Here is a 230686-nt window from a genome sequence, read left to right as displayed (position 1 = left end):
GACCAGTTCGGCGAGCTCCGCCCTGGCCCTGGGCATCAGGGAGGCGATGGTCTCGGCGACCGGATGCGACGACATGGGCACGCTCCTTGTGGGTGCGACGTTGTACCGATGAGTGCCGACGATCCTCCCACAGCGGGCTGTGACGATCTCGGTCGTAGGATGCGGGGGACAGGTGCGGCAGGCGGCTTGATCGGGAGCAGTAGACCATCGTGAGCAGCGAGAACTCTTCGGCGGACGACGTGCGGCGGGTGTGGGACGTGGTCGTGGTGGGCGCGGGACCCGCGGGGGCTTCGGCCGCCTACGCGGCGGCGGTCACGGGGCGGCGCGTGCTGTTGCTGGAGAAGGCGGAGCTGCCCCGCTACAAGACGTGCGGCGGCGGCATCATCGGCCCCTCACGCGACGCGCTGCCCCCCGGCTTCGAGCTGCCCCTGCGGGACCGGGTGCACGCCGTGACGTTCTCCCACAACGGGCGCTTCACGCGTACCCGCCGCTCCCGGCAGATGCTGTTCGGCCTGATCAACCGGCCCGAGTTCGACCAACAGCTCGTCGAGCACGCCCAGAAGGCGGGCGCCGAGGTGCGCACCGGCGTCACCGTGCAGCGTGTCGAGCAGCACGGCTCGGCGGTGCCGGACCGGCGGACGGTCGCGGTCGTGCTGCAGGGCGGCGAGACGCTGCTGGCCCGCGCGGTCGTCGGCGCCGACGGCAGCGCCAGCCGCATAGGAGCGCACGTCGGGGTGAAGCTCGACCAGGTGGACCTCGGCCTGGAGGCGGAGATCCCGGTCCCGGAGACGGTCGCCGAGGACTGGAAGGGGCGGGTGCTCATCGACTGGGGCCCGATGCCCGGCAGTTACGGCTGGGTGTTCCCCAAGGGCGACACGCTGACGGTCGGGGTGATCTCGGCGCGCGGTGAGGGCGCCGCCACCAAGCGGTACCTGGAGGACTTCGTCGGGCGGCTCGGTCTCGCCGGCTTCGAACCGAGCATCTCCTCCGGCCATCTGACCCGCTGCCGCGCCGACGACTCCCCGCTCTCACGCGGGCGGGTACTGGTCTGCGGGGACGCGGCGGGTCTCCTCGAGCCGTGGACCCGGGAGGGCATCTCCTTCGCGCTGCGCTCGGGCCGGCTCGCGGGCGAGTGGGCGGTCCGCATCGCGGAGGCGCACGACGCGGTCGACACCCGCCGCCAGGCCCTGAACTACGCGTTCGCGGTCAAGGCGGGTCTCGGGGTGGAGATGAGCGTCGGCAAGCGGATGCTGGCCGCGTTCGAGCGCCGCCCGGGTCTCTTCCACGCGGCCCTGACCGGCTTCCGCCCCGCCTGGCGGGCGTTCACGGACATCACCCGCGGCCGGACGACGCTGGGCGAACTCGTCCGGACCCACCCGCTCGCCCAGCGCGCGCTGACCATGATGGACCGGCGGCAGGCGGTCGAGGAGAGCGGTTCCTGAGAGGCCGGCTCAGCCCTCGACCGTGATCCGGAACACCGGGTGGTCGGGGGCGGCGGCCACGATCTCCGCGTCGGTGGACCTGGCCGTGACCCCGTTGAAGTACTGGTTGACCTCCCAGCCCCACTTCTCCAGGTAGGTCCGCAGGATCGGGAGCTTCTCCGCGTCGGAGAGCTCCACCGCGGAGAACGCGCGGACCTTGCGGCCCACGCGCAGTTCGCCCCCGCCGGCGGCGCGCATGTTGCGCACCCACTGGGAGTGGCCGCGGGCCGAGACCAGGTACCGCCCGCCCCCGTACGTGTGCGGGTTGACCGGGATGCGCTGCATCCGACCGCTCTTGCGGCCCCGCACGGACATCTCCGCCGTGCCCGCGATGCTGAGCCCGTGCCGGGCCAGCCAGCCGATGACGCTGTTGAGACGGACGTTGAGCGGGCTGCCCTTGAGGTAGTACGGCGACGACGACATGGTGACCCCCGGCTTCTGGGAGAGCGGTGCTCTCGCTCACGAGGAGTCTGCACCCGATCGGTGATCCATCGCAAGAGCAGTGCTCTCTTTTTTGTTCGGCGCTCTCGCTTGTGTGCACTGCTCCGTCCGCATGGGACACTGGCTCCATGAGCAGCAGCGCACGAGGGGCACGAGCCCGCGCCCGGATCGAAGTCACCGCCGCCATCAAGGACGAGGCCCGCAGGCAGCTCGCGGCCGAGGGCGCCGCCAAACTCTCCCTGCGGGCCGTGGCCCGGGAGCTCGGCCTGGTCTCGTCCGCGCTGTACCGCTACTTCCCGAGCCGCGACGACCTCCTCACCGCGCTCATCATCGACGCCTACGACTCCCTGGGCGAGAGCGCGGAGGCAGCCCACGCGGCCGTCGGGGACGCCGGCCCCGTGCGGCGCTGGGTCGCGGTCTGCGAGGGGGTCCGCGGCTGGGCACTGGCGCACCCGCACGAGTACGCCCTGATCTACGGCTCGCCGGTGCCCGGCTACAGCGCGCCCGAGACGACGGTCCCCGCCGCCGCCCGCGTCGGCACCCTCCTCATCGACATCGTGCGCGACGCGCGGCGGGGGCGGACCCGGCCCGTCGAGCCGCCGCTCCCCGCCGACCTGCGTCCAGACGCGGAGCGGATGGCGGCCGACCTGGCGCCCGACCTGCCCCCGGAGGCGGTCGCGGCGCTGGTCGCGGCCTGGGCCCAGCTGTACGGGCTGGTGGGCTTCGAGGTGTTCGGACAGTTCCACCGGGTGGTGGAGGAGCGCGAGCCGTTCTTCCGGCACGCGGTGACACGGCTGGCCCACGGGGTGGGACTGACCTGACGAGCGGCACGGCCGGTGGCGCGTACCGCACTCGGTCCTCCCGGCGTACTTCGTCGGGAGGACGCCCGGTCACCTCGCCCGGTGGGCGTCCGGCGCGGCCCGGGGCGTCCAGCGGGGCGGACATGGACGAGGAGCGGGTGCGTGAGCGCGGCGGGCCGGCCCGGTGGGGACGGTACGGGCCGCCCTGGGCCGGCCACCCGCAGGACGCGGAAAGCAGGCGCGCACCGCGCTCGCCACCGGCAAGGAGGCCCTCGGCGCGGTGCGCCAGGTCCTGGAAATCCTCCGCACCCCGGGCCACGCCCCGCACGCCCCGGCGCCCGGCCTGGACCGGCTCCCCGAGCTGGTGGAGCAGGCCCGGCGCGCCGGACCTGACCGTCGAGGTGACGGGGGAGCCGCCCCGGCTGCCGCCCGGTACGGACCTCGCCGCGTTCCGGATCGTCCAGGAGGCCCTCACCGACGTCGTACGCCCCTCGGGCTCCCGACGTGCGTGCGTGCACCTCGGACGCGGGCGGGACGCTGCGGTTGCGGATCGACGACGGGCCGGCGGCGCACGCCGACGCGGGCGGCGGCAACGGGACGCGGGCATGCGGGAGCGGGCCACGGCCCTGGGGGCACGATCGAGGCGGGACCGCGGAAGGACGGCTGCTTCCGGGCGCCGACCGTCCTGCCGGCCGGGACGGAGGAGGAGCAGACGTGAGCCGGGCTGCCGTCGAAGGCCGGGGAGGACCGGTGATCCGCGTCCTGCTCGCCGGCGACCAGTCACTGGTGCGGGCGGGGTTCCAACGCGCTGCTGGACGCTCAGCCCGACATGGAGGTCGCGGGGAGGCCGCCGACGGTGAGGAGGCGGTGCGTCAGGTGCGGGCGCTGCGACCGGACGTCGTCCTGACGGACATCCGCAAGCCCCGGCTCGACGGGCCGGCCGCGACCTGCCGGATCACCGAGGACGAGGCGCTCACCGAGGTGAAGGCGGTCATACGGACCACCTTCGCGCTGGACGAGTACGTCCTCGAAGCGATCCGCTCGGGCGCCTCCGGCTTCCTCGTCAAGGACACCGAGCCGGACGAACTCCTGCGCGCCGTGCGGGCGGTGGTGGCCGGTGACGCGCTGTTCCCGCCGGCGTGACCCGCCGACTGATCGCCGAGTTCGCCGCGCGGTCCAAGGAGCCCGCGGCGCGGGCGCGTCGGGCCGGCTCACCGAGCGGGCGCGGGAGGTGATGGCGCTGGTCGGGATCGACCTGTCCGACAGGAGATCGCCCGCAGCTGGTCGTCAGCCCGCTCACCGCCAAGACCCACGTCAGCCGCACGATGGTGAAGCTGGGCGCGTGCGACCGGGTCCAACTCGTCGTGTGCCGGCCTACGAGTCGGGGTTGGTGCGGCCGGGCTGACCGCCATCGGCGCGGAAGCGCACCAGCACGCTCACCACCCGGGCGGCGAACACCACGGCCGCGAGCACGCTCCCGGCCCGCAGCGACCATGTCTCGACGAGGTCCGGAAGGCGGAACAGCAGCGCCGGGCCGGCGACCGCCCCGAAGAGTACGGCCGCGGCGAAGGCCGCGCTGAACAGCGCGTACCCGATCTCGATGGTGACGGCATCCCGCTCGGCCTGTGTGCGCCGTCCCCCGTGAACGCTCATCCGGCAAGTCTCACAGGCGTGCGCCCGGCGGGCAACCGGCCCGCCGGGCGCACACGGAGACGACCGGTTAGTCGCGGACCGGTACGCGTTCCGCCTTCGCCTCGTCGAGGGCGGACTCGGTGGACCGGGCGACCACGACCGACTGCGGGGCGCCGGCGCGGCGGGCGCGCAGGCCGGGCAGGGTGATCAGGAGGCCCAGGGCGGCGATCGCGGTGACCACCGTCAGGCCGGGCCGGTAGCTGTCCAGGACGGCCTGCGGGGTGGGGTCGGCCGGGGCGCCCGCGGTCACCACCGCCGTCACCACGGCCAGGAAGATCGCGCCGCCCACCTGTACGGAGGTGTTCAGCAGGCCCGAGACCATGCCCTGCTCGTGGTCCTGCACACCGTTGGTGGCCTGGATGTTGAGCGAGGGGAAGACCAGCGCGCAGGCCGCGCCGATGAGCAGCATGCTGGGCAGGATCACGGCCGCGTAGACCGGGTCCAGGTCGACCCGCAGGAACAGCGCGTAGCCCACGACCATCAGGGCGAAGCCCACCGCGATCAGCCGCGGGGTGCCGAACCGGTCGACGATCGAGCCGACCTTGGTCGAGGAGAGCGCCACCAGCGCGCCCGCCGGGAGGAAGGCCAGCGCCGTGTGCAGTGCCGACCAGCCCAGCAGTGTCTGCATGTAGAGCGTGGCGAGGAACTGGAAGCCGACGTACGAGCCGAAGAAGGTCATCGCGCCGAGCTGGGCGCGGATCTGGCTCCTGGAGCGCAGGACGCCGAGCCGGATCAGCGGGCCTGCCGAGCGCCGTTCGACGCGGACGAAGACGGTCAGCAGCACGGCGACGGCGAGGAAGGACAGCAGTGTGCGGGCGGACGTCCAGCCCGCCTCCGGTGCCTGGACGACGGTGAAGACCAGCAGCAGCATCGACGCGGTGCCGAGGACGGCGCCGGGGATGTCGTAGCCGTTGTGGCCCTGTTCGCGTTCGCTGCGCGGCAGCAGCTTCAGCCCCGCCAGCAGGGCGATCAGTGCGATCGGGGCCGGCAGCAGCATGGTGAGGCGCCAACTGGCCTCGGTGAGCAGGCCGGAGAGGACGAGGCCCATGGAGAAGCCGGTGGCGGCGCAGGTGGTGTAGATGGAGAGGGCGCGGTTGCGCAGCGGGCCCTCCGGGAACGTCGTGGTGATGATCGACAGGCCCGCGGGGGCGGTGAAGGCCGCGCTCAGGCCCTTGATGAACCGGCTGGCGATCAGCAGCGGACCGGAGTCGACGAGCCCGCCGAGCAGCGAGGCCAGCGCGAACACCGCCAGGGCGACCAGGAAGACCTGGCGCCGGCCGAGCAGGTCGGCCGTGCGGCCGCCGAGCAGGAGCAGACCGCCGTAACCCAGGATGTAGCCGCTGACGATCCACTGCAGCGTCGAGGTGGACAGGCCGAGGTCGGAGCCGATGGACGGCAGGGCGACGCCGACCATCGACACGTCCAGCGCGTCCAGGAACATCGCCGCGCAGAGCACCAGCAGGGTGCCCCACAGTCGCGCGGTCCAGCGAACCTCCGGCACGGGGGACGTGGTTGAGGAGAGCGGAGAGGTCATGCCGCAGAGGCTTCCATGCGTATGCATCGAATGCAAGCGCATTTAATTCCGGTGCAATGAATCCGGTTCTCTGCTACGGTGCGGCCCATGGCGGCGAAGAAGGCCGAACAGGCTCTCGTGGAACAGTGGCGGGACATCCTGGCGCTGCACGCGCGGACCCAGTGCGAACTGGACCGCGCGCTGCACCGGCACGGCCTGTGCGCGAGCGACTTCGAGGTCCTCGACGTGCTCGCCGGGGGAGCGCCCCCGGACGGTTCGTGCAGCTTCCGCGTGCAGGAGATCGCCGAGCGCGTCCATCTGAGCCAGAGCGCGCTGTCGCGACTGATCGCCCGGCTGGAGAAGGACGGCCTGGTCGAGCGCGCCCTGTGTCCCGAGGACCGCAGGGGCGTCCGCGTGGCGCTCACCGGGAAGGGGCGCGCGCTGCACGGCGAGGTGCTGCCGGTGCAGCGCGCGGTGCTGACGCGGATGCTCGCGAACTGACGGGCGGTCTTCGGTCCGGCCGGCGTCGCCCGCCGGTCAGTTCCAGGTCACGGCGGACTTCTCGCGCCACAGGTCGGCGAGCGCCGCGTCCCCGGTGGCAGCGGGGAACGGCAGCCTGTTCCACAGCGCCAGATACAGCTGCGCCGCCGTCCCCGTCACCTCGCAGTCGGCGTCCCCCGCGCCGTCCCGTTCCGTCACGGGCGGCTCGGGCGACAGGCGTACGGTCCACACCGCGTCGTCGGTGTCGGTCGCCCGTACCCGCAGGACCCGGGGTGTCTCGGTGCGGACCTTGCTCTTGGCGCGCGCGTGGAAGGCGCGCAGCAACTCGTCGATGCCGTCCGCCGCGAAGGCGGGGGCGAAGGAGGCGGCGCTCTCCTCCGGCGTCGTACCGCGCGCCGACTCCGCGTCCACGCGGTGCACGGCCGTCTCGTGCGCCTGCCGCCTGGCCCAGAAGGCGAGCGGCGAGGGCGCGGTCAGGAAGTGCCAGCACTCCACGTCCGGCGGGGCGGAGTCCAGGGTGTCGACGAGTCGCCGGTGCCCCTCCCGGAACCAGTCCAGCAGCGCGGTGCCGTCGAGGTCCGGCAACCCGCCTCCGGGGTGGGGGGAGGTGCGGCGCTCGGCGACGAACGACGTCGCCCAGCGGTGCACCATCCCCGTGTGCCGCAGCAGGTCCCGCACCTGCCAGTCCGGGCAGGTCGGGATTTTGGCGTCGGGGCCCGCCGCGGCCGCGGCGGCGGCGAGCGACCGGCCCTCCTGGCCGAGGAAGCGGATGAACTCGGCGGTCTCCATGCGGTGAGTGTGCCGGATGGAGTGCGCTCGACGCGAGGAGCGGCCGATCCGTCCCGGGTCCCGGGGGACGGGGGGCCGCCGTCCGCTCACCTCACGGCGCGCGGCGGATGGTAAGGCCGATCAGGGCCGCGACCGCCGCGAGCGCGGCCACGCTCGTGAGGGCGACGGGCAGGGAGAACCAGTCCGCCATGAAACCGATCGCCGGCGGCCCGAGCAGCATCCCGCCGTAGCCGAGGGTGGAGGCGACGGCGACCCCGGTGGGGCCGGCGAGGACGCCCGCGCGTTCCACGGCGACGGGGAAGAGGTTGGCGAGCCCGAGTCCGGTGACGGCGAAGCCGACCAGGGCCACCCATGCCACGGGCGTGAGGGAGGCGACCAGCATGCCGGCCGCCGCGGTCGCCCCGCCCGCCACGACCGTACGCGTACGGCCGAGACGCTGGAGCAGTGTGGTGCCGGTGAGCCGGCCGACGGTCATGGCGAGCGCGAAACAGGAGTAGCCCGCGGCCGCGAGCCCGGGCGAGGAGCCGAGGTCCTGCTGGAAGTGAAGGGCACCCCAGTCGGCGAGGGCGCCTTCGCCGTAGGCCGTGCAGAGGGCGATCAGGCCGAAGACGATGACGAGTCGCCGGGTGCGGGGGCTGAGGCGGCGGGGCGGTGCGGTGGAGTGCGTACGGCGGCCTCCGGGTGTCCGCGGGACGGAGCCGGCGTCCGCCGCGGACGCCTGCCGCACGGCTTCCGCGTCGCCTGCGGGCGCCTGCCCGGCGGCGTCGCCCGGCGGCCCGGGCGGCGTCGACCGCAGCAGCGTCGGACCCGCCAGCGCGGTCACCAGCAGGCCGATGACGCACAGCCCGAGCAGATGGCGCGCGGGGGAGACGGAGTCCGCGACCAGCCCGCCCAGACCGGCGCCGATCATCCCGCCCAGGCTGAAGGCCGCGTGGAACGTGGGCATGATCGGCCGGTTCAGGGCGGCCACCAGATCGACGGCGGCGCTGTTGAAGGCGACGTTGATCCCGCCGTACGCGGCGCCGAAGAGCAGCAGGACGGCGCCGAGGGCGGGCGCGGAGCGGGTGAGCGGGGGGAGGGTGACGCTGAGGGAGAGGAGGACCGCGCAGACGACGGTGACACGGTGGTTGCCGTAGCGGTGGCAGAGGCGGCCGGTGAGCATCATCGTGACGACCGCTCCGGCGGAGACTCCCAGCAGGGCGAGGCCGAGGGTGCTGGCCGAGGCGCCGGTGCGTTCCTTGATGGCGGGGATGCGCACTACCCAGCCGGCGAAGACGAAGCCGTCGAGGGCGAAGAAGACGGTGAGGGCGATCCGGAGCCGGCTGAGGGTGGTGCCCGGCACGGCGCTGTGCGTTCGGGCTTTGTTTATGAGCGGCACAAAGTCAGGCTAGGTGGCGGCCGAGGGCCGGGCAAGGGTGTTCCCGGGCCGGTGCGCGGCGCCTCGGGCCGGTCGTCGCCGTCCTCGGTGCCCGGCCGGTGAGGAGCGCTCCGGGCCTCAGCCACCCGGTCCGTCCCCGCTTCCGGCCCGTCCGCCGGACCGCAGCATCTGGCTCGCGGCCAGCTCACGGTAGAGGGCGCTGCCGGACAGCAGCTCCTCGTGGCGCCCACCGGCGGCCACCCGGCCGTCGTCCAGCACCACGATGTGGTCGGCGTGCTGCACGGTCGACAGGCGATGGGCGATGACCAGCACGGCGCACTCCCGCGCGACGTCCTTCATGACCGTGGTGAGCGCGGATTCGTTGACCGCGTCCAGGTGCGAGGTCGGCTCGTCCAGCAGCAGGAGCGACGGCCGGGCCAGCAACGCGCGGGCCAGGGCGACGCGTTGGCGTTCTCCGCCCGACAACGTACTGCCCCTCTCGCCGATCACGGCGTCCAGGCCGTCGGGCAGCCGGTCGACGACCTCCTCGAGCCGGGCCAGCTCCACCACGCGCCGGATCTGCCGTTCCGCGGCGTCGGGCACGGCGTAGGCGATGTTGTCACGCAGGGTGCCGTGCACGACATGGGCGCTCTGGTCGACGACGGCGATACGGGCGCGGCACGCGGCCCGGCCCAGCTCGGTGGCGGACCGTCCACCGAAGAGCACGGTGCCCGCGTCCGGCTCGTAGAACCGCGCCACCAGGGCGAACACCGTGCTCTTGCCGGCTCCGGAGCGGCCCACGAGCGCGACCTGCTGACGCTGCGCCACGGTGAAGGAGACCCCGCGGAGCACCGGCCGCCCCGGGTCGTAGCCGAACCGGACGTCGCGCAACGCGAGGACGGGCCGGGCCGGAACGCGCTCCGCCGGCCGTTCGCGGGCCGGCCCGGCCGCCGGCCGGTGCGGGCGCGGCACGGGCGCGCGCGGCTCGGGGCCGCGGGGTCCGGTCGGCTCGACGGGCAGCCGGAGCGCCTCCTCGATGCGCTGGTAGGCGCCCATGCCGCGCTGGACGAGGCCCACGGCGTGGAAGACGGACGACAGCGGCAGGACGAGGTACGAGGCGTACAGCAGGAAGGCGACGAGATCGCCCAGGGAACCGGTGTGACCGCTGACGCGCAGCCCGCCCACCACCAGGACGACCAGGAAGGAGCCCTGTACGGCGAGTTCGACGGCCGGACTCATGACGGAGGCGAGCTTCGCGGTGCGGACCCCCGCCCCGTAGGCCGCGTCGACGCGGGTGCCGATCGCGGCCGCCTCACGCTCCTCGGCACGGTGCACACGGACCATCGGCAGGGCGCCGAGCGCACGTTCCAGGTCGGCGGCGAGGGCGCCGAGCGCGTTCTGCATGTGCTCGGACGCGTGCCGGATCCCCTTGAGCAGCGAGGCGACGACCACCGCCGCCACCGCCACGGTCACGGCGACCAGACACAGCAGCACGGGGTCGAGCCACGCCATGAGCACGAGCGCCCCGGCGGCCGCCAGGCTCCCCGTCACCAGATCGACGAGGGCCTGCGAGACGACCTCCCGCAGCACGGTGGTGTCCGTGGTCACCCGCGAGACGAGGTCGGCCCCGCGGTGCCGGTCGTACTCCCTCATCTCCAGCCGGAGCAGCCGTCCCACCAGGCCGTGCCGCAGCTGCCGTACGACACCCTCCCCCATGCGGTCCAGGACGAAGTGGCCCACCGCCGCCGTCGCCGCCTCGGCGACGAACAGCGCGCCCAGCAGGGCCAGCGCGGGCCAGAGGACCTGCCCGCGGCCGCTCGCGTCCACGACGTGCTTGGCGAGCAGCGGCTGGGCCAGCCCCAGGGCGGAGCCCGCGAGGGTGAGGACGGAGGCGACGGCGACGGGCCCCCGGTGCCCGGCGGTGAGCCGGTACATCGTGGTCACCGCCGTCCGGGTGGACCTGTCCCGGCCGTCGGTGGGCACCGGCTTCCGGACGGGTGCCGTCCCCGGGACGGGGGCGGTGGCGCCGGTCATCGGTCCGTCGGCCCCGGCAGCGGGGCGACGGCCATCAGCCGGGCGAAGTACCCGTCCGGCACGCCCTCGCCGACGGGACGGCCGTCCGCCTCGATCCAGGCGTGCGCGGTGAACGGCGGGACGACCCGCACCCCCGTGCACCAGGTCGGCCATGTCCCGCCGAGCCGGCACAGCAGGGCCGCCCCCAGGGAGCGCGGCAGACACCCCTTCGGTCCCACGCAGGTGAGGCTGACGGCACACAGGGCGTCCCGAGCGTTCCGGGCCTGCTCGGCGGTGGCGGGCGCGGCGCCGCGCCGCAGCAGGCCGAGCACGGCGCGGATGCGGCGGGGCGGCAGGAGGGCGAGCGCGAGGGCCGGGAGCAGGACGAGGCGGGCGGTGACGCGCCGGGCGAGGGGGACACCGGTGGGGCGCTCGAGTGCGCTCGGGGTCGTCATGAGGCCAGCCCGGAGCCGCGCAGTTCCCCGACGAGCGTCTCGACGTCCGACAGGGCCTGCGACGGGGTGATGTCGAACTCCCGGACCAGGGCGGCGGCCGCGTCGGCTTCCTCGCCGCCGTCCAGCAGGGTCCGCACGACCAGGGTGGCCGTCGGGTTCAACTCCCAGTAGGTGCCGCTGTGTTCGTCCAGAAGAACCGTGCCGTACCGGGTTTCGGCCGTGGAGACGTCGGCATGGAACCGCAAGGGCATGGCGGGACCACCTTTCTGACGGTGTGCGTTCCGGGGGAGGCGTCGAGCCGGTCGTCGAGGCGGGGGCCGGGACGGGAAGATGCCGGTCGGTCGGGGTTCGGGGGCGGGAGGGTGTCAGTCGGCCGGGACGCGGCTGCGGGTGAGTCCCCGCAGCCACACCTCGGCGGCGATCGTGGAGTAGAGGATGGCGTCGGACAGCCCTCGTGAGGCGGGCCGCCGGGCGAGGTGGCGCAGCACCGCGCCGTCCACCAGCCCCAGCTCCGCCAGCCGCGAGTCCTCCCACAGCGCCAGCAGGTCGGCGCGGTGCTCCCGCAGTCCGTTGGAGGCGTCCATGGAGGCGGTCGCCTTGTCGGCGCGTCGCAGACAGACGTCGGGCACGACCCCGCGCATCGCGGTGGTCAGGACCGGCTTGTACCGCCAGGGCGTGACGCGCTCGCCGGGCCGGACGGCGAGACACGCCTCGATGACGCGGTCGTCGAGGAAGGGGGAAGCCATCGGCAGGCCGGCCCGGGCCGCCATCCCGTCCCACTGCCGGATGACCCGGGCGCACGAGCGGATCTGCTCCAGGTCGCTGTGCAGGCCCCGGTCCGGATGGAGCGGTGCCGCGGTCGCCGCGGCGGTGAGCAGCGCCCGCCGGGCCATCCGCTCGGCATCGGGCGTCACCCAGTCGAAGACGCGTGGTGCCATCCCCCAGCCGAGACCGGTGGCGACCGACGACGGTGACGGGTGGCGCAGCCGGGCCGCCGCGTCGGCGAGCCACTGCCCGTACGGCCGGGAGTCGGCGAGCGCGCGGACGGTGCCGCCCAGGGGCCACTGCCACAGTGCCCGGAAGCCGCGCAGCCGGCGCAGGGCGAACAGCGGCCGGGTGCGCGCCAGCCGGTGGTAGTACGCCTCGGAGCACCACGCCACGTGGTCGCCGCCGATGCCGGTCAGGTGCAACCGGCTGCCGCGCGCCGCCAGGCCGGGCAGGTGGTGCAGGACCCGGGAGCGGTCCATGACACCGATGGTGGGCTCGTCGAGCAGGTCGTCGATGCCCAGCAGGTCCTCGTAGACCAGCGGGGAGGCGTCGGCCTCCCAGACCACGTGCTCGACGTCCGGGAGGTGCTCGACGGCCCGTTCGGCCCAGTGCAGGTCCGTGTCCGCGGGGTCCCGTCCGGGCCAGGTGCCGGCCACCACGCGGGCGGGGGAGCGGTCGGCCAGGAAGCAGACCGTGGTGGAGTCCAGGCCGCCGGACAGGTCGCAGCTCACCGTGCCGCCCTGCCGGGTCCGCGCGCCGACGGCTTCCTCCAGCGCCTCGCGGATGACGGGCGCCGCCGCGGCGAGGGGCCGCACCGGCTCCGGAGGCGCCCACCACCGGCTGTGCCGTGCGGTGCGCCCGTCCGCGGCGACGATCACGGCGTCCTGCGGGGGTACGGCGGTGACCGCACTCCACAGGGAGGTCTCGAACAACGGATAGGGGGCGGGCCACAGCAGCCGGACGGCCAGTTCCGCCGCGTCCGGTTCGTGCCCCAGCGCGGCGGCGAGCAGGTCCGCCCGGGTGGCGGCCACCCGTACGCCGTCGATCTGCGCGTGGAACACCAGGCGCAGTCCGGAGGCGGTGCCCTGGGCCCTGACCTGTCCGTCGAGAGCCGCCACGAGGTGGAAACTGCCGGGCAGGGAACGGGCCAGCGCGTCGAGTTCGGCGAGGTCGCGCAGTCGGGCTGCTCGTCGGCGCAGTTCGTCGGCTCCGATCGGACAGCAGCCGATGACGGCGAGCGAGGCCGTGCCCGCACGAGCCGTGACCACGTCGTCGTCGTGCCAGCGGCCGACGAGCCAGGGCCGGCCGGACGCGTGCCTGAGGGTGCGGGTTCCGGGGTGGGCGAAGGAGCGGGCCACGGCGGCCGCGTCCGCGCGGTCGGTGAAGACCGCGCAGTGCGCGTCGCCGGGGCCCGTCCCCGCACTCGCGTGCAGTTCAGTCATGACGTCGGGTCAGGCACCGTCGGTCGTCAGTTCTTGCTCAGGATCAGCCGGTCGTTGCCGGAGCGCCCCAGGAGCCCGGTCTGCTTCCTGAACGTGCCGAGCCGGACGAGCGTCGGTGCCTCGTAGGCCTTCTTCATGACCACTCCTCACTTGCGGGATGCGTCCGCCTCCCTGGGCGGCGGCTTCCGGGTCGCCGGAAGGCCGGGCCCGGCCGGGGCCATGGGGCCTCGCGGCGAGGAGAGCGGCGCAGGGCCCAGTTAGCGCCGGAGTGCGCGGGTGCGACAAGACCGATCGCGAAGCTCGGATCATATGCAGAACTGGCGCGTCTTCTCGGGGGAGTCGCCTTCGTCCCGGGCCCGCAAAGGGAGGCGCGCGGCCGGAAAAGGGCTGGCACGCCCGTGCGAAGAATCGTTTCCATGTGGGGATGGGTATGTGCCCTTGACTCTTGCCGGAAGCACGTGACGCCGATCGGAGGGCAGAGTCGCCGGGGCGCAGTCGGGGGGCGCGCGGTGCGGGTTCCCGGGAGTGGCCACTTACGAACCTCCACACCGCATACACGAATTTTTTACTTGCTTAAGTCAATTAATGGGCCTTAGGGTCGGGAGGTCGCGCACACCCGCACCCCCCACGGAGGCCCGGCCCATGTCCCACGCGCACCACGGCCCGCCACGGACGGAGAAGGTCCCCGCCTCGCGGGCCGGTCTCGTCGTCGCGGTCCTGGCCTTCGGCGGGATCGTGGTCTCGCTGATGCAGACCCTGGTGATCCCGATCGTCCCCGAGCTGCCGAAGCTGCTTAACGCCTCGGCCTCGGACGCGGCGTGGGCGGTCACCGCCACGCTGCTCGCCGCCGCCGTCGTCACCCCTGTTACGGGCCGGCTCGGCGACATGTACGGCAAGCGCCGGATGCTCCTGGTCAGCCTGGTCATGCTGGTCGCCGGGTCGGTCACCGCCGCCCTCAGCGACACGCTGGCCCCGATGATCGCGGGCCGGGCGTTGCAGGGGCTGGCGTCCGGGGTCATCCCGCTCGGCATCAGCATCATGCGCGACGAACTGCCCGCCGAGCGGCTCGGCTCCGCCACCGCGCTGATGAGCGCCTCCCTCGGGGTCGGCGGCGCGCTGGGGCTGCCCGCCGCCGCGCTCATCGCCGACCGCTTCGACTGGCACACGCTGTTCTGGACGTCGGCCGCGCTCGGTGTCGTCGCCGCCGTGCTCGTGCCGCTCATCGTGCCGGAGTCCGCGGTGCGCACCGGCGGGCGGTTCGACCTGGTGGGCGCGGCCGGGATGGCGGCCGGGCTGGTCTGCCTGCTGCTGGGCGTCTCCAAGGGCGCCGACTGGGGGTGGACCAGCGGCACCACGCTCGGTCTGTTCGCCGCCGCGGTCGTCGTCCTGTCCCTGTGGGGCCTCTTCGAACTGCGCGTCGCGCAACCGCTGGTGGACCTTCGGACCACCGCCCGCCGACAGGTGCTGGTGACCAACCTCGCCTCGATGGCCTTCGGGTTCTCCATGTTCGCGATGTCCCTGGTCCTTCCGCAGCTCCTGCAGTTGCCTGAGGCGACGGGCTACGGTCTGGGCAGGTCGCTGCTGGACGCGGGCCTGGTCATGGCCCCCGCCGGCCTCGTGATGATGGCCATGGCGCCGGTGTCCGCCGCGCTCTCCAAGGCGCGGGGCGCGAAGGTGACCCTGATGCTCGGCGCCATGATCGTCGCCGCCGGGTACGGCCTCACCGTCGTGCTGATGGACGCCGTGTGGCAACTCGTCCTGGTGTCCTGTGTCATCGGTGCCGGGATCGGCTTCGCCTACGGCGCCATGCCCGCGCTCATCATGGGCGCGGTGGACCCTTCCGAGACGGGCGCCGCCAACAGCCTCAACACCCTGATGCGGTCCATCGGCACCTCCACCGCCGGCGCCGTCGCCGGGGTGATCCTCGCCCGGATGACCACCCCCTTCGGCACCACGGCCCTGCCCTCCGAGAACGGCTTCAAGGTCGTCATGGCCGTCGGTTCGGGCGCCGCGCTGCTCGCCCTCCTCGTCGCCGCCTTCATCCCGCGGCAGCGGACGGCCGCCGCCCCGGCGCCCGAGGACGCGGGTGAGGGTGCGGGCGCCGGCGAGCGGGGTGCGGGTGCTCCGGAACCGGTGAGCCGCGACCGGGGCACGGGCGCCCCGAAGACGGCCACCACCGAAGTGCCGGAACAGGCCGTGGGCGCCGCCGTCGCCATCCCGCTGGCCCGTGCCGTCGCGGAACTGGTCGCCACCGTCCCCGGACTCACGGACGACGGCCCGGCCGGGGGCGGGCACCCGGTGCGCGGCCGGGTGCGGGGTGCGGAGGAGGTGCCGGTGGGCGGTGCCGTCGTCACCCTGGTCTCGACGGCGGGACGGCAGTTGGGCCGCTCGGTCGCCGGGTCCGACGGTTCCTACGCGGTCGAGACGCCGGGGCAGGGGACGTACGTGCTGATCGCCTCCGCCGACGGACACCAGCCGCAGGCGACGACCGTCGTGGTCGGCGCCGAGCCGGTGACGTACGACGTGCTGCTCACGGGCAGCAGCGGGCTCGCCGGTGTGGTGCGGTCGGCGGAGAGCGGGGTGCCGGTCGCCGGGGCGGTCGTCATCGTCACGGACGTCCGGGGCGATGTGCTGACGACCGTACGGACCGACGGCAGCGGCGAGTTCGCCGTCGGCGACCTGGTGCCGGGGGCGGTGACCCTCGCGGTCAGCTCGCCCAAGCACCGCCCGCTGGCCCGGTCCGTCGAGATCGGCGCCACGGGGATCACCCGGGTGGACGTCGAGCTGCGGCCCGGTGCGCAGGTGCGGGGCACCGTGCGCGGGGCGGGCGCCCCGCTGGGCGACGCGCGAGTGACCCTGGTGGACGCCGCCGGCAACGTCGTCGCGAGCACGACGACCGGGAGCGACGGCGCGTACGCCTTCTCCGACCTGGACGGCGGCCAGTACACGGTCATAGCCACCGGCTACCCGCCGCGCGCCGAGGGCGTGAGCGTGTCCGGCGACATCGACGGCCACGACATCGAACTGGCCCACGCGGCCGACTAGGCCCTGCCCGGCCGGTCTTGGCGCATCAGCCCTGGGCGTCCGGTGCTCCGCGTCGGACGCCGCAGGCCCTTCCCCGCGACCCTCTTTGGCCACCGTGGGGCGGCGTCCCGTCCGTGTCCAGGACGGGCACGCGTCGCGGGGAGAATCCATACCTTGCGGCGCGGGAGGTGTACGAGGGGCCGGTCCGTCTGGCAGTACAGCAGGGAGCCGGAAGCCCGGGGTTCGCCCCTCTCCGGCGCCCAGACCGTCCACCTCCCCCAGGAGTCGTCCATGCCCCGCTCGGAAGCCCGCGTCCTCACCGACCGCCCCCACCGCTACGCCAAGCAGCTCGCCGCCCACCTCGGCCGCCGCGCCGATTCGACCTGGGACGAGGAGAAGGGAGAGGGCCACATCACCTTCCCGCAGGGCACCGGCACCCTCACCGCGACCGAGGGCGCCCTGCTGCTCACCCTGGAGACCGAGGCCGAACACCTCGACCGGCTCGAGGACGTGATGGGCCGTCACCTGGTCCGCTTCGGCACCCGCGACGAACTGGTCGTCGAGTGGCGGCGGGACACCGGGGAGGCCGGGAGCGTCCAGCGCGGCGGCTCCGACTGACCGCGCCGCCGGGCCGCCGTCCGACGTCCAGCACGTGTGAAGGAACGCGACCTGGACTTCCGGGGGACCCCGTCCCCCCTGACGCCGCGGCCCGGACGGGGGCTCACGGGGGCTGACACCTCACGGCTTCACCGCGGCGATGACGTGCAGGCCGCGCGGTCCGGCCGCGCTGTGGCGGACCCGCAGCCCCGGGCCGAGGCAGCACCCGGTGAGGCAGGGCCGGACTGAGGCGGAGCTTGGGACAGCCGCTGACCTGGAACGTCCAGGTGTCGCCGGCGCGCGTGTGGATCAGGTCGTGGACCATGACGGTGTCGTCGTCCACGGCTTCCGGGGCGCGGGTCATGATCCGGTCGTCGGTGGCCCGTACCGGAAGGAAGCGGTCGGTTCCCGTGCGGGGGCGGGTCAGGTCGCGGAAGGTCGGGACCAGGTGGCCTCCGGGGGCGAGGCACCGGGCCGCGTCGCCCGGTAACGCGGCCACGTCCGCCTTGCTCGGCAGATGGGTCAGTGTGTCGCCCATGCACAGCACCGCGGTCACGCTGGACGGGTGGGTGTGTTCCGCCAGCGCCGTGCGGATGTCGGCGTGCACCGGACGGATGACGGAGGCGTGCCCGGTGCGTTCCGCGAGGTCGCCGAGTTCGTCGAGGAGCGGTTCGGCTGGTGTCGACGGCGAGGATGGGGGAGAGGCCGAGGGCGGCCAGGGCGAGACTCTGCGGCCCGGATCCGCGGCCGAGGCCGGCCGCGAGGGCGCCGGCGGCGCCGGGTCGGACGCCCAGTTCCCTCAGCAGGCTGCCTGGTCGTCGGCGACGGCGGTGATGTCGCCGTCGAGCATCCAGGTGTAGTGCTGGGCGAGGAGCCGCTCGTAGCCGCCGCTGGGCAGACCGGCCGCACGGGCCTCGTCGGCGAGATCACCGGCTTCCGCACGTCGGTGATCTTCCAGCAGGTCAGCAACACGGCCCCGGCGCGCCTGCCCGCTCGCGGCCGGCGGCCCGCTTCGGGGGGCGCCGAGAGCTAGATCCGCCCCGCCCGCCGCTGTCGCCGCAGCAGCAGGGCCAGGTACAGGCCGCCGACCACCGCGGTCACCACTCCCACCGGCAACTGGGCGGACTCGTGGACGCGTTGGGAGGCGTAGTCGGCGGTCACCACGAGGAGGGCGCCGGCGCAGGTGGCCGCCGCCAGGTTGGGGCCGGGGACACGGGTGAGTCTGCGGGCCAGCTGGGGTGCGATGAGGGCCACGAACGGGATCGGGCCGGCCGCCGCCGTGGCGACCGCGCAGGCCGCCGTGGCCAGGACGAGCATCACCAGCCGGGTGCGCTGCACCGGCACCCCGAGCCCGCCCGCCACGTCGTCGCCCATCTCCAGGACCTTCAGCCGGCCCGCGGCCACCGCGACCAGCGGCAGCACCACCAGCAGCCCGTAGGCCGCCGGGCGGACGTCCTGCCAACCCCGGCCGTTGAGGCTGCCGTTGAGCCACACCATGGCCTGCGAGGCCTGGGTGAAACGGGCCTTGGCCAGCAGGTAGGCGTTCACGCCCTGGAGCAGCGCGCTGATTCCGATGCCGACCAGAACCAGCCGGTAGCCGTGGATGCCCCGCCGCCAGGCGAGCACGTACACCAGCAGAGCCGTGACCAGGCCGCCGACCACCGCGCCCCCGGCGATCTGCCCGCCGGTGCCGCCGACGACCAGGACGACGAGGAGGCCGCCGGTGGCCGAGCCGTAGGTGAAGCCGACGATGTCCGGGCTGCCCAGCGGGTTGCGGGACAGGCTCTGGAAGAGCGCGCCGCTCAGCCCGAGGGCGGCCCCCACCAGGATGCCGGTGAGCAGCCGCGGCAACCGCAGTTCGTTGACCACGAAGTCGGTGCGCCGGCTGCCGTTGCCGAGCAGGGTGCGCACCACGTCCGCCGGGGAGACCGTGTACTCGCCGGTGCCCAGGGCGAGGACGCCGATCCCGGCGGTCAGGGCGAGCACCAGCCCGCAGACCGTGACCGCCCGGACCTCGACACGCAGCGAGAGGCGGTGGGAAGGGCTGCGGACCACACGGGAGCGGCGCACGGGCGTGCTCTTCGGGGGAGGGACGGTCGCCGTCACACCGTCACCACCCTGCGGTAGCGCACGAGCGCGATGAAGACGGGCGCGCCGACCACCGCCGTGACCACGCCCGCGTCCAGCTCGTCGGGGCGTACGGCGACCCGGCCGAGGACGTCGGCGAGGAGCAGCAGCGTCGGCGCCAGCAGCATGGACAGCGGCAGCGTCCAGCGCTGGTCGGCCCCGGCGATCATGCGGGCCATGTGCGGGACGGCGAGGCCGACGAAGACGAGCGGTCCGACGGCGGCGGTGGCCGCGCCGCACAGCAGCGTCACCGCCAGCAGACCCAGGAAGCGGGTGCGGTGCAGATGGGCGCCCAGGGCCCGGGCCGAATCGTCGCCGAGTGCCATCGCGTTGAGGGGCCGTACGAGGGACAGGGCCACGAGCAGGCCGACCGCGACGAACGGCGTGAGGGTGGCGAGGGTGTCGGCGTCGGCCCGGGCGAGCGAGCCCACGCTCCAGAACCGCAGCTGGTCCAGCGCCTGGGCGTCGAGCAGCATCAGCGTCTGACTGACGCCGGTGAACACGGCCGCCACCACGGCCCCGCCCAGGGCGAGCCGCTCCGGAGTGGCGCCGCCGCGGCCGCCGGAGGCCAGCGAGTACGCCAGCAGCCCCGCCACCACCGCCCCGGCCATCGCGAACCACACCGACGCCCACATGCTGGTCAGGCCCAGCGCGGTGAGGGCGAACACCACCCCGGTGGCGGCGCCGGCGTTGATGCCGAGCAGTCCGGGATCGGCCAGCGGGTTGCGGGTCAGCGCCTGGATGAGCGCGCCCGCGACGCCCAGCGCGGCTCCGGCGGCGATGCCGGCGAGGGTGCGGGGCACCCGGACGTCCCAGACCACGGACGCGGCGATGGAACCGTCGTCGTGCAGCAGGGCGTCCAGCACGGTGGAGGCGGACAGCGAGCGCGAGCCGATCGCCAGGCTGAGCAGGACCGCCACCAGCAGCAGGACCAGGGCGCCGGACACGGCGAGGGTGCGGGTGGCGGTGCGGCGGCGCACGGGCGGACGCTCGGGGCGTCGTACGGTGGCGGTGGCGCCGCCGGGGTCAGTCGTCGCCACCGGCGCCCTCCGCCCGGAGCCGCTCGGTGATCCGGCGTCCGAGCGCCTTCTTGTCGGTCTTCCCGACCGAGGTGCGGGGCAAGGCGTCCACCACCTCCACCCGGTCCGGCAGTTTGTAGGCGGCGACCCCGCGCTCGGTGAGGAACACGGCCAGTTCCCGCTGGGTGGGGGCGTCGGCCCGGCCGCGCGGGACGAGGTAGGCGCAGGTGCGCTCGCCCAGCGTCGCGTCGGGCATGCCGACCACGGCCGCGTCGTGCACGGCGGGGTGGGCCAGCAGGTGGTTCTCCAGCTCCTCCGCCGAGATCTTGTCGCCGCCGCGGTTGATCTGGTCCTTCTCGCGTCCCTCGACGACGAGGTGGCCCGAGGGCAGGACTCGTACCAGGTCGCCGGTGCGGTAGAAGCCGTCCGGGGTGAAGGAGCGGGCGTTGTGCTCGGCGGCCCGGTAGTAGCCGCGCAGGGTGTAGGGGCCGCGGGTGAGCAGCTCGCCGGTGGCGCCGGGCGGCACGTCGTGACCGTCGGCGTCGACGACCCTGATCTCGTCGGCGGGGGAGAGGGGCCGGCCCTGGGTGTGCAGGACCAGCTCCTCGGGGTCGTCCAGGCGGGTGTAGTTGAGCAGGCCCTCGGCCATGCCGAACACCTGCTGGAGCGCGCAGCCGAGGGCGGGCCGCACCCGGGCGGCGGGCTCGGCGCCCAGCTTGGAGCCGCCGACCTGGAGCAGCCGCAGCGAGGACAGGTCGGCCTCCTCCCACTCCACCGCGTCCAGCCACAGCAGGGCGATCGGCGGGACGACGGCCGTGGCGGTGACCCGCTCCCGTTCGATCAGCGTGAAGGCGTCCTCCGGGCTGGGCGTGGGGGAGAGGACGACCGTGCCGCCGGCCATCAGGGTGCCGAGCAGCCCGGGGCAGGCGAGTGCGAAGTTGTGCGCGGTGGGCAGGACCACCAGGTAGACGGTGGACTCGTCGAAGCCGCACACCTCGGCGCTGGCACGCACGTTGTAGGCGTAGTCGTCGTGGGTGCGCGGGATCAGCTTGGGCTTGCCGGTGGTTCCTCCGGACAGCAGCAGCACCGCGACGTCGGAGGGATCAGGCTCGGGCAGCGGCACGGGGTCGGCGTCGACCTCCGCCAGCGCGGTGAACTCGGCCGCGTCGCCGGCCACCAGGACGTGCCGCACGGACGGCACCGCCTTGCGCAGGGTGCGCGCCAGCGTGCGGTGGTCGAAGTGGTCGTGCACGTCGGGGATGGCGTAGGCGGTCGCGCCGGCCGTCTCGGCGACGTGGACGATCTCGCTCTCGCGGTGGGCGGGCAGGGTGAGCACGGGGATCGCGCCCGCCCGCAGCAGCCCGAAGAACAGCACCACGAAGGCGTCGGTGTTGGGGAGCTGGACGACCACGCGGTCGCCCGCGCCGATGCCGGTCCGGCGCAGCCCGGCGGCTGTGCGGTCGGCGCGCAGGTCCAGTTCCGCGTACGTCCACCGGTTGCCGTCGGCGTCGACGAGCGCGGTGCGCCCCGGCGCGCGCTCGGCCCGCTCCCGCAGCAGCCGGTCCAGTGGCCGGCCCCGCCAGTACTCGTCGGCCCGGTACCGTTCCGCCAGCGTCTCGGGCCAGGGCACCCACCCGTCGAGCATGCTCAACTCCCGCCTGCCGTTTAGGAAAGGCTTGCCTAATGATCCGTCAGGGGTCAAGTCCGCGGGCGTGAACGGAAGGGCGGGGACGCATGTACGACCGGCTCGGTCTGCGGATCCGGTCACGCGATCTGGACGTGCCGTGATGCGGGGGCTAGGGTCTTGTGCCGATTAGGTTAGGTTAACCTAAGTCCAGGGAGGTGGGTCCTTGCTGCGTTATCGGAGCGCGGAGACGGAACTGCCGGGAGATCCCGTCCAGTTGGCCGCCGCGCTGGCCGAGTCGGGTCTCTTCGACCAACACGTGGTCTATGAACGGGAAGACGACTTCTGGTTCGCCGGAGGGGCGCTCGGCGAGGTCGTGGTCACTCGCTCCGGGATCCGCCGCCGCTGGCTCGCCGACGAGACGACGACCCCATTGGGGTCGCACCCACTGCGCCAGGTCCACGAACAGCTCGCCGGCATGGCGGTCGAGGACTGGCGCGCCTACGGCTGGATGGCCTTCGAGTTCTCCCACCTCCACGTCGACCGGCCCGACCGCGCCGGAGACGAGGACCTGCTCCATCTCGTCGTACCCCACAGTGAGGTGAGGCTCCGTCAGGGGCGGGCCGTGGTGCGCAGCGCCGACCAGGAGACCCTGGAGGCACTGGTCGCGTTACTCGGGAAGCCGGTGACCCGAACCGTCGCCCCGCCCCGGCCGATCGACGTGACCGACACCGACGGACGCTACCCGGAGCTGGTCGCCCGCGCGATCGAGGAGATCCGCGCCACCGACCTGCAGAAGGTGATCATCTCCCGGACCGTTCCGGTGCCCTTCCGCGTCGACTTCGTCGGTACCTATCTGCACGGCCGGTCCCACAACACCCCGGCCCGCTCCTTCCTGGTCGACCTCGGCGGACGCCGGGTCGTCGGGTTCAGCCCCGAGACCGTCGCCGAGGTCGGTGCCGACGGCGAGGTCGTCACCCAGCCGCTGGCCGGCACCCGGGCCCGGGGGTTCGGCGACCGGGAGGACGAGCGGCTGCGCGCCGAACTCCTCGCCGATCCCAAGGAGATCTCCGAGCACGTGCTCTCCGTGAAGCTCGCGGAGGAGGAACTCGCCACCGTCTGCAGCCCCGGCACGGTCTCGGTGCGCGACCTGCTGAGCATCCGTCAGCGGGGCAGCGTGCAGCACCTCGGCTCCAGTGTGCACGGCCGGCTCGCCGGCACGGCCACCGCCTGGGACGCGCTGCGGGCGGTCTTCCCCGCCGTCACCGCCTCCGGCATCCCCAAGGCCCCGGCCTTCGACTGCATCACCCGGCTGGAGGGCGGACGGCGCGGCATCTACAGCGGGGCCGTCCTGATGGCCGGCAGCGACGGGGAACTCGACGCGGCGCTGGTGCTGCGCAGCCTCTTCGAGGAGGACGGACGCACCTGGCTCAGGGCGGGCGCCGGCATCCTCGCCGGGTCGACGCCGGCCCGTGAACTGGAGGAGACCTGCGAGAAGTTGCGCAGTGTCGCGCCCTACGTCGTGCCCGCCCTCGCACCCGTACGGGACGACGCGCCCGGCGTCGTCCGCCCACGGGGTTAGGGGCCGGCGTGCGCCTCGGAGAAATCGTCGTCGACGTCACGCCCCTGCGGTCGAGCAGGGACTTCCGGCTGGTGTTCGCCACCCAGGCGATCTCCATGCTGGGCACCCACCTGACCTCGGTCGCGGCGAGCCTGCAGATCTACCACCTGACCGGCTCCTCGGTGCAGGTCGGGCTGATGAACCTGGTGCTGGGGCTGTCCCTGCTGGTCGGCCTGGTCGCCGGCGGAGTGCTCGCCGACCGGGTCGACCGGCGTCGTGCGGTGCTGGTGACCCGGGCGGTGACCGCGCTGGTGATCGCGGGGCTCGCCGTGAACGCGGCCCTGCCCGACCCGCGGGTGTGGTTCGTGTACGTCGCGGCCGTCCTCGCCGGGGGGATCAGCGGACTGGGCGGGCCGGCCATGATGGCGGCCACCCCGACCCTGGTCGCCCCCGGCCAGCTCGCGGCGGCCGGGGCGCTCACCACCCTCACCGCCCAACTCGGCGGCATGGTCGGCCCGTCGCTCGCCGGTGTCATCGCCGCGGGCCCGGGCGTCGCGCTGTGCTTCGCGATCGACGCGGCCGTGTACGTCGTCGGCCTGGCCCTCCTCGCCCCGCTGCCCGCGCTGCCGCCCGACGGCCCCGTCGAGGCGCAGCACCCCCTGAAGGCCATGGGGGAGGGCCTGCGCTTCCTGCGCGGCAACCAGGTCGTGGCGGGGCTGCTCCTCATCGACCTGTGCGCGGTGGTCTTCGCCATGCCCTACGCGCTCTTCCCCGAGCTGGGCACCGAGCACTTCGGCGGGGGCCCGTCCACCGTCGGCCTGCTCTACACCGCCCCCGCGGTCGGCTCCTTCTTCGGCGCGCTGACCAGCGGCTGGACCGGGCGGGTGCACCACACCGGGCGCGCCCTGATCGGGGCGGTCGCGGTGTGGGGCGCGGCGATCGCCTGCTTCGGACTGAGCCCGAACCTGTGGCTCGCGCTCGTCTTCCTCGCCCTGGCGGGTCTGGGCGACACCGCCTCGGAGATCCTGCGCCGTGCCCTGCTCCAGCACTACACGCCGGACCGTCTCCAGGGCCGGGTCGGCAGCCTGTGGCTGGCGCAGGCCACGGCGGGCCCCTCCGTGGGCAACGTGGAGGCGGGCCTGGTGGCCCGCGCACTCGGCTCGTCGTCGGGGGCGGTGGCCCTGGGCGGCCTCGTCTGCCTGGCGGGCGTGGCGGCCCTGGCGACGGCGATGCCGGGGCTGCGCAGGGCGACTTTGCGGGGGCCGGCGGGCGGAGGTCCGGGGGACGGTGGCCCGGCGGACGGTGGCCCGGCAGGCGGTCGTTCGGTGGAGGGCGGTTCGGCGGACGGTGGCCCGGTGGAGGGTGGTTCGGCGGGAGGTGGTCCGGCGGTTGCCGGTCCGCCCCTCGACGGGGAGTCCACCGAAGGCTCCGTCTCCCGCGGGGAGTTCACCGAAGGTTTTGTCCCCCGCGGGAAGCCCGCCGAGGGCTCCTCTCCCGGGAGGAGGCTCGCGGTGGACGGGTCCGGGACGCCGGGTGACCGGGCCCGGGGACCGGCCGTGGGCGGGACCGGGGCGCCGGGGGACCGCGGGCGGACGGACTCCGCCGGGAGCCGGCGGCCGGGGTCCGGGGGTGCCGGGCGAGCGGCCGCCGCCGGAAGCGAGCGGTCCGCGTCAGCGGATCCCGTCGACTGACACCGGACGGAGAGGGCCACCGGAGACAGCCATGCCGAGCGCGCAGATCAACGGAGTCACCCTCCATTACCAGGTCGCGGGCCGGGGTGACCCCGTCGTCCTGGTCATGGGCCGGGGTGCCGGCGGACGGGCCTGGCACCTGCACCAGGTGCCCGCGCTGACGGCCGCCGGATACCGGGTCGTCACCTTCGACAACCGCGGCATCCCGCCGAGCGGCGAGTGCCCCGGCGGCTTCACGATCGACGACATGGTGGCCGACACCGCCGGACTCGTCGAACACCTCGGTCTCGGCCCCTGCCGGATCGTCGGCACCTCGCTGGGGGCGTACGTCGTCCAGGAACTGATGCTCGCGCGCCCCGAGTTGGTGCGCCAGGGCGTGCTGATGGCCACCCGCGGCCGTACGGACACCCTGCGTGCCGCCGCAGCGGACGCCGAACGCGCGCTCCACGACAGCGGGGTGACGCTCCCGCCGGCCTACGCGGCCTGGGTGCGCGCCCTGCGCAACCTCTCCCCGGCCACCCTGGAGGACGAACAAAGCGTCCAGGACTGGCTGGAGCTGTTCGCGTTCTCACCCGAGGCGGGCGGCCCGGGCGCCCGCGCCCAGTCGGACATCACCGTCCCCGACGGGCGGCTCGCGGCCTACCGCGCGATCGACGTGCCCTGTCTGGTGGTCGGTTTCGCCGACGACCTCGTGCTGCCCCCGCGCCTGGGGCGCGAGGTCGCCGCCGCCATCCCGTCGGCGGTCTACCGGGAGATCAAGGACTGCGGCCACTACGGCTACCTGGAACGTCCCGACGAGGTGAACAGGGCGCTGCTGGAGTTCTTCCGGGGTCCGGGTCCTTCCGCAGATCCGGAAGTTGAATTAGGTTAGGCTCACCTAAGTATCTATTCAGGGGGTAGTGGTGCAGCGCACCGTGCTCAATGGAAAGATCCATCGCGCCACCGTGACCCAGGCCGACCTGCACTACGTCGGCTCGCTCACCATCGACCAGGACCTCATGGAAGCCGCCGACATCGTCGAGGGCGAACAGGTCCAGGTCGTCGACATCGACAACGGCGCCCGCCTGACCACATACGCCATCACCGGCGAACGGGGCAGCGGGGTCATCGGGATCAACGGCGCCGCCGCCCACCTCGTGCACCCCGGTCACCTGGTGATCATCATGTCCTTCGCCCTGCTCGACGAGGACGAACGGGCCGCGCACCGGCCCCGGGTCGTGCACGTCGACAAGGTCAACCGGGTCGTCGCGCTCGGCGCCGACCCGGCCGAGCCGGTGCCCGGAGCGCCGGACCAGTTCTCCGGATCCTTCACCCCGTCGCGCCAGGAGAGGAACTGAGCCATGGCCAACCCGTTCGACGACGACAACGGCGTCTTCCGAGTGCTGGTCAACGACGAGGGCCAGTACTCCCTGTGGCCGGAGTTCGCGCCCGTCCCCGCCGGCTGGAACAGCGTGCACGGCCCCGACACGCGGGCCGCCTGTCTGGAGCACATCGAGCGGAACTGGACGGACATGCGCCCGCGCAGCCTGGCCGAGGCCATGCGCGGGGCCGGGGACTGATGGCGCCCCGCCCGGTCGTGGAGGACGTCCTCCCCCTGTCACCGATGCAGGAGGGCATGGTCTTCCACGCGCTGTACGACGCCCACGCCCCCGACGTCTACACCGGCCGAACGGCACTCCACCTCGAAGGGCCCCTGGACGAGGGGCGGATGCGTGCCGCGGCCGGCGCGCTCCTCGCCCGGCACGCCAACCTGCGGGCCGCCTTCCGCACCCAGCGCTCCGGGCGCCCCGTCCAGGTCATCCCCAGCGTCGTGCCCACACCGTGGCAGGTCACCGACCTGTCCACCGTGCCCCCGGCCGGACGCACGGAGGCCTTCGAGCGGTTACTGGCCCGGGACCGCGACGAACGGTTCGACCTGGCCCGTCCACCGCTCCTCCGGTTCCACCTGGTGCGGTACGCCGACCACGACCACCGGCTGCTGATCTCCTCCCACCATCTGCTCTGGGACGGCTGGTCCGCCCCCGTGCTCGTGCGGGAGCTGTTCCAGCTGTACGCCTCGGACGGCGACCCCGCCGCCCTGCCCCGCGTCCGCCCCTACCGCGACTACCTGGCCTGGCTGGCCCGGCAGGACCGGGAGGCCGCCCACCGGGCGTGGCGGGCCGCCCTGTCCGGACTCGACCAGCCCTCACTCCTCGCGCCCGGTGCCCTCGACCGCCCCGCCGAACAGCCCGAACGGCTCGTCCTCGACCTCTCGGAGCAGGACACCGCCGCGCTCACCGCCGCCGCCCGCGCCCACGGCGTGACCGTCAGCACCGTTCTGCAGGGTCTGTGGGCGGTGCTGCTCGGCCGGCTGACCGGACGCGACGACGTGGTCCTCGGCGCCACCGTCTCCGGCCGCGACGCCGACGTCCCCGGCATCGACACGATGGTCGGCCTGTTCATCAACACACTGCCCGTCCGCGTACGGCTGCGACCGGCGGAACCCCTCGCCGAGCTGCTCGCCCGCGTGCAGGCCGAGCAGTCCGCGCTCCTGGACCACCAGTACCTCGGCCTCGCCGACATCCAGCGCGCCGCCGGACACCCCGCGCTCTTCGACACCCTGCTGGTCTTCGAGAGCTACCCGGTCGACGACGCCGGCATCGCCCGCGCCCTCGGCCCCGACGGCCCGCGGATGACCGGGGTCTCCGTCCACGACGCCACCCACTACCCGCTGACGCTGACCGCCCTCCCCGGAGCCCGGCTGACCCTGACCCTCGCCCACCGGCCGACCGTCCTCGACCGTACGGCGGTGGAAGGGATCGCGGCCCGGCTCCGGCGGCTGATCGGCGCGTTCGCCGAGGACGCCACCCGCCCCGTGGCCGCCCTGGACGTCCTGTCCGAGGACGAGCACCGCGCCCTGCGCGAGCGAGCCGCCCGCACCGCGCGTCCGCTCCCGCACCCCACGGTCCGCGCCCTCCTCGACGACCAGGCCGCCCGCACCCCGCACGCCCCCGCCCTCCGGCACGGCGGCACGACCCTGACCTACGCGGAACTCCACGCCCGGGCGGACCGGCTGGCCGCCGCCCTGACCGCACGCGGAGCCGGACCCGACTCCGTGGTCGGCGTGGCCCTGCCCCGCGGCACCGACCTGGTGACGGCACTGCTCGCGGTCCTCAAGGCGGGCGCGGCCGTCCTCCCGGTCGACCCCGCCTACCCGCGCGAGCGCATCGCGCTGATGCTGGGCGACGCGAACCCCCGGCACGTGGTCTGCGCGCCCATGACGGCCGAACAGCTCGCTGTCGCACCCGAGTCGGTCGTCCCGCCCGACGCGACCGGCACCCCGGGCGGCACCCCCGCCCCCCTGTCGCCCGACCACCCCGCCTACGTCATCTTCACGTCGGGCTCCACCGGCCGCCCCAAGGGCGTCGTGGGCACCCAGCGCGCCCTCGCCAACCGCCTCGCCTGGGCACGGGACCTGAGCGCGGACGACCCACCGGGCGTCCGCCTCGCCAAGAGCCCGCTCAGCTTCATCGACGGCCTCACCGAACTCCTCGGCGCCCTCGCCACGGGGGACGCCCTCGCGCTCGCCGACGACCATGAGACCGGCGACCCGACCGCGCTGGCCGCCCTGGCCGACCGCACCCGCGCCACCACGCTGACCGCCGTCCCCAGCCTGTACACCGCCCTCGTCGAAGCCGCCCCGCCGGGCGCCTTCGCCACCGTCCGCACCTGGATATCCAGCGGCGAGCCCCTGTCCGGCAGCCTGGCCGAGGCGATCACCCGACGCTGGCCGCACACCCGTCTGATCAACCTCTACGGCTGCTCCGAGGCGGCCGGCGACAGCCTGGCGCACGTCCACGACGGCGGCGAGGGCCCCGTCCCGCTGGGCCGGCCCGTCGCCAACACCCGCGCCCACGTCCTCGACAGCTGCCTGCGCCCGGCCCCCGCGGGAGCCGTCGGGGAGCTGTACCTCGCCGGGGACGGCCTGGCCCGGGGCTACCTCGACCAGCCCGCCCGCACCGCCGAACGGTTCGTCGCCGACCCCTACGGCCCGCCCGGCAGCCGCCTCTACCGCACCGGCGACCTGGCCCGGCTGCGGCCCGACGGCACCGTCGAGTTCCTCGGCCGTGCCGACGACCAGGTCAAGATCAGGGGCTTCCGCGTCGAACCCGGCGAGATCGAGGCGGCCGCACGCGCGCTCCCCGGGGTGGCCACGGCGGCCGTGGCCGCCCGCCGGGACGGCTCGGCACCGCAACGGCTCGTCGCCTACGTCGTACCCGAGAGCGGGTCCGCCCCGGACCCGCTGCTGCTGCGCCGTACCCTCGCCGACCGCCTCCCGGCCCACCTGGTCCCGTCCGCCGTCGTGGTCCTCGACGCGCTGCCGCTGACCCCCAGCGGCAAGGTGGACCGCCGCGCGCTCCCGGCGCCCGACCACACCGGCGCGTCCACCCGCACGCCGCCGCGCACCGAGCCCGAGAAGGTGCTCTGCGCCCTGTTCGCCGAGGTGCTCGGCCTCGAACGGGTCGGCGCGGACGACGACTTCTTCGAACTCGGCGGCGACAGCATCGTCACCGTCCGGCTCGCCGACCGCGCCCGCAGGGCGGGGCTCGCGCTGGCCCCCCGGGACGTCTTCACCCACCGCACGCCGGCCGGCCTCGCCGCCGCCCTGGCCGACGACGCCCCGGCATCCGAGGACTTCACGGCGACCGGCGCACCGCTGGTGTCGCTCAGCCCGTCGCAACTCGACAACGTCAAGGCGAGGTGGAGGACCCGATGAGCAAGGAAACCGGGGACGACGGTTCCCTGGTCGAGGACGTCCTGCCGCTGTCCCCGCTGCAGCAGGGCCTGCTGTTCCACGCCCTGTTCGACGAGGGTGCCCAGGACGTCTACACCATGCAGACCCTGGTCGGGATCGAGGGCCCGCTGCGGCCCGACCTGCTGCGCACCGCCGCCGAGGAACTCTTCGCCCGCCACGCCAATCTGCGCAGCGCCTTCCTCCACGAGGACCTGGACGAGCCCGTGCAGGTGGTCCTCAAACAGGTCACCGTGCCGTGGCGGGAGGCGGAGGCCGCCGACGACACCGAGGCGGCCCGGCTGGCCGCCGCCGACGCCACGGCCCGCTTCGACCTGACCGACCCGCCCCTCCTGCGCCTCACCCTCATCACCCACGGCGACCGCCGCCTGCTCGTCCTCACCAACCACCACCTCCTGCTCGACGGCTGGTCCGTCCCGCTGCTGGTACGGGAGCTCCTCCAGCTCTACGCCGCCCGGCTCGCCCCCGGCCGCACGGCCCCGCCGCCCGCCGTCCGCCCCTACCGCGACTTCCTGGCCTGGCTGGCCTCCCGGGACCGGGAGGCGGGTGCCCGCGCCTGGCGGGAGGCGCTGGCCGGGGCCACCCCCACCCTGCTGTCGCCCGTCCCCGCCGGCGTGGTCCCGGTGCCGCCCGAACTGCACACCCTGCGGCTGACCGAGGAACTGACCGCCGAGGTCGGGCAACTGGCCCGCACCCGAGGGGTCACCGTCAACACGGTCGTCCAGGGACTGTGGGCGCTCCTGCTGGCCCGGCTGACCGGCCGGGACGACATCGTCTTCGGCGCCACCGTGGCCGGCCGCCCCGCCGAACTCACCGGCGTCGAGAACATGATCGGCCTGTTCATCAACACCGTGCCGGTCCGGGCGACCACCCCGCCGGGCGAACCGGCCGGCGCCTTCCTGCGCAGGCTGCAGGACGAACAGGCGCGACTGATGGACCATCAGCACCTCGGTCTCACCGAGATCCAGCGCCTCGCCGGAACGGGCGACCTCTTCGACACCCTGGTCGTCTTCGAGAACTACCCGATCGACGGCAAGGCGGTGGCGGAGGCCGAGGCCGTCTCCGGCCTGCGGATCACCGACGTACAGGGCTCTGGCGCCACCCACTACCCCCTCACCCTCGCCGTCCTCGCCGAACAACGCCTCGGCGTGGTCTTCGAGTTCCGCCCCGACTGCCACGACCGTACGGCCGTGGAGGAACTGGCCGCCCGCTTCGAACGCCTCCTGCGGGCGTTCGTGGCCCACCCCGACGCCCCGCTGGCCGCCCTCGACGTCCTCGCCCCCGAGGAGCGGACGGCACTGCTCGCCACAGGGGTGGGGGAGCGGCTGCCGGTGCCGTACGCCACCCTGCCCGACGTCATACAGGACCGCGCGGCGCGCACCCCGGACGCGATCGCCGTCGTCGGCGGCGAACAACGCCTCACCTTCGCCGAGTTGAACTCCGCGGCCAACCGGCTGGCCCGACTGCTGGTGCGGTCGGGGGCGGGGCCGGAGCGGTTCGTCGCGCTGGCGCTGCCGGCGGCACCGGACACGCTCGTCGCACTGCTCGCGGTGCAGAAGGCGGGCGCGGCCTATCTGCCGCTGGACCCGGCGTGGCCCGGGGAGCGCATCTCCGGGATGCTCGCGGACGCCCGGCCGGTGGCGCTGCTGACGGTCGCACAGGCCGCGCCCGCCCCGGACGCCCTGGGCGGCGTACCCGCCGTACTCCTCGACGACCCCGCCCCGCTGCGGGGGATCACCGACGACTCCGACCTCACCGACGCCGACCGCCTGGCGCCCCTGCTGCCCGAGCACCCGGCGTACGTCATCTACACCTCGGGCTCCACCGGCCGCCCCAAGGCCGTCGTCGTACCGCAACGGGCCGTCGTCAACCTCTTCGCGGCCCACAACGCGGCCCTGCACACCCCGGCGTCGACGGCGGCCGGCGGCCGGCCGCTGCGCATCGGACACGCCTGGCCCACCGCCTTCGACGCGTCCTGGCAGCCCATGCTGTGGATGTTCGCCGGGCACGAACTGCACCTCGTCCCCGACGACGTGCGCCGTGACCCCGACGCGCTGCGCGCCTTCCTCGACCGGCACCGGATCGAGTTCATCGAGCTGTCGCCGTCCCTGGTGGGGGAGCTGGTCACCCGGGACGGCTGGCGGGCCGGCCTCAAGGTGCTGGGCGTCGGCGGTGAGGCCGTCCCGCCGGATCTGTGGCGCACCCTGCGCGAGACGGACGGCCTCACCGTCCACAACCTCTACGGGCCCACCGAGTGCACCGTCGACTCGGCCGACTGCGACCTCGCGCTCAGTGAACGGCCCGCGATCGGCCGACCGGTCGCCGGCGGGCGCCTGCTCGTCCTGGACGGGCACCTGAACCCCGCACCCGTCGGTGTCGAGGGCGAGCTGTACATCGCCGGCGCCGGTCTCGCCCGCGGCTACCTCGGGCAGCCGGGAGCCACCGCGAGCCGCTTCGTCGCCGACCCGTTCTCCGGGGAGCCCGGCGCCCGGATGTACCGCACCGGCGACATCGCCCGCTGGACCGAGGACGGTCTGGTGGAGTGCCTCGGCCGGATCGACGACCAGGTCAAGATCAGGGGCTACCGCGTCGAACCGGGCGAGATCGAGGCCGTACTCCTCGACCACGCACACGTGGACCGCGCCGCCGTCGTTGTCCGCGAGGACGCCCCGGGAGTGCGCCGGCTGGTCGCCTACGTGGTGCCGGCCGCCTCCGCGCCACCGGCCGAGGAGATGACGCGGTCGCTGCGCCGGACCGCCTCCGCCGTCCTGCCCGACTACATGGTGCCGTCCGCGTTCGTGACGGTCGACGGGTTCCCGCTCACCCTCAACGGCAAGCTGGACACCGCCGCCCTCCCGGCCCCGGCCCGGTCCTCCCGCCCCGCCGACCGGCCGCCCGCCGACGCCACCGAACGCCGGCTCGCCACCCTGTTCGCCGAGGTGCTCGGGCTCGACGAGGTCGGCGTGCACGACAACTTCTTCACGCTCGGCGGGGACAGCATCGTGTCCATGCGGCTGGTCGGGCAGGCCCGGGCCGCAGGACTCACGATCTCCCCGCGCGACGTCTTCGAACAGCCGACGGTCGCCGGACTCGCCCGACGCGCCGGCACCGCCCGGCCGCGGGAGACGGACCCGGCGGCGGGCACCGGCGACATCCCGCTGACGCCCGTCCTGAGCCGGCTCGTCGAGCGGGGTGTCCCCTTCCGCGCCCTCAGCCAGGCCCGGTTCCTCAGGACACCGGCCGCGCTGGACCTCGCCGGACTCCACCGCACCGTCCAGGCCGTCCTGGACCGGCACGACCTCCTGCGCGCCGGCCTCGCGCAGGACGGACCGGACGGGCGGTGGCGGCTGCGCGCCGCTCCCGCCGGCACGGCCCGCGCCACCGACTGCGTACGGCGCGTCGACGCCTCCCGGCTCGACCACGCCACCGTCGCCACCCTCGTGCCGGACTCCTTCGACGAACTCGTCGCCGAACTCGACCCGGCCTCCGGCGCGGTGGCCCGCTTCCTGTGGTTCGACACGGGACCGGGGCATGAGGGACGGCTGCTGGTCGTCCTCCACCACCTGGTGACCGACGCGGCCTCCTGGGGCGTACTGGCGGCCGACCTCGCCGCAGCCTGGGAGGGCAGGCCGCTCTCCCCGCCCGGGACCTCCGTCAAGGAGTGGGCCCACGCCCTGCACGCGGAGGCCGTCTCGGCTCGCCGCACCGCCGAACTCCCGCTGTGGGAAAGCGTCCTGGGCGATCCGGAGACTCCCCTGGGCGCCGCCCCGTTCGACCCCCGCCGGGACACCACGGACACCGTGCGCCGGCACTGGACGGTCCTCGGGCCCGACCTCACCGCCCGGCTCACCGAGGGCTCCGTCCAGGACCTGCTGCTGACCGCCCTCGCGCGCGCCGTCCCCGCCTGGCGGCGCGAGCTCGGCCGCGCAACACCCGGCACCTCGGTACTCCTCGGCCTGGAGAGCCACGGCCGCGAGGAGCACCTGCTCCCCGGCGCCGACCTGTCCGCCACCCTCGGCTGGTTCACCACCCACGTCCCGGTCCGGCTCGACGCCGGACCGCCTCCCGGGACCGACCAGGTGGGCCGGATCCGCGACCAACTGGCCGCCCTGCCCGACCACGGCATCGGCCACGGCCTGCTGCGCCACCTCAACCCCGACACCGCCGCCCGCCTCGCCGCGCTCCCCGAACCCCAGATCGGGTTCCACTACCTCGGCCGGATGGCGCTGGGCGACCGCCGGGAAGGGCCGGCCGCCGCCGTGTTCACCGGCGCCCCCGAGACCGGCGTCATGGGCAGCGCCGCCGACCCCGGCACCCCCGCCTCCCACCCCCTCGTCGTCGACACGGGGATCGACGACGGGGCCGACCCCGCCGGACCGGTGCTGAGGGTCTGCTGGCAGTGGCCCGAACGGCTCTTCACCGAGCCGGAGATCACCCGGCTGGCCGACCTGTGGACCACCTCCCTGGACCTGCTGCTGAAGGGCGGTACACCGTGACGCGGACGAGCCCGGCGAACGACCTCGCGGCCCGCAGGCGCGAACTGCTCCGCCGCAGGCTGGAGACGGCCGGACTGGCCGACACCCCGGCCCGCTCCGAGACCGTCCCGCCCCGCCCCCCGGACCAGCGCCCGCTGCCGCTGTCGTACGCCCAGTCGCGGATGTGGCTGCTCCAGCGGCTCGACCCGGACAGCCCCGCCTACAACGTCTGTCTCGCCGTCCGGCTGCGCGGCCCGCTGGACGCGGCCGCCCTGCACACGGCGCTCCAGGGGCTGCTCGACCGCCACGAGGTGCTGCGCACCCGCTACCCGGCGACGCCCGACGGCACCCCGGAGCAGGTCGTCGACGCGCCGGCCGAGGTCGTCTTCGCCACCGCCGACCTGAGCGGCCTGTCACCCGGGGAACAGGACCGGCGCGCCGACGAGTCGGCCCGCGCCGCCTCCGCGACCCCCTTCGACCTCGCCACCGAGCACCCGCTGCGCGCCCTGCTGCTCCACCGCGCCCCCACCGACCACACCCTCGTCCTGACGGTGCACCACATCGCCTGGGACGGCGGCACGTTCAACGCCCTCTCCCGGGACCTGACCGCCCTGTACCGGGCGGCCGTCGACGGGCGGCCGTCCGGACTCGCGGCGCTGCCCGTCCAGTACGCCGACTACGCCGTCTGGCAACGCACCGCGTGGACCGACGAGCGGCTCGCCGGACACCTCGCCCACTGGCGGTCCGCCCTCACCCCGCCCCCGCCGCCCCTCGCCCTCCCGGTCGACGCCCCACGCGCCGACCGGCCCACCGCGGACGGCGGCCGCCGCTTCCGCACCTTCGCCCCCGAGACCACCGACCGGCTCACCGCGTACGCGCGGGCCGCGGGCGCGACCCCCTTCATGGTCCTGTTCGCGGGTCTCGCCGCCCTGCTGCACCGCTGCACCGGCGCCACCGACGTCCCCATCGGATCCGCCGTGATGAACCGCGACCTCCCCGGGCTCGACCAGCTCGTCGGCAACTTCGGCAACACCCTCGCCCTGCGCGCCGACCTGGACGGCGACCCGGGCTTCGCCGAACTCCTCGAGCGGGTCCGCCAGGTGTGCACCGAGGGCTACGCCCACCAGGACATGCCCTTCGACCGCCTCGTCGAGCAGCTCCGCCCCGAGCGCCACCCCGGCCGCTCCGTCTACTTCGACGTCATGCTGCTCTTCCTCGCCCAAGGGCTCCAGGGCCCCGAACTGCCCGGCATCACCGCCACCTGGGAGACCGTCCACAACGACACCACCCAGTTCGACCTCTCCCTGGAGGCCTTCCTCACCGGCGGACGGCTGAGGATCGAGGCCACCCACCGCGCCGGACTGTTCACCGGCGACACCGTCGACCGGCTCCTCGGCCACCTGGAGACCCTGCTCTGCGCCGCACTCGCCGACCCCCGACGCCCGGTCTCCGAGCTGCCGTTGATGACGCGGGACGAGGAACGCCGGGTCGTGGAGGAGGGGAACCCCACCGCTCACCGCGTCCCCGAGGTCACCCTCGTCGACCTGCTCACCCCCCGCACCCCGGACGCCTGCGCGCTCCTCGCCGACGACGCCCCGGACGGACTCACCCACGCCGGACTGCACGCCCGCGCCAACCGGCTCGCCCGCGTCCTGATCGCCCACGGCGTCGGCCCCGAACGCCTCGTCGGCGTCGCGCTCGACCGCGGCACCGACCTGGTCGTCGCCCTCCTCGCCGTCCTCAAGGCGGGCGGCGCGTACGTGCCACTGGACCCCGGCTACCCCGCCGAACGCCTGGCGTTCGTCATCGAGGACACCGCTCCGCTGCTGATCCTCACCTCGGAGGCGGTGGCGGGCACGCTCCCCGCCCGGGGAATCCCGCTGCTCCTGCCCGACGACCCGAGGATCGCGGAGGCCGACGACCGCGAGCTCACCGACGCCGACCGGTCGCTGCCGCTACGGCCCGGGCACCCGGCGTACGTCATCCACACCTCCGGCTCCACGGGCCGCCCCAAGGGCGCCGTCGTCCCGCACGCAGCGATCGTCAACCGGCTGCTGTGGATGCAGGACACCTACCGGCTCACACCCGGCGATCGGGTCCTGCAGAAGACCCCGGCGAGCTTCGACGTCTCCGTCTGGGAGTTCTTCTGGCCGCTCATCAGCGGGGCGACCCTGGTCCTGGCGCGTCCCGGCGGCCACCGCGACCCGCGCCACCTCGCCGAGCTGATCCGCGAACGACGCGTCACCACCGCCCATTTCGTCCCCTCCATGCTGCGGGTCTTCCTCGACGACCCCGCCGCGACCGAGGCCCGTGGCGTCCTGCGCCGGATCGTGTGCAGCGGCGAGGCCCTGCCGACCGAACTGGCAGACCGGTGTGCCGAGTTGCTGGAGGGCACGGAGCTCCACAACCTCTACGGCCCCACCGAGGCCGCCGTCGACGTCACCTCCTGGCCGTGCGCCGAGGGCACCCGCTCCGCCGCCGGCTCCGTGCCGATCGGCCGGCCGGTGTGGAACACCCGCACCCTCGTCCTGGACGCCCGGCTGCGCCCGGTGCCCCCGGGCGTACCCGGCGAGCTGTACCTGGGCGGCGTCCAACTGGCCCGCGGCTACCTCGGCCGCCCCGCCCTGACCGCCGACCGCTTCGTCGCCGACCCCTTCGGACCGCCCGGCGCCCGTCTGTACCGCACCGGCGACCTCGTCCGCCGGAACGCCAACGGCGTCCTGGAGTTCCTCGGCCGCTCCGACGACCAGGTGAAGATCCGCGGCTTCCGCGTCGAACCGGCCGAGACGGAAGCGGCCCTCGCGGCCCTGCCCGGGGTGTCCCAGGCGGCGGTGACCGTACGTCAGGACGCGCACGGTGAGCCGCGGCTGATCGGGTACGCCGTCCCCCGGCCCGGCGTCGGCCTGCGCCCGCTGAGCCTGCGCGAGGCCCTCACCGCGACCCTCCCGGACCACCTCGTGCCCGCCGCCGTGGCCGTCCTGGACGCCCTCCCGCTCACCCCCAACGGCAAACTCGACCGCCGGGCCCTGCCCGCTCCCGACCTCGCCGCCCTGACCACCGCCACCGCACCGCGCACCGAGACGGAGGCGGCCCTGTGCGCGCTCTTCGCCGACCTGCTCGGCCTGCCCGCGGTCGGCGTCCACGACGCGTTCTTCACCCTGGGCGGCCACTCCGTCCTGGCCACCCGGCTCGTCGCGCGCGTCCGGGCCGAGCTCGGCGTCGAGATCCCGCTGCGGGCCGTGTTCGACACCCCCACCGTGGCGGGGCTCGCGCCCCTGCTGAACCACCCGGGAACCCACCGCCGCGCCCTGCGCCCCGCCCCCCACCGCCCCGACCCGCTCCCCCTCTCCTCCGCCCAGGCCAGGCTCTGGTTCCTGCACCGCCTTGAGGGCCCCGACCCCAGTTACAACATCCCCACCGCCCACCACCTCGCCGGCCCGCTCGACCCGGCCGCCCTGCGCGCCGCGCTCGACGACGTGGTGACCCGCCACGAGACCCTGCGCACCGTGTACCCGGACCACGACGGCACCCCCCGCCAGCACGTACTCGCCCCGGACGAGGCGTCCGTCCCCTTCGCCGTCGTACCGGCCCGCCCGGACGACGTCGACGCCCTGCTGCGGGAGGCCGCCGCCCACCCCTTCGCCCTGGACACCGAACTCCCCCTGCGGGCCACGCTGTTCACCCTCGGCCCCGACGAGCACGTCCTCCTGCTGCTCCTCCACCACATCGCCACCGACGGCTGGTCGGAAGCCCCGCTGCTGGCGGACCTGGAGACCGCGTACGCCGCCCGCTCCCGGGGCGCCGCCCCCACCTGGGCCCCGCTCCCCGCGCAGTACGCCGACTACACGCTCTGGCAGCGGGAGCGGACCGACGACGGTGACCTGGACCACTGGACGCGACAGTTGGCCGGCCTCCCCGAGGAACTCCAGCTCCCCGTCGACCGGCAGCGCCCCGCCGTCCACGGCCACCGGGCCGGCGCCGTCGACTTCACCGTCGACGCGGACACCCACCGGGCCCTGCGGGAACTGGCCGCGGACACCGGCGGCACCGTCTTCATGGCGCTCCAGGCCGCCGTCGCCGTCCTCCTCGCCCGGCTCGGCGCCGGCGAGGACATCCCGCTGGGCACACCCGTCGCCGGCCGGGGCGACCCCGCCCTCGACGACCTCGTGGGCCTCTTCGTCAACACCCTCGTCCTGCGGACCGACGTCTCCGGCGACCCCACCTTCCGTACGCTGCTCGCCCGGGTCCGTGAGACCGATCTCGACGCCTACGCCCACCAGGACCTGCCGTTCGAACAGCTGGTGGACGCGCTCGCCCCCGCCCGCTCGATGGGCCGCCACCCCCTCTTCCAGGTGATGCTCGCCCACCAGCAGGCCCCGGAGCGGACCCGGGACTTCGCGGGGCTGACCCTCACCGGACGCCGCGTCGACTTCTACACCGCGAAGACCGACCTGGCCTTCCACCTGTTCGAGAAGGCGGACGCCGGCGGCGTCGACGGATCCCTCGTCTTCAGCACCGACCTGTACGACCGGGAGAGCGCCGAGGAGATCGCGGAGCGCCTGGTCCGGCTCACCGCCGACCTGGCCCGCCACCCCGACCGTCCCATCGGCGCCGCCGACGTCCTCACCCCGCACGAGCGCACGCTGCTGCTGGACGAGTGGAACGACACCGCCCACCCCATGCCCGTCACCACCCTCACCGCCCTCGTCGAGGAGCAGACCGCCCGCACCCCGCACCTCGTCGCCGTCGAGTACGGCACCCCGGGCGGCCCGTCCCTCACCTACGCCGAACTCGACGCCCGCGCCAACGCCCTCGCCCACCGGCTGCGGGAACGCGGTGTCGGCCCCGAACGGTGCGTGGGCATCCACCTCGAACGATCGGTGGAGATGGTGGTGGCACTGCTCGCCGTACTGAAGGCGGGCGGGGCCTTCGTGCCGCTGGAGCCGTCCTGGCCGGCCCGCCGCATCGCCGAGGTGTGCGCCGGCGCGGCCCTCACGGCGGTGCTGGTGCGCCCCGGGGACGCCCTGGAGGGCGTCCCGCGCGTCGAGGTCGACCTGAGCGGTCCCGTCCCGGACGCCGAGCGTCCCGAGGTCACCGTCGACCCCGAGGGCCTCGCCTACGTCATCTACACCTCCGGCTCCACCGGCGTCCCCAAGGGCGCCATGATCCGGCACCGCGCCATCGCGCACCGGCTGCTGTGGCAGCGCGGCCTGCTCGGTTTCGGACCCGACGACGCCGCCCTCTTCAAGGCCCCGCTCGGCTTCGACATCTCCATCAACGAGATCTTCCTGCCGCTGGTGCACGGCGGCCGCGTGGTGATCGCCGAACCCGGCGGCGAGCGCGACGTCGACTACCTCCTCGACACCGTCGAACGCCACCGCGTCACCTTCACCTACCTCGTCTCCTCCATGCTCGACCTCCTCCTCGAACTCGACGGCTTCGCCCACCGGGCGGCCTCGCTCAAGCACGTCTGGTGCGGCGGCGAGGTCCTCACCCCGGAACTCTTCGCCCGCTTCCGCGCCGCGAGCGACGCCGTCATGTACCACGGGTACGGCCCGGCCGAGGCCACCATCGGCGTCAGCCACGTCGTCTACCGCACCGGCGCCGTCCGCAGCGCCGTCTCCATCGGCCGCGCCAACACCAACACCCGCCTGTACGTCCTCGACGACCGGCTGCGGCCCGTCCCCGTGGGCGTCCCCGGCGAGCTGTACGCCGGCGGGATCTACCTCGGCCGCGGCTACGTCAACGACCCGCGCCGCACCGCCGACCACTGGGTGGCCGACCCCTTCGGCCCGCCCGGCGAGCGCCTCTACCGCACCGGTGACCTGGTCCGCCGGCGCCGTGACGGCACCCTGGAGTTCCTCGGCCGCGCCGACAACCAGGTGAAGATCCGCGGCATGCGCGTGGAACTGGAGGAGATCGAGGCGATCCTCGAACAGCACCCGGGCGTACGGCGCGGGGTGGCCGTGATCCGCGAGGACTCCCCGGGCGTGAAACGCCTCGCCGGGTACTGCCTGGCCTCACCGGACGGCGTGGCCGACCTGTCGGACTGGCTGCGGGAACGGCTGCCCGAGCACATGGTCCCGGCCACGCTCACCGTCCTCGACGCCTTCCCGCTGCTGCCCTCCGGCAAGGTCGACCGCGCGAGCCTGCCCGCCCCCACGACCGCCGCCACCGCCGCGACCCGCGCTCCCGCCGACGAGCGCGAACGGCTGCTGTGCGCCCTGTTCGCCGACGTCCTGGGCCTGCCCGAGGCCGGCGTCGACGACAACTTCTTCACCCTCGGCGGCGACAGCATCGTCTCCATCCGCCTCGTCACGCTGGCCCGCCGGGTCGGTCTGGCCCTGAGCCCCCGTCAGGTCTTCCAGTCACCCACCCCGGCCGGTCTCGCCGCGGCCGCCGCGGCACCGGGACCGGCGGCCGCCGCCCCGGCCGACGACCCGCTGGGCGAACTGGAGCCGATCCCGGTCATGCACGGTTCCCACGACGGCCTCGCCCAGGCCGTCCTGCTGGTGACCCCCGCCGGGCTCACCCACGAGCGGCTCACCGCCGTCCTCCAGGCCGTGCTGGACCGGCACGACATGCTGCGCGCCCGGCTCACCGGGGAGTCCACCGGGCGTCCGCGGCTCGTCGTACCGGCCGAAGGGGCCGTATCCGCGGCGGAGTTGCTCAGCACGGCCGACCACCCGCAAGGGCGGCTCGCGGACGCGGCCGCCGCGCTCGACCCGCGGGCGGGCCGCATGCTGCGGGCCGTGTGGTCGCCCACGGCCCGCCGGCTCCTCCTCGTCGCCCACCACCTGGTCGTCGACGGCGTGTCCTGGCGCATCCTCTGCGCCGACCTCGCCGAGGCCTGGCAGGCCGTCGCCGCGGACCGGGCACCGCGCCTGCGACGGACGGGCACCTCCTTCCGTCGCTGGAGCCGGCTCCTCGCCCAGGAGGCCCGTACGCCCGACCGGGTCGCTGAACTGGCCTGGTGGACCGGGGCGCTCGCCGACACGCGCCCCCTGCTGAACCGGCCCTTCGACGCCACGGCGACGCCCCGGGAGAGGACCAGGGTCCTCCCCGAGGAGCTCACCGCACCCCTCCTGACGGCCGTGCCCGCCGCCTACCACGCGACCGTCCCCGACGTGCTGCTGACCGCCCTCGCCCTGGCGGCCGCCGCCTGGCGGGAGGAGCGCGGTGACCTCACCGGCCGCTCGCTGCTCGTCGGACTGGAGGGACACGGCCGCGCCGAACACCTCGCCGAGGGGGTGGACCTGTCCGCCACCGTCGGCTGGTTCACCACCGTCCATCCCGTCGGTATCGACCCCGGCCCCCTGGACCTCGACGACGCCCTCACCGGCGGCCCCTCCGCCGCAACGGCCCTCAAACGCGTCAAGGAACAACTGCGGGCGGTCCCCGACCACGGCCTGGGCCACGGCCTGCTGCGCCACCTCAACCCCGACACCGCCCCCGAACTGGAGAAACTCCCGCAGCCCCAGATCGGCTTCAACTACCTCGGCCGGTTCACCGCGTCGGCCACCGGCGAGGAACCCTGGGAACTCGCCCCCGAGGCGCCCATGCTGCGCGTACCGCCGGACCCCGGGCGCGCCGCGCCCTTCGGGCTGGAGATCAACGCGGTGGCGGTCGAGGACGCGGACGGCACCCGCCTGCACGTCTCGGCGGTTTGGCCGGAGGGGTTCCTCACGTCCGCCGAGGCGGAGGGAGTGATGGACCTGTGGGAGCGGGCCCTGCGCGGCCTGGTCCGGCACGTCGGGACCCTGCCGGGAACGGCGGGCGGCCTGACCCCCTCGGACCTCCCCCTGGTGGCCCTGACCCAGGAGGACATCGAGGACTTCGAGAACGACTTCGGCGACGACCTCGACTTCGACCTCGACGACGACGTCGACGAGCTCTGAGCGATGAAGCGGAGGAACCGGTGACGCAACACCCCCCGACCGCAGACGAGTTGCTCCGTGCGGTCACCGACACGTTCGACCCCGCGGAGCGGCCCGGCGAGGACGACAGCCTCATCTCCTGGGGCCTGGACTCGATCACCCTGATGAGGATCGCCGGCGGCTGGCGCCGGCAGGGCGTCAGGGTCGGCTTCGCCGAACTGGCCAGGGAACCGACGCTCCGGGCCTGGCGCGCCCTGCTGGCCTCCCGTACGGCGGCCGCCCCCCGGACCGCACCCGAGCCCGCACCGCCCACGCCCGTGACCGTCCCGGACGAGCCCTTCCCGCTGGCCGTGATGCAGCACGCGTACTGGATCGGCCGCGGCGAGGACACCACCCTCGGCTCCGTCGCCGCCCACCTCTACGTCGAGTTCGACGGCGCCGACGTGGACGCCGACCGCCTCGAGGCGGCCGTACGAGCCCTCGCGGCGCGGCACGACATGCTGCGCGCCCGCTTCACCGACGACGGCCGCCAGGAGATCCTGCCGGCGCTCACCCGCCCCGCCACGACCGTCCACGACCTGCGCGAACTGGACGAGAAGGCGGCGTGGGCGCGGCTGGACGAGCTGCGGTACGCGTCCTCGCACGCACGGCTGGACGTCGCGGCCGGCGAGGTCTTCTCCGTGCTGCTGTCACTGCTGCCCGAGGGACGCACCCGGCTCCATGTCGACGTCGACATGCTGGCCGCGGACGCGCTCAGCTACCGGGTCCTCCTCTCCGACCTCGCCACGCTGTACGAGGACCCCGGTGCCTCCCTGCCGCCGATCCGCACCAGTTACCCGGCGTACCTGGCGGAACGCGCCGACGTACGGCGGCTGAGCCGCGCGCAGGCGCAGGAGTGGTGGCGCCGACGTGTGCCGGAGCTTCCCAGCGCCCCCGACCTGCCCCTGGTGCCCGAGGCCGAACGGGCCGATCCCACCCGGGTGACCCGCCGCCACCACTGGCTGCCGCCAGAGGAGAAGCGGCGGCTGACCGCCCGAGCCCACCAGCACGGGCTGACCCCGGCCATGGCGGTGGCGACGGCCTTCTCGGAGGTGCTCGCCGCCTGGAGCGGACAGCCCCGCTTCCTGCTCAACGTGCCCATGTTCGACCGGCGCGGCTCGCACCCCGACGTCGACCTGCTCGTCGGTGACTTCACCAGCTCGGTGCTGCTCGACGTCGACCTGGGCGAGCGCGCGCCGTTCGCCGAGCACGCCCGGCGCCTCCAGGACCGTATGCACACCGATGCCGCGCACTGCGACTACTCCGGTGTGGAGGTCCTGCGCGACCTCTCCCGCGAACGCGGCGAACAGGTCCTCGCACCCGTCGTGTTCACCAGCGCGCTCAACCTCGGCGAACTGTTCGACGCCGGTGTACGGCGGTCCTTCGGCGAGCCGGTGTGGATCATCTCGCAGGGACCGCAGGTCCTGCTCGACGCGCAGGTCACCGAGGTCGACGGGGGGCTGCTGGTCAACTGGGACGTCCGCGAGGACGCGTTCCCCGCCGGGCTGATCGACGCGATGTTCGCCGCCTTCCACGGTCTCGTCGCCCGTCTCGGCACCGACGACGAGGTCTGGGAACAGCCGGTCCCCGCCCTGCTCCCCGCCGACCAGCGGACGGTGCGCGCCGCGGTCAACGCCACCGACGGCCCGCGCGGCCACCGCCTGCTCCACGAGGCCTTTTTCGCCCGGGCGGCCGAACAGCCCGATGCCCCGGCACTGCTGTGGGGGAGTGAGCAAGTCTTGGCCTACGGGGAGTTGGCGGACCGCGCGCTGCGCTGTGCCGCCGCCCTCGTGGCCCGTGGCGTGCGCCCCGGGGACACCGTCGCCGTCAGCCTCCCCAAGGGGCCCGACCAGATCACCGCCGTCCTCGGTGTGCTGGCCGCGGGGGCCGCGTACGTACCGGTCGGTGTCGACCAGCCTCCCGCCCGCCGGAACCGCATCCACGCCATCGCGGGCTGCCGCGTGATCCTCACCGACGGCCGCCTCCTGGACGGCCCCGGTGACCCGGACGTCCTGCCGGTGGCGGAGGCGGTGCGCGAGACGCCCCTGCCGGAGCCGGTCCGAGCGGACGAGGAACAGGTCGCCTACGTCCTGTTCACCTCGGGCTCCACCGGTGAGCCCAAGGGCGTCGAGGTACCGCACCGGGCGGCCGTGAACACGATCGACGACCTCGACGAGCGCTACGCGGTGGGCACGTCGGACCGCTGCCTCGCCCTGTCAGCGCTGGAGTTCGACCTGTCCGTCTACGACGTCTTCGGTCTGCTCGGCGCCGGTGGCGCGGTGGTCCTCGTGGCCGACGACGACCGGCGCGAGGCCCGCCGGTGGGCCGACCTGGTGCGCACGCACAAGGTGACGCTCGTCAACTGCGTGCCCCCGCTCCTCGACATGCTGTTGCTCGCCACCGCCCCCGGCGAACTGACCGGCCTGCGGGCGGTGTTGCTGGGCGGCGACTGGGTCGGGACCGACCTGCCCGGCCGGCTCGCCGAGCGCGCCCCCGGCTGCCGGTTCGCGGGCCTCGGCGGCACGACCGAGACCGCGATCCACTCCACCGTGTGCGACGTGCGGGACGGTCGGGTGCCCGCTCACTGGAAGGCGGTCCCGTACGGCACCCCGCTGCGCAACGTGCGCTGCCGGGTGGTCGACCCGCGCGGCCGGGACTGCCCCGACTGGGTGCCGGGCGAACTGTGGATCGGCGGGGACGGGGTGGCCCTCGGCTACCGGGGCGATCCGGTGCGTACGGCCGAGAAGTTCACGGAGGCGGACGGTGTGCGCTGGTACCGCACCGGCGATCTCGCCCGCTACTGGCCCGACGGCACCCTGGAGTTCCTGGGCCGGCGCGACCACCAGGTGAAGGTCCGCGGTTTCCGGATCGAACTGGGCGAGGTGGAGGCGGCCCTCGCCGGACACCCCGCCGTCCGGCGGGCCGTCGCCGGGCTGACCCGGGGGCGGGGTGTCCAGCTGGCGGCCGCGGTGGCCGCCGCCAAAGTCACCGAGGGCGAACTGCGTGACTGGGCGCGGTCGGTACTGCCGCCGCACATGGTGCCGGCCCGGATCGCCGTCACCGGGGAGCTGCCGCTGACCTCGAACGGCAAGCTCGACCGGCGGGCCGTGCGGGAGCTGTGGGAGGGGGAGTCCGAGGGCGGGCACCGGGCGCCCGGCACCGCGCTGGAGACGGTGGTCGCCAGCACCTGGGCCGATGTCCTGGGCGTCGGACGGGTCGGCCTCGACGACGGGTTCTTCGCGCTCGGCGGCGACTCGGTGCTGGCCACCGTGATCGTGGCCCGGCTGCGGGAGGCGCTGGACACCTCCGAGGTGTCGGTCCGCTCCCTGTTCGCGAGCCTCACCGCCGGCGGCATGGCCGAGCGGCTCGCCGCCGAGGAGCGGACGCCCGGCCGGCTCGAACAGGTCGCCGCCCTCCACCTGGAGATCGAGGCGATGTCGGCCGCGGAGATCGACGCGGCGCTGGGCGAGGCGTAGAGAAGAGGGGCTGCGGGGTGGACCGTACACCCCGCAGCCCCTCCGGTCCGACGGGCCGCTACCGGTCGAGCTTGGTGAACCCGGGCTCCAGGTTGTTCAGCGCCCACGGGATGCCCAGCGCGGACGGGCTCCTCAGCTGGCTGATGGTCTCGACGTCGGTGACGACGTAGTTGCCCTTCTTCACCGCGGACATGCTCTTCACCAGGGCGCTCGCCTCGAACGCCTGCCGCAGGTCCTTGGTCGTGAACGCGATGATCACCAGGTCGGCGTCCAGCCTGTCGAGCTGCTCGAACGACAGCTCACCGGTGGGGGAGCCGCTGACCGTCTTGATGTTCGTGATCGACGGGGTCAGCTTCAGCCCCAGCTCACCCATCAGCTTCGCCGCGAAGTCGTCCTCCGAGGCGATCGTGTAGATCTTGGCCGGGGTGTTGCCGATGGACAGGCTGTAGGTCTTGCCGTTCAGCCCGGGGTGCTTGGCCTTGACCGCGTCGATGGCGGCCTCGGTGTCGGAGATGACCTTCTCGGCCTCCGCCGTCCTGCCGACGGCCTTGCCCACCACCCGCACGTGCTCCTGCCAGGACTGCGCGCCCCACGCGGTCTCGTAACCGATGGTCGGTGCCACCGCGGCGAGGTTCTTGTAGTCCTTGTCCAGCTGGAAGTCGGAGGTGGCGAGGATCAGGTCCGGCTGGAGCGAGGCCACCTTCTCGAAGTCGACGCCGTTCATGGTGTCGAGGAGCGTGGTCTTCTTGGTGTCGATCCTGTCCTTCAGCCACGGGTAGACCCCGTCGGAGGCGAAGGCGTCCTTGGTGATGCCGACCGGTGTGACGCCCAGCGCGTAGAGCGCGTCGACGTCGTCCGTGCCACCGCCCCCGATCACCACCACGCGCTCCGGCTCCTTGGTGATCTTCGTGGAGCCGAACTTGTGCTTGACGGTGACCGGGAAGGCGGACGAGGAGCTCCCCTTGTCCGAGGACCCGCTGGATGTGCCGGCAGCGCTGTCCTCGTCTTCCTCGACGGAGCCGCAGGCGGTCAGGCCGACGGCCAGGATGACGGTGAGAAGGGTCGTGAGGAGCTTTCTCGACATGTGCATCCCTTTTCGCCGGGTACTGGGAGGAGCCGTACGGCCGTCAGTAAAGCAAGGTAAGGCTTCCCTTAGCAATGCATTCAGGTCAAAGTCCTGGGCCCGGCGGCTGATGTGACGTTTCCTCAGCGACCCCCGATCGCAAAGGAGTTGGCGGGGCCGGTGTCGGCCCGTGTGTGGCCGGATCTGTCTCAGGGCCGATCCGTGAGGTAACCCCCCATCGTGCGGAAGTACTCGCCCGCCGCGTACTCCGTGCCGTCGTCCGTGCGCAGCCGTCGGACCACCAGCCCCGGGAACCGGCCGCTGTGGGCCTCGGGTCCGGCCACGATGACCACGCCGTCGCCCTCCCGGATGAAGATCCGCCCGGGGGTGCCGCCGTAGCGGCCCTCCGAGACCGCCGCGGAGACGATCCGCAGCCGCCGGCCCCGGTGGTAGGTGTACGCGTTCGGGTACGGGTCCGACTGCGCGCGCACCAGCCGTTCCAGCCGCTCGGCCGGCCAGCGCCAGTCGATCCGGCTGTCCTCGGGCGCCCTCTTGTGGAAGAAGCTCGCCCGGCTGCGGTCCTGAGGCTGCCACTGCCCGGCGTCCCGCCCGGAGGCGATGAGGTCGAGGGACTCGCGCACGATGGGCGCGATCAGGTCGACCGTGCGGTGGAAGAGGTCGGTCGCCGTGTCGGTGGGCCCGACCGGAACCGCGCGCTGCACCAGGACGTCCCCGGCGTCCAGCTCGGCGTTCATGCGGTGCGCGGTCACGCCGACCCGGTCCTCGCCGTTGATGAGGGCCCAGATCAGCGGCGAGAAGCCGGCGTAGGCCGGCAGCAGGGAGTCGTGGATGTTGAGCGTGCCGTGCGGGGGGAGGTCGAAGAGTTCGGGCGGCAGCCAGGTGCGCCAGTTGTTGGCGACGATGATGTCCGGGCGGGCCGCGCGGACGGCGTCGAGGAGTTCGGGGTCGTCGGGGCGGTTGCGGAGCAGGACGGGGATGTCGTTCTTCTCGGCGAGTTCGGCGACGTTGTCGTCCCAGATCCTCTCGTAGGCGTGGTCGCTCCTGGGGTGGGTGAGCACGAGGGCGACCTCGTGATCGGAGTCGAGCAGGGCCTGGAGTGTGCGGTGACCCCAGGTCTGGTAGCCGAGCATGACGACGCGCATGACGGTTCTCCCCTCCGGCGGCTCCATTGCAAGGTAAGGCTTACCTTATCTAACATGTGGCTGCCTGAGGGAGGCGATGCCACGGTGAAACCACCGCATCTGGGATCGGACATCAGCCACGACGTCCTCGGAATCGGCTTCGGCCCGTCAAATCTCGCCCTGGCCGTAGCGATCGAGGAACACAACGCCGGACTTCCGCCGGAGCGGCGGCTCAACGCCCACTTCCTGGAACGCCAGCCGCGTTTCGGCTGGCACCGGGGCATGCTCATCGACGACGCCACCATGCAGGTGTCCTTCCTCAAGGACCTGGTGACGTTACGGAACCCGGCCAGCGACTTCAGCTTCCTGTGCTTCCTGCGCGAACGCGGGCGGCTCGTCGACTTCCTGAACCAGAAGACGCTCTTCCCGCTACGGGTGGAGTTCCACGAGTACCTCGAGTGGGCCGCCGAGCGGGTCCGCCACCTCGTCTCCTACAACCACCACGTCGTCTCCATCGACCCGGTCCGGGACGAGTCCGGCATCGTGAGCTGCTTCGACGTCGTCTGCCGGGACCCGGAACGGCCCGGCCGGACCCTGACCCGCCGGGCCCGCGACATCAGCGTGGCCGTCGGCCTCGAACCCCATGTGCCGCCGGGCGTCGAACTCTCCGAACGCGTCTGGCACAACAGCGAGCTGCTGCCCCGGGTCGCCGCACTCGGCGCCGAGGGCCGCCCGGTGCGCCGCGCCGTCGTCCTCGGCGCCGGACAGAGCGCCGCCGAGACCGTCGACTACCTCCACCGCTCCTTCCCCGAGGCCGAGATCTGCGCCGTCTTCGCCAAGTACGGCTACACCCCGGCCGACGACAGCCCCTTCGCCAACCGCATCTTCGACCCCGAGGCGGTCGACGTGTACTTCACCTCGCCCTCCGAGGTGAAGCAGTCCCTCTTCGACTACCACCGGTCCACCAACTACTCCGTCGTCGACATGGACCTGATCGAGTCCCTCTACGCCACCTCCTACCGGGAGAAGGTGGCCGGCCACGAGCGGCTGCGCTTCCTCAACGTCTCCCGCATCCGCGGCGTACGGCCGAGGAGCGACGGCTCCCTCGACATCGCCGTGGAGTTCCTGCCCACCGGCGAGGAACAGGTGCTGGAGGCCGACCTGCTGGTGCACGCGACCGGATACCGCCCACGGGACCTGACGGCCCTGCTCGGCGAGGCCGCCAAGGTCTGTCTGCGCGACGACGGGGACGCCCTGCGCGTCACCCGCGACCACCGTGTGGAGACCGCCCCGGACGTCACCGCGAACATCTACGTCCAGGGCGGCACCGAGCACACCCACGGCCTGACCTCGACCCTGCTGTCCACCACCGCGGTCCGCGCCGCGGAGATCCACGGCTCCCTGCTGGACCGACGCGCGGCATCGGTCTGAGAGCCGCCGGCACCGCACCGTCCGCACGGCCGCCGCCCCGGCCTCGTCGTGCGCACCGAGGGGGACCCGGTGCGCACGGGCATCCGCTGCCCTATCGTGCGGGGACCAACACCGTCGGGAAGAGGTGGGGCATGACCCACGTCGAGGACGAGCTGACCGGCCAGCCGGAGTGCTGGACCCGCGCCGCGACCGAAGTCTCCCGGTACGCACAGCGGTTGCCGCGACCCGGCGAACGTGTCGCGATCGTCGGATGCGGCACCTCCTTCTTCATGGCCCAGGCGGCGGCGTCCCTGCGCGAGGGAGCGGGCCACGGCGAGACCGACGCCCACCCCGCCTCCGAGTTCCCGTACCACCGCGCCTACGACCGGGTCGTCGCCCTCACCCGGTCCGGCACCACCACCGAGGTCCTCGACCTGCTCGCCCGACTGCGGGGACGCACCCGGACCACCGCGATCACCGCGGATCCGGACACCCCGGTCATGACGGCCGCCGACCAGGCCGTCGTCCTCGACCACGCCGACGAACGCTCCGTCGTCCAGACCCGCTTCGCCACCACCGCGCTCACCCTGCTCCGCGCCCACCTCGGCCTGCACACCGACGCCGTGGTCACCGACGCCCGCACCGCGCTCGCCGAGCCACTGCCCCAAGACCTCGTCGAATGCGGTCAGTTCACCTTCCTTGGCCGAGGCTGGACCGTCGGACTGGCGAACGAGGCGGCGCTGAAGATGCGCGAGGCGGCCCTGGCCTGGACGGAGGCGTACCCCGCGATGGAGTACCGGCACGGACCCATCAGCATCACCACCCGGGCCAGGGCGACCTGGATGTTCGGCGAGGCACCGGAGGGGCTGGCCGCACAGGTCCGCGCCACCGGTGGCCTGTGGGTCCAGGGCGAACTGGACCCGCTCGCCGAACTGGTCCGCGCCCAGCGCCTCGCCGTCGCCGTGGCCGCCGCCCGCGGCCTCGACCCCGACCGCCCGCGCCACCTCACCCGCTCGGTGATCCTCGCGCCCTGAGCAGCCCGCTTCCGGGCGCCGCGCCGTTGAAGCGCCCGCCTTCGTCGACGAGGAGACACCGTGCCCCTCACCACCACCGGCGAGCTGGTCACCCGTGCCCGCGCGGCCCGTACCGCCGTCGCCGCCTTCAACATCATCACGCTGGAACACGTCGAGGCGGTCATCACCGGCGCCGAGCGCGCCGCCGCGCCCGTCGTCCTCCAAGTCAGCGAGAACGCCGTCCGGTTCCGCGAAGGACGCCTGCTCCCGCTCGCCCGCGCCGCCGTCACCGCCGCCGAACGGGCCGCCGTGCCCGTCGCGTTGCACCTCGACCACATCCGCAGCGACCCCCTGCTCCGGCAGGCCGCGGACGCCGGCTTCAGTTCCGTCATGTACGACGCCTCGCACCTGCCGTACCACGAGAACCTCGCCGCGACGCGGGTGGCCGTCGACCGGGCGCACGCCCGGGGGCTGTGGATCGAGGCGGAGCTGGGGGAGATCGGCGGCAAGGACGGCAGGGCGCCGCGCGACGCCCACGCGCCCGGCGCCCGCACCGACCCGGCCGAGGCCGACGCCTTCGTCACGCACTCCGGCGTCGACGCCCTGGCCGTCGCCATCGGCAGCGTCCACGCGATGACCACCCGCACCGCGAGCCTCGACCACGCCCTGCTCGAACGGCTCACCGCGACCCTCGACGTGCCCCTGGTGCTGCACGGCTCCTCCGGAGTCCCGGACGAGGAGCTGAGGGCCGCCGTCGCGGGCGGCATCGCCAAGGTCAACATCGGGACCGCCCTCAACCAGGCCCTGACCGGGGCGATCCGCGCGCACCTGGGCGCCCACCCGGACGCGGTCGACGCCCGCGCCTACCTGAGCGCGGGGAGGGAGGCGATGGCCCGGACGGTCGAGCGGATCGTCACCGGGGTGGGACTCAGCCCCGCTTGACGGCCTTCAGCACCACGAACTTCGGATCGCCGGCGACCAGGCGGCTGTTGCCGAACAGCCGCCGGAGCTTCACGTGGTACCCGAGGTGCCGGTTGCCCACCACCCAGAGCTCACCGCCGGGCCGCAACACGCGCCGCGCCCCGGTGAACATCCGCCACGCCGTGGCGTCCGTCGTCGCCTGGTGGGAGTGGAACGGCGGGTTGTTCAGGACGACGTCCACACTGCCGTCCGGCACCCCCGCCAGCCCGTCCCCGACCCGGAACTCCGCGTCCCCCGGCGCCCCGTTCGCCCGGTACGTCGCCTCCGCCGAGGCCACCGCCTGGAACGACTCGTCGGTGAACAGCACCTCCGCCCGCGGGTTGGCCAGCGCCACCGCCGTCCCGACGACGCCGTTGCCGCAGCCCAGGTCGACGACCCGCTGCGCGCCGTGTGTCTGCGGCAGGTGCCGCAGGAAGAACCGGGTGCCGATGTCGAGCCGGTCGGCGCAGAACACGCCCGCGTGGTTGACGACCGGGCGGCCGGAGAGCGCCCCGATGCCGTCGGGCAGGTCGTAGCCGTACGGCCACGGATTGGCGGGGCGCCGCAGCGCCGGGTCGGCCGTGGTGAAGATCAGGCGGGCCTTCTGCTGAGCGAGGGAGGTCCGGGTGGGGCCGAGGATCCGCTCGAAGAGCTGGAGCGTCGAGGTGTGGATCTCCTTCACCATCCCCGTGCCGACGACCACCGTCCCCGCGTGCACCGAGGGCGCCAGCCGCAGCAGCTGGTCCTCCAGCAGCGCGAGGCTCTTCGGCACGCGCACCAGCAGCACGTCGACCCGCTCGGGGGGCGCGTCCCGCGTGGTGAGCAGCCGGACGGAGCCGGGCTCGACACCGTTGCGGGCGAGGTTCGCCCGGGTGGCCTGCTGTCCCAGCCAGGAGTCGGTGATCTGCGTCGGCCGGTGCGCCGCGAGCGCCGTGACCAGCGCGCCCCAGCGGTCGCCGAGCACCACCACCGTCCCGGTCAGCGGCACCTCCTGCTCGGCGAGGTGCCGCAGCAGATACGCGTCGGAGGCGTCCCAGGCGCGCAGTCGGTCGCGCGGGTCCTCGGGGTGGCGGGTCAGGGCGATCTCGCCCCACGGCGTCGGCATACGGTCGTTCATCGTGTGCCCAAGGCTACGGCCTGTCCGGCGGGCCCTGCCGACGCGGGGCCCGGCCCGCTCACCTGCGCCGACGAGCCTCCGCCGGTTTCCCGCCGCCTGACCCGCCTGACCCGCCTGACCGGCTCGGGCCGAGCCGCGGCTCGGACGCGCCGGGGGAGGATGGTGCCATGGACACCGAGCTGTTTCCCCGGGAGCGCGCGGAGATCGCGCCCGGCGCGGTGCACCTGCCCGACTGGCTGGACGCGCCCCGCCAACGCGAGCTGCTGGAGGCCTGCCGGGAGTGGGCCCGCCCACCCGCCGGGCTGCGCACGGTCCGCACTCCCGGCGGCGGCACGATGACCGCCCGGCAGGTCTGCCTGGGCTGGCACTGGTATCCGTACGCCTACGCCCGCACGGTCGTCGACGGCGACGGCACCGCCGTGAAGCCGTTCCCCGCCTGGCTGGGCGAGCTGGGCCGGCGCGCGGTGGCCGACACGCTGGGCCCGGAACCGGCCCGGTCGGCGGCGTACGACATCGCGCTGATCAACTTCTACGACGGCGACGCCCGCATGGGCATGCACCGCGACGCCGACGAGAGGTCCGACGCGCCGGTGGTCTCCCTCAGCCTCGGCGACACCTGCGTCTTCCGCTTCGGCAACACCGAGACCCGCGCCCGGCCCTACACCGACGTGCAGCTGCGCAGCGGCGACCTGTTCGTCTTCGGAGGGCCGTCGCGGCTCGCGTACCACGGGGTGCCACGGGTGTGTCCGGGGACGGCGCCGGCCGGACTGGGACTGAGCGGTCGGCTGAACGTCACCCTGCGGGTCAGTGGCTTCCCGGACGCCACCTGACCAAGCGGATCATGGGAGACTCCCCCTCATGAGCGGCAAGGCGGACCCCCGGCCGGCGGGGGAAGGGACCACCTCGAGGGCGCGGTTGGACCGGGGGCGCGGTGCGCTCGGTCCCGCGTTGGAGCTCGTGCACACCGGACGGGCGCCGACCCGCGCGGTGCTCACCGCCGAACTCGGCGTCACGCGCGCCACCGCCGGCGCGGTCGCCGCCGAACTGGAGGCGCTGGGGCTGATCCGGGTCGACGCGCGTCCCGGCGCCGCCGCCGGTTCCCAGGGCCGCCCCTCCCACCGGCTCCAACTCGCCGACGACGGGCCCGTCGCCCTGGCCGCCCAGGTGCACGCCGACGGATTCCGGGCCGCGCTGGTCGGCCTCGGCGGGAGAATCGTCGCCACCACGCCCGGCTGCGAGACCGTCGACGCCGACCCGGCCAAGGTGCTCGCCACCGTCGTCGAGGCCGGCGCCGAACTGCTGCGCGCCACCGGCCGCCGCTGTGTGGGCGCCGGACTCGCCGTACCGTCCGCGGTCGCCGAACCCGAGGGCCTGGCACTGAACCCCCTCCACCTGGCCTGGCCGGTCGGGGCGGCCGTCCGGGAGATCTTCGCCGAGCGGGTCCGCGCGGCCGGGATCACCGGTCCCGCCTTCGCCGCGAACGACGTCAACCTCGCCGCCCTCGCCGAGCACCGGCACGGCGCCGGGCGTGGCGCCCGCGACCTGCTGTGCGTGGCCACCGGGCACCGCGGGGTCGGCGGCGCGCTGGTGCTCGACGGGCGCCTGCACACGGGCAGTTCGGGCCTCGCCCTCGAAGTCGGCCACCTCACCGTCAATCCCGAGGGCCGCCCGTGCCACTGCGGCAGCCGCGGCTGCCTCGACGTCGAGGCGGACCCGCTGGCCCTCCTCACCACCGCCGGCCGCGAACCGGGCCCCGAGGGTTCCCTGCTCCAGCAGGCCAACGACCTCATCCGCGAGGAGTACGCCGACCCGGTCGTCCGCACGGCCGCCGAGGCCCTGGTCGACCGGCTGGGCCTCGGGCTCGCCGGGCTGGTGAACATCCTCAACCCCGACCGCATCATCCTCGGCGGCCTGCACCGCACCCTGCTGGACACCGACCCCGACCGCCTGCGGGCGGTCGTCGCCGACCGCAGCCTCTGGGGCCGCAGCGGCGGCGTCCCGATCCTGGCCTGCTCCCTCGACCACAACAGCCTGGTCGGCGCGGCGGAACTGGCCTGGCAGCCGGTGCTCGACGACCCGCTGGCAGCCCTCGGCGCGGCCTGAGCGCCCCGGGGCGGATCCGGCCCCGACGCCCGGATCCGCCCCGCCCTCGACCCGCGGGCCGGCGCCGACGACGGACACCGCGTCGTCAGGACCGCCTCGACGGACTCCTCGCCGCGACCCCCAGTAGGTTGACGTCATGACCGACAAGCTCACCGTGAGTGTCCTGGGCACCGGCATCATGGGTGCCGCGATGGCCCGCAACCTCGCCCGCGCCGGACACGACGTCCGGGCCTGGAACCGCACCCGCGCCAAGGCCGAACCGCTGACCGCCGACGGGATCACCGTCGCCGACACCCCCGCCGAGGCCGTACGGGACGCCGACGTCGTCCTGACCATGCTCTACGACGGCCCCGCCGCCCTGGAGACCATGCGGGAGGCCGCTGCGGCCCTGCGCGCGGGCGCCGCCTGGGTGCAGTCGACCACCGCGGGGACCGAGGCGATCGGCGACCTGGCGGCCTTCGCCCGCGAACACGGCCTCGTCTTCTTCGACGCGCCGGTGCTGGGCACCCGCCAGCCGGCCGAGGCGGGGCAGTTGACGGTCCTGGCGGCCGGACCCGAGGAGAGCCGGCCCGTGGTGGCGCCCGTCTTCGACGCGGTGGGCGCGCGGACGGTGTGGACCGGCGACGACGGCGGCGCGGGCAGCGCCACCCGGCTGAAACTGGTGGCCAACAGCTGGGTGATCGCGGCCACCGCCGCGGCCGGTGAGGTGCTGGCCCTGTCGCGGTCCCTGGACGTCGACCCGAACGCGTTCTTCGCGCTGATCGAGGGCGGCCCCCTGGACATGGGGTACCTGCGCGCGAAGGCCGCCCTGGTCCTCGACGGCCGCCTCTCACCCCCGCAGTTCGCGGTGACGACGGCGGCGAAGGACGCCCGCCTGATCGTCGAGGCGGGACGCAGGAACGGCGTCCGGCTCGACGTGGCGGCCGCGAGCGCCGAACGCCTCGAACGCGCCGCGGCCCAGGGCCACGCGGACGAGGACATGGCCGCCGCCTACTTCGCCAGCTTCGACGAGCCGGCCTGAGCCCCGAACCCGGCCGACCCCGACGGACCGGCGCGGCACCCCCTGCACGGATGGGCTAAAGTAGGTAGACCTACCTACCTATCGGAGGCTGTGATGACGGAGACCGCCGCGGGTACGCCACGATCCACCCGGCGGCGACCGGCCCGGGAGCGGCTGTTGGCCGCCGCGGCGCGCCGCTTCTACGCCGACGGCGTGGCGGCGACCGGGATCGACACGATCACGGCCGAGGCGGGCGTGGCGAAGATGAGCCTGTACAACAACTTCTCCTCCAAGGCCGACCTGGTGAAGGCGTACCTCGACGCGCGGCACGAGGAGTGGCTGGGCCTGTACCGGGCGCGGCTGGCGCAGGCCCACGGCCCGCGTGACGGCGTACTCGCGGTCTTCGACGCCTACGCCGATCACGCGGCGTTCGCCTACGAGCACGGCTTTCGCGGGTGCGGCCTGCTGAACGCGGCTGCCGAACTGCCTGCCGGAGACGAGGGACGGGCCGTGGTGCGCCGGCACAAGGAGGAGGTCGAGGGCCTGCTCGCCGGCCACCTCGCGGACCTGCTGCCCGAGCGGCCCGAGCAGGCGCGCGCGAGGGCGGAGCACCTGGCGTTCCTGCTGGAGGGCGCGATGGCGCGCGCCGGCCTCGAGGGCGAGGGCACCCGTCTGCGGCACGCCCGCGCGATGGCCGCGGACCTGCTGGACACGCTGTGAGGCGCCCCGCCGGGCGCCCCGCCCGGTCGGTGGGCGCGGGGTCCCTGTGCGTCCTCGCTGCGTCCGTGCTGTGGGGCACCACCGGCACGGCGGCCACCTTCGCCCCGGCCGTGGGACCGCTGGCCATCGGGGCGGTCGCGATGGGCCTGGGCGGACTGCTCCAGGCTGCGACGGCCGCTTCCCGGATCGCCCGTTACGCCCGGGACCTGCGGGCCCGGTGGGGTGTCGTGCTGCTGGGCTCGGTCGCGGTGGCGGTCTACCCCCTGGCGTTCTACAGCTCGATGCGTCTGGCCGGAGTCGCCGTGGGGACGGTGGTGTCGCTCGGCACCGCCCCGCTGGCGTCCGCCGTCATCGAACGCGTCGCGGACCGGCGTCGGCTGTCGCGGCGCTGGACGCTCGCCGCCGCCCTCGGCCTGCTGGGCACGGCCCTGCTGTGCGTGGCCGAGGCCACGCGGGACCACGGTGACCGGGAGCAGGCGTCCCTGGGCGCCACGGTGCTCGGGGTGGGGCTGGGCCTGATCGCCGCCGCGACCTACGCCCTGTACTCCTGGGCGGCTCACCGGCTGATCACCCGCGGGATCGCCTCCCGCGCGGCGATGGGCGCGGTCTTCGGGGTGGGCGGACTGCTCCTCGTGCCCGTCCTGCTGGCCACCGGCGCCCCACTCGTCGGTTCCTGGTCCAACGCGGCCGTCGGCGTGTACATGGCGCTGGTGCCCATGTTCGCCGGCTACGTCCTGTTCGGCTGGGGGCTGGCGCACGTGCCCGCCAGCACGGCGACCACGCTGTCCCTGCTCGAACCGGCCGTCGCCGCCGTCCTGGCCGTCCTGGTCGTCGGCGAACGCCTCCCCGCGGTCGGCTGGACCGGCATCGCACTCGTCGTGGGCTGCCTGGCCGTTCTCACCGCCCCGGCACGCCGCACCCGGCGACCGCGAGAGCGGGAGGACGACGGCGTCTCAGCGGATGCGGATGCCGCGCGTTCCGTGGCAGCCCACGGACGTGCCGCGCACACGGGAGCCGCGCACGCGGGTTCGCCCCGGGGGGACGCGGCAGACGGGGGCGCGTCCCTCCCCGCTGCCGTGGCCGACAGGGACGCGCCCCACCCCACTGCCGTGTCGCTCGTCATCCGCCCCGACCCGGATCAGTGAGTTCCCGCACCGGCTCGGTCGTCCAGCGCCACTGCGCACCGAAGGCCCGCCAGGGATTGCCGGTCAGGATGCGCGAACAGGCTCCTCGCCCACGGGGAGCGGCGGCCGTGGCCGCACCCGGCGCAGCAGATACGGCATCCCGGGCCCCCGTCCACCGAGCAGGCCGCGGCGGTCGTGGTGTCGCCACCCGGCAGCAGCCGGTCGCCGAACCCGGCCTCGACGAGCGCCCGTACGGCGTCCGGCATCCGCCGGTCCAGGGCGTGGTGGGCCCTCGACGGGCCGTCGAACGCCAGGTGGCAACGCGACGCGGCGGGCTGGCGGTGGACCACGTCGTCGGGGGAGCGGTTGAGGTGGCCCAGGATCACCCGGGGCGGCGGCACGCCCAACTCCCCCCACGGCAGGGCGAGTATGTCGAGCGCACCGGTCCCCAGCTCCAGGTGGACGGCACCCGGTCGCTCCGGTCGCGTGGTGGGCCTCGGCGGCGGTCATGGTGCGGCGGGCGTGCGCGTCGAGGGCGTGGAAGCCGCCCGCGCCCTTGACGAACCCGGCCCGCGCGCCCGACGTGCCGATGCCCTCGGTCAGCCCGGCCACGACCACCTCGGCCGGCCGCCGCGCAGCCCGTCCGGTGTCGCCTCGTCGTAGTGCACGTCCTGGTGCAGTCCCGTCGCCGCCACGATGTGCACCCCCGTCTCCCGGGACAGCGGCGGCAGATCGGCCGCGCGCCGCCCCAGCCCGTACGGCGTCCACTGGGCCACCGCGCCGCCGCCCCGCGCGCGGAACGCGGCCGGCTCCACCCGTGCCGCCGGCACACTCCGCGACTCCTGCCCCGGCGGCCGCGGACTGCCGAGGAAGAGGTGGTCGTGCGCGTCGCACACGCCGAGGTGCTCCGGCGGTACGTCGCGAACACCGTACGGACTCAGGTCACCACTGCCGGCCCCCGGGCAGAGCGGCCCGCCCCGGCGCCGACACGTGCAGCACCTGGAACAGGTCGCCGCCGGCCTTCACCGTGGCGGGCTCGGCGTGCTCCCACAGCGAGAAGTGCACGGTCTCCCAACGGCTCGTGTCGACGGCCGCCGCGGCGAGCACCGCCCCGTCCTCCCGCGCGAGCCGCCCGGCCTCGTCCGCCGCCTCCCGCAGGGCCTCGGCGTACACCACCCCGTCCGGCACGGGACGACGCCGCCGTACCGCGAACCGGGCCGGGGAGCCGGCGGCCACGCCCTCCTCGTACGCGAGGCCCGTCCACTGCCGCACCGCCGGGCGTCCGAAGTCGTCGCTCAGGCCCTGGAAGGGCCCGCCCCACAGGAAGGCGTTCATGCCCTCCACGCTGTTCCACAGGTAGAACGGCGCGTACTGGTTGACCGGCGAGCCGTGCGCCCCCCTTTCGCGCAGCAGGTACGCCTTGAGGCCGAGGCCGGCCCAGTCGTCGAGTTTGTGCCCGACGCGGGACACGCGCGCGCGGATGATGCCCGTGTCGTAGTCGGCGGGCAGCGTCAGTTCGTACTGCATGGCGTGCATGCGGGCTCCTCGGGCGGTGGGGTGGTCGTACGGGCCGGCGTTCCCTTGCGGAGGTAGGGAGAGGCAGGGGGCTCTCCGCGTGCGGAAGGCGCGACGGGGCGGAAGGGGTGGAGGGCCGAGAGTCCCTCGGAGTTCGGGAGAGCCGGGGAGCAGCGGAGTCCCGGAAGTGCCGGAAGCACCGGAGGTTCGGCGAGTTCGGAGCGTCAGGACGTCCGGGCCGTCCCGGACACCCGCGGAGAAAGGAGGGACAGCAGCCCCCGGACTCCGGCGTGGAAGGCGGCCGACGTGCCGGAGGCGCGGGCGAGTACGTAGCCGCCCTGCACGGTCGCCACCACCGCCGCCGCGATCTCCTCGCCGTCCACCCCGGGGCCGAACTCACCCCGCGCCTTGCCCTCCTCGACGATTCCCGCGAGCCGCCCGCGCAGCCAGCCGATCGTCTCGTCGACCGGCGCGCGCAGGTCCTCGTTCGCCACGACGTCCGGATCCATGGTCAGCCGCCCGATCGGGCACCCGCGCAGCACGTCACGCTCACGCAGCAGATACGCCTCGATCCGCTCGTACGGCGTGCCCGGCCCGCCGAGTACCCGCTCGGCGGTGGCCCGCATCTCCTCGGCGGTCCGCCGGATCGCCGCCAGGGCGAGATCGGGCTTGCCCTGGAAGTGGTGGTACATGCTGCCCTGCCCGGCGCCGGCCCGCTCCAGGATCGCCTTGGGGCTCGTGCCCACATAGCCGCGCTCCCAGAGCAGCTGACGGGTGGACTCGATCAGTCGCTCCGACGTGCTCACGCCCACACTGTACATACTAGTAGTTACAGACGTCGAGCCGTTCCGACCTGACTCGCTCCCTCGCCGCCCCCGGCGGTCGCTTCGCCTCCGGCGAGATCGACGAGGACGCGTTCCGGCGCCGGCTGTCCGTCCTGGACGAGCAGTTCGGCCGCGGGGCGGTACGGCATGAGTACGGCCACCATCCCGGGCGGCCGCCGGGTCGGCTCGGCCGTGGAGGTCCACGGCGAAGCCGACACGCCGCCCGAGCCCGGGCCGGACCCACGGCGGCGACGACACGCCGTGAGGGACCGGGACGGGAGGGCGTGGCGTTTCCGGGCTCGCCGGTCCCGTCCTCGTACGGGCTTCCCTTGGCCACGCCCGGACGACCCCTCCGCGAGGAGGGGTCACCGCCCGGTCAGCCGACCACGGCCGACCGGGCGGGAGCGTGGGCCGGAGCGCGGCCGTCGACCGCGACGACCTCCGGGAACAGACGCACCCCCTGGTCCGCGGTCACACGGCGGGGTGGACGCGCCGCCCGCTCACGTGTGGCGCCGGTCGTCGGCAGGGTGAACCACACGACCTTGCCGGACTCGCCGTCCGGCTGCGCGCCCCAGCTCTCGCTGACCGCGGCCACCATCGCGAGCCCGCGCCCGCAGGTGGCGAGCGTGCCGGGGTCCGTGATGTCCTCCACCACCGGAAGCCGCGGGTCGTGGTCGCGCACGGAGACGGTGAGCCGGTCGAGCAGCAGTTCCAGCTCCACGGTGCACGTCTTGTCGGGCTGGGCGTGCCGGTGGACGTTGGTCAACAGCTCCGTCACACCGAGCGCGGCCCGGTCTATCAGGGGATCCAGATGCCAGTAGCGCAACTGCGCCGATACGATTCTGCGGACCTGGCCGATCCGCGACGGCAGGGCTTGAAGCTCCACCGTGCAGTGCCTGCTTGGGTTGCTGATCACGGCTGCGACTCCCCGACGTGAGGTCCGGAAGAACACGGAGTTCGGATCGATCGGAGCAGTGCGTCTGCGCGAGGCGGCCGCCTGCTGTCGTGGCCGGCGGGCTGGTTCGCAGCGTTATCGCCGGTAAACCCAGAGTGACGTGAGACCAGCGTGACGCAAGGGGTGGGGAACCGCAACTCGCCGTCAGGATCCGACCACCCTGCGCGGCCGGTTCAGTCCTCGCGCCCCGCCGCCCTGCGCACGGCCTCGATGAACCGGCGCGCCGCGGGCGGCCCCGGCTGGCCCGGCGCCGGGTCGTGCTCGCCCAGGGTGAGCAGGTACCGCTTGCCGTTCAGGTCGGCGAGCGCCCGGTCCTCCGGTACGAACCAGGGCTTGGAGGCGCGGACGGCCTGCACCGGCGCGCTGTCGATCTCGCTGCCGTAACTCGTGAGCAGCTCCAGCCGGCCGTCGTTGATCCGGACCTGTCCGGCCCGGGTGAGCGAGCGCAGTCGCTTCCCGATCCGCACGCCCGTCGCCGTGAACTCCGGCTCCGCCATGCCCCGCCCCCTTGCCCGTGGGTGTGCCGGCCCGGTGTCCCCGTGGGCCGGAAACGAACTCGTGTCGTGATCCAGTGTGCGCCCCCGTCCGGGACCTCCGTCCCGCCGGGTGCAGTCTGCCCGCGCACGGCGTCGAGCACCAGTGCGCACGACACGCGGTCCGGGGCGGTCGGAGCACTCGCGCGAATGCGCCCCCCATCCCGCGCGCCCTTTGGCCCCAGGACCGCCTTTGAGCCCCTCAAAGATGCGTTTATGCAGGTGGGAAGTGGTGTGGGAGGTGCTTATGATCGAAGCGTCGGCCGCGTGAGGCGCCGTCGGCGCGACGTACGAAGGAGCCCTGCCGTGACCACCCCCCAGCAGATCCCCACCGGCGCCACCCTCGACGTCGACCGCAGCGACACCGCCTACCGCACCTGGCTGAAAGAAGCCGTCCGCAAGGTCCAGGCCGACGCCAACCGCTCGGCCGACACGCACCTGCTGCGTTTCCCGCTGCCCGAGCGGTGGGGCATCGACCTGTACCTCAAGGACGAGTCGACCCACCCCACCGGCAGCCTCAAGCACCGCCTCGCCCGCTCCCTCTTCCTCTACGGCCTGTGCAATGGCTGGATCCGGCCGGACCGTCCGGTGATCGAGGCGTCCAGCGGCTCGACGGCCGTCTCCGAGGCATACTTCGCCAAGCTGATCGGCGTGCCCTTCATCGCCGTCATGCCCCGTACGACGAGCGCCGAGAAGATCCGCCTGATCGAGTTCCACGGCGGCCGGTGCCACTTCGTGGACGACTCACGGAAGATGTACGAGGAATCCGCGCGCCTCGCGGTGGACACCGGCGGTCACTACATGGACCAGTTCACCTACGCCGAACGGGCCACGGACTGGCGCGGCAACAACAACATCGCCGAATCCATCTTCCGCCAGCTGGAGTGGGAGCGATTCCCGGAACCCGCCTGGATCGTGGCCACGGCCGGCACCGGCGGCACCTCCGCGACCATCGCCCGTTACGTCCACTACATGCAGCACGACACCCGCATCTGCGTCGCCGACCCGGAGAACTCGTGCTTCTTCGAGGGCTGGACCACCGGCGATCCGGACGTCACCTGCGACTGCGGCTCCCGTATCGAGGGCATCGGCCGGCCCCGTATGGAGCCGAGCTTCGTGCCCGGTGCCGTCGACCGGATGATGAAGGTCCCGGACGCCGCCAGTGTCGCCGCCGTCCGCGCCCTGGAGCGGGCCATCGGCCGCAAGGCGGGCGGCTCGACCGGCACCGGCCTGTGGAGCGCGCTGAAGATCGTCGCCGAGATGGTCGCCGAGGGACGGCAGGGCAGTGTGGTCACCCTGCTGTGCGACCCGGGCGACCGCTACCTCGACAAGTACTACTCCGACACCTGGCTCACCGAACAGGGCCTCGACATCGCCCCGTACACCGCGGCGATCGACACACTGCTGGCCACGGGCGTGTGGCCGGACTGACGGAGCCGCCGGGGCGGCACGGCCGGAGCCGGCGGACGGAGCCACCCGGGCAGGCGTGTCCTGGGGCACGGCCGGAGCCGCCCGGAGGGGAACGTGGGTCCGGCTGCGCGGACGCGGCCGCTCGGGTGGACGGAGGTCCTTCGGCGCGGACGGAGCCACCCTGGGCGTGCGTGGCTGAGGCACGGCCGGAGCCACCCGGGGGACGAGGTCCCCTGGCGCGACCGGAGCCGCCCGCAGGTCGACTGTCCGGTGCTCCTGACGCGGCTGCCGGGAGACCGATGCCCGGCCGGGCGGACGCAACCGTGGGAGGCGGTTCGCCGGGCCCGCGCCTGCTGCCCGGTGGGGAAGGCGACGGCGGCCTGGCGGGCAGCGGTGCGGCTGCCCGAGGACGTTGTCCAGCGGCTCGAACGGCGCGGCTCGGCCGACGCCGGCGCTACGACGGTGTCGTGAGCCTGCGGTCCAGCCGCGTCACCGCGTCCCGGAAGGTCCGGCCCATTCCTGTCCGGGCCAGCCGCAGCACACCCCGGAACGCCGCCGTGCCGTCCGCGGCGAACGTCCACTGCACCCGGGTCCCCTCCCCGGACGGAGCCAGCCGCCACTCCTCGACCAGCGCCCGGACGCCCGGCGCGTCGGTGACGTCGACCCGGTAGGCGTACACCTCCGGCGCCTGTGCCACCAGCACCGTCTCCCGGAAACGCGTCCCGCCCCGCAGCCGTACCTCACGTCCCGCGCCACCGTCGACCGCCCGCGCCGACGTCACCGCGGGGAACCAGGCGGCCCAGCCGGGGACGTCCTCGGCGAGGGCGCGGAAGACGCGATCCGGGGGAGCGGACACCTCCCGTGCGAAGACCAGCCGCACAGGTGCGGTCCCGACGAAGCCGATCTCCTCGGGTCGCAGCCGACGAGCCATGCGCACAACCCCCTCAGCACGGAGGAAACGGGTGCGTCACCCTAGCTGGCGCCCCGTCAGATGTCTGCACCCTCGTCGGGCTCGCCCGCGACCACCAGCCGCCGCAGATGCTCGGAGATCTCCGCGCGGGCCTCGGCGGCCAGACCGGAGTCCGTCACCAGCGTGTCGACCTGGTCCAGCGCCGCGAAGGAACTGAGTCCGACCACACCCCACTTGGTGTGGTCGGCGACCACCACGACCCGGCGCGCCGACTGCACCAGTCGCCGGTTGGTCTCGGCCTCCGCCAGGTTCGGCGTCGACAGACCGGCCTCCGCCGATATCCCGTGCACGCCGAGGAACAGCACGTCGAAGTGGAGCGCCGCGATGGCCTGGTCGGCGACCGGACCCACCAGCGAGTCGGACGGCGTGCGCACCCCGCCGGTCAGCACCACCGTGGCCGCGCCCTGCCGTGGGCCGGAGGCGCGCTGCGCCACGTGGAAGACGTCGGCCACGCGAACCGAGTTGGTCACCACCGTCAGATCCGGCACGTCGACGAGCCGGTGCGCCAGGGCGTACGTCGTCGTACCGCCCGAGAGCGCGATGGCGCTGCCCGGCGCGACCAGCTCCGCCGCGGCTCGCGCGATGTCCTCCTTGGCGGTCAGCTCCAGGCCGGACTTCGCCTCGAAGCCGGGCTCGTGCGTGCTCGCCTCCACCACCGGCACCGCGCCGCCGTGCACCTTCTCCAGGACACCCTGCCGGGCCAGCGCGTCGAGGTCGCGCCGCACCGTCATGTCCGACACGCCGAGCTTGCGGGTCAGCTCGTTGACGCGGACGCCGCCGCGACGCCGGACCTCGTCCAGGATCAGGGCGCGGCGCTGCTCCGCGAGGAGGTTCTGATTCTCACTCACGTACGCTCCGGTCCTCTCGCCTCAAGCCGATCCACTCCGTCCGACACGCCCGCACACCTGCGACGACGAGGACATTGTGCCGGTCGGCCGGTGTGGGCGTCCCATCCTCGCACGGGCCGGTACCGGTCGCGCCACCCCCTGCCCGACGCGTGCATGTCACGTTCTGGACCTCCGCCGGTCCCGTTCGGCACACGGATCGGGGGAGATTCGGTGACAACGGGTGTGCGCGGGCCGCTGAGCGGAGATCCTGATGCCCGCACGCACACACACATATTCGGCAGCGCGTCACGGGGGAAGTGCGAGAACAGTGGAACGTGCGCAGGAACGTGCCGTCACCGGCCGGGCGGCCGGAGCCGCCCTGGAACTGCTGGTCCACGGCGTGGGCGGGACCACGCCCGAGAAGATGCTGAACGATCCACGCACGGTGCGGATCACCGGCGACGACACGGCCGCCGTGTTCCGCCGCGCCGACGACGTGGACGCCGACCACGCCGACGGGACCGCCAGCGCCGTCGGCGGCCCCCGGGACCGGCCGGTCCCCGAGGCCTACGTCTGGTGCAACCTGACCTCCGGCAACGGCACGCGCGCCCTGTGGCTCCTGCTGCTGCCGTTCATGGTCGTCAACCTCGCCCACTGGATGCGCCCCGCGGCGAGGGAACGCACCCGCACCGTCCGTCTCTACGGCCTGTTGGTGCGGCTCGCCGGTCTGACCCTGACCGTGCTGCTCGTCGCCGCGGCCTGCGAGGTCGCCCTCGACCTGACGGCCTGGCAGTGCGCGGGCACGCCCTCGTGCGCCGGGCGGCACTCCTGGCTGGGCTTCCTGTCGCCCGCGGTCAGGGACGGCGGCTGGTGGACCCTGCCCGGCCGCCGCCTCGCCCTCGCGGCCCTGGTCCCGGCCGCCCTCACCGGCCTCCTGTGGTACCTCTCCCACCGCACCTGGCGGGCCTACGAGTCCCAGGAGCCCCCGGACGGCAGGCACGAGCCGGAGGACGTGCTCGGCCACACCGCCCTGGGCCGTCCCGGCTTCTGGTACGGGCGCCGCCTGGTGGCCCGGCTGCGCGCGGCCCACACCGCGGCCGGCCTGCTCACCGTGGCCGCCGCGGTCGGCACGGCCGCCGCCCGCGAGGACCGCCGACCGGGCGGCCCCGCCCTCCTCGACGCCCTCGGCTGGCTCCTGGAGACCGCCCTGGCCGCCGGCGCGCTCGCCACGGTCTGGGTGGTGTGCCGCCGGGGCCGCAGCGAACACCGCCTCGACCGCCGACTCGACGCCCGCCTCGTACGACACCTGCCCCTGACCTGCCTCGCCCTGCTCGCCCTCACCCTGGTGTACGCCGGCTGGCAGCGCCCCGGCTGGGAGTCGGCCGGACGGCTCCCGGGCGACCTGACCTTCGGCGGGATCGCCCTGACACAGGGCGCCCTGGTGATCGCCCTGGCCGTCGTCGCCTCCGTCCTCCACCGCCGCTCCGCCCGCGACCCGGAAGGACGCGCCGCGCTGCGGGGCTTGGGCGGACCCGCCGTCGCGATGCTGGCCTGCGCGCTCGGCGGTGTGATGTCCGGCGGTGTCTCCCAGCGCGTCTCCGACTGGCTGGACGGCACCGGCACCTCCCTGCCCGGTCCGCCGGTGCTGCTGACCTGGCAGGCGTCCGTGATCCCGGTGCTGCTGATCGTGCTGCTGGTCATGGTCGGTCTGCTCGGCCGCGGCGCCTGGCTCCTGGCACGGGCCGAGCGCCTGACGGTGGCCCGTGAGTACGGCGTCGATCCCGGCGACGCCGCCCGCACCCAGCGCATCGCCCGCGCCCGCGCGATGGCCACCCTCACCGACCGCGCCCCGCTCCTCGTCGCCGTCACCTCCACCACGACCCTCCTCCTCGGCGCGGGCGCCCTGGTCGGCGCCTTCGTCACGGGCACCACCCCCACCGGGGCCGCCGAGGGAGCCCACCCCTTCGTCCAGGGCGCCGCCCAGACCGGCCACGCCCTCGGCTCCTGGCTCATCGGGCTCGGCTTCATACTGTTCGTCACCTGGGGCAGGCGCGCCTACAAGGACGCCTCCGCGCGGCGCACCATCGGCATCCTCTGGGACGTCGGCACCTTCTGGCCGCGCGCCGCCCACCCGTTCTCCCCGCCCTGCTACGCCGAGCGCGCGGTACCCGACCTGACCTGGCGCGTGGCCACCTGGACCCGCGCCACCGGCGGCCGCCTGGTGATCTCCGGCCACTCCCAGGGCAGCGTCCTCGCCGCCGCCGCGGCCTGGCAGCTGAGGGCCTCCGACCGCGGCCGCGTCGCGCTGCTCACCTACGGCTCACCGATCGAGCGCCTCTACGGCCGTTGGTTCCCGGCCCACTTCGGTCCGGCCGCGCTGAACGCCCTGCACGAGGACGTCGACTGCTGGCGCAACCTCTACCGGCTCACCGACCCCATCGGCGGCCCGGTCCGGCTGTCCGGCGACGCCTGCGGCCCCGAGGTGGACCGCGAGCCGCTCGCCGACCCGCTCGAGTACGGCCGTACCGACCACCACCCCCTGCCCGCGCCCGTCCTGGGCCACTCCGACTACCAGGCGGACCCGGCGTTCGCCGAGGAACGCGAGCGGTTACTGGTGCGGCTGTCTTCCGTGGTCCCCGCGCAGGGCGGCGACCCACCCGGCCGGGCCCGACCCGCGGAGCGGAGCGCGGGGGACCGGCGGTGACCCACCCCGTACGGGCGTGGCAAGCACCGCGCCCGCGGCACGATCCGCCGGACCGGCCCTGGGCGCGGTGACCCCGCGGGGCCGGTCACGCGGGGCCGGCACACCTAGGGCAGCTCCGGCAGGTCCTCCGCGAACAGCAGCGTCAGGTCGTCCGTGCTCGGCTCGGCGACCTGCGCGACCCGGCTCGCGTGCCGCTCCACCATCGCCTCGAACGTCTGGCGCGCGGTACGGCCGTTGCCGAAGGCCGGGCCCTTGGGGATCTCCGTGAAGTACTTCAGCAGCGCCTCGGCGGCGCCCGGTGCCAGCCGGTACTCGTGCTCCTCGGCCTGCTGCTCCACGATCCGCAGCAGCTCCTCGGGGCCGTAGTCGCCGAAGGTGATGGTCCGGGAGAACCGGGACGCCACACCGGGGTTCACCGACAGGAACCGCTCCATCTCGGCGGTGTATCCGGCGACGATCACGACGACGGCGTCCCGGTGGTCCTCCATCAGCTTCACGAGCGTGTCGATGGCCTCCTTGCCGAAGTCGCGCCCGGCGTCCTCCGGCGACAGGGCGTACGCCTCGTCGATGAACAGGACACCGCCCCGGGCCCGCTCGAAGGCCTCCTGGGTGCGGATGGCGGTGGAACCGATGTGCTCGCCGACCAGGTCGACACGGGACACCTCGACGAGATGGCCCTTCTCCAGGACGTCCAGCGCGGCGAGGATCTCGCCGTACAGGCGCGCGACCGTCGTCTTGCCGGTGCCGGGGGAACCGGTGAAGACCAGGTGGCGCTTGACGGACGCCGCCTTCAGCCCCGCCTGCTGCCGGCGCCGGCCCACCTCGATCATGTCGGTCAGCGCCCGCACCTCGCGCTTGACGCTCTCCAGGCCCACCAGCGTGTCGAGTTCACCGAGGACGTCCTTCGAGGTCCGCACCGGCTTCTCGGCCGTGGCCGACGGCGCCCCCTCCGGTACGCCGGTGCGCTGCTCGGGAACCGCGCCGAAGAACCCCGCCGCCGGCGGTGTCGTCTGCACGGCCGTCTCCCGCGCCGCCGCCGAGGTGCGCAGGCCCGCGCTCTCGTCGCTCGTGCAGTCCTCGATCACGGGACCCGACCCGGCCGTCGCGTCCGCGCCGCCGTCCGCGAACTCGTAGCCACCGCGCGCGCAGCGCTCGGTGCGGCACTTGCGCAGCGTCGTACGGCAGCCGTCTATCACGTGGAAGCCGTAGCCGCCGCTGTTCGTCACCCGGCAATTCAGGAAGGTGCCGCGGCCCCCGGCGGAGACGTAGAAGCCGGCTTCGGCGGGGGAGTCGACCGTGCAGCGCTCGACGGTGGGGTCGGCGCCCTTGGTGACGATCACGCCGGTCTGGGTGGCGTCCAGGGTGCAGTTGTTGAGGGTGCCGCCGCTGCCGTGGTCGCGGAACCAGGCGCCGGTCGCCGCGTCCCGGATGCGGCAGTCGTCGAGTTGGGCGGTCGCGCCGTCGCTCACCGACACGGCCGTGTTGCGCACCTGGGACAGGTCGCTGTCGACGACGTCCGCGCGCGAGCCCCGGTCGAGGACGAACAGCGCGTCCGGCACGTCGTGGACCCGACAGGAGTCCAGCACCATGGTGGCGCCGTCGCTGACCCAGACGGCCGGGTAGTCGCCGGTGCTGTCGGAGATCTCGCACTGGTTGGCGTCCACGTGCGTGCCGGGGTCCCACACCGACAGGCCGTTGCGCCCGAACTGACGGACCGTCGTCCGCGTCAGCGTCAGAACGGAGCGGGAGCGCAGGTCGACCGCGTTCTCCGGGATGTCGTGGATCCGGCAGTCGGCCAGGGTGAGGACGGCGTCGGTGTCGAGGGTGACGCCGTCGGCGGTGGTGCGGTGGACGTCGCAGTCGATGAGGTGCGCGGTGGCCCGGGCGGTGATCTGGACGCCGCTGCCGCGGATCTCGTAGACCTCGCAGCCCACCGCTTCCAGCGCCGAGTTGTCGCCGGTCGCGCTCAGTCCGGTGCCCGAGGCGTGGTGCACCCGGCAGCGCTCCAGACGGGGGTGGGCGCCCCCGCGCACCGCGACGCCCGCCTGTCCGGCCGCGAGGACCTCGCACTCCTCGAAGACACCGCCGCCGCCGTCGACGACGGCGATGCCGATGCCGGCCGGGTTGTCGACGGTGCACCGTCGGACGGTCGGGCGGGCACCGCCGCGTACCTCGATGCCGGCCGAGGACCGCGTGACGATCCGCAGGTCGAGCAGTTCCGGCGTGCCCTCCTCGACGAGCACGGCGGGCGCGGCCGCGTCCTGGCCCTCCACGTGCAGGTCCTGGACGACCGCGGCGGCGCGCACGGTGAGCGGCACCCCGTCGACGGGCGCGATGCGTACGGAACCGGGCGAGCCCTCGGGCCCGCGCAGGGTCACGGCCCGCTGCACGACGAGGTTCTCCCGGTAGGTGCCGGGGGCGATGGTGAGGACGTCGCCCTCGGCCGCGGCCTCCAGGGCGGCGGCGAGCGATGCGTACTCACCCGTGCGGCGCCGCCACCGCGATGTGCCGGTGTGCGTCACCTGGACCGTGCCCTGTGCCATGGCGTTGCTGTGCCCCCACCTCGGTCGTGCTGATGGCTCGTTCGCCGTGGGGCGCCGCGACCGGGGTCGGGACCGCGACCGCGCTCAGCCTCCTCGGGCCTCGGCGTGCTCGCGCTCTCGTCACCGGCGCACCCCTGCGGCTCCCTCGCGCGCGGGTTGATGCCAAATGCTTCGGCCGGTCCACCGTAGCGTGCGCGCGGGCGGTGGGTTGACCACAGACGCGACGCTGTCAGCAGCCAGTGCCCGTACGGCCCCAGTCCGGGCCCGCACGGTCCCATGCCTGGTCCCAACGGGCGTACCGGCGGCGGACCATGCGCCAGACGATCAGTCGGCGGCCGCCCTCGACGACGCCCGCGGTGAACAGGGCGGCGCCGAACCCGGCGAGTACGGCGTGTGTCGTCGCCGTGGCGGAGTCGAGCGGGCGGGCCACCAGACGGCCGTGGGTGTCCGTCCATATCGGGAAGTGGTCGCCGGGCCGCGGCGCCTTGAGACCCGCCAGGACCGTGCCGTGGCGCGCGGTGCCGTCCGGGGCGGTCCAGTCGGCGACCACCCGGGTGCGGGCGTCGCGCCCGGAGGAGCTCTCGGGGTCCGCCTCCAGCAGCGAACCGTCGAGCCTGCGCACCACGGTGGCCGTGACGTGGTGGCGGGACGCGCGCTGTTCGCGGACCGACTGCTGCAACGCGTCCTGGGCGGCGGCGCCGACGAGCGAGCCCGCGACGGGCGCGACGACGAGGATCAGGAGCAGCGCCGACAGGGCGACCCACGCCTCGACCAGGTCCGTCGTGCGGCGCAGCGGGTTGTGCCGCCAACGCCAGAGTCCGCCGATCGTTCGCACCGGCCCGCACCCCCTTTCCGCTCCGTGATAACCCCCCGTCGAGCCGTTCACGCCCGGAACCGGTCGAAGAGAGAGCCAGATCACCCGCGACCGGGACCCTCGGGAACGTCCCGGAAGAGCAAACGGCCAAGGGGCGAGCGGAGGTTCCCGCATCCGGCGGGTCCCCGGGAGTAGGCCGGAACTACTCGACGACCGTGACCGGATCGCCCACCCGGACGGTGCCGCGGGACAGGGGAACCAGGTTCTGTCCGAAGACCAGCTTGCCGTCGAGGCGGCGGTGCCGGCCCAGGGTGTACAGGGGTTCCCTGCCGCGGCCGGCGGTGGCCTGGTCGGTCGTGGTCACCACGCACCGCCCGCAGGTCTTGGCGACGCGGAAGGCGACCTCGCCGATCGTCAGCCGCGACCAGCCGTCCTCGGCCCACGGCTCGGTGCCCGCCACGACCACGTTGGGCCGGAAGCGGTTCATCGGCAGCGGACCCTCCGCGGCGTGCTCACCCCGGGCGATCAGGGAGTTGAGGGCGTCGAGGGACGCGGTGGTGGTGACCAGCAGCGGATAGCCGTCGGCGAAGGTGACCGTCTCGCCGGGCAGCGCGTACTCCGGGTCGACCGGGCGGCGCGTCGCGGGGTCGTCCATGTGCACCAGACGTACGTCGGTGCCGAGGTGGGCGCTGCACCAGGCGTGCGCGGCCTCGTCGGCGAGGACTCCCTCGACCTTGTCGCGGAAGATCTCCAGCGAGACCGTCCCGACCGGCTCCGGCACCCGCACGGTCAGCGGCTCGAGTCCGGGCGCGGACAGCCGGAGGCCGCCGTCGGGCAGGAGCTCGGCGGCGGCCAGTGCGAGGCGCGGCTGCTGGCGTTGCGTGACGACCTTTCCCCCGTCGTCGATCAGCGCCCAGCGTCGGTCTCCGGCCAGCCCCCAGGGCTCCACGAGGGCCTCCCGGGGCGACTGGCCCCGGAACGCCTTGACCGGATGAACGTGAATCGACAGCAGCCGCGCATTCCCCATGGGGCCATCCTGCCAGGCGGCACGGACGACCCCCGGGTCGGCTCAGTAGCCGCGGTACTGCTGGTTGTTGTACGGGTCCTGGTACTGAGGAGCGGCGGGCCGGGGAGCCGCGGGGCGCATCGCCTCGTAGCCCGTGCCGGGGGCCGCCGGGCGCGGCTGCTGCGCCTGCGGACCGGGGTAGCCGCGCGGCGCGGTGGCCTGCGGCGGGATGTAGGCCGCAGGGGCCTGCTGCAGCGGGGCTGGCTGCTGCATCTGCGGGTAGCCGTAGGAGGGCTGGGACGGGGCCGCCGGCAGTGCGGGCAGGGCCGACGGCAGCGCGGGCAGGCTGCTGCCCGGCGTGGCGTATTCGGCGGGGACCCGGATCGGGGCGATCTGCGGGGTACCCCGCTCGGCGACGAGCGAGTCGTAGATCGGGGTGTCCGGGAAGGAGGCGGAGTAGTAGCCGCCGCCATAGGTGGAGCGGGGGGAGGTCATGGCACATAAGTTAAGCCCACGATGTGCTGGTTGGGGAGACCGATAAGAGGGTTGATTTCCGTGTCCGCGGTGACGCTGGATCCCCAATGCGAGCGAACGTGGGAAAAAGGGGCGGCAATCCTCGCATCGATCGTGTAAAGGCCGAGTTCCGGAGGGGTTACTGGGGGTTCGGCAGCTTGTTCGTGCGCCGCGGATGGGAGTTCGCCGTGCCGACGCATAGGTTGACGGGTACACAACCCGATGCGCGCCGGGGCGCGGCCTGGCGCGGAGCCATGTGATGGGGGCGGGACATGTCAATGCCGAAGGGATCCAACGCTCCGGTGCCCACGACGGCACTACGGGTCGAGGTCGGCTGGCGTTCCGGGCCGGGCGTGCCCGACGCGGACGCCTCCGCGCTGCTGCTCGTCGGCGGAAAGGTCCGTTCCGACGGTGACTTCGTCTTCTACAACCAGCCGGCGCACTCCTCCGGCGCTGTCCGCCACGAGGGCAAGCGGGAGGTGGGAGGCCGGGTCGGCGACACCCTTCTCGTCGACCTCGCGCGCCTGGAGCCCGGGATCGAGACCGTCGTCCTCGCCGCCTCGGCCGACGGCGGCGCGTTCGGGCAGGTGCCGGACCTCTCCATCGAGGTGCGGGACGCGGCACGAAACACCGTGGTCGCCCGGTTCGACAGCACCGGCGCGACGGTCGAGACGGCGTTCGTGCTGGGGGAGTTCTACCGCCGCCAGGGCGCCTGGAAGTTCCGCGCCGTCGGCCAGGGCTACGACAGCGGCCTGGAGGGCCTGGCCGCGGACTTCGGCATCACCGTCGACGAACCGCGGCACACGGCGCCCCCGGCCGCCGCGTCGCCCTCTCCGCCTCCGACGACGCCCGCCGCGGTCCCCCCGCCCGTCCACCAGGCCCCGCCCCCGCCTCCGGCACCGCCCACCGCACCGGTCCGCCTGACCAAGGTGACGCTCACCAAGGCGGCCCCGTCGGTGTCGCTGACCAAGCAGGGCGGCACCTCGGGCACCATGCGCGTGAACCTCAACTGGGAGGTGCGCAAGCAGTTCTCGGGCTGGGGCGGCAAGCGCGGCCGGGCCGTCGCGCTCCACAACGACCTCGACCTCGACCTGTGCGCCCTGTTCGAACTGGCCGACGGCCGCAAGGGTGTCGTCCAGTCGCTCGGCAACGCCTTCGGCGCCCTGCACCAGCCGCCGTACATCCACCTCGACGGCGATGACCGCACCGGTGCCGTGGCCGCCGGTGAGAACCTCACCATCAACCTCGACCACAGGAACGACTTCCGGCGCATCCTCGTCTTCGTGACCATCTACGAGGGCGCCCGCTCCTTCGCCGACCTGCACGCCACGGTGACGCTCCGGCCCCAGCACGGCGCCCCGGTCGACTTCTCCCTGGACGAGTGCACCGTCCCGTCGACGGTGTGCGCGCTCGCGCTGATCACCAACACCGGCGGCGACCTCGTCGTCCGGCGCGAGGCCCGCTACCTCGTGCCCGAGCGCGGCGTCAGCCCGCAGCGGACCGTCGACCACGCCTACGGCTGGGGCATGAACTGGACACCGGGCCGCAAATAGGCCCCTCGCGGGAGTCAGCCCTCGTCGGCCACCGCGTCCGGGCGCGCGTAGGTGCGGCCCTTCCAGGCCGCACCCCGCCCCCGGCGGTGCTGCACCGCGGAATCCACCGTCATCAGCAGATAGAGGAACGCGGTGAACGGCAGCAGCGGAGCGAGCCACGGCGGCTGGCGGTAGTAGCGGAGCATCGGGACGTACGTCCCCGTCATCACCAGCCACGCGGCGCCGCCGATCGCCGACGCGGCCGGGTCGCCCACGGTGAGCCCGGCGAGGAGGGCGAGCGGCGGCACCACGTAGACCAGGAGCAGGCCCAGCACCGTGCCCGTCAGCAAGAACGGGTTGTGCCGCAGCTGCGCGTAGGCGCTGCGCGACACCATCCGCCACAGGTCGTGCAGCCGCGGACAGGGGCGCACGCTGTCCACACCGTCGGCCAGGCCCAGCCAGACGTGACCGCCGCTCGCCTTCACGGCCCGGGCGAGCGCCACGTCGTCGATGACGGCGTGCCGGATGGCGTCCGGGATCCGCGCCCGCCCGGCCGTCTCCGTACGCAGCAGCACACAGCCGCCCGCCGCGGCCGCCGTGCGCGCCCCGCGCCGGCCGATCCGGCGGAACGGGTACAGCTGGGCGAAGAAGTAGACGAAGGCCGGCACGACCAGCCGCTCCCACAGGCTCTCCACCCGCAGCCGCGCCATCTGGGAGACGACGTCGAAGCCCCCGGTGCGGGCCGCCGCCACCAGCTCGCGCAGGCTGTCGGGCGCGTGCGCGATGTCGGCGTCCGTCAGCAGGAGGTACGCGGGGTCACGCGCGCGGGCCAGGCCGATCCCGTGCCGCACCGCCCACAGCTTCCCCGTCCAGCCCGCGGGCGGTTCGCCCGGCGAGGCCACGGTCAGCGGCAGTCCGCCGTGCCGCCGTGCGAGCTCGCCGGCCAGTTCCCCGGTGCCGTCGGAACTGCCGTCGTCGACGAGGAAGACCTCCGCCCGCCCCGGATAGTCCTGCGCGAGCAGCGACGGCAGACTCGCCGGCAGTACCGCGGCCTCGTCGCGCGCGGGGACGACGACGCACACCGACGGCCACTCGGCGGGCTCGCGACGCGGCGGCAGCCGGACGTCCGTGCGCCAGAAGAAGCCCTGACAGAGCAGCAGCCACAGCCAGGCGGAGAGGGATACGGCGGCGGTCCACGCGATGGCGCTCACCCGCGCAGTCTGCCCCACCGGACCGGGCGGTGAGGGCACATCGTCTATGGTTGCCGGGTGAAGATCGCGCTCATGGACTCCGGAATCGGGCTGCTGGCGGCCACCGCCGCGGTACGGCGCCTGCGACCCGACGCCGATCTCGTGCTGTCCCTGGACCCCGACGGCATGCCCTGGGGGCCGCGCACCCCCGAGGATCTCACCGCGCGCGCGGTGGCCGTCGCCGAGGCCGCCGCCGCCCATCGCCCCGACGCCCTCATCGTCGGCTGCAACACGGCCACCGTGCACGCCCTGTCCACGCTGCGCGCCCGCCTGGAGCCGGACATCCCGGTGATCGGCACCGTCCCCGCCATCAAGCCGGCCGCGGCCGGCGGCGGCCCGGTCGCGATCTGGGCCACACCCGCCACCACCGGCAGCCCCTACCAGCGCGGACTCATCCAGGACTTCGCCGACGGTGTCACCGTCGCCGAGGTGCCCTGCTGGGGCCTGGCCGAGGCCGTGGAGCACGCGGACGAGGCGGCGATCGACGCCGCCGTCGCCGCGGCCGCCGCGCTGACCCCCGACGACGTGACGACCGTCGTCCTCGGCTGCACCCATTACGAACTCGTCGCCGAACGCATCCGCGCCGCCGTCCAGCGCCCCGGCCGCCCGCCGCTCGTCCTGCACGGCTCGGCCGGTGCGGTGGCCGCGCAGGCCCTGCGCCGCGTCGGCGCCCGCCCGGAGCCCGAGGCCCCGGTCAAGGGCACCGTGACGGTGCTGCTCAGCGGCCGGGAGGGCGTGCTTCCGGCACCCGCCCTCGCCTACGCGGAAGGACGGCTCCTCCAGGCGGTCAGCCCCACCCGGTGACCGCCGGCCGCCGGCCGGACCCGCCGGTCGCGTCCGTCGTCCGGCCGGCGCAGTCACCCTCCGCGACGCGCTACCGGCGGAGCGAAAGCTGAGTAGTCTCATAAACATGAGGGACGACCAGCCCCAGGCCGACAACGCCCCCCACCCGGACGTCTGGCACGGCCGCGCCACCAACCGCTTCCAGTGGCTGCTCGCGCTCGTCGGCGCCGCCTGCATGGCGCTCGGCATCCGACTGGCGGTCGACTCCGCGTGGACGTCCGGTGCCGCGCCGCTCGTCATGTCCGTCGTCGGCTGCATCGCCGCCGGACTGCTGGTCCTCTTCGGCACCCTCGCCTTCGTCCACGTCGACCTGAAGCTGGACAGGGAGTCCCTGGAGATCCGCTGCGGCCACATCGGTGTGCCGCGCCGCCGCATCCCGCTGGCCCACGTCGCCGGAGCCGACTTCGAACCGCACGTCACCCCGCGCCACTGGGGCGGCTGGGGTTACCGCTGGCGGCCGGAGAAGGGCACCGCCGTCGTCGTCCGGCGAGGTGAGGGTGTGGTGCTGCGGCTCTGGGACGGCCACACGTTCACCATCACCGTGGACGACGCCGAGTCCGCCGTACAGGTCATCAGGGACCGGCTGCGGCGGGGCACGCCCGGCGCGGCGCGCTGACCCGGGCGGCCGTCACGCGGGGCGCGACTGCCTCTCGAACGCCGCGGGCACCTCGGGCGCCGTCGGCTCCACGGTGAGCGGGCGGGCCGTGGCGAGGCCCGCCAGCAGACCCGCGCCCACGGACACGGTGGTGAAACTCAGGGCGTTGCCGACCGCGGCGACGGCGGCCAGCGCCGTGAGCGCGGCACCCGCCGTGAGCACGACCGGCGTCGGCCGCGCGGCACGCCACAGGGCGAACAGCACCCAGCAGAAGGCCGCCGCGAGGAGCAGCACCCCGACGACCCCCTGTTCCGCGGCCATCTGCAGCGGGGCGGAGTGCGGCTTGCCGTCGGACAGCGTCGACCGCGCGGCCGTCGCGCTCAGCTCCCCGAAGCGTCCGGGGCCCACGCCGAGCCCGACGTCGTGGTGTGCCAGGTGCAGGGCGTCCCGCCACAACGCGACCCGGTGGGAGGTCAGCCGGTCCTCCAGGGAGACGGCGAGCCCGCCGGCGTCTGCGGCGACCGCCCAGGCCAGGCCCGTCACGGTGGCCGCCGCCGCGGCCAGTCCCGCGAGGCCCGGGCCCCGGTGCCGCAGGCGACCGGCGGCCAGGGAGCACAGCAGCACGCCGCAGCAGGTGACCACCGCCGTCGTCGAGCCCAGCGCCGCCCCGGCCACCGCGATGCCACCGGCCAGCCCGCGCAGGGCGAACCGCAGGACGGGCGCGGGCGTGGCCCAGGCGGCGCAGCACGCGGCACCGGCCGACAGGGTCAGCACCGCGGCCGTGGCACCCGCCTGGCCCAGCGGCGCGGCGATCTCCGGCCCGGGTGCGAGCCGGGGCGGGGCCGTGGTCAGGGCGAGCCCGGCCAGCGCCGCCGCGCAGGGCGCGGCGACGGGCAGCAGCGCTCCGCAGATCCGGCCCGCCGCGTAGCCGGCGGCCACGGCCAGCACCGCGAGCAGGACGCCCTCGGGGCGCCCGCCGTGCGCGGCCGCGGTGATCAGCGACCAGGTGGCGCAGGTGCCGAGCACCATGACACCCGCCGCGTCAGAAACGTTTCGTCTGTCCCCGTCCGCGTCCTGACCGGCCGCGGACGTCATCCCCGTGGACCCCACGCCGTCCCCCCGAATCCGGTCGCCCCCCGACCGTGACATGCCCCGGACGCCCCGCGCGACAGGAGCTCTGGCACACCGTAACGGCTGCTGGGCGGTTTGTGGATGCGTCGTACCGGGATGCGCGGGATGCGGGGCGGCCGCCCCGCGGACCGTGCTGTCGGCCAAAAGGTCACCCGCCGTACACTCCCGGAGTGACCGTCACCGCAACTTCCGTGGACCGGCAGGACCAGCTGGAGCCCCCCACCGCGCCGTCTCCCGGCGCCCGGCTCCTGCGCCTCCTCCCGGCCGCCGCAGCGGCACTCTCCGGAGTACTGCTCTACGTCAGCTTCCCGCCGCGCACCCTGTGGTGGCTGGCCCTGCCGGCCTTCGCCCTCTTCGGCTGGGTGCTGCGCGGTCGTGGCTGGAAGGCGGCGCTCGGTCTCGGCTACCTCTTCGGTCTCGGCTTCCTGCTGCCGCTGCTGGTGTGGACGGGCGTCGAGGTGGGCCCCGGTCCCTGGCTCGCCCTCGTGGCCATCGAGGCGCTCTTCGTCGCGCTGGTCGGCGTCGGCGTCGCCACCGTGTCGAAGCTGCCGGCCTGGCCGGTGTGGGCGGCCGCGGTCTGGATCGCCGGCGAGGCGGCACGCGCGCGCGTGCCCTTCCGTGGCTTCCCCTGGGGCAAGATCGCCTTCGGTCAGGCGGACGGTGTCTTCCTCCCGCTCGCCGCGGTGGGCGGCACCCCCGTGCTCGGCTTCGCGGTCGTCCTGTGCGGTTTCGGCCTGTACGAGGTCGTCCGCGTGGGCCTGGACCGGCGGCACACGCGGGAGATCCGGCGGTCGGCCGCCGCCCTGGCCCTGCTCGGCGTCGCCGTCCCCGTCGTGGCGGCCGTGGCCGCCCGGCCGCTGGTGAGCGACGAGGCGGAGGACGGCACCGTGACGGTCGCCGCCATCCAGGGCAACGTCCCCCGCCTCGGCCTCGACTTCAACTCCCAGCGCCGGGCCGTCCTCGACTACCACGCGCGCGAGACGGAGCGACTGGCCGCCGAGGTCGAGGCGGGCAAGGTGCCCCGGCCCGACTTCGTGCTGTGGCCCGAGAACTCCTCCGACATCGACCCCTTCGCCAACCCGGACGCGGCCGTCGTCATCGATCAGGCCGCCGAGGCGATCAAGGCCCCCATCTCGGTCGGCGGGGTCGTCGAGCGCGACGGCAGGCTCTACAACGAGCAGATCCTCTGGGACCCGACCAAGGGCCCCACCCAGACCTACGACAAGCGGCAGGTCCAGCCGTTCGGCGAGTACCTCCCGCTGCGCTCGTTCATCGGAGCCATCAACGAGAACTGGACCTCGATGGTCCACCAGGACTTCAGCCGGGGCACCGAGCCGGGCGTGTTCGACATCGACGGCACCGAGGTCGGCCTCGCCACCTGCTACGAGGCGGCCTTCGACTGGGCCGTGCGCGACACCGTCACCCACGGCGCCCAGCTGATCTCCGTGCCCAGCAACAACGCCACCTTCGACCGCAGCGAGATGACCTACCAGCAGCTCGCCATGTCCCGCGTGCGCGCCGTCGAGCACAGCCGCACCGTCACCGTGCCGGTGACCAGCGGAGTCAGCGCGATCATCATGCCGGACGGACGGATCACCCGGAGGACGGGCATGTTCGTCGCGGACTCCCTGGTCCAGGAGGTGCCGCTGCGCTCCTCGGAGACGCCCGCGACGCGCCTCGGGATCCTTCCCGAGATCGCCCTGGTGCTCGTCGCCGCGGGCGGTGTGGGCTGGGCGATCGGCGCGGGGATGCGCGCACGCCGGGTGTGAGGCCCTGATCGGCGGACCGGGCCCGCAGCCGCGGCCTGACGGCCGCGGGGGTGCGGGTGCCGTTCCCTGGCCGGGACGTACCGGCTGACGAGCCGGCCCCGCGCCCCGCGCCGCTGTCCGGACGGACGAAGTCCGCGGCCGACCGCATCAGCCACCACCCCGGACCGGCGTGCGCGAGATGCTCCAGAAGTCGGCGTAGCGGCCCCCACGCCGCAGCAGTTCCTCGTGGGTGCCCTCCTCCACGACCCGGCCGCCGTCCAGGAAGACGATGCGGTCGGCACGTCGGACGGTCCGCATCCGGTGGGCGACCATCACCACCGTCCGGCCCGCCATCAGGCGCTCGATGCCCTCGTGGACGGCCGCCTCGTTCACGGGGTCCAGTGCGGAGGTCACCTCGTCCAGCAGCACGACGGGCGCGTCCTTCAGCAGTGCCCGGGCGATCGAGACACGCTGGCGTTCACCGCCCGACAGCAGCGCGCCACCCTCGCCGACGTGCGTGCCCCACCCGCCGGGCAGCCGCTCCACCACCTCGTCCAGCCGGGCCGCGGCGGCCGCCGCCCGCACCTCGGCCTCGGTGGCGTCGGGGCGGCCGAGACGTACGTTCTCCTCGATCGTGCCGTCGAAGAGGTAGACGTTCTGGAAGACGATGGCGATCCGCGCCATCAGCACCTCCGGGTCGATCGCGCGCACGTCCACGCCTCCCACGCGTACCGCGCCCGCGTCCACGTCGTAGAAGCGCGCGAGCAGGTGCAGCAAGGTGCTCTTGCCCGCCCCCGACGGCCCGACGACGGCGAGTCGCTGTCCCTCGGGGACGCGCAGCGAGGCGCTGTCGATCACCGTGCGGTCGCCCTGCCGGAAGACGACGGAGTCGAACTCCAGGTCGTGGTGTGCGGGCCGGACGGGTTCGGCGGCTTCCGGCAGCGGCTCGGTGCGCAGGACCGTGTCGAGCCGCACCAGCACGGAGCGCGCACCGCGGAGTCTGCCGGCGAGGTCCGTCAGCGACAGCAGCGGATCGGCGCAGCGCGCGCCCAGCACCAGGATCGTCAGGAGCTCCGCCACACCGATGTCCCCGTCGAGCGCGAGGTAGGCGCCGAGGACCAGCAATGCGGTGAACATCGCCTGCACCGTGAGGGTCAGGCCCACCACTGCGGGAAGCGCCGACAGCGCGGCGCGACGGGAGGCGCGCCGGATCTCCTGGAGCGCGTCGTCGAGCAGCCGGAAGCGTTCGGTGGTCCGGCCGCCGGCGCGCAGCACCGGCTGGGCCTGGAGGAACTCGATGACCCGCCCCGTGGCCTCGTGGTCGCGTTCCTCGCGCTGCGCGTCCTCGGCGGCCGTCGAGCGTCCCGTCCAGACCTGGATCGCCGCCACCACCGGTACGGCGGCCAGGGCGGCCAGCCCCATCTGCCAGTCGAACACCAGCATGACGGCGACGATCGTCAGGGGTGTCACGCAGGCGGAGACGGACGGCGCCAGCAGATGCGCGATGACGCTCATCGCCTCCAGGACGCCGCGACTCGCCAGGACGGACACCTCGCCGAGGCGGCCCGCGCTGTACCAGCCGATGGGCAGTCGGGCCAGGTGATCGCCGAGACGGTGGTACAGGCCGCGCAACAGCGCCGTGCCGACGTGGAAGCCGGACAGGTCACTGAGGTAGCGAAGCGCCGCGTAGACCAGGAAGGCGCTTGCGAACGCGATCAGCCAGGGCCAGGCGTCCTCGGGCGTGTCCCCGAACAGTGCCCGCAGCACGGGTACCAGCAGCGCGTAGGACAGCCCCTCGGCCACCGCGGTCGTCGTCATCAGGGCCACGGTGCGCCGTAGTGGCCGGGCGTGCTCGTCTCCCAGCACGCGCAGCAGCACGCGGATCATCGGGCATCGTCTCCTCGCGTCACGCCGCCGTGGATCTCGGGGTCGTCGGCGACTGCCAGTCGATGGGACCGCCGGAACGCGGCGAACCTTCCGTCGCGTGCGAGCAGGTCGGCGGGCCTGCCGCGCTCGACGATCGAGCCGTTCTCCAGCATCACGACGGTGTCGGCGTCGGTGATCGTCTCCAGGCGGTGCGCGATGACCAGGAGGGTGCGGTCGCCCTGCCACGTCGTCAGGGCCCGGCGCACCGCCCGTTCGGTCTGCGGGTCCGCGAAGGCGGTCGCCTCGTCGAGCACCAGAACGGGTGCGTCGGTGAGCAGTGCGCGGGCGATCGCGATCCGCTGTGCCTCGCCACCGGACAGGCCGGCGTCCTCACCGATCACCGAGTCGTACCCGCGGGGCAGTTCGAGGATCCGCTCGTGCAGGTTCGCCAGCCGGGCCGCGCGGATCACGTCCTCGCGGCCGGCGTGCGGTACCGCCAGCGCGATGTTGTCCGCGACCGACGCGCGCAGCAGCCGGACGTCCTGGAAGACGAAGGAGACCGTCCGGTAGAGCTCGCGGCCGCTCAGCTCGCGCAGGTCGACCCCGCCCAGCAGGACCGAACCGTGGGTGGGGTCGAAGAACCGCGGCAGCAGCTGGACCAGCGTCGACTTCCCGCTTCCCGACGGCCCGACGAGCGCGGTGACCGTCCCCGGCTCCAGGACGAGGTCGATCCCGCGCAGCACCTCGTGATCGGCTTCGTATCCGAAGCGCACGTCACGCAGCTCGACGCGGTGCCCTCGGGGTGCGACCGGCCGCGCTGGCTCCGGCAGCGGCTCCACCTCCAGCACCTCCCGGATCCGGCCGACCGCGCGCCGCGCGGCCTGCAGGTCGTCGAAGCCGTGCCCGAGGGCCGCCACCGGAGCGGTCAGGCCCAGGCCGAGCAGCAGGAAGGGCAGCAGGTCGGCCGGGGCCATCTCGCCGTCCGTGACGAGGGCCGCGCCGCCGACGAGCACGACCAGCAGAACGAACGGCGGCGACAGCACGAGCTGCATCCCCGCGGCGATCCTGGAGATGCCGTGCACCCACCGGTCGAAGGTGTCGACGAAGTCGTCCGCGGCCGTGCGGAACCGGTGATGGGCGCGCCGGGACCCGCCGAACGCCTTGACCACCGAGATCCCCTGGACGAACTCGACGACCGCACTCGAGATCCGGCCCATCGCCGCGTCGAACTCCTCCTGCTCGCGCAGCCGGGCCGGGGTCATCATGAGGGGGACCAACGCCACGGCCAGCACCACCGGTGCCAGCGTGATCAGCGTGAGCCGCCAGTCGATGGTGAAGAGGTAGACCAGCGACGCCAGCGGCACCACGAAGGCGGAGACGAGCTCACCGGGGGTGTGGGCGATGAACGGATGGACGGCGCTGACGTCCTCGCCGACCACCTTGGCCAGTTCGCCGGTCCGGCGCCGGGAGAGCCAGCCCATCGGTACGCGCCCCAGCTGGGCGGCCAGTTGCCGGCGGAACGCCAACTGCACCGTGGTGTCGAGGAGGTGGCCGATGCCGGACGACGCGGCCGAGAACACCAGACGGACGAACAGGCCCGCCACGCCCGCGATCACGACCGTCCAGACGTGGTCGCGGTCGACCGGTCCGGGCTGGAGCAGGGTGCGCCCCAGTTCCACGACCGCCAGCAGCGGGGCCAGGCCCGCGAGCCCACCGATCACCTGAAGGATCACGACGGCCGCGAAGGTCCGCGCATGCGGGCGCAGCAGCCGTCTTATGCCGGGTGCCGCGGCGGCGGCGTGCGGCGGTGGTGCGACCTGCTCCCGCACGCGGGCGGAGCCGGTGGTGGTCATCGCTCTCCTCTCTTCGTCGACGGCGTCGCGGTCCGGGCCGTCGTCGGCCGCCACGACCTCACTCGGCGAGGGCACGGCGCAGTACGGCACAGAGCGCGGCGACTTGCCGCTGCGAGACCTCGGCGGACTGGATCGCCAGCGACCCGTGGAAGGTGCCGGGCCACTGGTGCAGCTCGACCGACACGCCCGCCTGGAGCAGGCGCAGCGCGTAGTCGATGGCTTCGTCGCGGTTCGGATCGAACTCCGCGGTGGCGATGTAGGCCGGTGGGAGACCGGACAGGTCGTCGGCCCGCGCCGGCGCGGCGTACGGCGTGGCGGGCTGGTCGCCCAGGTAGTGCGCCAACGCCGCGGCGCGTACGGCGCGCGTGTTCCAGGGCGTGTCGGTGAAGTTCCGCGCGGACCACGTCTGCTGCCGGTCGTCGAGGATGGGCTCGTTGAGCACTTGGAAGCGGATCGGGGGCCCCTGCCGGTCGCGGGCCCGCAGGGCCACGGCGGCCGCGAGGTTGCCGCCGGCGCTGTGGCCTCCGACCGCGATCCGGGCCGGGTCGATGCCGAGCTCGTCGGCGTGCTCGTGCGCCCAGGTCAGCACGGCGTGGACGTCGTCCAGGGCCGCCGGGAAGCGGTGCTCGGGTGCCAGGCGGTAGTCGACGCTGATCACCACGGCGCCGGAGAGCTCCGCGATGGGGACGGCCCAGTGCTCTTCGGTGTCCAGGTCACCGACGACCCAGGCGCCGCCGTGCAGCCAGACGACCGCACCCTGCGCCTGGTGGGGGCGGTAGATCCGTACCCGCACGTCCGGATCGGCGGACACCGTGCGGTCCTCGACGACCAGTCCCGAGATGTCCGGTGCCGGCCTGGCGGCGGTCAGCTCGGCGTACATCCTGCGGTAGGCGACCGGGTCGGACAGGTCGACACGGGGGAGCAGGGTCGTGAATGCTTCGAGTTCGGGATCCATGCCGGTCATCGTCACCCTCGCCGGCCCCGGTGGTCATCCGCCATCCGTCGGGCAACTCCCCCTGATCGCGCACCGATCGGCGCCTATGCTGCTGCCATGGAGGCACTGGCCGAACGACTGTCGCAGCTGGACTCGCACGTCCAGGGCGCGGTCCGTGTCGTCGCGTTCTACGACGCGCTGATGCGCCGACGGGTGGACCTCGCGGCGCTGGCGCGGGCCTCGGCGGGCCTGGCCGAGTGCGTGGCCGGCATCCGGCTCCACGGCACCGGGCAGGCGATCCGCGTCTCGCCCGACGGCCGGGCGTCGTCCACCCCGCCGTCACCCGCGTCCACCACGGTGCCGATCACCCTCGACGACGAGGAGATCGGCGAGGTGTGGCTGGAGCGCCCCGGCCCGCCCGGCTCCCTCGACGACGTGCTCCTCGACCGGCTCGCGATCGCCGCCGCGGCCGTCGCCGAGCGCTACGGGCCGGCCCGCACCACCATGGCCGACCCCGCCCTCGTCGAACTCGTCATCAGCCCCGACAGCGACGAGACGGCCAGAGCCCGGGCCCTCCGGCTCCTGGGTTTCGCCGCCGACCTGCCGGTCCGCGTCGTCGCCGTCCGCTCACCGCTCCCGCTCGACCAGGTCGCCGGCCTGCTCTGCCCGGCCCGTCCGGTGAAGGCGGCACCGCTCGCCGACGTGGGCGTCGTCCTGGCCACCACCGTGGACCCGACCCGGTTCCCGGCGGGCGTCCACGCGGGCATCGGCGCCGCGGAGAGTCCCGACCGTTCGTGGCAGGAGGCCCGCACCGCCCTGCGCTTCGCCACGCCGCGCGAACCGGTCGTCCACTACGACGGCCTGGGCGCGCTGGCCCTGCTCGCCCTGGTGCCACCGGACGTTGCGCGGGACAACGCCGACGTCGCCGCGATCGCCCTGGTCGCCGGCAACCCGGAGGACCTGGAGACACTGGACACCTACTGCGCCACCGGCTCCCTGCGCCGGGCCGCCGAACTCCTCCACCTGCACCACAGCAGCGTCGCCCGCCGGCTGGAGCAGATCGCGAAGACCCTGGGCTTCGAACTGACCGAGCCGACCGGTCTGATCCGGGCGAGGCTCGCCCTCACGGCGTGGCAGCTGTTCAGACAGTGACGTCGCGGCGCACCTGAGCCCGGTCGCCTCTGCTGCCCGGGCGTACCTCTTCGTGTGCCCCTCCACGTGCCTCCGCGCGAGGAAGACCGGTCCGGTTAGGGTCGGGGCATGGCGACTCCTGACTTCATCCGTGAGATCCGGGCCACCGCGGGCCACCAACTGCTCTGGCTCCCCGGCGTCAGCGCCGTCGTCTTCGACGACGAGGGCCGGGTGCTGCTGGGACAGCGTGCGGACAACCACCAGTGGACCGTCATCACGGCCATCCCGGAGCCGGGCGAGCAGCCCGCCGACTGCGCCGTGCGGGAGGTGTACGAGGAGGCGGGCGTGCACTGCGTGCCCGAGCGGGTCGTCATGGTGCGCTCCGGCAGGCAGGTCGAGTACCCGAACGGCGACCGGTGCCAGTTCATGGACATCACCTTCCGCTGCCGGGCCGTCGGGGGCGAGGCACGGGTCAACGACGACGAGTCCGTCGAGGTCGGCTGGTTCGAGGTGGACGCCCTGCCGGTGATGCACGAACGGCAGCTCTTCCGCATCAAGCAGGCGCTGTCCGACGAACCCACGTGGTTCGAAACCACGAGCCTCGAATGAACTGTGGGGTGTGACCACATGGGGCGGAGGCCGGGCGCTGCCTAGGGTCGAGTCATGACCACGCCCCCCGCCGCCCCGGGTCCCCACGCCCCCTCGTTCGACCTCGGCGGTCGCACCGCCCTCGTCACCGGCGCCGCCGGCGGCATCGGCCGCGCCTGCGCGCTGCGGCTGGCGGCCGCCGGGGCCAAGGTGCGGGCGGTCGACCGGGACGCCCCGGGCCTGGAGGCGCTCGCCGAGAGCTCCGCCGGCCTGCCGGGCGCCGTCGAGCCGCACGTCCTGGACCTGACGGACCTCGACGCCGCCGAACACGCCGCCGCGGGCACCGACGTCCTCGTCAACAACGCCGGGCTGCAACTCGTACGGCCCCTCGAGGAGTTCCCGCCCGACGTCTTCCACACGGTGCTCACCGTGATGCTCGAGGCGCCGTTCCGGCTCATCCGCGGCGCCCTGCCCCACATGTACGGGCAGGGATGGGGCCGCATCGTCAACGTCTCCTCCGTCCACGGGCTGCGCGCCTCGGCCTACAAGTCGGCGTACGTGGCCGCCAAACACGGGCTGGAGGGCCTGTCCAAGACCGCCGCCCTCGAAGGCGCCCCGCACGGCGTGACCTCCAACTGTGTGAACCCCGCCTATGTGCGCACCCCTCTGGTGGAGAAACAGCTCGCCGACCAGGCGCGGGCACACGGCCTGCCCGAGGAACGCGTGCTGGCCGAGGTGCTCCTGCGGGACAGCGCCGTCAAGCGGCTCATCGAGCCGGAGGAGGTCGCCGAGGCCGTCGCGTACCTGTGCGGACCGCAGGCGTCCTTCGTGACCGGCACCTCACTCGTCCTCGACGGCGGCTGGACCGCGCACTGAGCGGTCCGCCGCCCGGCGCATCCGGAGTTTTCCACAGGGCCGACGGGCCGGCCCGGTCATGAGGAATCCTGTGAGCATGTCCCGCGATCACGTGGAGCCCGTCGAGCGCTCCGTCAGCGATGCCGAGGCGCCCGTGCGCGTCGAGGCGACCCCGGGTGCTCACGACGGCGCCGAGACGCCGTACCTCGAGTTGCTCGCCCGGGGCGCGGCCGCCGAGGCGTACGAGCGTCCGGTGCTGCGCGCGCGGGCCGAGGGACGCCCCGCCGAGCGGGTCGCGGCGCTCGAACGCGCCAAGCTGCTCGCGCTGCGGGTGCGCTCGGAACTGGAGGGCCGCCGACGCCGGGAGGCCGAGCTGTCGGCGCTTTTCGAGACCGCCCACGACCTGGCGGGCCTGCGCGACGTGGACGCCGTCCTGCAGGCGATCGTGCAGCGGGCCCGCTCGCTGCTCGGCACGGACGTCGCCTACCTCAGCCTGAACGACCCGGACCGGGGCGACACCTACATGAGGGTCACCGAGGGCTCGGTCGCCGCCCGCTTCCAGCAGTTGCGCCTCGGGATGGGGGAGGGGCTCGGCGGCCTGGTCGCCCAGACCGCCCGCCCGTACGTCACCGACGACTACTTCCGCGACGACCGCTTCCGGCACACGGCGGCCATCGACGCGGGCGTCCACGACGAGGGCCTGGTGGCCATCCTCGGCGTCCCGCTGACCCTGGGGGCGAACGTCATCGGGGTGCTGTTCGCCGCCGACCGGCGCGCGCGGGTCTTCGAGCGGGAGCAGATCGCGCTGCTCGGCTCCTTCGCCGCGCTGGCCGCGGCCGCCATCGACACCGCCAACCTGCTCACCGAGACCCGCTCGGCCCTGGCCGGCCTGGAGCGCGCCCACGAGATCATCCAGGACCGCAGCGCGGTCATCGAACGTGCCTCCGACGTCCACGACCGGCTCGCCGAACTCGTCCTGCGCGGCGGCGGGGTCCACGACGTGGCGGCCGCGGTCTCCGAAGTCCTCGACGGAACGGTCGAGTTCACCGAAGCCGCCACCGCACCCGCCGGTGCCCTGGAGACCTCCCGCGCCGAAGGGCACGCGGTGCGGCACGCGGACGACTGGATCGCCGCCGTCGCCGCCGGCGGCGAACTGCTCGGCGCCCTCGTCCTGCGCGGCCACCCCGACCTCGACCCCGTCGACCAGCGCACCTTCGAACGCGCCGCGATGGTGACCTCCCTGCTGCTGCTCGCCCGGCGTTCCGCGGCGGAGGCCGAACAGCGCGTGCGCGGCGAGCTGCTGGACGACCTCCTCGACGCCCGAGACCGCGACCCGCGCCTGCTGCGCGAGCGCGCCTCCCGGCTCCACGCCGACCTGGACGCCACCCACGTCGTCCTCGCCGCGCGCCTGGACGCCGCCGCGGCCGACGCCGACCAGGAGGCGGCCGCCCGTCGGCGCCTGTGGTCCGCCGCCTCCCACCTCGCCGCCACCCGCCACGGCCTGGCCGCCGCCCGCGACGGCGGCACCGTCCTGCTGCTGCCGCTCGAACCGGGCGACACCGCGACTGAGGTGGCCCGCCGTACGGCCCGCCACCTCGGCACCGCCGTCCACGAGGCCGTCACCGTCGGCGCCTCCGCACCCGTCCGCGACCTCACCGTCCGCCCGGACGCGGTGGTCGCCGCCTACGAGGAGGGCCGCCGCTGCCTGGACGCCCTGCGGCTGCTGGGCCGCTCCGGCGACGGAGCGGCCGCCGAGGACTTCGGCTTCCTCGGGCTGTTGCTGGCCGGGGACCGGGACGTGGCGGGCTTCGTGGACCGCACCATCGGCCAGGTCGTCGCCTACGACGAACGGCGCGGCACCGATCTGGTGCGCACCCTCGAGGCGTACTTCGCCTGCGGGATGAGCCCGGCCCGCACCAAGGACGAACTCCACGTCCACGTCAACACGGTGGCCCAGCGCCTGGAGCGCGTCGGCCGTCTCCTGGGCGGCGACTGGCACAGTCCCGCCCGCGCCCTGGAGATCCAACTCGCCCTGAGACTGCACCGGCTGGCGGCCCCGATACCGAGCTGACCCCCGTACGCGCCGGTCGGCGTACGGGGGCCGGTGCGGACGACCCGGTCAGACGACGCGGGCGTCAGCGGCCGGGGACGTCGCCCGCTCCGCGTCGGCGGAGGGATCGATGTCGCTCAGGTCGCGGTGGCGGGTCTCCTTGGCCACGCCCACGGCGACGACCGTGAGCAGGGACGCGGCGATCACGTACAGGGCGATCGGCGTGGAGCTGTCGTAGTCGGCCAGCAGCGCGGTGGCGATGAGGGGCGCCGGCGCACCCGCCGCGACCGAGGCGAACTGGGCGCCGATGGAGGCGCCGGAGTAGCGCATCCGGGTCGCGAACATCTCGGAGAAGAAGGCGGCCTGGGGCGCGTACATCGCCCCGTGCAGCACCAGACCGACGGTCACGGCGAGGACGAGGCTCCCGAAGCCTGCCTTGTCGACGAGCGCGAAGAAGGGGAACATCCACAGACCCACGCCGACCGCGCCCAGCAGGTACACGGGACGTCGCCCGATCCGGTCCGACAGCGCGCCCCAGGCCGGGATCACGGCGAAGTGCACGGCGGAGGCGATCAGTACGGCGTTGAGGGCGGTCTGCTTGGAGACGCCTGCCGAGGTCGTCGCGTACACGAGGATGAACGCGGTGATCACGTAGTAGGAGATGTTCTCCGCCATCCGCGCGCCCATGGCGACCAGCACGTCACGCCAGTGGTGGCGCAGCACGGCCACGAGCGGCAGCTTCTCGGTGGCCGCCTGCGTCGCCTTGCGGGCCTCGGCCTGCGCCAGCGCCTGCCGGAAGACGGGCGACTCGTCCACGGAGAGCCGGATCCACAGGCCGACGATCACCAGCACACCCGAGAGCAGGAACGGGATCCGCCAGCCCCAGCTGCCGAAGGCCGAGTCCGACAGCACGGCGGTGAGCAGCGACAGCACACCGGTCGCGAGCAACTGCCCCGCCGGGGCCCCGGTCTGCGGCCACGAGGCCCAGAACCCCCGCCGCCGCGCGTCGCCGTGCTCGGACACCAGCAGTACGGCCCCGCCCCACTCGCCACCGAGCGCGAAGCCCTGCACCAGACGCAGCAGGGTCAGCAGCACCGGCGCGGCGGTCCCGATGGTGGCGTGGGTGGGCAGCAGCCCGATCGCGAAGGTCGCCCCTCCCATCAGCAGCAGACTCAGCACCAGCAACTTCTTGCGGCCGAGCCGGTCCCCGTAGTGCCCGAAGACGAGCGCGCCGATCGGCCGCGCGGCGAACCCGACGGCGTAGGTCAGGAAGGACAGCAGCGTGCCGACGAGCGGGTCGGAGTCCGGGAAGAACAGCTTGTTGAAGACGAGGGCGGCTGCGGAGCCGTAGAGGAAGAAGTCGTACCACTCGATGGTGGTGCCGATGAGGCTGGCGGCGACGATGCGCTTGAGGTTGGACGGGGCTGGCGGGGCGGTCGCGGGCGACGACATCGACACCACTTCCTGACGTTCGACGGGGACGTTTGCGTGTCGCCACACCGTAGGAAGGCGCAGGTCACAGGCGTATGTGGTGGGACACCATAGTTTCGGGGGTGAGGGTGCGCGCGCCCACCATGGGTAGCGGCAAGGGCTTCTTCGCGGCCTCGACAGAGCTGTGAAGGAGGGGCTGTCCGGGGTGCGCTGTCGGGGCACGCTTCCGAGGTGCGGTGCTGACTCCCGTGCTGGTTCGGCGCTGAGCGAATGGCGGGAGCGGGACCGGGTCATGCTGCCGGACATCGCCTCCTCGACGGGCCCGGAGCAAGCGTCCTGATCAGGACGCTTGCTCCGGGCCCGTCAGGCTTCGTCCGTGAGCCGTTCGTCGCGGACCCCGGCGCCGTCCGGTTGGACCGGCGCGCCCGAGGGGCACCGTGCGCGCCCCCGAGCGGGTGAGACGCGCGCGCTTCACGTCGTTCCCCCGTCGCGCCGGTGATGCGTACGCCGGCGCTCGTGGTGTGTCGCCGGCCATGTGCCCACGGGCTGCGGGATGCCGACCGGGAAGCCGTCGGCGCCTGCTGCACTTCGCGGCCGCATCCCGGCTGCCCCAAGCATGTCGGCGGAGGATGGCGGTGCGGCGTCGAGGGCTGACCGTACGGCGACGACGGGCGGCTGCGAGGGCCGGCGGGCCCGGCTCAGACCCCGTCCGTCGCCATCTGCGCGCTCCGCGTCTCGGCCTCGCGCTGGTCGTACTCGGCGCGCGCGGCGGCGATCTCGTCCTGGTGGTCCTCGGTCCAGGTGACCAGCGCTCGGATGGTGTCGTGCAGCGTCGCGCCCATCGGGGTGAGCCGGTAGTCCACGCGCGGCGGGACGACCGGGTGCACCGTGCGGTGCACCAGCCCGTCGCGCTCCAGCTGGCGCAGTGTCACCGTCAGCATGCGCTGGCTGATTCCGTCGATCTCGCGCCGCAGTTCGGTGAAGCGCAGGATGCGGCGGTCGAGCAGGGCGATGACGAGCAGCGACCACTTGTCGGCCACGCGGTCGAGGATCTGACGGACCTCGCAGCCCTCTCGGGTGTCCCACTGGCGGGCTTGGTCGTCATCGGTTCCCGTGCAGTGACTCGGTGACTTCGAAGTGCCTTCTTCCATGGTCGTTCAGGGTGCACCAGGATCGAGGCGGTAACAAGAGGGAACTGACAGACGGTTCGGTAACCGCCTGCGACGTCTTCGTTCTCTCTTCTCTCCCCTTCCCTTTTGCTCGAAGGAGCCGTCCTGTGTCCACGTCGTCCATGTCACCACCGCCGGAGCCCGGCGTCGCCCGCCTGAACGGGCGCGCCCGGGGAGTGCTCTTCGTCCTGTGCGGAGCGATCTTCCTGGAAGGCATCGATGTGGCGATGCTCAATGTGGCCCTGCCGTCGATCCGTGCCGACCTGGGGCTGTCCACCGGTGAGCTGCAGTGGGTGATGAGCGCGTACGTCGTGGGTTACGGCGGGTTCATGCTGCTGGGCGGAAGAGCGGCGGACCTCTTCGGCCGCCGACGGATGTTCCTGTTCTGGCTCACCGTCTTCCTGCTCTTCTCCGGCCTGGGCGGCTTCGCCGACGATGGACCGACGCTCATCGTCGCCCGCTTTGTGACGGGGGTCGCCGCCGCGTTCATGACTCCGGCCGGGCTGTCCATCATCACGACCGGCTTTCCGGAGGGGCCGCAGCGTGACAGGGCCCTCCTGGTCTACGCCGGCACCGCGGCCGGAGGGTTCTCCGTCGGCCTGGTCGTCGGAGGGCTGCTGACCTCGGCCGACTGGCGCTGGGTGTTCTTCGCCCCCGTGGTCCTGGCGTTCCTCATCCTGGTCGCCGCCCTCGCACTCATCCCCCAGTCCGAGCGGCCCGACCACGCCGGGCAGCGTGTCGATCTGCTCGGGGCGCTCACCGTGACCGGCGCGATCGTGCTCCTCGTCCTGACCGTCGAACGCGCCGCCCACACCGCTGTGAGCCAGACGCTGGGCACCCTCGCCGCGAGCTTCGCGCTCCTGACCGTCTTCGTACTGACCGAACGCCGGGCGGCCGCCCCGCTCGTGCGGCTGGGGATCTTCCGCAGCGGCTCCCTGGTGCGCGCCAACCTCGCCGCGCTGCTGTTCTCCGGCGGCTTCTTCGGCTTCCAGTTCATCGCCGTGCTGTATCTGCGGGAGCTGCGCGGCTGGTCCACGGTCCAGACCAGCCTCGCGCTCCTGGTGATCGGCATCGACGCCGCGCTCTCACCCACCCTCACCCCCAAACTCGTCAACCGCTTCGGCAACGCCCGGGTCGTCTTCGCCGGCCTGGTGCTGGCTGTGCTGTCGTACGCCCTGTTCCTGCCGGTCGGCGACGACTGGACGTATGCGGCGATGTTCCCCAGCTTCATCACCCTCGGCCTGGCGTTCTCCCTCGCCTACGGCCCGCTCACCATCGTCGCCACCGAGGGCGTCGACGAGGGGGAGCAGGGGCTCGCGGGAGGCCTCCTCTACACCTCCTTCCAGTTCGGCGCCGCCCTCGGCCTGTCCACCGTCACCGCCGTCAACGTCGCGGCCACCGCCGACGGCGGATCCCCCAAGGCCCTGCTCGGCGGCTACCACGCCGCCCTGCTCGTCCCGCTCGTCGCGACCGCCCTCGCCGCGCTCATCAGCGCGTTCGGCCTCCGCGGTCACCCCCGTACGACGGATGGCGACGCCCCGCGGGCCGCCGCCGAAAGCGCCAAGACGGCAGGGGCAGCGTGATGGTCCCCGCAGGGACGGAGGTGGCGCCATGGCGCTGAAAGCGCGCTCCTTCTCCGAGGTGGAGAGCGAGTTCTTCCAGTACATCAGCGACATCGCATACGCGACCATGATCACCGTCGACAAGAAGGGCCGCCCCCGGGCGCGCATACTCCTCCCCGTCTGGGAGGTGGTCGACGGCCGCCCCGTCGGCTGGCTCGCCACCTACAAGACGCCGGTGAAGTCGGCGCACCTGGCGAACAATCCGCACACCAGCTACTCCTACTGGAATCCACGGCAGAACGCCGTGTTCATCGACAGCGTCTCCAGGTGGGTCGAGGACGAGCCGGCCAAACGCCACGCGTGGGAGCTCTACCGCAAGGGCAGCCCGTCCGGGGTCGGCTACGACCCCCGCGGCTACTGGCGCAGCGGACCGACGGACCCGGAATACCACGTGTTGCGCATCGAGCCGTGGCGGGTGCAGGTGCTGCGCGGAAGGGATCTGCGCAGCCGGATCTGGACGCCGCCGTGATGGTGGCCGTGGCGAGGGGACTGCGAGCAGAGCGCCTGGCAGCACCCTTCCGTCGCAGGCCGCGTCAGCCCACAGCTGTCGGCTCGTGACGACCGCCGCGGCGACGCGTGCTGGCCGTCAGCCGTCGGAGCCGTCTCACAGGTGGGCTCGGCACGTACGTGGGGTCAGGTGCGGCAGGGCAGACGTGGCGGTGCGAGGTGTGCCTGCGCCCTCTTCGATGACGACAACCCGGCTGGGGCCCGCCGACGCACGCGGCTCTCGAGGCAGACACGGAGTGGCCGGGATCGGTGATCCCGGCCACGTGGTTCAGGGTCGGCCGGTGACGGCCGCCGAGGTTCCTCCGGTGACGGTCACCCATGACGTGTCACTGGTAGACCCGCACGTAGTCCACCAGCATCTTCGCCGGGAACGGGGTCGAGGCGTCGGGCGGTCCGGGCCAGTCGCCGCCGACGGCGAGGTTGAGGATCAGGTAGAAGGGGTGGTCGAAGACCCACGGACCGCGAGTCTGCTCGATCTGGGCCTTGTCGAGCGTGAGGACGGTCCGGCCGTCGAGGCTGTAGACGATGCCCTTGCTGTCCCAGTGGGCGGCCCACACGTGGAAGTCGTCCGAGTAGTCGACGTCCCCCGGAAGCTTGTAGGGGGCTCCGATCCCCCCGCCGCCGTTGTACGCCGGCGCGTGGACGGTCGAGTACGAGGTCCTCACGTCCTTGCCGAGGATCTCCATGATGTCGATCTCGCCGTTGTACGGCCACGGACGGCCGTCGAGGAAGTCGGCGCCCATCATCCAGAAGGCGGGCCACAGGCCGTTGCCCTTGGGCACCTTGATCCGCGCTTCGACCCGGCCGTACGTGAACTCGAACCTGTTGCCGGTGTTGATCCGGGCGGAGGTGTACTGGCAGGTGCCGCTCCCGGTGAGCGGGTCGGTCGGGCACGAGGTGCCGGGGGTGGCCTGCTTGCGTGCCTCTATGACGAGGTGACCCGCGCCGTCCATGCTCACGTTGTCGTGGTGGGTGTAGTACTCCAGCTCGTTGTTGGGGCCGGTGCCGGGGTCCGCGGACCATTTGGCCGGGTCGGGTTTGGTACCCGCCGGGGAGTCGAACTCGTCCTGCCAGACGATGCGGGGCGGGTCGGCGGGGTCGGACGGCAGCGGAGGCGGGGTGATCGGGTCTCCGCCGGTGCCGTACACCTGGAACTCCCACAGGGAGTAGCCGTACGGGGTGGCCCGCTGGGTGCCGTACACGCGGACGTACCGGCCGGTGCCGGACACGGCCAGGGTCTGCCTGAACCCGGTGCCGGCCGTGGTCGAGTAGACCGGGGTCCAGTTCGTGTTGTCGGGTGAGACCTGGATCTGGAACGCCTTGGCGTAGGCCGGGTCCCACTGCAGCACCACCTTGCTGATCTGCGCCGTCGCGCCCAGGTCGACGGAGATCCAGCCGGGATCGGTCCAGCCGTTCGTGGGGCTGGTCGCCCAGCGGGTGGCGGGGTCGCGGTCGAAGGCGCGGGCCGGGGCGCACTCCCGGCAGTGACCGTCGTCCTGCGAGCTGGACGCCGCGCCGGCCCTGCCGTAGGACAGGAGCCTCCCGCCGGGGGCGGGATCCGGGTCGCCGCCGGTGTCCTTGGCGCCGTACACCTGGAACTCCCACAGGGAGTAGCCGTACGGGGTGGCCCGCTGGGTGCCGTACACGCGGACGTACCGGCCGGTTCCCGAGACGGTCAGCCGCTGAGTTCCGCCGGTGCCCGTGGCCGTCTCGTGGACCGTGGACCAGGTGCGGGCGTCGGCGGACACCTGGACCTGGAACGCCTTGGCGTAGGCGGCTTCCCAGTTCAGGGCGACCTCGCTGATCCTGGCGGTACCACCCAGGTCGACCTGGATCCACTGAGGGTCGGCGAAGGCGCTGGACCAGCGCGTGCCGGGATCGCCGTCCACGGCGTTGGCGCCGGCGAACGGGTTCTCCGTGGACGAGACCGTCACCGGTCTGCCCTGGGAGAGCGGAGGGTCGGCGGCGTGGGCGGGCGGGGGGCCCGGTATGCCGGCGAGCGACAGCAGGGTGACCGCGAGGGCTATGAGCAGGCCCAGACGGCGGCGCATCGGACTCACGGCGGCTCCTCGAAGCGACGGGGTGGGGCGAGAGGGAGCGCTCTCTGGAGGGGGAGCCTGCTGCTGCCGGGGAGAGGTGTCAAGGGTTTACGTTCACCTTGAGAAAACATCTGATTCGCACCTGATGGGTCATCAACTCGCGGCACCGCGCACCTTTCGGTCCGTTGATCTCCAAGCCGGCCCGCTGACAGCCGCCGCCGCGCGGATCCGCTCCGCGTGTGTGCCGTGACGCGGATCTGTCCCATCGCTCCCGGTGGTCTCCTTCGGCCGCATCGCGGCCCGGGCCGTGTCCTGTGGGGACGTGGGCCAGGCGGTGGGACGCGCCCGGTCGCCACTTTGTCCCCCGGGTGGAAAAAGTGCCGCGATCTTGTGCGAAGCGGGTTACGCAGTTCGACAAAGACCGCTAACTTCCTTGCACTGGCCGGGTCTTGGAGCGCAACCGGTCGACGGCGCGACGGCGCGCGCCTGTGCACCTCGTGGCAGTCCGAAGAGGCTGTCGTCATCCCACCCCACTCATGGGAGACCTCTGTGCGCATGAAACCGCTCAGACACAGTCGTGTCCGTGACCTACTGACCGCCGCGGCCTGCGCCGTCGGCTGTCTGCTGCCCATGTCCCCGGCCTCCGCCCACCACCAGGGCCTGGACCACGAAGCCGCGGAACCGGCCGCGGCCGAGGAGTTCCAGCAGGTCACGCTCGCCAAGGGCGTGGCCGAGACGGGGGAGCCCATGACGCTGGCGGTGCTGCCGGACCGGTCGGTCCTGCACACCTCGCGGGACGGCACCGTCCGGCTGACGAACGCGGCGGGGGCCACCAGCGTCGCGGGCAAACTGGACGTCTACAGCCACGACGAGGAGGGCCTGCAAGGCATCGCCGTGGATCCCGGCTTCTCGTCCAACCGGTACGTCTACCTCTACTACGCGCCCAAGCTGAGCACGCCGGACGGTGACGCCCCGGCCGACGGCACCGCCGCAGACTTCGCTCCCTTCGACGGGGTCAACCGGCTGTCCCGGTTCGTCCTGAGGACCGACGGCACGCTGGACCTGGCCGGCGAGAGGAAGATCCTCGACGTGCCCGCCTCCCGCGGCCTGTGCTGCCACGTCGGCGGCGACATCGACTTCGACGCGGCCGGGAACCTGTATCTGTCCACCGGCGACGACACCAACCCGTTCGCCTCGGACGGCTTCACCCCGATCGACGAGCGCGCCTCCCGCAACCCGGCCTACGACGCGCAGCGTTCCTCGGGCAACACCAACGACCTGCGCGGCAAGGTGCTGCGCATCAAGGTCAACGCCGACGGGTCGTATTCCATCCCGAGCGGCAACCTCTTCCCGCCCGGTACCGCGAAGACCCGCCCCGAGATCTACGCGATGGGCTTCCGCAACCCCTTCCGGATGAGCGTCGACAAGGCCACGGGAGTCGTCCACCTCGGCGACTACGGCCCCGACGCCGGCACCGCCAGCCCCTCGCGCGGGCCCGCCGGGCAGGTGGAGTTCAACCGCGTCACCAAGGCGGGCAACTACGGATGGCCGTACTGCACCGGCCACAACGACGCCTACGTCGACCACAACTTCGCCACCGGCGCCTCGGGAGCCACGTTCAACTGCGCGGCCCCGAAGAACAACTCACCGCACAACACCGGCCTGACCGATCTGCCTCCCGCCCAGTCGGCCTGGATTCCCTACGACGGGGCATCGGTACCGGAGTTCGGCGGTGGCTCGGAGTCCCCGATGGGCGGCCCGGTCTACCGCTACGACGCCGCCTCCACCTCCGAGGTGAAGTTCCCGCAGGAGTACGACGGCGACTACTTCGCCGGCGAGTTCGGCCGCCGCTGGATCAAACGCATCGAGTCCGGCGCCGACGGCACCGTGCAGTCCGTCAACCCCTTCCCCTGGTCCGGCACCCAGGTGATGGACATGGCCTTCGGCCCGGACGGCGCCCTGTACGTCCTCGACTACGGCACCGGCTACTTCAGCGGCGACGAGAACTCCGCCCTGTACCGCATCGAGCACGTCACCGGCGGCCGCGCCCCGATCGCGCAGGCCAAGGCGAACGTCACCTCCGGCAAAGCGCCCCTGACCGTCTCGTTCTCCTCGGCCGGCAGCTCCGACCCGGACGGCGACGCCATCAGCCACGCCTGGACCTTCGGCGACGGCGCGACCTCCGCCGCCGCCAACCCCTCCCACACCTACACCGCCGACGGCCAGTACACGGCCACCCTCAAGGTCACGGACAGTACCGGCAGATCCGCGACGGCCTCGGTGCGGATCACGGTCGGCAACACCGCCCCCACGGTGAAACTCGACCTGCCCGTGGACGGACGGATCCACGACTTCGGCGCCGCGATCCCCTTCCAGGTGACGGTCACCGACCCCGAGGACGGCACGATCGACTGCTCCAAGGTGAAGGTCACCTTCATCGTCGGACATGACAGCCACGGCCACCCGCAGACCTCGGCCACCGGCTGCACCGGCACGCTCCGGACCCTGGCGGACGGCGAGCACGACCCCAACGCCAACATCTTCGGCGTCATCGACGCCGAGTACACCGACAAGGGCGCGAACGGCCAGCCCGCGCTGACCGCGCACGACCAGCACATCACCCAGCCCACCCACCGGCAGGCCGAGCACTACGGCACCTCGGCCGGCGTCCAGGTCGTCGCCCACGGCCCCGCGCACGGCGGGAAGACCGTCGGCCACATCGAGAACGGCGACTGGATCTCCTTCACGCCGTACGCCCTCGACAACGCGACGCGCTTCACCGCCCGGGTCTCCTCCGCGGGCGCCGGCGGCACCATCGAGGTACGCGCCGGATCCCCGGCCGGCACCCTGCTCGGCACGGCGACCGTGCCGGTGACCGGCGGCTGGGAGACCTTCCAGGACGTGACGGCCGCACTCGGCGACCAACCGGCCGGGGCGACGTCGCTGTACCTCGTCTTCAAGGGCGGCAGTGGCTCGCTGTTCGACGTGGACGAGTTCTCCTTCACCGTCTCCGGGGGCGGCACGCGCTCAGGTGCGGTGAAGGGGGTCAACGCCAAGTGTCTGGACGTGGACGGCGCCGACACCGCCGACGGTGCGAAGGTGCAGCTGTGGACGTGCAACGGGTCCGGTGCCCAGACGTGGACGGTCTCGGGCGACGGCACGCTGCGGGCGCTGGGCAAGTGCCTGGACGTCTCCGACGGAGGCAGCGCCGACGGTACGAAGATCCAGTTGTGGACGTGCAACGGCACGGGCGCGCAGAAGTGGGCGGCGCAGTCCGACGGCACCGTCCGCAACCCGCAGTCCGCCAAGTGCCTGGACGCGTCCGGCGGCACCTGGAACGACGGAACCCCGGTCCACCTGTGGACCTGCCACACCGGACCCAACCAGAAATGGACCCTGCCGTAGAAAGGAGGCGACCGTCATGCGCACGTACCTGAAAGCGGCCCTCGGCCTGTTCGCCGGCGCCGCGCTCTGCCTGGCCCCGCAGGCCGCGGCCCTGCCCGCACCCGCGGCGGTGAGCCAGTCCGCCCCCGCGGAAGCGAGGGCGGCGGCCGACCCGGCGTACAAGATCCTCGTCTTCTCCAAGACTGCCGGTTTCCGCCACTCCTCGATCGACGACGGCATCACCGCCCTGCGCGACCTGGGCACGGCGAACAACTTCACCGTCGACGCCACCGAGGACGCCCGGGCCTTCACGACCGGCAACCTCGCCCAGTACAAGGCGGTCGTCTTCCTGTCGACGACGGGTGACGTGCTGGACGCCGCCCAGCAGACCGCCTTCGAGCAGTACATCCAGGGCGGCGGCGGATACGTCGGCATCCACGCCGCCGCCGACACCGAGTACGACTGGCCCTTCTACGAAGGGCTCGCCGGGGCCCTCTTCCACTCGCACCCCGTCATCCAGGCCGCCGCCGTCAACGTGGAGGACCGGGCGCACGACGCCACCGCCCACCTGGGCAGCACCTGGCAGCGCACCGACGAGTGGTACAACTACCGCACCAACCCGCGCACCACCGCCCACGTCCTGGCCTCACTCGACGAGTCCAGCTACTCGGGCGGGAACATGTCCGGCGACCACCCGATCGCCTGGTGCAAGGACTACCAGGGCGGCCGGGCCTTCTACACCGGCGGCGGCCACACCGACGAGTCGTACACCGAGCCCGCCTTCCGCCGGCACCTCCTCGGCGGCATCCGCTGGGCCGCCGGGACGACCGACGCCGACTGCCGCCCCGAGACCGGCTACACGGCCCTGTTCGACGGCTCGTCCACCACCGGCTGGAAACAGGCCGGTCCGGGGAACTTCACCCTCGCGGACGGCACCCTCACCTCCGTGGGCGGGCTGGGCATGCTCTGGTACTCCGCCAAGGAGTTCACCGGCGACTACTCCCTCAAACTCGACTGGAAGGCGGCCGGGGACGACAACTCCGGGGTCTTCATCGGCTTCCCCGCCTCCGACGACCCCTGGTCCGCGGTCGACAACGGTTACGAGATCCAGATCGACGCGACCGACTCACCCGAGCGCACCACCGGCGCCGTCTACGGCTTCCGGTCCGCCGACATCGCCACCCGCGACGCCGTGCTCAATCCACCGGGGGAGTGGAACACCTACGAACTCCGCGTCACCGGCGAACGGCTGGAGATCTTCCTCAACGGCCGTAAGATCAACGACTTCACCAACACCGACCCGGCGCGGAGCCTGCGCCAGGGCCACATCGGCATCCAGAACCACGGCGACGGCGACGACGTGTCCTTCCGCGACATCCGCATCAAGCAGGGCGGAGGCCAGGTGCCCGGCCCCCGCTCCGGTGAGGTCAAGGGGGTCAACGGCAAGTGCCTGGATGTCGACGGCTCTCAGACGGCCGACGGCACGAAGGTGCAGATGTGGACCTGCAGCGGCAGCGGCGCGCAGACGTGGACGGTCTTTGGTGACGGCACGCTGAGGGCGCTGGGCAAGTGCCTGGACGTGTCGGGCGGAGGCAGCGCGGACGGTACGCGGATCCAGTTGTGGACGTGCAACGGTACCGGCGCGCAGAAGTGGGCGCCGCAGCCCGACGGCACGGTCCGCAATCCGCAGTCCGGCAAGTGCCTGGACGCGTCCGGCGGCACCTGGAACGACGGAACCCCGGTCCATCTGTGGACCTGCCACACCGGACCCAACCAGAAATGGACCCTGCCCTGACGGACGCGCCGACGCGGGCCGGCCGAGGGGAGCAGGACCGGGTGCCGCCGCTCTGGGGCGGCGGCACCCGGCACACCGGCACAGCAGGTGGCTGTCAGTGGGCGGTCCAGCCACCGTCGACCGGCAGTACCGCGCCCGTGAGGTAGGACGCCGCTGGGCTGGCCAGCAAGAGTGCGGCGCCCACGAGTTCGTCGGGCTCGGCCCAGCGGCCCATGGGGACTTGGTGGTCGAGGAAGTCCCGGACATGAGGGTCCTCTTCCACGCCGTCGTTCAGCGGTGTGCGAAAGGGACCGGGAGCCAGCGCGTTGACACAGATGCCGGTGCCCGCGAGTTCGGCGCCGAGGCTGCGGGTGAGTTGGACCACCGCGCCCTTGCTGGCTGCGTAACCCGCCCGGCCCGCGGCACCGACCAGTCCCAGAGCGCTGGCCAGGGTGACGATGCGGCCGTACCCGGCCTGCCGCATCACGGGCACCACAGCCTGGCAGGGGAGGAAGGTTCCGACGACGTTGACGTCCAGGCAGCGCCGCAGCGTGGTGGCGTCGAGCGCGCCGAGGGCGCCTCGGGCCTAGATTCCGGCGCTGGTGACGAGCACGTCCAGGCGGCCGTACCGGTTGACGATGTCCTGGGCGAGATAGTGGACCGCATCCTCGTCGGTCACGTCGCAGGACACACCCGCAGCGATACCGCCGGTCCGGGCGGCTATGTCCGCTGCTGTCCGCGTGCACGCCTCCAGCCGTCGCCCGGCCACCACCACCGCGGCTCCGGCGGACGCCAGACCCAGCGCGATCGCCCGGCCGAGACCGGTCGAGCCCCCGGTGACCAGAGCCACCTGCCCGGTCAGATCGGTCCCGGGGCCGACGGAGTCTGCGGTCACGGCCCGACGGGGAGCAGGAGTCCGCCCGTGAGGCGGAGGAGTTCATCGGCGGTGGTGGGGAAGACCGTGCGGGGAGTCCCGGCGGCAGCCCAGAGCCGGGGGTAATCGGTCAGGGCCACGTCGACCACGGTAGGAAGCGCCCGGAGGTGGCCGACGGGAGCCACGCCCCCGATCGCCTGCCCGGTGGCCTGGCGTACCTGTTCCGGGGTGGCGCGCCGGAGCTTGCCACGTCCCCACCGGGCAGCCAGTGCCGTGGTGTCCACCTTGTGCCGGCCGCTGGTCAGAACCAGTACGGGCTCATCGTCGGAGATGAACACGAGGCTGTTGGCGATGGCGCCCACATCGCACCCCAGGGCCTCGGCGGCCTCGGCGGCGGTACGCGTCGACTCCGTCAGCGCGCGCACCCGGCCCCCGATGCCGGCCTCGGCGAGGATGCGGGCCACCTCCATGCTGCGAACGGGTAAGGACGTGCCGTCCTGGGGTGCCATGTAACTCCTTCGTAGAGCGCCGCACCACCGTGCGTTCCGTATATGGAACGTTCTGTATGTGGAACGATAGATCCCTCGGAGGCTCGGATCAACCCAATCAACCGGCTCGACCGGCCTTCGGAGAAGAGAAGGGCACACCATGGATCTGGCCGCCAGTGTCGGCTTGCGTTTGCGGGAGTTGCGCGAGGCGCGGGGGATGTCGCTGTCCGAACTGGCACGCAGGTCCAAGATCGGCAAGGGGACGCTCTCCGAACTGGAGAGCGGTCGACGCAACCCCACTCTGGAAACGCTCTACGCTCTGACAACAGCGCTCAAGGTGCCTCTGAGCACCGCCCTGCACGACCTCGCGTCTCCGGCCAGAATCTCCGGTCACGCCGTCGACGCCGTCCTCATGGAGCGCTTCGAGGTGGACACCTCCGTCACGGAGACCTACCGGGTGCGCATCCGCTCCGGAACGGCGCAGGAGTCCGCCGCGCATTCCCCCGGCACGACGGAGCACATCATCGTCCTCACCGGCACCGCGCGCGTCGGTGGACTCACCGACCCTGCCCTGATCGGCCCGGGTATGCACGGCAGTTGGGCCGCTGACGTCCCGCACCTGTACCAGGCGCCCGAAGGGGACGTCGAAGCCCTGCTGGTCGTGCGCCACCCGCAGTGATGCGCCATCGGCAGGGGTGTGGCCGACCGCTGGACGGCGGTCAGCCGCCACTTAATGAAAGATGAAAGATAAGTGATGACAGATCCTTGACCGCCCTGTCTCGTTACAGGCAAGGTTCCGGAGAGCGCTCTCTCGTGTCGTTCTCGTTTCCAAGGAGCCCCCACATGCCCGTAGTTGGCATACCGTCAGCCGCGCCCCCACCACCCCGCAGATCCGTGCGCCGAGGTGTCGTCGGCGCGGTGGTCACCGCTCTCGCCGCCACCCTCCTCACCTTCGCGCCCGCCCAGGAGGCCGAGGCCGCGTCCGTACTGCTCTCCCAGGGCAAGCCGGTCACCGCCTCCAGCCAGGAGCACGGCGGCACCCCGGCCGCCGACGCCGTCGACGGCAACGCCGGCACCCGCTGGTCCAGTGCCCACTCCGACCCGCAGTGGATCCGCGTCGATCTCGGCGCGACCACCAGGGTGAGCCAGGTCGTCCTGGACTGGGAGGCGGCGTACGGCAAGGGGTACCGCATCGAGCTCTCCACCAACGGCTCCGACTGGTCGACGGCCTACCAGACCGCCACCGGCGACGGCGGCACGGACACCATCGCCGTGGCGGGCGACGCCCGTTACATACGGATGTACGGCACTGCCCGCGGCACCCAGTACGGCTACTCGCTCTGGGAGTTCAAGGTGTACGGCGAGAGCGGCACCGGAGGTCCGCAGCTGCCCGGCGGAGGAGACCTCGGCCCGAACGTGCACGTCTTCGACCCGTCGACGCCGGGTATCCAGGCCAAGCTGGACGAGGTGTTCCGCCAGCAGGAGTCGGCGCAGTTCGGCAGCGGCCGACACGCGTTCCTGTTCAAGCCGGGCACGTACAACAACCTCAACGCGCAGATCGGTTTCTACACCCAGATCGCGGGCCTCGGCCTGAAGCCCGACGACACGACCATCAACGGTGACGTGACGGTCGACGCGGGCTGGTTCAACGGCAACGCCACGCAGAACTTCTGGCGGGCGGCCGAGAACCTGGCGCTGAACCCGGTGAACGGGACCAACCGATGGGCGGTCTCCCAGGCCGCGTCGTTCCGTCGTATGCACGTCAAGGGTGGGCTGAACCTCGCGCCGAACGGCTACGGCTGGGCCAGCGGCGGCTACATCGCCGACTCGAAGATCGACGGTCAGGTCGGCAACTACTCGCAGCAGCAGTGGTACACCCGGGACAGTGCCATCGGCGGCTGGTCCAACTCCGTGTGGAACCAGGTCTTCTCCGGTGTCGAGGGTGCCCCGGCGAACAGCTTCCCCGAGCCCCGCTACACGACCCTGAACACCACCCCCGTCTCCCGCGAGAAGCCCTTCCTCTACCTGGACGGCAACGAGTACAAGGTCTTCGCGCCCGCCAAGCGCACCGACGCCCGCGGCACCACCTGGGCGAGCGGCACCCCGCAGGGCGAGTCGATCCCCCTGAGCCGGTTCTACGTCGTCAAGCCCGGCGCCACCGCCGCAACCATCAACCAGGCACTCGCCCAGGGCCTGCACCTGCTGTTCACGCCCGGCGTCTACCACGTCGACCAGACCATCAACGTCGACCGGGCGAACACCATCGTCCTGGGCCTCGGCCTGGCCACGATCATCCCCGACAACGGGGTGACCGCGATGAAGGTCGCCGATGTCGACGGCGTGCGGCTGGCCGGGTTCCTCATCGACGCCGGCCCCGTCAACTCCCCGACGCTGCTGGAGGTCGGCCGGCAGGGAGCCTCCGCCGACCACGCGGCCAACCCCACCACCGTCCAGGACGTCTACATCCGGATCGGCGGCGCGGGCGCGGGCAAGGCGACCACCAGCGTGGTCGTCAACAGCGATGACACGATCATCGACCACACCTGGGTGTGGCGCGCCGACCACGGCGAGGGCGTCGGCTGGGAGACCAACCGCGCCGACTACGGCGTCCGCGTCAACGGTGACGACGTCCTGGCCACCGGCCTGTTCGTCGAGCACTTCAACAAGTACGACGTCGAGTGGTACGGCGAGCGCGGCCGCACGATCTTCTACCAGAACGAGAAGGCGTACGACGCGCCCAACCAGGCGGCCATCCAGAACGGCTCCACCCAGGGCTACGCCGCCTACCGGGTCGACGACTCCGTCGACACCCATGAGGCGTGGGGCCTGGGCAGCTACTGCAACTACAACGTGGACCCGTCGATCCGCCAGCACCACGGCTTCAAGACCCCGGTCAAGCCGGGCGTGAAGTTCCACAGCCTGCTGGTGGTGTCCCTCGGCGGCATGGGCCACTACAACCACGTCATCAACGACACCGGAGCGTCCACGGTCCCCGCGGGAACCTCGACCGTGCCGTCCACCCTCGTGTCCTTCCCCTGACACAGCGTCCGCCGGCCGCCGGCCGATCCGGCAAGTGGGCCGGCACCGACTCCCCTCCGGTCCGGGTGACACCCCCGCGCCCCGGCCCGGAGGGGCCTCATGGCCCGGTGCCTGAACCGGCGCCCGGGGCCGCACCCCCGTAACGCCCCCCATGCGACCGTGCCGTTTCCCACCGGGCGGCACGCCGCCGCCACGCGGCGAACGGGGACCGGGGATCCCCCTGGTGAGCGCTCCCCACCCGGCACCCCGACCTGCCAGGAGCAGATGTGTCCAGCCTCCCCTCCCCACCCGTCCCGACCCGCCGCCGCGCCGGCCTCTCCGTGCCGGCTCTCGGCGCGCTGGTGGCGTCATCCCTCACCCTCGCCGCCCCGCCCGCCCAGGCGGCCGACACCCTGCTGTCGCAGGGCAGACCCGCCACCTCCTCGTCGCACGAGGGTGACGCCTACGCCGCGTCGGCGGCCGTCGACGGCAATCTCACCGGCACCCGCTGGTCCAGCCAGTGGAGCGACCCGCAGTGGCTCCAGGTCGATCTCGGCCGCCGCGCGAACCTCGGTCGCGCCGTCCTGACGTGGGAAGCCGCGTACGGCCGGAGCTACCAGATCCAGGCGTCCGACAACGGCACCGACTGGCGGACGCTGAGGACCGTGACCGGCGGCGACGGCGGCACGGACGACCTCGCCCTGACGGGCTCCGGCCGCTACGTGCGGATGCTGGGGACGGAACGCTCCGGGGGCTACGGCTACTCCCTCTGGGAGTTCCAGGTCTACGGGAACACGGACGACACTCCGCCGCCCCCCACGGGCGCGGTCCGGGTGACGGGCTCCCAGGGGAACTGGCAGCTCACCGTCGGCGGCCAGCCGTACACCGTCAAGGGACTGACCTGGGGCCCGGCCATCGCCGACGCACCCCGGTACATGCCGGACGTGAAGTCGATGGGCGTCAACACGATCCGCACCTGGGGCACCGACGGCGGCACCAAGCCGCTGCTGGACTCGGCGGCGGCCAACGGCATCCGCGTGATCAACGGCTTCTGGCTCCAGCCGGGCGGCGGCCCGGGCAGCGGCGGCTGCGTGAACTACGTGACCGACTCGACGTACAGGAACACCATGCTGACCGAGTTCGCGAAGTGGGTGGAGACCTACAAGTCGCACCCGGCCACGCTGATGTGGAACGTCGGCAACGAATCGGTGCTCGGTCTGCAGAACTGTTACAGCGGCACCGAACTCGAGGCCCAGCGCAACGCCTACACCTCTTTCGTCAACGACGTCGCCAAGAAGATCCACTCGATCGACCCGGACCACCCGGTCACCTCGACCGACGCCTGGACCGGCGCCTGGCCGTACTACAAGCGCAACGCACCCGACCTCGACCTGTACGCGATGAACAGCTACGGCGACATCTGCGATGTGCAGCAGGACTGGGAGGCGGGCGGCTACACCAAGCCCTACATCATCACCGAGGGCGGGCCCGCCGGTGAGTGGGAGGTGCCCGACGACGCCAACGGCGTCCCCGACGAGCCGACCGACGCGCAGAAGGCGGACGGATACACCCAGGCGTGGAACTGCGTCACCGGCCACCGGGGCGTCGCGCTGGGCGCCACCCTCTTCCACTACGGCATCGAGCACGACTTCGGCGGAGTCTGGTTCAACCTCGTGCCCGACGGTCTGAAGAGGCTGTCGTACCACGCCGTCAAGAGGGCCTACACCGGGGCGGCCGGCGGCGACAACACGCCCCCCGTCATCACGAACATGGCCGTCAGCCCCGCCACCGCGGCCTCCGCGGGCGGCGAGTTCAGCGTGCGCGCCGACGTCCGCGATCCCGACGGCGACCCGATCACGTACAAGGTCTTGCTCAGCGGCAACTACGCGAGCGGCGACAAGCGACTCGTCGAGGCCCGCTGGCGCGCCACCGGCGACGGCACCTTCGCCGTCACCGCACCCGAGAAGCTGGGTGTCTGGAAGGTGTACCTCCAGGCCGAGGACGGACGCGGGAACGCCGGCATCGAGACCAAGTCGGTCAAGGTCGTCGCCCCGCCGGTCACCGGTACCGACGTGGCGCTGAACAAGCCGACCACCACCTCCTCCTTCCAGGCGTCGTACGGCGACTGTCCCTGCGAGCCGGCCAAGGCCACGGACGGCAGGGCCGACACCCGCTGGGCGAGCGACTGGAGCGACCCGCAGTGGATCCGCGTCGACCTCGGCGCCCCCACCGCGATCCGCAAGCTCCAGCTGGTGTGGGACCCGGCCTACGCGAAGTCCTACGAGGTCCAGGTGTCCGACGACGCAGGCACCTGGCGCACGGTCCACTCCACGACGACCGGCAACGGTGACATCGACACCATCGACGTCGCGGCGACCGCACGGCACGTCCGTCTCCACCTGACGGCCAGGGGGACGGGCTGGGGCTGCTCGCTCCGCGAGTTCGGCGTCTACAGCTGACGCACCACGCCAGGCCCCCGGCAGGGGGCAGCGCTCAGCCCCCTGCCGGGTCACCATCCCCCACCCATGGGCTGGAGGCCCTCCATGAGATGGCGTTCGAAACAACTCCCCGCGCTCCTTCTCGGCAGCGCTCTCGTCGCATCGGTCCTCGGTCTCGGCACGGTCGCCACCGCGGCCGATCCGGGAAGTCCCGCCCCGGCCGGCGGCCCCACCGGGCACGCGACGGCCGTGTCGACCCAGGCGTCCGGCGACGACCCCGACGGGGACGGTCACATACCGGCCGTCCCTCAGGTCACCGGCGTCACACCGTCCACGCACACTCCGCCGCCGCGCTACCACAAGGAGTTCCAGGCCAACTGCTCCGTCACGCACACCGCGCCGGACGACCCGATCGTGTACCCGGGACAGCCGGGCAGGTCCCACGACCACACCTTCATGGGCAACACCTCGACCGACGCGCACAGCACCACCGACTCGCTGTACGGCGGCGACACCAGGTGTCTCGCACCCGCCGACGGCTCCGCGTACTGGATGCCGTCCCTGTACAACGGGGACAAGAAGATCCTCCCGGTGGGCCCGCAGGTCATCTACTACAAGGCCGGTGTCACCGACTACACCAGCGTGCGGCCGTTCCCCAAGGGGCTGCGGTTCGTCGTGGGTGATCCGATGCAGAGCGCCGACGAGTTCCGCCGCCACCGCGGCTTCGTCGAGGGCTGGGAATGCGGCGACAGCTTCTTCAACGTCGACATCCCGGCGAACTGCCCGAGCCGGCCCGACGTACAGCTCAACATCCGCATGCAGGCCCCCAGCTGCTGGGACGGCAAGTACCTCGACACCCCCGACCACAAGAGCCACATGGCCTACCCGGTCGTCAAGCCCGGCACCAACGACAACATGTGCCCGGCCTCCCACCCGGTCGCCGTGCCGATGATCGAGTTCAAGATGGCCTTCCCGGTCAACGGCGACATGAGCCGGGTCCGCCTGGCCGGAGGGCGCGGCTACTCCTTCCACTACGACTTCTTCAACGCGTGGGAGGAGCGCACCCTCAAGGCGCTGGTCGACCACTGCATCGTGGGCGGCTTCCAGTGTGACGCGCGCGGCTACGACCTGTACCACCCGGAGCGGGGCGCGGTCCTGAACGCGGACTACCGACTGCCCTGACCGACCGTAGGGCCCGGGCCCGGACGTTCCCGCCCACGCGGGGACGGCCGGGCCCTCCGCCCTGCCCGGCGGCCACCGGCAGGGGCCATGACCGAGCAACTGTGGGACAGGCGGACGGGTTCCGGAGGAGGCCGTCGACGCCAAGGTGCGGCGACTGCTCCGGCTCGCCGGCCGGGTGGGCGCCTTCACACCGCACCGCCCGCACCGCGTGCCGGTGCGGCGCTCGCAGGAGACCAGGGCGCTGCTGCGTCGGGCGGCCGCGGCCGGTTCCGTCCTGCTCAGCAACCGAGGGGTGCTCCCGCTGGATCCGGCGGAGCTCTCCACCGTCGCGGTCATCGGCGCGCATGCCGCCTCCCCCCGCACGCAGGGCGGCGGCAGCGCCGGCGTCTTTCCCTCCGACGTGGTGTCCCCGCTGGCCGGGATCCGGGCCCGGCTGCGCGGCCGCGCCCGGGTGGTGCATGTCCCCGGTCCGCCGCCCCCAAGCCTCGCATCGGTCCCGCTCGACACCGACCGGTGCAGCGACCCGAGGTCCGGCGCCCCCGGCGTGCTGCTGCGCGTCCTGGACGAGTCGGGGCGGGAACTGCGCGCGGAGCATCGCTTCTCCGGCCGTCAGCTCGAACCGGATCTGCCTCCGGGGGCCCACACGGTGGAGATCAGCGCCCTGCTGCGGCCGCGGCGGACGGGGGAGTGGACGTTCGGCGTCGCAGGATTCGGCCGGATGACGCTCACCGTCGACGGACTCACGATCCTGGACGGCGTGTTCCCCCGCGAGACGGACGACCCGGCGGTCGTCCACGTCAATCCGCCGGTCCAGGGGGCACGGGCGACGCTGACCTCGAAGCGGCCGGTGCACGTGGTGGCGCGGCGCGAGCTGGTCCCCGGCTGCGGGCGGGCCACCGTGGTCACCGCGGCGCCGCCGGAGGCCGATGCGCAGAGCATGACGGCGGCCGCGGCGGAGGCGGCCCGGGAGGCGGACGTCGCGATCGTGGTCGTCGGTACCACCGAGCACGACGAGACGGAGGGATACGACCTCAGTGATCTGTCCCTCGGCGGCCAGCAGGACGACCTCGTGCGAGCGGTGGCCGCGGCCAATCCGCGCACGGTCGTCGTCGTCATAAGCGGCGGTCCGGTCGAGCTGCCGTGGCGGCAGGACGTGGGCGCGGTGCTGCTGGCGTGGTTCCCGGGACAGGAGGCGGGCACGGGGCTCGCCGACGTACTGTTCGGGCTGGAGGAGCCCGGCGGGCGGCTCCCCACGACCTGGGGCTCGTCTCTCGCGGACACGCCCGTGACGCGTACGCGACCCGCGGGGGGCCGTCTCGACTACGCCGAGGGCCTTCACCGGCCATCGGGCCTGGCTGCGGGCCGGCCGGGCACCGGCCTTCTGGTTCGGCCACGGACTCGGGTACACCACCTGGGAGTACGAAGCCGTCGACGCGCCGACAAGGGTCACGACGGGCGACGCGTTCACCGTGCGGGTACGCCTTCGCAACACGGGGACCCGCGCCGGGCGGGAGGTCGTCCAGGTCTACGCGGCCCGGCCGGGGTCGGCCGCCGGAGCGGCCCGTACGCTGGTTCGCCGGCTACGCGGCGGTCCGGGCGGAGGCGGGCCGGACGGTGTCCGCCGAGGTGGAGGTGGTGGCCCGCGCCCTGCGTCACTGGTCGCAGGAGGCAGGCGCCTGGTCCACGGAGCCCGGGCCGTACCGGCTCATGGTGGGCAGGTCGGCGGGGGACCCGCGGTGGGAAGGGGAGGTGACGGTCGAGCCTCCGGCGCTCACCGGCTGAGGCCCCTCACTGTGCCGCCCGCTCTCGCAAACTGGTCTGCCACACGGGGCTCTGCTGCTCCGGGTCCGCCTCGGTGCGGCGGCCACCGCGGGCGAAGAAGTCGGCGAGTGGCAGGATCGCGGCTCCGACGGTGACGGCGTCCGGTCCGAGGGTGCCCAGGTCGATCTGGACGCGCGCCGCCGGGTACTTCAGCGAGTACGACGCGGTGTACGTACGCACCGTGTCGAGGAAGCGCCGACCGAGCTGGAGGCCCGCCCAGCCGCCCACGAGAATGCGTTCGGGCTGGAACAGGTTGATCAGGTCGGAGAATCCGGCACCGAGGTACTCGGCGGTCTCCTCCAGGACGGCCAGAGCTGTCGCGTCGGCCGGCGCGGTCGTTCCCTCGGCGTCGGGGGCGGGGTACGCGGCAGCGAGCATCGCGGTCAGCGCGGTCTCCTCGTCCGCGCCGGCCGGTGGCCGACCGCCCGCCTCCGCCCACCGTTGAAGGAGCGCTTCGGCGCCGGCGTACGCCTCCAGGCAGCCCCTCGCGCCGCAGCGGCAGTGCCGGCCCCGTACCCGTACGGTCAGATGTCCCCACTCCAGGGCCATGCCGGCCCGCATGTCGTCGGCGACGACGCAGGCGCCCACACCGGAGCCGAAGAGGACCACCACCGCGTTCTGGGCGCCTCGCCCGGCGCCGAACCACATCTCCGCCTGGCCGAGCGTCTTGGCGCCGTTGTCGATGTAGTACGGCACGGTCTCGGGCAGCAGCCGGGACTCGCGCAGCAGCCGCTCCAGCGGGACGGCGTCCCAGCCGATGGTCTGGCCGTGCACCACGGCGCCGTCCTCCGCGCTCCCGGCGACGATGCCCGGCACGCCGATACCGACACCCAGCAGCCGCTCCGCCGGGATACCGGCCTGGCTCAGGACCTCGGGGATGCCTTCGCGGAGGTGACCGACCACGACCCCGACGTCGTAGCGGTCCACACGCCGCAGACTCTCGGTCGCCAACGGCCGCTCCACCCGGGCGAGTTCGGTGAGCGCCAGGTCGAAGAGCTCGATCCGCACCCGCGTCTCACCGACGTCCACGCCGATCATGTAGCCGCTGTGTGCGCTGATGCGCAGGAGCGTACGGGGGCGGCCGCCGGCCGAGTCCACGCTGCCGGCCTCCTCGACCAGGCCCTCGGCGACCAGCTCGGACACCACGTTGCTCACCGAGCCCGAGCTCAGCCCGGTGACCGGACCGAGCGAGAAACGACTCAGAGGCCCGTCGAAATACAGACGTTGCAAGACCGCCGTGCGATTCTCGCGCCGCAGGTCACGCACCGTACGGCCGCTGCGCATCTTCACCCTGCCCCCTCGTCTCCGATGTCCTGCACGCAACTTACATGGGACCCAAGCCTTGACGCGACCTTCACTTGAGGTTTAACTCACACCGTAAATTAAGCGGCGGGGTGCTGCAGGGCTCGAACGCGGGACGTCCATCGTGTGCACCCTCCCCGCAGGCGAAGTCCGTCCACCTCCCCCGGAAGGGCCCCTGGAGTCATGCGCAGAATCAGAGCCGCAGCCGTCGGCGTCGTCACCCTGTCACTCGTTCTCACCGCGGCCGCCTGCGGCGGGGGCTCTTCCGGCTCGGAGGGCTCCAACGAGCAGCCGAAGACGCTCACCTACTGGGCTTCGAACCAGGGGGCCAACCTCGAGGTCGACAAGAAGGTCCTCCAGCCGGAGCTCGACAAGTTCGAGAAGCAGACCGGCATCAAGGTGAAGCTGGAGGTCGTGCCCTGGTCCGACCTGCTGAACCGGATCCTCACCGCCACCACCTCCGGCCAGGGCCCCGACGTCCTCAACATCGGCAACACGTGGAGCGCCTCGCTCCAGGCCACCGGCGCCCTGCTGCCCTGGGACGCGAAGAACTTCGAGGCGATCGGCGGCAAGGACCGCTTCGTCGAGTCCGCCCTCGGCTCCACCGGCGTCCAGGGCCAGGACCCCACCGCCGTACCGCTGTACTCCATGGCCTACGCGCTCTACTACAACAAGAAGCTGTTCGCCGAGGCCGGGATAGCCGAGCCGCCGGCCACCTGGGACGAGCTGGTCGCCGCCGGCAAGAAGCTCACCGCCAAGGGCAAGAACGGCATCGGCGCCGAGGGCTCCAACCTGTCCAACAACATCCACCAGGTGTTCGTCCTCGGCAAACAGCACGACGCCGACTTCTTCACCCCCGACGGCGAGCCGGACTTCACCTCCGACGGCGCGGTCGCCGCGGTCAAGCAGTACGTCGACCTGATGGCCCAGCACAAGATCGTCGCCCCGGGCAACGCCGAGTACGCCCAGAACCAGTCCCTGAGCGACTTCGCCAGGGACAAGACCGGCATGGTGCTGTGGCAGACCGCGTCGGCCACCTTCAAGTCCCAGGGCATGAAGGAGGACGAGTGGGGAGTGGCTCCCGCCCCGGTGCAGTCCGGCAAGCCCGGCCCGGGCACTGCCACCAACTCCATGGTCGCCGGCATCAACCTGGCCGTCCTCAAGAACACCAAGAACATCGACGGCGCCAAGAAGTTCGTCAAGTTCATGACCAGTGACGAAGAGCAGGTCGTCCTCAACAAGGCCTACGGCTCCATCCCGCCGGTCAAGACCGCCCAACAGGATCCGGCCTTCAACACCCCGGCACTCGCCGTCCTGCGCGAGACCCTGGCGACCAGCGCCACGGCGCTCCCTCAGGTCCCCGAGGAGTCCCAGTTCGAGACCGTCGTCGGCACCGCCGTCAAGGAGCTCTTCGCCGACGCCGCCGCAGGGCGGCCGGTGACCACCGAGTCGGTGCGGGCCAAGCTCGAGAAGGCCCAGCAGCAGATGCCCAAGAAGTGAGTACGGACACCTCCATGACCACCCTCACCGCTTCCCCTGGCACAGGCGAGCGGAAGGCTCGTGGGAACTCCCCCGGAGCGCCGCGCAGGCGCCGCTCCGGGCGGCTGCGTCGCATCGGCCTGCCGTACCTCCTGCTGCTCCCCGCGCTCCTGCTCGAACTCCTGGTCCACCTGGTGCCGATGGTGATCGGCGTCGTCGTCAGCTTCAGGGAGCTCACCCAGTTCTACATCCGGGACTGGAGCACCGCTCCCTGGGCCGGGTTCGACAACTACTCCCTCGCGGTCGACTTCAGCGCCCCCGTCGGCGAGGCACTGCTGAAGTCCTTCGTCACCACCTGCCTGTTCACCCTGTTCTCGGTCGGGCTGTGCTGGCTGCTCGGGGCGGCCGCCGCCATCTTCATGCAGGAGAGCTTCCGCGGCCGTGGCTTCCTGCGCACGCTCTTCCTCGTCCCGTACGCGCTGCCCGTCTACGCCGCCGTCATCACCTGGGCGTTCATGTTCCAGCGCGACAACGGACTGATCAACCACGTCCTGCACGACCAACTGGGCCTCACCGGCAGCCCGCCGTTCTGGTTGATCGGCGACAACAGCTTCGTCGCACTGCTCGTCGTCTCCGTATGGAAGGGCTGGCCCTTCGCCTTCCTGATCATCATGGCCGGACTGCAGAACATCCCCCGGGAGGTCTACGAAGCCGCGGCCCTCGACGGAGCCGGGATCTGGCAGCAGATCCGCCGCATCACCCTGCCGTCGTTGCGCCCGGTCAACCAGGTGCTCGTCCTGGTGCTGTTCCTGTGGACCTTCAACGACTTCAACACCCCCTTCGTCCTCTTCGGCGAGGCGGCACCGGAGTCCGCGGACCTCATCTCCCTGCACATCTACCAGTCCTCGTTCCAGACCTGGAACTTCGGCACCGGCTCCGCCATGTCGGTCCTTCTGCTGCTGTTCCTGCTCGTGGTGACAGGCGCCTACCTCCTGCTCACCTCCCGAGGAAGGAAGGCCACCGATGCCTAGTCAGTCCCGGCGTCAGGTTCGCTCCCCGATGGCCGCCCCGCAATCCTTCCTGTGGAGCCGGCGGATCTTCCTGACGCTCCTCGCCGGGTTCGTACTGCTGCCGGTGTACGTCATGGTCTCCAGCTCGCTCAAGCCGCTCCAGGACGTGTCCGGCACGTTCCAGTGGATCCCCTCGGGCCTCACCGTCCGCCCGTACTTCGACATCTGGGAAACCGTTCCGCTGGCCGACTACTTCGTGAACTCCCTGATCGTGGCCGGGGCGGCGACCGTCTGCTCCGTCACCATCGCCGTGTTCGCGGCCTACGCGGTCAGCCGCTACTCCTTCTGCGGCAAGCGGGTCTTCACGGTCACGGTGCTCTCGACGCAGATGTTCCCCGGCATCCTCTTCCTGCTGCCGCTGTTCCTCATCTACGTCAACATCGGCAACGCCACCGGCATCGCCCTCTTCGGGTCCCGCGGCGGCCTGATCCTCACCTACCTCACCTTCTCCCTGCCCTTCTCCATCTGGATGCTGATCGGGTACTTCGACTCGGTGCCCCGCGATTTGGACGAGGCGGCCAAGGTGGACGGCTGCGGGCCGCTCGGCGCCCTCTTCAGAGTCATCGTGCCCGCCGCGGTCCCGGGCATCGTGGCGGTCGCGGTCTACGCCTTCATGACCGCGTGGGGCGAGGTCCTGTTCGCCTCCGTCATGACCAACGACACCACCCGCACCCTCGCCGTCGGGCTCCAGGGCTACTCCACCCAGAACGACGTCTACTGGAACCAGATCATGGCCGCCTCCCTGGTCGTGAGCCTGCCCGTGGTCGCCGGCTTCCTGCTCCTCCAGCGCTACCTCGTCACCGGACTGACCGCCGGCGCCGTCAAGTAGCAGCCGCGTCCCTTCCCTCACCTCACCCCTTTCGATCACGCCAGAGAGGCACCCTCAGTGTCCGATTCGATAGACCTCGCCGCCTTTCCCCCCGACTTCGCGTGGGGTACGGCCACATCCGCCTACCAGATCGAGGGTGCCGTCACCGAGGACGGCCGGGGCCCGTCGATCTGGGACACCTTCTCCCACATGCCGGGAAAGATCGACAACGACGACCACGGCGACGAGGCCTGCGACCACTACCACCGGTGGCCCGAGGACATCGCCCTCATGAAGGAACTGGGCACCGACGCCTACCGGATGTCCATCGCCTGGCCCCGCGTCGTCCCCGGCGGCGACGGGCCCGTCAACGCGGCCGGCCTCGACTTCTACGACCGCCTCGTCGACGGCCTCCTCGACGCGGGCATCACGCCCAACATCACCCTCTACCACTGGGATCTCCCGCAGGCCCTCCAGGACCGTGGCGGCTGGACCAACCGCGAAACGGCCGAGCACCTCGCCGCCTACACCTCCGCCGTCGCCGGGCGACTGGGCGACCGGGTCACCCGCTGGGCAACCCTGAACGAACCGTTGTGCTCCGGGTGGATCGGCCACCTCGAGGGCAGGATGGCCCCCGGCCTCACCGACCTGACCGCCGCCGTGCAGGCCTCCTACCATCTGCTCCTCGGCCACGGACTGGCCACCCAGGCGATCCGCGCGGCGGTGCCGGGAGCCCAGGTCGGGCTCGTGACCAACCACTCGACCGTGGACGCCGCCTCCACCCGGCCGGAGGACGTCGCGGCGGCCACCCGCATGGACGGCCACACCAACCGCTGGTGGCTCGACCCGGTCTACGGCCGCGGCTTCCCCGCCGACATGCGCGAGCTCTACGGCGTCGAACTGCCGGAGCGCCCGGGCGACCTGGAGACGATGGCCGTCCCGCTCGACTGGCACGGCCTCAACTACTACTTCCCGGTCACCGTCGCCGACGACCCGGCCGGCCCCGTCCCGTACGCCCGTGAGATCCGCCTGCCCGACGTGCCCCGCACCGGCATGGACTGGCAGATCGACGCCGACGGTCTGGAGTCGTTCCTGATGCGGCTGACCGACGACTACGGTGTCCGCCGGCTGTACGTCACCGAGAACGGCTCCGCCTTCCCCGACACCGTCGGCCCCGACGGCACCGTCGACGACCCCGAGCGGGGCCGCTACCTGGAACAGCACGTGAGCGCCTGCGCCCGCGCCGTGCGCAAGGGCGCCCCGCTCGCCGGCTACTACGCCTGGTCCCTGCTCGACAACTTCGAGTGGGCCTACGGCTACGACAAGCGCTTCGGACTCGTCCACGTCGACTACGCGACACAGGCACGCACCATCAAGTCGAGCGGCCGCCGCTACGCGGACATCATCCGCGCCCACCGGCAGGTCCAGGACTGACCCGCGGCCCGGAGGGCCGCAGAGACTCCCGCCGACGGACACGCGTGCGCCGGCAGGCGCCTCACGAAGGTGACGGGCAGCGGGTGGCCGGCGGCCCGCCGCCCGTCACCTCGGGGCCGCCGGAGGCCCTTGGCCGCAGCGAGCGATCACGCATTGGCCGGGCCCGCGGGCGGCCGGTTCGGCGCTGTGCTTCTCCCTACGAGCGCGACACTCTCCACCCCGCCCTCCCGGGTGGGCACATCACTGTCCGCCCTGAGGGCCTCGCTCGTCACCGGGCGCCGTACGCGGTCCTCGCCCGGCACCCGGCCCGGCGCGGCTACGACGTGGCCACCGACCTGCTCGGCGACGAGCAGCAGCCCGAGCGCACGGCGGTCCTCTCCGCCCGAGACACCGAGGCGGCTACGAGGTCGAGCCCGGACGGTCTGCCGCCCTGTGCCCGCGAGAGGGGCCGGCGTTAGAGTTCCCCCTATGCACAGGCAGGCCCCGACGCTGGAGGATGTCGCGCGGGAGGCGGGGGTCTCCCGCGCCACCGTGTCGCGGGTCGTGAACGGCGTGCGCAACGTCGATCCCAGCATCCAGGACCTGGTCCGCAGCGCGATCGAACGGACGGGCTACACGCCGAACCGCGCAGCGAGGGCGTTGGTCACCCGACGCACCGGAACGGTGGCCCTCATCGTCTCCGGCGCGGGCGACGCCTTCGCCGGCCGCGTGTTCGCCGACCCGTTCTTCGGTCGCGTCTTCAACGGCGTCGTTCGGTATCTCCGGGCACGCACGATGCAACCGGTGCTGCTGTTCGCCGAGTCGGACGTGGCCAGGGAGCAGGTGGTCGACTACGTGCGGCAGGGCAGTGCGGACGGCGCGCTGGTGGTCTCCGTGCAACCGGACGACCCTCTGCCGGACATGCTCCTCTCCGCCCGCGTCCCCACGGTGCTGTTCGCGCGTCCCGCCCGGGCGACAACGGTCAGTTGCGTCGATCTGGACCACTACGAGGGGGGGCGCCTGGCCGGAGAGCATCTCCTGGCTCGCGGCTGCCGCCGGATCGCGGCGATCAGCCCTCCGCTCGATCTCCGAGCCGGCCGGGAACGCATCGCCGGATTCCGCGACGCCCTGGCTCGTGCCGGGCAGGACAGCCCCCCGACTGCCGAGGGCACCTTCACCCTCGACAGCGGGGCGACGGCCATGGCAACGCTGCTGCAGGACCACCCCGCGGTGGACGGCGTGTTCGCGGCCAACGACCTGATGGCCCAGGGCGCCTGCCACGTCCTGCGGGAACTGGGCAGGCGCATACCGGAGGACGTCGCCGTCGTCGGGTTCGACGACTCGAGCGTCGCCGTGACGTGCCGCCCGCCGTTGACCACCGTGCGCCAGCCGGTGGAGGACATGGCGGCGGCCATGGCCAGGATGCTGGGCGAGCAGGTACAGGGCACCCGTACCGAACCTCGCACCCTCGTCTTCGAACCGGAACTGGTCGTACGCGAGTCCGCCTGATCCGGCGCGCCTTCCACCGGAGGCGTGCGGGCAGTCGGTGGAAGGGGCCTGACGGCACCCGCGCCGAGCGGGTGGCCGGGCCCCGGAAAACCGGCCGGGCCGTTCCGGGGCAGGCCCTCTTCACGGAGGAGTGGCGGACGAGGGTGAGGCCGTCCGGGGGTCGGCCCGGACCGAGGACGAGCCGGCACCGTGTCCGGTGTGCGGGGCAGCCGACGGGGCGGGTGCACGGCTTTCACGGGTGCATGGTCGCGGACGTGCCGGTGGACAGTCGGCGGATCACGGCGCCGGTGGGATCCGGCGCATGGCCTGCCCTGTCGCGGGCTGCCCTCCGCGGATGTGCGCGCGGGTCTCCGTCGAGCGCGGCTGCCACGACCGGGTCGGCAGGGAGGGGGCTGCTCGTGCCGTTCCTCCGGGTGGTGTCGGACGCCGGCGCGCACGCCATCGCCGTGGCGCGGTGGCGCGTCACGTCCGTAGACCGGGGACGGACTCGTGCACAACACTCTTCCTCATGTCGCGGTCGCTCCGGACCTGGTCTTTGTTCGGTCGGACGAACGTCGGCGGAAGGGGGCGGGAGTGCGGGGACCACCGCCTTGTCAGCACGGCGTTGCCGGATGTATAACGTTGTAAAAATCAGCGCACAAGGGCTCGGCGCACGGCTCACGGTGACGGTAACGGACCCGCACCGACACCCGGGTCGGGCCGCTCAGAGGGGGATGGACGTGCGGGTCAGCCTCAAGGATGTCGCCGCGCACGCGGGGGTCTCCATCAAGACCGTTTCCAACGTGGTGAACAACTACCAGCACGTCACCCCCGCCATGCGGGAACGCGTCCAGCGGTCCATCGACGCGCTCGGCTACCGGCCCAACCTGGCCGCCCGCCACCTGCGCAAGGGGCGCACGGGCATCATCGCGCTCGCCCTGCCCGAACTCGGCAACCCCTACTTCGCGGAACTCGCGGCCGCCGTCGTCGACGCGGCCGCCGAGCACGACTACATCGTGCTGCTGGACCACACCGGCGGACGGCGTGAACAGGAGATCCTGGTCAGCCAGGGCTTCCGGGCCCGCGTCATCGACGGGCTCATCCTCAGCCCCATCGAGCTGGAGACCGACGACCTGCGCGACCGGACCGAGAACGTGCCGCTGGTCCTGCTCGGGGAACGGGAGTACGACCTGCCGTACGACCACATCGCCATCGACAACGTCGCCGCCGCCCGTGCCGCCGTCCGGCACCTGATCGGTCTGGGGCGTCGGGAGGTGGCGTTCATCGGTGCCCGGCGCGGTCGCAGCGAGCCGGCACAGCTACGCGTCCGCGGCTGGCGCGAGGAACTGACCGCGGCCGGGCTGCCGGCCGACGACGGTCTCGTCGCCTCCACCGACGGCTGGGGGCACGCGGACGGCGCGGCGGCCATGACCCGCCTCCTGGAGGCCGGACGGCGCCCCGACGCCGTGTTCACCTACAACGACCCCATGGCCATCGGGGCGATGCGCGTGCTGCACGAAAGAGGGCTGCGGGTTCCCGAGGACATTGCCGTCGTCGGCTTCGACGACGTGGTCGAGGGACGGTTCGGCGCGGTGACCCTCACGTCCGTCTCACCGGACAAGGAGGCCATCGGCCGCCTCGCGGTGGAGTCGGTGCTCGCCCGGCTCAGCGGGAAGGCTTCCGATCCCCGGCGCGTATGGGCGGACTACCGGCTCGTCGAGCGGGAGAGCACGCTGGGACGCCGCGCGGCGAACGACGGCGCGAACGGTTGACCCAGCCCGGGAAAGCGGTGAGCGGACCGACCGGGCGGGCCGTCTGCGGCTGTGACGACGCGTGCCTTCGAGCAGTGCGCGGTCAGCGCGCTCCGGACGACAGCGCAGCGGCGATCCCCGTCAGACGCCCGATCAGCGCGTCGGGGTCGTCCGTCAGCCGCGCTCCTGCCGGCCGACGATCATCTCGCTGACGCCCGCGACGAGCGTGGGCATCAGCCGTTCCTGACGCACCCGATCGCGCGACCGGGAGACGGACCGGCGCAGCGGCCCGCCCAAGACCTCGGCGTCCTCGCGCGCCCACCACGGCCTCGCGGTTCCATGCGCGGGGCGTTGAGGTAGATCAGGGAGAACGGACGCCTCGACGACTGCGGTTGACCTCCAGGTCGTGGTCGTAGGGCCGCCGCACGGGGCCGTGCCAGGCGGGTCGGACGTCCGCAGGGGCGGGCCGCGCACGCATGCGGGCAGGATCCGGCCGTAAAGGATGCGATGGCAAGTCCGCACCGGTGGGCCGCAGTCGGCACACCCGAAACGCCGTCAGGCGATTGGTGCCTCGGTGGAGGTGCGGTTTCCGGCGGGAGGCAGGGCTCAAGCGGCGCCTCGCGAGGTGGTGTCGTCCACGCTGCCGGCGGGGGACGCGGGTGCTCAGGGGTGCGGGGCGAGGTCACATGTCGGTTACGTGACAAGGGAGTTGGCGGGGGCGGGGAATGGCTTCGGAGGAGGCCTGCCCGGAACGTATGCGTTTCAGTGAAGTGCCTGCTCAGCGGGTGCTCGAGGTCGAAGCACGGCATGTCGCCGCCCGTGGATTCCCGGCGGGTCGACCGGGACTTGGCCCGTTCACGGCGTCCGTGCCCCCGTCCGCACATGGCGCATGGGGGGTTTACAGCCTTCTTCCAACGATGTAAAAACCTGCTTGCGACGGACCGGACAACGTCCTGCGCCGGGGGAGAAGCACCGTCCTCGTTCTTCTTCCAGCTCCCCAGTTCCCTTTCAGCGTCACAAGGATCGGGGTCACCATGCATCGCACCGTTCACCGTCCTCACCTTCTCGCCCGTCCCGTGGTCGTGGCCCTGGCCGCCGCGGTGGCCCTGACCGCCACCGCCTGCACCAAGTCGGAGGACGACGCCTCCGACAAGCAGCAGTCCTCGACGGCCGCGGCCGACACCGAGCAGAAGGTCGTCACGCCGAAGCCCGGCAGCAAGGGCTGCACCATCGACGCCTACGGCGCCGAGAAGATCGACCTGAAGAACGCGACTGTCGGCTTCTCCCAGTCGGAGAAGGAGGCCAACCCGTTCCGCATCGCCGAGACGCGATCCATCAAGGACGAGGCCGAGAAGCGGGGTGTCAAGCTGCTGACGGCCAACGCCCAGTCGCAGTTCTCCAAGCAGATCAGCGACGTGCAGGACCTGCTCGCCAAGGGCGCCGACCTGCTGGTCATCGCCCCGCTCAACTCCGACGGCTGGGACCCGGTGCTGCAGGCCGCCGCCGCCAAGAAGGTCCCGATCATCACGATCGACCGCAAGATCAACGCGGAGCCCTGCAAGGACTACGTCTCCTTCATCGCCTCGGACTTCGTCGAGCAGGGCCGGCGCGCCGCCGACCAGATGATCGCGGCGACGGGAGGCAGGGGCGAGGTCGCCATCCTGCTCGGTGCGGCCGGGAACAACGTCACCACCGAGCGCACCGAGGGCTTCAAGGAGCGGATCGCCGAGAAGGCCCCGGACCTGAAGGTCGTCTTCGAGCAGACCGGTGACTTCGCCCGCGAGAAGGGCCAGCAGGTCACCGAGCAGCTGATCCAGTCCAAGCCCGGCATCAAGGGCATCTACGCGGAGAACGACGAGATGGGCCTGGGCGCGGTGGCCGCGCTCAAGGGCGCCGGCAAGAAGCCCGGCGACATCGAGATCATCACGGTCGACGGCACCCGCAACGCCGTCCAGGGCCTCGTCGACGGCTGGATCAGCGGCGTCATCGAGTCCAACCCGCGCTTCGGACCGCTGGCGTTCCAGACGCTGGACACCTTCACCAAGGGCGGGGAAGTCCCCCAGGACATCATCATCCAGGACAGCGCCTACGACGCCGACAACGCCAAGCAGGACATCGGCAAGGCCTACTGATCCTCCCCCGGAGGGCCCGGCGGCGACCGGGCCCTCCGGGGCGCCTTCGTCACTCATCCTCTTCCCGCTCTACCTGGAGGCACAGGTGGCACCCCCCGCCGAGGTCCTCGCCGTCCGCGGACTCCGCAAGACCTTCCCCGGTGTCCGCGCCCTGGACGGCGTGCACCTCACCCTGCACGCCGGTGAGGTGCACGCCCTCATCGGTGAGAACGGCGCCGGCAAGTCCACGCTCATCAAGGTGCTGACCGGCGTGTACCGGCCGGACGCAGGCGACATCACGTTCCAGGGCCGGAAGGTCTCCTTCGGCACACCGCTGGAGGCCCAGAAGGCCGGCATCTCCACCATCTACCAAGAGGTCAACCTCATCCCGCTGCTGAGCGTGGCCCGCAACCTCTTCCTCGGACGCGAGCCCCGCAACCGGCTCGGCCTGCTGGACTTCGGCCGCATGAACCGGGAGGCCGAGGAGACACTGCGCACCTTCGGCGTCCGGGTGGACGTCCGGCAGCCGCTGCGCACCCTCGGCGTCGGCGCCCAGCAGATGGTGGCCCTCGCCCGCGCGGTCGCGACGGACGCGCGGATCGTCATCATGGACGAACCGACCTCCTCCCTCGAACCGCGCGAGGTGGAGACCCTGTTCTCGGTGATCCGCCGCCTGCGCGACCAGGGCGTCGCCGTGGTCTACGTCAGCCACCGCCTGGACGAGCTGTACGCCGTGTGCGAGACCGTCACCGTGCTGCGGGACGGGCGCCGCGTGCACCACGGCCGACTGGCCGACCTGCCCCGCCTCGACCTGGTCGCCACGATGCTCGGCCGTAAACTGGGCGAGGTCCGCGAGGAGGGCCTGACCAAGTTCACCGGCGACCACCGCGCGGCCGCCGCCCAGCCGGTGCTGGAGGCCACGGACCTCACCGTCCCGCACAAGCTGCACGGCGTCTCCCTGAGCGTCCGGCCGGGCGAGGTCGTCGGGCTCGGCGGGCTGCTCGGCTCCGGGCGCACCGAGACGGCGAAGGCCATCTCCGGCGCGCTGCCGATCCGTTCCGGCAGCATCGTGGTAGCCGGAGCCCCGTTGCGCGGCGGCTCCACGTCCGGTGCCATCCGGGCCGGCGTCAGCCTGCTGCCGGAGGACCGCAAGAGCGAGGGCATCGTCCCCGGACTCTCGGTCCGCGAGAACATCGCGCTGGCCGCCCTGCCCCGCCTCTCCCGCTTCGGCCTCGTGTCCGAGGCCCGAGTGGACCGCATCGTGGACACCTTCATGGAGAGGCTGCGCATCAAGGCGTCCTCGCCGCACCAGAAGGTCGGTGAACTGTCCGGCGGCAACCAGCAGAAGGTGCTCCTCGCCCGCTGGCTCGCGATGAACCCCAAGGTGCTGCTCCTCGACGAGCCCACCCGCGGCATCGATGTGGGCGCCAAGGCCGAGGTGCAGAGACTCGTGGACGAACTGGCCGCGGACGGACTGGGCGTCCTGCTCATCTCCTCCGACCTGGAGGAACTGATCGAAGGGTCCGACCGCGTGGTCGTACTGAAGGACGGGGCGGTCGTCGGCGAACTGACCGGCGACGACGTCACCGAGGACAAGCTGATGCGGACCATCGCCGGGGACGCCCCGGCGCCGGACGCCGTGAAGGAGGAGGCCACCGATGGCTGAAGCGACCCTCCGCACCGCACCGCTGGACAGGACCCGCGTCCTGCAGTGGCTGCAGACCTACGGCGTCTACGCGGGCGTCGCCCTGCTCGCCGTCGTCAACATCGTCATTACACCGCACTTCCTGTCCGCCGAGAACTTCCGGACCCAGGCCGTCCAGGTCGCCCCGGTGATCATCGTCGCGCTCGGCATGGCGCTGGTCATCGGCACCGAGGGCGTCGACCTGTCGGTCGGTGCCGTGATGGCGCTGGCGGCCTCCGTCACCGCCCTCTACCTCGGCTACGGGCTCTTACCCGCTCTGCTGGTGGTGGCCCTGTTCGCCGCCGCCGTGGGGCTGGCCAACGGCGCACTGGTCGCGTTCGTCGGGGTCCAGCCCATCGTCGCCACCCTGGCCCTCATGGTCGGCGGCCGCGGTCTCGCCCTGGTGCTGCTGCCCCAGCTGGAGGACCTGCGCAACCCCGCGCTGGCCTCCCTCGGCTCCGGAGACCTCCTCGGCGTTCCCTACCTGATCCTGATCGCCACCGCGCTCGCGCTGCTGGTCGCGTTCGTCGTCCGCCGCACCACGTTCGGACGCCGGCTCCTCGCCATCGGCGACAGCCGCCCGGCGGCCCAACTCGCCGGCCTGCCCGTGCGCCGGGTCCTGATCCTGGTGTACGTCGCCTGCGCGCTGCTCGCCGCCGTGGCGGGCGTCCTGGCCACCGCCCGGCTCCAGGCCAGCGACCCGACCTCGCTCGGCAACCTGATGGAGCTGTCCGCCATCACCGCCGTCGTCGTGGGCGGGACACCGCTGACCGGCGGCCGGGTCAACATCGCCGGCACCGTGGCGGGCGCGGTCCTCATCCAGCTGCTCACCGCCACCCTCATCAAGCACGATCTGCCGCCCTCGTGGACCCAGATCGCCCAGGCCATAGTGATCGTCGCCGCGGTCTACGCGGCGCGGGGACGGGGGAAGCGATGACCGCCACCCAGACGGACGCACCCGTGACCACCGCGAGCAACGAACCGACGGGCGACTCCGAGCCGGTGGGCTCCGCGCGTTCCGAGCGCCTGAGCGCCCTGGTCCAGCAGCACGGCGCACTGGCGGTGCTGGTGATCGTCTCGCTCGTCGCCTCGTTCAGCTTCGACTCGTTCGCCACCGGTGACAACATCTCGAACATGGCGACCAGTTCGGCGTTCCTCGCCATCGTCGCCCTCGGCATGACCTTCGTCATCATCACCGGCGGCATCGACCTGTCGGTCGGCTCCCTGTTCGCCCTCGGCGGTGTCCTGGCCGCCTGGGGGTCCCGCCACGGCACCCTGGCGGCCCTGCTGCTGCCGGTCGCCGTCTGCGGGCTCATCGGTGTCGTCAACGGACTGCTGATCGCCCGCTCGAGGCTGGCTCCCTTCATCGTCACACTGGCCGCCATGCTGGGTGCGCGCGGCCTGATGCTGGCCCTGACGGACGAGGGCGCCGAGACGTATCTGATCGGCAAGGGCTCCTTCCTCGCCGAACTGGGCCAGGGCAGCACCCTGGGGATCGGCAACCCGGTGTGGATCACGCTGGGCCTGTTCGTCGCGGGAGCCGTGGTGCTGCGCCGGACACGGTTCGGGCAGCACGTGTACGCGGTCGGCGGCAACGAGGACGCGGCGGCCCTGATGGGCGCGCCCGTGGCCCGCACGAAGATCCTCGTCTACACGCTGTCCGGCCTGCTCGCCGGCCTGGCCGGCGCCCTGAACGCGGCCTGGCTGGCCTCCGGCGTCACCATCCTCGGCAACGGCATGGAGCTGGACGCCATCTCCGCCGTCGTCATCGGCGGCACCCTGCTCACCGGCGGCCTCGGCTACGTCAGCGGCTCGCTCGTCGGCGTCCTGCTCCTGAAGGTGATCCAGAACGTCATCAACCAGATCGGCTCGCTCGACTCCTCCTACCAACTGGTCGTCAGCGGCGCCTTCCTGGCCCTCGTGGTCATCGCCCAGACCTGGCTGGGCCGCAGACGGCAGCTGATGTGAAAGCCCCGGACGCGGCAGCCGTGCCTCTCTCACGCCCGGCTGCCGGTCGTCCGGCACCGAACGACCGGCCGCGTCCCGGCCCACCGGGCCGGCCGTTCCCCGTACACGGCGTCCGGAGAGCCCCGGCCGCGGGAGCCAAGAGGCGTCGAGCGCGTGCACGCCGTCCCCCCGTCCCCGGCCCGGACGGCGGACACCGGGCGGCGACGGGGGGCGGGCGAAGACCCACTGCGGGTCCTGGTCGGTGCGCGACGGGCGAAACCGGGTGGAGCACAACCTCGGCGCCGAGGCGCTGCTCGACACGGGCCTCCCCGACGTCACCCAGGACGCCGACGTGACGCCGGACTCGGGCGGGAGTGACGCCGGACCGACGGTCCGGATGACCTGGCCGTCGGTCCGCCGGGACGGCTGCTCCGCTACGACGCGGGCATCGGCCCGACCGCCAAGGCGGTCCTGGACGAGGTGCACGTCGACGACATGACGACACGGAAGGTCTTTGTCACCGACTCCACGCACCGCGGCGGTGGACACCGGCGGCCACCTCTGCAACGGAACCCCGCCGCGCAACTACGGCACCGCCGCACGGCAGTGCCGTAACGCCCCCATCGGCCTCGACTTCCGGTACGGCTGGGACGGCATCGCCGACGGAACCTCCGACCTCCCGCCCAACCCGACCTGGTTCGCCGAGGGCAGGCTCTCCCGGCACACCGACCCCCGTACGGCGTTCTGCCGGGGACTGACCGCGCGGGGTTTCTCGACGGGGTGCGCGTCCTGACGGGCGGTGCCCGGGCGGGAGGCCGCTCGGGCGGGACACGGAAGGGTCCCGGTGGGTGTGCCGAGTGACACCCGCCGGGACCGTCGTGCGGCGCCGGAGCTACGGCTTCTCCCGCGTGTGGAGCGCGCTCACCTCCTCGGCGGTGAGCGCCTTGTCGTAGGCGTGGACCTGGTCGACCGCGCCGTTCCAGAAGTCGGTGTCCGCGCCGCCCCACTGGGCACGGCCGACGGCGAGGGGACCGGAGCCGACGTAGTTCGGGCCGGCGGTCGCGGTCGCCGCCGGTTCGCCGTCGACGTACAGCTTGATCTCGTTGCTCGAGCCGTCGCGCACACCGACGAGGTGGTACCAGCGGCCTCGTTCGGGAGTGGTCGCCAGCCGGGCACGCTGTCCGTCGGGTGTGCTGAAGGCGAAGGCGCCCTGACCGTACTGCAGGTAGAAGGGGCTGGCCTGACGTCTGCCGTCCTGGCTGACCGCGGTGGCGTAGTTGCCGGGGAGCGAGTCGAGCGTCACCCAGGCGGAGACCGAGTAACTGCCGGTGGTGTCGAGCACGGGGCCGTCGGTCTCGGCGTACTGGCCCCGGCCGTCGAACTTCAGCGCGCTGCCGCGGACCCCGGTCGTCCAGGTGGTGCCCTCGGAGAGCTTCAGGGGCCTGTCGTTCGGGCCGTCGTCCTTCGCGGTGGTGCCCGTGCCCTCGTCGAGGGCCCAGTGCCCGCCGCCCTTCAGCTCCTGCCGCTCGCCGGCGGCGGCGCCGGCCGCGATGACCCGGCGGTTGATCTCACGGACCCGGGCCGGGTCGACCTTGATCTCCCGGCGGTCGTACGTGTAGAGACCGTTCAGTTCGTTCTCCAGGTCGGAGATCTGCGTGTACACCGAACCGGACAGCTCGTTGGCGGCCTGGTCGAGGTAGTACGTCTCGGTGTTCTCGACGTACTTGCGGGTCAGTGCCTCCTTGTCGGCGACGCCGCTGTAGATCACCGTCGGGGCGCCCGGCCACACGTGGCCCGGGGTGGGCAGGGTGAAGCCGCCGTGCTCGCCGTCCATGGCGGCGCGGTGGTCGGGGAACGGCGGGTCGTCGTTGCCGTAGTCGTGGTGGTCGATGATGTCGCCCTTGCCGGAGTCGCCCTTGGAGTTGCAGCAGTTGACCCCGCTGTGGGCGTTGACGACCCGGGACGGGTCGGCGGCCTTGACGGACTCGGCGATGCGGCCGCTCTCCTCGCGGTCCCACTCGCCCCAGCCCTCGTTGAAGGCGATCCAGCCGATCACGGAGGGCGAGTCGTGATGCTGCCGCATCATCTCCCTGCCCTGGTCGACGAAGGCCTTGCGGCCCTTCTCGGTTAGCAGGTCGCCGGAGACGAAGTCCTGCCAGACCAGCAGACCGAGCCGGTCCGCGTGGTAGAACCACCGCGCGGGCTCCACCTTGATGTGCTTGCGGACGGCGTTGAAGCCCAGCTCCTTGTGGGCCTTCAGGTCGAAGGCGAGGGCTTCGTCGCTCGGCGCGGTGTACAGGCCGTCGGGCCAGAAGCCCTGGTCCAGCGTGGCGAGAGAGAAGACCGGCTTCCCGTTGAGCACCAGCTTGCGGTACCCGCCGACCTTCTCGATCCCGATCTCCCGCATGCCGAAGTAGCTGCCGACCTTGTCGGTCGACCTGCCGTCGGTCAGCTTGACGTCGAGGTCGTAGAGATAGGGGTCGTCCGGGCTCCACAGGTGCTGCTCCGCCACGGGCAGGCGCAGCTGTTCGTTGGCCGGTCCGCTGACCCGGCCGACGACCCTGCCGCGCTTGTCGCGGGCGACGGCCTCGACGCGGGCCTTGGCGGAGGCGTGGTCGGACCGGACGGTCACCGCCAGGCTGCCGGTGTCGACGTCGGGCGTGGTGACGATGTCGTCGATGGACGCCTCGGCGACGGGTTCCATCCACACCGTCTGCCATATGCCGGAGGACTGGGTGTAGAAGATGCCGCCCGGGTTGGGGGTCTGCTTGCCCTTCGGCTGGTCGGCGCCGCCGGTGTCGGTGACCGCGACGACGATCTCCTGCGGCCCCTTGGCCTTGAGCGCGTCGGTGATGTCGGCGCTGAAGCCGGTGTAGCCGCCGGTGTGCTCGGCGACCTTCTCGCCGTTGACCCAGACGCGGGCCTGGTAGTCGACGGCGCCGAAGTTGAGCTTCAGCCGGTTGCCCGTGCCGCTCCTGCCGACCTTCCAGCTCTTCGGCACGTCGACGAGCCTGCGGTAGAACATGTGGTCCTCGTGCCGTTCCAGCCCGGACAGCTGCGACTCGACCGGGAACGGCACGATGATCCTCTCGTCGAGGTCCTTGCCGAAGACCGGCTGCTCGCCCGCCTCGGCGGCGCCGAACTGCCAGGGCCCGTTGAGGTTCTTCCACCGGGACCGGACCTGCTGCGGGCGCGGGTACTCCGGCAGCGGGTTCCTCTCGTCGAGCTCGTCGCCCCACTCGGTGGTCAGCCGGTGGGTGGAGGCGTTGTGCGCGTAGCGGACGATCTTCGGCACGGTCTCGCCGCCGGCCGTCAGACCTCCCTCGCCGTCGTAGGCGACCCGGACCTGCTGACCCTTCTGGACCGGCTCCGTGAGCGTGACGAGCAGGGAGTCGGGGTCGCGCGGGTCGACGGCGACACCCTTGACCGGCATGGCCACCGAGTCGGCCTCGATCTTCAGGTGGTCCGCGAGCTGCCGGTAGCCGCCGACCGCGTCCTCGAACCGGGCCCGCAGCCGCCGTCCGTCCTCGGCGACGGACGGTTCCACCGGGTAGACCTCGAAGCCGGCCGGCGGGGTGAACGCCGTCATGGGCACCGGCTGCTTGGGCACCGTCGGCGTCGACCAGCGCAGCTTCATGTTGGCGCCGCCGGTGTCCTGGAACATCTCCAGGCGGAAGTCGTACGTCTCGCCGGCGGTCAGCCTGACGGGCTCGCTGGTCTGCTCCTTGTCCCAGTCCGGCACCCAGTGGTCGATGACCGGCTCGCCGTCGATGAACAGCCGGAAGCCGTTGTCGCCGATGGCGTGGAACGTGTAGTCCCCGGTGGCCGGGGCCTCGATCCGACCGGTCCACCGGGCGGTCGTGTGCTCCGACTGCCCGGCCAGCTCCTGGAACGTGCCGGTCAGGCTGGAGAAGTCGACCTGCGGATCGAGCACGGTGCCACCGAGCTTCGCGAAGTCCCGCGCGCCCGGCGCCGACATGCTGAAGTACTCGCCCTTCAGGCCGTGCACCTCGACGGCGTCCGTGGCGGCCGCGAACGCCGAAGCGGTGCCGGCCGTCTCGGCGGCCGACGCGGTGCTCGTCAGGCCGGTCGTGGGCAGCACCAGGGCTGCCGCTGTCAGCAGTGCCCAGACTCTGGCTCGTGGGCGGTTGTGTCGTCTTGTCATCGAACCTTTCCTCGCACAGAGGGCTTGGACCGGTCGGCAGGCGGCAGCAGGTGAGAGTGCCGGTGGGGCGCCTGTTGGCCCGGGCGTTCACCTGAACGCCGTCGCCACGGAGCCGTGCTCCGCCCGGAGGCCCGCAGGCACGGCGGAACACCGCTGCGGGTATCGGTCAGCGGTTCTTTCAACGTTGGAAATGCGGTGACAGCGGAATGACAGCATGCCGTTCGGCGGCTGTCCAGACCCCGCGCAGCGCTCGCCTGGTCCGCTGCCGGCGGAAGCGCTGCCCCAAGGGGCGTGCCGCTGTGATTCCCGTCCGCGCGGGAGCCGGTGCGGATCGTGCGGGGTGCCGCAGCGGAAGAGGGCTTCCAGACGGTCGATCAAGTGGCATGAAACAGTGGGCAGTTGGCCTTCCTGAGTGTTTCCGTTGATACGTGTCCCGTGCTACGTTCCCCGCACCTCGGCCCGCGCGGCCCGTGTTCGAGCCGGGGCGCGGGCCTTCCTTCGCGTGCGCGCCGCTCACCCGACTCAGCACGGACTCCCGCACGCTGCCAGAGCCGTCGGCCGCGCGGCGCGCCGGACTCCGTGCGCCGTCCTGCCCTGCAGGAGTTCGATGCGACGCATCATCGCCTGCGTGGCGGTGCTGTGCGTGCCGGCCGGAGGTTTTCTCCTCACCGGTCTCACCGGCACCGCCACCGCCGCCGTCACGCCCAAGACACCGCCGCTGACCACCCCCACCGCTACCTGCGGCACGCCAACTCCGCGGCACCTACCGACGTCCTGAGCACCGCCCCGGACGACGGCGCCCGCCAGGACGCCTTCTTCCGCACCGTCACCGGACTGGCGGACCCGCGGCGTTACTCGTTCGAGTCGGTCAACTTCCCCGGCCACTGCCTGCGCCACGCCGACAGCCGGGTGTGCATCGACCCGGACACCGGCGGCTCTCTCGCCGCCGACGCGACCTGGTGCAGCCGGCCCGGCCTGGCCACGGGCGGCGCGTCGTTCGAGTCGCTCAACCACCCCGGCCACTACCTGCGCCCCTACGCCGAGGGCATGTACCTCGCCCGCGGCGGTGGCCCGAACGCCTGGGACACCGCCACCTCCTTCGCCGCCGACGCGACCTGGAACACCGGTGAGCCGGCGCGTGGCGCAGTTCCGTCGTCCTGCCCACCGACCGGCGTCGGTCGCTGCGGGTCACCACCCGGGGCCACACCGACCGGTACCTGCGGCACGCCGACAGCCTGGCCTACACGGAGGTCGTCGACGCCGGCAGCAGCAGCCTGCTCAAGCAGGACGCCACGTACACCGTGCGGCGCGGACTCGCCGACTCCTCCTGCTACTCCTTCGAGTCGGTGAACTACCCCGGCCAGTTCCCGCGCCACGCCGACAGCCGGGTGCGCAACTCACCCGACGACGACTCGGCCACCGCTCCGCCAGGACGCCACCTTCTGCCCCCGGCCCGGCCTCGGCGGCACAGGGCTCGCCTTCGAGTCGATCGGCATCCCGGGCTCCTGCCTCCGCCACCACGCGTCCCAGGTGTACACATCGCCTCCGGTGGTGGTGGGGACGGTCACAACCGCCCGCAGACCCTCACGGCCGACAGCAGTTGGGTTCTCGCGGCGCCGTGGGCGCCCTGACCACCTGAGTGACGGGTCCGTCCCGGGGGACCGCCACCCGCCGGGACGGCTCGAACCGTGTGGTGCGGCAGAGCGCTTGCGCTGCCGCCGACTCGGGAGGGCCATCCGGTGCCACGAGTTGACCAGTGCGTCGGGAACGGTTCGGCTGTGCGCTGATGACGGTGCAGCGCATCGGCGTGAGGCGGTCTCGGACCAGCTGTTCACACTGCTCCGGGACCGCATCCTGAGCGGGACGCTGGGTGCCGGCACACCCCTGACAGCCGAACGGGAACTGGCCGCCGAGTTCGGCGTGGACCGGCACGCCGTACGGGAGGCGGTGAGGCGGCCTTCGACACAGTCATTGACGAGGCGTCAGGACCGGCAGTGGGGGCGCGCCGGCGCTTCCCGGCCGTACCGGTCGGCGCACGCTGATCCCTGACGTGCATGTGAGAGGCGAGGCGGTGGCCCCCGTCGAAGGCTTCGTCACACGGCCGCCATGAACTTGTCATGAGCGAGCGGGAATGCCGTTCACGTGCGGGGCGGTTGGCCCAATCATGACAATCGGGGTAACGCTCAGTTCGAACGCGCACCAGACCACGATCGATCAGTGGGTGCGGCTCGCCGGCGAGGCCCGGGAGGCCGGGCTGCACTCGACATGGTTCGGTCAGACTTTCGGGTACGACTCCCCCCTGCTGGCCGCGATCGTGGGCCGTGAGGTGCCCGGGCTGCAGGTGGGAACCGCCGCGCTCCCGGTCTTCGGCCGCCACCCCCTGCTGGTCAACAGCCAGGCCCAGACCGCCCAGGCGGCCACCGCCGGTCGCTACCACCTCGGACTCGCGCTCGGCACCCAGCAGTTGACCGAGGCGGGCTTCGGCATCCCGTACGAGCGTCCCATCGCCCTGCTCCGGGAGTTCCTCACCGCCCTGCGGCAGCTGCTGGAAACGGGCAGCGCCGACTTCCGCGGAGAGCTGCTGACCGCCACCACGCCGCTGCCGGCGGTGGTGCCCGGCGCCGAACCCCAGGTGCCGCTGCTGGTGGCCGCGATGGGGCCACAGGCACTGCGCGTGTCCGGCGAACTCGCGGACGGAGTCCTCCCGCTGCTGGCCGGCCCGCGCGCCCTCGCCGAGCACATCGTCCCGGCAGTGACCGCCGCGGCCGAGGCGGCGGGCCGACCGGCACCGCGGATCGTGGCCTTCGTCCCCGGAGTGGTCACCGCTGACGTCGAGGCGGTGCGGGACGCCGCGACCGAGGCGCTCGCGTTCTATGAGCAGTTCCCCTCGTACCAGCGGGTCATCGGCCTCTCCGGCGGCAGGCGGGCCGCCGACCTGGCCGTGATCGGTGACGAGGAGACGGTCGCCGCCGAGGTGCGGCGCTACCGCGAGGGCGGGGCGACGGAGGTGGTGTTCACCGCGACGGACCTGGGTGGCGAGGCGGACCGACGTCGTACCTGGAAGCTGCTCGGCGAGCTGGCGGGGTCGGCGGACGGCTGAGGCACCGGCCCGCCGCCCACGGTCGTGAGCGGCGGGGCCATGGTCTCGCGGTGCGGGCACGCGCGTGAGTGGTGAACGGCGGGCCACGGCCTCGCGGTGCGGTCACCCGCCTGGAGCTGCCCGCCCACCAGCCGGGCCGCTTGGGACACCGGGCGGCCGGCGCTCGACGAGGACCGGGGGTGGACGGCCACGGCTGTGCTCGTGGTGCCGGGGGAGGGGGACAGCGGCGGCGCTGCCTCCCGGGCGGATCCTGGGCGGATCAGGGAACGAGTTCGTCCACCAGCGCGGCGACCTGCTGCACCTCGATGAGGAAGCCGTCGTGGCCGTAGGGGGACTCGATGACCCGGAGGCCGTCCGCCGGGGCGATGTGCGCCGCCAACTCGGCTTGCTGGGACAGCGGGTAGAGGCGGTCGGAGTCGACTCCGGCGATCAGGGTCCTGGCGGTCACCCGGCTCAGGGCGGCGCGCACCCCACCGCGACCCCGGCCGATGTCATGACCGTTCATGGCCTCGGACAGCACGACATAGCTGCCCGCGTCGAAGCGGCGCACCAGTTTGGCGGCGTGATGGTCGAGGTACGACTCGACCTGGTAACGCCCACCCGACCACGGGTCTTCCGTGCCCTGCGGTGAGCGGCCGAAGCGGACGTGGAGTTCCGGCTCGCTGCGGTAGGTGACGTGGGCGAGTCGTCGGGCCAGGCCGAGTCCGGCATGCGGTCCCTGCCCGGTGTGGTGGTAGTGGCCGCCGCGCCAGTGGGGGTCGGAACGGATGGCGTGCGACTGGACGGTGGCCCAGGCGATCTGCTCCGCGCTCGCCGCGGCTGCGGTGGCGAGCAACAGGAGCGCGTCGGTGCGCTGGGGGTACGACACGGCCCATTCCAGTGCGCGCATGCCGCCCATCGAGCCGCCGACCACCAGCGCCCAGCGGTCGATGCCCAGTGCGTCGGCCAGGTCGACCTCGGCCGACACCTGGTCACGCTGTGTCAGGTAGGGGAAGTCACCGCCCCAGTGGCGGCCGTCGGGGCGCACGGATGAGGGGCCGGTGCTTCCCTGGCAGCCGCCGAGGACGTTCGGCGTCACGACGAACCAGCGATCCGTGTCCAGGGCCAGACCGGGGCCGATCAGCCCGTTCCACCAGCCGGGCGTCGGGTGGCCGGGCTCGGCGGCACCGACCACGTGGCTGTCCCCGGTGAGGGCGTGCAGCACGAGCACGGCATTGGAGCGGTCCGCCGCGAGCTGCCCCCACGTCTCGAACGCCAGTCGCACACCGGGAAGTTCGCCGCCTGCCTCCAGCGGAAGCGGCTTCTCCCGGAGGTGCCAGCGCCGGCGTCCTGGCGGGTCCCCCTCCCGCCAGGCCCCGGAGGCCGGCGGGAAGGGGACCTCCGAGGGCATCAGTACGGTGTTCAGGACGCGCCCTTCGCCGCGCGGAACCCTGCCTCCAGGTCGGCCTTGAGGTCGGCGAGGTTCTCGATGCCGACCGAAAGGCGCACCAGGCCGGGGGAGGTGCCGGTGGCCGCCAGCTGCGCCTCGTCGAGCTGGCTGTGGGTGGTGGACGCCGGGTGGATGATGAGGCTGCGGACGTCTCCGATGTTGGCGAGATGGCTGAACAGCTCGACGGCGTCCACGAACCGCTTGCCCGCCTCGACGCCGTCCCGCAGTTCGAAGGCCAGGACCGCGCCGGCGCCGCGCGGCAGATACCGTCGCCCTGCCTCGTACCAGCGGTTGGACCGCAGTCCCGGGTAGTGGACGGCGGCGACCTCGTCGCGCTGCTCCAGCCATTCGGCCAGCGCCTGGGCGTTCGCGGAGTGCCGTTCGACGCGCAGGCTGAGCGTCTCCACACCCTGAAGGAGCAGGAACGCGGAGTGCGGCGAAAGGGCGGGGCCGAGATCGCGCAGCAACTGCACCCGCAGCTTGACGGCGAACGCTCCCGGGCCGAGTGCAGGCCAGTACCGCAGGCCGTGGTAGCTCGGGTCGGGTTCGTCGAAGTCGGGGAACCGGTCGGCGTGCGCGCCGAAGTCGAAGGTGCCGCCGTCGACGACGACGCCCGCGATGGTGGTGCCGTGGCCACCGAGGAACTTGGTCGCCGAGTGGACGACGATGTCGGCCCCGTGCTCGATGGGCCGCAACAGGTACGGCGTGGGCACGGTGTTGTCCACGATCAGCGGCAGGCCCGCCTCGTGCGCGACGTCCGCGACCGCCCGTACGTCGAGCACGTTGCCACGCGGATTGCCGAGCGCCTCGGCGAACAGTGCCTTGGTGCGGGGCCGGATCGCGGCTTTCCAGGCCTCGACGTCGTCCGGGTCGTCGACGAAGGACACCTCGATCCCGAACCTGGGCAGGGTGTGGCGGAACAGGTTGTACGTGCCGCCGTAGAGGGACGTGCTGGAGACGATGTGGTCACCGGCCCTCGCCAGGGTCAGGACGGCGAGGGTCTCCGCGGCCTGTCCGGAGGCCAGTGCCACCGCGGCGACCCCGCCTTCCAGCGCCGCGACCCGCTGCTCGAAGACATCCTGGGTGGGATTGTGGATACGGGTGTAGATGTTGCCGGGCTCGGCGAGGGAGAACAGGTCGGAGGCGTGCTGGGTGTCCCGGAAGACGAACGAGGACGTCTGGCAGATCGGCGTCGCCCGCGCCCCGGTCGCCGGGTCGGGTGCGGCGCCGGCGTGGATCTGCTTGGTCTCGAAGGACCAGGCCGAGGTGTCGGGTCCGGTGGGTTCGTCCTCGGGGGTGTGGCCGGCGGTGAGGGAGTCGATCGGCTGGCTCATGGTGCTGCTCCCTTGTGCGGAGGGCGGAGAGGCCCGCGGGTGCGGAGACGGGGATGCGCGAAGGAACCGCGGGCTGGGGACCGCGCCCGGACGAGGGCAGCGGTCAGTGCGGCGCGGTACGAAGAAGGCTGGTCGGAGACCGGAGCGGGGCGTCAGCTCACGGACGGACAACGCGTGGTGGTGACACGCACGTAGTCAACGTGGCGGCGGGTCACGAGCACGGTCATGGAGCCAGACAACCACACCCGGTCGGCGCGCACCAGCGTGCAGGACGTGCTGGTCTCGGAGGGCGGGAGGTGCGGTGGACGCACCCGCGGGTGTGTGCTTTGATCCGGTCATGGAGTTCACTGGCCAGGCGCACACGGTGCTGCTCGACCCGTTCTGGGTGAGCCGCCGCGCCGACCAGTTCGACCAGAACTGTCGCTGACCGCCGTTCGACGGCTCGCGACCTCGCTCCTGCCCCCTCCCGAGTCTGCCCCGGGCGCACGCCTCGGACGCCGACCGACCTGTCCGGCAAGGCTCGTTCAGCGGCCGCCCCCGCGCCTTCCTCGCTCCCACGTCAACACCCTCACCGACTCCTCCCGTCGAACCGCAGCCCGACCGGTGGACGTCCCGCCCGCCTGCCCGCGCTGTACCCCCTTCCCTGCCACGTCCCGCCTCCACACTGACGACGAGGACCCGTCATGCCCGCATCCGCTGTGCCCCCGCCCCGTCCCGCGAGCCGCCTCGACGAGACCTCCTACGACCGCCGCAGGCTGCGCCAGTGGCTCGCCGGGGACGCCAGGGCGGACGGGGTCAGCCGACGCCGTCTGCTCACCCTGCTCGCTGCCACGGCGGCCACGACCGCGCTCCCCGCACCGCGCCGGGCTCGAGCGGCCGGCTCGCCGATCGTCAAACCGTTGCCGCCCGAGTGGTTCATCCAGCGCGGCACCAACGCCGAGACCCGCTGGGAGGCGCTGCGCGGAACGGGCCATCACACCCCCAATGAACTGTTCTTCGTCCGCAACCACACAGTGACGCCCGTCCTGGACGCCGCCGACTGGCGGCTGCGGCTGTGGGGCAGCGGACTGCGGGGCGCGCCCGGCGAGGACAGACCCGTGGAGTTCGGGTACGACGACCTGCGCGCCCTGCCCGCGGTCACCCGGACCGCGTTCGTCGAATGCGCCGGAAACGGCCGCAGCCACTACACGGGGCAGCAGGGCGAAACGGTCACCGGCACCCCGTGGACCCTGGGCGCGGTGGGTGTCGCCCGCTGGCGCGGGGTGCGCCTGGCCGACGTACTGCGCAGGGCCGGGCTGTCTCCGTACGCGGTGGACGTCCAGCCGCGAGGCCTGGACGCCGAGTACGTCAGCGGCGGTGAGAGTCTCGGCCGGGTGCGCCGGCCCCTGCCGTCGGCCAAGGCACTGGACGATGTGCTGCTCGCCTACGAGATGAACGGCGAGCCGCTGCCGCACGACCACGGGTATCCGGTGCGGGTGGTGGTGCCCTCGTGGGTGGGGATCGCGTCGATCAAGTGGGTCGGTGACATCGAGGTGTCCGCGCAGCCGCTGTTCTCACCCTGGAACACGACCTTCTACCGGCTGTTCGGCCCCGCCCACCCGGAGGAGGGCAGCGCCCCGCTGACCCGGCAGACGGTCAAGAGCGCCTTCGAGCTGCCGAGCGGCGGCACGTTCCCGGTGGGGGAGGGCCATGTGCTGCACGGCCGGTCCTGGTCGGGCGCGGGAGGGATCGCGCGGGTCGACGTCAGCACCGACGGCGGGGCGAGCTGGCGGCCGGCCCGTCTGCACGACCGGCCCCGCGCCGACACCTGGACCCGCTGGTCCGTCACCTGGAAGCCGCAGACACCGGGCCTCACGCACCTCCTGGCCCGCGCCACCGACACGGTCGGCCGCAGCCAGCCGGAGGTCGCCGTGCCCAACACGCAGGGCTATCTCTTCGACGCGGTGGTGCGGCATCCGGTGACCGTCGTCTGACGGCGGTCACGAGGGGCGCCCGCGCCGGCGGCGGTCGGGGCCGAGGCGGCCGCAGGCGCCGGTCGGATGCGCGAGGGGTACGCCACGGGGTCCCGGGCCGGACGGCGGCCGGGATGCCCCGACGCGCTCCACGCGGCGGCCCGGCTGCCCGATCCCTGGACGACGGCGTCCACGCCGAGGGCGGTGAACGCCGCCGACCGGGTCGGCACGGTTCAGCCCGTGGGTCCCACGGGCGTGTCCCCACGCAGCGTGATGCGGTGCATGACGCGGTGCCGGTCGCCGTAGTCGCGGTTGGCGTAGTGGGCCGTGCTGCGGTTGTCCCACAAGGCGACGTCACCGGGCTGCCAGCGATGACGTACGACGTGTTCGGGCTTGGTGAGGTGGGCGTACAGGATGTCGAGGATGCCCCGGCTCTCGTACTCCGAGACACCGACGATGTGCGAGGTGAAGCCGGGGTTCACGAACAGGCCCCTGCGGCCGCTCTCGGGGTGCACACGCACCACCGGGTGCTCCACCGGCGTCAGGTCGGTGAACACCTCGCCCTCCCAGAGGTTTCCGCGGCCCTTCCGGCGCTGCGCCAGGTAGTACCCGAACGCGCGGTTGCCGTCGTGCACCGCGGTGAGCGGGTCGATCAGGGCCCGCAGGCCCGGAGAAAGCGACTCGTAGGCGAGCTGGCTGTCGGCCCAGTTCGTGTCGCCGCCGTTGGGCGGCAGCACCACGGCCCGCAGAACGGAGATCGCCGGCGGCCGCCGCACGAACGTCACGTCGGTGTGCCAGACGTCGGAGAACCCGTTGTCCTGACTGTCCAGGGCGTACACCTCGGGGGCCACGTCACCGGAGTCGTGGACCGGGTGTCCGACGGTGACCTCGCCCAGGCGTCGGCCGAACTCGATCTGCGCGGCGTCGTCGAGACCCTGCTGCCCGCGCACGAAGAGCACCTTGTACCTGACAAGCGCTTCCCGGATCGCGGTGACCTGGTCGTCGTCGAGGCGTCCGAGGTCGACGCCGTGGATCTCGGCGCCGAAGTGCGGGCCGAGTTCGGTGACCGGCAGCCGTGTCGCCGCTGCGGGTCGGTCGCTGAGGATGCTCATCTGTGTGTCCTTTCCTTGGCACCCGGTACGGGGGTCAGGCCGCGGCGGCCTTGACGGCGTGGGAGACCTGCGCGCGCAGCTCGTGGAACGCGCGGGACTCCCGCAGTTCCTCGGCGTCGACGTCACCGCGCGGCAGGGTGATGGGCAGGTCGAGGGCCACGGTTCCCGGGCCCTTGGTCAGCACCACGATGCGGGAGCCGAGGAACACCGCCTCGTCCGCCGAGTGGGTCACGAAGACCGCGGTCCGTCCGGTCTGGGCGGTCACCCGGCGCACGTCCTCCTGGAGCCGTTCCCGGGTCAGCGCGTCCAGCGCCGCGAACGGTTCGTCGAGCAGCAGGAGCGGGTTCTCGGCGGCCAGGGCGCGGGCGATGGCGACACGCTGCTGCTGACCACCGGAGATCTCCCAGACGCGCCGCTTCTCCGTGCCCTCGAGACCGACCCGCGCCAGCAACTCCGCCCGGCGTTCGGGCCATCGGGCGCGGTCGGCACCCGCGTACCGCAGCGCCAGGTCGATGTTGCCCCGCACGGTCCGCCACGGGAACAGCCGAGGCGACTGGAACACCACACCGGCCGCCTCACCCGGCCTCGGCTCGGCGCCGGAGACCAGCACCGAGCCGTGGGTGGGTCGTTCGAACCCGGCGATCAGCCGCAGCAGCGTGCTCTTGCCGCAGCCGGAGGCGCCCGCCAGGACGAGGAACTCACCTGCCCGGACGGTCAGGTCGACCGGCCCGACGGCGGTGACGGCCTCGTCGCCCCGCCCGTACCGGTGGGTGACATGGTCGAGGAGTACCGAACCGCCGGCAGGCGAGACGCCGACTCCCTGGGCACTGGTCTCACTTGAGGACATCGGGCAGCCCCTGGAGATGGAACGCCTCGCGGACGACGTCCTCGGACGGCGCGGAGTCGATCTGCTTCTGGCCGGCCAGGAACCGACCGGTGTCGGTGACGTAGGACAGCAGCTTGCCCGGGCTGCCGTCGGTGCCCAGCCAGTCGGCGGAGGTCACCTGTTCCGGGGTGAGGAACACCCCTTGTGAGAGCTGAGCCCTGGCGTCCGCGGTGCTGATGCCGAGTTCGGCCGCGACGGCCTTCACCGAGCCGTCGGGGTCGGACGCGATCAGACGCAGCGCCTCCGCCTCGGCCTTGCGCCAGGCGTCGATCGCCCGCGGGTCCTCGGCGATCAGGTCGTCCGACACCACGGCCAGGTCCAGGGTCGGCTTGCCCGCCGCGCCGATCTCCTTGCTGCTGGTGAGCTGGGTGCCGGTCTTCCGCAACTCGTCCAGGGTCGGCAGCCAGACGTAGGCGGCGTCGATGTCACCCCGTTGCCAGGCGGCGAGGATGGGTTGCGGCTGGAGGTCGATGAGCTGGACGTCGGACGGTTCGAGACCGGCCGTCTCCAGCGCCGCCAGCAGACTGTAGTGCGAGGTGGAGGCGAACGGGGTGGCGATCTTCTTGCCCTCGAGCCCGGCGACGTCGGCTATGCCGGTCCCCTCGCGGGCCACGAGGGCCTCGTTCTCCCCGGCGACGTCGAGGATCCACGCGACCTTGTACGGGATCGGCGAGGCTCCCGACACCCCACGGGCGAAGGGGCTCGACCCCAGGGCGGCGATGTCGAGGGACTTGCCGATGAAAGCCTGGTTGACACTGGCGCCGGAGTCGAACTTGATCCACGTGATCGTGTAGTCGGGCAGGGCCTTCTCCAGCAGTCTTCCGTTCTTCACGATCAGATCGCCGCTGGGGAAGGCGAAGTAGCCGATGCGGAGCCGCTTGGAGCCCCCGGACGTCGATGCCTCACTGTCCGAGGAGCAGCCCGTGACGGCGGCGGAGACGGCGGCCAGGGCACCGGCGAGCAGGAGACGGCGGGACGGGCCTTGAGGAGTGGTGCGAGACATGGTGGGACCGTTTCTGTGCGGGGGAGGTGCGGCGGAGAGGGGAAGTCAGGCGCGTCCGCGCCAGGGCACGGCGGCGCGTTCCAGCCGCAGCAGCAGACCGTCGATGACCAGGCCGGAGATGCCGATGGCGATGATGCCGACGAGCACCACGGGGGTGTTGTTGTAGTTGGCGGCGTCCTTGACCATGCCGCCGACACCGGGCAGCCCGTTGACCAACTCGGCGGCGACGAGGGAGGAATAGGCCACGCCCACGGCCAGCCGGATGCCGGTGAGGGTCTCCGGCAGGGCGGACGGCACGACGACGTCCTTGACGGTGTCCCACCGGGACGCGCCGAGCGCCCGGGCCGCCTCGACCAGGCTCTTCGGTACGGCCGTGACGGCCGTCGTGGTGGACACCGCCACCGGCGGGAAGGCGGCCACGGCCAACAGGGTCACCTTCGGCTCCTCGTCGATGCCCAGCCAGATGATGAGCAACGAGAAGTACGCCAGCGGCGGCAGCGTCCGCAGGAAGGTGATCCAGGGTTCGAACAGCGAGCGCAGCGGGCCGACGGTACCCATGACCAGACCGAGGACCACGCCGAGGGCGATGCCGATACCGGCGCCGATCGCGATGCGCCGCAGGCTGATGCCCAGGTGCTCGATGAGGTAGGTGCCGTTGTAGCCCCGTACGCCGTCGTGCGTCGTGGACACGGTGATGAACGCGTCCCACACCCTGCCCGGCGGGGGAACCAGTGTCTCGCTCCACGTCGCGCTCGCCGCCAGCAGTTGCCACACCGCGAGGAACAGCAGAAGGGAACCGAGCGGCAACGCGGCCCGGCGCAGGCTCGCCCCCGCACCCCGCGCGGGCCGGCGACGCCGGACGGGCGGTTTGCCGGGCAGGGGAGGGCCAGTGGGGACGGGGACGGGATCAGCGTCTGACAGACGGGGTGGCGTGGACACGGGGGCAGCCTCCATGGGCGCCGGAACACCGGGACATGAGCGCAGCCGGGGTCAGCGGAGCTGAACCACGGGCAGAAGGCACCGCGTTACGGGGTGCAAGGGGGACCGGGCCCGCCGGGTGACACGACCGGACGGCGGGAGGGGAGCGTCAGGAACGCCGGATCAGCGACAACACGCAGCCGGGCGTCGGCACAGGTCGATGACCAGGCGTCGCACCAGGGGCTCGTGAGTCATGGGGCCTATTTCTACAGCAGCCGCTGCCCTCCACAAGAGGCGTCCCACTCTCTGGACGAGGACGGTCGCCCTGCCGACGCCGAGGGCTTCGCCGTACCGGGACGGCCGCCCGCGGGCGGCGCCCGGGTCCTCGGCGCGGCGGTGACGGAGAAACTCCCTCTGTGCACGGCGGAGAGATCGACTGACGATGTGTCCCACGCCACAGGTCTGCCGGGTGCGAGATGCCAGAATGGCCCGTGCACACCCGCATGACGCTGCTCAACCGGCTTTCGCACCAGGCCCCGCCGGGCGCGAGCGCGATTCGACGCTCGGGAAGGCGACCTCGGCGGACCACGCGGCTGACGGGCAGAGGGACGATCAGCCGACGTCTCCGGCGCAGTGTGGTCAACCCAGTGAGAGGACTCGATGAGGGTGCCGAGCGTTCCCGAGACCGGCAGTACCGTCAGCAATCCTGTGATTCCGGGCTTCTACCCCGACCCGAGCGTCTGCCGGGCGGGCGAGGACTACTACCTCGCGTGCTCCAGCTTCGAGTACTTCCCCGGCGTGCCCGTCTTCCACAGCCGGGACCTGGTGCACTGGACGCAGATAGGCAACGCGCTCGACCGGCCGAGTCAACTGCGCCTGCCGCCTGACGCACCGTCCTCGGGTGGGATCTACGCGCCCACACTGCGCCACCACGACGGCCGCTTCTGGCTGATCGTCACGAACGTGAGTGGCGACGGCAATCTGCTCTTCACCGCCACCGATCCGGCCGGCCCCTGGTCCGACCCGATCCGGCTGCCCGGGGTGCACGGCATCGACCCGGATCTGGCCTGGGACGACGACGGCACCTGCTGGTGCACCGTCGCGGGAGTCAGCCAGGTCCGCATCGATCCGTACACCGGAGAGACGCTGGGTGAGCCGAGGCGCCTCTGGTCCGGCACGCCTGGTGCCAAGGCTCCCGAGGCGCCGCACCTTTACCACATCGGCGACTACTGGTACCTGCTCATCGCCGAGGGCGGCACCGAGCGGTGTCACGGCGTCTCGATCGCCCGCGGCCGCACCCCCGAGGGCCCGTTCGAGCCGTGCCCGGACAACCCGGTCCTGACCCACCGCGGCACCGACCACCCCATCCAGAACACCGGACACGCGGACCTGGTGCAGGGGCCCGACGGCTCGTGGTGGATGGTGCTGCTCGGCGTACGGCCACGCGGCGGCACCCCCGGCTGGCACGTACTCGGCCGGGAGACGTTCCTGGTGCCGGTCGACTGGGTCGACGGATGGCCGGTCGTCGGCGAACTGTCGCCCGTCATGGCCGCACCCCCTTGGCCGCTCCAGCCGGGCGCGGCCGAGTCGCACCGCGACGACTTCGACCTCGGCGAGCCGGGTCCGCGCTGGGTCTCGCCGCGTCGCCGCCCCCCGGAGGACTGCACGACCAAGGAACGGCCGGGCTGGCTGACCCTGCGGGCGCGGGGCGGATCGCTCGACGAGACCGACGTGACCTTCGTCGGCCGCAGGCAGCAGCATCTGTCCTGCCGGGTCCGCGCCCTGATCGACCCGGCACAGGGGCGCGGTGGCCTCGCCGTCCGCCTGGACGAGCAGCACCATTACGCCATCGAGGCGGCGTCCGGCGAGGTGCGCGTCCGTGCCCGCGTCGGCCCGCTGGACTCGGTCGTGGCGTCCCGGCCGACACCCGAGGGGCCCGTGGTGCTCCGCATCGAGGTGGCGGCCGTACAGGACGTGCGCGACGCCCGCACCGGACCCGACACCGTCTCGATCGGCGTGGAGGAACCGGACGGCACCTTCGTCCGACTCGCCTCGCTCGACGGCAAGTACCTGTCCACGGAGGTCGCGGGCGGCTTCACCGGCCGGGTCATCGGCATGTTCGCCTCGGGCGGCTCCGTGCACTTCGACTGGTTCGACTACGAACCGACCGACGACTGAGGCACTCGCCGGGAGGTCTTCGCCCGCACACACGGTCGCGGACGGCACCCGGCGCAGCGCGTGCGACGCGTTCGCCTGCCGGCCGTCGCCCTCGGCGACGTGGGCGAGGACCCCCGAGCGCACTCGCCGACCAGCGAAGGCTCCTGTCCGGTGATTAAGTGATATATCGGACAAAGTGCATCGGAAGGGTCGTCAATGCGAGTGCGTGATTCGGTGGTCGTGATCACCGGGGCGTCCAGTGGCATCGGGCGGGCCACCGCCCTGGCCTTCGCCCGCAAAGGATGCGCCGTGGTCCTGGCCGCGCGGCGGGAGGAAGCGCTGGAGGCGGTACGGCAGGAGTGCGAACGGCACCGTGGCGCGGTGGCCCTGGCCGTGCCGACGGACGTGACGGACGTCGGAGCCGTCGACGACCTGGCCCGGCGCGCGCAGGAGCGCTTCGGCCGCATCGACGTCTGGGTGAACGCCGCGGCCGTGACCGTCTTCGGACCGTTCCAGTCGGTGCCCCTCGACGACTTCCGCCGGGTGCTGGACGTCAACGTCATGGGTTACGTGCACGGCGCCCGCGCCGCCCTCCGGGTGATGCGCGAGCAGGGCCGGGGCACGCTGGTGAACGTCTCCTCCATCGTGGGCGTCGTCAGCCAGCCGTACACCCACGCGTACGGCATGTCGAAGTACGCCGTCCGTGCGCTGAGCGCGAGCCTGCGCCAGGAACTGCTGCTCGACGAGGCGAAGCACATCCACGTGTGCACGGTGCTGCCCGCCACGATCGACACGCCGCTGTTCGAGCATGCCGCGAACTACACGGGGCGCAAGCCCCTGGCCATGCCTCCGGTCTACAGTCCCGAGCGGGTGGCCCACGCCATCGTGGACCTCGTGCGCGTCCCCCGGCGCGAGGTCGTGGTGGGACCGATGGGCCGTTCCATGGTGTTCGAGTCCAGGGTCATGCCCGGCATGGCGGAGCGGACGATGGCCCGGCAGGTGGACCGGACGCATCTGTCCCGCAAGGAAACCGCTCCGGCCGGTCACGGCAACCTGCACGTGCCGGCACCCGGGGAGGGCGCCGCTCACGGCGGGTGGGGCGGACGGCGTCGTACCGCGATGCGTCGGCTGACCACCGTCACGCTGCTGGCCGGCGCGGTGGCGGGTGTCGCACGCAGGGCCCGGACGCACTGAGCCGCCGGGACACGCACCCCTGTCCGGCCGCGGCCGACGCCGGGTCCACGCCGCCGTACCGGCGTCCCGCACGCCTGGGGCGGTGCTGCCGGGGATGCCCCGCGCACAGGACCGGTGCCCCGCCGTGTCGGCAGGGCACCGGTGATCGACCCGCTGGCGGCGCGTCTACGTGAAGGACCGCAGGCGCAGGCTGTTCGTCACGACGAACACCGAGGAGAACGCCATCGCGGCGCCCGCGATCATCGGGTTGAGCATGCCGGCCGCGGCCAGGGGCAGGGCGGCGACGTTGTAGCCGAAGGCCCAGAAGAGGTTGCCCTTGATGGTGGACAGCGTCCTGCGGGAGAGGCGGATCGCGTCGGCCGCCACCCGCAGGTCGCCGCGGACGAGCGTGAGGTCCCCGGCCTCGATGGCGGCGTCCGTGCCGGTGCCCATGGCCAGGCCCAGGTCGGCGGTGGCCAGGGCCGCCGCGTCGTTGACGCCGTCGCCGACCATGGCGACCGTACGGCCCTCGGCCCGCAGTCGCCTGACGACATCCACCTTGTCCTGCGGCAGCACCTCGGCGATGACCTCGTCGATCCCGACCGTCCGTGCCACGGCCTCGGCGACGGGCCGGTTGTCGCCGGTCAGCAGGACGGGCCTCAGACCCAGCCGGCGCAGTTCGGCCACGGCCTCGGCGCTGGTGTCCTTGACGGCGTCGGCCACGGTGAGGACACCTCGGGCCGCGCCGTCCCAGGCGACGGCGACCGCCGTCCGTCCCTCGGCCTGCGCCGCGGCCTTGGCCTCGGCCAGTTCCCGGGGCAGTGCGACGACCCACTCGTCCAGGAGCTTCTCGCGTCCGACGAGGACGGCGTGGCCGTCGACGACGCCCTGGACGCCGAGCCCGGCGACGTTCTCGAAGTTCTCCGGCACGGGCAGAGTGCCGACCCGCTCGATCGCCCCGGCGGCGATGGCGCGGGCGATCGGGTGCTCGGAGGCGTGCTCCAGCGAGCCCGCCAGCCGCAGCAGTTCCCCCTCGTCGACGCCCTCGGCGACGTACACGTCCTGGAGGGTCATCCGGCCCGTGGTGACGGTTCCGGTCTTGTCCAGGACGACGGTGTCGACGCGGCGGGTCGACTCCAGGACCTCGGGGCCCTTGATGAGGATGCCGAGCTGCGCCCCACGGCCGGTGCCGACCATCAGCGCGGTCGGGGTGGCGAGGCCCAGCGCGCAGGGGCAGGCGATGATCAGGACGGCGACAGCGGCGGTGAACGCCGCGGTGGCGTCTCCGGTGGCGCCGAGCCAGCCGCCGAGGGTGGCGACGGCGATGATCAGCACGACGGGGACGAACACGGCGGAGATCCGGTCCGCGAGGCGCTGCACCCGGGCCTTGCCGTTCTGGGCGTCCTCGACGAGCTTCGCCATACGGGCGAGCTGCGTGTCGGCGCCGACCCGGGTGGCCTCGACGACGAGCCGGCCGCCGGCGTTGACCGTGGCGCCGGTGACGGCGTCCGCGACGGTCACGTCGACCGGCACGGACTCGCCGGTCAGCATGGAGGCGTCCACCGCGCTCGTGCCCTCGACCACGGTGCCGTCGGTGGCGATCTTCTCCCCGGGCCGTACGACGAACCGGTCGCCCACGGCCAACTCGCCGACGGGGATGCGGACCTCCTTGCCGTCGCGCAGCACGGAGACGTCCCTCGCGCCCAGTTCCAGCAGCGCCCGCAGTGCCGCGCCCGCCTTGCGCTTGGACCTCGCCTCCAGGTACCGCCCGGCGAGGATGAACGCGGTCACGCCGGCCGCGGCCTCCAGGTAGACGGCGGAGGAGCCGTCCGTGCGGGAGACGGTGAACTCGAAGCCGTGCCGCATGCCAGGCATACCGGCGTGCCCGAAGAACAGCGCCCACAGCGACCAGCCGAGCGCGGCGAGGGTGCCGAGGGACACCAGCGTGTCCATGGTCGCGGCACCGTGGCGCGCGTTGGTCACGGCGGCCCTGTGGAAGGGGAGGGCGCCCCAGACGACGACCGGAGCCGCCAGCGTCAGCGACAGCCACTGCCAGTTGTCGAACTGCAGGGCCGGGACCATGGCCATCAGGACGGTGGGTACGGACAGGGCCACCGACACGAGCAGCCGCTGCCGCAGGGTGAGCAGCTCGTGGTCCACGGCCGCCGGGGTCTCGGCGGCGGTCTTCTCCCGGGCGGCCGGTGGCGGCGGCTCCTCGGCGGTGTAGCCGGTCTTCTCGACGGTGGCGATGAGGTCGGCGACTTCTGTGCCGTCCGGGTACGAGATCTTCGCCTTCTCGGTGGCGAAGTTGACGGTCGCCGTGACGCCGTCCATCCGGTTGAGCTTCTTCTCGATGCGGGCGGCGCACGAGGCGCACGTCATGCCGCCGATGGAGAGCTCCACCTGGGAGGCGGGCGCGGGATCCGTCCCGGAGGTCGTCCTCTCGGGAGCCGTACTGGTCATGCGTGTCTCCTGGGGGAGGCCGGGACGCAGGGCGTCCGTATCAGCGGGGCGCCGCGTCCCGGCGCGGGAGGGAATGCGCGGTGCTCGACCCGGGGCGCATGCCCCGGGCCGGGTTGTTCAGGCCCGGCCGACGAGTTCGTAGCCGGCCTCGTCGACGGCGGCGCGGACGGCCTCCTCGTCGAGCGGGGCGGCGGAGGTGACGGTGACTTCGCCGGTCCTGGCGACGGCCTTGACGTCGGTGACACCGTCCAGGGCGGAAATCTCCTGCGAGACCGCGCCTTCGCAGTGGCCGCAGGTCATGCCGGAGACCTTGTAGACGGTGGTGACGCCGACGCCCTGGACGGCGGCCGGGGTGCCCGAGCCGCAGGAGCCGTCGGAGGAGCAGCAGGATCCGGCGTTGGTCTGGGTGGTCATGGGTGCTCCCTCGGGATGTTCACATGCGTGGGTCTGCCGTCGGAGAGGACTTCCGCCCTCCCGACCACACCAACCATATACCCCCGGGGGGTATTCCGTCAGGTGGTGCTGTCGCGGATGTGCCGGGTGGGCCGAACGGCTGACAGGGGCGTGCCCGGACTTGATAGGCAAGTGTCTACTTGCCTATGGTGGGGCTGTGCCGGACGACGTCTTCAAGGCCCTGGCCGACCCGACCCGCAGAAAGATCCTCGACGAGCTGACGGAGCGGAACGGTCAGACCCTCTTCGAGATCTGCGCGCGGCTCACGACCAAGCACGGTCTGGGCTCGTCCCGCCAGGCGATCAGCCAGCACCTCGCCGTGCTGGAGGCCGCGGGCCTGGTCCGGACCCGGCGCCAGGGCCGCTACAAGTTCCACGACCTCACCACAGAACCGCTTGAGCGCATCGTCACCCGGTGGCTCAAGCCCGATGCGCCGGAGGGCGCCCCATGAAGATCCACCTCACCAACGTCTTCGTCGACGACCAGGAGAAGGCCCTGCGCTTCTACACCGACGTGCTGGGCTTCGTGAAGAAGCACGACATCCCGATGGGCGCGGACCGGTGGCTGACCGTGGTCTCGCCGGAGGATCCCGACGGGACCGAACTGCTGCTCGAGCCGTCCGGCCATCCCGCGGTGCTGCCGTACAAGACGGCGCTGGTCCAGGACGGCATCCCGGCCGCCTCCTTCGCCGTGGACGACGTACAGGCGGAGTTCGACCGGCTGCGCGGGCTGGGCGTGCACTTCACCCAGGAGCCGCTGGAGATGGGCCCGGTCACCACCGCGGTTCTGGACGACACCTGCGGCAACTTGATCCAGATCGCGCACAGCAAGTAAGGCACCGGCCCGGACGGCCGCACGGCACCGGCCGTCCGCAGGCTCCCGTACGGCAGGGCCAGGACCAGCGGGCAGGACGGACCGAAGCGGCCCACCCCGATGGCCGGCCGGTCGGCGTACGGCCGTCGTCCACTCCTTCAGGGGCGAGCACTGTTCGGTGCTCGCCCCGCTTCCGTCAGGGGCGACGGGCGGGCGCTGACGGGCAGGAGGTGACGCTCACCGTCACTGACGCTCACCGCCCTCGCTCCTTCGCCCTCCTCGTCCTGCCGACCCCGCGGCCGGCCGGGTCGCGGCCCAGAACCGCGAACCCGCGCGCGTTGCGGCCGGATGTCACGCCGGCTGTGGGCCGTAGTGGCCCAGGAACATGTCGACGCCGCTGGTGATGAGGCGGTCGGTGAGGTCGTCGTCGATGTGGGTGGCGTAGGAGCCGAAGACCATGTGGGGGAAGACCAGCAGCGCGTAGAGCTGGATGATGGCCGTCTCCAGGTCGGGGATGACCAGTCGGCCCTGGTCGGTGAGGGTGCGCAGCGCGGCGGCCACGGCGGGGTGGTGCCCCTCGGGTCCGTGGTGCCGCCAGGCCCGGCCCAGCTCGGGGAATCGGTGTGCCTCGGCGGCCACGAGGTTGCGCAGGGCGACGACGTCGTCGTTGGTGCGGACCGAGCGCACCCAGCTGCGGGCCGCCTCGAGGAGGGCTTCCCGCAGGTCCTCCGCCTCCGCCAGGTGTTCGAGCGCTGCGGACGCGTCCCCGGCGAGAGGCTCGTCCAGGGCGCCCGTGATGACGGCGGTGAAGAGGGCTTCCTTGCTGCCGAAGTGGTTGTAGACGGTCACCTTGGACACTCCGGCCTCCGCGGCGATGGCGTCCATCCCGACGCCGAACCCCTCCCGGAGGAACAGCTCGCGGGCCGCCCGGACGATGGCCTGCCGCTTGAGCTCGGCACGGGGACCGCTCGGGGGCTGTTTCACACCTTCCACGCTCACAGGCAGAGCCTAACAGGCAGCTGAACTGAACAGTTGAGTTCATCTGAACCAGACAGTACAGTTCAGTTCGCTTCGGTTCGGGAAGTCTCGCCGCCTCATCTCGCCTCAAGGACCCGTCATGACCCACTCCACAGCCGGTGCGTCGCGCGCTCCGGAGCACACCCACCCGGCTCCCCACCCACGCCGCTGGGCCGCCCTGGCGCTGGTCTGCACGGCCCAGTTCATGCTGATCCTGGACGTCACCGTGGTGAACGTGGCCCTGCCCGACATGGCTGCCGACCTGGCCCTCGGCCGCACCGCGCTGACCTGGGTCGTCACCTCCTACACCCTCTGCTTCGGCGGACTGATGCTCCTCGGTGGCCGGCTCGCGGACGCCCTCGGCGCTCGGCGCGCCCTGCTCGCCGGACTGGCCCTCTTCACCGCCGCCTCACTCGTCACCGGCCTCGCCGGAAACGCCCCCGTCCTGCTCGGCGGACGCATCGCCCAGGGCGTCGGCGCGGCTCTGCTCTCCCCTTCGGCTCTGTCCCTCGTCACCACCACCTTCCACGGCGGGGAACGCACCAAGGCCCTGGGCGTGTGGGCGGCGATCGGCGGGTCCGGCGCCGCCGCCGGCGTCCTGCTCGGCGGCGCGCTCACCGACGGACCCGGCTGGCAGTGGGTCTTCTACGTCAACGTGCCCGTCGGCCTCGCCGTCCTCGCCGCCATCCCCGCGTTCGTGGCGGCTCGTGCCCCGCGGCCCGCCCGGCTCGACGTTCCCGGTGCGCTCCTGGTGACGGCGGGGACCGGCGCGCTCATCTACGGACTGGTGAAGGCGGGCGACACCGGATGGGCGGATCCCGCCACCCTCCTGCCCCTGGCCGGCGCGGCGGTGGCGTACGCCCTCTTCGCCGTCGTCGAACGGACCGGCCGGGCCCCGCTGATGGACCTGCGCATGTTCACCCGGCGGCCGGTTCTCGCGGGGGCGTTCCTGATGCTGACGGCGACCGCTCTGCTGATCGCCTACTTCTTCCTCGGCTCGGTCTACCTCCAGCACGTCCGTGGGTTCGGCCCGCTCAAGACCGGACTGGTGTTCCTGCCCGTCGCTGTCGCCACCGGCCTCGGTGCCCACCTCGGCTCCCGGCTCGTCGGCGTGATCGGCAGTCGTACGGCGGCCGTCGCGGGGATGGTGGTCGCCGCCGCCGGAACCGTGCCACTGACCCGGCTGTCGGACACCGCGAGTGTGTACGGGAGTCTGCTGCCGGGCTTCGTGATCGCCTCGCTCGGCATCGGCGCGGTCTTCGTCACCGCCACCACCACGGCGCTCGCCATGGTCGAACACCGGGAGGCGGGGCTGGCGTCCGGTGTCGTCAACACCTTCCACGAGGTGGGCGGTTCGATCGGCGTCGCCGTCGTCTCCACCGTCGCCGCTTCCGGCATCGAGCGCGGTACGGTCGGCGGCTTCACCGACGCCTTCACGATCTGTGCGGTGGCGGCCGCCGTCGGTGCCGTGGTGGCCCTGGCGCTCGTACCGCGCGGCAAGCCGCGGATGACCGGCGGACCGCACGTGCACTGAGGTGGCTGAGACGTTCCCGCCGTGAGGCGGGGCCTGCCGCACTGCCCCGGCATTCGCCACCTCGGTGCGCCGGCCGGACCCGCCTTCTCCTTCCCGGACCGGGCGAGCCCTCACGAGAACCGCCTGCTCCCTCGCGCGCGTCATGCTCTACGGTGCCATGAGTCAGCCACGACCAGGGAGGAACCGTGCAGCAGCCGAAGGCGACGCTCGCCGAGCGCATCGCCGAGCGGAGAAGGGGAGATGACGACCCCCGCGCTCTCGTCGGTGAGATGCGACGCTCCGTCCTTCTGGTGCCGGTGGCCGACGGCGGTCTGTGGTCGGTGCGTTCGGGCGGGGTGCGGTGGATCTGCGGCTTCACCGACGAGGCCGCACTGGCCCGGTTCGCCCTGCACCACGGGGGCGGTGACCGGGCCATGGAGTACGCGGCGCTGCTGGGCGCGCGCATCGTCGACGAGATCGTGCCCACCCTGGGCGAGCCCGCCGGTCTCGCCGTCGACATCGCCACCGAGGACGGGTCGATGTTCTTCCCGCCGGTCGTCGGCGTCGTTCCGGACGCGGTCGCCGTGGACGCCGGCCGGGTGGGAGAGGAGCGTGGTCGTGAGCGGAACTGACGGCGGGCGGCGGCGACTTCATCAGTGACATCACGCCCGACTCGGTCCAGGGCTCGGTCGAGGACGCGGTCGAGGGCTCGGTCGAGGACGGCGTCGAGTGGGTCGGCAACCGGTCGAGGGACAGCGTCGGTCGACATCTTGCCGATGACCTCGCATGTGGAGTGCCTGATTGTCCTTAAAGCTTCTGCAGCAAGGGCTTCCGACCTGCGGGTTGGAGGAGGTGTGCCGATCGACGGGCTCGGCCGGACCGTTCATGTTCCGGCAGGGGGAGAACGTCATCGTGGCTCCTGGGCCCGGCTCCGAAGCCGGTCAGGCCATCACGGCGTACGGGCCGTCGGGTATCAAGGGCGAATCCGGAGCGACGGCACGGGGGCGGCAAGCCAGCCGGCCCGGTGCGCCGATCACCCACGAAGACATCGCGGAGGGAAGACTTCCGGGCAAGGACGGATGCATGCCCCCGCCGTACACCTCACATGAGGCAGCACTGACCATGAGACTGACCCTCCACGACGACTGGCGTGCGACGGTGACGGACGATCCTCTGCCCTCCATTCCTCGCTTCGCGAACGCCGTCGTCGCCGTCGCGCCTTACGCGGACGTGAAGGAACGTGAGCGGTTCCTCGCGGACACCTTCGGCAGCCAGGAGTGGCTGTGGGACACCCCGGACACGCTCGGTTTCGACCGGATGAGCCGGGAGCTGGTCGGCGCCGAGTTCCAGCTGCCCCACGAGCGCGCCTCCGCCGAGGACTGCGCCCGCCTCCCCTCCGCGCCCACCGCCGTTCCGGGCGGGCTGCGCGCGGACGAGGAGCGGAACTGCCGCCTCGAGATGACCTCGGTGCTGTGCCGTGCGCCCGGGGACGCCGTACTGACCGGCCTGCGCGACCTCCAGGTCCTCGACGAACCGCTGGAGGCCCGCATCGGCATCGCCCCGGACGTGGCGCTCCTGGTCCAGGCCGGCACCGTCGTCGGCTGGAGCCTCACCGATCCCGCGCGCTACCTGACGACCGCCTACGCAGCTCCCGACCCCGCCCCGCCGTCCCCGGCCACCCGCAGGCTGCTCAGTTCCTGCCTGGACCTGATCACTGATCCGCTGCTCGAAGAGGTGCAGGACCGCGAGCCGGCTGCCCTGGCCCGGCTCCGGGAGGTCCATCGGACCCTGTGCGCCCAGCGCGAGGACCGGCACCGCGCCGACGCCCTGCTCTCGCTCATCGGCAACCTGGTGGAGGACTACGGCAACCGGTGACCTCGGAGCCGTGGTGGTGTTGCCGGCGATTGTCCGCAGGCAGGACGTGGGATCGTCGGCGAGGAGGCCGTGGCCGCTGTCCGCCCGGTCCCGGTACCGCATCGGCTGCACAGGGGGTACCGGGACCGACTGGAAGCCTGGGCGCCCGTACCGTCCATGACCAACCAGGCGCTCAGGGGCGCCGGAAGATACGCGTCAGGAGAAGCGGAGATGCCCGACCCGACCCCCGCGGCCAGGAGACTCGGCCAGGCGATCGACGGTGCCGACAGCCGACGGGTCGACGAAGCGGCCCGTGACTTCGTCGAGGAGCTCACCTTCGCCACGGCCGACGAGATCCTCGCCATGCTCCGGGACGTCCTCGCCGAGGACTGGATGGCCCTGCCGCCCTGGGCCCGGAACCTGGCCTACCGTCTGGCCTGCCTGCAGCGTCCCGACGACCCGCGGCTGCTGCGCGAGGCGGCCGCGGATCTGCTGTCCTTCGGCCCTGACTGGGACACCTTCGCCGAGGACCTCAACAGGCGCGCGGCGGAACTGGAATAGGCCTCGGAAGGTCCGGAGGCGACGTTGCGGCCCGCCGGGACCGGCTGCGCTCAAGGGCGGCTCGCCGGGCCGTTCCGCCGGCCGCCCGGGCTTCAGGGCCGCTCCACCGCCACCCGCAGGGGTGCCCGGAAGGACAACAGGCCGAGCATCGGGGCGTACTCCGCCGCTGCCGTCCGGATGTCCGGCAGGCGGCGGGCCGCCGTCCTCAGGGCCACGGCCGCCTCCGTACGGGCCAGGGACGCGCCCGGGCAGCGGTGGCGGCCGGCGCCGAAGGCCAGGTGCCGGCGGACGTCGGCCCGGTGCGGGCACATGTCCTCGGGGGCGCTGAAGACCTCGGGGTCCGAACCGCTGCCCATCAGCATCAGGAGCAGCTGCGCGCCCCCGGGCAGCTCCACCCCGCCCAGTTCGACCGGGCGCGCGGTGACCCGGCGCCAGGTGGTCACCGGTGGTTCGCGCCGCAGGACCTCCTCGACCCACGCCTCGGCCAGGCCCGGCTCGTCCGCGAGCCGGGACCACAGCCCGGGCTCGGCCAGGGCCAGGCGGAGCACGGTGGCGATGAGTTGCCCGGTGGTGGACTGCCCGGCGATGAAGACGAAGAAGCAGGCGCCGACCGCGGTGTGCACGTCGAGCGGCTCGCCGTCGGGGAGGCGGTGCGCGGCCAGGGACGCGAGGAAGGAGCCGGGGGAGGCCGCGCCGTCGGTCACGGCACGGGTCAGCCACTGGTGGAACTCCGCGACCAGCGCGGCCAGTTCCAGCTGGCGCTGCGGTGCGGGCCGACCCCAGAACAGTTCCAGTGAGGCGTCGCTCCAGCGGATCAGCGTGGCCGGGGAGACGCCGTCGATGCCCAGAAGCTCCATCAGCACGCGGCAGGGCAGGATCTGGGCGAAGGACGGGAAGAGGTCGCAGCCACCGGAGGCGTCGAGCTGCTCCTGCGCTGTGCCGAGCAACTCGTCGGCGACGCGTTCGATCACCGGTACGGCGGCCGCGACGCGCCGGGCGTGGAAGAACCGGGTGACCAGCCGGCGCAGACCGGGGTGGCTGGCGGTGCCGTTGTTGGCCAGCGCGGGCGCGAGTCTGAAGCCCGACCGGGCGAGCACCCGCAGCGCGGCGACCGGCAGCGGGGTGACGGCGTGCTGGGCGTTGTCGGGGCGGAAGGCGTCCGGGTCGAGCAGCACCCGGAGCACATCCTGGTGGCGGCTGACCAGCCAGAGCCCGGTGCCGGGGTCGTGACGCACCGGCGCCTGTGCGCGCAGGGTGTCCAGCCAGGGGTGGGGATCGCGGACGAAGCCGTCGCCGAACAGATCGAGCAGCCCGAGCGGTGGGGATGCGTCCAGAGCCGGGGAAGTCACGGCGGGACGCTAACACGCGGTCCGTACGGCCCCCGCCCCCTTGTGTGCGGCATCACTCGTCCTGCGGGATTTCGTGACCCACACCGTCCCGTCCCCATGCCGAGGCCGGACGCCCTCTCGACCACCCCTGGTGGTCCCCGCGCCCACCTTCCCCTACGATATTCCATGGATATATGGAGGATCTCGTGTCGGACGACCCCACCACCCCCCGGTCGAAGGCGCAGTTGTACGACGCGTTCGCGGCCAGCGGCAAGGCGCTGGCCAGTGGAAAACGCCTCGAACTGCTGGATCTGCTCGCCCAGGGCGAGCGGACCGTGGACGCCCTGGCCAAGGCGGCCGGGCTGAACCTGACGACCGCGTCGGCGCACCTGCAGACGCTCAAACAGGCCGGGTTCGTCGCCACGCGTCGTGAGGGGGTCCGCATCCACTACCGGCTCGCCGGCGACGACGTCGCCCGGCTGTTCGCGCTGCTGCGCAAGGTCGCCGAGAACCACCGGGCGGCCGTGTCCGCCGCCCGCGAGGCCTACCTGGGCGAGGACGGTGGGGTGGAGGTCACCCGCGAGGAACTGCGGGCCCGGATCGAGACGGGCGACGCCGTCGTGCTCGATGTGCGGCCGGTGGAGGAGTACTTCGCCGGTCACATCCCCGGCGCGATCTCCATCCCGGTCGACGAACTGGCCGACCGGATCGAGGAACTGCCCGAGGACGCGGAGATCGTCGTGTACTGCCGGGGTGAGTACTGCGTCCTCGCGTACGACGCGGTACGGCTGCTGACCGACCGCGGGCGGCGGGCTATCCGGCTGAACGACGGCATGCTCGAGTGGCGCCTGTCGCGGCTGCCCGTCGACGCGGCGGAACTGACGTGACCGGCCTGACCGGCGCCCTTCCGCCGGAGTCCGGTGCTCCCCGCTGCCGGAGCCGCTCGGTCACGTGGCCGGTCCGCCCGGACTGCGACGCCACCCTCCCGGCCGACCCGCGCGTCGGCCGCGCGAGGGCGCGGTATCGGGCCGGCTCCTTCAGTACCCCCTCCGGCACCCCACTCCGCCCGACCGCCGGTGCGCAAGACGCAGCCGGTGCGCAAGACGCAGCCGGTGCGGAGGACACCGCCGGCCCCGAAGACGCCGACGCCCTCCTCACCGGCCGCAGCCGGGCCCTCGACGCCGCCTGAACCCGCCCCCTCGGCCGGCGTCTGCCCGAGACCCCCGGCCACCCGAAGCGAAAGAGCGCATCGTGACGAGAACCGCCCGGGCCGGAAACGCCGGCACCTCCCCCCAGTCCGAGGCTCAGCGCCGCACCCTCCGCGTTCTGGTCACCTCCCAGGTCCTCAGCGGTGCGGGGCTCGCCGCCGGCATCACCGTCGGGGCGCTGCTCGCGCAGGACATGCTCGGCTCGACCGACCTCGCGGGCCTTCCCAGCGCCCTGTTCACCGCCGGTTCGGCACTCGCCGCCGTCGCAGTGGGCCGCGTCTCCCAGGCCCGCGGCCGCCGCCCCGGCCTCGCCGCCGGATACCTCGCCGGAGCCGTCGGCAGCGCCGGCGTCATCACGGCCGCCGTCGCCGACAACCCCGTTCTGCTCTTCATCGCCCTGTTCGTCTACGGCGCGGGAACCGCCACCAACCTCCAGGCCCGCTACGCCGGAGCCGACCTCGCCGCCCCCGCCCACCGCGCCCGGGCCGTCTCGACCGTCCTGGTCGCCACCACCCTCGGCGGCGTCGTCGGTCCCAACCTCGCCGCCCCCACCGGCGACCTCGCCGAGACCCTCGGCATCCCCGCCCTGGCCGGGCCCTTCCTCCTCGCCGGCGTCGCCTACGCGCTCGCCGCTCTCGTCCTGACCCTCCGGCTGCGCCCCGACCCCCTGCTGCTCGCCCGGAGCCTCGACCTCGAGCGGCGGACGGCGGCCGAGGCGGCCGGGGCCACGGGTGACGCCGCCCCGGTGCCCGAGCGCGGTCCCGGGCTGATACCGGGCGCCCTCACCATGATCCTCAGCCAGCTCGTCATGGTCGCCATCATGACCATGACGCCGGTCCACATGCTCGACCACGGCCATGGCACCGCCGCATCCGGCTTCGTCATCGCCCTCCACGTCGGGGCCATGTACCTGCCCTCGCCGCTGACGGGCCGGCTGGTCGACCGCCATGGTGGCATCCCCGTCGCCGCCGCCTCCGGTCTCACCCTCCTGGCCGCCGGGATCGTCGCCGCCGTCGCGCCCGGCGACTCCGTCGCGCTGCTCACCGTCGCTCTCGCCCTGCTCGGGCTGGGCTGGAACCTCGGCCTCGTGTCCGGCACCGCGATGATCACCGACGCCGTGCCCCTGGCCACCCGTGCCAGGACCCAGGGCATGGTCGACGTCTCGATCGCCATCGCCGGCGCCACCGGCGGCCTGGCCTCCGGCGTGGTGGTCGCCTCCGCGAGCTACCCCGTCCTGGCCCTGGCGGGTGGCATCCTGTCCCTGGCCGTCCTCCCGGCCATCGCCGCTACCGCGAGCCGCCGGTGATCGGCGGCGTCCACGTCCCCGTGAGCCGCAGCTGACCACGGCGAGATCCACGCCACGCGCGCGTCGGCGCCCGCACGCAGGACACCGGAGAACCTCGCTGGTCCGGTCTACACCTCCGGCCCTGGCCTCCCTCCGGTGCTGACCTCTCTGCCCGACCCCCGGCTGACCTCTCTGCCCGACCTCCGGCTGACCTCTCATCCGCCTCCGGCTGTCCTCCGGTCGAACACGCACCGTCACGGTCGCTCACCTGAGGCATCCGCTCCTCGGAAGAGCGTCAGGTGCTTATTCGAGGGGCATCTGGGAACTCCGAGAGGGACAGCCAGCCGCTCCTGCCGCCGACGGGGTCCGTTGCGGATCGGGGCAGCGAAGTGTCCGCCCGTCAGTCTGAGGAGAGGCCGTGACCGTTCGTATCGGAGTGGAGGAAGAGTTCCACCTCGTCGAGGTGGAAACCGGACTGCTGGTGCCCCGCGCCGACACGGTGTTGCAAGGGCTCCCCCGGGAGACCTTCACGACCGAGCTGCAACAGGCCACCGTGGAGTCGAACAGCGGCGTGCACGCGTCTCTCGACGGCCTGTACCGGGATCTGACCGGCACCAGACGGCAGCTGGACACGGCGGCCTCCGCCAACGGACTGGCGGTCGTCGCCGCCGGCACCGTGCCGCTGGCGCGCACGGCGGCCATCCATCCCACCGCCGGGGTGCGCTATCGCCACATGGTCGACGAGTACCGGATGGTCGCCGACGAGCAGCTCATCTGCGGGGCCCACGTCCACGTGGACGTCCCGGACCGCGACACGGCCGTACGGATCATGTGCGAGGTGTCGCCCTGGCTGCACGCCCTCCTCGCGCTGTCCGCGAGCTCCCCGTTCTGGCTGGGCACCGACACCGGCTACGCGAGCTGGCGGACCATGGTGTGGCAGCGCTGGCCCACCGCCGGGCCGGTCGGCTGCTTCGCCGACGCCGCCGAGTACGACGCGGCCGTGCGGGACCTCATCGACTCGGGCGTCATCAGCGACGCGGGGATGATCTACTACGACCTGCGGCCCTCGGCCCACCAGCAGACCCTCGAACTGCGCATCTGCGACTCCTGCCCGCGCGCGGAAACGGTCGTGCTCATCGCCGGACTCTTCCGCGCCCTGGTGACGGACGCACTGCAACGGCTGGAGAGCCCGACACCCCCGGTCTGCGCGGGACGGCACGAATGGCTGCGCGCCGCCGCCTGGCGGGCCGCCAGGTCCGGACTCGAAGGAGCCCTGGTCGACCCGGACACCCACCACGAGGCGTCCGCGGCACACGTCGTCCGCGCCCTGCTGAAGCGGGTGCGTCCGGTGCTCGAGGCCTGTGGAGACTGGCAGACCGTCCAGGCACTCGCGGAGAAGGCCCTGGCGGACGGCAGCGCCGCCCACCGCATGCGCCGCACGGCCGAGGAGGAGGACCTGCTGGCCTGCACCGATCTGGTGATCGCCGAGACGCGCGGCGACAGCGGCAGGCGTCGGCGGCCCGCTCCGAGCCCGACCAGCCGCGTCCCTTCCGGCGAGGCGGGCCTGGAAGACGCCCTGAGCACCCGCCCGGCGAGGATCCCCGGCCGTTGAGACGGACGCGCACCCCGCACGACGGTCCGGCCGGGCGCATACCGCCCGCATCGCCGGACCCGAGGGAACGCGGCCCGACGCACCCCGTGCTCGGCCTCCGGCACCGTTCCCGTCACCCCGGCGAGCCGTTTGTGTGCTCGCCCCTGCCCCGAAGGAGAAGTACCACCATGTCGACCAGCCCCGACCAGGCTCCGAGGGGAAGCTCCGCGCACGGCGGACCTCCCCGGACCACTGACGCGCACCGGGGAGGTGGTGCGTGATGTGCGGCCTGAGCGGGGAGATGCGCTTCGACGGCGGGCAACCCGATCTCGCGGCCGTGGAGCGCATGAGCGACCGGCTCGCCGCCCGCGGCCCCGACGGCGAGGGCATCTGGTCCCAGGGCGCCGTGGCGCTGGCGCACCGGCGCCTGAAGATCATCGACCTGTCCGAGCTCGGAGCCCAGCCGATGACCGACACCCGGCAGGGGATCACCGGCGTCTTCAACGGTTGCGTCTACAACTACAAGGAGCTCCGCGAGGAGCTGCGGGCCCTGGGCCACCGCTTCGTGTCGACCTCCGACACCGAGGTCATCCTCAAGGCGTACCAGGAGTGGGGCACCGCCTGCGTCGACCACTTCTACGGCATGTTCGCCTTCGCCCTGGTCGAGCACCGCACCGGGCGTCTGGTCCTCGGCCGCGACCGGCTCGGCATCAAGCCGCTGTACCTGGCGCAGACCCCCGGACGGCTGCGGTTCGCCTCGTCGCTTCCGGCCCTGCTGGCGGGCGGCGACGTCGACACCTCGCTGGACCCGGCCGCCCTTCACCAGTACTTCAGCTGGCACGCGACGGTGGCGGCACCCCGTACCGTCCTGACCGGGGTGCGCAAGCTCCCGCCGGCCACCGTGCGGGTCGTCGAACCGGACGGCAGCCACCACGACCACCGCTACTGGCAGCCGTCGTACACGCGCCGCCCCGAGTACGCGGGCATGGGCCCCAGCGAATGGCGAGACGCGGTGCTCGAGGCGCTGCGCACCGCCGTCCGACGGCGCATGGTCGCCGACGTGCCGGTGGGTGTCCTGCTCTCCGGCGGCCTGGACTCCAGCCTGATCGTGGCACTGCTGGCCGACGAGGGACAGCGGGACCTGGCGACGTTCAGCGTGGGCTTCGAGGCGGAGGGCGGCCAGGAGGGGGACGAGTTCGCGTACTCCGACCTGGTCGCCCGGGAGTTCGCCACCGACCACCACCGGCTGATGGTCCCCTCTCAGCGGGTGTCCGCCGCGCTGGACGGAGCCGTCGCGGCGATGAGCGAGCCGATGATCAGCCATGACGTGGTGGCGTTCCACCTGCTGGCCGAGCAGGTGGCGAAGGAGGTGAAGGTCGTCCAGAGCGGGCAGGGCGCCGACGAGGTGTTCGCCGGCTACCACTGGTACCCGCGACTGGCCTCGGCCGCCCGCGAGGAGGCGTCCGACCGCTACGCCGAGACGTACTTCGACCGGTCGCACGCCGACCTCGCCGGGATGCTGCAGCCGCACATGCTGCCTTCGGACGACGTCTCCGGCCGCTTCGTCCGGGAGCACATGGCGGAGCCCGGGGCCGAGACCGCCCTCGACGCGGCCCTGCGGCTCGACACGCACGTCATGCTCATCGACGATCCGGTCAAACGGGTCGACAACATGACCATGGACTGGGGCCTGGAGGCCCGTGTGCCCTTCCTGGACCACGAGCTGGTGGAGCTGGCGGCCGCCTGCCCGCCGGACCTGAAGCTGGCCGACGGCGGCAAGGGCGTCCTGAAGGAGGCGGGCCGCAAACTGCTGCCCCACGAGGTCGTCGACCGCCCCAAGGGCTACTTCCCGGTCCCGGCGATCACCCATATGGCCGGGCCCGTCCTGGAACGGGTGCGGGCAGCGCTCCACGCCCCCGAGGCGCGGCGGCGCGGACTCTTCAAGGAGTCGTACCTCGCCGAACTCCTGGCGGCCCCCGACGAACACCGCACCCGGCGCGGCGCCAACGCGCTGTGGCAGGCGGCCCTGCTGGAGATATGGCTGCAGACACACGGCATATGACCGCCTCGGACGCGCAGAACACGACCGGCGGGCGTGCCCTGTACGGCACGGACGCGGAGGGCACGCGCGCGGCCGCCGCCGGCCGGCCCTCCGTTCCCCGCCCCGCGCGGAGCCCGCACGAGGCTCCGCCGGGCCCGGACGGCCGTCCCACCGCCTTCGCCGCCCCCGCCCGGGTGCCGCTGCCGGACGCCTCCGGACCCCGCGATCCCACGACGCGGCTCATCGCCCACGGCTGCTGGTACCCCTCGGCCGACCCCTCCGGAGCGCAGGTCGCCTTCATCTGCGACCGCGGCGGCGTGCCCCAGCTGTGGGCGGGGCCCGTCGACGGCGGCGAGGTGCGGCTGCTCGACTCGGATCCGGACCCCGTCCGTGAGGTGTCCTGGTCGCCCGACGGCCGCTGGATCGCCTACACCACGGCCCCCGGCGGCGGCGAGCACTCGCGGGTGCTGTGCGTACGCCCCGACGGCACCGACCGCCACATCCTGGCCGGGGCCGAGCCGGGCACCTCGGCCTACCTGGGGTGCTGGGCGCACGACGGATCGGCCGTCGCGGTCACCGTCGCCGTCCCGACCGCCCTGCCCCTGCTCCTGGAGACCGCGGCCGACGTCCCGGCCGAGTCCGGCGGGTACGTCGGCCACCTGCCGGCCGGCTGGTCCGCCCGCGGCGGCGACGCCGTGCTCCTCGGCGCGGCACCGCTCACCGACACCGGAGCCGGGACGCCGCTCTCCTCCATGGCCGCCGACGCCACCGCCTCCGTCGGTCTCGAGGACGAGCGGACCGCGCCCACGGCGGGCTTCGGCGACGGACTGTCCGCCTACCTGATCGACCCGGACGGCGTGGCCGCCCCCGTCCTCCTCGCCACCGAGAAGGACGCCGCGACGCTGCGCGTGTGCGACCTCAGCCGCGACGGCGCGCTGGCGCTGCTGCGCCGTGGACCCCGCGGGCGGCGCGAGGCGGTGGTCATCCGCACGACCGACCTCGCCACGACCCATGTCGTACGGGTGGCCGACGGCGACCCGTGGATCGGCAGGTTCTCGCCCCGGGCGGACACCCTCTGGCTGCGCAGCGACCTCGACCGGGAGTTCCCGGCGCTGCTCGCCGCCGACCTCGACGCCGAGGGGCGACCACGCGGCTGGACCGTCGCGGCGGAGCGCGAGGGCAGCGGCCTGGAACTGCTCGGCTTCTCCCTCGACGGCCGTGCCGCCGTCCTGGCCTGGAACGTCCGGGGCGCGAGCGAGCTGGAGGTCGTGGACACCCTCCCGCCCGACAAAGCCGGGGCCGGTCCGCTCACCGGGCCGCCACGGCCCGTGCCCCTGCCGCACGAAGTGGTCACCCGGATCGTGCCGGCGGGCACCGGGCGGCTCGCGCTGGCCCTGTCCGGCTCACAACGCCGCCCCGGCGTGTGGTGGGTCCCCGAGGGCGTGTCCCTGCTCCGCACCCCGTGGTCGTCCCGGGACGAGGACGCCGTCCCCCCGGGCCGTCCGCCCGTGCGACCGGTCTCGGTGAGCCTGACCGCACGGGACGGACTGCCCCTGCACGGCTGGTACTACCGCGCGCCGGGGAGAGGGCCGGGTGAACCGGCGCCCTGCGTGATCCATCTGCACGGCGGTCCCGAGGAACAGGAACGCCCGGTCCTCAGCCCGCTCTACCACGAGATCCTGGGGCGCGGACTGGACGTCTTCGCCCCCGACGTCCGCGGCTCCTCCGGCCACGGGAGGTCGTTCGTCGACGCCGACCTGGGCACGGGCCGGTTCGCCGCTCTCGACGACGTGGCCGACTGCGCCGCCCACGCGGTGGTGGCCGGTCCGGCCGACCCCTCACGGCTGGCCGTCATGGGCCGCTCGTACGGCGGCTATCTCACCTTCGCCTCCCTGGTCTGGCATCCGGCCCTGTTCCGCACCGGGGTGGCGGTGTGCGGCATGTCCGACTTCGCGACGTTCTTCGAGGGCACCGAACCGTGGATCGCGCAGTCGGCGGCCCACAAGTACGGCCATCCGAAACGTGACCGCGCGCTGCTGCGGTCCCTGTCGCCCATGAGCCGGATCGACGCGCTGCGCGTCCCGGTGCTCGCCGTCCACGGCGAACACGACACCAACGTCCCGCCGCGGGAGTCGGAGCAGTTCGTCCGGGCGGCACGCGAGCGTGGCCAGGTCGCCGAACTGCTCACCCTGCACAACGAGGGACACGACTTCCAGCGCGCCGACAACCGGCGGCTGTTCCGCCGGGCCGCGGCGGACTGGCTCGAGCGGCACCTGAGCGGCTGAGCCGGGACGCCGCCCCCGGACCCGACCGGTACGGGTCCGGCCCGGCGGGTACCCAGGCGGTGCCGGGGTGCCCCCGGACGCGTCCGCACCGAGCAGCGAGGAGGGCCCATGGGACGGAAGGGACCGCGGACGGAAGCCGCCCGGGCCACCCGCCTGCGGGAGACCGCCGCGGAGGTGTTCGGCTGGGACACCCTCCTGCCCGAGCAGCTCACCGCCATGGAATGGGTGCTGGAGGGCGAGGACACGCTCGTGGTCATGCCCACGGGATCCGGCAAGTCCGCCGTCTACCAGGTCCCCGCCGTGATGCTGCCCGGACCGGTCGTGGTCGTGTCACCGCTGCTGGCCCTGCAGCGTGACCAGATCGCCGGACTGCCGGACGGTCACCGCGCCCTCGGAGCCCTCGCCGTCAACTCCGACCTCAACGCGGCGCAGACGAAGGCCGCCTGGGAGGCGGTACGCCGGGGCGAGGCCCGCCTGCTGTACCTGTCGCCGGAGCAACTCGCGAAGGACGACGTGCTGGAGCGGCTGGCCGAGGCTCGCCCGGCGCTCTTCGTGGTGGACGAGGCCCAGTGCGTGTCGTCCTGGGGCCACGACTTCCGCCCCGACTACCTCCGCCTGGAACAGGCGGTACGCCGGGTGGGCCGACCGCCGGTCCTGGCGCTGACCGCGACCGCCGCTCCGCCGGTGCGCAGGGAGATCACCGAGCGGCTGGGCATGCGCCGGCCACGGCTGATGGTGACCGGATTCGACCGGCCGAACATCAGGCTGGAGGCCCGCCGCTTCCTGGACGACGACGACCGGCGCCGAGCCGTGGTCGAGCGGGCCGCCGCCGAACCCAAGCCCGGCATCGTCTACGCCGCCACCCGCAAGGACAGCGAGTACTACGCCGCGGAGCTGTCCTCACTGGGACTGGCGGCCGAGAGCTACCACGCCGGTCTGCGCGCCGCCGAACGGGCCCGGATCCACGACGCCTTCCTCTCGGGCGCCGCGGACGTCGTGGTGGCGACCTCGGCGTTCGGCATGGGCATCGACAAGGAGGACGTGCGGTTCGTCCTGCACGCGTCGCTGCCGGGTTCCCTGGACGCCTACTACCAGGAGATCGGCCGCTGCGGCCGGGACGGGCGTCCCGCCCTCGCCGTCCTGCACTACCGGTCCGAGGACACCGGGATGCAGACCTACTTCGCCGGCCGCGCCCCGAGCCGCCGGGTCCTCTCGGACGTGGCCGACGCGGTCCACGACCACCGCGAGGATCCCGCCGGCCTGGACGAGCTGCGCCAGGACACGGGCCTGTCCAGGAACCGGGTCACCGCCGCCGTGAACCTGCTGGAGGAAGCGGACGCCGTGGCCACGGGGGAGGAGGGCGAGGTACGGCCCGCCCCCGGCGTCTCTCCCGGTCAGGCGGTCGAGCAGGCCGCCGAGGCGGCGCAGGCGCACCGCCGGACCGACCGGTCGCGCGTCGAGATGGCCCGGGCGTACGCCGAGGCGACCGGCTGCAGACGGCGCTTCCTGCTCGGCTACTTCGGTGAGGACTACGAGGCGCCGTGCGGCAACTGCGACACCTGTGACGTCCGCGACGAGGAGGACGCCGGGAGCGGGCCGGAGGAGCGGCCCGCCCATCCCGACGCGGCTTCCTACCCCGTCGGAACCGAGGTCCGGCACGAGGAGTGGGGCGAGGGCACGGTGCTCAGCGAGGACCAGGACCGCATCACCGTACTGTTCGACCGGGCCGGCTACCGCACGCTCGCCCTGGCGGCGGTGGCCGGGCGGGACGGCCTGCTCACGGTGGTGCGCAGACCGGGCGACGACCAATCGGCCCCGTGACGCGGGGACGGTTTCCCGGCTCGGCGGCCAGGGAACCCGGCGAAGCCCCGACACCGATGGGAGGCGCGGACATGACCGGCCAGAAGGACCACCGCGGGGACCGCTACGACCGGGCCCGCAGCCAGGAGGAGCCCGGAGCGCACTCGGGCGGGGAGAGCCGTCCACGGAAGCGATCCGTGCCGGGTACGGCGAGCGCCGAGGAGGGCTACCAGCCCGACCGCGGCACGACGGCTGGCAAGCCGCTCGAGGGCGTCGAGACCGAGGAACGCGCCCGGCGCGAGCCGGAGGACGAGGGCGGGGAGCCGACCGGCCGCTAGCCGACGGCGATCATCACGGCGCCGGCCCTCACGGCCTTCGACTCGTCGACCTGGCCCAGGTCCGCGCCAAGGGCCCGTCCCCGACGGGTCTTCCCGCGCTGCGCGGACGGACCATTGACCTCTCGGACTTCACCTCCGGCACCCGGGCGACCCCGGTCGGCGCGGCAGCCAGGTCGCCCTCCGCCAGCCCCACGCCCGCGGACCGGTCGCCGCCCTCGCCGGGCACGGCGTCATCGCCGACATGCGCGCGCCCGGCCTGCTGCGCTCGGGCGTCAACGCCCGTACGTCAGCCACCGGGACTGCTCACCGCCGCGCTCCACCTGCGGGACATCACCCGGGACGCCGCCTACGGCCCCGCGCCGCGGAGCGTGGGACCGGTGACCTGAGGTCGATCCGCCCTCAGCGGGGTTGCGGTCCGCCGGTCCCCTCACGGGACGCGTGACGCCGGCCCGCCGGCCTTCCCGGCTTCCGCTCGGGACACCCCCGAGCCGGTGGCGGGACGGGTTTCCCACTGAGCGGTCACCCCGGGCGCCATGCCCGGGGTGACCCCCGCCGGGGGCGTGGTGGTCCGGGCGCTCGACGAGTCCAGGTGGAGCCGGGAGACGATGCGATAGCGGTCGCCCCGGTAGATCGAGTGGACGTACTCCACGGGCCGGCCCTGTGTGTCGCTGGTATGGCGTTCGAAGAGCAGCGCGGGAGAAAGCTCGGGCACGCCCAGGAGTCTGGCCTCCGCCTGGCTGACGACCGTGGGCTCGATCGTCTGTGTCGCTTCGCTGACCTGCACCCGGTGCCGCTCACGCAGATGCTCGTACAGGTCGCCCGTCTCCAGCTCGCGCGCGGTGAGCTCGGGTACCAGTGCCGCCGGGATGTGCAGGTGCTCGATGGCCATCGGAGCGCCGTCGACGAGTCGCAGGCGTGCCGCGTAGACGACGTCGGCGGCGGGGGACAGGTGCAGTTTGCGGCCCACCCGGGCGCCGGCCGCGATGGTGGCGAATACCAGCAGGCGGCTCGACCAGGCGCCGGACGCCTGCGGCAGGACCATGCCGTGGGAGTCCGGGACGAGTTCCTGGGTGATCTTCTCGGGAGCCACGAACATGCCCCGCCCGTGCGCGCGCACCAGGAGCCCGGCCGCGACGAGTTCGTCCACGGCCGCGCGAAGGGTCGGGCGGGAGACCTCGAGCGTGGCGCACAGGGACCGTTCGGAGGGGATGGCGTCTCCGGGGCGCAGTGACTCGATGAGCTGAAGGATGTGGTCCCGGACCCGCTCCCGCTTGAGCACCGACCCCGACTCGCCAGCGTTCATGCCCGCCCGCTCCCGCCCCGCCGCTACGCGAATGTTGCCCGACCAGTTGTGTGGACTGTTTACCACTGATCGCCCACTGGTCAAGCGCGGGGTTTGCCCGTCCGTCCCTCGGTGGGGGACGGCGTGGTCAAAAGTGAGGCTGACGCGGGGGATTGACGCCCCTATTGGTCTATGCCATTTTCATCGACCAACGAGAGGTCACCTGTCCAGTGACTCAACTGGTCAGGTTCCTTGGCGTCTTCCTTCCCGAGGTGAACTGTGAAGCTCCGCATGCTTGCAGGCCTGTCCGCACTGGTGATCGCCTCAGGCGTCAGCGCCTGCGGCGACGGCTCCGGATCGTCCGGTGACTCCGCCGACGGCGCCACGACGATCGATGTCTGGCTCATGCGCGACAGCGTCTCGGCGCAGTTCCAAAAGGAGTTCGTCGCGGGCTTCGAGGCCGCCCACCCGGACATCGACGTGAAGGTCCAGATCCAGGAGTGGGACGGCATCGGAGAGAAGGTCACGGCCGCCCTCGCCAGCAACGACGCCCCGGACGTCATCGAGACGGGCAACACCCAGGTCGCCCGGTACGCACAGAGCGGCGGCCTGCTCGACCTCAGCGACAGGACCGACGAACTCGGCGGCGACGACTGGCTCAAGGGCCTGGCCGAGCCCGGAGCGTTCGAGGGCAAGCAGTACGGCATCCCGTACTACGCCGCCAACCGCGTCGTGATCTACCGCACCGATCTGTTCGAGAAGGCCGGCGTCGATGCCGCCTCGATCAAGACCCGCGACCAGTGGATCGCCGCGACCGAGAAGCTCGACACCGGTGGCACACAGGGCATCTACCTGCCGGGCCAGATGTGGTACGCCCTGGCCGGGTTCATCTGGGACGAGGGCGGCGACCTCGCCACTCGGTCCGGCGAAACCTGGAAGGGCGCGCTGGACAGCCCGCAGGCGCTGCGCGGCATGGACTTCTACAAGAAGCTCCAGGCCCTCGGCAAAGGCCCCAAGGACTCCGACGAGGCGGAGCCCCCACAGGCCGAGGTCATGGCCAAGGGGCAGGTGGCCCAGATCATCTCCACTCCCGGCGGAGCCAACGTGGTCACGGAGAACAACCCCGACCTCGAGGGCAAGCTCGGCTTCTTCCCCATCCCGGGCAAGACCGCCGAACGCCCCGGCTCGGTGTTCATCGGCGGCTCCGACCTCGTCATCCCGGCGGCCTCGGGCAAGCAGGACGCCGCCTTCACCTTCATCGAGGAACTCACCGGTGACGCCTGGCAGCGCAAGCTCGCCACCGCCATGAGCTATGTGCCGAACAAGACGACCCTGGCCGACGCGGTCGCCTCCGACCCCGGCGCCTCGGCCATGGCAGCGGGCGCCGCCGTCGGCAGGGCGACACCCAACACCCCCGGCTGGGCGGCCGTCGAAGCGAAGAACCCCATCAAGGACTACATGACCGCGGTCCTCACCGGCGCCGACGCACCGACGGAGGCGGCACGGGCCTCCGCATCGATCACCGCCGCCATGAACGACTCCTGATCCGCGACCGGCCGGCACACCACGCCACCTGGCGCGGCGCCGGCCGCCCACCCCGGTGAGACGACACCCGAGGAGACGACACCCAAGGAGACGCCACCGTGTCGGTCATCCGCGAGTCCAGTGCGCCACCCGCCCGGCCGCGCCCGCCTTCGCGGCCCTCCGCGAAGCCGAAGCGCGGCAGCGCACGACGGCCCGGCCACGCAGGCATATGGCCCTACCTGCTGGCCGCCCCCACGATCCTGGGCATGCTGTACCTCCTGCTGTACCCCCTGACCCGCGCCGTGCTGATATCCCTCCAGGACTTCCAGCTGCGTCAACTCATCCGGGGCGACGCCGAGTTCGTGGGACTGCGCAACTACGAGACGCTGTTGACGGACGAGCGCTTCTGGCAGGTCGTACGCCGCACCTTCGCCTTCATGGCCGTGAACGTCGTCCTGATCATGCTGCTCGCCACCCTGGTCGCGCTGCTCATCGAGCGGCTGGGCCGCCTGTGGCGAACGGCCGTGCTCAGCGCACTCGTACTGGCCTGGGCGATGCCCGTCATCGCCGCCACCACCGTCTTCCAGTGGCTGTTCCACTCCGAGTTCGGCATCGTCAACTGGACTCTCCGGCAACTCGGCTTCGCCTCGTTCGACCGCTACCCCTGGTTCGCCCACGGCCCGGCCGCCTTCACCATCCTCGTCCTGCTGATCGTCTGGCAGTCGGTGCCGTTCGCCGCCATCACCCTCTACTCGGCCCTGACCACCGTGCCCGCGGAACTGTACGAGTCGGCCCGCCTCGACGGCGCCTCGGCCGGCCGCGTCTTCCGCGCCATCACTCTGCCCATGATCCGGCCGATCTTCATGCTGGTCCTCTCCCTGGAGGTCATCTGGACCTTCAAGGCGTTCGTGCAGATCTGGGTGATGACCAACGGCGGACCAGGAGACGCCACCACCATCCTGCCCGTCTACGCCGTCCAGACCGCCCTGTCGAGCCAGCGCTACGACCTCGGTTCCGCGGCATCGATGGTCACCGTCCTGCTGATGGCCGGCGTGCTCGTCCTCTCCTTCCGCCAGATTCTCCGCCAGGAGGGCGAAGCCCTGTGAGCCCGCGAAACCCCGCGAACCTGCGAAGCCCCATGGGCCTCAGGAGGAGGGCGCGCCCCCTTCCCCGCCGGCGCGTCCTCCTGAACTCGGCCGCCGGTCTGACGATCGCCGTCTGCCTCTTCCCCGTCCACTGGATGATCACCACCGCGTTCAAACCCCACCGGGACATCCAGTCCGACACCCCTCGACTCCTGCCCCACACCTGGACACTGGAGCACTTCCGCACCGCGGTCGACGCGGACGGATTCGCCCTGTTCTGGCGCAACAGCATCCTCGTGACCGTGAGCGCCGTCCTGCTCGCCCTGGTCGTCGCGCTCGGTGCGTCGTTCGCCGTGGCCCGCATGCGCTGGCGCGGCCGACGGCAGTTCATGCTGCTGGTGTTCATCGCCCAGATGGCACCGTGGGAAGCGCTGATCATCCCCGTGTACATCATCTCCCGGGACACCGGCATGCTCGACCGCCTGCCCACCCTGACCCTCGTGTACTTCATGATGACGCTGCCGTTCACCATCGTGGTGCTGCGCGGATTCATCGCCGCCATCCCACCCGAGCTGGAGGAGGCGGCACAGGTCGACGGCTGCACGCGCCGGCACGCCTTCCGCCACATCACCTTCCCGCTCCTCGCCCCCGGCCTGATGGCCACCTCCCTGTTCGGCTACATCACCGCCTGGAACGAGTTCGCCTACGCCAACTTGCTGATCATCAAGCAGCAGGACAGCCGCACCCTGCCGGTCTGGCTGTCGTCGTTCCAGAACGTCTTCGGCACGGACTGGGGCGCCACCATGGCGGCCTCCACCCTCTTCGCGCTCCCCGCCCTCGCCGTCTTCCTCCTCCTCCAACGCCATGTGACCTCCGGCTTCGCCGCCGGTGCCGTCAAGGGCTGAGCCTTCCGCGCCCTCACTCAGACGCGACCTTCCGGAGACTGCCGTGCCCTCGTCCCTGCCGCGGACCTCGCTCATCCCCCGCCCCACCAAGGCCCGCATCACATCCGGCCACTTCACCTTCGACGCCGACACCCGCCTGCGTATCACCGACGGCGCCGAACCCGCCGCCGACCTCCTGCGCACCCTCCTCGCACCCGCCACCGGACTGCCGCTCACCCCCGCAGCCGACGCTCCCGTCGTCCTCGCCCTCGACACCGCCCTGACGGGACTCGGCAACGAGGGGTACGGGCTGACGATCGGACCGCACTCCCTGCTCCTGCGCGCCCGGGACGTCACCGGACTCCTGCGGGGCGTGCAGACCATCCGCCAACTGCTGCCCGCGGAAGCCCTGGCGGCCTCACCCCAGCCGGGCGTGCGCTGGACCGTGCCGTGCGCCGACATCACCGACATCCCCCGACTGCCCTGGCGCGGGGCCATGCTCGACGTGGCCCGCCACTTCCAGCCCCTGTCCTACCTGCTGCGCCACGTCGACCTGCTCGCCCTGCACAAGATCAACGTTTTTCACCTGCACCTGACCGACGACCAGGGCTGGCGGATGCCCGTCTCGGCCTACCCCAAGCTCACCGAGATCGGAGGCCACCGCCGCCAGTCCATGATCGGACCGGACGGCGACCGCTACGACGGCACACCGCACAGCGGCGCCTACACACGGGCGGAGCTCGCCCGTCTCGTCGACCACGCGGAGGCGCGCGGCATCTCGGTGATGCCCGAGATCGAGATGCCCGGCCATGTCCGGGCCGCACTGGCCGCCTACCCGCACCTCGGCAACCAGCCGGAGCGAACCCTGGACGTCTGGACCAGGTGGGGGGTGTGCGACACCACCTTCGGGGTGCACGAGGAGGTCTTCGACTTCTGCCGGACCGTGCTGGAAGAGGTCATGGACGTCTTCCCCTCGCCCTACCTCCACATCGGCGGCGACGAGTGCCCCACCACCGAATGGGAACAGAGCCCGGCGGCCAGAACCCGAGCCCGGACGGCGGGGCTGAGGAACCCCGCAGCCCTGCACGGATGGTTCCTCGACCGCATCGGCACCTTCCTGACCCGGCAAGGACGGCGCCCGGTCGGCTGGGCGGAGACCGGCACCGAACTGCCCGACGGATTCACCGTGATGGCCTGGCGCGACCCCGCACACGCCCTGAACGCGGCCCGACGCGGCCACGACGTGATCAACTCCTACTACCGCGCCACCTACCTCGACTACCCCCAGAGCGCCGACCCCGACGAGCCGCCCGGGCAACCGGGCGGCGTCGTAGGACTGCGGGACGTCCACGGCCACGACCCCTTACCCGAGACAGCGCCCCCTCGGACGGCCGCCCATGTCCTCGGCACCCAAGCCCACCTGTGGACCGAGTACGCCGCGACACCCGCCCGCATCGAGTACCTGACCTACCCCCGCCTGTGCGCCCTGGCCGACGGTGGCTGGAGCGGCCCCAGCACCTGGACCGACTTCAGCTCCCGCATGGAGGGGCACACCGCACGCCTCGACGTTCTGAAGGTCAACCGCCACCCCTGAACCGCACCACAGCACGGCACAGCCCTGCCTGCCCGGCCTGGCCCGGAGCAGCAGGACGGCCCGATCCCCTCCGGAAGGAACCCGCATGCAACGGCCCACCGCTCCGCACGGATGGCGCATCGCCGCGGCCGCCGCCGTGGCCATGGCCACCGGAACCACCGGCCTCGCCGCCCTGACCGGCACCGCCAGCGCCGCCGGCGAAGCCGTCACCGTCCAATACCGCACCAGCGCCGGCTCCGCCACGGCGGACCAGTCCGAACCCTGGCTCAAGGTCAAGAACACCGGCACCGCCCCCGTCCAGCTCTCCGGCGTGAAGGTGCGCTACTACTTCAAGGCCGACTCGGCCGGCGCCTCCTACCGCTTCGCCTGCTCCTGGGCGGTCAAGGGCTGCGCCAACATCACCGGCACCTTCGGCACCCTCGCCCGTCCCACCGCCACCGCCGACCGCTACCTCGACATCGGCTTCACCGCCGGAGCCGGCAGCCTCGCCCCCGGCTCCGACACCGGGGACATGCAACTGCGCTTCCACCGCACGGACTGGCAGCCGCTCAACCAGAGCGACGACTACTCCTTCAGCCCCTCCCGCACCACGTACGCCGACTGGCCGAAGGTCACCGCCCAGGTCTCCGGCAGCACGGTGTGGGGCACCGCCCCCGAGGGCAACGACCCGACCGATCCCCCCACCGACCCGCCCACGGACCCCCCGGCCGGTGGACAGAGCCTCTTCGACGACTTCGACTACACCAGTTCCAGCGACCCGAGGATCTCCGCGAACGGCTGGAGCGTCCGGTCCAACTCCGGTGGCCCCGGGGTGCCCGGCGCCACCTGGGCCCCAGAGAACGTGACCTTCGCCGGCTCCGGCGCCGGCGCCGTGATGAACCTGCGGACCTCGACCGCGGGAACGGCCGCGAGCACCAAGCACACCGAAGTCCTCACCAAGGCCACGAAGTTCAAGAACGGCACGTACGCCGCCCGCGTGAAGTTCTCCGACGCACCCGTCTCAGGCCCCGACGGCGACCGCCTCGTCCAGACGTTCTTCACCATCAACGACCTCAAGGCGCCCATGGCCGACGACTACGCGGAGTACGACTTCGAGTACCTGCCCAACGGCGGCTGGGGAGAGCCCTCCCACATCCTGTACACGACGTCCTGGGAGACGTACAACCCCGATCCGTGGCAGGCCGTCAACCAGCACACCGAGTCCCGGCAGAGCCACGCCGGCTGGCACGACCTGGTGCTCACCATCGACAACAGCAGCATCAAGTACTACGTCGACGGACAGCTCTTCGGCACCCACGACGCCGCCTACCTGCCCGAGCGTCCCATGTCGATCAACTTCAACCAGTGGCTGATCGACCTCGCGGGCCAGACCAGCACCACCCCGCGCGCCTACGACGAGCAGATCGACTACGTCCTGCACGTCAAGGACCAGGTCCTGACCCCGGCCCAGGTCACCGCGAAGATCAACGGGTACCGCACCGCCGGCACCACCTTCGAGGACACGGTCCCCAACAGTTAGCCCGTCCCGCCGGACACCTCGCGCGACCATGGCTGCCCGCCCCACCGGCGGGCAGCGCTCCACACCGGAGAGGATCCCCTGAAGCGCACAGTGGGCTGGGGTTCGCGGCCGCGGTCGACGCGATCGGCCTGTTGATGAGGATCACCGTGGCACACGCCGTCGTGACCGGCGGGGAAGGGGAGGGTGCGCGGGGTCGGCCATGGTCACCAGGAACGACGGAGACGAACAGAGCGGCCGCCACTCTGCGGGCCGCCTACGCGGCACCACTGGCGAGCCCGATCCTGCGCCGGGCATCCCGGCAGGAGGCGGGTGGCCGCCGTGCGGAGAGCGCGCCCTGTCCGGATCCCTCGCCTCCGCCCGCGCAACTTCGGCCAGGATCGCACTGTTTGAGCCAACGAAAGATCAATAACCTGTTGCCCGCAACGACCTGTCCGACCTGAGGAGTTCCATGTCCACCGCCCAGCAGGTGCCCGACATTCTCTCGCCCGAGTTCGCCGCGGATCCCTATCCCGCCTACGCGGTGATGCGGGAAAAGGAACCCCTGATCTGGCACGAGGCCACCCAGAGCTACATCATCTCCCGCTACGAAGACGTCGAACGCGTCTTCAAGGACAAGAAGTCGCAGTTCACGACCGAGAACTACGACTGGCAGCTGGAGCCGGTCCACGGCAAGACGATCCTCCAGCTCAGCGGGCGCGAGCACGCGGTGCGGCGTGCCCTGGTGGCGCCCGCCTTCCGGGGCAGGGATCTGCAGGAGCGCTTCTTGCCGGTCATCGAGCGCAACTCACGCGAACTGATAGACGCCTTCCGGCACTCCGGCTCCGCCGATATCGTCAGCGACTACGCGACCCGCTTCCCGGTGAACGTCATCGCGGACATGCTGGGCCTGGACAAGGCCGACCACGCCCGCTTTCACGGCTGGTACACGGCCGTCATCGCCTTCCTCGGCAACCTCTCGGGCGATCCCGAGGTGGCCGCGGCGGGCGAGCGCACTCGGGTGGAGTTCGCCGAGTACATGATCCCGATCATCCGCGAGCGCCGCGACAACCCGGGCGACGACCTGCTGTCGACGCTCTGCGCCGCCGAGGTCGACGGTGTGCGGATGAGCGACGAGGACATCAAGGCGTTCTGCAGCCTGCTGCTCGCCGCCGGTGGGGAGACCACCGACAAGGCGATAGCGAGCATCCTGGCCAACCTGCTGCTGCACCCGGACCAACTGGCGGCGGTCCGGGCGGACCGGAGCCTGATTCCCGCCGCGTTCGCCGAGACGCTGCGCTACACCCCTCCGGTCCACATGATCATGCGGCAGTCGGCCACCGACGTGGAGGTCACCGGCGGCACCATCCCGGCGGGGGCCACGGTGACCTGCCTCATCGGCGCCGCCAACCGGGACGAGCGCCGATTCCGCGACCCCGACAGGTTCGACATCTTCCGACACGACCTGAGCACGACGTCGGCGTTCTCGGCCGCAGCCGACCACCTCGCCTTCGCCCTCGGCCGGCACTTCTGCGTCGGCGCGCTGCTGGCCAAGGCGGAGGTCGAGATCGGGATGAACCAACTGCTCGACGCCATGCCCGACCTGCGTCTGGCCGACGGCTTCGATCCGGCCGAGCAGGGCGTGTTCACCCGCGGTCCGCAGTCGTTGCCGGTCCGCTTCACCCCGGTCACCGGCTGAGCACGCTCCCGTCGCCGCCCGCGGGTCCTTCGCCCCCGCGCCCCCGGGGGAAGCACACCCCCCGCCGCGCCCACGCAGGACACGGCGGGGAAGCGTCGTCGGATCCGGAAGCCCGGGTGAGCCGGACGACGCCCCTGGCAGTGCTCCGTTACGGCGGGTGATCTCGCCTGGCGGTGGGTGTCTTGCCGGCTTCAGGTTCTGGGCCCGTCGGAACCAGAACCTGAGGAAGCACTCCTAGTGCACCGAGGGGGTGAACCGCACCGGCAGGGAGGTCAGACCGCGCATCCAGATGGACGGACGCCAGGTCAGCTCCTCCGTCTCCACGCCCAGCACGAGGTCGGGCAGGTGCTCCACGAGCGTCTCCACGGCCGTACGCGCCATGACGTCTGCCAGGAGCGGTGCCGGGTAGGGACAGCGGTGCTCGCCGTTGCTGAAGGACAGGTGCGCGGAGTTCTCGGCGCCGACATGCGACTCGGGCCAGATCTGCGGGTCGGTGTTGGCCGCGGCCAGGCCCAGGATCAGGCAGTCGCCCTCCCGGATGAGCCGCCCGCCGAGCTGCGTGTCACGCACCGCCCAGCGGCCGATGAAGTTCTGGGTCGGCGTGTCCAGCCACAGCACTTCGTTCAGCGCGTCCCCGACACTGACCCGGCCGCCGGAGACGTTGACCGCGAAGCGCTCGTCCGTCAGCAGCAACCGCAGGGTGTTGCAGATCCAGTTGGCGGTCGGCTGCTGCGCCGCCGCGATCACCGAGATCAGGTCCTGCACGAGCTCCTCGTCGCTGAGGCCGGCCGGATCGAGCAGCATGCGCGAGGTGACGTCGGGACCGGGACGCTCCCGCTTCTCCTTCACCAGCCGCGCGATGCGCTCCCCGACCCGCATGTACGCCGCCACCGGGTCGTCGCCCTCGCCGGCGTCCAGGGAGATGCGCAGGTCGTCGACGAGCTGCTCGGTGTCCGCGCTGCCCTGCGGCATGCCGCACATCCACAGCACGGCACGGGCCGGCAGCGCGTGCGCGTACATACTCATGAGTTCCGCCTGGCCACTGCCGGAGAACGAGGCGATCAGCTGTTCGGCGATGAGCTGGCACTCACGGGCCAGCTCGAACTGGTCGACGCCTTCCAGCGCCTGCGTGATCACACCGGCCCGGCGCTGGTGCTCCTGCCCCTCCGTGAAGAGCACCGACGGCTGATAACCGACGAACGGCAGCAGCGGCCAGTCCGGCGGGATGTTCGGCCACTGGTTCCAACGCCGGGAGTCCCGCGCGAACAGCTCGTCGTGGCTGGTGACGTAGCAGACCTCGGGATAGCCGAGCACGAGCCAGGCCGGGATGTCGCCGTCGAGCAGCACCGGTGCGACGGAACCTTGTTCCCGGCGCATCGTCCGGTACAGCTGCGAGGGTGTCCGCTGGTACTCCAGTCCGCTCAGACGTACGGCACCGGGGTGCGCGGGGCAGCCGGACGGGGGCATACCGGCGGACGGGGAGCCGGTGGTGTCGCTCACGGTGTCCTCTCCTGGATCAGTGCCAACGCGTGCAGGTGTTCCACGAGAGCGATGAGGACCTCCTTGCCGGAGGACCTGAGCCGCGCGTCGCAGTCGATCATGGGTATGTGTTCACCGAGGGCCAGGGCCTGGCGGATCTCCTCCAGGGAGAACCGGTTGTCGTCGTCGTCGAACCGGTTGACGGCCACCAGGAACGGCGTGCCGTGGTGTTCGAGCCGGTCGATCGCGTACCAGGAGTCCTCCATGCGACGGGTGTCGACGAGGACGACCGCGCCCAGCGTGCCGGAGAACAACCGGTCCCACAGGAACCAGAAGCGTTCCTGGCCCGGAGCGCCGAACAGGTACAGCACCATGTGCTGGTTGAGGCTGATACGCCCGAAGTCGAACGCGACGGTGGTGGTGGTTTTGCGTTCCACGCCCGCCGTCTCGTCGACGCCCTGCCCGGCCTGCGTCATCACCTCTTCGGTGTTCAGGGGCCGGATCTCGCTCACCGAGCGCACCAGGGTGGTCTTGCCGACCCCGAACCCGCCCACCACGACGATCTTCAGGCCGGTCTCGGCGGCATCGGCCAGCGGCGTGCGCTGGAAAGGCAGCTCAGAGGTTGCGGAGCCCATGGAGCACCTCCTGGAGCAGGGCGGTTTCGGGGAGGTCCGCGACGGACGCGGCCGCGCGGGGATGACGAGCGCTCACCTTGCCCATGGCATGGAGGTCGCCGAGGAGGATCCGGACGACGGTGATGGGCAGCTTCAGCTCGGCGGCTATCTCGACCAGCGCCGTCGGGTGCCGGCACATCTCGAGGATCCGGACGTGCTCCGACTGCATCCCGGCGGCGGGCTCGCACTCGCTGACGATCAGCGTTACGAGATCGAACGTGTCGTCCGCTTCGCTGCGCCCGCCCGTGACGGTGTAGAGCCGGTCGGGATCACCGATGTCCACGGGTTTGTGGATCACGCGGTGGCACCTCGGGTGGCGGGAGTGCGCGGCTCGGCCCGCAGGTGCTCGCCGATCTGCTCGACCATCTCGGTCATCTGGTGGCCCACGACGCCCGGGTCGGCACTCTCCTCGGCGACGACCGCGAGGTGGGCGCCCTGGCCGGCCTCCACGATGAACAGCAGGCCGCCGTGGAACTCGGTCATGGAGTGCCGGACACCGCCCGACCCGTCTCCGAACTCCACGGACGCGCCCTGCGCGAGCGCCTGGATGCCGGAGCAGATCGCGGCCAGCTGGTCGGCCTGGTCGAGCGTCATGTGCTCGGTCCAGCACAGTTTCAGGCCGTCCCGGGACAGGACGAGGGCGTGCCGCGTTCCGGGCGTGCGCTCCAAAAGGTTCGTCAAAAGCCAGGTGAGGCTGTTGTCAGTGGTCTCCATGGTGGGTGGGCCGGGCTGTGACCGCGGAAGGTCACCCGGTCCGTTCCTCCAATCCAACGAGGTGCGGCGAATCGGTGCGGGGGTGGGGCGGCCAGTGCCGCCGTGATCGGTGAGGAGTGTGGGAGACCTAGCTGTCGGTCTCGGTCTCGGTCTCGGTCTCGGCGCCGGTGGCGCCACCGGCCTGCCGGCCGCGGTGGAAGGCGCCGAACCGGCTTCCGGCGTCACGGGGCGGGCCAGGCTCGTCACGGCCCGCTCGAGGCGGCTCGGCCGCGTGCTTCGGCCGGCTCCGTTCCGCCTCGGCCATGGTGCGGCCGGGGGCGCGGACGGGCAGTCCGTTGGGCGTGGCCTGGCTGCGCCGGCGAGGCATCCCGGCAGGGGGCGCCACGTCCTCGGACGGAGCTGCCTGGGGGCGCACGGGAAGGGGGTACTCCTCGGCCGCCGGGGTGTGCGTGGCCGGGACCTCCGCGGTACGGCGGGGCTTCTCGACGGTCATCGGATCGCGCTGCTGGGCGACGAGCTCGGGAGGCAGGAGCACGACGACGCCGGTGCCGCCCCGGGAGGAGGGCCGGTAGTTGACGCTGATGCCGTACTTGGCGGCGAGCCGCCCCACCACGCCCAGACCGAGCCGGGTGCCCTGCAACGAGGCGAGGTCGGTGACCTTGCCCGACACGGCCTCCTTCGCCCGGCGCATGGCCGCGTCGGACATCTTCAGGCCACTGTCCTCGATGGTGACGACAAGACCGGCGCTGCCCTCCTCCACGTACACGTGGACCTCGTCGATCGGCGGGGAGAAGTTGGCCGCGTTGTCCATGAGTTCGGCCAGCAGGTGCATCACGCCCTCGGCCGCGAAACCCGCGATGGCGGCCCTGCTGGAGTTGTGCAGCCGCACCCGGCGGTAGGCGGCGATCCGGCCTACGGCGCCGCGCAGGATGCTCTCCATCACGATCGGCTTGTTCCAGACGCGGCTGGAACGGCCGCCCATCAGCAACGCCAGCCGGTCGGTCATCAGACCCAGCTGGGAGGTGCTGTGGTCCAGGCGCAGCAGGTCGCCGAAGACGTCCTGGCCGTGCCGTTCCTGCATCTCCCGCAGCTCGGCGAGCATGCTGACGGTCTTGGCCTGGACCCGGCTGAGCGCCTTCGCGGAGGCGGCCTGGGCCGCTGCGGAGCGGCGTTCGCTGTAGGCGAGTTCGCGGATGAACGACTCGGCCGGGGCGCGCAGCAGCGGGTTGCCCGGCCAGTCGAACGCGGCGAGGACGGTGTCGGCGGAGCTGCCCTCCCGCAGCATGGCCACCGCCGCGGGCAGCGTGTCGTTGGTCAGCCGTTCCAGTTCCTCGGTCCCCTCGGCCAGTTCGCTCCGCAGCGCGTCGAGTTCGCGCTGCGCCCCGGCGGCCCGCCGCAGCGTCTCGCTCAGCTCGGTGGCGAAGACGTGCAGCAGCTGACGCAGATACGGGTCAGAGGGGGAGGGAACACCGGACAGGGCCTCGTCGGCGCCGGCGCCGTTCTTCAACTGCCGCACCACCGCGGGAAGTACCGTGTTGACCATCTGAGCCGCCTGGACGCCCTGCTGCGCCCAGTTGTTCTTGGCCATCTGCAGCTCGTCGCCGCGTGCCGCCGCCTGCTGACGCGCACGGCGCAGCAGGATCGAGGCGCCCACGGCGACGGCGGTGAGGCAGAGCCAGGCGACGAGCGCCGTGCCCAGAACCCACGAGCGGGCACTCGCGGGAGCGAGGACGGTTGCCGCCCCGGCGCCGAGGGTCGTCATGACCAGGACAACGGGAAGCAGAGGAGAGGAGCGTGCCCCGTTGGCGGATCGGCGCTGGCGGGGTCGGGCAGGCACTGGCATTCCGCGGTCCCTCGGTCCGTGAGAGCAGGAGGTGCGTCGACGACTGAAGCATCGCCAAGAATCCGGAAGATGGATGACCGTCTTCCAGATCGAACACGTGGCTCATGCTAGCCATCGCGCCGACCTGGAAGATCCCCGCTGAGCCGGAGCGGGCAGGGAAGCTCCACTTCGTCGAGAAATGACCATGGCGACAACGCCTGTGTGGTAATCACATAAATCTCGGTCGACGGCTCCAGGCGTGTGCCGCACGGCAGTTCTCGGCGCTCCGTACCCGACGTGGCTCCGCTTGAGACGTGTCGACGGCCGAGATGCGAGGCGTACTTTCGGCCAACTGTGAGGCTGTCACGGCACTTCCGAATGCGCCGCACCTCCTTGCGCGAGACGGACGGCCGGTCGCCGTACGGAGGCGACCCCCGGTGGCGCTTCGGCGCACGGTGGTCGACGCTCGGGGGAGGCTGGTCGTGTGCTGGTGAGGCGCGAGCTGTGGGGTTGTTGGGTGGCCGAGAGGAATCCTGGTGACGTGGGGTGGGTTCGAGCTGGGGTTGTGTGGGTTCTGTCGGGAGCGGCAGGCCCGTCGTGTGTGGCTTCTGTGTCTGACGATCGGGTGTGTGTTTCCGCAGCGCAGGTGTCTTGTGCCTGGTCAGGGAAGTGTTTGGTGGGGTGTTTGCGGTCTGGGGCTGGTCGGTGGCTGTGGGGTGTGGAGGGCGCTCGTCCGGGGGTGTGGACGGACTGTGCCGGAGTGGTGGAGAAGTAGGGCTCGTGGTCGATCTGCCCTCCTCTGCCGGTGCCGGCTCTGCTCCTGCTTCAGGAGTCGGTTCTCGCGCCGGAGGGAGGCGGTCACCAGGGCAAGCGCGTCGAGCTTGCCCTGGAGCCCGTTGGCCCGCTCGGAAACCGCGATCGCCGGCCGGTAGGGGGCTGGGCTGGCCCTCCAGTGAGTACGAGAGCCGACGCGAGCCCTGCCGGGGCCGCGACCGGGTCCGACGCCGGCCCGACCCGCTCCGGTCGCTGACCCGGGGTGCCGACGGCTGACCGCGCAGGCCACCACGGACGCAGCGGGCCGTCGTGAAGCTGAGGGCCCCTCGCCTGCGCTCCCCGCCTCCGCGCGTCACGGACATGTGAAGATTTCACCCTCTTCGTGTGTGAATGCCAACAAAACAGACACTCGGGACAGGACGGACTAGCAAGCGCAGGGCCGTCTGCCAAGGAGGAGTGGCTGATGAGTGAGGCAGCACAGGGCAACACGACGAGGTTGCAGCAGGCCGGCGATACGGCCAGGACGGAGGCGTCGGCCACGGCCGACCAGGCCAGGCAGGCCGCCGGCCAGGTCGCGGGTACCGCGGCCGATCAGGCGAAGGCCGTGGCGGGGGAGGTACGGCAGCAGGCCGGCGCGGTCGCCCACGACCTGCGCGGCCGCGCGAAGACCGAGGTCGAGGAGCAGACCAAACGGGCGGCCGGGACACTGCACCAGTGGGCGGACGACCTGGCCGGACTGGCGGAGAACGCCCAGGGCGACTCCCCTGCCCGCAGCCTCGCGGGACAGGCGGCGAGCCGCGGACACCGCGCGGCCGACTACCTGGAGCAGCACGGGGTCGGGGGCGTCCTCACCGACGTCCAGGACTTCGCCCGCCGTCGCCCCGGTGCCTTCCTGGGCGGCGCGCTGCTGGCAGGCCTGGCCGTCGGGCGCCTGGCGAAGGTGGCGGCCAAGGCCGACGGATCGTCCGACGGCCGACAGCAGCAGATGCAGGCCACCACCGGGCCGACGGCGGTGGACGAGCAGGAGACCACGCCGCTCCCGTCCGGTCCTCCACCGGACGTCATGCGGGAGCCGCCGCCGACGATGCCGCCGCCCGCCCCGCCGCAGGTCCCGCCGACCGTCGGCACGCCCCCGGGCGGCGCGCCGGGCCGGCCCTTCCCGGAGGTGTGAGAGATGACCTTCGTCCCGTCGCACCCGACGACCTCGCGCGGTGGGGACAGGTCGGTGGGCGAACTGCTCTCCGCCGTGACCTCGGACATCCAGACCCTGTTCCGGCAGGAGGTCGAACTGGCCAAGACAGAGGTCAGGCAGGAGGCGACCAAGGCGGGCAAGGCCGCCGGCATGTACGGCGGTGCCGGGTTCGCCGGCTACATGGTGCTCCTGTTCCTGTCACTGGCCGCCGTGCTGGGCCTGGCCAACGTCATGGACGGGGGCTGGGCCGCCCTGATCGTCACCGCCGTGTGGGCCGTGGTCGCGGCCGTGCTGTACCAGCGGGCCCGCACGCGGATGCGCACCGTGGCACCGAAGCCGGAGCAGACCGTCGAAACCATGAAGGAGAATGCGCAATGGGCACGTCACCCGACCAGATGAGGGCGGAGATCGGCGCCACCCGCAGCCGGCTGTCCGCGGACGTGGACCGGCTCGTGGACCGGACCAGCCCCAAGCGTGTGGCCCGTCGCCGCACCCGGAAGATGCGCGGAGCCGTCTCGGGCATGCGCGAGCGGGTCATGGGGACCGCCTCGCAGACCGCCCACGGGGTCAGGAGCGGCGCCCAGTCGGCGGCCGGCTCACTGCAGGAGGGCACCCAGCAGGCGGCCGAGACCGCGCGTGAGGCGGCCGGCCAGGCCGGGGAAGCGGTGCGGCAGGCGCCCGACCAGGCGATGCGTCGCACCGAGGGCAATCCGCTGGCCGCCGGTCTGATCGCCTTCGGTTTCGGCATGCTGGTGTCCTCGATGCTGCCCGCGTCCCAGATGGAGCAGGAGAAGGCCGCCGACCTGATGCAGCGCGGCGGCGAGGCGCTGGAGCCGGTGAAGCAGGCCGCCCTCGACTCCGCGCAGAACCTGAAGGAAGGCGCCAAGGAGGCCACGCAGAGCGCCGCGCAGGAGGTGAAGGCCACCGCGGGGGAAGCCGCCCGCACCACTCAGGACGAGGCCCGCGACCAGACCACCCGGGTGACCGAACAGGCACGCGATGCGGGCAGGCAGGTCGCCGACGAGACCCGGCAGCAGCCCGGCCCCGCCTGAGTTCCACGAAATTCCGGCCGGGCGGCGCGCGCCGGCCTCCCGGCCGTCGTCCGAGCCCGTGGCCGGACGAGTTCCCGGGGCGAGGACCGACGTCTTCGCCCCGGCGCGTGCGGTTGGGGTTGATTTCTTGTGACGTGGTGAGAAGTGAGAAGCGGGCTTGACCGTTTCGGCCGGTGAGGGGTGAGGAGCAGGCCTGACCGTTTCGGCCGGTGAAGTGGGAGGAGCAGGATGACCGCTTCGGCGACGCCGCGCGGCGAGTCCGGTCCGGGTCCGGAGTCCAGGAGGACCCTGGTCGTCTGCGCGGTGATCGGCATGGCCGTCATGGCAGCGATCGATGAGATCGTCTTCCACCAACTGCTGGGCTGGCACCACTTCTACGACCGTTCCACCACTGCCGTGGGCCTGTTCTCCGACGGTCTCCTGCACACCGCCGAGCTGCTGGCCCTGGTCGCCGGATTCTTTCTCTACGCCGACCTGCGCCGCCGCCACGTCCTGGCCGCCGCCCACGCCCGGGCCGGGTTCTTCCTGGGCCTGGGCCTCTTCCAGCTCCTGGACGGGATCGTGGACCACAAGCTGCTGCGACTGCACCAGATCCGGTACGGCGTCGACGTCACCCCCTACGACTGGGCGTGGAACCTGGCCGGCCTGACACTGCTGCTCGTCGGCTGCGTTCTGGCCGTCCGCGCGGCCCGCCGCTCCCGGCCCGAGCCGCCGACGTGACGCAGGTCCACGTCCATCCCGCACCCACCGGGCCGGACTGGGCCGGCCCGGCCGCGGCGTGCGCCGCGGCGGCCGCGCTGTCGGCGGCCGCCGCGTACCTGTGGGCCGCCCACCGTCTGCGCCGCCGGGGGGACGCGTGGCCGTGGCCCAGGGACGTGACGTTCACGGCCGGCGGCGTCATGGTGGCGTGGGCGGTGCTGGGCACAGCGCCCGGTGGGCCGTTCACCGCGCACATGGCGCGGCACCTGATCCTCGGTATGGCCGCCCCGCTGCTCCTCGTCCTGGCCCGCCCCCTCACCCTGGCCCTGCGGAGTCTGCCTCCCGGCCGTATCCGCCGGGGCACCCTCGCGCTCGCGCACGCCCGCCCCGTCCGCCTGCTGCTCTTCCCTCCGCTGGCGGCGATGCTCGACGTCGGCGGACTGTGGCTGCTGTACCGCACGGGGCTCTTCGCCGCAACACAGCACCACCCCCTGGCGCACGTCCTGACGCACCTCCACGTGGCCGCCGCCGGCCTGTTGTTCACCTTCACGGTCTGCCAACTGGACCCGGTGCGCCGTCGCCCGGGTCTCGCCGTGCGCGGTGCCGCCGTGCTGGCCGTCGGCGCCGCCCACGCGGTCCTCGCCAAGAGCCTGTACGCCGCGCCGCCGCCCGGTACCGCCTTCACCCCCGGTGATCTGCACACCGGGGCCCAGTTGATGTACTACGGCGGCGACCTGGTCGAGATCGCCCTCGCCGTCACGCTGGCCGCCCCGTGGTACAGGGCCACCGGCCGTGCCCGCGCCCGCCGCGCGGCCCCGACGTCGACCGCGCCGACGGCCCGGTGACCGCAGCGGGGAGGGCGGCCCCGGGCCGGACGGCCTGCGCCGGCGGTCTCCGGTGAGCAGGGACAGCATGGAGAGGACCGTGCGGCCGGCCGGCGCGGTCGCCGCCGGAACCTTTGGGAGGACCGCATGACCGACGCCGTGCCGCGCGCCGACGAGGCCGGTGAGACCGAGGACGCGATGGGCGCTGCTGATGCTGCAGCACCGCCACATCCGTGACCTCTTCGCCGAGGCCGAGAACGCCTCTGCCGGTGAGCGAGCGGAGGCCTTCCGCCGACCGGTCCGGCTCCTCGGCCGTCCATGAGACGGCCGAGGAGGAGGTGGCCCACCCCTCGGCCCGCCGCGCCTTCGAGGGAGGGGAGCAGGTGGTCGACGACCGGCTGGCGGAGGAACGGGCGGCCAAGGAGAAGCTGAGTCGTCTCGACGACATGAACCCCGGCGCCCCCGCGTTCCTGCCCGCCTTCCGCACTTGCGGGCGGAGGTGCTGCGGCACGCGGCCGCCGAGGAGCAGTACGAGCATCCCCGGTTGCGTGAGAACACCCGCGCGCAGCGGCTCGCCGTGATGGCCAAGACCGTCCGGGCCGCCGAGGCCATGGCGCCGACCCGCCCGCGTCCGGGTGTGGCGACCGCGGCCCAGAACCTCGCCGTCGGCCCCATGGGGGCCGTGGTCGACCGCGTGCGTGACGCGGTCCGCGAGGTCATGGGCGGCAGCGAGATCTGATCGGCGCCGGTGACTGCCCGGACCGGCCACCAGGCGGTGGCCGGTCCGGCGTTCGGTGGTGGGCCCGATGCGTGACGACGGCCACCGGCCCACCACCGTGATCGGCGCCGTGTGCCGGGCGCAGCGGTTCGGACCGTTGCCTGTGGCTGACCGGCCGGGTCCCGTAGCGGAACTTTTGTGTTTCGTCAGCGGCTCGACATCCCCGGCACGGTCCTCGTCACCGCCGGCCTCTTCTCCGTCGTCCACGGCTTCTCCAGCGCCGAGTCGCACGACTGGAGCTCGCCGCGGTCCTGGGGCCTCCTCACCGCCGGCGCCGTACTGCTGACGGCCTTCACCTGGTGGCAGACCAGGACCGCGCACCCGCCGCTGCCGCTGCGCGTGCTGCTGGAGCGCAACCGCGGCGCGTCCTTCGCGGTCGTGCTGATCTCCAGCGCGGGCATGTTCGGCGTGTTCCTGTTCCTCACCTACTACCTGCAGCTCATCCTCGGCTTCTCCGCCGTCGAGAGCGGCCTGGCCTTCCTCCCGATGGTCGGCGCCCTGATGCTGGCCGCCACCCTGTCCACCAGCCTGCTGCTGCCGCGCGTCGGTCCGAAGACCGTCGTCCCGCTCGGCATGGCTCTCGGAGCCGTCGGCATGGCATGGCTGACCGGCCTCGGCCCGGACAGCACGTACACCGCCGACGTCCTGCCCGCCATGCTCATCACCGGCCTCGGTCTCGGCCTGGTCATGGCCCCGGCCATGAGCCTCGCCACCAGCGGCGGCCCCCGGCGTTCCTCGACGACACGGCCCGCGCGGAGCCGGGGCAGGTGTGCTTCCCGCCCCGGCTCCGCGTTCCCCCGTCCCCCGTGGCGGTGCCGCGTCCCCCGGCGCGGCACCCGGGGCGGACGGCGACGCGCACCGGGTGCCCGATACGTCGTACCGCGCTCGGCCGCCCCCGCGGGTGGCCGTGGGTGCGCGGCGAGGCCGCACGCGCTGGGTCCGGCGCTGCCGACGTCTCCCCGGCTCCACTGTGCGCGGGTGGCCGGGGACGAACCTTGGGTAGACCTTGAATCGCCTGGTGGTCGCGGTTGTCGGGTGACTAACGTGGCCGGGGAGGAGGGGACGCAATGGCGGTGGAGTTCGGTCTGCTCGGCACGATCGAGGCGCGGTGGGAGGGCGGCGCGGCGGACCTGGGGCACATGCGGCAGAGGTGCGTGCTGGCCGCGCTGCTCGTGGACGTCAACCGGGCGGTCCCGGTGGACGCGCTCATCGACCGGGTGTGGTCAGACCGGGCGCCCCAGCGGGTCAGGGGAACGCTGTACGGATACCTGTCCCGGCTGCGCCAGGCCCTGGCGGCGGCCGAGGCGGTGGCCATCGCACGGCGCCCCGGGGGGTACGTGCTGGAGGCGGAGCCGCTGTCCGTGGACCTCCACCTGTTCCGCGACCTGGTCGCGCGGGCCCGCACGGCCGACGACACACAGGCGGCGCACCTGATGCGACAGGCTCTCGGACTGTGGCGGGGCGAACCGTTCACCGCCGTGGACGTCCCGTGGTTCAGCGATCTGCGCCAGGCTCTGGAGCGCGAGAGGTTCTCGGCCGAACTGGACTACGTCGACGTCCGATTACGCACCGGGCGGCACGGTGAGCTGCTCCCCGAACTCACCGTGCGCGCCCAGGAGCACCCGCTGGACGAACGACTGGCCGGTCAGCTCATGCTCGCCCTGTACCGCACCGGGCGCGCCGCCGACGCCCTCGCCCACTACCAGGACATCCGCCGGCGGCTGGCGCAGGAACTGGGGGCCGATCCGGGACCACGACTGCGCGGCCTTCACCAGCGGATCCTGTCCAACGACCCGGCGCTCTCCCTTCCCGAGGCGACCGCGCAGAGCCGTCCCGCGGGCCGTCCGGCGGGCGCGACGACGTCACCGGTGCCCCGCCAACTGCCCGCTCCGCCGGCGCACTTCGTCGGACGCGACGCGGAACTCGCCGTCCTGGACAAGACGCTCGCGTCCCGGGCGGAGCCCCGCACCACCATGCCGCTGTCGGTGGTCTGCGGTACCGGCGGGGTCGGCAAGACCTGGCTCGCGCTGCGCTGGGCCCACGGCCGGCAGCAGCACTTCCCCGACGGGCAGCTCTTCGCGGACCTCCGTGGGTTCACGCCCTCGGGAGAACCGGCGGACCCCTTCATGGTGATCCGCGGATTTCTCGACACCCTCGGCGTGGACCCCGGACGGATACCGGCCGCCCCCGACGCCCAGGCAGCCCTGTACCGCAGTCTCCTGGCGGACCGGCACATGCTCGTCGTCCTGGACAACACCCGTGACACCGAGCAGATCCTGCCCCTGCTGCCGGGATCGCCCACCTGCACCGTCGTGATCACCAGCCGCGACCAGCTCACCGGTCTGACCGCCTCGCACCAGGTCACCCACCTGACGGTCGACGGATTCGACCCCACCACGGCACGCGAACTGCTGGCCGGCCGGCTGGGCGCCGAACGAGTCGCCGCGGAACCCGACGCCGCGACCGCTCTGGTGGACCGGTGCGCCGGGCTGCCCCTCGCCCTGAGCGTGCTGGCCGCGCGCATCACCACCAACCCGGTGTGCACCCTGACCGCCCTGACCGAGGAACTGCGCGAGACCAGCACCCGGCTCGACGCCCTGGGCACCGGGGAGAGCGCCACCGACGTACGCACCGTCCTGGCCTCCTCGTACCGCGCCCTCGATCCGGACACCGCCCGGGTGTTCCGCCAGCTCGTGCAGGCCCCCGGCCCCGACATCACCCGTCCCGCCGCCGCCAGCCTCACGGGCCTCACACCGGCGCGGACACGCACGGCGCTGCACCTGCTCCGGACCGCCCACCTCCTCCAGGAGCACGTGCACGGCAGGTTCGGATGCCACGACCTGCTGCGCACGTACGCCCTCGAAGTCGCCGACTCCGTGGACCGCGCGGAGGGGCGGGCGGCCCGCGTCCGGATCCTCGACCACTATCTGCACACCGCCTGGTCGGCCGACCGGCTGCTGCACCCGCACCGCGATCCCGTCCGCCTGTCACCGGCCGTCGACGGCGTGCGCCCGGAGGAGCTCACCACCCACGAGCAGGCGATGGAGTGGTTCACCCGCGAGCACCCGGCACTCGTCGCCGCCGTGCACCAGGCCGCGCGTCACGGCCACGACACCCACGCCTGGCAACTGGCCTGGGCCCTCACGACCTTCCTGACCCGGCGCGGGATGTGGAGCGACGTCGCGGCCGTCCACGCCACGGCGCTGGCGGCGGCGGCCCGGCTCGGTGACGCGGCCGCCCAGGCCGAGTCCCTCCGCGCGCTGGCCTGGGAGCGAACCGAGGCGGGCGACCACGACACGGCGCGCCGTCGGCTGACCCAGGCCCTTGCCCTGGCCCAGGACAGCGATCAGGCCCTGTCCGAGGCCCACACCCACCTGGCCCTCGGTTGGCTGCACGAACACACCGGCGACCGGCCGGCGGCCCTGCACCATGACCAGCAGGCGGTCCGCCTGTTCACCCGGCTGGGTCACCGGGCGGGAATGGCACGCGCCCTCAACGCCGTGGCGTGGGACCACGTGCAGCAGGGCGAACACCGGGAGGCCGTGGCCCACTGCGAACAGGCCATGGCCGTCCAGAGCGAACTCGGCGACCTGCGCGGGCAGTCCGACACCCTCGACACCCTGGGTTACGCCTACCAGCAGCTCGGGGAGCACTCCCAGGCCCTCGCGTGCCACCGGCGGGGCCTGGAACTCCACCGTGCCCTGGGCCACCGCTTCAACGAGGCGGAGGCCCTGGTGCACCTGGGCGAGGTTCATCGGGCCATGGGCGACCACGACGCCGCGAGACGGGCCCTGGAACAGGCCCTGGAGGTCTACCGGGACATCGAGGTCCACCCGTCGCGGGTGGAGCAGACCCGCGCGCTGCTCGACGCCCTCGGCACGCAAGGCGGCGGCGCCGCGTCGTGACACGCGGCGCCGCGTCGACACGCGCTCCGTCTCTCTGTTCGTCGGCTTGAACGGGCCGTCGCGCGTCGGTCCGCTCAGTCCCGCTGGTCGGTCCCGGTCCCGGTCCCGGTCCCGCCCGCCGTCCCGCGTCGGGCCGGCTCCACCGCGAGGGCCGGGTCCGCCGGATGGGGGAGCGACGAGCCGGACGCCATGGTCCGCGGCCGGCCGGAGCCGTTCATGCCGGCGGGGGCGCCCGGTATACGGAGCAGGAGGAGCGCCGCGTCGTCGTGCAGCCGGCCGCCGACGTGCGCCAGCAGTTCGTCGTGGAGCGCGGTCACGGTGCTCCCCGGCTCGTCGCAGGTGTGCCGCGTCAGCCCCTCGGCGAGCGGGTAGAACTCACGCTCGCCGTTGCGCGCCTCGGTGACCCCGTCGGTGTAGAGCAGCAGCTGGTCCCCGTCCCCGAAGGGCAGCACCTGGAGGCTGGGGGTCTCACCGGTGAGGGCGCGCAGTCCGAGGGGCGGGGCCGGCCGGGTGGGCTCGACCGCCGTGACGACGGAGTCGCGGACCAGCAGCGGAGGCGCGTGGCCGCAGTTGACCACCTCCAGCTGCCCGGTCCGGGGGTATCCGGCGACCACGGCGGTGACGAAGTCGTCGCTGCGCAGGTTGCGCGCCAGGCTCCGCTCGATCCGGCTGACGACGGCGAGGAGGTCGGGCTCGTCGTAGGCGGCCTCGCGGAAGACACCGAGCACCAGAGCGGCGGTGCCCACGGCCGGCAGGCCCTTGCCGCGCACGTCGCCGACGATCATCCGGACGCCGTGCGGCGTGGGAACGAGCGCGTAGAGATCACCGCCGATCCGGGCCTCCGCCGCGGCGGCGCTGTAGCGGACGGCCACCTGGAACGGGCCGACCGTCGCCGGTGGGGGCTGGAGCAGCGCGTGCTGGGCGGTCTCGGCGACGGAGCGGACGGCCGCGAGGACCCGCTCGCGTCGTCCGCGCGACGCGCTGGCCAGGACGCTCGCCAGGGTGACGGCCATCAGGGCCGCCACGACGACCATGACTTCGCGGACCGGAGCGCCGCCGCGGACGTCGACCGTCGCGCCCAGCGCGGCGGCGAGCAGGCCCACGCAGAGGACTCCGCGCGGCCCGTTGGTGGTGGCGGCGAGCGCGGGGCCCACGGCGAGCAGGGGCACCCAGGTCATCCCCGCTCCGCCGAGGAGGTCGACGAGGACGATGGCGGCCACGATCAGCGCGGGCAGTACGGGCGGACCGGCGGCCAGCTGGGGGACGGTGCGCTTCGGCCGGGCCGGCGCCGCCGGCCCGTCTGCTCGTCGCCCGAACGGCCCCCTGGGCCAGTGGTCGCCACGGTGGTCTCGCGCCTGGCTCATGTCTGGTCTGCTGTCCTCACCTGTGTGCACGCGTGCGATGCGGATATGTCCGGTTTCATCCAGGAAATAGGCTCGGCCCGGACAGTTCAAGGAGAGGATTTTCAGATAGTGAGCGGACGGCCCCCGGTCAGGTGGTGAGCGACAAGCCCCTGGTCACACGGCCGGCGGTCGGGAGCAGGCGCCTTCTGATCTCCTCCAGGCGGGAGAGCCGGTCGGCCGGCAGCGACACACCGAGCGAGCCGAGCGTGTTCCCGCTGTAGACGGGCACCGCGACGCAGACCGTACCGAGGGCGTACTCCTCCATGTCCGTGACGGCCGGGGCCAAGGGCGAGGAGTCGAGCCGCCGCAGCAGCTCCGGAGGATCGGTGATCGTCCGCGGGGTCAGGTCGGCCAGCCGATGCCGGGACAGGTAGTCCTTGCGGGCGTCGTCGTCCAGTTCCCGCAGGACGGACTTGCCCAGCGCGGTGGCGTGCCCGGCGTCCTCGAAACCCACCCACAGGTCGACCCGGGGAGCGCGGGGACCGTCGACGATCTCCGCGACCCGGATCTCGCCCTCCTCGTAGAAGGTGAGGTAGGCGGCGGTCGAGAACTCGTCCCGCAGCGCGGCGAGCGTCGGACGGACCCGGCTGAGCAGCGCCTGCCCGCGGCCGGCCGTGTGCAGCGTGGTGAGTTTGTCGCCCAGGACGAAGCCCCCGTCGTCCAGCTTGCGGGCGTATCCGTCGTGGACCAGCGTCCGCAGCAGGTGATAGGCCGTGGCCAGGGGCAGCCCCGTCTCACGCGCCAGTTGTTTCGCCGGCGCGCCGTTCTCGTGCGCACCCATCGCTTCCAGCAGGCGGAAGGCCCGCTGCACCGAGCCGATCAGGGTGGGGCCGTCACCAGCACCCATAGGACCAGCGTGCGCCGGGAGCACCGCGCAGGCAACAGGGAACCGCGGCCCTACTGGGCCCGGGCGACGAGGAGGGCGACGTCGTCGTGGTCGTCGGGATGGCGCAGGCCGTACAGCAGGAGGTCGCAGGTCTCCTCGAGGGGCCGGTGGGGTTCGTCGAGGAAGCCGAGAAGCACGTTCAGACGGTCGTCGATGGAGTGGAGCCGGGTCTCGACCAGGCCGTCGGTGTAGAGAACCAGCAGGTCGCCGGGGCCGAGGTCGACCGTGGTGGTCCGGAAGGGGACACCGCCGACGCCGAGCGGGGCCCCGGGGGGCAGGTCCAGCAGCGTCGGTGCCCGGCCGGAGCCGGCCAGGGCGGGCGGCATGTGTCCCGCGTTGGCGATCCGGCACTGCCTCGTGTGGGGGTCGTACACGGCGTAGAGGCAGGTGACGATGTAGTGCTCCAGATCGCAGGTGATCTTGTCCAGGTGCTGGAGCACGCTGCCGGGGGCGAGGTCGAGGTCCGCGTAGGCACAGGTGGCCGTGCGCAGCCGGCCCATGGTGGCGGCGGCGTCGATGCCGTTGCCCATGACGTCGCCGACGACCAGGGCGGTCTTGTCGTCTTCCAGGGGTATGACGTCGTACCAGTCGCCGCCGACCTCGCTGGTGGCCTGCGCGGGCTGGTAGCGGGAGGCGACCTCCAGACCGGTGTGGTGGGGCGGGTGGTCGGGCAGCAGGCTGCGCTGGAGGGTGAGGGCGGTGTTGCGCACGCTCTGGAACCAGCGGGCGTTGTCGATCGCCACGGCGGCACGGCTGGCCAGCTCGCCCGCCAGGACGACGTCGTCCTCGTCGAACGGGAGCGGGTTGCGGGTGCGCTTCAGATCGAGGGCGCCGAGCACCTCGCCGTGGGCGATCAGCGGCACCGCGAGGTACGAGTGGACACCCGCCCGGGCCAGCAACGTGGTGGCCTCGGCGTCACGGGCGATGCGGGGCAGATCGCGGTCGCCGACATGGCGCACCAGGACCGGCCGGCCGGTGTGGACGCACAGGGTGACCAGGCGGTCGCCCTCGTAGGCGAAGAGGTCACCGGGAGGGTCGGCGGCATTCAGGGCCACGGTGGGGTGCGCCGCCTTGAGGGCGAGGGAGCGGAACAGCTCCGGGCCGCTGTCCGCTCTGCGCGTGCGGCGGCAGGCCAGGGCGGAGTCGAGGAGGTCCACGGCCACCACGTCGGCGAGTTCCGGGGCCGCGATCTCGGCCAGTTCGCGGGCGGTCTGCTCCACCTCGAGGGTCGTCCCGACCCGGGTGGAGGCTTCGGCGACCAGGGCCAGGCGCCGCCGCGCCCGGTCCGCCTCGGCCGCTGCGCGGTGCCGCTCGGTGACGTCGACGACGGACGTCGCCGCGCCCAGGACGCGCCCGCCGGGGTCCTCCAGCCGGTAGAAGGAGAGCGACCAGGCGTGCTCGTGGTCCGGGTCGGCCGGCGGGCGGCCCACGTGGTACTGGTCGAGCAGCGGAGTGCCGGTGGTGAGGACCTGGCGCAGCGCGGACTCCACGGTGTCGACGTCGGGGAACGGCAGCGTCTCCCGCAGATGACGGCCGACGTGGTCCTCGGCGGGGATGCCGTCGATGCGTTCCAGCGCCGGGTTGACGAGGAGGTACCGCAGGTCGTGGTCGAGGAGGGCGAGGCCGATCGGCGACTGGCTGATCAGCCGCTCGCACAGGGACAGGTCGGTCTCGACCCGCTGGAGCAACGTGTGGTCGGCCGCGATGCCCAGGGCGTAGACGTCCCCGAGATCGTCCAGCAACCGCATGGTGCGGAACTCCATCAGGCGGCTGCTGCCGTCCTTGTGCCGGATGGGGAAGGCACCGGCCCAGCTGCGGCCGGTCTGCAGCACCTCCGCGAACAGGCTCACCACGGCCTGCAGGTGCTCGGGGTGGATGAGCACCCGCGCCGCGTACTTGCCGAGGGCCTCCTCCGCGGTGTAGCCGAACAACTCCTCGGCCTGCGGGGTCCAGAACACGATGCGCCCGTTGGCGTCCAGGACCACGGCGGCCACGCTCAGCACGTCCAGCAGGCCGGTCGGCCGGGGCGGCTCGGAGTCACCGTGGTGGACATCGGACTGGAAGGATTTCCCCGTCATCGCAGAGCCTCCTCCACCGGCCGCCGGGACGCGCCGGCGTGCGGGGGCGCGGCCGCACGCCGAGCTTTCCGAGTACCCGCACTTCCGTGCTTGCCCCGCCCCCGCGCCCGGCCCGTGCCGGTGCGCCGCACCGGCACGGGCCGCCGTCCGCCCGGGACCGTGCACATCGGGCGAACTAGCAGGAACATGGTCGTGTGGAGGATGGGACCCCATGGATGCTGCGCGAAAAGGTTCCGATGCGCCGACGTCGGCAGGACCGCGGGATCTTCTCGACGCGTCCACCGACGCCGCCGCGGTGGTGGACGCGGACGGCGTCGTGCTCGGCTGGACCCGCGGCGCCGAGGAACTCCTCGGCCGCCCGGCGTCGGAGGTCGTCGGCGGCTCCGCCGCCCGTCTGCTCGCGATGCCCGGGGACCCTGCCCGTGTCGCCGGGGTGGCGCAGCGGTGCCGGGCCGGGATGGGGTGGAGCGGTCTGATCTCCGTACGGCACCGTGACGGCCGCCGTATCGACGTCGACCTGCGGGTGTCCGCTGCCTTCCGGATCGGTGCGGACGAGTGTTTCCTGATCTCGGGGCGGGAGCGCAGGCCGCAGTGGGCGGTGGGCCAGTCCGTTCTCGACGGGTTCCTGACCCGCTCGCCGATCGGCATGGCGGTGATGGATCTCCAGCTGCGCTACGTGTGGCTGAACGACACGCTGGAACGGTTCGGCGGTGTGCCCCGTGAACAGCGGCTGGGACGTCGGCTGAGCGACTTGCTGCCCGGTCTGCAGGCGGACACCCTCGAAGGGCTGATGCGCAAGGTCATGGAGACCGGGGTCCCGGTCACCGACTACGAGTACGTCGGATGGAGCTGGGCCGATCCGCACCGCCAGCACGCCTACTCCACCTCCTTCTTCCCGCTGGTGGACGCCGACGGCTCCGTCACCGGGGTCTGCTACATGGTCTCGGACGTCACCGAACGGTGGAACGCCCGCCGGCTGCTGTCCATGGTCAACGAGGCCGGGACCAGCATCGGCAGGACCCTCGACGTGATGCGGACGGCGCAGGAACTCGCCGACTTCGCCGTTCCCCGCTTCGCGGACTTCGTCATCGTGGACCTCCTGGAGCCCGTGCTCAGCACCGAGGGGCACGGAGCGTGGCTGACGGACGCGGGACCGGCCCCCGCCAAGCCGGTGATGCGCCGCGCCGGGATGAGCTCGGTGCGCGAGGGGTGCCCGGAGGCCGTGGCGCGGGTCGGGGACAGGGTGGACTTCCTCCCCCCGCCGCACGACATGAACCTGCTCATCGACGGCGACGCGATCCTCATCCCGGTCCTCGACCCGTCCGACGCCCTGTGGGTCGCCGAACAGCCCGCGCGAGCGGCGAGCATGCGGGAGTTCGGGCTGCACTCCCTCATCTCCGTGCCCATGCGGGCACGCAACACCGCCCTCGGGCTCGCCACGTTCGTACGGTCGCTCAATCCCGTCCCCTTCCAGCCGGACGACGTCCTGCTGGCCCGTGAGCTGGTGGCCCGGGCGGCGCTGTGCGTGGACAACGCGCGCCGGTACACCCGGGAACACACGGCCGCGGTCACCCTGCAGCGCAGTCTGCTGCCGCACGCCCTGACGGGCGGAACGGCCCTGGAGGTGGCCTCCTCCTACCTGCCGGCGGATCCGTCCGGCGGGGTCGGCGGCGACTGGTTCGACGTGATCCCCCTCTCGGGCGCCCGCGTCGGCCTCGTGGTGGGCGACGTGGTCGGTCACGGCATCGCCGCGGCGGCGGCCATGGGCCGGCTGCGCACCGCCGTGCAGACCCTCGCCGACATGGAGATGCCCCCCGACGAACTGCTGGCCCACCTCGACGACCTCGTGCTCCGGCTGAGCGAGGAGAGGAACGACGACGAGGAGACCGCCCGGGGCGCGGCCGGCTTCCTCGGGGCGACCTGCCTGTACGCCGTCTACGACCCGGTCACCAGGCGCTGCGCCATGGCGAGGGCCGGGCATCCTCCTCCCGTCGTCGTCGCACCCGACGGGCGCGTCTCCTTCCCCGAACCGCCCGCCGGACCGCCCCTGGGACTGGGCGGCATGGCGTTCGAGGCCACCGAGATCGAACTCGCCGAGAACAGCCTGCTCGGTCTCTACACCGACGGCCTCATCGAAGGAGCCGACCGCGACATGGAGTCGGGCATGGCCCGGCTCGGCGAGGTGCTGGCCCGGCCGGGCTCCGACCTCGCGGCCCTGTGCACCTCCGCGGTGCGGCAGCTCGTGCCCGTCCCTCAGCCCGACGACATCGCCCTGCTGCTGACGCGCACCCACGCGCTGGGCGCCGACCACGTCGTCTCGTGGGACGTGCCCGTGGACCCGTCCGCCGTCGCCGACATCCGGTCCCGGGCGACGCAGCAGGTGGAGGCGTGGGGCTTCGGGGAGCTGGCCATGACCACGGAGCTCATCGTGAGCGAGCTGGTCACCAACGCGATTCGCCACGCCGAACCGCCCATCCGCCTAAGGCTGCTCCGCGACTCCCGCCTGACCTGCGAGGTCGCCGACGCCAGCAGCACGGCCCCCCGGCTGAGACATGCCCGGAGCACGGACGAAGGGGGCCGTGGCCTCTTCCTGGTGGCCCAGCTGGCCCACCGGTGGGGGGCCCGCTACACGTCCGGCGGGAAGATCATCTGGGCCGAGCAGGAGATCTCGTGACGGCACGGACGGCAACTCGCGGGAGGCGTCGAGCGGACCGCCGTCGTGCCGTGCGGCCCGGTCAGTCGGCGAGGAGACCGTCCATCTGGCCGACCGCCTGCTCGAGGCCCTCCTCCATGCCCATGGCCACCAACTGGTCCATCTGCTCCCGGGTGGCGAAGGCGGACCGGATCTCCATCCGGGTGCCGTACCCCTGCCGGGTCAGCCGGACGGTCACGGTGGTGGTCGGCATGGCGGCGCTCGGGGTTCCCTCCTCGTCGGCGAAGCCGTCGGTGAACTCCAGCGACGTGGGCGGGGCGGCCGCCGTGACACGCCACCAGCCGCGGTGCTTGTCACCCTCGGGGCCGGTCATGAAGTAGGTGACCTCACCGCCCGGGGTCAGGTCATGGCCCTCCACGGTCGCCGGGTAGGTCGGCGGGCCCCACCAGCGCTCCAGCCGACGCGGGTCCGCCCACAGCTGCCACACCCTCTCCACCGGGGCCGCGAACTCGGCGACCAGGGTGAGGGTGAGACTGTCGTAATCCTTGTCCACGCTGGTCACACTCATCTGTCCTGTCCTTTGCTCGGATCGTGCTCTTCGGTACGGCGCTCCTGCGTGAGCAGGGTGGACATCCGCTCCACCCTCCCGCGCCACAGGGCTTCCAGTTCGTCGATCGCATGCCGGGCCCGCGCCACGGCCTCGGGCTCCGTGCGGACGAGCTGCTCCCGTCCGCGGCGCCGCTTGCTGACCAGTCCGGCCCGCTCCAGCACCGTCACGTGCTTCTGCACCGCGGCGAAGCTCATCGGGTAGGCGGCGGCCAGTTGGGACACCGACAGATCGCCGTGGACGCAGCGGCGCAGTATGTCCCGGCGTGTCGTGTCCGCGAGGGCGTGGAACAGCCGGTCCGTGCTTCCGGCGGCACCTTCATCTACAACCATTTGGTTGTATGTCAGTCCGCCGTGTGTCCCGTGTAAACAGGATGCGGTGCCGCCCGGCCGGATCGTGTTCGATCGTCGGCCGACCGGGGTACCCGAGGCGTCCACAGACCAGCCGGAGTTTCCCGGAGGTGATGGGAGTGACAACCTCTCCCAGGTCGTCGATGGAGACCCATCCCGACATCGTCGAAATGCGCGCCCGTCACGAGATGGCGGAGCACGTCACCAGTACTCCCAGGGCTCAGGCCGTCGAGACCCTGGCCTTCCTGACCGGCGTGTACCTGGCAGCCTCCCCGTGGATCGCGGGGTTCAGCAATCTGAACGCCCTGGCCGTCAACAACCTGGTCGTCGGTATCGCCTACGCCCTGCTGATGAGCGGCGGGTTCGGCCGCGCCTACGAGCGCACGCACAGCATGGCGTGGGCCGCCTGCGCGCTGGGCGCGTGGACCATCATCGCGCCCTGGGTGGTCTCGGGCGACGTCAGTACCACCCGGTCCATCGTCAACAACGTCATCGTCGGAATCATCGGCCTCCTGCTCGGTCTGGCCGCCAGCGCCGCCATGCAGGCGAGGGCGTCGTCGCGGCCCGGCCGCCGCGTGACCCCGTAACGGTGGACGCCCCCGGGCCGGCTGCGGTCGGTCCGGGACGCCCCTCACCCACGCTCTCACCTCTCCCGGCAGCCCGGACCGGCCGTCCCGGTCCGGGCTCGACCGTGGAGCGACGGCGTCGCGGGTGACGGCGGATCGAGGGCCGGATCACTGCATGGCGCCGCCCCGTCGGGTAACCCGCACACCATGGCGAAGCACGACAAACCCCCCGAGTCCGATCCGCGGAAGGCGGAGGAGGAGCGGGCCGCGGCGCAGCCGTTCAGCTACCCGCATCCCGAGCGGCGCTCCAACGTCCGCGCGACCCGGCACATCTCCCGCGAGGAGGCGGACGCCGACAGCGTTCCGGGCGTGCCCGGCGGTTACGGGACCACCGGTGGCGGCCAGCCGAGCCGCACGTCCAGTGGTGCCGACGAAGCCGACCCCGACCAACACTGAGAGCCCTGGCTCGGAGCGAGAGGAATCATCATGACCGTGCCCGAGGAGAACCGGCCGAAGACCGAGACGACCGACGAAGTCGTCACCGACCGGAAGACCACCGAGGACACCCCGCCCGGCGGGACGGGACGAACCGTCCGGGAGGCGATGGAGGAGGCCGGAGTGCGCCCCGAGGACTTCGAGGAGAAGTGACGTCCGATCGGCGCACGGAAGGGGCCCCGGCTCTGGCCGGGGCCCCTTCGTCCTGCTTTCTCCCGCTCCGGTCCCGGATCGCCGGACGTGCCGGCGGGCGGACCTCCTAGCGGGCGAGCAGCCACGCCAGCGTGGTCGCTCCCGAGGCGCAGGCCACCACGGCGGCGGCGCAGGTGACGTGGCGTCGGAGCAGGTCGTGTCGGAGAGCCGCGTACCGGTCCTCGTACTCCTGGCGGAGCTGGGCGGCCCGTTCGACGGTCTCCAGGAGCATCTGCCGGGTCAGCTCCAGGCGCTGGTGGACGTAGTGACGTGTGACGTCCTCGGCCTGGGCGGTGGTCAGCCAGGGCATCCGGGCGCACAGGCTCTCGGCCTCGCGTCGCGCCCGGTCCTGGTGCGTGCGGGCGAGCAGGTAGCCCTCGACCGCGTTGGCCAGCCCGCCGCTCAGGTCGTCGCCCGGTGTGTGCCGGCCGCCGCCGTGACTCACCGCGGTTCGCCGTAGTGGCTCTCGGCGTCCACGGCGTCCCGCCTGCCGGCGTGCTCCATGTGTTCCCGTTCCGCCAGCTCGGGATGGTGCAGATCGAAGGCGGGGGACTCGGAGCGGATGCGCGGCAGGGTGACGAAGTTGTGGCGGGGCGGCGGGCACGAGGTGGCCCACTCCAGCGAGCGGCCGTAGCCCCAGGGATCGTCGACCTCGACCCGCTTGCCCTCCTTGGCGGTCTTCCACACGTTGTAGAGGAAGGGCAGGGTCGACAGGCCGAGGAGGAAGGAGCCGATGGAGGAGATGGTGTTGAGGGCGGTGAAGCCGTCGGCGGCCAGGTAGTCGACGTAGCGGCGGGGCATGCCCTCGGCGCCCAGCCAGTGCTGCACGAGGAAGGTGGTGTGGAAGCCGACGAACAGGGTCCAGAAGTGGATCTTCTCCAGGCGGTGGTCGAGCATGGTGCCGGTCATCTTCGGCCACCAGAAGCTGAAGCCGCCGAACATCGCGAAGACGATCGTGCCGAAGAGCACGTAGTGGAAGTGGGCGATGACGAAGTAGCTGTCGGTGACGTGGAAGTCCAACGGGGGCGAGGCGAGCAGGACGCCGGTGAGGCCGCCGAAGAGGAAGGTGACGAGGAAGCCGGCCGCCCACAGCATCGGTGGTTCGAAGGACACCGATCCCTTCCACATCGTGCCGATCCAGTTGAAGAACTTCACCCCGGTCGGCACCGCGATCAGGAAGCTCATGAAGGAGAAGAACGGCAGCAGCACGGCCCCGGTGGCGAACATGTGGTGGGCCCACACGGTCACGGACAGGCCGGTGATGGCGATGGTGGCGCCCACCAGGCCCATGTAGCCGAAGATCGGCTTGCGGGAGAAGACCGGAAGGATCTCGGTCACCACGCCGAAGAACGGCAGGGCGAGGATGTACACCTCGGGGTGGCCGAAGAACCAGAAGAGGTGCTGCCAGAGGACCGCTCCGCCGTTCTCGGGGTCGAAGATGTGCGCGCCGAACTTGCGGTCCGCCTCCAGGGCGAACAGGGCGGCGGCCAGGACGGGGAAGGCGAGCAGGACCAGCACCGAGGTGAGCAGCACGTTCCAGGTGAAGACCGGCATGCGGAACATGGTCATGCCGGGGGCGCGCATGCAGATGATGGTGGTGACGAAGTTGACCGCGCCGAGGATCGTGCCGAATCCGGCGAGTGCCAGGCCCATGATCCACAGGTCGCCGCCCAGCTGAGTGGTGCGCTCGCCGCCGCTGAGGGGCGTGTAGGCGGTCCAGCCGAAGTCGGCGGCGCCCTCGGGCACCATCATGCTGCTGACCACGATCAGGCCGCCGAAGAGGAACAGCCAGTACGAGAACATGTTGAGCCGGGGGAAGGCGACGTCCGGGGAGCCGATCTGCAGCGGCATGATGGCGTTGGCGAACCCGGCGAACGTGGGCGTCGCGAACAGCAGCAGCATGATCGTGCCGTGCATCGTGAACGACTGGTTGTACTGCTCGTTCGACAGCAGTTGCAGTCCCGGCCGGGCCAGCTCCGCCCGGATCACCATCGCCAGCAGTCCGCCGATCAGGAAGAAGCCGAACGAGGTGATCAGGTAGAGGTGACCGATCTTCTTGTGGTCGGTCGTGGTCAGCCAGGAGACGACCACCTGGCCCCTGCCATGGCGTTCAGCCGCCGGGACCGGGGCCACGGGTTCGGTGTCGGTCGTCATCAGTGCCCTCACTCGGGAGTAGTCGGCGCCCGGCGGGCGAACAGGGGCAGCGGCACCAGCGCCTCGCCCACCGGGTCTTCGCGCGGCGCGTCGGCGCAGCTTGCGAAGAGCCCACCGGACATCACCCCCACAGCTACGGCACCACGCCCGACAGAGGGCGTTTTCGTACACCGAACGGCCCACTGATGGACTCGTCCGGGTGACCCGTACGCCGTGGTGAACAGGAGCGCGGGGGAAGGGTGAGCGCGGGGGAGAGGCGGGGCAAAGCGGGCACGGCGTGAGGGGCTGGGGCGGAGGAACGGTGAGCACGGGGGAGAGGGATCCAGCCGGCCGCGCTCACCTGCCCGCAGGAATCGGCGGAACGGGAACCTGGGGAACGGATCAGCGGGACCGGATCAGGCGGACCGGATCAGCGGGAGCCCTCTCGGCGGCCGGCCCGAGAGCCCCGGTAGGCCGCGCGGCGGGCCGCGGCCAGGGTGCCGCCCGGGGTGAACCCGTCGGCGTCGTGCAGGTAGACGTCGTAGTCAGGGGTCTCGTCCTGCGGATCCGGCAGCGCGGTCCGTACGGTCAGGACGGCGAACGCGCGCCACGACCCGTCGGGGGCCCCGGCGCGCAGGTCGAAGACGAGCGGCCCGGCGGCGAGGGCGGTCCGCAGGCTGCGCGGGTCGCCGTGCACCGGCCCCCGCCCGGAACGGCGGGGGAAGGCGGCCAGGACACGGGGCCGTCCGCCCACCCGGTAGGCGAGCAGACTGGAGTAGGGGCCGCCGAGCGCGTCCGCGCGAGGCAGCGGCACGTGCCGCATGACCCGGCCCCGGCCGCTGCTGGTCAGCAGCAGGTCGAGCGGCCGGTCCGGGCCGCCGGCCCGCGCCACGCGCACGGCCATTCCCAGCCCGTCCGGCAGACGCCGGGGCAGACCGGCCGCCCGGGAGAGGCGGACCGTGGCGGTGTACCGCCCGGGCGTGTCCAGCCAGGCCGCCCCCCACCGTCCGCCCCCGCCGTCCACGACCTCCACCTCGGCCGTGCACATCAGTCCGTGCGGATGGAGCGCCGGGGCCCGGCGCAGACGGGCGAGCCGACGGAATCCGGCCTCGACCACGGCGAACGGCCACGATCCCGACGGCACCCGCGGCCACCGACCGGCCGTCCGGGCCCCGTCACGCGGCGACGGGGCGCCGTTCACCCGTCGAGCCGGCAACCTTCCCACGCCTCCGGCACCCCTCATCCCTGGACTCCTCTGACGCTGCCGGGCCGCCGGGACCGCCCGTCGTCGTCATCGGCAGCCACACATCGGTCTTCGGCCCGAAGACCGCTGGACACTGCGCGGGTGGACCAGCGGTCACAGTCCGCCCACGACGTTGAGAGCGGCCGTGGGCGACCGCGGGCGCGTCCGCCGTTTCCGGCGATCTCGGCCTTCCCATGAACCGTCCCTCCGTGCGGCCTGCCGGGTACCCCCCGCCGGGTGTCCTCACCCGGGGCCCGGCCCCGCGTCCCGGCCACGGCTCGTCGGGGCACCCGGCTCCCGCGTCCCGGCGAAGGGCCGTCGGGTCAGCCTGCTGCCCCCGGCTCCCACGGCCCGGTGACGAACGAACCCGTCCGCGCACGCCACCGCCGGTCGGGTGACGGCCGCGGTACGGACCGGCGGGGGAGACAGCGGACGCGACGGCCCTTGCCAAGGATGGCTGAGGTTCCACTCCCTCCGGCCGAGTGACCTTCCCGCCGCGGGGGACCTGCGACTCACCACCACCGCCCAGGAGGCACAGATGACCTTCAACCCCCTGGAACAGCGAGGCATCCCGCTCGACCGCCAGCTCAGGAACTGGCGGGAGCTGAACGTCACCCCCATCGACCCCGACCGCTCCGACCCGTACACGCGTTGTCGCGTCATCACGATGAACGGCATCGAGGTCGAGGCGATCCTCTTCAGCCACCAGCTGGCCCGCAACACCGTCGACCCCGACGTCAAACGCCGGCTGGCCGAGGTCCGGTACATCGAGCACCAGCAGCAGAAGGCGGTGAACTGGCTGCTGCCCGGCGTGGCGTCGGTGCTGGAGACGACCATCGCCTACGAGCAGGTGGCCGTGGACCTCACCGCCTGGGTCGCCCGGATGGAGCCGGACCCGTACCTCAAGCAGGCCTACCAGTTCGGTGTGCTGGAGGACTTCGACCACCTGTACCGGTACGCCAACCTCTACGAGATGATCGAGCACCGCAAGGCGGACGCGATCGTAGACGGCCTGACGGAGGTCATGCCGGGCCGGCCGACGAAGTTCCACCACCGCCATCCCGCGGACAACGTGCGCGACCCCTACGACCGCGACACCACCGACCCCCTGTCGAAGCTGCACGCGCTGACCATCATGTCGGCGGAGCAGCAGACCATGAACTTCTACATGAACGTCGGCCCCCAGTACATGGAGCCCATCGCCCGGCAGCTCTACCAGGAGATCGGCCTCATCGAGGAGGAGCACGTCACCCACTACGAGTCGCTCGTCGACCCGGGCGAGAGCTGGTGGGAGCAGCTGGTCAACCACGAGTACAACGAGTGCTACCTCTACTACTCCTTCATGGAGCAGGAGAGCGACCCCAAGGTGAAGGCCGTCTGGGAGCTGCACCTCAACCAGGAGCTGGAACACCTCCACCTCGCCTGCGACCTGATGCGCCGTCACGACGGACGCGACCCGGAGTCGGTGCTGGCCCCGCAGCTGCCGAACGTGCTGACGTTCGAGCCGAACAAGGCGTACGTTCGGGACCTGCTCGACACGCAGATCGATCTGACGACGCTCGGCGCCGGCTACGTCCGGGAGGCTCATGAGCGCTTCGAGAAGATGCAGGAGCAGATCCACGGCGGTGAGGCTCCGCCCAGCGAGCGGGTGATGGCACAGCACCAGGAGATGTTCGGGCGCGAGTACCGCGTCGAGACCGAAGGGGAACACCCCGATCCCTCCCTGCGCGAGAAGTGAGGACACCCGCCATGACCGAGACGCGTACGCCGCAGGCCGGCGACGACGCCGCTCCCGACACCGACGTGGTGTCCCTGCTCATGCGCCAGCACGGGGACATCCGCAACCTCTTCGACGAAGTCGAGGCCGGCCGGGGGGACGCCCGGCGGGAGGCCTTCCACCGGCTGGTGCGGCTTCTCGCCGTCCATGAGACGGCGGAGGAGGAGATCGTGCACCCGTTCGTCCGCCGCGCCGTCGACGGGGGCGACGAGGTCGTGGACGCCCGTCTGGCGGAGGAGCGGTCGGCCAAGGAGCGGCTGAGCGCACTGGACGACCTGGACGTCGACGACCCCAAGTTCATGCCCCAGCTGATGGCTCTGCGGGCGGACGTGCAGGAACACGCCCGCGCCGAGGAGCGCTACGAGTTCATCCACATCCGGCGCAGCGCCGACGCCGGGACCCTCGCCTCCCTGGCCAAGGGCGTCAAGGCGGCCGAGGCGCTGGCGCCCACCCGGCCGCACCCCGGTGTGGAGTCCGCGGCCGCCAACGTGGCGCTGGGCCCCGTCGCCGCGCTGATGGACCGTACCCGGGACGCCGTCCGCAAGGCCATGGTCCGGGACTGACCGACGCCGCCGCACGTCAGCCGGCGGTCCAGCCCGGGACCGTCGGCAGCACCTGCTCGGCGACGGGGATCAACGCCGCGTCGTCGGGCGGCAGGGCCCCCTCGCGCCAGACGACCACCTCGAAGGAGTCGCCGCCGTCCTTGGCGTCCCCGGCGACCAGCAGGCGCCGGGCGATGTTGCCGGGACCGGCGTCGGTCCCCTCGCCGGCGAGGTCGAAACTGATGGCGATGGTCCGGTCCGAGCAGAGGACGGCCGCGTGCGCCGGAATTTCCCTCGTCTGAGCCTTCTCGCCCAGTAGGGCGGCCGTATCGGCGACGGAGAGGTCGTCGAAGGACACCGAGAGCTGCACGGAGTAGGTGTCGAGCCGCCGGGGAGCCCATCCGGTGATCGTTTCGCCGGGAAGCGACATGGCGCACGAGGACCGGTGACGCTCCGCGTTGATCGACGCCGCCGAACGCCTCCCGTCGGACGCCTCCCGTCGGACGAACACCGTCCGCTGAACCCGGTCAGTCCACGGGCCAGGTGTGGACCGGGGCGTTGAGGTGCATGTAGTCCACGTACTGCTGCGTCATCCGCCGCAGCGCCTCATGGCGGCCGGAGCGGGTGACGGAGGTCAGGTGATGGAACATCTCCTTCTGCCAGACCGCGCCGTTGCGGCCGGTGACGCACCGCTGCTCGATGACCCCGAGCAGCGGCTCCCGCCAGACGGCGTCCATCCCGGAGTGCTCCAGCCCCCGGTGCGCCAGCGGCAGCAGCCGCCGGAGGACGAGCTCGGGCACCGGTACCTCGCCCATCCCGGGCCAGTACAGCGCTGCCTCGATGCCCTGCCGTGCCGCCGTGTGCAGGTTGTCCGCCGCGGCCGAGAAGGACATCCGGGACCACACCGGTCGATCCTCCTCGACCAGGGCGCGGGTGAGCCCGTAGTAGAAGGCGCCGTTGGCGAGGGTGTCGGCGACGGTCGGGCCGGCGGGCAGCACACGGTTCTCCACCCGCAGGTGGGGTGTGTCGTGGGCGACGGCGTAGACCGGGCGGTTCCAGCGGTAGATGGTGCCGTTGTGCAGGGTGAGCTCGCCCAGTTCGGGGACGTCCCCCTGGTCCAGCGTCTCCGCGGGGTCCTGCTCGTCGCACAGCGGCAGGAGGGCCGGGAAGTAGCGCAGGTTCTCCTCGAAGAGGTCGAAGACGCTGTTGATCCACCGCTCCCCGAACCACACCCGGGGCCGGACTCCCTGGACCTTGATCTCCTGCGGGCGGGTGTCGGTCGCCTGCTCGAACAGCGGGACACGGGTCTCGTGCCACAGTTCCCTGCCGAACAGGAAGGGCGAGTTGGCCGCCAGGGCGACCTGGACCCCGGCGATCGCCTGGGCCGCGTTCCAGTAGGCGGGGAACTCCTCGGGCGAGACCTGGAGATGGAACTGGGTGCTGGTGCACGCGGCCTCCGGGGTGATCGTGTCCGCGTACGTCCGCAGCCGGTCGACGCCGTCCACCTCGATCAGCAGGTCCTCGCCCCGTGCCGCGAACACCTGGTCGTTGAGCAGCCGATAGCGCGGGTTCTCCGACAGTGTCCCCTCACCGACGTCCTCCTGCCGCAGGGTGGGAAGGATGCCGATCATGATCAGATGCGCGCCGACCGACCGGGCCCGTTCGTCGGCGTGGTTCAGCGCCGAGCGGATCTCGGACTCCCACGCGTCGGGGCCGCCCTCCGTCAGCCGGCGGGGCGGAACGTTGATCTCGAGGTTGAACCGGCCCAGCTCGGTGGACCAGGCGGGGTCCGCGATCGCCTGGAGCACGTCGTTGTTGCGCATCGCCGGCTCGGCCCGGTCGTCGACCAGGTTCAGCTCGATCTCCAGCCCCACCTGCGGCCGCTCGGACTCGAACCGTGACTCGCGCAGCATCTGGGCGAACGCGTCGAGGCACTCCTGCATCTTGATCCGGTAGCGGCGGCGGTCCTCACGGGTGAAGACCAGCGCCGGGACGTCGCGTCCCATCGGCCCTCCCGGGTTCTCCTCCTCGGACACCCTCCACTCCAGCGTCGCATCACCAGGTGGCCCCGACCAGGCGGGACGGGCTCACCCCCGGCGGACGCCGGGGCGGGCACCCGCGCCGAGATCGCCGCGCCGGTGTCGCCGCACCGGTGTCAGTGCCAGCCGAAACGGCGGTCCACCAGCGCTGCGAACTCCTCCAGGGTCAGGACCGCGTCGCCGTTCTGGTCGGCGGCGTCGAACAGGGCGGAGGAGGCGTCGGCGTCCCCCACGGCCCAGAACGGCAGATCCCCCGAGGCTGCCAGCGTCGGGCCCTTCGTCCGCAGGGCGGTGATCACCTCTTCGCGGGTCAGCGTCCCGTTGTGGTCGAGGTCCAGCGCCTCGAACAGCTTCCGGGCCTTGTCGCTCATCGTGTCGCCCCGTTCCCTCTCGTCGGCGGGCGGGCCGGCCGGCCCACCCCGCTCCCCGTCGGAAGACGCGTTCATGCCCGCCCGGGTTCCCCGCCCCCGGTCCGTCTGTCAGCCGTGTCCCACGGCCGTCACCGTGCGAAGGCCGTGAACCGGGGCCGGGCCGGCCCGGCGGCGCGCACGCCGGACGGCCCCGGGCCCCGCCCCGGAAGGACGCCCCGTCAGGGCTTGCGCGCGAGACCACCGTGCTCGGCGACGGGTTCCGCGGCCGGGGAGCCCGGGTCCGGGCGCCAGTGGGGGACCGACACGACGCCGGGCTCCAGCAGGTCCAGGCCGTCGAAGTAGGCCGTGATCTGGTCGACGCCGCGCAGGATGTACGGGACGGCGCCGCTCTCGTTGTAGGCGTGCTGGGCCTGTTCGAAGACCGGGTCGATGCCCAGCGAACCGTCGTTGACGCAGAGATGGCTGCCCGAGGGGAGCGCGTCCATGAGGCGGGTGACGATGGAGCGTGCCTGCGCGTGGTCGGCGACGTGGCCCAGGATGTTGCTCAGGATGAGCGCGGTGGGACGGGTGAGGTCCAGCGTCTCGGCCGCGGCCGCGAGGATGCGGTCGGTGTCGTGCACGTCGGCGTCGACGTAGGCGGTCGCCCCCTCCGGACTGGAGTAGAGCAGGGCGCGGGCGTGCGCGAGGACCATCGGGTCGTTGTCCACGTAGACGATCCGGGACTCCGGGGCGATCCGCTGGGCCACCTCATGGGTGTTGTCGGCGGTGGGCAGGCCGGTGCCGACGTCCAGGAACTGCCGGATCCCCGCCTCGGCGACCAGGTACGTGATGGTGCGGCGCAGGAAGGCGCGGCTGCTGCGGGCGATGGTGACGATGCCGGGGAAGACGGCGGTGTAGGCGTCGCCGGCCTCCTCGTCGACCGGGTAGTTGTCCTTGCCGCCCAGCCAGTAGTTCCAGATGCGGGCCGAATGCGGCACCGACGTGTCGATCTTCTGGTACGCCGCCGGTCCGGGCGTCGTCGTGGAGTCGGTCATGGCGAGTTTCCGTCTTTCAGCCGAGGCGTGAATGTCCACCGCACAACGTACGTCCCAACGACCCGTTCGCGTACACCAGTTCCATCTCCTCGTCGGAACGACGCACAGCGGACGCGGCGGCGCGGACGCAGTTGCGCGCACGCGGCAGTGAGCGGGAGTGCTCGGTGAGCACGCTCTCGATGCCGGAGACGGGACTCCATCGCGTCGCCCGGGGCGGCCGGCGGCGTACCTCAGGCCGGCGGCGTGACCGCGGCGCGCCGGGCCGGTGCCATCGCCCAGCGGATCGCGGCGGTCACCGCCGAGCCGAGCGGCCGTACGCACAGGTCCTCGACCACCGGGAGCCGGGGCAGACGCAGCTCCTCGGCGGCCCAACCGGGCAGCAGCGAGACGGCGTTCGCGGCGAGCAGGCCGTAGGGGAGGCGGGCGGCGAGCGGGACGGGCGGGTTGAGCAGCAGGTAGCGGGTGGTGTCCAGCGCCTGCGGGGTGACCCTCAGCTCCGGGCGGTAGGACGCCAGCCGCGCGGCGAGCTCCGCCCTGTCGCGCGGCGGATCGGGGATGCCGAGCGCGACGGCGACCCTGGCCGTGTCGGCGACGTATCCGTCGCACTCGTCGTCCGGCAGGGGGTGCAGGCCGTAGCGCTGGTGGGCGCGGAGGAAACTGTCCACCTCGGCGACGTGGACCCAGCACAGCAGGTGCGGGTCGGACGCGTGGTACGGCTCCCCGTCCGCGGTCGTGCCGGAGACCCGCGCGTGCACCGCGCGGACCTGGTCACAGGCCTGCTGCGCGTGCTCGGCGGTGCCGTAGGTCGTCGTGGCCAGAAAGGTGCTCGTGCGCTGGAGCCGGCCCCACGGGTCGCCGCGGAAGCCCGAGTGGGCGGCCACGGCCGCCATGGCGAGCGGGTGCAGCGACTGGAGCAGCAGCGCGGACAGCCCGCCGATGAACATCGAGGCGTCGCCGTGCACCCGGAGGATGGGACGCTCCGGCCCGAACCAGCGGGGGCCGGGGGTGCCGTGGATACGGGCGCGGTTGCGGGGACCGTCCGGTCCGGCGACGCGGGCGAACAGGCTCCTGCCCAGCCGTTCCCTGGGGCCGGCCAGTCCCGGTCCGGTCATCCTCATGGCTGCCGTGGCCTCCTTTCGGCCCGCAAGGACCGTGGCCGAACGAGAGGATCCGTCTGTCCGCGAGTACCCGTCCGCGGGTCGGTGTTCGTCCGTGTGTCCGTCTTCCTTTGTACCTCTCGTTCCGGCCGTCAGGCGTACACCATTTCCCCCATGGTGTCCTGGACCTGCTGGATGACGTCGTCCAGCCCGGTGCGCGCCACGCCGTCCGCCACGGCCCGGCGGGCGACCGCCGCCGCGACCGTCGCCGACGACGCGCGCAGGTTCTCCACCTGCGGCAACAGCGCGGCGCCCGGTCCACGCAGGGGGGCCGTCCCCCGGACCGGGCGGGACGTCGTCGCCGCGGTCCGGGCGGACCTCAGGAGGTGAAGGCCGTCAGCGCCGTACGAGCGCGATCCGGTATCGCGTCGTCCGGGACCCGTCCTCGCCGGTCACGGTGACGACGGCCAGGGTCCGGCCGGACTCGCGGGTCTTCTCGACCGTGACGGTCGCATAGGGGTCGCGGGCCGTCGCCGTGACCACCGCCCGGGCCGGATCAGCGGTCACGACCCGGTGGTCGGTCGTGTCGGGGTCGAAGGAGGCGACCGGGACGCCGGCCACCTCGATCGACGCGGCGGCGGCATCCGCGGAGACCCCCGGGGTCCGGGCGTACACCTCGATCTCGCTCAGGGTGATGTAGCCGCCCGGTCGCGCGGCCATGACGAGGCGCACGCCGGTCGCCGGTCCCGCCGTCAGCGGTACGCCGACCACCGGTGTGCCCTCGGTCCCGACCGGTATGTCACCGCTCGCGTCGGTCCAGACGCCGTCGGCGGCCCGGCGCACCTGCGCCTTCAGGGTGGCGGGGAACGAGGCGCTGCTCCCGTCCCGGTGGAAGTACGCCACGACCCGGTCGAGGTCGCGTGCCGCCGGCCAGGTGTAGGTGATCGTGTCGGACGGGTTCTTGGTGGTGCCCGGCTTCCAGTTGGACCAGGCCTTCTCGGACGTGTCGCCGTTGCGCAGGCGCTCGGCAGAGTAGCCGCTCTCGGTGAACGTGGCCGCGACCGAGACGTCGGCGTCCGGCGCGATGCCGGTCACCACCGGTTCGGTGACCTGCACGCGTACGGTCGCGTCGACCGTGCCGCCGTCGACGACCCGTGCGACGCCCCGCAGGGTCACGACGCCGGTCGTGTCGAACGCCCCGTCGGGTGCCGGGTCCCAGGTCACCGGCAGGTCGGCCCGGCCACCGTGGCGGCCGACGCCGGCCACCGTGGCCGGCAGCTGCGGGCGTCCGCCGGCGTAGGCCTTGGCGCGGCCGGGCAGGGTGGAGCCGATGGTGTCGACCGTGACGACGGCCGTGGCGCGGATCGTCCGCCCGAGCGGATCGGTCGCCCGGCCCGTGACGCGTACCGTCCCCGGGTCGCGCCACGCCCGGTCCGGCGGAGGGCTCCACACCACGGGCAGGGAACCGCGGGCACCGTCCCGGTACACCGGCGTCACCGTGGCCGGGAGCCGCGGCGGCAGACCCGGCACGGTGAACGCCGTCGCCCGCTCGGTGCGCAGCACCGTCTCGTCGGTCACGTTCCAGCGCTGGTTCGCCGCCGAGGTCGGGGTGTACGTGGAGACCCTGGAGCCGTCCGCGGAGGACTGGCCGGTGACGTCGAGGAGCCGGCCGGTGGCGGCGTTGACGAAGGTCCAGGTGCCGTCTCCGGTGGTCGACAGGATCCACTGGGCCGCGTCGCCGGGCGCGCCCGTGTCTTCCTCGAGGACGGCCCGGCCGTCGCGCACCGCGAGCCGTGCGCCGGTCGTGGCGCTGAGGACGGCGTAGCGCTCACGGTTGCCGGTGCCGGAGGTCGACTGCCGCACCGACCACAGTTGCCTGGCGTCGGCCGGGTCGGTGGCGCGGATGACGACTCCGCTGCCGTCGTCCGACGGGGCGAGCGACCTACCGCTCTGTGCGCTCTGGAGCCGGTGGACATGGCCGGGCCGCACGAGCGCGGCGTCCTTCGCCACGCCGCCGACACCCTCGACGAGGAAGGTGGTGACCGACCTGGCGGGGACGGTGAGCGTGGCCGACCGGCCGGCGACCCGGACCGGGGTGCCCCGGACGAGGGCGCCGTCCGCACTGGTCACCACAGGGGTGACCGACGCCCCTGGCGCGACCTTGCCGAACCGGGAGAGATCGAGGGTCACCGAGCGCGCGGACGTGCCGGTGTTCACGTGCACCACGCTCGCCGCCCGGCCCGACCGGCGTACCGCCGCGACACTGGACGGGTCGTCGACCTTCACGAAGTGGTCGCCGGGCCGGATGAAGTGGGTGAAGTTCCGGATGGTGTGGAACTTCGAGTTGGCGCGGACCGGACAGGTCTCCATCGTGTCCTCGGCCGTGCAGTCGAAGGGCACGTGGATGCTGCCCCAGTTCTTGCCGGCGGCGGCCTGCGGGTTCGCGTCCTCGACCGGCTGCCAGAACACCCAGGCCGCGGGCTCCAGTTCGCGCATGTCGTCGACCATCCGGGTGGCGATGCCCAGGCCCGGTTCCATGCCGGTGAAGTCGGTGCCGGTGCCCCAGGTGCCCTCGACCTCGCTCATCCACAGCTTCTTGTCCGCGCCCTTGGCGATGTCGCGGGCGCTGGTGCGCATGCCGGTGCCGTAGGTGTGCACGTTGAGCTGGTCGACGGCGGCGCGCGCGGCGGCGTCGTAGGCGTTCCAGTTCTGGGTGAAGATGCTCGGGTTGGTCTCGTCCATCGCCGAGATCCGGGCATCGGTGGTGGCTTTGTCGAGCGCCTCGTCGAGGGCGAGGATCACCTTCTGCTGGAGGGCGGGACCGGCGTGCGCGCCTTCCTGGCGGCCCCCGGTGGGTTGGCCGTCGGCGCCCAACCGGGTTCCCCAGTAGGAGGTGTTGGGTTCGTTGAGCGGGGCGATGGTGTCGAACTCGATGCCGTGGGCCTGCTCCAGGCGCTCCGTCACCCGCACCAGGTAGGTGGCGAAGTCGTCGACGCGGTCGGCGCGGATCTGGTCGGCGCCCGCGTCGAACCCTCCGGAGACGTAACCGCTGACCGTCTGGAACCAGGGCGGGGAGTTGCTGAAGGCCTCCCAGTGGGTGACCTTGTCCTTCACCTGGTCCACCCACCAGCGCTGGCCCGCGTCGGCGTCCCCGTTCCAGTGGTCCGCATTGTTCGGATCCCACCAGTCCATGTCGTCCCGGGTGGTTCCCTCGGGGGCCTTCCAGAAGCCCTCCATGGTCGCGCCGGCCTTCATGTAGTCCTCGCGGACGTCGGGGGCGTTGCCGCCGCCGATGTTGTAGCGCGCGATGTTGAGGCGGAGTCCGTCCTCACCGAACAGCATGTCGACGAGGCGCTTCCGGACGGCGTCGGGGTAGCCGCCGGTGGCGTTGGCGAACCAGACGAGGCTCGTTCCCCACCCCTCGAACTCCTGCTGCTGGTAGGAGGGGTCGATCCGTACGGTGACCGCGCCCCGCGCCGGCGTGTCGGCGACGGCGGCGGGCGGGGTGACCAGACCGGCGCCGAGCGCCAGGGGGACGGCCGGCGTCAAGGCCCGGGCGAGGCGGTGTCGACGGGACACGGAACTGCCCACGGAAATTCCTTCCCTTGCACGGAGAGGAACAGAACCGACCACAATCGATCGGCCCCAGGGCATGCTTGACGACGGAAATGAACACGTCAAGACAGCGTGCGGGGTCCTGGTTCCGTGGGCGGGGCACCGGCCCGTGGCGTGCGGTCAGGCCGCCAGCGGGTTGGCCCGTGCCGCGGCCAGCAGGTACCAGGCGGTGGCCCCGGCATGCCGGTAGGGGTAGTAGCCGAACCCGAAACCGGTGTCGAGGGGGCTGCTCGCCGAGACCACCCCGGAACGCGTGGGGAGTGCCCGCCCGCCGATGGTCTGGTCGCCGCCGAGCAGGTCCTGGGCCCGCTCGACGGAGGCGAGCAGCCGCCGGGCCCGGCTCTCGTCGCCGGGGGCGTGCCGGTGGCGCAGGGCGAGCGCGAGGTGGGCCGTTCCCTCGAACCACACGCCGTTGCGGTCGGGTTTGGGCTGGCCCGCTGCGATCGGGGCGTCCTCGTTCGCCAGGAGACCGGCGGAGCTGAAGGTGACCCCTTCGTAGGACTGGCCCGCGGGCACCGTGCTGTTGCGCCGGTCGGCGGTGTCCAGGACGGACAGTTCGGTCGTGGCCCAGTCCAGGGAGCGGGCGTGGGCGGGGGAGGAGAGGGCGAGGTGGGTCCAGGTCTGGGTGTCCTCGGGGATCGGGGACGTGTTGATCGTCACGCCGTCGTTGGTGCCGGTGTAGAAGAAGCCCGCGGACGGTTCCCACATCTTCCGGACGAAGGCCGCCGCACGCGCGCGGCGCTCCCGCCAGACCGGGTCGCCGGTGAGCCGGGCTAGCCGCCCGAAGAGGCCGATCAGGTCGGTGTTGTGCTCGGTCGAGGTGAAGGGCAGCCGCCGGTCGGCGCCGTCGACGCCGAACTTGTACCCGCCGAGGGGTTCGTCGGTGCGGCCCACCCGCTCGATCCACTCGCCGATCCGCACCGCGCCGGTGAGGAAGCGGCGCTGGCCGGTCCGGCGGGCGAGGGCGCTCAGCGCGATGCCGGCCCAGGCCATGTCGCCCACGGCGGTGCCGGTGAAGCCGAACTGGGTGCCGACGTTGGCCGTCCCGTCCGCGCGGACGAAGCCGTACGGCTGCGGGGAGCCGTCGTAGAAGGTGTACGGGCCGGCGTTGTAGGCCTGGCGCAGCCGGCCGTCGTCGTGGGCGGGGTCGTGGGCCTGGGCGTAGAGGAGCGCGTCCCCGAGCGCCACGGCTCGCCGGTGGCCGTCGCCGGTGCGGGAGGCGAGGTGGGCGAGGATCGTGAGGGCGTTGTCGTAGGTGAACGCCGTGCTGAACAGGCCGGCCTGGTCGGTGTAGCTCTGGGTCAGCCGGACGGTGCCGTGCTCCGGGTAGGCGTCCATCGCCGCGGCGAGGAAGGCGTACGCCCGCCGCCGGGCCCCGGGGGGAGCCGTGGACGGGCGCTCCGCCGCCCCGGCCGGTCCGCTGCCGGCCGCGGTCAGGGCCGCGGCGCCGACGGCCAGTCCGGTCCCGATGAGCGCACGGCGGCTGAGGGCCGGGCGTCGACTGCCGGTCATGGGGCTCCTCGAGGGTGGGGCGTGGTGGCGAACGCGGAAACGGATGGGCTTGAGAGCGCTCTCACAGGTGCGCGCTCATTGTGCTGTCGCACCCGGTTCCGGTCAACGCCTGTGACGGGAAGGGAGGTTGAGAGGGGTGAGGTGTGATGTGCCGGTGCGCTCGCCGGGCGGGGAGACACCCCGGCTGACATGCGCCGCGGGCTCATCAGGTCAAGCGTCCCGGACTCTTGACTCGGAAAGCGGCAGTCGCGATCCTCGTCACACATCTTGTGCCGGTCATGACAAACCAGGGCTGGTCCTCGACTCCGAGGGCCCGGTCGTCGACCGTGCCGTCCCGCCGACCGATGGACGTGGGTAGTGACCATGGCTCGACGACGCCCGTACCGCCGACGCGAAGACGTCACCGTTGTGTCGCTGCTGCTCCTCCTGCTGGCCATGGCCCTCGGCCCCGCCCCCAGTGCGGGCGCGGCCGGCACCGACTGGTGGGAGCCGTCCGCGCGGCCCGCGCCGGACTCCCGGATCGACGTCACCGGCGCACCGTTCACCGGCACCGACGCCCGGGGCGAGGTGCGCGGCTTCGTCGACGCCCACAACCACCTGATGTCCAACGAGGCCTTCGGCGGGCGGCTCATCTGCGGCAGGACCTTCTCCGAGGCCGGGATAGCCGACGCGCTCAAGGACTGTCCCGAGCACTACCCCGACGGCACGCTCGCCGTCTTCGACTACATCACCCACGGCGGTGACGGCCGGCACGACCCGGTCGGCTGGCCGACCTTCGAGGACTGGCCCGCCCACGACTCGATGACGCACCAGGCCAACTACTACGCCTGGGTCGAACGCGCCTGGCGCGGCGGCCAGCGGGTCCTCGTCAACGACCTCGTCACCAACGGCGTGATCTGCTCGGTGTACTTCTTCAAGGACCGCGGCTGCGACGAGATGACCTCCATCCGGCTCCAGGCCAAGCTCACCTACGACCTGCAGGCCTACATCGACACGATGTACGGCGGCACCGGCAAGGGCTGGTTCCGCATCGTCACCGACAGCGCGCAGGCCCGCGAGGTCGTCCGGCAGGGCAAGCTGGCCGTCGTCCTCGGCGTCGAGACGTCCGAGCCGTTCGGCTGCAAGCAGATCCTGGACATCGCGCAGTGCGGCAAGGAGGACATCGACAAGGGACTGGACGAGCTGTACGCGCTGGGCGTGCGCAGCATGTTCCTGTGCCACAAGTTCGACAACGCGCTGTGCGGGGTCCGCTTCGACTCGGGCGGCCTCGGTACCGCCATCAACGTCGGACAGTTCCTGTCCACCGGCACCTTCTGGCAGACGGAGAAGTGCACCGGACCGCAGAAGGACAACCCCATCGGCACCGCGGCGGCACCCGAGGCGGAGGCGGGGCTGCCGGAGGGCGTCGAGGTCCCCGCGTACGACGAGGACGCCCGGTGCAACGTCCGCGGGCTCACCGACCTCGGTGAGTACGCCCTGCGCGGCATGATGAAACGCAAGATGATGGTCGAGATCGACCACATGAGCGTCAAGGCCACCGGCCGGGTGCTCGACATCCTCGAGGCCGAGTCCTACCCCGGCGTGCTCTCCTCCCACAGCTGGATGGACCTCGACTGGACCGAGCGCGTCTACTCCCTCGGCGGCTTCGTCGCCCAGTACATGCACGGCTCCGAGGCGTTCAGCGCGGAGGCGGAGCGCACCGACGCGCTGCGTGAGAAGTACGGCGTGGGCTACGGCTTCGGCACCGACTTCAACGGCGTCGGCGACCACCCCGCCCCGCGCGGCACCGACACCGCGAACCCCGTCACGTACCCCTTCCGCAGCGTCGACGGCGGCTCCCTCATCGACCGGCAGACCACCGGCGAACGCACCTGGGACTACAACACCGACGGCGCCGCCCACGCCGGCCTGATCCCCGACTGGATCGAGGACATCCGGCTCGTCGGCGGCCAGGGCGTGGTCGACGACCTCTTCCGCGGCGCCGAGTCCTACCTCGACACCTGGGGCGGCACGCAGAACCACCAGGCAGGCGCCGACCTCGCCAGGGGCGGAGCCGCCACGGCCAGTTCGCAGGAGTCGAACCCGTTCACCAGCCACGCCCCCGGGCGGGCCGTCGACGGGGACGCGGACACCCGCTGGGCCAGCGACTGGAGCGACGACCAGTGGCTGACCGTCGACCTCGGCTCCACCCACCTCGTCGGGCGCGTCACGCTCGACTGGGAGCGCGCCTACGGCAGGTCGTACCGCGTCGAGCTCTCCACCGACGGCCGGACCTGGCGGACCGCCTGGTCCACCACCTCCGGCGACGGCGGCCTGGACACCGCCCGGTTCACCGCCACACCGGCCCGCTACGTCCGCGTCCACGGCCTGGACCGCGGCACCGACTGGGGATACTCGCTGTACGAGGTCGGCGTCCACAGCGGCTGACGACCGGCCGGTACGAGCACGGGGGGGCACGGGCCATGGCACGGATGCCGTCGGCGCAACGGCGCCGGCAGCTCACGGAGGCGGCGATCACCGTGATGGCCCGGGACGGCGTCGCCAGGGCGACGACCCGGTCCATCGCCGCCGAGGCGGGGGTGTCCCTCAGCGTCTTCCACTACTGCTTCGACTCCAAGCAGGAACTGGTCGAGTCCGTCATCACCACCATCACCGACCACTCCGTGACGGTGGTGAGGGAAGCCCTGCGGGCCAGGGCCACCCTTGAGGAGACCGTCCGGGCCGGCTTCCAGGCCTACTGGGACCACGTCCGCGCCCACCCCGACGAGCACATGCTCACCTACGAACTGACGCAGTACGCGCTGCGCCGGCCCGGGTTCGCGCACCTGGCGCGCCGCCAGTACGAGGTGTACGCCGCCACCTACGCCGACCTCATCGACCAGCTGCGGCACACCATGGACTTCCGGCTCCGCGTGCCCGTCGCCGTGCTCGCCCGGTACCTGGCGGCCGTCACCGACGGGCTCACCCTGAACTACCTCGTGCTCGGCGACGACGCGACCTGGACCGGCATCCTCGACACGGTCACCGCCCACATCGCCGGCCTGGTCGACGCCGACACCTCGGCGTGAGCCCTCCGGGGCGACAGCGCCCCCGCCCCTGAGCAGGCACCGCCCGCGTGTGCGGTCCGCGTGCGGGGGAACTCGGGGCGCGCCCGGGAAGCCCCGGATGTGTTTCCAGGAGGTGCCATGACCGCTGATGCCGTGCGCTACGAGGACCGGACCGACAGCGAGGAGGACGTGCCCCTCGGCGGGTACGCGGTGCTGGCCGGCACCTTCACGACCGCTGCCGCCGTGTACGCCGGCGTGGCGCGGCGCCAAGGGGTGCGGCTGCCCCAGAACGTGCCCCCGTGGGACGTCGCGCTGCTGGGAGCGGCCACCTACAAGGCGGCCCGGCTGATCACCCGGGACAAGGTCACCAGCTTCCTGCGGGCGCCGTTCACCCGCCGCAAGGGCCACGCCCTCGGCAGTGAGGTCATGGACGAGCCGAGGGGCACGGGCGTGCGGCGCGCCGTCGGTGACCTGGTGTCCTGCCCGTTCTGCGTCTCTGTGTGGGTGGCCGGCGCCCTCGTCGGGGCCTACGCCTGGACGCCCAGGGGCACCCGCCTGGTCTGCGCGGGCCTCGGCGCCGTCTCCGTGGCGGACTGGCTGCAGTACGCCTGGACCTGGACCCAGCAGAGCACCGAGGAGTGAGAAGTGAGCACGATGAGCCACCGCACCCCGTCCCAGGCCGAAGGCGAACGGGACGACGAGGACACACAGGACACCACCGAGTACCCGACCCCCTCCCAGGCGGAGGGCGAACGCGACGACCAGGAGGACGCGGGCGAGGACGCGGGCCACGGGAACAGCGACGCGTGAGCGGGCCGCGGCGCCCTCACCCGACGCCGCGGCGCTTCATCCGACGCCGAGGCGCCTTCATCCGTCGACGCCGCGGCGGCCCTCGTCCGACTCACCCGACCGACGTACCGGCGGCCCTCACCCGATGTACCGGCGCGCCGACGACGACCGCCGGGCCCGCTGCAGCTCCGCCAGCCGGTGCTCGAGCTCCGGCGGCACGGGGGAGCGCTGCCTCAGCACCCAGGGCAGCCCGGCCGCCGCGTACGCGAAGGCCCGCAGCGAGGCCGTGTCGCGGGGGACCGTGACCATCAGGTGGAGGGTGCGGCGCAGGGCCGGCAGCAGCGGGCGGCGCAGCCAGGTGAACCAGAGCGTGTTGCGGATCCCGAGGACCCGGCGCGCCGTGCTGTCCCGCACGACCGACGCCTGGTGGTGGACCGTCAAGTCCTCGACGTAGCTCAGCCACCAGCCCCGCCGCAGCAGATCGGTGGCCAGGAGCTCCTCCTCCCCGCCCAGCCACAGGCCGGGATGGAAGCCGCCCGCCTCCCGGAAGGCGTCGGCGCGCAGGACGGTGGCGGCCGCGAGGAAGGATCCGAGAGCCGGTCCCGGCAGGAAGTCCGGACCGGACAGGGGCGACTCCCGCAGCTCCTTGACGACGGGATCCTCGGTGCCGGACGGCTCCACGACGATGCGGGCCGTCACCCCGGCCACCCGCGGGCGCTCGTCGAGCAGGTCCGCCGCCCGCCGCAGGCTGCCCGGCTCCCACCAGGTGTCGTCGTCACAGAACGCCACGTACGGGGTCCGCACCAGACGCACCGCCAGATTGCGTCCGACCGCGCCCAGGTTCTCTCCCGGCTCCAGCAGCACGACCTCGGGAAAGGCGCGCCGGACCGCCTCGGCGGTGCCGTCGCGGGAGGCGTTGTCGGTGACGATCACCCGGGGCCGCTCGGGCAGCTCACGCAGGCGCGTCAGCGTGCGCAGGAGCTCGGCGCGGCGGTTGTGCGTGATGACCACCACCGTCGTGCGGGGGTCCGTCTCCGTGGCGCGGGGGTCCTTCGCGGCCGTGCTCATGCCGGCCCGCCGTACGCACCGCCCCGGTCCAGCAGCCGGGCCGCCCGCTCGACCTGTGCCGGCAGCGGCCTGCGCCGCGCGAGGGTGGCGGGCAGACGGGCCGCCACCTCCCGCAGCGCGCGGCGGGCGCCCGGCTCGCCGGTGACCGCGGCGGCCGCGAGGCGCGCGCTGGCCCGTACGGCCACACCGAGGGGGCGGCGCAGCCACAGGGTGAGCACCTCGTTGCGCCGTACCAGATGGGCCCGCCCGTCCCGCCCCCCGGGCTCCGGGTGGTGGTGGGCCGTCAGCGTGGGCTCGTACGTCACGCCCCAGCCGGCGGCCGCGAGGTCGTAGGCGAGCAGGGTCTCCTCGCCGCCGAAGAAGAGCAGCGGATGGTAGCCGCCCGCCCCCAGGAAGGCGTCCCGGCGCACGACGCAGGCGCATCCCAGGAAACCGAGCACCGGGCGGCCCGGCAGGTCCGGCTCGTGGGGCAGGGGCGAGTCGGCCAGTACGGCGTTGAGCGGGTCCTCCGCCTCCTCGGGGCCGACGAGGGTACGGGCCGCCACCAGGCCCAGCCGGGGATACGCGTCGAGCAGGTCCGCCGCCCGCCGCAGCGCACCCGGCGTCCACCACGAGTCGTCGTCGCTGAACGCGACGTACGGGGTGGTGGCCAGCCGTACCGCGAGGTTGCGGCCCACGGCGCCGGTGTTCTCGGAGGGCCGCAGGACGCGGGGGGCGGCCGGGTGGTCGCGTAGCGCGAGGAAGGTCGCGTCGTCCGAGCCGTTGTCGACCACGATCACCGGCGGGCGCTCCGGCAGCGCGGTCAGGGCGTCGAGAGTCCGCAGGACACCGGCGCGCCGGTCACGGGTGATCACCGCGACCGTCACCCGGTCGTCCGGTGCCTCCTGGACGGGCACGGCCTCGCGGACGGGCTCAGCGGACACGGGCTTCCTCTCCCTTCCGGGGCGGGGCGGTCGTTCGGTCGGTGGCGCGCAGCAGGGCCAGGGCCGCGGCGGTGGCCTCGTCGGCCCCGATGCGCAGGAGCTGGGGATCGGGGACGGCGCCGTGCGGATCGCCCGGTGGTCCCGGCTTCCACAGGGCGACGTGACGCTCGGAGCGGGGCGGACCCCACAGCCGCGGGGACACCGGTCCGAACAGCGTCACGGACGGCGTGGCGTGGGCCACGGCGAGATGCGCGAGCCCCGTGTCACCGCTGACGACCAGCGCGGCGCGGGCCACCAGCGCCGACAGCTCGCCGAACGGCAGCCCGCCGCCCAGCACGTCCCGCTCCGGCAGGCCCGCACGGCCGGCGACGTCCAGGACCAGCGCGTCCTCCCGGGGACCGCCGGTGACCACGACCCGGTGACCGGCGTGACGCAGCTCCCGCGCGAGCGCGGCGTACCGCTCGGCGGGCCAGCGGCGGGACGCGGACTCCGCCCCCGGGTGCACGACCACGGCCCCCGGCGCCGGGGAGACCCCGGCCGGAGCGGGCAGCCGTACGTCGTCGGGGTCGGCGGCGATGCCGTAGGCCGCGAGGAAGCGGCACCACCGTGCGCGTTCGTGTTCGTCGGGCCGCCATTCGGGCGGCCGGGGGACGGGCTGGGCGAAGGCCAGCAGACGGCCGGGGGTGAGGGCGGCGAGCGCGTCACGGCTGGCGGGGCCGTTGCCGTGCAGGTCGATCGCCAGGTCCGGGGGCGGTCCCGGCCAGTGGCCCAGCGACGGCACCTCCCGGTTCGGGGCTTCGGCCGGGAACACGGCGTCCACGGCCGCCGTGGCCAGCGCGGCCTCACGCAGCGCCGGAGGCAGCGCCAGGACGACCCGGTGTCCCGGGAAGGCGCGGCGGACGCCCCGCAGCGCCGGGACCCCGGCGAGCAGGTCGCCGAGGCCCAGCGCGCGCAGCACCAGCAGGCGGGGACGGTGCGGCGCGGCGCTCACCCGTGCTCCCGTCCGTGCGCCAGACCGGCCGGCCGCGGCGACAGCGCCGCCTTCCGCGCGATACCGGTCGTGGAGCGGCCGTCCAGGTAGGGGAACAGGACGACCTGCCCGCCCCAGCTCTCCACGAGCGGTGCCTCCGGAAGCCGTTCCAGGGCGTAGTCGCCGCCCTTCGCCCAGATGTGCGGACGCAGCTCGGCGAGCAGCCGCTCCGGGGTGTCCTCGTCGAACACGGCCACCGCGTCCACGCACTCCAGGGCGCGCAGCACCCGGAGCCGGTCCGCGACCGGCACGAGCGGCCGCCCGTCGCCCTTGCGGCGGCGCACGGACGCGTCGGAGTTGACGCACACCACCAGACAGTCCCCGGTGCGGCGGGCGGCCTGGAGCAGGGCCACATGGCCGGCGTGCAGCAGGTCGAAGCAGCCACCGGCGGCGACGACGGTCCCGCCCGCGGCCCGCACCCGGGCGGCGGTGCGCAGGGCGTCCTCCGTCGGGTCGCCGTCGGCCGGGGGAAGGGCGGCCGGGGTGGTCGCCGGGTCCGTCCCGAACGAGCGGACGCCTCCCTCGGCGACGTACCGGGTCGCCGCGTGCACGGCTCCCCGGACGGCGGTCTCGGTGAGCTCGCCGTCCGCCAGGAGCCCGGCGGCGGTGGCGGCGAAGCGGTCGCCGGCTCCGCAGGCGTCACCCTCCGCCGTCACCGGCGACGGCACCAGCAGCGGCGTCTCGCCGTGCGACAGCAGCGCCCCCCGCCCACCCAGGGTGACGGCCACGGACGCGGCCTGCCAGGCCCGGACCAGGGCGTCGGCGTCCCGTGCCGCCGTCTGCAGCGCACTGGCGTCCGCGTGGGGTTCCCCACCGGCGAAGACGCGCGCCTCACCCGCCGACGGCGTCACCAGCCGGACGCCGGGCACCGGCGGCACCCCGCGCGGATGCGGGTCCCAGACGACGGGCACCCGCGCGGCCGCCGCCTCCAGCTCCTCGCCCAGGACCTCGGCGGTACCGCGGCCGTAGTCGGCGACGAGGACGGCACCGGCCTCGGCGACGGCCCGCCGCGCCTCGTCCGTCGCCTCCCGGGCCCGGCCCTCGCCGTCGTCCAGCCGCAGCAGGGGAGTGCCCTCCGCGAGGACCCGGGTCTTGCTGGACAGGGCGCCGGTCAGCGGCAGCCGTACCAGGCGCAGCCGGTCGCCCAGCAGCCGGACGAGCTGCTCGCTGGCCTCGTCGTCGCCGAGCGCGGTGACCAGGGTGACGGGCCTGCCGTCGGCCGCCGCGAGCACGGCCGCGAGCGCGGCTCCCCCGGGCCGGGAGGTGCGCCGGGCCTCGCTGACGACCGGCACGGGCGCGTCGGGGGCCAGCCGCTCGGCCCGCCCGCACAGGTCGTGATCGAGCAGCGCGTCCCCCACGACGAGCAGCGGGGCCGGGGTACTCATACGCCGTCCTTCCGCGTCACGGGCGTCCACCGGTCGTGTGTGCGCCGCCGCTCGACCGACGCGCGCCGTTCGACGGTCCGGTCGAAGGACTCGCAGAGCATGTGCACGGACACGAGGTGCAGCTCCTGGACCGTGGCGGTCGTCGCCGCCTCCACGCACAGGGCCGCGTCCGCGGTGCCCTCCAGAGGATTCGGCGCCGGCCCGGTGAGGGCCCAGACGGTCATGCCGAGCCGGTGGGCCTCCTTCGCGGCGACGAGCAGGTTCGCGCTGGCGCCGCTGGTCGACAGCAGTATCAGCACGTCCCCGGCCCGACCGTGCGCGACGACCTGCCGGGCGAAGATCTCCTGCACGCCGTAGTCGTTGGCGATCGCGGTCGTGGAGGAGGTGTCGGCGTGCAGGGCGAGCGCGGAGAACGGCGGGCGGTCGTCGCGGTAGCGGCCGACCAGCTCGGCGGTCAGGTGCTGAGCCTGCGCGGCGCTTCCCCCGTTGCCCGCGACGAGAAGCCGGGCACCCGCTCCCAGCCGGTCGGCGAGCTGGGAGCCCCACCGCTGCAGGACGGGGGCGGCGTACTCGCGGAAGCCCCCGAGCGCCTTCATCAGGTCGTCGCAGTGCGTGTCATCGGCGGCGGTCTTCATCGGACGACTCCCGAGAGCGAGGGGACGGAGGACACGGCGCCGTACACCTTCACCACCCCGTCGGTGACGCGGTCCCAGGTGTAGCGGGCGAGGACGCGGCGCCGGCCGGCGGCGCCGTACCGGGCGAGCCGGGCCGGGTCGTCGAGGAGGCCGCGGACGGTGGCGGCGAGGTCGTGGTCGTCGTCGGCCGGGACGAGCACGCCGGTGACGTCGTCCACCACGGTGTCGAGCTGCCCGCCGACGGCGGTGGCGACCACGGGAGCACAGCAGGCCATCGCCTCCACCGGGACGATGCCGAACGGCTCGTAGCGGGGCAGCGACAGCACCAGGTCCGCGCCGGACATCAACCGGGGCATCCGGGTGGGGTTCACCCCGCCCAGCAGCGTCACCCGGTCGGCGACCCCGCACTCCTTCGCGATCGCGCACAGCCGCTCCGCCTCGGGCTCGGCCCCCAGCAGAGCCGGTTCGGGCCCGCCCGCGATGAGGAGCTCGGCGTCGGGCACGTCGGCCAGGGCCCGGATCGCCCGGTCGAAGCCCTTGCGCGGGACGAGCCGGCCGACCGAGAGCAGCCGTCGGGGCCCGGACGCGGGCCGCCGGGCGGCGGCGACCGGGGCGAACACCGTGGGGTCCACCCCGCACGGGACGACGGAGATCCGGTCGCGGGGCAGACCCATGGCGACCAGCTCGGCCACCTCGTCCTCACACGTCGCGATGATGCCGGCGCACTCCCGTCCGACCGCCGTCTCGATCGCGACGCGCTGCGGCGGACTGGTGTCGGCGGCGCCCTGGTGCCGCTTCTTCACCGTGCCGAGCGCGTGGTACGTCTGCACCACCGGCACGCCCAGGGCGCGTGCCCCGGCCACCGCAGCCATCCCGGACATCCAGAAGTGGGCGTGCACCACGTCGGGCGGCTCGGCGGCCCACTCCCGCGCCAGCCACGCGCCGAACTCCGGTATGTACGGCAGGAGTTCGTCCTTGGGTATCGGAGCCGGCGGGCCGGCGGGCACGTGCACCACCTTCACGCCGTCCGGTGTGGTGACCCGTTCCGGCGCCCGGGGGTCGTCGCGGCGCGTGTACACGGCGACCTCGTGGCCCCGGCGGGCCAGCTGCCCGGCGAGTTGGGCCACGTACACGTTCTGTCCGCCCGCGTCCGGGCCGCCGAGCTCGGCCAGTGGGCTGGCGTGCTCGGAGACCATGGCGACGCGGCCGGCCGTCGGGTGGCTGGGGCTCATCGGGTGACCTCCTTGATCAGGCGTTCCCAGTCGTCCCGGAAACGCCGTTCTCCGTAGCGGGCCTGGACCGCGGCCCTGGCGGCCTCCCCTGTCACGCGGGCGTACGCGGGATCCGCGGCGAAACGGCGCACGGCGTCCTCCAGCACGTCGAACCGGTTGGAGACCACCCCGGCTCCCTCCGGCACGGCCTCCCGCACCTCGGTGGTGTCGAGCGCCACCACGGGCATGCCGAGGAACATCGCCTCGAGCAGGGAGAGCCCGAGCGACGTCCACCGGACGGGATGCAGGTACAGACGGCAGCGGGCCATCGCCGGATGCAGTTCGCCCTGCGGCAGGTCCCGGCTGCGGCAGCGCTCGGCCGGCAGCCCCAGGTGGTCGGCGAGTCCTTCGGTGCGCATGCCGAAGACGTCCAGCGGCACCGCGCGGGCGAACCGGGGCAGCAGGTCCGTCCCGGTCGTACGGCCGCGCCGCACGGGCTCGTTGACGACGACCGCGGCGCGGGCCTCCTCGCCCGTCCACAGGTGACCGGGGTCGATGATGCCGTGCTCGATCACCGCGGTGGGCGCGCGGCCGCTGTCCCACATCAGCCGGTTGAAGTGGGTGACGTGCACGAGCGTGATGTCGGTGCGGTCGGCGAGGGGATGGCGGCTGTCGACGGCCGTCCCGTGCGGGCTGTTGTGCTCGACGTACACGGCGGGCACGTCGACGCCGGGCCGGCGGCCCGTCCACTCCCGGGCCAGCTCCAGCTCGTGCGGCCGCTGCAGCACCATCAGGTCGATGTCGGCGTCGCGCAGCTCGGCCGGGCTCGACTCCCGCACCGTGCGCGGCCAGTCCCACGTCCTGGCCCGGCCCAGCCCGTCCGGGCCGCGCTCGGGCGTCACCGGGACGAGGAAGGTGTACGGGCCCTGGACGAACGACGTCAGCCATGAGCCGTGCACATGCCAGACAAGAATGTTCATGCGCGCTCCTTGAGGAGTTTCCGCACCGCCTGCACCACGTCCTGGCCCGTGACCTCGTCCAGGCACGGATGGCCGGGTACGGGGCAGTTCCGGGCCCGGCTGTCCGCGCACGGCGCCCCCTGATCGCCGAGCAGCACGCTCGGCACGCCGTACGGCCCCCACCGCTCCGCCGGGACGACGGGCGCGAACAGGGACACGACCGGCGTGCCGACGGCCGCGGCCAGATGGGCGGGACCGGTGTTGCCGCACACCACGACGTCGGCCGTGCGCAGCACGCCCGCCAGGATGCGCGGCTCCGTCTTGCCGCCGAGGTCCACCGCCGTGCCCCCGCTCACCCGCCGGGTCAGCTCCGTCTCTCCCGGACCGCCGGTGACGATCACCCGGTGACCGGCGTCGGCGAGCAGGGCCACGGCCTCGGCGCAGCGTCCGGGACTCCAGGCGCGGGCCGGCGCGCTGGCCCCGGGGTGGACGACGACGTACGGCCCGTTGCCGGTCAGCGCGATGGTGTCCGGCGGCGGCAGCACCCGCAGCCGGCCGTCGTCCCCCGGATGCGGCCGGAACCCCATCGCCACGGCGGTGTCGAGCGCGGCCTCGGCCTCGTGCCGGCCGGGCAGTCGCCGGTGCCGTACGTCGAGGAGCCTGCCCGGGTGGTCGACGCTGTCGGCGCCGATCCGGCCGACGCCGGCCATCCGCAGCAGCAGGGCCGTGGGCAGCGGGCTCTGATGGAACGAGGTGAGGACGAGCGCGACGTCGAACGCGGCCTCCCGCAGCCGGCGCACCAGGTCGTCCACGTCGGCCTCCTGGACCGAGGGCGGATCCACGCCCTCCCACGGCGCCGCCCACACGATCACCTCGTCGACTCCGGGCAGCAGCCGGGCCGCGGGTTCGCCGCGCGGGCCGCAGAGCATCGTCACCCCGGAACTGTGCGCGGCGACCGCGCGGACGGCGGGCCCGGCGAGCAGCACGTCGCCGAAACTGTCGAGCCGTACCACCAGTGCCTTCACGACGCGCCTCCCCGGGCCCCGGCCAGGACCAGGCGGACCGCCGCCGGCAGGTCCCCGGCGGTGAGGGGTGCCGACGCGACCTCTTCCGGCCGGGTCGCCGCGTTCGGCACCAGAACGCCCCGGGCGCCCGCCGCGCGGGCGGCCAGGACGTCGGCCGCGATGTCGCCGATCACCACGCAGTCGCCCGGATCCACCCCCAGGCGCCGGGCGGCCTCGAACACCAGCCCCGGCCGGGGCTTGCGGCAGTCGCAGCCGTCGTCGGGCAGGTGCGGGCAGTACACCCAGGTGCCCAGGCCGCCGAGCAGGGCGTCGGCCCGGTCGTTGACGCGCCGGACGTCGTCGTGCGTGAGCAGCCCGCGGCCGATGCCCGACTGGTTGCTGACCACGCCGGTCGGGACGCCCTCGGCCCGCAGCAGATCGAGGGCCCGCCGCGCGCCGGGCATGAGACGCACCAGGCCGGGGTCGCCGTTGTAGGGGACGTCCTCCACGAGGGTGCCGTCACGGTCGAAGAGGACGGCGGCGACGGGGGAGCGGGGGAGCGTGACAGGGCCGGCCGTGAGCCCGGGGGCCGAGCCGTCCTGACCTGGACGGGCCGTCGCCGGGGGGCGTACGTCCCGCCGTGCGGCGGGGGTGTCCGCCGGAGTCGGACGGTGGTTCATGGGGCGCGCGGCCGTGGGCGGCGCGGTGGGGCGGTTCTCGGCGTGGGCTGTCGGGTGTGTGGCGTGGTGGGTGACGTCGTGTCCTGCGGCGGGGGTGTCCGTCGGGCGGTGGGGCATCGGGTGCGCGGCCGTGGGCGGCGCGGTGGGGCGGGCCCCGGCGCTCCGCGCGGTGCAGGGGCTCGTGGGGTACCCGGCCGCGGCGGGAAGCGCGGCCCGGCCGGCCCCGGTGCTCGTCGGGGCGGGGTGGGTCTTCGCGCGGGCGTTCACGGCCTGCCTCCCACCGGCATGGCGCCCCGGTGCCGTAGCCGGCCGTGGAGCCAGTGGCCGACCGCGAGCGGCGGGATGAGCACGCTCGTCGACAGCATGGTGGTGATCTCGTGCCGCGTCCGGGGGCCGGGACCGATGCGGGCCAGCGCGAACTCGGCCGTGCCCAGTGTCCACAGGGCGCCGGCCACACCGGCGGCGCGGTGGCGGCCGGTCAGCGCGCAGGCCGACGCGGCGAGCGCGGCGGCCGTCACCAGGACGTGCCGGGGGAGCCGCCCGCGGGGCGCTTCGGCACGGGTCCACCAGTCGCGGCCGTGCAGCCGGTTCATCAGGGCGTCGTCCGCGTTGCCGCGCTGGGCCCGCACCGACACCCACCGGTCGGCCGGGCGGACGGGGTGGCGGGTGCACCGCCGGCCGCGGCGGAGGGTCCAGCCGGCCTCCTGGACGCGCAGCGCGAGATCGGCGTCCTCGCGGAAGGCCCGGCGGAACCGCTCGTCGAACCCGCCGACGTCGGCCAGCGTGTCCGTGCGGTAGGCCATGTCGGCGGTGGCCCAGGCGGCCTGCTCCAGCCCGGCGGTACCCCGCTCCCAGTCGGTCGGCCTGCGGTCCTCTGGCAGGGGGACGGTCAGCCGCCCCTGGACGCCGCCCGTGTCCGCGTCGGCCGCCCCCAGGTCCTCGGCGAGGAGGCGGGACCAGTCCGGCAGCACCTGCACGTCGTCGTCGAGGAAGACCGTCCACGGCGTGCCGACCGTGTGCCAGCCGGTGTTGCGGGCGGCCGCCGGGCCCCGGCCGCCCGAGCGCAGGATGCGGATCCGGTCGCGCAGGACGCCGGCCGCCTCCAACGGCAACGCGCCGGTGGGTGCGGGGCGGTCGTCGACCACGACGACCTCCTCGGGCGGGTGGTCCGCGGCCGCGGCGAGCGCGCGCAGACAGTCGGCGAGGCAGGGACGCCCGATCGTCGGCACGACGACGGAGTAGGCGGGGGCGTCCCGCACGGCGGAGGCGCCCGTCCCGGCGAACGCGTCCGTCATGCGAACACCTTCTTCCGCCGGATCGCGAACGGTCCGAGCGCGAGCAGGTCCACGGGCGCGGAGCCGAAGCACTCCAGGGCGTCCCGCGGGTCGTCGACCATTGGCCGGCCCGCGGTGTTGAGACTGGTGTTGACCACCACCGGCAGCCCCGTCCGGCGCTCGAAGCCGTCGATCATCCGCGCCACCAGCGGCTCGTCGGCCCGGTCCACGGTCTGGATCCGCGCCGTGCCGTCCACGTGGACGACGGCCGGGATCCGCTCCCGCCACTCGGCGGCGACCTCGTGCACGAACAGCATGTACGGGCTGGGCAGCGGCCCGTCGAAGAGGTCCGCGGCCCGTTCCGCCAGCACCATGGGGGCGACCGGCCGGAACTCCTCCCGCCCCTTCACGGCGTTGAGACGGTCCAGGTTCTCGGCGCGCCCGGGATGGGCCAGCAGCGAGCGGTGACCGAGCGCCCGGGGACCGTACTCGCTGCGGCCCTGGAACCAGGCCACGACCCCGTCCCGGGCCAGCTCCTCGGCGACGGCCTCGGCGATGTCGCCGGGCTCCTCGTAGGGGACGGCCGCCCGCTCCAGCCAGGCGCGCAGTTCGGCGTCGCTCCAGCCGCGGCCCAGGGCGGCGGTCGGCATGGCCTCCACCGTCTCCTTCTGGTGGGCGACGTGCAGCGCGGCGCCCAGCGCCGTGCCCGCGTCACCGGCCGCCGGCTGCACCCACACGTGTTCGAACGGTCCCTCCCGGTACAGCCGGGTGTTGGCCACGCAGTTGAGGGCCACCCCGCCCGCCAGCGTCAGCACGTCCTCACCGGTGCGCTCGTGCAGCCACCGCACCAGCCCCAGCAGGACCTCCTCCAGACAGGCCTGCGCGCTGGCGGCCACGTCGGCGTGGTCCTGCGTCCACGGGGCGCCCGCCGGGCGCGGCGGCACCAGCGAGGACCAGGGCACGGGCCGGGCCCGGAAACCGCCCTCGCCGTCCAGTCCGACGTACTCGCGCAGCCGGTCGAGGAAGCGCGGCTGTCCGTACGAGGCGAGGGCCATCACCTTGAACTCGTCGCTGCTGCGCAGGAAGCCGAGGTGCTGGGTGAGGTCCTCGTAGAACAGGCCCATCGAGTCGGGCAGCGACTGCGAGGCCAGCACCGTGAGTTCACGGTTCGCGTAGCGGCCCGCGAGATGGGAGCCGCACTCCCCGCGGCCGTCGAGCACCAGGACGGCGCAGTCCGGGTGGGGAGAGGCCTGGCCGGCCGAGGCGGCGTGCGCCACGTGGTGGGGGACGAAGCGGACCTTCGCCGGATCGAGCCCGGGCAGGGCCTCGGCGAGGAACTCGGGGGCGCGGCGCGCGTATTCCTGACGCAGGTGGTCCCAGGGGTCGTGCAGCCCCAGCTGGTCCGCCGGCCGGGCGAGGTCGGGGTCGTAGGAGTAGGCGACCGCGTCCAGCTCGGACGGGTCGAGCCCGGCCTGCTCCAGACACCAGCGGGCGGACAGCTCGGGCAGCTCCCACGCGGAGAAGGGGACGGGCCGCTTGCCGTGCTTGCGCCGGCTGAAGCGTTCCTCCTCCGTGGCGGCCACGATCCTGCCGTCCATGACGAGGGCGGCGGCGGGGTCGTGGAAGAGGGCGTTGATTCCCAGGACGCGCATACAGTGCCTCCGTGGCGGCGTGGTGGAAGACGTCTCAGACCTGCGGCGCCGGCTCCCGCGTCGGCTGCGTCGCGGCGAAGTAGGCGATCGTGTGCTTGATCCCCTCCTCCCAGGGCACCTTGGGCGCCCACCCCAGCAGCTCCCGGGCGAGGGTGGTGTCCGGGCGGCGACGCTGGGGATCGTCGACGGGGCGGTCGACGAACTCGATGCGTGAGGAGGACCCCGTCAGCTCCACCACCCGGCGGGCTATGTCACGGACCGTGACCTCGTCGCTGCCGCCGATGTTGACGGGCCGCACCGAGTGGCTCGCGGCCACCAGCAGGATCCCGTCCACGGTGTCGTCCACGTAGCACAGCGACCGCGTCTGGCTGCCGTCGCCCGCCACCGTCAGGGGTTCGCCGGCCAGCGCCTGGCAGACGAAGGTCGGGACGGCACGACCGTCGTGGGCGCGCATCCGCGGCCCGTACGTGTTGAACAGGCGTACGATCCCGGCGTCGGTGTCCCGGGCCCGCACATGGGCGGTCACCAGCGCCTCGGAGAACCGCTTGGCCTCGTCGTAGACGCTGCGCGGGCCGACCGGGTTGACGTTGCCCCAGTAGTCCTCGCGCTGCGGATGCACCAGGGGATCGCCGTACACCTCGGACGTCGAGGCCAGCAGGAACCGGGCCCCGTCGCGCTCCGCGACGGTCAGCATGTTCCGGGTGCCGAGGCTGCCCACGTCGAGCGTCTCCAGGGGCAGCCGCAGGTAGTCGGCGGGGGACGCCGGGCACGCGAAGTGCAGGACGACGTCGTACGGCCCCGCCAGCCGGTCCGGGCAGTCGGGCGCGGAGACGTCGCACTCGACGAACCGGAAGCCGGGGTGGCGCTGGAGGTGGGTGATGTTCCCGCGTGAACCCGACACGAGGTTGTCCACGCAGTCGACTTCGGCACCTGAACTCAGCAGGCGCTCGCACAGATGGCTGCCGAGGAAGCCGGCGCCGCCGGTCACCACGGCGCGTCGCCAGGGGAGGGGGGAGGTCGCGTCAGTCATGGGACACCCTTCAGCCGCTTCCGGAGGCGCTGTGACACGGCGCCCGGGGTCCGGCGCGGCACGGGGAGGATCGGGGGGACAGTGAGGGAACAGGACGCTCCAGTCGCGCCGGTCACCGGCGCGGTCCTGGCCGGGCCGCCGTTTTCCCGACGACTCCGGGCTGAATGTGCCTAACGAGTAGCTTTCACACCTTGATCCCTATTGTGCGTACGGGGCGACTCATCCGCGACTCCTGCCGCGCACGCACCACCGGCCCCGCGGTTCCCGTGACGCACCGGTGTCGATCTCAGGACGCGGGGCACTCGTGCCCGTGGCGGATCCGTCCCGGAGCCGTCGTGTCCAGGCTGGAGGTGGAGGACATGGGTCATGGTGGGAACGTCATCGACGAACTGGTGACCGATCACCGCGAGGTCGAGGAGCTCTTCGGCAAGATCGAGGCGCTGCCGTCCGGACACGAGGACCGCAAGCTGTACGCCGACCAGGCCACGATGGAGTTGGTCCGGCACTCGGTGGCGGAGGAGGCCTACCTGTACCCGGCCGTGCGCGAGCACATGACCGGCGGGGACGCCCTGGCCGACAAGGAGCTCGAGGACCACGCCAAGGCCGAGCAGATCATGAAGGACCTGGAGGGCTGCGAGGCGGGCGACGCCGAGTTCGACCGGCTGATCGGCATGCTGATGAGCGAGATCCGCGAGCACGTGGCCGACGAGGAGGGCAACCTCTTCCCCAGGCTGCGCGCGTCGTGTCCCCCGGACGCCCTCGACGAGCTGGGCGACAAGGTGCGCCAGGCGAAGAAGACGGCACCGACACGCCCCCACCCGTCCGCCCCGGACAAGCCGCCGGCCAACAAGCTGCTGGCGCCGGGCGTCGGCATGGTCGACCGGATGCGTGACGCGCTGACCGGGCGGGGCAAGAAGAGCTGACGCCGGCCGTGAGCCTGACGCCGGCCCCGGCGGTTCGGTGCCGCTCCGGAGGCGCTCCGGCTCGTGCGGGCGCGTGTGGACCCGTTCAGGGGCGTGCTCGCCTCTGCACGCTTGTGAGCAACCACACTTGACACGGCAAAGACCCGAGGACCGGGGTGACTTGAGGATCGCGGCGGCGGGGCCGCGCGGGGCGCCCGCGCCGCGTGCCCGCCCCCCGAGGCCCCCCAGGAGG

179 protein-coding genes and 9 pseudogenes (1 of these 188 cut by a window edge) are annotated in these 230686 nt (G+C 72.9%); 103 read left to right on the top strand and 85 right to left on the bottom strand.

Annotation, left to right across the window (positions count from 1 at the left end; translation table 11 throughout):
* Positions 1 to 75, bottom strand: the start of a protein-coding gene (locus ACIBBD_RS04265; RefSeq protein ID WP_399417748.1) for a dipeptidase. 1281 nt of this gene lie to the left of the window's left edge; 75 of the gene's 1356 nt are visible here — the first part of the coding sequence; the start codon lies at positions 73 to 75; the stop codon falls past the left edge of the window.
* Positions 76 to 209: 134 nt separating this feature from the next.
* Here ACIBBD_RS04265 and ACIBBD_RS04260 point away from each other — a divergent pair, with 134 nt between their 5' ends.
* Positions 210 to 1442: a geranylgeranyl reductase family protein gene (locus ACIBBD_RS04260; RefSeq protein ID WP_399417747.1), complete on the top strand. Its 1233-nt coding sequence runs from the start codon at positions 210 to 212 to the stop codon at positions 1440 to 1442.
* 9 nt (positions 1443 to 1451) lie between these two features.
* Here ACIBBD_RS04260 and ACIBBD_RS04255 read toward each other — a convergent pair whose 3' ends face one another.
* Positions 1452 to 1904, bottom strand: coding sequence for a nitroreductase family deazaflavin-dependent oxidoreductase (locus tag ACIBBD_RS04255; RefSeq protein WP_399417746.1), 453 nt, complete (start codon positions 1902 to 1904; stop codon positions 1452 to 1454).
* A gap of 146 nt (positions 1905 to 2050) precedes the next feature.
* On the opposite strand from ACIBBD_RS04255, the gene ACIBBD_RS04250 reads away from it, so the two are divergent.
* From ACIBBD_RS04250 to ACIBBD_RS04240, 3 genes and pseudogenes are all read left to right on the top strand, one after another.
* On the top strand, positions 2051 to 2743 hold the full coding sequence (locus tag ACIBBD_RS04250) for a TetR/AcrR family transcriptional regulator (protein WP_399417745.1): 693 nt from the start codon (positions 2051 to 2053) through the stop codon (positions 2741 to 2743).
* 211 nt (positions 2744 to 2954) lie between these two features.
* Positions 2955 to 3440, top strand: a pseudogene (locus ACIBBD_RS04245) (sensor histidine kinase); the annotation flags it as partial.
* Positions 3437 to 3865, top strand: a complete 429-nt coding sequence (locus ACIBBD_RS04240) for a response regulator transcription factor (protein ID WP_399417744.1) — start codon at positions 3437 to 3439, stop codon at positions 3863 to 3865. The pseudogene ACIBBD_RS04245 and the gene ACIBBD_RS04240, both read left to right, overlap by 4 nt.
* A 231-nt stretch (positions 3866 to 4096) precedes the next feature.
* Here ACIBBD_RS04240 and ACIBBD_RS04235 read toward each other — a convergent pair whose 3' ends face one another.
* Positions 4097 to 4375, bottom strand: coding sequence for a DUF6332 family protein (locus ACIBBD_RS04235; protein ID WP_399417743.1), 279 nt, complete (start codon positions 4373 to 4375; stop codon positions 4097 to 4099).
* Positions 4376 to 4442: 67 nt separating this feature from the next.
* Entirely contained in the window at positions 4443 to 5948 is a 1506-nt protein-coding gene (locus tag ACIBBD_RS04230; protein ID WP_399417742.1) for an MFS transporter, read from the bottom strand.
* Between the two features lie 87 nt (positions 5949 to 6035).
* On the opposite strand from ACIBBD_RS04230, the gene ACIBBD_RS04225 reads away from it, so the two are divergent.
* The gene (locus ACIBBD_RS04225; protein ID WP_399417741.1) at positions 6036 to 6428 is read left to right on the top strand and encodes a MarR family winged helix-turn-helix transcriptional regulator; all 393 of its coding nucleotides are present in this window, start codon (positions 6036 to 6038) and stop codon (positions 6426 to 6428) included.
* 36 nt (positions 6429 to 6464) lie between these two features.
* On the opposite strand, the gene ACIBBD_RS04220 is transcribed toward ACIBBD_RS04225, so the two are convergent.
* The 7 genes from ACIBBD_RS04220 to ACIBBD_RS04190 form a co-directional block, all read right to left on the bottom strand.
* The gene (locus tag ACIBBD_RS04220; protein WP_399417740.1) at positions 6465 to 7217 is read right to left on the bottom strand and encodes a maleylpyruvate isomerase family mycothiol-dependent enzyme; all 753 of its coding nucleotides are present in this window, start codon (positions 7215 to 7217) and stop codon (positions 6465 to 6467) included.
* A 91-nt stretch (positions 7218 to 7308) separates the two neighbouring features.
* Positions 7309 to 8559, bottom strand: a complete 1251-nt coding sequence (locus ACIBBD_RS04215; RefSeq protein WP_399417739.1) for an MFS transporter — start codon at positions 8557 to 8559, stop codon at positions 7309 to 7311.
* A gap of 153 nt (positions 8560 to 8712) precedes the next feature.
* Entirely contained in the window at positions 8713 to 10608 is a 1896-nt protein-coding gene (locus ACIBBD_RS04210) for an ABC transporter ATP-binding protein (RefSeq protein ID WP_399417738.1), read from the bottom strand.
* Complete coding sequence (locus tag ACIBBD_RS04205) at positions 10605 to 11042, bottom strand: lasso peptide biosynthesis B2 protein (protein WP_399417737.1); 438 nt, start codon at positions 11040 to 11042, stop codon at positions 10605 to 10607. Before ACIBBD_RS04205 ends, ACIBBD_RS04210 begins: the two co-directional genes overlap by 4 nt.
* The gene (locus ACIBBD_RS04200) at positions 11039 to 11293 is read right to left on the bottom strand and encodes a lasso peptide biosynthesis PqqD family chaperone (protein ID WP_399417736.1); all 255 of its coding nucleotides are present in this window, start codon (positions 11291 to 11293) and stop codon (positions 11039 to 11041) included. The genes ACIBBD_RS04205 and ACIBBD_RS04200 overlap by 4 nt, the downstream gene beginning before the upstream one ends.
* Before the next feature lie 114 nt (positions 11294 to 11407).
* The gene (locus ACIBBD_RS04195; RefSeq protein WP_399417735.1) at positions 11408 to 13252 is read right to left on the bottom strand and encodes a lasso peptide isopeptide bond-forming cyclase; all 1845 of its coding nucleotides are present in this window, start codon (positions 13250 to 13252) and stop codon (positions 11408 to 11410) included.
* A gap of 26 nt (positions 13253 to 13278) precedes the next feature.
* A complete protein-coding gene (locus tag ACIBBD_RS04190) occupies positions 13279 to 13389 on the bottom strand; it encodes a keywimysin-related RiPP (RefSeq protein ID WP_389972686.1) in 111 nt (36 codons plus the stop codon).
* Positions 13390 to 13894: 505 nt separating this feature from the next.
* Between ACIBBD_RS04190 and ACIBBD_RS04185 the strand changes: the two genes are divergently transcribed.
* Together ACIBBD_RS04185 and ACIBBD_RS04180 are read left to right on the top strand one after the other, a co-directional pair.
* Positions 13895 to 16297, top strand: a complete 2403-nt coding sequence (locus ACIBBD_RS04185; RefSeq protein ID WP_399417734.1) for an MFS transporter — start codon at positions 13895 to 13897, stop codon at positions 16295 to 16297.
* Positions 16298 to 16567: 270 nt separating this feature from the next.
* Positions 16568 to 16894, top strand: coding sequence for a DUF2218 domain-containing protein (locus ACIBBD_RS04180; RefSeq protein ID WP_399417733.1), 327 nt, complete (start codon positions 16568 to 16570; stop codon positions 16892 to 16894).
* Between the two features lie 103 nt (positions 16895 to 16997).
* Here the strand turns inward: ACIBBD_RS04180 and ACIBBD_RS04175 are convergent, their stop codons facing one another.
* Positions 16998 to 17480, bottom strand: coding sequence for a hypothetical protein (locus ACIBBD_RS04175; protein WP_399417732.1), 483 nt, complete (start codon positions 17478 to 17480; stop codon positions 16998 to 17000).
* A gap of 252 nt (positions 17481 to 17732) precedes the next feature.
* Here ACIBBD_RS04175 and ACIBBD_RS04170 point away from each other — a divergent pair, with 252 nt between their 5' ends.
* Positions 17733 to 17906: a hypothetical protein gene (locus ACIBBD_RS04170; RefSeq protein WP_399417731.1), complete on the top strand. Its 174-nt coding sequence runs from the start codon at positions 17733 to 17735 to the stop codon at positions 17904 to 17906.
* On the opposite strand, the gene ACIBBD_RS04165 is transcribed toward ACIBBD_RS04170, so the two are convergent.
* The 3 genes from ACIBBD_RS04165 to ACIBBD_RS04155 are packed head-to-tail and all read right to left on the bottom strand — an operon-like array spanning position 17903 to position 21664.
* Positions 17903 to 18943 (bottom strand): FecCD family ABC transporter permease, encoded by a 1041-nt coding sequence (locus tag ACIBBD_RS04165; RefSeq protein ID WP_399417730.1) that lies wholly within the window; start codon positions 18941 to 18943, stop codon positions 17903 to 17905. The two genes, ACIBBD_RS04170 and ACIBBD_RS04165, sit on opposite strands and share 4 nt — an antisense overlap.
* Positions 18944 to 18975: 32 nt before the next feature.
* Complete coding sequence (locus tag ACIBBD_RS04160) at positions 18976 to 20040, bottom strand: FecCD family ABC transporter permease (protein WP_399417729.1); 1065 nt, start codon at positions 20038 to 20040, stop codon at positions 18976 to 18978.
* Positions 20027 to 21664: a (2,3-dihydroxybenzoyl)adenylate synthase gene (locus ACIBBD_RS04155; RefSeq protein WP_399417728.1), complete on the bottom strand. Its 1638-nt coding sequence runs from the start codon at positions 21662 to 21664 to the stop codon at positions 20027 to 20029. The genes ACIBBD_RS04160 and ACIBBD_RS04155 overlap by 14 nt, the downstream gene beginning before the upstream one ends.
* 205 nt (positions 21665 to 21869) lie before the next feature.
* Between ACIBBD_RS04155 and ACIBBD_RS04150 the strand changes: the two genes are divergently transcribed.
* Genes ACIBBD_RS04150 through ACIBBD_RS04110 form a run of 9 tightly spaced genes read left to right on the top strand, consistent with a single transcriptional unit; the run spans position 21870 to position 45554 of the window.
* Positions 21870 to 23225 carry a salicylate synthase gene (locus tag ACIBBD_RS04150; RefSeq protein ID WP_399417727.1) on the top strand — a complete coding sequence of 452 codons (1356 nt, stop codon included), beginning with the start codon at positions 21870 to 21872 and terminating at the stop codon, positions 23223 to 23225.
* An 8-nt stretch (positions 23226 to 23233) separates the two neighbouring features.
* Positions 23234 to 24895, top strand: coding sequence for an enterobactin transporter EntS (gene entS / locus ACIBBD_RS04145; RefSeq protein WP_399417726.1), 1662 nt, complete (start codon positions 23234 to 23236; stop codon positions 24893 to 24895).
* A gap of 31 nt (positions 24896 to 24926) precedes the next feature.
* Positions 24927 to 25766: an alpha/beta fold hydrolase gene (locus tag ACIBBD_RS04140; RefSeq protein WP_399417725.1), complete on the top strand. Its 840-nt coding sequence runs from the start codon at positions 24927 to 24929 to the stop codon at positions 25764 to 25766.
* A gap of 31 nt (positions 25767 to 25797) precedes the next feature.
* Complete coding sequence (panD, locus tag ACIBBD_RS04135) at positions 25798 to 26232, top strand: aspartate 1-decarboxylase (protein ID WP_399418125.1); 435 nt, start codon at positions 25798 to 25800, stop codon at positions 26230 to 26232.
* Positions 26233 to 26235: 3 nt separating this feature from the next.
* Complete coding sequence (locus ACIBBD_RS04130; protein ID WP_399417724.1) at positions 26236 to 26454, top strand: MbtH family protein; 219 nt, start codon at positions 26236 to 26238, stop codon at positions 26452 to 26454.
* Positions 26454 to 29651: an amino acid adenylation domain-containing protein gene (locus ACIBBD_RS04125; RefSeq protein ID WP_399417723.1), complete on the top strand. Its 3198-nt coding sequence runs from the start codon at positions 26454 to 26456 to the stop codon at positions 29649 to 29651. Before ACIBBD_RS04130 ends, ACIBBD_RS04125 begins: the two co-directional genes overlap by 1 nt.
* A complete protein-coding gene (locus ACIBBD_RS04120) occupies positions 29648 to 34183 on the top strand; it encodes an amino acid adenylation domain-containing protein (RefSeq protein ID WP_399417722.1) in 4536 nt (1511 codons plus the stop codon). The genes ACIBBD_RS04125 and ACIBBD_RS04120 overlap by 4 nt, the downstream gene beginning before the upstream one ends.
* Complete coding sequence (locus tag ACIBBD_RS04115; RefSeq protein ID WP_399417721.1) at positions 34180 to 42060, top strand: amino acid adenylation domain-containing protein; 7881 nt, start codon at positions 34180 to 34182, stop codon at positions 42058 to 42060. Before ACIBBD_RS04120 ends, ACIBBD_RS04115 begins: the two co-directional genes overlap by 4 nt.
* A 20-nt stretch (positions 42061 to 42080) precedes the next feature.
* On the top strand, positions 42081 to 45554 hold the full coding sequence (locus tag ACIBBD_RS04110) for an amino acid adenylation domain-containing protein (RefSeq protein ID WP_399417720.1): 3474 nt from the start codon (positions 42081 to 42083) through the stop codon (positions 45552 to 45554).
* Positions 45555 to 45612: 58 nt separating this feature from the next.
* Here the strand turns inward: ACIBBD_RS04110 and ACIBBD_RS04105 are convergent, their stop codons facing one another.
* Positions 45613 to 46638, bottom strand: a complete 1026-nt coding sequence (locus ACIBBD_RS04105; RefSeq protein ID WP_399417719.1) for an iron-siderophore ABC transporter substrate-binding protein — start codon at positions 46636 to 46638, stop codon at positions 45613 to 45615.
* A gap of 188 nt (positions 46639 to 46826) precedes the next feature.
* The gene (locus ACIBBD_RS04100; protein WP_399417718.1) at positions 46827 to 47780 is read right to left on the bottom strand and encodes a methionyl-tRNA formyltransferase; all 954 of its coding nucleotides are present in this window, start codon (positions 47778 to 47780) and stop codon (positions 46827 to 46829) included.
* A 54-nt stretch (positions 47781 to 47834) separates the two neighbouring features.
* Here ACIBBD_RS04100 and ACIBBD_RS04095 point away from each other — a divergent pair, with 54 nt between their 5' ends.
* The 3 genes from ACIBBD_RS04095 (at position 47835) to ACIBBD_RS04085 (ending at position 51124) form a co-directional block, all read left to right on the top strand.
* The gene (locus tag ACIBBD_RS04095) at positions 47835 to 49190 is read left to right on the top strand and encodes a lysine N(6)-hydroxylase/L-ornithine N(5)-oxygenase family protein (RefSeq protein WP_399417717.1); all 1356 of its coding nucleotides are present in this window, start codon (positions 47835 to 47837) and stop codon (positions 49188 to 49190) included.
* A 131-nt stretch (positions 49191 to 49321) separates the two neighbouring features.
* A complete protein-coding gene (locus ACIBBD_RS04090; RefSeq protein ID WP_399417716.1) occupies positions 49322 to 50203 on the top strand; it encodes an SIS domain-containing protein in 882 nt (293 codons plus the stop codon).
* Between the two features lie 60 nt (positions 50204 to 50263).
* Entirely contained in the window at positions 50264 to 51124 is an 861-nt protein-coding gene (locus ACIBBD_RS04085; protein WP_399417715.1) for a ketose-bisphosphate aldolase, read from the top strand.
* On the opposite strand, the gene ACIBBD_RS04080 is transcribed toward ACIBBD_RS04085, so the two are convergent.
* Entirely contained in the window at positions 51111 to 52259 is a 1149-nt protein-coding gene (locus ACIBBD_RS04080; protein ID WP_399417714.1) for a methyltransferase, read from the bottom strand. The two genes, ACIBBD_RS04085 and ACIBBD_RS04080, sit on opposite strands and share 14 nt — an antisense overlap.
* Positions 52260 to 52426: 167 nt before the next feature.
* On the opposite strand from ACIBBD_RS04080, the gene ACIBBD_RS04075 reads away from it, so the two are divergent.
* The 5 genes from ACIBBD_RS04075 to ACIBBD_RS04055 all read left to right on the top strand — a co-directional run bounded on the left by ACIBBD_RS04075 (position 52427) and on the right by ACIBBD_RS04055 (position 57227).
* Entirely contained in the window at positions 52427 to 53089 is a 663-nt protein-coding gene (locus ACIBBD_RS04075) for an alpha-ketoglutarate-dependent dioxygenase AlkB family protein (RefSeq protein WP_399417713.1), read from the top strand.
* Positions 53090 to 53117: 28 nt separating this feature from the next.
* Positions 53118 to 54362, top strand: coding sequence for an ROK family protein (locus ACIBBD_RS04070; RefSeq protein ID WP_399417712.1), 1245 nt, complete (start codon positions 53118 to 53120; stop codon positions 54360 to 54362).
* 136 nt (positions 54363 to 54498) lie between these two features.
* Positions 54499 to 55383 (top strand): NAD(P)-dependent oxidoreductase, encoded by an 885-nt coding sequence (locus ACIBBD_RS04065; RefSeq protein ID WP_399417711.1) that lies wholly within the window; start codon positions 54499 to 54501, stop codon positions 55381 to 55383.
* Positions 55384 to 55476: 93 nt separating this feature from the next.
* Entirely contained in the window at positions 55477 to 56082 is a 606-nt protein-coding gene (locus ACIBBD_RS04060) for a TetR/AcrR family transcriptional regulator (RefSeq protein WP_399417710.1), read from the top strand.
* Positions 56083 to 56147: 65 nt separating this feature from the next.
* The gene (locus ACIBBD_RS04055; RefSeq protein WP_399417709.1) at positions 56148 to 57227 is read left to right on the top strand and encodes a DMT family transporter; all 1080 of its coding nucleotides are present in this window, start codon (positions 56148 to 56150) and stop codon (positions 57225 to 57227) included.
* On the opposite strand, the pseudogene ACIBBD_RS04050 reads toward ACIBBD_RS04055, so the two are convergent.
* The 3 genes and pseudogenes from ACIBBD_RS04050 to ACIBBD_RS04040 form a co-directional block, all read right to left on the bottom strand.
* Positions 57202 to 58147: pseudogene (locus ACIBBD_RS04050) on the bottom strand (phosphotriesterase). The gene ACIBBD_RS04055 and the pseudogene ACIBBD_RS04050 overlap by 26 nt on opposite strands.
* A gap of 1 nt (position 58148) precedes the next feature.
* On the bottom strand, positions 58149 to 58742 hold the full coding sequence (locus ACIBBD_RS04045) for a DUF4865 family protein (RefSeq protein WP_399417708.1): 594 nt from the start codon (positions 58740 to 58742) through the stop codon (positions 58149 to 58151).
* 203 nt (positions 58743 to 58945) lie between these two features.
* Positions 58946 to 59542, bottom strand: a complete 597-nt coding sequence (locus tag ACIBBD_RS04040; RefSeq protein ID WP_399417707.1) for a TetR/AcrR family transcriptional regulator — start codon at positions 59540 to 59542, stop codon at positions 58946 to 58948.
* A gap of 44 nt (positions 59543 to 59586) precedes the next feature.
* Between ACIBBD_RS04040 and ACIBBD_RS04035 the strand changes: the two are divergent.
* A pseudogene (locus ACIBBD_RS04035) lies at positions 59587 to 59682 on the top strand (SHOCT domain-containing protein); the annotation flags it as partial.
* A 239-nt stretch (positions 59683 to 59921) separates the two neighbouring features.
* Here the strand turns inward: ACIBBD_RS04035 and ACIBBD_RS04030 are convergent.
* Together ACIBBD_RS04030 and ACIBBD_RS04025 are read right to left on the bottom strand one after the other, a co-directional pair.
* Positions 59922 to 60461: an ATP-binding protein gene (locus ACIBBD_RS04030; RefSeq protein ID WP_399417706.1), complete on the bottom strand. Its 540-nt coding sequence runs from the start codon at positions 60459 to 60461 to the stop codon at positions 59922 to 59924.
* A gap of 212 nt (positions 60462 to 60673) precedes the next feature.
* Entirely contained in the window at positions 60674 to 60997 is a 324-nt protein-coding gene (locus ACIBBD_RS04025; RefSeq protein ID WP_399417705.1) for a hypothetical protein, read from the bottom strand.
* Between the two features lie 342 nt (positions 60998 to 61339).
* Here ACIBBD_RS04025 and ACIBBD_RS04020 point away from each other — a divergent pair, with 342 nt between their 5' ends.
* Positions 61340 to 62464 carry a PLP-dependent cysteine synthase family protein gene (locus ACIBBD_RS04020; RefSeq protein ID WP_399417704.1) on the top strand — a complete coding sequence of 375 codons (1125 nt, stop codon included), beginning with the start codon at positions 61340 to 61342 and terminating at the stop codon, positions 62462 to 62464.
* A gap of 433 nt (positions 62465 to 62897) precedes the next feature.
* On the opposite strand, the gene ACIBBD_RS04015 is transcribed toward ACIBBD_RS04020, so the two are convergent.
* Entirely contained in the window at positions 62898 to 63374 is a 477-nt protein-coding gene (locus tag ACIBBD_RS04015) for an SRPBCC family protein (RefSeq protein ID WP_399417703.1), read from the bottom strand.
* A 56-nt stretch (positions 63375 to 63430) separates the two neighbouring features.
* Complete coding sequence (locus tag ACIBBD_RS04010) at positions 63431 to 64261, bottom strand: DeoR/GlpR family DNA-binding transcription regulator (protein WP_399417702.1); 831 nt, start codon at positions 64259 to 64261, stop codon at positions 63431 to 63433.
* Positions 64262 to 64568: 307 nt separating this feature from the next.
* Here ACIBBD_RS04010 and ACIBBD_RS04005 point away from each other — a divergent pair, with 307 nt between their 5' ends.
* Entirely contained in the window at positions 64569 to 66944 is a 2376-nt protein-coding gene (locus ACIBBD_RS04005; protein ID WP_399417701.1) for a hypothetical protein, read from the top strand.
* Positions 66945 to 67048: 104 nt separating this feature from the next.
* Here the strand turns inward: ACIBBD_RS04005 and ACIBBD_RS04000 are convergent, their stop codons facing one another.
* The 4 genes from ACIBBD_RS04000 to ACIBBD_RS03985 all read right to left on the bottom strand — a co-directional run bounded on the left by ACIBBD_RS04000 (position 67049) and on the right by ACIBBD_RS03985 (position 71802).
* Positions 67049 to 69487, bottom strand: a complete 2439-nt coding sequence (locus ACIBBD_RS04000; RefSeq protein ID WP_399417700.1) for a right-handed parallel beta-helix repeat-containing protein — start codon at positions 69485 to 69487, stop codon at positions 67049 to 67051.
* Positions 69488 to 69716: 229 nt separating this feature from the next.
* A complete protein-coding gene (locus tag ACIBBD_RS03995; RefSeq protein ID WP_399417699.1) occupies positions 69717 to 70322 on the bottom strand; it encodes a hypothetical protein in 606 nt (201 codons plus the stop codon).
* 181 nt (positions 70323 to 70503) lie between these two features.
* Positions 70504 to 71328, bottom strand: coding sequence for an MOSC domain-containing protein (locus ACIBBD_RS03990; RefSeq protein WP_399417698.1), 825 nt, complete (start codon positions 71326 to 71328; stop codon positions 70504 to 70506).
* A 42-nt stretch (positions 71329 to 71370) separates the two neighbouring features.
* Positions 71371 to 71802 (bottom strand): DUF6643 family protein, encoded by a 432-nt coding sequence (locus tag ACIBBD_RS03985; RefSeq protein ID WP_399417697.1) that lies wholly within the window; start codon positions 71800 to 71802, stop codon positions 71371 to 71373.
* A gap of 296 nt (positions 71803 to 72098) precedes the next feature.
* Between ACIBBD_RS03985 and ACIBBD_RS03980 the strand changes: the two genes are divergently transcribed.
* On the top strand, positions 72099 to 73373 hold the full coding sequence (locus ACIBBD_RS03980; RefSeq protein WP_399417696.1) for a TerD family protein: 1275 nt from the start codon (positions 72099 to 72101) through the stop codon (positions 73371 to 73373).
* A gap of 14 nt (positions 73374 to 73387) precedes the next feature.
* Here ACIBBD_RS03980 and ACIBBD_RS03975 read toward each other — a convergent pair whose 3' ends face one another.
* On the bottom strand, positions 73388 to 74581 hold the full coding sequence (locus tag ACIBBD_RS03975; protein ID WP_399417695.1) for a glycosyltransferase: 1194 nt from the start codon (positions 74579 to 74581) through the stop codon (positions 73388 to 73390).
* Positions 74582 to 74620: 39 nt separating this feature from the next.
* Here ACIBBD_RS03975 and ACIBBD_RS03970 point away from each other — a divergent pair, with 39 nt between their 5' ends.
* Both ACIBBD_RS03970 and ACIBBD_RS03965 read left to right on the top strand, forming a co-directional pair.
* A complete protein-coding gene (locus ACIBBD_RS03970; protein WP_399417694.1) occupies positions 74621 to 75406 on the top strand; it encodes a glutamate racemase in 786 nt (261 codons plus the stop codon).
* A 106-nt stretch (positions 75407 to 75512) separates the two neighbouring features.
* Positions 75513 to 76061, top strand: coding sequence for a hypothetical protein (locus ACIBBD_RS03965; RefSeq protein ID WP_399417693.1), 549 nt, complete (start codon positions 75513 to 75515; stop codon positions 76059 to 76061).
* A gap of 12 nt (positions 76062 to 76073) precedes the next feature.
* Here the strand turns inward: ACIBBD_RS03965 and ACIBBD_RS03960 are convergent, their stop codons facing one another.
* The gene (locus tag ACIBBD_RS03960) at positions 76074 to 77069 is read right to left on the bottom strand and encodes an O-antigen ligase family protein (protein WP_399417692.1); all 996 of its coding nucleotides are present in this window, start codon (positions 77067 to 77069) and stop codon (positions 76074 to 76076) included.
* A 272-nt stretch (positions 77070 to 77341) separates the two neighbouring features.
* Between ACIBBD_RS03960 and lnt the strand changes: the two genes are divergently transcribed.
* The gene (lnt, locus tag ACIBBD_RS03955; RefSeq protein WP_399417691.1) at positions 77342 to 78940 is read left to right on the top strand and encodes an apolipoprotein N-acyltransferase; all 1599 of its coding nucleotides are present in this window, start codon (positions 77342 to 77344) and stop codon (positions 78938 to 78940) included.
* A gap of 147 nt (positions 78941 to 79087) precedes the next feature.
* On the opposite strand, the gene ACIBBD_RS03950 is transcribed toward lnt, so the two are convergent.
* The 3 genes from ACIBBD_RS03950 to ACIBBD_RS03940 are packed head-to-tail and all read right to left on the bottom strand — an operon-like array spanning position 79088 to position 83593.
* On the bottom strand, positions 79088 to 80806 hold the full coding sequence (locus tag ACIBBD_RS03950) for an ABC transporter ATP-binding protein (RefSeq protein ID WP_399417690.1): 1719 nt from the start codon (positions 80804 to 80806) through the stop codon (positions 79088 to 79090).
* Positions 80803 to 82713 carry an ABC transporter ATP-binding protein gene (locus ACIBBD_RS03945; protein WP_399417689.1) on the bottom strand — a complete coding sequence of 637 codons (1911 nt, stop codon included), beginning with the start codon at positions 82711 to 82713 and terminating at the stop codon, positions 80803 to 80805. The genes ACIBBD_RS03950 and ACIBBD_RS03945 overlap by 4 nt, the downstream gene beginning before the upstream one ends.
* Entirely contained in the window at positions 82697 to 83593 is an 897-nt protein-coding gene (locus ACIBBD_RS03940; RefSeq protein ID WP_399417688.1) for an alpha/beta hydrolase, read from the bottom strand. The genes ACIBBD_RS03945 and ACIBBD_RS03940 overlap by 17 nt, the downstream gene beginning before the upstream one ends.
* A gap of 96 nt (positions 83594 to 83689) precedes the next feature.
* On the opposite strand from ACIBBD_RS03940, the gene ACIBBD_RS03935 reads away from it, so the two are divergent.
* The 4 genes from ACIBBD_RS03935 to ACIBBD_RS03920 all read left to right on the top strand — a co-directional run bounded on the left by ACIBBD_RS03935 (position 83690) and on the right by ACIBBD_RS03920 (position 88217).
* Positions 83690 to 84724 (top strand): helix-turn-helix domain-containing protein, encoded by a 1035-nt coding sequence (locus tag ACIBBD_RS03935; RefSeq protein WP_399417687.1) that lies wholly within the window; start codon positions 83690 to 83692, stop codon positions 84722 to 84724.
* Positions 84725 to 84832: 108 nt separating this feature from the next.
* Complete coding sequence (locus tag ACIBBD_RS03930; protein WP_399417686.1) at positions 84833 to 85312, top strand: NUDIX hydrolase; 480 nt, start codon at positions 84833 to 84835, stop codon at positions 85310 to 85312.
* Positions 85313 to 85366: 54 nt separating this feature from the next.
* Positions 85367 to 86167, top strand: a complete 801-nt coding sequence (locus ACIBBD_RS03925) for a 3-hydroxybutyrate dehydrogenase (RefSeq protein WP_399417685.1) — start codon at positions 85367 to 85369, stop codon at positions 86165 to 86167.
* 76 nt (positions 86168 to 86243) lie between these two features.
* The gene (locus ACIBBD_RS03920) at positions 86244 to 88217 is read left to right on the top strand and encodes a helix-turn-helix domain-containing protein (protein ID WP_399417684.1); all 1974 of its coding nucleotides are present in this window, start codon (positions 86244 to 86246) and stop codon (positions 88215 to 88217) included.
* Positions 88218 to 88265: 48 nt separating this feature from the next.
* Here ACIBBD_RS03920 and ACIBBD_RS03915 read toward each other — a convergent pair whose 3' ends face one another.
* Both ACIBBD_RS03915 and ACIBBD_RS03910 read right to left on the bottom strand, forming a co-directional pair.
* Positions 88266 to 89648 carry an MFS transporter gene (locus ACIBBD_RS03915; RefSeq protein ID WP_399417683.1) on the bottom strand — a complete coding sequence of 461 codons (1383 nt, stop codon included), beginning with the start codon at positions 89646 to 89648 and terminating at the stop codon, positions 88266 to 88268.
* Positions 89649 to 90325: 677 nt separating this feature from the next.
* Positions 90326 to 90778: a winged helix-turn-helix transcriptional regulator gene (locus ACIBBD_RS03910; RefSeq protein WP_399417682.1), complete on the bottom strand. Its 453-nt coding sequence runs from the start codon at positions 90776 to 90778 to the stop codon at positions 90326 to 90328.
* A gap of 140 nt (positions 90779 to 90918) precedes the next feature.
* Here ACIBBD_RS03910 and ACIBBD_RS03905 point away from each other — a divergent pair, with 140 nt between their 5' ends.
* A complete protein-coding gene (locus ACIBBD_RS03905; RefSeq protein WP_399418124.1) occupies positions 90919 to 92379 on the top strand; it encodes an MFS transporter in 1461 nt (486 codons plus the stop codon).
* Positions 92380 to 92407: 28 nt separating this feature from the next.
* On the top strand, positions 92408 to 92887 hold the full coding sequence (locus ACIBBD_RS03900; RefSeq protein WP_399417681.1) for a pyridoxamine 5'-phosphate oxidase family protein: 480 nt from the start codon (positions 92408 to 92410) through the stop codon (positions 92885 to 92887).
* 364 nt (positions 92888 to 93251) lie between these two features.
* Here the strand turns inward: ACIBBD_RS03900 and ACIBBD_RS03895 are convergent, their stop codons facing one another.
* The gene (locus ACIBBD_RS03895) at positions 93252 to 94976 is read right to left on the bottom strand and encodes a discoidin domain-containing protein (RefSeq protein ID WP_399418123.1); all 1725 of its coding nucleotides are present in this window, start codon (positions 94974 to 94976) and stop codon (positions 93252 to 93254) included.
* A 543-nt stretch (positions 94977 to 95519) separates the two neighbouring features.
* On the opposite strand from ACIBBD_RS03895, the gene ACIBBD_RS03890 reads away from it, so the two are divergent.
* Entirely contained in the window at positions 95520 to 98369 is a 2850-nt protein-coding gene (locus ACIBBD_RS03890; protein ID WP_399417680.1) for a PQQ-dependent sugar dehydrogenase, read from the top strand.
* A gap of 16 nt (positions 98370 to 98385) precedes the next feature.
* Positions 98386 to 100143, top strand: coding sequence for a ThuA domain-containing protein (locus ACIBBD_RS03885; protein WP_399417679.1), 1758 nt, complete (start codon positions 98386 to 98388; stop codon positions 100141 to 100143).
* A 94-nt stretch (positions 100144 to 100237) separates the two neighbouring features.
* Here the strand turns inward: ACIBBD_RS03885 and ACIBBD_RS03880 are convergent.
* Both ACIBBD_RS03880 and ACIBBD_RS03875 read right to left on the bottom strand, forming a co-directional pair.
* A pseudogene (locus ACIBBD_RS03880) lies at positions 100238 to 100972 on the bottom strand (SDR family NAD(P)-dependent oxidoreductase).
* A 41-nt stretch (positions 100973 to 101013) separates the two neighbouring features.
* Positions 101014 to 101505, bottom strand: coding sequence for a YbaK/EbsC family protein (locus tag ACIBBD_RS03875; RefSeq protein ID WP_399417678.1), 492 nt, complete (start codon positions 101503 to 101505; stop codon positions 101014 to 101016).
* 139 nt (positions 101506 to 101644) lie between these two features.
* Between ACIBBD_RS03875 and ACIBBD_RS03870 the strand changes: the two genes are divergently transcribed.
* The 5 genes and pseudogenes from ACIBBD_RS03870 to ACIBBD_RS03850 all read left to right on the top strand — a co-directional run.
* Positions 101645 to 102163, top strand: a complete 519-nt coding sequence (locus ACIBBD_RS03870) for a helix-turn-helix domain-containing protein (RefSeq protein WP_399417677.1) — start codon at positions 101645 to 101647, stop codon at positions 102161 to 102163.
* 164 nt (positions 102164 to 102327) lie between these two features.
* On the top strand, positions 102328 to 104523 hold the full coding sequence (locus ACIBBD_RS03865) for a discoidin domain-containing protein (RefSeq protein ID WP_399417676.1): 2196 nt from the start codon (positions 102328 to 102330) through the stop codon (positions 104521 to 104523).
* A gap of 266 nt (positions 104524 to 104789) precedes the next feature.
* Entirely contained in the window at positions 104790 to 106961 is a 2172-nt protein-coding gene (locus ACIBBD_RS03860; RefSeq protein WP_399417675.1) for a discoidin domain-containing protein, read from the top strand.
* 84 nt (positions 106962 to 107045) lie between these two features.
* Positions 107046 to 108122 carry a DUF1996 domain-containing protein gene (locus tag ACIBBD_RS03855; protein WP_399417674.1) on the top strand — a complete coding sequence of 359 codons (1077 nt, stop codon included), beginning with the start codon at positions 107046 to 107048 and terminating at the stop codon, positions 108120 to 108122.
* Between the two features lie 112 nt (positions 108123 to 108234).
* Positions 108235 to 109904, top strand: a pseudogene (locus ACIBBD_RS03850) (glycoside hydrolase family 3 C-terminal domain-containing protein); the annotation flags it as partial.
* A gap of 6 nt (positions 109905 to 109910) precedes the next feature.
* Here ACIBBD_RS03850 and ACIBBD_RS03845 read toward each other — a convergent pair.
* Positions 109911 to 111227, bottom strand: a complete 1317-nt coding sequence (locus ACIBBD_RS03845) for an ROK family protein (RefSeq protein ID WP_399418122.1) — start codon at positions 111225 to 111227, stop codon at positions 109911 to 109913.
* A 201-nt stretch (positions 111228 to 111428) separates the two neighbouring features.
* Here ACIBBD_RS03845 and ACIBBD_RS03840 point away from each other — a divergent pair, with 201 nt between their 5' ends.
* The 11 genes from ACIBBD_RS03840 to ACIBBD_RS03790 all read left to right on the top strand — a co-directional run bounded on the left by ACIBBD_RS03840 (position 111429) and on the right by ACIBBD_RS03790 (position 125789).
* Positions 111429 to 112745, top strand: a complete 1317-nt coding sequence (locus ACIBBD_RS03840) for an extracellular solute-binding protein (protein ID WP_399417673.1) — start codon at positions 111429 to 111431, stop codon at positions 112743 to 112745.
* A 14-nt stretch (positions 112746 to 112759) separates the two neighbouring features.
* Positions 112760 to 113755 (top strand): carbohydrate ABC transporter permease, encoded by a 996-nt coding sequence (locus ACIBBD_RS03835; protein ID WP_399417672.1) that lies wholly within the window; start codon positions 112760 to 112762, stop codon positions 113753 to 113755.
* Between the two features lie 28 nt (positions 113756 to 113783).
* Positions 113784 to 114623: a carbohydrate ABC transporter permease gene (locus tag ACIBBD_RS03830; RefSeq protein WP_399417671.1), complete on the top strand. Its 840-nt coding sequence runs from the start codon at positions 113784 to 113786 to the stop codon at positions 114621 to 114623.
* 57 nt (positions 114624 to 114680) lie between these two features.
* The gene (locus ACIBBD_RS03825) at positions 114681 to 116036 is read left to right on the top strand and encodes a GH1 family beta-glucosidase (protein WP_399417670.1); all 1356 of its coding nucleotides are present in this window, start codon (positions 114681 to 114683) and stop codon (positions 116034 to 116036) included.
* Between the two features lie 468 nt (positions 116037 to 116504).
* A complete protein-coding gene (locus ACIBBD_RS03820; RefSeq protein ID WP_399417669.1) occupies positions 116505 to 117524 on the top strand; it encodes a LacI family DNA-binding transcriptional regulator in 1020 nt (339 codons plus the stop codon).
* 719 nt (positions 117525 to 118243) lie between these two features.
* The gene (locus tag ACIBBD_RS03815; protein ID WP_399417668.1) at positions 118244 to 119275 is read left to right on the top strand and encodes a LacI family DNA-binding transcriptional regulator; all 1032 of its coding nucleotides are present in this window, start codon (positions 118244 to 118246) and stop codon (positions 119273 to 119275) included.
* Between the two features lie 1013 nt (positions 119276 to 120288).
* Complete coding sequence (locus ACIBBD_RS03810; protein ID WP_399417667.1) at positions 120289 to 121386, top strand: ABC transporter substrate-binding protein; 1098 nt, start codon at positions 120289 to 120291, stop codon at positions 121384 to 121386.
* Between the two features lie 85 nt (positions 121387 to 121471).
* Positions 121472 to 123031 (top strand): sugar ABC transporter ATP-binding protein, encoded by a 1560-nt coding sequence (locus tag ACIBBD_RS03805; protein ID WP_399417666.1) that lies wholly within the window; start codon positions 121472 to 121474, stop codon positions 123029 to 123031.
* Positions 123024 to 123986, top strand: coding sequence for an ABC transporter permease (locus tag ACIBBD_RS03800; RefSeq protein ID WP_399417665.1), 963 nt, complete (start codon positions 123024 to 123026; stop codon positions 123984 to 123986). Before ACIBBD_RS03805 ends, ACIBBD_RS03800 begins: the two co-directional genes overlap by 8 nt.
* Positions 123983 to 125017 carry an ABC transporter permease gene (locus ACIBBD_RS03795; protein WP_399417663.1) on the top strand — a complete coding sequence of 345 codons (1035 nt, stop codon included), beginning with the start codon at positions 123983 to 123985 and terminating at the stop codon, positions 125015 to 125017. The genes ACIBBD_RS03800 and ACIBBD_RS03795 overlap by 4 nt, the downstream gene beginning before the upstream one ends.
* A 493-nt stretch (positions 125018 to 125510) precedes the next feature.
* The gene (locus ACIBBD_RS03790; RefSeq protein WP_399417662.1) at positions 125511 to 125789 is read left to right on the top strand and encodes a hypothetical protein; all 279 of its coding nucleotides are present in this window, start codon (positions 125511 to 125513) and stop codon (positions 125787 to 125789) included.
* 99 nt (positions 125790 to 125888) lie between these two features.
* On the opposite strand, the gene ACIBBD_RS03785 is transcribed toward ACIBBD_RS03790, so the two are convergent.
* On the bottom strand, positions 125889 to 129161 hold the full coding sequence (locus ACIBBD_RS03785; RefSeq protein WP_399417661.1) for a LamG-like jellyroll fold domain-containing protein: 3273 nt from the start codon (positions 129159 to 129161) through the stop codon (positions 125889 to 125891).
* A 607-nt stretch (positions 129162 to 129768) separates the two neighbouring features.
* Between ACIBBD_RS03785 and ACIBBD_RS03780 the strand changes: the two genes are divergently transcribed.
* The 5 genes and pseudogenes from ACIBBD_RS03780 to ACIBBD_RS03760 all read left to right on the top strand — a co-directional run bounded on the left by ACIBBD_RS03780 (position 129769) and on the right by ACIBBD_RS03760 (position 132261).
* A complete protein-coding gene (locus ACIBBD_RS03780; protein ID WP_399418154.1) occupies positions 129769 to 129939 on the top strand; it encodes a hypothetical protein in 171 nt (56 codons plus the stop codon).
* Positions 129900 to 130223, top strand: a pseudogene (locus ACIBBD_RS03775) (AbfB domain-containing protein); the annotation flags it as partial. The gene ACIBBD_RS03780 and the pseudogene ACIBBD_RS03775, both read left to right, overlap by 40 nt.
* Before the next feature lie 95 nt (positions 130224 to 130318).
* Positions 130319 to 130519, top strand: a pseudogene (locus tag ACIBBD_RS03770) (AbfB domain-containing protein); the annotation flags it as partial.
* A gap of 172 nt (positions 130520 to 130691) precedes the next feature.
* Complete coding sequence (locus ACIBBD_RS03765; protein WP_399417660.1) at positions 130692 to 131210, top strand: GntR family transcriptional regulator; 519 nt, start codon at positions 130692 to 130694, stop codon at positions 131208 to 131210.
* A 115-nt stretch (positions 131211 to 131325) separates the two neighbouring features.
* Positions 131326 to 132261, top strand: coding sequence for a TIGR03564 family F420-dependent LLM class oxidoreductase (locus ACIBBD_RS03760; RefSeq protein ID WP_399417659.1), 936 nt, complete (start codon positions 131326 to 131328; stop codon positions 132259 to 132261).
* Between the two features lie 259 nt (positions 132262 to 132520).
* Here the strand turns inward: ACIBBD_RS03760 and ACIBBD_RS03755 are convergent, their stop codons facing one another.
* Complete coding sequence (locus ACIBBD_RS03755) at positions 132521 to 133651, bottom strand: homoserine O-acetyltransferase (RefSeq protein WP_399417658.1); 1131 nt, start codon at positions 133649 to 133651, stop codon at positions 132521 to 132523.
* An 11-nt stretch (positions 133652 to 133662) separates the two neighbouring features.
* Positions 133663 to 135024, bottom strand: coding sequence for a bifunctional o-acetylhomoserine/o-acetylserine sulfhydrylase (locus ACIBBD_RS03750; protein WP_399417657.1), 1362 nt, complete (start codon positions 135022 to 135024; stop codon positions 133663 to 133665).
* Positions 135025 to 135707: 683 nt separating this feature from the next.
* Between ACIBBD_RS03750 and ACIBBD_RS03745 the strand changes: the two genes are divergently transcribed.
* Positions 135708 to 136997, top strand: a complete 1290-nt coding sequence (locus ACIBBD_RS03745) for a sulfite oxidase (protein ID WP_399417656.1) — start codon at positions 135708 to 135710, stop codon at positions 136995 to 136997.
* A gap of 212 nt (positions 136998 to 137209) precedes the next feature.
* On the opposite strand, the gene ACIBBD_RS03740 is transcribed toward ACIBBD_RS03745, so the two are convergent.
* From ACIBBD_RS03740 to ACIBBD_RS03725, 4 genes are read right to left on the bottom strand one after another with little or no spacing between them, the layout of a single operon-like run.
* Positions 137210 to 138088, bottom strand: coding sequence for a TauD/TfdA dioxygenase family protein (locus ACIBBD_RS03740; RefSeq protein WP_399417655.1), 879 nt, complete (start codon positions 138086 to 138088; stop codon positions 137210 to 137212).
* 34 nt (positions 138089 to 138122) lie between these two features.
* Positions 138123 to 138935, bottom strand: a complete 813-nt coding sequence (locus tag ACIBBD_RS03735) for an ABC transporter ATP-binding protein (protein ID WP_399417654.1) — start codon at positions 138933 to 138935, stop codon at positions 138123 to 138125.
* Positions 138922 to 139977, bottom strand: coding sequence for an ABC transporter substrate-binding protein (locus ACIBBD_RS03730; protein ID WP_399417653.1), 1056 nt, complete (start codon positions 139975 to 139977; stop codon positions 138922 to 138924). Before ACIBBD_RS03730 ends, ACIBBD_RS03735 begins: the two co-directional genes overlap by 14 nt.
* A gap of 45 nt (positions 139978 to 140022) precedes the next feature.
* Positions 140023 to 140931 (bottom strand): ABC transporter permease, encoded by a 909-nt coding sequence (locus ACIBBD_RS03725; RefSeq protein WP_399417652.1) that lies wholly within the window; start codon positions 140929 to 140931, stop codon positions 140023 to 140025.
* A gap of 624 nt (positions 140932 to 141555) precedes the next feature.
* Between ACIBBD_RS03725 and ACIBBD_RS03720 the strand changes: the two genes are divergently transcribed.
* Together ACIBBD_RS03720 and ACIBBD_RS03715 are read left to right on the top strand one after the other, a co-directional pair.
* Entirely contained in the window at positions 141556 to 143073 is a 1518-nt protein-coding gene (locus ACIBBD_RS03720; RefSeq protein ID WP_399417651.1) for a glycoside hydrolase family 43 protein, read from the top strand.
* A gap of 195 nt (positions 143074 to 143268) precedes the next feature.
* Complete coding sequence (locus ACIBBD_RS03715) at positions 143269 to 144246, top strand: SDR family oxidoreductase (RefSeq protein WP_399417650.1); 978 nt, start codon at positions 143269 to 143271, stop codon at positions 144244 to 144246.
* 165 nt (positions 144247 to 144411) lie between these two features.
* Here ACIBBD_RS03715 and ACIBBD_RS03710 read toward each other — a convergent pair whose 3' ends face one another.
* Positions 144412 to 146688 carry a heavy metal translocating P-type ATPase gene (locus tag ACIBBD_RS03710; protein WP_399417649.1) on the bottom strand — a complete coding sequence of 759 codons (2277 nt, stop codon included), beginning with the start codon at positions 146686 to 146688 and terminating at the stop codon, positions 144412 to 144414.
* Between the two features lie 117 nt (positions 146689 to 146805).
* Entirely contained in the window at positions 146806 to 147102 is a 297-nt protein-coding gene (locus ACIBBD_RS03705) for a heavy-metal-associated domain-containing protein (protein ID WP_399417648.1), read from the bottom strand.
* A 196-nt stretch (positions 147103 to 147298) separates the two neighbouring features.
* On the opposite strand from ACIBBD_RS03705, the gene ACIBBD_RS03700 reads away from it, so the two are divergent.
* Together ACIBBD_RS03700 and ACIBBD_RS03695 are read left to right on the top strand one after the other, a co-directional pair.
* Positions 147299 to 147592, top strand: a complete 294-nt coding sequence (locus tag ACIBBD_RS03700) for an ArsR/SmtB family transcription factor (RefSeq protein WP_399417646.1) — start codon at positions 147299 to 147301, stop codon at positions 147590 to 147592.
* Positions 147589 to 147975, top strand: coding sequence for a VOC family protein (locus tag ACIBBD_RS03695; RefSeq protein ID WP_399417645.1), 387 nt, complete (start codon positions 147589 to 147591; stop codon positions 147973 to 147975). Before ACIBBD_RS03700 ends, ACIBBD_RS03695 begins: the two co-directional genes overlap by 4 nt.
* Before the next feature lie 330 nt (positions 147976 to 148305).
* Here the strand turns inward: ACIBBD_RS03695 and ACIBBD_RS03690 are convergent, their stop codons facing one another.
* On the bottom strand, positions 148306 to 148953 hold the full coding sequence (locus ACIBBD_RS03690; protein WP_399417644.1) for a TetR/AcrR family transcriptional regulator: 648 nt from the start codon (positions 148951 to 148953) through the stop codon (positions 148306 to 148308).
* Between the two features lie 118 nt (positions 148954 to 149071).
* On the opposite strand from ACIBBD_RS03690, the gene ACIBBD_RS03685 reads away from it, so the two are divergent.
* The 4 genes from ACIBBD_RS03685 (at position 149072) to ACIBBD_RS03670 (ending at position 152899) form a co-directional block, all read left to right on the top strand.
* Positions 149072 to 150505: a DHA2 family efflux MFS transporter permease subunit gene (locus ACIBBD_RS03685; RefSeq protein ID WP_399417643.1), complete on the top strand. Its 1434-nt coding sequence runs from the start codon at positions 149072 to 149074 to the stop codon at positions 150503 to 150505.
* Positions 150506 to 150690: 185 nt separating this feature from the next.
* On the top strand, positions 150691 to 151116 hold the full coding sequence (locus tag ACIBBD_RS03680) for an SseB family protein (protein ID WP_399417642.1): 426 nt from the start codon (positions 150691 to 150693) through the stop codon (positions 151114 to 151116).
* Between the two features lie 490 nt (positions 151117 to 151606).
* Positions 151607 to 152359, top strand: a complete 753-nt coding sequence (locus tag ACIBBD_RS03675; protein WP_399417641.1) for a hypothetical protein — start codon at positions 151607 to 151609, stop codon at positions 152357 to 152359.
* A 210-nt stretch (positions 152360 to 152569) separates the two neighbouring features.
* Complete coding sequence (locus ACIBBD_RS03670; protein WP_399417640.1) at positions 152570 to 152899, top strand: hypothetical protein; 330 nt, start codon at positions 152570 to 152572, stop codon at positions 152897 to 152899.
* A gap of 92 nt (positions 152900 to 152991) precedes the next feature.
* Here the strand turns inward: ACIBBD_RS03670 and ACIBBD_RS03665 are convergent, their stop codons facing one another.
* Positions 152992 to 154248 carry a cytochrome P450 gene (locus ACIBBD_RS03665; protein WP_399417639.1) on the bottom strand — a complete coding sequence of 419 codons (1257 nt, stop codon included), beginning with the start codon at positions 154246 to 154248 and terminating at the stop codon, positions 152992 to 152994.
* A 173-nt stretch (positions 154249 to 154421) separates the two neighbouring features.
* Between ACIBBD_RS03665 and ACIBBD_RS03660 the strand changes: the two genes are divergently transcribed.
* The 8 genes and pseudogenes from ACIBBD_RS03660 to ACIBBD_RS03625 form a co-directional block, all read left to right on the top strand.
* Complete coding sequence (locus ACIBBD_RS03660) at positions 154422 to 155114, top strand: ArsR/SmtB family transcription factor (RefSeq protein WP_399417638.1); 693 nt, start codon at positions 154422 to 154424, stop codon at positions 155112 to 155114.
* 364 nt (positions 155115 to 155478) lie between these two features.
* Positions 155479 to 156741 (top strand): MFS transporter, encoded by a 1263-nt coding sequence (locus tag ACIBBD_RS03655; protein WP_399417637.1) that lies wholly within the window; start codon positions 155479 to 155481, stop codon positions 156739 to 156741.
* Between the two features lie 397 nt (positions 156742 to 157138).
* Positions 157139 to 158332 carry a glutamate--cysteine ligase gene (locus tag ACIBBD_RS03650; RefSeq protein ID WP_399417636.1) on the top strand — a complete coding sequence of 398 codons (1194 nt, stop codon included), beginning with the start codon at positions 157139 to 157141 and terminating at the stop codon, positions 158330 to 158332.
* Between the two features lie 259 nt (positions 158333 to 158591).
* The gene (locus tag ACIBBD_RS03645; RefSeq protein WP_399417635.1) at positions 158592 to 160373 is read left to right on the top strand and encodes an N-acetylglutaminylglutamine amidotransferase; all 1782 of its coding nucleotides are present in this window, start codon (positions 158592 to 158594) and stop codon (positions 160371 to 160373) included.
* Positions 160370 to 162637, top strand: coding sequence for a prolyl oligopeptidase family serine peptidase (locus ACIBBD_RS03640; protein WP_399417634.1), 2268 nt, complete (start codon positions 160370 to 160372; stop codon positions 162635 to 162637). The genes ACIBBD_RS03645 and ACIBBD_RS03640 overlap by 4 nt, the downstream gene beginning before the upstream one ends.
* A gap of 108 nt (positions 162638 to 162745) precedes the next feature.
* Entirely contained in the window at positions 162746 to 164458 is a 1713-nt protein-coding gene (locus ACIBBD_RS03635; RefSeq protein WP_399417633.1) for a RecQ family ATP-dependent DNA helicase, read from the top strand.
* Positions 164459 to 164529: 71 nt separating this feature from the next.
* Positions 164530 to 164775 carry a hypothetical protein gene (locus tag ACIBBD_RS03630; RefSeq protein ID WP_399417632.1) on the top strand — a complete coding sequence of 82 codons (246 nt, stop codon included), beginning with the start codon at positions 164530 to 164532 and terminating at the stop codon, positions 164773 to 164775.
* Between the two features lie 184 nt (positions 164776 to 164959).
* A pseudogene (locus ACIBBD_RS03625) lies at positions 164960 to 165217 on the top strand (hypothetical protein); the annotation flags it as partial.
* Here the strand turns inward: ACIBBD_RS03625 and ACIBBD_RS03620 are convergent.
* Complete coding sequence (locus tag ACIBBD_RS03620) at positions 165203 to 166078, bottom strand: GntR family transcriptional regulator (RefSeq protein ID WP_399417631.1); 876 nt, start codon at positions 166076 to 166078, stop codon at positions 165203 to 165205. The pseudogene ACIBBD_RS03625 and the gene ACIBBD_RS03620 sit on opposite strands and share 15 nt — an antisense overlap.
* A gap of 270 nt (positions 166079 to 166348) precedes the next feature.
* Here ACIBBD_RS03620 and ACIBBD_RS03615 point away from each other — a divergent pair, with 270 nt between their 5' ends.
* The 6 genes from ACIBBD_RS03615 (at position 166349) to ACIBBD_RS03590 (ending at position 174338) form a co-directional block, all read left to right on the top strand.
* A complete protein-coding gene (locus tag ACIBBD_RS03615; RefSeq protein ID WP_399417630.1) occupies positions 166349 to 167602 on the top strand; it encodes an extracellular solute-binding protein in 1254 nt (417 codons plus the stop codon).
* Positions 167603 to 167700: 98 nt separating this feature from the next.
* Complete coding sequence (locus ACIBBD_RS03610; protein ID WP_399417628.1) at positions 167701 to 168687, top strand: carbohydrate ABC transporter permease; 987 nt, start codon at positions 167701 to 167703, stop codon at positions 168685 to 168687.
* A 32-nt stretch (positions 168688 to 168719) separates the two neighbouring features.
* Positions 168720 to 169571, top strand: coding sequence for a carbohydrate ABC transporter permease (locus tag ACIBBD_RS03605; protein WP_399417627.1), 852 nt, complete (start codon positions 168720 to 168722; stop codon positions 169569 to 169571).
* A gap of 43 nt (positions 169572 to 169614) precedes the next feature.
* Positions 169615 to 171144 carry a beta-N-acetylhexosaminidase gene (locus tag ACIBBD_RS03600; protein WP_399417626.1) on the top strand — a complete coding sequence of 510 codons (1530 nt, stop codon included), beginning with the start codon at positions 169615 to 169617 and terminating at the stop codon, positions 171142 to 171144.
* A gap of 85 nt (positions 171145 to 171229) precedes the next feature.
* Positions 171230 to 172663, top strand: a complete 1434-nt coding sequence (locus ACIBBD_RS03595) for a cellulose binding domain-containing protein (RefSeq protein WP_399417625.1) — start codon at positions 171230 to 171232, stop codon at positions 172661 to 172663.
* 448 nt (positions 172664 to 173111) lie between these two features.
* The gene (locus ACIBBD_RS03590) at positions 173112 to 174338 is read left to right on the top strand and encodes a cytochrome P450 (RefSeq protein ID WP_399417624.1); all 1227 of its coding nucleotides are present in this window, start codon (positions 173112 to 173114) and stop codon (positions 174336 to 174338) included.
* Positions 174339 to 174572: 234 nt separating this feature from the next.
* On the opposite strand, the gene ACIBBD_RS03585 is transcribed toward ACIBBD_RS03590, so the two are convergent.
* From ACIBBD_RS03585 to ACIBBD_RS03565, 5 genes are all read right to left on the bottom strand, one after another.
* Positions 174573 to 175805 carry a cytochrome P450 gene (locus ACIBBD_RS03585; RefSeq protein ID WP_399418121.1) on the bottom strand — a complete coding sequence of 411 codons (1233 nt, stop codon included), beginning with the start codon at positions 175803 to 175805 and terminating at the stop codon, positions 174573 to 174575.
* 29 nt (positions 175806 to 175834) lie between these two features.
* Positions 175835 to 176452 (bottom strand): GTP-binding protein, encoded by a 618-nt coding sequence (locus ACIBBD_RS03580; protein ID WP_399417623.1) that lies wholly within the window; start codon positions 176450 to 176452, stop codon positions 175835 to 175837.
* Positions 176433 to 176789, bottom strand: a complete 357-nt coding sequence (locus ACIBBD_RS03575; protein WP_384647458.1) for a DUF742 domain-containing protein — start codon at positions 176787 to 176789, stop codon at positions 176433 to 176435. The genes ACIBBD_RS03580 and ACIBBD_RS03575 overlap by 20 nt, the downstream gene beginning before the upstream one ends.
* Positions 176786 to 177205, bottom strand: a complete 420-nt coding sequence (locus ACIBBD_RS03570; protein WP_388749985.1) for a roadblock/LC7 domain-containing protein — start codon at positions 177203 to 177205, stop codon at positions 176786 to 176788. Before ACIBBD_RS03570 ends, ACIBBD_RS03575 begins: the two co-directional genes overlap by 4 nt.
* A 127-nt stretch (positions 177206 to 177332) precedes the next feature.
* Positions 177333 to 179048 carry an ATP-binding protein gene (locus tag ACIBBD_RS03565; RefSeq protein ID WP_399417622.1) on the bottom strand — a complete coding sequence of 572 codons (1716 nt, stop codon included), beginning with the start codon at positions 179046 to 179048 and terminating at the stop codon, positions 177333 to 177335.
* A gap of 1216 nt (positions 179049 to 180264) precedes the next feature.
* On the opposite strand from ACIBBD_RS03565, the gene ACIBBD_RS03560 reads away from it, so the two are divergent.
* From ACIBBD_RS03560 to ACIBBD_RS03525, 8 genes and pseudogenes are all read left to right on the top strand, one after another.
* Positions 180265 to 180972 carry a hypothetical protein gene (locus ACIBBD_RS03560; protein ID WP_399417621.1) on the top strand — a complete coding sequence of 236 codons (708 nt, stop codon included), beginning with the start codon at positions 180265 to 180267 and terminating at the stop codon, positions 180970 to 180972.
* A 3-nt stretch (positions 180973 to 180975) separates the two neighbouring features.
* Positions 180976 to 181392, top strand: coding sequence for a phage holin family protein (locus ACIBBD_RS03555; RefSeq protein WP_399417620.1), 417 nt, complete (start codon positions 180976 to 180978; stop codon positions 181390 to 181392).
* Complete coding sequence (locus ACIBBD_RS03550; protein WP_399417619.1) at positions 181368 to 182045, top strand: DUF3618 domain-containing protein; 678 nt, start codon at positions 181368 to 181370, stop codon at positions 182043 to 182045. The genes ACIBBD_RS03555 and ACIBBD_RS03550 overlap by 25 nt, the downstream gene beginning before the upstream one ends.
* A gap of 228 nt (positions 182046 to 182273) precedes the next feature.
* On the top strand, positions 182274 to 182765 hold the full coding sequence (locus ACIBBD_RS03545) for a DUF2243 domain-containing protein (protein WP_399417618.1): 492 nt from the start codon (positions 182274 to 182276) through the stop codon (positions 182763 to 182765).
* Positions 182762 to 183589: a cytochrome c oxidase assembly protein gene (locus tag ACIBBD_RS03540; protein WP_399417617.1), complete on the top strand. Its 828-nt coding sequence runs from the start codon at positions 182762 to 182764 to the stop codon at positions 183587 to 183589. The genes ACIBBD_RS03545 and ACIBBD_RS03540 overlap by 4 nt, the downstream gene beginning before the upstream one ends.
* A gap of 466 nt (positions 183590 to 184055) precedes the next feature.
* Positions 184056 to 184307 (top strand): hypothetical protein, encoded by a 252-nt coding sequence (locus tag ACIBBD_RS03535; protein ID WP_399417616.1) that lies wholly within the window; start codon positions 184056 to 184058, stop codon positions 184305 to 184307.
* A 189-nt stretch (positions 184308 to 184496) separates the two neighbouring features.
* Positions 184497 to 185066: pseudogene (locus ACIBBD_RS03530) on the top strand (MFS transporter); the annotation flags it as partial.
* 347 nt (positions 185067 to 185413) lie between these two features.
* Positions 185414 to 188251 (top strand): AfsR/SARP family transcriptional regulator, encoded by a 2838-nt coding sequence (locus ACIBBD_RS03525; RefSeq protein ID WP_399417615.1) that lies wholly within the window; start codon positions 185414 to 185416, stop codon positions 188249 to 188251.
* Between the two features lie 74 nt (positions 188252 to 188325).
* Here the strand turns inward: ACIBBD_RS03525 and ACIBBD_RS03520 are convergent, their stop codons facing one another.
* The 3 genes from ACIBBD_RS03520 to ACIBBD_RS03510 all read right to left on the bottom strand — a co-directional run bounded on the left by ACIBBD_RS03520 (position 188326) and on the right by ACIBBD_RS03510 (position 192618).
* Positions 188326 to 189615: a PP2C family protein-serine/threonine phosphatase gene (locus ACIBBD_RS03520; RefSeq protein WP_399417614.1), complete on the bottom strand. Its 1290-nt coding sequence runs from the start codon at positions 189613 to 189615 to the stop codon at positions 188326 to 188328.
* Positions 189616 to 189742: 127 nt separating this feature from the next.
* Positions 189743 to 190501 (bottom strand): IclR family transcriptional regulator, encoded by a 759-nt coding sequence (locus ACIBBD_RS03515; RefSeq protein WP_399417613.1) that lies wholly within the window; start codon positions 190499 to 190501, stop codon positions 189743 to 189745.
* Positions 190502 to 190551: 50 nt separating this feature from the next.
* Positions 190552 to 192618 (bottom strand): SpoIIE family protein phosphatase, encoded by a 2067-nt coding sequence (locus tag ACIBBD_RS03510; protein ID WP_399417612.1) that lies wholly within the window; start codon positions 192616 to 192618, stop codon positions 190552 to 190554.
* A gap of 211 nt (positions 192619 to 192829) precedes the next feature.
* Here ACIBBD_RS03510 and ACIBBD_RS03505 point away from each other — a divergent pair, with 211 nt between their 5' ends.
* Positions 192830 to 195292 carry a SpoIIE family protein phosphatase gene (locus ACIBBD_RS03505; RefSeq protein WP_399417610.1) on the top strand — a complete coding sequence of 821 codons (2463 nt, stop codon included), beginning with the start codon at positions 192830 to 192832 and terminating at the stop codon, positions 195290 to 195292.
* Between the two features lie 61 nt (positions 195293 to 195353).
* On the opposite strand, the gene ACIBBD_RS03500 is transcribed toward ACIBBD_RS03505, so the two are convergent.
* Together ACIBBD_RS03500 and ACIBBD_RS03495 are read right to left on the bottom strand one after the other, a co-directional pair.
* Complete coding sequence (locus ACIBBD_RS03500) at positions 195354 to 195839, bottom strand: SRPBCC domain-containing protein (protein WP_399417609.1); 486 nt, start codon at positions 195837 to 195839, stop codon at positions 195354 to 195356.
* Positions 195836 to 196210 (bottom strand): ArsR/SmtB family transcription factor, encoded by a 375-nt coding sequence (locus tag ACIBBD_RS03495; RefSeq protein ID WP_399417608.1) that lies wholly within the window; start codon positions 196208 to 196210, stop codon positions 195836 to 195838. Before ACIBBD_RS03495 ends, ACIBBD_RS03500 begins: the two co-directional genes overlap by 4 nt.
* A gap of 161 nt (positions 196211 to 196371) precedes the next feature.
* Between ACIBBD_RS03495 and ACIBBD_RS03490 the strand changes: the two genes are divergently transcribed.
* The 3 genes from ACIBBD_RS03490 to ACIBBD_RS03480 all read left to right on the top strand — a co-directional run bounded on the left by ACIBBD_RS03490 (position 196372) and on the right by ACIBBD_RS03480 (position 197442).
* Positions 196372 to 196815: an SPW repeat protein gene (locus ACIBBD_RS03490; protein WP_399418120.1), complete on the top strand. Its 444-nt coding sequence runs from the start codon at positions 196372 to 196374 to the stop codon at positions 196813 to 196815.
* A 186-nt stretch (positions 196816 to 197001) separates the two neighbouring features.
* Complete coding sequence (locus ACIBBD_RS03485) at positions 197002 to 197250, top strand: hypothetical protein (RefSeq protein ID WP_399417607.1); 249 nt, start codon at positions 197002 to 197004, stop codon at positions 197248 to 197250.
* 30 nt (positions 197251 to 197280) lie between these two features.
* The gene (locus ACIBBD_RS03480) at positions 197281 to 197442 is read left to right on the top strand and encodes a hypothetical protein (protein WP_399417606.1); all 162 of its coding nucleotides are present in this window, start codon (positions 197281 to 197283) and stop codon (positions 197440 to 197442) included.
* A gap of 106 nt (positions 197443 to 197548) precedes the next feature.
* Here ACIBBD_RS03480 and ACIBBD_RS03475 read toward each other — a convergent pair whose 3' ends face one another.
* The 3 genes from ACIBBD_RS03475 to ACIBBD_RS03465 form a co-directional block, all read right to left on the bottom strand.
* Positions 197549 to 197926, bottom strand: a complete 378-nt coding sequence (locus tag ACIBBD_RS03475; protein ID WP_399417605.1) for a hypothetical protein — start codon at positions 197924 to 197926, stop codon at positions 197549 to 197551.
* On the bottom strand, positions 197923 to 199635 hold the full coding sequence (ctaD, locus tag ACIBBD_RS03470; RefSeq protein ID WP_399417604.1) for a cytochrome c oxidase subunit I: 1713 nt from the start codon (positions 199633 to 199635) through the stop codon (positions 197923 to 197925). Before ctaD ends, ACIBBD_RS03475 begins: the two co-directional genes overlap by 4 nt.
* Positions 199636 to 200044: 409 nt before the next feature.
* Positions 200045 to 200758: a phosphodiesterase gene (locus ACIBBD_RS03465; RefSeq protein ID WP_399417603.1), complete on the bottom strand. Its 714-nt coding sequence runs from the start codon at positions 200756 to 200758 to the stop codon at positions 200045 to 200047.
* A 637-nt stretch (positions 200759 to 201395) separates the two neighbouring features.
* Here ACIBBD_RS03465 and ACIBBD_RS03460 point away from each other — a divergent pair.
* Positions 201396 to 202595 (top strand): hypothetical protein, encoded by a 1200-nt coding sequence (locus ACIBBD_RS03460; RefSeq protein ID WP_399417602.1) that lies wholly within the window; start codon positions 201396 to 201398, stop codon positions 202593 to 202595.
* An 11-nt stretch (positions 202596 to 202606) separates the two neighbouring features.
* Positions 202607 to 203197 (top strand): hemerythrin domain-containing protein, encoded by a 591-nt coding sequence (locus ACIBBD_RS03455; protein ID WP_399417601.1) that lies wholly within the window; start codon positions 202607 to 202609, stop codon positions 203195 to 203197.
* A gap of 16 nt (positions 203198 to 203213) precedes the next feature.
* Here the strand turns inward: ACIBBD_RS03455 and ACIBBD_RS03450 are convergent, their stop codons facing one another.
* The 8 genes from ACIBBD_RS03450 to ACIBBD_RS03415 form a co-directional block, all read right to left on the bottom strand.
* The gene (locus ACIBBD_RS03450; protein WP_399417600.1) at positions 203214 to 203606 is read right to left on the bottom strand and encodes a hypothetical protein; all 393 of its coding nucleotides are present in this window, start codon (positions 203604 to 203606) and stop codon (positions 203214 to 203216) included.
* A 97-nt stretch (positions 203607 to 203703) separates the two neighbouring features.
* On the bottom strand, positions 203704 to 205182 hold the full coding sequence (locus ACIBBD_RS03445; RefSeq protein WP_399417599.1) for a glutamate-cysteine ligase family protein: 1479 nt from the start codon (positions 205180 to 205182) through the stop codon (positions 203704 to 203706).
* Between the two features lie 149 nt (positions 205183 to 205331).
* Positions 205332 to 205586, bottom strand: coding sequence for an EF-hand domain-containing protein (locus ACIBBD_RS03440; RefSeq protein ID WP_399418119.1), 255 nt, complete (start codon positions 205584 to 205586; stop codon positions 205332 to 205334).
* Positions 205587 to 205804: 218 nt separating this feature from the next.
* On the bottom strand, positions 205805 to 206620 hold the full coding sequence (locus ACIBBD_RS03435; protein WP_399417598.1) for an SAM-dependent methyltransferase: 816 nt from the start codon (positions 206618 to 206620) through the stop codon (positions 205805 to 205807).
* Positions 206621 to 206850: 230 nt separating this feature from the next.
* Complete coding sequence (locus ACIBBD_RS03430; RefSeq protein ID WP_399417597.1) at positions 206851 to 207738, bottom strand: oxygenase MpaB family protein; 888 nt, start codon at positions 207736 to 207738, stop codon at positions 206851 to 206853.
* Between the two features lie 131 nt (positions 207739 to 207869).
* Positions 207870 to 208010 carry a hypothetical protein gene (locus tag ACIBBD_RS03425; RefSeq protein WP_399417596.1) on the bottom strand — a complete coding sequence of 47 codons (141 nt, stop codon included), beginning with the start codon at positions 208008 to 208010 and terminating at the stop codon, positions 207870 to 207872.
* 103 nt (positions 208011 to 208113) lie between these two features.
* Complete coding sequence (locus tag ACIBBD_RS03420) at positions 208114 to 211308, bottom strand: glycoside hydrolase (protein WP_399417595.1); 3195 nt, start codon at positions 211306 to 211308, stop codon at positions 208114 to 208116.
* A 144-nt stretch (positions 211309 to 211452) separates the two neighbouring features.
* Entirely contained in the window at positions 211453 to 212844 is a 1392-nt protein-coding gene (locus ACIBBD_RS03415; RefSeq protein ID WP_399417594.1) for a Tat pathway signal sequence domain protein, read from the bottom strand.
* Positions 212845 to 213207: 363 nt separating this feature from the next.
* Between ACIBBD_RS03415 and ACIBBD_RS03410 the strand changes: the two genes are divergently transcribed.
* The 4 genes from ACIBBD_RS03410 to ACIBBD_RS03395 all read left to right on the top strand — a co-directional run bounded on the left by ACIBBD_RS03410 (position 213208) and on the right by ACIBBD_RS03395 (position 216701).
* Complete coding sequence (locus ACIBBD_RS03410; protein WP_399417593.1) at positions 213208 to 215271, top strand: discoidin domain-containing protein; 2064 nt, start codon at positions 213208 to 213210, stop codon at positions 215269 to 215271.
* Positions 215272 to 215306: 35 nt separating this feature from the next.
* Entirely contained in the window at positions 215307 to 215912 is a 606-nt protein-coding gene (locus tag ACIBBD_RS03405) for a TetR/AcrR family transcriptional regulator (RefSeq protein ID WP_399417592.1), read from the top strand.
* 117 nt (positions 215913 to 216029) lie between these two features.
* On the top strand, positions 216030 to 216533 hold the full coding sequence (locus ACIBBD_RS03400; RefSeq protein ID WP_399417591.1) for a DUF1360 domain-containing protein: 504 nt from the start codon (positions 216030 to 216032) through the stop codon (positions 216531 to 216533).
* Between the two features lie 3 nt (positions 216534 to 216536).
* A complete protein-coding gene (locus tag ACIBBD_RS03395; protein ID WP_399418153.1) occupies positions 216537 to 216701 on the top strand; it encodes a hypothetical protein in 165 nt (54 codons plus the stop codon).
* A gap of 117 nt (positions 216702 to 216818) precedes the next feature.
* On the opposite strand, the gene ACIBBD_RS03390 is transcribed toward ACIBBD_RS03395, so the two are convergent.
* The 12 genes from ACIBBD_RS03390 to ACIBBD_RS03335 form a co-directional block, all read right to left on the bottom strand.
* Positions 216819 to 217748 carry a glycosyltransferase family 2 protein gene (locus ACIBBD_RS03390; RefSeq protein ID WP_399417590.1) on the bottom strand — a complete coding sequence of 310 codons (930 nt, stop codon included), beginning with the start codon at positions 217746 to 217748 and terminating at the stop codon, positions 216819 to 216821.
* Positions 217745 to 218671: a glycosyltransferase family 2 protein gene (locus ACIBBD_RS03385; protein WP_399417589.1), complete on the bottom strand. Its 927-nt coding sequence runs from the start codon at positions 218669 to 218671 to the stop codon at positions 217745 to 217747. The genes ACIBBD_RS03390 and ACIBBD_RS03385 overlap by 4 nt, the downstream gene beginning before the upstream one ends.
* Complete coding sequence (locus ACIBBD_RS03380) at positions 218661 to 219662, bottom strand: glycosyltransferase family 9 protein (protein WP_399417588.1); 1002 nt, start codon at positions 219660 to 219662, stop codon at positions 218661 to 218663. Before ACIBBD_RS03380 ends, ACIBBD_RS03385 begins: the two co-directional genes overlap by 11 nt.
* The gene (gene rfaE2, locus ACIBBD_RS03375) at positions 219659 to 221086 is read right to left on the bottom strand and encodes a D-glycero-beta-D-manno-heptose 1-phosphate adenylyltransferase (protein ID WP_399417587.1); all 1428 of its coding nucleotides are present in this window, start codon (positions 221084 to 221086) and stop codon (positions 219659 to 219661) included. Before rfaE2 ends, ACIBBD_RS03380 begins: the two co-directional genes overlap by 4 nt.
* Positions 221083 to 221721 (bottom strand): SIS domain-containing protein, encoded by a 639-nt coding sequence (locus tag ACIBBD_RS03370; protein ID WP_399417586.1) that lies wholly within the window; start codon positions 221719 to 221721, stop codon positions 221083 to 221085. The genes rfaE2 and ACIBBD_RS03370 overlap by 4 nt, the downstream gene beginning before the upstream one ends.
* On the bottom strand, positions 221718 to 222953 hold the full coding sequence (locus ACIBBD_RS03365) for a glycosyltransferase (RefSeq protein ID WP_399417585.1): 1236 nt from the start codon (positions 222951 to 222953) through the stop codon (positions 221718 to 221720). Before ACIBBD_RS03365 ends, ACIBBD_RS03370 begins: the two co-directional genes overlap by 4 nt.
* On the bottom strand, positions 222950 to 223912 hold the full coding sequence (locus ACIBBD_RS03360) for a glycosyltransferase (protein ID WP_399417584.1): 963 nt from the start codon (positions 223910 to 223912) through the stop codon (positions 222950 to 222952). Before ACIBBD_RS03360 ends, ACIBBD_RS03365 begins: the two co-directional genes overlap by 4 nt.
* Positions 223909 to 224916 (bottom strand): glycosyltransferase family 9 protein, encoded by a 1008-nt coding sequence (locus tag ACIBBD_RS03355; protein ID WP_399417583.1) that lies wholly within the window; start codon positions 224914 to 224916, stop codon positions 223909 to 223911. The genes ACIBBD_RS03360 and ACIBBD_RS03355 overlap by 4 nt, the downstream gene beginning before the upstream one ends.
* Complete coding sequence (locus tag ACIBBD_RS03350; RefSeq protein WP_399418118.1) at positions 224913 to 225575, bottom strand: D-glycero-alpha-D-manno-heptose-1,7-bisphosphate 7-phosphatase; 663 nt, start codon at positions 225573 to 225575, stop codon at positions 224913 to 224915. Before ACIBBD_RS03350 ends, ACIBBD_RS03355 begins: the two co-directional genes overlap by 4 nt.
* Positions 225576 to 225838: 263 nt before the next feature.
* A complete protein-coding gene (locus ACIBBD_RS03345; RefSeq protein ID WP_399417582.1) occupies positions 225839 to 226870 on the bottom strand; it encodes a glycosyltransferase family 2 protein in 1032 nt (343 codons plus the stop codon).
* Complete coding sequence (locus ACIBBD_RS03340) at positions 226867 to 228501, bottom strand: carbamoyltransferase (protein WP_399417581.1); 1635 nt, start codon at positions 228499 to 228501, stop codon at positions 226867 to 226869. Before ACIBBD_RS03340 ends, ACIBBD_RS03345 begins: the two co-directional genes overlap by 4 nt.
* Before the next feature lie 34 nt (positions 228502 to 228535).
* On the bottom strand, positions 228536 to 229531 hold the full coding sequence (locus tag ACIBBD_RS03335) for an NAD-dependent epimerase/dehydratase family protein (protein ID WP_399417580.1): 996 nt from the start codon (positions 229529 to 229531) through the stop codon (positions 228536 to 228538).
* A 359-nt stretch (positions 229532 to 229890) separates the two neighbouring features.
* Here ACIBBD_RS03335 and ACIBBD_RS03330 point away from each other — a divergent pair, with 359 nt between their 5' ends.
* On the top strand, positions 229891 to 230454 hold the full coding sequence (locus ACIBBD_RS03330; RefSeq protein WP_399418117.1) for a hemerythrin domain-containing protein: 564 nt from the start codon (positions 229891 to 229893) through the stop codon (positions 230452 to 230454).
* Positions 230455 to 230686: the final 232 nt, after the last annotated feature.

Origin of the sequence: Streptomyces sp. NPDC051315 (assembly GCF_044455165.1) — a bacterium.
GTDB lineage: Bacteria > Actinomycetota > Actinomycetes > Streptomycetales > Streptomycetaceae > Streptomyces.
Note: the sequence above shows the minus strand (reverse complement) of the source record. Positions and strands in the feature narration are given on the sequence as shown.

What these genes read in the sequence shown, in the direction of transcription:
- ACIBBD_RS04255 (WP_399417746.1), bottom strand. Translation starts at nt 1,904, where the DNA reads ATGTCGTCGTCGCCGTACTACCTCAAGGGCAGCCCGCTCAACGTCCGT.
- ACIBBD_RS04250 (WP_399417745.1), top strand. Translation starts at nt 2,051, where the DNA reads ATGAGCAGCAGCGCACGAGGGGCACGAGCCCGCGCCCGGATCGAAGTC.
- ACIBBD_RS04235 (WP_399417743.1), bottom strand. Translation starts at nt 4,375, where the DNA reads ATGAGCGTTCACGGGGGACGGCGCACACAGGCCGAGCGGGATGCCGTC.
- ACIBBD_RS04230 (WP_399417742.1), bottom strand. Translation starts at nt 5,948, where the DNA reads ATGACCTCTCCGCTCTCCTCAACCACGTCCCCCGTGCCGGAGGTTCGC.
- ACIBBD_RS04225 (WP_399417741.1), top strand. Translation starts at nt 6,036, where the DNA reads ATGGCGGCGAAGAAGGCCGAACAGGCTCTCGTGGAACAGTGGCGGGAC.
- ACIBBD_RS04220 (WP_399417740.1), bottom strand. Translation starts at nt 7,217, where the DNA reads ATGGAGACCGCCGAGTTCATCCGCTTCCTCGGCCAGGAGGGCCGGTCG.
- ACIBBD_RS04210 (WP_399417738.1), bottom strand. Translation starts at nt 10,608, where the DNA reads ATGACCGGCGCCACCGCCCCCGTCCCGGGGACGGCACCCGTCCGGAAG.
- ACIBBD_RS04205 (WP_399417737.1), bottom strand. Translation starts at nt 11,042, where the DNA reads ATGACGACCCCGAGCGCACTCGAGCGCCCCACCGGTGTCCCCCTCGCC.
- ACIBBD_RS04200 (WP_399417736.1), bottom strand. Translation starts at nt 11,293, where the DNA reads ATGCCCTTGCGGTTCCATGCCGACGTCTCCACGGCCGAAACCCGGTAC.
- ACIBBD_RS04195 (WP_399417735.1), bottom strand. Translation starts at nt 13,252, where the DNA reads ATGACTGAACTGCACGCGAGTGCGGGGACGGGCCCCGGCGACGCGCAC.
- ACIBBD_RS04190 (WP_389972686.1), bottom strand. Translation starts at nt 13,389, where the DNA reads ATGAAGAAGGCCTACGAGGCACCGACGCTCGTCCGGCTCGGCACGTTC.
- ACIBBD_RS04185 (WP_399417734.1), top strand. Translation starts at nt 13,895, where the DNA reads ATGTCCCACGCGCACCACGGCCCGCCACGGACGGAGAAGGTCCCCGCC.
- ACIBBD_RS04180 (WP_399417733.1), top strand. Translation starts at nt 16,568, where the DNA reads ATGCCCCGCTCGGAAGCCCGCGTCCTCACCGACCGCCCCCACCGCTAC.
- ACIBBD_RS04155 (WP_399417728.1), bottom strand. Translation starts at nt 21,664, where the DNA reads ATGCTCGACGGGTGGGTGCCCTGGCCCGAGACGCTGGCGGAACGGTAC.
- ACIBBD_RS04140 (WP_399417725.1), top strand. Translation starts at nt 24,927, where the DNA reads ATGCCGAGCGCGCAGATCAACGGAGTCACCCTCCATTACCAGGTCGCG.
- ACIBBD_RS04130 (WP_399417724.1), top strand. Translation starts at nt 26,236, where the DNA reads ATGGCCAACCCGTTCGACGACGACAACGGCGTCTTCCGAGTGCTGGTC.
- ACIBBD_RS04125 (WP_399417723.1), top strand. Translation starts at nt 26,454, where the DNA reads ATGGCGCCCCGCCCGGTCGTGGAGGACGTCCTCCCCCTGTCACCGATG.
- ACIBBD_RS04120 (WP_399417722.1), top strand. Translation starts at nt 29,648, where the DNA reads ATGAGCAAGGAAACCGGGGACGACGGTTCCCTGGTCGAGGACGTCCTG.
- ACIBBD_RS04105 (WP_399417719.1), bottom strand. Translation starts at nt 46,638, where the DNA reads ATGTCGAGAAAGCTCCTCACGACCCTTCTCACCGTCATCCTGGCCGTC.
- ACIBBD_RS04100 (WP_399417718.1), bottom strand. Translation starts at nt 47,780, where the DNA reads ATGCGCGTCGTCATGCTCGGCTACCAGACCTGGGGTCACCGCACACTC.
- ACIBBD_RS04095 (WP_399417717.1), top strand. Translation starts at nt 47,835, where the DNA reads ATGTGGCTGCCTGAGGGAGGCGATGCCACGGTGAAACCACCGCATCTG.
- ACIBBD_RS04090 (WP_399417716.1), top strand. Translation starts at nt 49,322, where the DNA reads ATGACCCACGTCGAGGACGAGCTGACCGGCCAGCCGGAGTGCTGGACC.
- ACIBBD_RS04080 (WP_399417714.1), bottom strand. Translation starts at nt 52,259, where the DNA reads ATGAACGACCGTATGCCGACGCCGTGGGGCGAGATCGCCCTGACCCGC.
- ACIBBD_RS04075 (WP_399417713.1), top strand. Translation starts at nt 52,427, where the DNA reads ATGGACACCGAGCTGTTTCCCCGGGAGCGCGCGGAGATCGCGCCCGGC.
- ACIBBD_RS04070 (WP_399417712.1), top strand. Translation starts at nt 53,118, where the DNA reads ATGAGCGGCAAGGCGGACCCCCGGCCGGCGGGGGAAGGGACCACCTCG.
- ACIBBD_RS04065 (WP_399417711.1), top strand. Translation starts at nt 54,499, where the DNA reads ATGACCGACAAGCTCACCGTGAGTGTCCTGGGCACCGGCATCATGGGT.
- ACIBBD_RS04060 (WP_399417710.1), top strand. Translation starts at nt 55,477, where the DNA reads ATGACGGAGACCGCCGCGGGTACGCCACGATCCACCCGGCGGCGACCG.
- ACIBBD_RS04045 (WP_399417708.1), bottom strand. Translation starts at nt 58,742, where the DNA reads ATGCACGCCATGCAGTACGAACTGACGCTGCCCGCCGACTACGACACG.
- ACIBBD_RS04040 (WP_399417707.1), bottom strand. Translation starts at nt 59,542, where the DNA reads ATGTACAGTGTGGGCGTGAGCACGTCGGAGCGACTGATCGAGTCCACC.
- ACIBBD_RS04025 (WP_399417705.1), bottom strand. Translation starts at nt 60,997, where the DNA reads ATGGCGGAGCCGGAGTTCACGGCGACGGGCGTGCGGATCGGGAAGCGA.
- ACIBBD_RS04015 (WP_399417703.1), bottom strand. Translation starts at nt 63,374, where the DNA reads ATGGCTCGTCGGCTGCGACCCGAGGAGATCGGCTTCGTCGGGACCGCA.
- ACIBBD_RS04000 (WP_399417700.1), bottom strand. Translation starts at nt 69,487, where the DNA reads ATGGCACAGGGCACGGTCCAGGTGACGCACACCGGCACATCGCGGTGG.
- ACIBBD_RS03990 (WP_399417698.1), bottom strand. Translation starts at nt 71,328, where the DNA reads ATGGGGAATGCGCGGCTGCTGTCGATTCACGTTCATCCGGTCAAGGCG.
- ACIBBD_RS03985 (WP_399417697.1), bottom strand. Translation starts at nt 71,802, where the DNA reads ATGACCTCCCCCCGCTCCACCTATGGCGGCGGCTACTACTCCGCCTCC.
- ACIBBD_RS03980 (WP_399417696.1), top strand. Translation starts at nt 72,099, where the DNA reads ATGCCGAAGGGATCCAACGCTCCGGTGCCCACGACGGCACTACGGGTC.
- ACIBBD_RS03965 (WP_399417693.1), top strand. Translation starts at nt 75,513, where the DNA reads ATGAGGGACGACCAGCCCCAGGCCGACAACGCCCCCCACCCGGACGTC.
- ACIBBD_RS03960 (WP_399417692.1), bottom strand. Translation starts at nt 77,069, where the DNA reads ATGGTGCTCGGCACCTGCGCCACCTGGTCGCTGATCACCGCGGCCGCG.
- ACIBBD_RS03950 (WP_399417690.1), bottom strand. Translation starts at nt 80,806, where the DNA reads ATGATCCGCGTGCTGCTGCGCGTGCTGGGAGACGAGCACGCCCGGCCA.
- ACIBBD_RS03940 (WP_399417688.1), bottom strand. Translation starts at nt 83,593, where the DNA reads ATGGATCCCGAACTCGAAGCATTCACGACCCTGCTCCCCCGTGTCGAC.
- ACIBBD_RS03935 (WP_399417687.1), top strand. Translation starts at nt 83,690, where the DNA reads ATGGAGGCACTGGCCGAACGACTGTCGCAGCTGGACTCGCACGTCCAG.
- ACIBBD_RS03930 (WP_399417686.1), top strand. Translation starts at nt 84,833, where the DNA reads ATGGCGACTCCTGACTTCATCCGTGAGATCCGGGCCACCGCGGGCCAC.
- ACIBBD_RS03925 (WP_399417685.1), top strand. Translation starts at nt 85,367, where the DNA reads ATGACCACGCCCCCCGCCGCCCCGGGTCCCCACGCCCCCTCGTTCGAC.
- ACIBBD_RS03920 (WP_399417684.1), top strand. Translation starts at nt 86,244, where the DNA reads ATGTCCCGCGATCACGTGGAGCCCGTCGAGCGCTCCGTCAGCGATGCC.
- ACIBBD_RS03915 (WP_399417683.1), bottom strand. Translation starts at nt 89,648, where the DNA reads ATGTCGTCGCCCGCGACCGCCCCGCCAGCCCCGTCCAACCTCAAGCGC.
- ACIBBD_RS03910 (WP_399417682.1), bottom strand. Translation starts at nt 90,778, where the DNA reads ATGGAAGAAGGCACTTCGAAGTCACCGAGTCACTGCACGGGAACCGAT.
- ACIBBD_RS03905 (WP_399418124.1), top strand. Translation starts at nt 90,919, where the DNA reads ATGTCACCACCGCCGGAGCCCGGCGTCGCCCGCCTGAACGGGCGCGCC.
- ACIBBD_RS03900 (WP_399417681.1), top strand. Translation starts at nt 92,408, where the DNA reads ATGGCGCTGAAAGCGCGCTCCTTCTCCGAGGTGGAGAGCGAGTTCTTC.
- ACIBBD_RS03895 (WP_399418123.1), bottom strand. Translation starts at nt 94,976, where the DNA reads ATGCGCCGCCGTCTGGGCCTGCTCATAGCCCTCGCGGTCACCCTGCTG.
- ACIBBD_RS03890 (WP_399417680.1), top strand. Translation starts at nt 95,520, where the DNA reads ATGAAACCGCTCAGACACAGTCGTGTCCGTGACCTACTGACCGCCGCG.
- ACIBBD_RS03885 (WP_399417679.1), top strand. Translation starts at nt 98,386, where the DNA reads ATGCGCACGTACCTGAAAGCGGCCCTCGGCCTGTTCGCCGGCGCCGCG.
- ACIBBD_RS03875 (WP_399417678.1), bottom strand. Translation starts at nt 101,505, where the DNA reads ATGGCACCCCAGGACGGCACGTCCTTACCCGTTCGCAGCATGGAGGTG.
- ACIBBD_RS03870 (WP_399417677.1), top strand. Translation starts at nt 101,645, where the DNA reads ATGGATCTGGCCGCCAGTGTCGGCTTGCGTTTGCGGGAGTTGCGCGAG.
- ACIBBD_RS03865 (WP_399417676.1), top strand. Translation starts at nt 102,328, where the DNA reads ATGCCCGTAGTTGGCATACCGTCAGCCGCGCCCCCACCACCCCGCAGA.
- ACIBBD_RS03855 (WP_399417674.1), top strand. Translation starts at nt 107,046, where the DNA reads ATGAGATGGCGTTCGAAACAACTCCCCGCGCTCCTTCTCGGCAGCGCT.
- ACIBBD_RS03845 (WP_399418122.1), bottom strand. Translation starts at nt 111,227, where the DNA reads ATGCGCAGCGGCCGTACGGTGCGTGACCTGCGGCGCGAGAATCGCACG.
- ACIBBD_RS03840 (WP_399417673.1), top strand. Translation starts at nt 111,429, where the DNA reads ATGCGCAGAATCAGAGCCGCAGCCGTCGGCGTCGTCACCCTGTCACTC.
- ACIBBD_RS03835 (WP_399417672.1), top strand. Translation starts at nt 112,760, where the DNA reads ATGACCACCCTCACCGCTTCCCCTGGCACAGGCGAGCGGAAGGCTCGT.
- ACIBBD_RS03830 (WP_399417671.1), top strand. Translation starts at nt 113,784, where the DNA reads ATGGCCGCCCCGCAATCCTTCCTGTGGAGCCGGCGGATCTTCCTGACG.
- ACIBBD_RS03820 (WP_399417669.1), top strand. Translation starts at nt 116,505, where the DNA reads ATGCACAGGCAGGCCCCGACGCTGGAGGATGTCGCGCGGGAGGCGGGG.
- ACIBBD_RS03810 (WP_399417667.1), top strand. Translation starts at nt 120,289, where the DNA reads ATGCATCGCACCGTTCACCGTCCTCACCTTCTCGCCCGTCCCGTGGTC.
- ACIBBD_RS03800 (WP_399417665.1), top strand. Translation starts at nt 123,024, where the DNA reads ATGGCTGAAGCGACCCTCCGCACCGCACCGCTGGACAGGACCCGCGTC.
- ACIBBD_RS03795 (WP_399417663.1), top strand. Translation starts at nt 123,983, where the DNA reads ATGACCGCCACCCAGACGGACGCACCCGTGACCACCGCGAGCAACGAA.
- ACIBBD_RS03785 (WP_399417661.1), bottom strand. Translation starts at nt 129,161, where the DNA reads ATGACAAGACGACACAACCGCCCACGAGCCAGAGTCTGGGCACTGCTG.
- ACIBBD_RS03780 (WP_399418154.1), top strand. Translation starts at nt 129,769, where the DNA reads ATGCGACGCATCATCGCCTGCGTGGCGGTGCTGTGCGTGCCGGCCGGA.
- ACIBBD_RS03760 (WP_399417659.1), top strand. Translation starts at nt 131,326, where the DNA reads ATGACAATCGGGGTAACGCTCAGTTCGAACGCGCACCAGACCACGATC.
- ACIBBD_RS03755 (WP_399417658.1), bottom strand. Translation starts at nt 133,651, where the DNA reads ATGCCCTCGGAGGTCCCCTTCCCGCCGGCCTCCGGGGCCTGGCGGGAG.
- ACIBBD_RS03750 (WP_399417657.1), bottom strand. Translation starts at nt 135,024, where the DNA reads ATGAGCCAGCCGATCGACTCCCTCACCGCCGGCCACACCCCCGAGGAC.
- ACIBBD_RS03745 (WP_399417656.1), top strand. Translation starts at nt 135,708, where the DNA reads ATGCCCGCATCCGCTGTGCCCCCGCCCCGTCCCGCGAGCCGCCTCGAC.
- ACIBBD_RS03740 (WP_399417655.1), bottom strand. Translation starts at nt 138,088, where the DNA reads ATGAGCATCCTCAGCGACCGACCCGCAGCGGCGACACGGCTGCCGGTC.
- ACIBBD_RS03735 (WP_399417654.1), bottom strand. Translation starts at nt 138,935, where the DNA reads ATGTCCTCAAGTGAGACCAGTGCCCAGGGAGTCGGCGTCTCGCCTGCC.
- ACIBBD_RS03730 (WP_399417653.1), bottom strand. Translation starts at nt 139,977, where the DNA reads ATGTCTCGCACCACTCCTCAAGGCCCGTCCCGCCGTCTCCTGCTCGCC.
- ACIBBD_RS03725 (WP_399417652.1), bottom strand. Translation starts at nt 140,931, where the DNA reads ATGGAGGCTGCCCCCGTGTCCACGCCACCCCGTCTGTCAGACGCTGAT.
- ACIBBD_RS03720 (WP_399417651.1), top strand. Translation starts at nt 141,556, where the DNA reads ATGAGGGTGCCGAGCGTTCCCGAGACCGGCAGTACCGTCAGCAATCCT.
- ACIBBD_RS03715 (WP_399417650.1), top strand. Translation starts at nt 143,269, where the DNA reads ATGCGAGTGCGTGATTCGGTGGTCGTGATCACCGGGGCGTCCAGTGGC.
- ACIBBD_RS03710 (WP_399417649.1), bottom strand. Translation starts at nt 146,688, where the DNA reads ATGACCAGTACGGCTCCCGAGAGGACGACCTCCGGGACGGATCCCGCG.
- ACIBBD_RS03705 (WP_399417648.1), bottom strand. Translation starts at nt 147,102, where the DNA reads ATGACCACCCAGACCAACGCCGGATCCTGCTGCTCCTCCGACGGCTCC.
- ACIBBD_RS03695 (WP_399417645.1), top strand. Translation starts at nt 147,589, where the DNA reads ATGAAGATCCACCTCACCAACGTCTTCGTCGACGACCAGGAGAAGGCC.
- ACIBBD_RS03685 (WP_399417643.1), top strand. Translation starts at nt 149,072, where the DNA reads ATGACCCACTCCACAGCCGGTGCGTCGCGCGCTCCGGAGCACACCCAC.
- ACIBBD_RS03675 (WP_399417641.1), top strand. Translation starts at nt 151,607, where the DNA reads ATGAGACTGACCCTCCACGACGACTGGCGTGCGACGGTGACGGACGAT.
- ACIBBD_RS03670 (WP_399417640.1), top strand. Translation starts at nt 152,570, where the DNA reads ATGCCCGACCCGACCCCCGCGGCCAGGAGACTCGGCCAGGCGATCGAC.
- ACIBBD_RS03660 (WP_399417638.1), top strand. Translation starts at nt 154,422, where the DNA reads ATGGAGGATCTCGTGTCGGACGACCCCACCACCCCCCGGTCGAAGGCG.
- ACIBBD_RS03645 (WP_399417635.1), top strand. Translation starts at nt 158,592, where the DNA reads ATGTGCGGCCTGAGCGGGGAGATGCGCTTCGACGGCGGGCAACCCGAT.
- ACIBBD_RS03640 (WP_399417634.1), top strand. Translation starts at nt 160,370, where the DNA reads ATGACCGCCTCGGACGCGCAGAACACGACCGGCGGGCGTGCCCTGTAC.
- ACIBBD_RS03635 (WP_399417633.1), top strand. Translation starts at nt 162,746, where the DNA reads ATGGGACGGAAGGGACCGCGGACGGAAGCCGCCCGGGCCACCCGCCTG.
- ACIBBD_RS03630 (WP_399417632.1), top strand. Translation starts at nt 164,530, where the DNA reads ATGACCGGCCAGAAGGACCACCGCGGGGACCGCTACGACCGGGCCCGC.
- ACIBBD_RS03620 (WP_399417631.1), bottom strand. Translation starts at nt 166,078, where the DNA reads ATGAACGCTGGCGAGTCGGGGTCGGTGCTCAAGCGGGAGCGGGTCCGG.
- ACIBBD_RS03615 (WP_399417630.1), top strand. Translation starts at nt 166,349, where the DNA reads ATGCTTGCAGGCCTGTCCGCACTGGTGATCGCCTCAGGCGTCAGCGCC.
- ACIBBD_RS03605 (WP_399417627.1), top strand. Translation starts at nt 168,720, where the DNA reads ATGGGCCTCAGGAGGAGGGCGCGCCCCCTTCCCCGCCGGCGCGTCCTC.
- ACIBBD_RS03595 (WP_399417625.1), top strand. Translation starts at nt 171,230, where the DNA reads ATGCAACGGCCCACCGCTCCGCACGGATGGCGCATCGCCGCGGCCGCC.
- ACIBBD_RS03590 (WP_399417624.1), top strand. Translation starts at nt 173,112, where the DNA reads ATGTCCACCGCCCAGCAGGTGCCCGACATTCTCTCGCCCGAGTTCGCC.
- ACIBBD_RS03585 (WP_399418121.1), bottom strand. Translation starts at nt 175,805, where the DNA reads ATGCCCCCGTCCGGCTGCCCCGCGCACCCCGGTGCCGTACGTCTGAGC.
- ACIBBD_RS03580 (WP_399417623.1), bottom strand. Translation starts at nt 176,452, where the DNA reads ATGGGCTCCGCAACCTCTGAGCTGCCTTTCCAGCGCACGCCGCTGGCC.
- ACIBBD_RS03570 (WP_388749985.1), bottom strand. Translation starts at nt 177,205, where the DNA reads ATGGAGACCACTGACAACAGCCTCACCTGGCTTTTGACGAACCTTTTG.
- ACIBBD_RS03565 (WP_399417622.1), bottom strand. Translation starts at nt 179,048, where the DNA reads ATGCCAGTGCCTGCCCGACCCCGCCAGCGCCGATCCGCCAACGGGGCA.
- ACIBBD_RS03560 (WP_399417621.1), top strand. Translation starts at nt 180,265, where the DNA reads ATGAGTGAGGCAGCACAGGGCAACACGACGAGGTTGCAGCAGGCCGGC.
- ACIBBD_RS03555 (WP_399417620.1), top strand. Translation starts at nt 180,976, where the DNA reads ATGACCTTCGTCCCGTCGCACCCGACGACCTCGCGCGGTGGGGACAGG.
- ACIBBD_RS03550 (WP_399417619.1), top strand. Translation starts at nt 181,368, where the DNA reads ATGGGCACGTCACCCGACCAGATGAGGGCGGAGATCGGCGCCACCCGC.
- ACIBBD_RS03545 (WP_399417618.1), top strand. Translation starts at nt 182,274, where the DNA reads ATGACCGCTTCGGCGACGCCGCGCGGCGAGTCCGGTCCGGGTCCGGAG.
- ACIBBD_RS03525 (WP_399417615.1), top strand. Translation starts at nt 185,414, where the DNA reads ATGGCGGTGGAGTTCGGTCTGCTCGGCACGATCGAGGCGCGGTGGGAG.
- ACIBBD_RS03520 (WP_399417614.1), bottom strand. Translation starts at nt 189,615, where the DNA reads ATGAGCCAGGCGCGAGACCACCGTGGCGACCACTGGCCCAGGGGGCCG.
- ACIBBD_RS03515 (WP_399417613.1), bottom strand. Translation starts at nt 190,501, where the DNA reads ATGGGTGCTGGTGACGGCCCCACCCTGATCGGCTCGGTGCAGCGGGCC.
- ACIBBD_RS03510 (WP_399417612.1), bottom strand. Translation starts at nt 192,618, where the DNA reads ATGACGGGGAAATCCTTCCAGTCCGATGTCCACCACGGTGACTCCGAG.
- ACIBBD_RS03505 (WP_399417610.1), top strand. Translation starts at nt 192,830, where the DNA reads ATGGATGCTGCGCGAAAAGGTTCCGATGCGCCGACGTCGGCAGGACCG.
- ACIBBD_RS03500 (WP_399417609.1), bottom strand. Translation starts at nt 195,839, where the DNA reads ATGAGTGTGACCAGCGTGGACAAGGATTACGACAGTCTCACCCTCACC.
- ACIBBD_RS03495 (WP_399417608.1), bottom strand. Translation starts at nt 196,210, where the DNA reads ATGGTTGTAGATGAAGGTGCCGCCGGAAGCACGGACCGGCTGTTCCAC.
- ACIBBD_RS03490 (WP_399418120.1), top strand. Translation starts at nt 196,372, where the DNA reads ATGGAGACCCATCCCGACATCGTCGAAATGCGCGCCCGTCACGAGATG.
- ACIBBD_RS03485 (WP_399417607.1), top strand. Translation starts at nt 197,002, where the DNA reads ATGGCGAAGCACGACAAACCCCCCGAGTCCGATCCGCGGAAGGCGGAG.
- ACIBBD_RS03480 (WP_399417606.1), top strand. Translation starts at nt 197,281, where the DNA reads ATGACCGTGCCCGAGGAGAACCGGCCGAAGACCGAGACGACCGACGAA.
- ctaD (WP_399417604.1), bottom strand. Translation starts at nt 199,635, where the DNA reads ATGACGACCGACACCGAACCCGTGGCCCCGGTCCCGGCGGCTGAACGC.
- ACIBBD_RS03460 (WP_399417602.1), top strand. Translation starts at nt 201,396, where the DNA reads ATGACCTTCAACCCCCTGGAACAGCGAGGCATCCCGCTCGACCGCCAG.
- ACIBBD_RS03455 (WP_399417601.1), top strand. Translation starts at nt 202,607, where the DNA reads ATGACCGAGACGCGTACGCCGCAGGCCGGCGACGACGCCGCTCCCGAC.
- ACIBBD_RS03450 (WP_399417600.1), bottom strand. Translation starts at nt 203,606, where the DNA reads ATGTCGCTTCCCGGCGAAACGATCACCGGATGGGCTCCCCGGCGGCTC.
- ACIBBD_RS03445 (WP_399417599.1), bottom strand. Translation starts at nt 205,182, where the DNA reads ATGGGACGCGACGTCCCGGCGCTGGTCTTCACCCGTGAGGACCGCCGC.
- ACIBBD_RS03440 (WP_399418119.1), bottom strand. Translation starts at nt 205,586, where the DNA reads ATGAGCGACAAGGCCCGGAAGCTGTTCGAGGCGCTGGACCTCGACCAC.
- ACIBBD_RS03435 (WP_399417598.1), bottom strand. Translation starts at nt 206,620, where the DNA reads ATGACCGACTCCACGACGACGCCCGGACCGGCGGCGTACCAGAAGATC.
- ACIBBD_RS03430 (WP_399417597.1), bottom strand. Translation starts at nt 207,738, where the DNA reads ATGAGGATGACCGGACCGGGACTGGCCGGCCCCAGGGAACGGCTGGGC.
- ACIBBD_RS03415 (WP_399417594.1), bottom strand. Translation starts at nt 212,844, where the DNA reads ATGACCGGCAGTCGACGCCCGGCCCTCAGCCGCCGTGCGCTCATCGGG.
- ACIBBD_RS03410 (WP_399417593.1), top strand. Translation starts at nt 213,208, where the DNA reads ATGGCTCGACGACGCCCGTACCGCCGACGCGAAGACGTCACCGTTGTG.
- ACIBBD_RS03405 (WP_399417592.1), top strand. Translation starts at nt 215,307, where the DNA reads ATGGCACGGATGCCGTCGGCGCAACGGCGCCGGCAGCTCACGGAGGCG.
- ACIBBD_RS03400 (WP_399417591.1), top strand. Translation starts at nt 216,030, where the DNA reads ATGACCGCTGATGCCGTGCGCTACGAGGACCGGACCGACAGCGAGGAG.
- ACIBBD_RS03390 (WP_399417590.1), bottom strand. Translation starts at nt 217,748, where the DNA reads ATGAGCACGGCCGCGAAGGACCCCCGCGCCACGGAGACGGACCCCCGC.
- rfaE2 (WP_399417587.1), bottom strand. Translation starts at nt 221,086, where the DNA reads ATGAGTACCCCGGCCCCGCTGCTCGTCGTGGGGGACGCGCTGCTCGAT.
- ACIBBD_RS03370 (WP_399417586.1), bottom strand. Translation starts at nt 221,721, where the DNA reads ATGAAGACCGCCGCCGATGACACGCACTGCGACGACCTGATGAAGGCG.
- ACIBBD_RS03365 (WP_399417585.1), bottom strand. Translation starts at nt 222,953, where the DNA reads ATGAGCCCCAGCCACCCGACGGCCGGCCGCGTCGCCATGGTCTCCGAG.
- ACIBBD_RS03360 (WP_399417584.1), bottom strand. Translation starts at nt 223,912, where the DNA reads ATGAACATTCTTGTCTGGCATGTGCACGGCTCATGGCTGACGTCGTTC.
- ACIBBD_RS03350 (WP_399418118.1), bottom strand. Translation starts at nt 225,575, where the DNA reads ATGAACCACCGTCCGACTCCGGCGGACACCCCCGCCGCACGGCGGGAC.
- ACIBBD_RS03345 (WP_399417582.1), bottom strand. Translation starts at nt 226,870, where the DNA reads ATGACGGACGCGTTCGCCGGGACGGGCGCCTCCGCCGTGCGGGACGCC.
- ACIBBD_RS03340 (WP_399417581.1), bottom strand. Translation starts at nt 228,501, where the DNA reads ATGCGCGTCCTGGGAATCAACGCCCTCTTCCACGACCCCGCCGCCGCC.
- ACIBBD_RS03335 (WP_399417580.1), bottom strand. Translation starts at nt 229,531, where the DNA reads ATGACTGACGCGACCTCCCCCCTCCCCTGGCGACGCGCCGTGGTGACC.
- ACIBBD_RS03330 (WP_399418117.1), top strand. Translation starts at nt 229,891, where the DNA reads ATGGGTCATGGTGGGAACGTCATCGACGAACTGGTGACCGATCACCGC.